A 230,686-nucleotide genomic window follows, 5' to 3' on the forward strand; every position below is an offset into this window, starting at 1 on the left:
CGATCCCGGCGATGCGGTCCGGCGACGCGGAGTGGACCGACTGGCAGTGGAAGTCGCTGGTCATCGACACCAACTGCCGCGAGATCGTGGACAACGTCGTGGACATGGCGCACTTCTTCTACGTGCACTACTCGTTCCCGACGTACTTCAAGAACATCTTCGAGGGCCACGTCGCCATCCAGGAACAAGCCGGCGTGGGCCGCGACGACATCACCGAGTGGACCGACCCGGACGTGCCCAAGCTCGTCGGCCACGGCTCGATCGCCGCGTACCACGGGCCGTCGTTCATGATCGACGACCTCGTCTACCACTACGAGGGCTACGACGTCGAGTCCGTCCTCATCAACTGCCACTACCCGATCTCCGCGAACCAGTTCGTGCTCATGTACGGCATCTCGGTGAAGAAGACCGACAAGGTCCCGGCCGAGATGGCCGACCAGCTCGTCGACGCGATGATCGGCTACATCGGCGTCGGGTTCGAGCAGGACATCGAGATCTGGAAGAACAAGACCCGCATCGAGAACCCGCTGCTCACCAACGAGGACGGCCCCGTCTACCAGCTGCGCCGCTGGTACGAGCAGTTCTACGTCGACGTCGCCGACATCACCCCCGACATGGTCGACCGCTTCGAGTTCGAACTCGACACCACCAAGCCCGTCGAGGCATGGAAGGCCGAGGTCGCCGAGAACCTGAAACTGCGTGGCGCCAAGCTCGCCGGCGCCGCGGAGACGTCGGCGTGATGCAGCACGTCGACTGCACAAGCTGCGGAGTCCAGGTCCTCGTCGAGAAGCACAGCTGGGAGCACACCAGTGTCCAGTGGAGCACCGACCGACCCGAAACCATCTGCGACGAGTACCGGAACGATTCGTCGTTGACACTGCGCGGAGCGCGTGTCGGGCGTTGCGCCGCACTGCGTGAATCGATCGCCGTGGCCGCCGTGGACGGACGTATCCCCTTCTCCGACTGACCCAGCGATCCGGAAGGAACGAGAGAACGATGATCGACAAGGACAAATACGGCCCGTGGGCGTTCGTCGCCGGCGGCTCCGAGGGCGTCGGCGCCGGGTTCGCTGAGGAACTGGCGAAGGCCGGACTGAACCTCGTGCTGCTCGCCCGCAAGCCCGGCCCGCTCGACGAGACCGCGGCGAAGGCTCGCGCGCACGGCGTCGAGGTTCGCACCCTCGCCGTCGATCTCCTGGCGGCCGACGCAGTCGAGCAGATCCGGGAGACAACCGCGGATCTCGAAGTGGGACTGCTGATCTTCAACGCCGGTGCCAACACCTACGGCCACGAGTTCGTCACCGGCGATCTCGATGCCTGCCGGCAGGTCCTCACGCTCAACGTCGACCGCCAGCTCGAGCTCTCGCAGATCTTCGGCGCACCGATGCGCGAGCGCGGCCGCGGCGGCATCATCCTGCTCGGTTCGCTGGCAGGATTCGTAGGCGCCGAGCACATGAGCATCTACTCGGCGGCGAAGGCATTCAGCCGCGTCTTCGCCGAGGGCCTCTGGCTCGAGATGGCCGAGCACGGCGTCGACGTGCTCGAGCTCGTCCTCGGTGTCACCCGAACGCCGGCCATGGAGCGAGTGGGCCTCAACTTCGATCTGCCGGGCCTCAACGCGTCGGACCCGTACGACGTTGCCCGTGAAGGACTCGAACACCTCACCGACGGACCCGTCTGGGTCGCGGGGGGGAACTACGAATTGGCCTCGAGCCGTGCGGGATTGCCGCGCGGCGAAATCGTCCGGGCGGTTGCCGCCGAAACCCGAGCAATGATGGGACGCTGATGAACACCACCGATTACAACCCCCTCCTCGACACCCCGTCGACCGCCGTCATCATCACGGGCGGCGCGTCAGGCATCGGGCTGGCCTCGGCGCGAGCCCTCGCCGAGTCCGGTCGTCCCGTTGCACTCTGGGACATCAACGAAGCAAAGGCAGCCTCCGAGGCCAAGCTGATCGCCGACGAGTTCGGCATCGACGCCATCGGCGTCGGTATCGACCTGAGCAATCCCGATCTGTACGCAGCCGCGTTGGAGGCCACCCGCTCGGCACTGCCGAACATCGGCGGACTGGTCCACGCTGCAGGCGTCGTCGACACGGGGAATCTCGATGGCGTGACCGTCGACGTGTGGGACCTCGGTATCAACACGCACCTGCGGCCGCTGATCCTCCTGGCCAAGGAACTGCTTCCGGATTTCATCGCGAATCCCGGTTCCGCGATCGTCGGTATTGCATCGATCAACGCCACCCTCGGCAACGCGATCAATCCGGTCTACTCCGCTGCCAAGGGCGGGATGCTGTCGATGGTCCGTTCCCTCGCAGACCGGCTCGGACCCGAGGGCATCCGCATCAACTGCGTCTCGCCGGGCCAGATTCTGACCCCGATGCTGCAGCCCACCGTGGACGCCCTGCCGGAAGGCACGTTCGAGCGCCGCATTCTGCTCGGACGCCTGGGCCGCCCCGAGGAAATTGCGCGCGCCGTGCGCTTCCTGCTGTCCGACGAGGCCAGCTACATCACCGCCACCGAACTCGTCGTCGACGGCGGCAACATCTCGTCACAGCGCATGTGATGATCCGCCGGTGGCCGACGCTCTCGGAGCAGATGGCCACCGGCGGGCACCCGAGTGATCTGCCCGGTTCACGAACCCGAGGACGCGGGGTCCGGCCGGGTCGCCGCGAGAACGATCCCGATGGTCCGCTCGATCTCCTCGTCGGATGCTTTGCGGCCGAGGGTCATCGGCGCCATGAAGAGAGGAGCAGCGAGCGCGTTCACCATAGCCTCCGGCGTGTGGTGGGAGTTGGCCTCGCCTCGGTCGATCGCGCGGTGCGCCATCTGCTGCCACGCATCGAGAACTGGCCGGTACTGCTCCAGGACGAGCTTGTTGAATTCGGGATAACGACGGCTCGCCGTGAGCGCCGCCGACGCGACTTCCACCGGTCCGGCTGCATACTCCGCAATCTGTTCGGCGAACGTCCGAACGTCGGACTCCTATGAGCCCGTATCCGGGGGAGCGACCTGTCGAACGTGCATCGCCAGCGCCTCGACGAGCAGGTCGTTGTGCGCGGGCCACCACCGGTAGATCGTCTTGCGGCTGACACCGGCACGGGCCGCGACCTCGAGCGTGGTGAAGTCGAGTCGCCCTTCCGCAAGGAACGCCAGACACGCCTCACCGACAGCGACGCGAACCTTCTCGCTTCGGCCACCGCTGCGTGTACGCATCCTTTCGGCCTTGCCGGAGTCGACAGCGCCCTCGGCAGCAGGCATTTCCGTCTCGGCCTGCACCGGGCCGATCGAGTCGTCGTTCGCCATCCGCTTGCTCAACGCCATCTCCCTCGACTGTGCGGTCCTTGCCGGCAACGCGGCCGACCTCAATGTCGGCGTCGACCTGCTGAGCTCGGAGCAGCTGCGGCGGGAGTATCTCGACCTGTCCTTCGCACCACACCACGTCGGCATCGTTCAGCGCGACGCCTTGATCGTGAATCCGCGCGAATTGTTGCGTGCCGAACTGACCGCCGCCCTCGGGAACGGGGCCGTTCTGATCCGCGACGTGGTCAGCGGTGTCGAGCGGTCTCGTCATGGGGTGCTCGTCACCGCCCGTTCCGGTGAAACCTTCTATGCTGGAACGGTTGTCGTCGCGGCAGGAGCTGCGACCAACGTCAGTAGCCTCCTCTCACGGCCACTGGATCTGCGCACCTATGGAGCGACGGTGGTCCTCGTCGAGGTATCGGATCCTGCCGAACTCGACATCCCGGCCATGATGTACCTGAAGGCCTCAGGAGACCACGTTGCTTTCGGGGGGATCGTCATGCCGCCGCTGAGATACCCGGACGGGCGTTGGTATCTCAAGTGCTCCGGCCGCAGCCTGCTCGACAACCCCCTCGACTCGGCCTCTTCGATCGCACGGTGGGTCCGTAGCGGTGGCCGGCAGGAGGACATTCGCGAATCACTCGATCTGCTCACCGAACTCCTTCCCGGCAAAGCCCTCGGTCCCGCACACACGCGCCCCTGCATGGTGTGCGAAACCCCGACCGGCTTGCCGTACATCGATCGGGTGGACGGGCACACCGTCGTCGCTGTCGAGGGGGAACGTGGCGCCATGGCAGCGGACGAAATCGGCAGACTTGCTGCAGAACTCGCGCTCGAAGGAGCGTGGACAGACGGCATTCCGCACGCGGCGTCCAGGCCCGATGGACGGAAGCCGAGTCTTCGCCTCCACTGAGCGCCGCTGCGCGTGCGTGACCCCGTACGACCGCTCCGCGAGTAGAAACGGATCACCTCCGGTGAAGTGTTCGAACGGCCCCGTCATCCCTGCCGAAATGGTGCATGTCTACCAGCATTGCCATGTCGCTCCTGCCGTCCGCGCAGGTGACTTCATCATCTGCTCAGGCGTGCTGGGGCAGCGCCTCGATGGAACCATTCCTGACGATCACGCAACAGAGTTCGCCCTCGCATTCGAGAATCTCCGGTGCGTACTGGCGGCGGCCGGAGCCGAGTTGGCTCATATCGTCGAATTGGTCACGTTCCATACGGATCTCGAAGGCGACCTGGGTTCCTTCACGACAGTCAAGGAGCGGTTCATGCACGAGCCGTATCCGGCATGGACCGCCGTGGGTGTTACCCATCTCGGCGCCGGATCGATCGTGACACCGCGAGTCGAGATCAAAGCCACCGCGTATCTCGTCTCCGCTCCCTGATTCCTGTCGCCTGCTCCGAGGCGTATGTCGTGGCCGGCAATACGACTCGGACACAGAGATTTCCGTCGGCATCGTCGCCGACGCGGCACTCGCCGGGCCCCTTGATGTGATCACGATTCCGCAGTCGATCCGGGAGGCAGATGCGCGCCGTCCGCGACCATGACCGACTGATCAGGTCGTGTATTCGTCCATGCGCGCCCGCTGGTGAACATGCGACGAGACACGCTCGCCGTCGACCGACGGGGAGCTAGCAACCCTGCACACGTGAGAGTGCAGACACAGAGGAGAACAGATGGGTTCTTCGGAATCAGACCTGATGACGCTGGGCAACATCGCCACGATCGTCGGTGCTGCGGCGGGCATCCTGGGCGGAATCGGTGCGGCCGCTGGCCTCGCCGCGTTCTTCGGCGCGGGCGGCGCGCTCAGCTGACAACGGTGTGTGACTAGACCGTCTTTGCTCGACGCGCACGAAACCGGGTTCGCGCGACACCTTCCTCGCGCGAGCCCGGCTCGTGAAAGCCTTTGCTTACCAACTGCAAGTCTGATCCTGCCGCTGCACGCCGGCACCTATCGATTCCTGTCGATCAGGACCGTCGGAGCGCTCGAGCCGCTACGGCAACGCAAGTGCAATAGCGGCCGGATCGTTGGAGGTGCCCGCATCCGCGGCAACGGCCTGCAGGTCGGCGGCCTGCTCTGCCTTGCGAGGCAGGGCCGCTGCCGTGACCAGGGCCATGGCTGCGGCCGCCGCAGCGATCAGGTAGCCGACGGTGATACCGGTGTCCGAATAGAGCACCTGGCCATCGAGTTCCATCGCGATGTGCGAATTGAGCGCGGCGAAAGCGATCACCGGCAACACCGCGGGCAGGATGTTCTGCGAAACGGACGCCAGTGCGCCCGTGGTCGCCTGCAGCGACTGCGGAACGGTGGCCAGGAGCAGGTTCGGCGTGCTCGCGTAGCCGATGCCGGTGCCGAGACCGGCGATCGCGGCAAAGACGATCACCGCCCACTTGTTCTCGTGTGACAGTGCGGTCGCGGCAGTGCCGACCGTCATGAGAACGAGGCCGGCGATCATCGTGACGCGCGGCCCGATCCGGCCGACGAACCGGCCGACAAGGACTCCACCGAGGACGGTGGTGGCACCGAACGGTGCTTGGAAGATCGCGTACCCTTCCGCGTCGACGCCGAAGCCGTACCCCAGACCGAGTTCTGCCGGGGTCATGGCCATGTACGGCAGGATGATGGTGAACACAGCACTGACGCCGTAGACCAGACCGCTGGTGAGCGTGGTCAGCGCGACCGGACGGTTGGCCAGCAGGCGAAGGTCGATGAGCGGCTGCTCGATTCGGCGAGCTGAGACGATCCATGCCACGAAGAGCAGTGCACCGCCGATGAGGTACGCCAGGGTACTGGGTGCGGCCCAGCCCCAGTCCGGTCCGACACTGACGCCGACGAGCACGCCGGCGATGCCGGTGCCGAGCAGGATCGCGCCGACCAGGTCGAGGCGCGAGCGCAGGCGCAGGTTCGACTCGTCGGTGGTGAGCATGATCATCGGGGCGAGGACCGCGAGGCAGATCAGCGTGAACCAGAACATGCTGCGGAAGCCGAAGTTGTCGATGAGCCAACCGGCCAGGAACGGTGCCGGGATAGCTACCAGCCCCATCCCGCTGATGACGACGCTGACCGACATCGTGACAGTGCGCTTGGGGAACACGTCACGGATGAGCGTGTAGACGAGGAACAGGCACGGGTTGAGCATGCCGGTCAGGGCGCGGCCGATCACCAGGACTCCGAACGACGGGGCGACCGCCGAGATCAGCGCGCCGACGGCGGCCAGTGCGATGCACACCATCAGCAGCCTTCGCTTGCCGTAGGTGTCGGCGAGCTTGCCGATCAGTGGCGATGCCACGGCACCGAGCAGCAGGAAGGCGGTCAGCAGCCAGGCGCCCTGCGTTGTCCGGTAGTGCGCCGAAATGTCCGGCAGCGCTATCGAGATCAGCATGTAGCTGATCGACAGGAGTTCGAGCAACAAGCCCATCGAGAGCAGGGACAGGAGCACTCTCGGCGTCCAGCCCGCATTCACAGACTGTTCGGGACCGGGAGAGTTGGTGTCGACTTCGAAATCGGGAGAGTGCATGCGCGGTGGTCCTTCCAGGACGGGTGAGATACCACGGGAGATGCCTCGGGAACACGTCGAACAATGAAGGAGAGGCGGAATGGCCTGGAGCAAAACAGCATTGGCTTGCGATGGCCGAATTCGCGGTCGGGTGTCGCACCGAGAATGCGAATGCTAGAGCCGAGGGATCCCACCGGAAGGCACACATCCCACCCAGTGGGAGATTCTTCGATACGCATACCCGACCCGGCAACTCCCGAAGACCGGGCAAACCGGCCAAAAGGACGCGATCTACTGGATACCAAGCAGTTTCGACTCGAATCTCAACCGGCGTGCGGGGCCTCGTGGAGGACTGCGATACCGCCGATGAACCCTTCCAGTGCGACCGAGAAGGCATCGCCTCCCACATAGTCGTGCAGCTCGGTCACGAATCGTGCGGCGCGCCGATGATCGGTCGCGGCCCGCTCGTCCAGGTCCACACCCTCCCGCCGGCGCCACTCACGCAGGTCGACTCCCGATTTCAGCTCCTCGCCCGGATCGTCGATGGCGAGCGCAGCCATCCCCAGAGTCAGACCAGCGACACCGAATATCACTGCGTAGCCAGCGGATCGACCAATTCCGGCCCGCTCCAGGCGCTCGAGGACGAGTTCCAGTTGATCCAGAGATGCGGAATCCACTCGACGACGTGGAGTGGACCACACGCTGATCAGCCAGGGGTGGCGCGTGAAGGCCTGCCAATCGCCGATCGCCATGATCCGAACCAGTTCAGACCAGGACACCTCCGGAGCGCGCGGTAGCGGGCTTCGTGCGGTGATGGTGTCGACCATCGCGACGATGAGGTCGTCACGGTCCCTGACGTGCCGATACGACGACATCGTGGATACGTTCAGCGCCGCAGCAACTCGCCGCATCGATACCGCCTCGATTCCCTCGGAATCAGCAATAGCGATGCCTGCCAGAGCAATCCGCTCGCGTGTCAGCGGTGCTTTCACGGCTTCCTTCATCCTCGAAAATCCTCCGCTCGGGTAGTGACAGCACGGCGCGGCCGTGTGTACAGTGTACGCACGGCGATGTGATCGATGCCATACCTGGCTGCCACATGCCGCTACAGAGCTCAATGCCGAGCTCGATGGTGAGCGTATATCGCAAGTCCCGCAGCCGATTCCGGGACAAGCACCCTTTCGTTTCGACACAGACAGAGGTGCATCACATCCATGAAACTTGTCATCCTCAGCGCCGGTTCCATCGCAAGCTCTGTTGCGCGCATTCTCGCGCCTACCGGAAGCTACGACGAACTCGTCATCGCCGACATCGACCTCGACAAGGCCACTGCGGTCGCTAGTGAACTCGGAGGCAAGGCAGAGCGGTTCGATGCGACCGATCCGGCCAGCATCAAGTCGGTGATCACCGGTGCGGACGTCGTGTTCAACGCAGTCGGCCCGTTCTATCGGTTCGGGATGCCGATCATCCGTGCCGCGATCGAATGCGGAGTCAACTACGTCGACGTCTGCGACGAGTTCGACGTTGCCGAGCAACTGGTCTCGGCCGCGGATCTCGACGAAGCCGCCAAAGCCGCCGGAGTGAGCGTCATCTTCGGCATGGGCTACGCCCCCGGCATCACAAGCCTGATCGGCCGCTGGGCAGTCGAGTCGCTGGACTCGGCGCACAGCGTCGACGTGGCGATGGCCATCCCCTACATGGTCGACATGGGCGCAACCATCAACGAGCACATGCTCCACTCGATGTCCGGTGACGTCGTGCAGTACATCGACGGCAGCATGAAGCGGGTCCCCGCGTGGGGCGATCCGAAGCCGTTCTCGTTCTCGGCGCCCTTCGACACCACCGCATATGCCGGGTACATGGGCCACCCCGAGGGCATCACACTCGGCACCTACCTGCCGGGGCTTCGCAACGCCACCGTGCGCTACACGTGGTTCGAGCAGGCCGGGAACGACCTGTGGCAGCTCTTCGAGAAGCTCGGCCTGACCAACCCGAACAAGCTGGGCGACCTGCCGATGTCACCGCGCCAGTACCTCGCCCACTACATGTCCACGGAGGAGGGCGAGCGCGGCCTCGCCGTCGAGCGCGCCGGTCAGCCCGGGACCGCGATGCAGATCATCGCTGACGGCGCGATCGACGGGGAGCCCGCTCGCGTCGTGTTCGAGACCCAGATCCTCTACACCGAGGCGAGCGGTGCCGACCCGACGCCGCACGCCGCCGCGGCCGCCGTCCGCGAAATGCTCGAGGGTCGCATCACCCGCACCGGTGTGATGTCGCCGGAGGCATGTATCGATCCGGAACCGTTCGTCACCAGGGTGCTCGACGCGACCGGCGTCAGGCTCAGCAAGCGGGTGACGACGACCACCACCATCCGCTGACCATCGTCTTCGCCGACTGAGGGGAATGCCGGTCCGCCGGTGGTCGACGTTCTCGGAGCCGACGACCACCGGCGGGGACCTGACTAACCGACTTTCAGCCCCGCCATCCAGGTGAGGAACGCGTCGACGTCGTCGGGACCGATGTCCAGGGCCGACGGACGCACCAGCAGGGTGTCGACACCCAGTTCCTGCGCCTCCTTCGCCGAGGCCGCCATGGCGTCGAGGTCGACACCACCGGCACCGTCGGCGACGGCCGGAAGCATGATCTGGACCTCGGCGTCGGCCGGGTCCCGGTCGTGCTCCTCGAAGCACGCGCGCAGCAGCGCGACGGACTCCGCGAGCCGGTCCATGTCGGCGGGGGCCGCGGTCCAGCCGTCGCCGACACGCGCGATCCGGTCGAAGTTCCGCTTGGACGGCGCCATCCCGAAGATCACCGGGACACGGGCCTGGACGGGTCGCGGCAGGCTGTGGAAGTCGTCGAACGCGAAACCCGTTCCGGTGAACGACGCCGGCGGCGCACCCCACAGTTCGCGGCACGCGGCCACCGTCTCCTCGAGCCGGCCGAACCGCCGCTCGAACGGAATGCCCGCGGCGTCGTACTCGGCCTGCTGCCAGCCCACACCCATCCCGATCCGGGCCCGGCCGCGGGACAGCACGTCCAGTGTCGCGATCTGCTTGGCCAGCAGCAGCGCCGGACGCAGCGGTGCCACCAGTACGTACACGCCGAGGTCGACGCGCTCGGTCACCGCGGCCACCGCGGAAAGCAGCGACATCGGCTCGAGCCACGGGTGCTCGAGATCGAACGGGAAGCCGTTGTCCCGCACCCGCTCGGCATGCGCCTCCCGCGAGAAGCCGAGATGGTCCGACGTCGTGATCAGGTCGACGCCCCGACGGTCGGCCTCCGCCGCCAGGTCCAGCACCCCGCGGTGGTCGCCGTCGTAGAACCGTTCCGCCCCGAAGACGTCCAGTCCGATCCGCATGTTTCCCTCTCCTCTTCCTGTCCGCAATGCACTGAACGGGAGCTCACGGCACGGTTTCGCGAACGAAGCGTGCCGTGAACTCCCGTTCGGGGTTGCCGGTCAGACGCGACCGAAGTACGCGTCCTTGAGCACCGCGATGTCGTCGATCTCCGACGCCGGCGAGTCCATGACGACCTTGCCGATGTCGAGGACCGTCACGTGGTCGGCGACGCTCATCGCGGCCTCGACCGCCTGCTCCACGAGGAGCACGGCCAGGCCGGTCTCCTTGAGCAACTGCACCCGCTCCATGACCTCGTTGACGATGACCGGGGCCAGACCGCCGGACGGCTCGTCGAGCAGCAGCAGCGTCGGATTCGACATCAGTGCCGCACCGATCGCCAGCATCTGCTGCTGGCCACCGGACATCGAGCCCGCCAACAGGTTCCGCTTCTCGCCCAGGATCGGGAACATCTCGTAGATGCGCTCGACATCGGGCTTGAGCGCGCTGCGCCGCATCTTCCGGGTGTAGCCGCCGAGGAGCAGGTTCTGCTCGATGGTCTGCTTGTGGAAGACCCGCTTGCCCTCCTGCACGTAGGCCATGCCGCGGCGCACCCGCTGGTGCGCGGCGACCCCGGAGATGTCCTGGCCGTCCATCTCGATGGTGCCGCCGTGGACCTTGTTCAGGCCGGAGATGGCACGCAGCGTGCTGGTCTTGCCGGCACCGTTGCGACCGAGCAGCGCCGTGACCCGACCCGGGTAGACGTCGAACGAGACGTCCCACACCACCCGCAGGTCACCGTAGCCGGACTGCAGATTCCGAACGCTCAGAACCGGTTCCATCACTCCACCTTCTCCAGCTCGGCAGCGGTTCCACTGTCCGGATCGACACCGAGGTACTCGCTGAGCACCCGCGGGTGATGCTCGATCTCCTCGGGCGGGCCGGACGCGATGACCTGCCCCTGCGCCAGCACGACGATGGTGTCGGCGAGCGAGAGAACCAATCGGAAGTTGTGCTCCACCAACAGGACCGTGGCCCCGGCGTCGCGCAGCGCCCGGATCAGCACCGACAGCCGCACCAGCTCGTCCTCGTCCATGCCGGAGGCGATCTCGTCGAGCAGCAGTACCCGCGGCTCGGCGATCACCGCGCGCGCGACCTCGAGCATGCGACGCATACCCAACGGCAGCGACGTCGCGACCTCGTTGCGCAGGTGCGACATGCCGACGAGTTCGAGGACGCGTTCGGCCTCGACGATGTCCGCCTTGGCGACCTTGCGGAAGCCGGGCAGCCGGAGCACGGCCGAGAGCATCGAGGCACGGTCGGTCATGTACCGACCCGACGCGACCGCCTCGAGCACGGTGACGTTCTCGGGGATGTTCGGCGTCTGGAACGTGCGGGCCACGCCCTCACGCGCCACCCGGTGCGACGAGAACTTCTGGACCTCGGTGTCGCCGATGACGATGCGTCCCGCGTCCGCGGTGTAGAAGCCGCAGATCATGTTCAGCATGGTCGTCTTGCCCGAACCGTTGGGGCCGATCAGTGCGGTGACCTTGCCCGCCTCGGCGCGCAGCGTCGCCGACTTCAGGGCCTGGTTGCCGCCGAACGCCTTCGAGATGCCGTCGACCTCGAGCGTGGAGCCCGCGATCGGTGCCACGACGGGCACTTCGTTCGGATCGCGGGGCGCCGGGCGCTCCGCCACCCCGATGCCGGCCTTGCGGTCGAGTCGGGTCGCCAGGGACCGGAAGACCTTGGTGAGGCCGCCGGAGAGCAGCACACCACCGAGGATCAGGAAGCCGCCGTAGAACAGCAGCGAGTACTCCTGGAACGCCGTCGACTGGTTGGGGCCGAACTGCATGATGGCCGCACCGATCACGGCGCCGTACACGCTCGCCGAACCGCCGAGGATCGACGCCGCCAGCACCGCTGTCGCGAACGTGAACCCGAACGCCTCCGGGGAGATGAACAGGTCCGTGTTCGCGAACAACGCACCCGCGAGACCGGCGGGCAGGGCACCGATCGCGTAGCCCAGCAGCTTCATCCGGTACACCGAAACGCCCTGGGACTGCGCGAGGACGGGCGACTGCTTCAGCGTGCGGAACGCGATCCCGTGCCGCGAGACCACCAGGTTGCGCATCACCACGAACCACAGGATCGTCACCACGACGACGACGTAGTAGAAGTCCTTGTCGATGTCCTGACCGAACAGCGTCGGAGGCTCCATGCCGGACAGGCCGTTGCGGCCGCCGGTGTTGCCACCGAAGATCGCCAGGATGTCGGGCACCAGCAGGATCAGGAAGAACGACGTCATCGCCAGCGACCAACTGCCCAGTCGCAGACCGGGAATGCCGGTGAGGATGCCGACGACGAGCGCGACGGCGCCGGCGGCGACCAACTGCAGCAGGATCTCGGTGTGTCCGGCCTGCGACATCAGACCGGCCGTGTACGCACCGGCCGCGTACATCGCGGCCTGGCCGAGTGCGAGTTCACCCGCGTAGCCGAGGCTGAGGTTCAGACCACTGACGACGAGCGCCAGGATGCATGCGAGCTGGAGCTGACGCGTGTTGGTCGCGTCCATACCGAGCATCGGCGCGAAGAACACCGCGGCACCGAAGACGAGCGCGAAGATCCAGCTGGGGATCGCGCGGAGAGTCCGCCAGATCTGCATGGCTACACCACCCGTTCTTTCACCGTGCCGAACAATCCGGCCGGCTTGACCATCAGGATGACGATCAGCACCGTGAACACCGCGATGTTGCTGTACTGGCTACCCGCCCACAGCGCGGTGAACGATTCGACCAGGCCGACGGTCAGACCGCCGATCAGCGCACCCGGCAGCGAACCGAATCCACCGATGGCCAGGGCCACGAAGCCCTTGAGTGCCAGCGCGGCGCCGAGGGTCGCGACCGCAAAGGTCTTGGGGCCGACGAACAGTCCCAGCACGCCGGCGAGCGCACCGGAGAACGCGAATGCGCCCATCGCGATTCGGCGCACGTTGACGCCACGGAGCATCGCGGCCTCGCGGTCCTCCGAGACGCCCATCAGCGCCAGACCGGTCATGGTCCGCTTGCTGAGCTGCCCCAGCCCGATCACGAGCACGATCGACAGCACCAGCAGCGCGATCTCGACCGGGTAGGTGCGTCCACCGAGGATGGTGATGGGGTCGTTGGAGCCGAAGAACGGAACCGTGAGCGGCTCGCTGCCCCAGATCAACTGCGTCGCACCGTTGAGCAGCGTCGCCGCGCCCAATGTCGTGACGAGTTGGTTCTGGTGGTCGGCGACCGGTCTGATGGCGACCAACTCCTCGACCGCGGCGAGAATCATCACCGTCACCGTCGCCATGACGGCCACCACCAGCACGGGAAGCTTCAGGGTCACCAGACCCGTGTAGGCGACGAACGTGCCGACCATCATCAACTGCGCCTGCGCGAAGTTGAAGGTGTTCGACGAGACGAACACGATGTTGTACCCGATGGCCACGAGTACGTACACGGCGCCGAGGGCAAGCCCCGACCACAGAATGGTCACCGTGGGTCCCTCCTCCGAGTAGCGGGAACGAAGATCATGGAACTCATGCCTGCGGGTTGCCGAACTGTCCGTTGACGACCTTGGTGGGCGCGATGAACTGCATCTCGTCCTGCGCCGGGTTCGGGCCGTGGTTGTCGGCGGTGAAGTTGTAGCGCGACAGGAAGGCCGTCTGGGCGTTCTTCTGGACCTCTTCGGTCTCGAGGGCCTCGGCCAGCTTCTCGGCGTCGGTGGTGGTGCCGGCCTTCTCGGCGGCGGCAGCGACCAGCGGGAACGCGTCGTAGTTGTCGGCGATGATCAGCGTCGACGAGATGGTGCCCAGCGACGCCATCGTGTCGACCATCTTGTTCACGGTCGCGTTGTTCGGGTCGTAGACGGTGCTCGTGAACACCTGCGAGACAAGGTTCTTCACCTCGGGGGTGCCGAGGACGCCGTTCGGCGGCTCGTTCGCGACGAGGCTGGTGCTCGACACTGACGTGTTGCCGATCAGCGGCACGTCCCAGCCCAGGCGCTGCATGCTCTGCAGGACGTACCCGAGCGGGGCGCCGTAGGCGTCGAGCGCGATGGCCTTGGCGCCGGCGTTCTTGAGCGACTGCAGCTGCGCGGTCATGTCGAGCGCGGTGGACTCGTACTCCTCGTTGCCGGCCTGCTTCAGGCCTGCCTTCTCGAGCGCCGAGGTCATCTCCTTGCCGAACAGCTCACCATAGGCGGTGCTGCCGTGGATGACACCGATGTCGTTGTAGCCCTTCTCCTTCGCGTAGCCGACGATGCCGCGGGCGTTGTCGGTGGCTCCGGGCGCGAGGTCGAAGTTGAGCGGGAACTTCGACGGGTCCGTCGAATCCGGAGTGGGCGCAACATTGAACGAGAGGATGTCGTTCTGCTTGAGGATCGGCAGCACCGCGGCGCCGATGGACGACGGGCCGGAGTTGAGGACGAGGTCCGGCTTCTGCTTGTTAATGGCCTCGCGCACCTTGGTGACCGCGATCGTGGCGTCACCGGCGTCGTCGACGACGGTCAGTTCGATCTGTCGGCCGCCGATGCCGCCGGCCTGGTTCTGCACCTCGACGCCGGCCTTGGTCGCGAGGATCGACGTCTGCGCGTTGGCCGCGAGCACACCCTGTGCGCTGATGCCGCCGGTGACGAGCACCCGGTACGGCTGATCGGCACCGCCCGTCTCGGCGGATTCGGCACTGCTGCAGCCCGCAAGAGCCAGGACGGACGTGGCGGCTACCGCTGCAACGACAACTGGACGCCGATTTCTCATGACTGCTCTCCTAGGACACCCGAAACACACCGAACCAAGCGCTCGCTTGGTTCGATCGGACGCGAGAAGGCCCGGACCACGTGCAACAACCCATAGGTTCCGCGCACGCCGCGCACATCCCACCCAGCAAATGCTCGATCTATCAAGCAGTTGCTCGAGCGGGAGCATATGAGTGTGACGTAGATAACGTCAAACGGACTTACCGCGAGGCGGGAAACTCGGCGGAATGATTTCGGCCCTGGTAGCTTCCCGTACCCTCACCCCCGCGAGCATTGAACGGGAGTTCACGGCACAACATCGACGTACAGGCGTTCCCTGAACTCCCGTTCGCGGGTTGGCGCGCAAGTCGTCCACAGGTCGAGCGATTTCCACAGGCGTGCTCGGTGCCGGGATTCGACGGCGGATCGTGTCGGCGTGCGGCGCGCAGTGTGCCGGCATGACGGAACTGCTCGTACCGTTCCGTGGCGCCGCGGCCCTCGATCGGCCACCTGCGCCCGCCGCACGGGCACGATCTACCGCGACGACATCCCGCCCGACGAGGTGACCGCGCACAGTGGAGTGCGACTCACCGCTCCCCTGCGCAGCGCGATCGAGGAGTCCGACGGTCTTGCGCGACGCCGGAGCCCCCGGATAAGCGACGAACGGGAATTCACGGCACGCTTGCGGGGTTCGAAGCGTGCCGTGAATTCCCGTTCAGGGCTTGGGGGTTACGGGTCGTATCGCGATACCCGGAAGACGGCTGCGGTCAGCGCTCGTTGCGCGGCTTCCAGACGACGATGGCGTTGCTGCGCGGGATGGGGACGAGGTCGCGTCGGTAGCTGGCGTGGATCCGGGCGATCTCGGCGGCCATCTCGTCGACGCGGTTCTGCAGTGCCTCGACCTGGTTGGTCAGTTCGATAATGCGCTTGATGCCGGCGAGGTTGACGCCCTCGTCCTGGGACAGGCGCTGCACCTCACGCAGCAGCGCCACGTCCCGCGGCGAGTATCGGCGTCCGCCACCGGTTGTGCGGTGCGGGGTGACCAGCCCGAGCCGGTCGTAGTTGCGCAGCGTCTGCGCGTGCATGCCGGCCAGTTCGGCGGCCACCGAGATGACGAACACCCGCGCGTCGGGGTCCGGTGGGACCTCCGACTGCTTGCGTGGCTTGTCGCTCATGATGGTTCACCCGTTCGATCGGTTCGGCCCCGTCAGGCGCCGGCCCATCCTGCCCGCGGATCGAATCCGCTGGCCTGCTCCGCCTCCAGGTACGCCTGGAGCGCCTCGGTGGCGGGGTCGTCGAGCTTCTGCGGCACCGCCACCTTCACGGTGACGAGCAGATCGCCGGCTCCTCCGCCGCGCTTGGGCACACCGCGCCCCCGCACCCTCAGAATTCGTCCGTCCGCGGTTCCTGCCGGAACCTTCACGCCCACACGGCCGTCCAGCGTCGGTACCGACACCGTCGTGCCGAGCACGAGTTCGCCGTAGCTGACGGGCACCACGACCGTCAGGTCGTCACCGTTGCGTCCGAAGACCTTGTCGGGGCGCACATGCACGGTCACGTACAGGTCGCCCGACGGCGCACCGCGCAGCCCGGCCTCGCCCTGGCCGGCGAGACGGATCTTGGTGCCGTCGCTGACGCCGGACGGCACGCGGACAGTGATGGTCCGGGTGCGGTTGGTGACGCCGTTGCCGTGGCAGTCGGTGCACGGGTCGTCGATGATCGACCCGGTGCCGCGGCAGTCGTCGCACGGCTCGCTGAACCCGAACGCGCCCTGGTTGCGGCTCACCACACCGGTTCCGTTGCAGCGCGGGCACACCCGCGGGCTGGTGCCGGGATTGGCACCGCTGCCGTGACACGTGGTGCACGGCGACGGGCTGGTCAGGCGCAGCGGGACGGTGACGCCCTGCGCGGCCTCGCGGAACTCGAGCGTGGTCTCGGTCTCGACGTCGCTGCCCCGCCGGGGGCGCGAACTCGCGGTGGTCCGGCCGCCGCCGCGGTTGAACAGGCCACCGAAGATGTCGCCCAGGCCACCGTCGCCACCGCCGGCACCGCCGCCGAAGAGGTCGTTGATGTCGAAGCTGCCGCCACCGAATCCACCACCGCCGGTGGAGTATCCGGCACCGGGGCCGAAGCCGCCGCTTGCGAACAGGCGACGGGCCTCGTCGTACTCCTTGCGTTTCGCGGGGTCGGTGAGGACGGCGTTGGCCTCGCTCACCGCCTTGAAACGCTCCTCCGCCTTGGTGTCACCGGGGTTGGCGTCGGGATGCAGATCCCGGGCCAGCTTGCGGTACGCCTTCTTGATCTCGTCGGCGGAGGCGTCGGAAGAGACACCCAGCTCCTTGTAGAAGTCCTTCTCGATCCACTCCCGTTGGCTCACTGGGTGCCTCCTCCTTTCGTCGTTTCCTGTCTAGCTACTCGGCCGCCACATCGGATGCAGGCTCGCCGTTCGTGACGGTCACCATCGCCGTCCGGAGAACCCGATCACCGAGGCGGTAACCCTTACGCAGCACTGCGCCGAGGACAGGGTTGTCGCCGTCGCCCTCCATCTGCACGGCCTCGTGCAGATCCGCGGAGAACGCCTCGCCCTCCTCGCCGAAACCGGCGAGGCCGAGACCCTCGAGCACGCCGGAGAGCTTGTCCGACAGTGCCTTCAGCGGCCCCGTCTCGAGGTCCCCGTGAGCGCGAGCACGGTCGAGGTCGTCGACCAGATCGAGGAACTTGCTCACCACGGAGGCTCGCTCGTCCTCGACGGCCCGATCGATCCGGGCCAGCGAGTTGCGGCGGATGTTGGCGATCTCCGCCTTTGCGTAGCCCAGTTCGGTACTGGCCTTCTCGAGTTCGGCGGTGATCGCGGTCAGCTCGTCCGTCTCGGCCGCACCGGCCTCGGCCGCCTCCTGAGAGGCGGCCGGGGCGGCGGTGTCCGTGACCTGGTCGTCGACCGTCACCGATTCACGCTCGGGGTTCTCGGCGGTCACTTCTTGTCCTGGTCGCTCGGCTCGTCGACGACCTCTGCGTCGACGACGTTGTCGTCGGCCGGGCCGGAGCCGTCACCGGATGCGGCGGCGTCGGCGGCCTGAGCGTCGTAGATCGCCTGGCCGAGGGCCTGCGACTCGGTCGACAGCTTCTCGACCGCGGCCTTGACGGCGGCGAGATCGGTGCCGGCGAGAGCCGTCTTGACCTCGGTGATCGCGGCCTCGACCTTCTCCTTGACGTCGGCCGGCACCTTGTCCTCGGAGTCCTTGATGAACTTCTCGGTCTGGTGCACCAGCGAATCGGCCTGGTTGCGGACCTCGGCCTCCTCGCGACGGGCCTTGTCCTCCTCGGCGTGCGCCTCGGCGTCCTTGACCATCCGGTCGATCTCCTCCTTGGACAGGCCGGAGCCGTCCTGGATCTTGATCGTGTTCTCCTTGCCGGTGCCCTTGTCCTTGGCGGTCACGTGGACGATGCCGTTGGCGTCGATGTCGAAGGTGACCTCGATCTGCGGCACGCCGCGCGGGGCCGGCGGGATGCCGGACAGCTCGAACGATCCGAGCAGCTTGTTGTGCGACGCGATCTCGCGCTCACCCTGGAACACCTGGATCTGCACCGACGGCTGGTTGTCGTCCGCCGTGGTGAAGGTCTCGGAGCGCTTGGTCGGGATCGTGGTGTTGCGCTCGATGAGCTTGGTCATCACGCCGCCCTTGGTCTCGATACCGAGGGACAGCGGGGTGACGTCGAGCAGCAGGACGTCCTTGACCTCGCCCTTGAGGACGCCGGCCTGCAGTGCGGCGCCGACGGCGACGACCTCGTCCGGGTTCACGCCCTTGTTGGGCTCACGGCCACCGGTGAGCTCACGAACCAGGTCGGAGACGGCCGGCATACGGGTGGAACCACCGACGAGCACGACGTGGTCGATGTCCTTGATCGCGATGCCCGAGTCCTTGACCACGGCCTGGAACGGCGCGCGGGTGCGGTCCAGCAGATCGGAGGTGATCTTCTGGAACTCGCTGCGGGTGAGCTGCTCGTCGAGGAACAGCGGGTTCTTGTCCGCGTCGACCGTGATGTACGGCAGGTTGATGGAGGTGCTCTGCGAGCTGGACAGCTCGATCTTCGCCTTCTCCGCGGCCTCGCGCAGACGCTGCAGGGCCATCTTGTCCTTGGTCAGGTCGATGCCGTTCTGCGCCTTGAACTTGTCGACGAGCCACGACACGACGCGCTCGTCCCAGTCGTCGCCGCCGAGGTGGTTGTCACCGGAGGTCGCACGGACCTCGACGACACCGTCGCCGATCTCGAGCAGGGACACGTCGAAGGTGCCGCCACCGAGGTCGAAGACCAGGATGGTCTGTTCCTTCTCACCCTTGTCGAGGCCGTACGCCAGCGCGGCCGCGGTGGGCTCGTTGACGATGCGCAGGACGTTCAGACCCGCGATCTGGCCGGCCTCCTTGGTGGCCTGGCGCTGGGCGTCCTCGAAGTAGGCGGGGACGGTGATGACCGCGTCGGTGATCTCCTCACCGAGGTACGCCTCGGCGTCACGCTTCAGCTTCATCAGCGTGCGGGCGCTGATCTCCTGCGGCGTGTACTTCTTGTCGTCGATCTCCACGGTCCAGTCGGTGCCGATGTGGCGCTTGACCGAGCGGATGGTGCGGTCGACGTTGGTGACCGCCTGGTTCTTGGCGGGCTGACCGACGAGCACTTCACCGTTCTTGGCAAAGGCCACGACGGACGGGGTGGTGCGCGAGCCCTCGGAGTTGGCGACCACTACGGGCTCGCCGCCTTCGAGTACAGACACGACCGAGTTGGTGGTCCCGAGGTCGATTCCGACCGCACGAGCCATAGTGATCCCTCACTTTCCCTCTTTGCAGCTTCGTGAGCTGCGGTTTTGCTTCTCTACGCTGAACTGATGAACCTCAGGTGAGCGTATCCGGCTCAAGTTTGCATCCGACCCCGGTCGAAGTCAATTCCAAACTTGAGTCACCCTCACTCAGGTTCTCGAAAGGCTCAACGGGCCGGGATACGAGTTTGTTCCCGAGTGGCCGATCCCCCGGAATCTGTGGCCGGGGCCCGCGCACTCGATACGATTTCGGCGTGGACACCACCGGCGAACCCGAGGCGCCGGGCACGTCGGCGCCGCCCCACCCGCGGGCACCGCAGCCGCCGCGCCCCGACGTCGTCGTCACGCCCCTGCACGCGCCCGCGACCGGCCCGGGTCCCGCACCGGGGGCCCTCACCGCGGCGCTCACGGTGTGGGCGGCGTCGTTCGCGGTCTTCGCCGCCGTCGTCGGCGTCCTCGCCGTCGACTACCAGGCCGTGGCCGACGCGCTCGCCGCGGGCCTGGCGGCCCGCAACCCGACGGCCGATCCCTCCGCGGTGGACCTCGCGGCGGCGCTCAGCATGCTGGGCGTCGGGGGCATCGGCATGCTCCTGGTGCTCGCGGCGCTGCTCGCGATCGTGCGCCTGCGGACCGGACGCGCCCACGCCCGCACGTGGCTCACGATCGTCGGCGCACTCACCGTCGTCGCCTCCGTGGCCGCCTGGAGCCTGCTGTCCGACGCCGGGGACATCGCGCTCGGCATCCTCACCTGGGCCCCGCTACTGCAGGCCGGACTCGTCGCCGCCGGCACGGCGCTGCTGTTCGCGCCCTCGGTGTCGGCGTGGCTGCGCCACCGGAGCACCTCGTGACCGACGCCGTCGTCGTGGGCGCCGGCCCCAACGGACTGGCCGCGGCGGTGACGCTCGCGCTGCGCGGCGTCGCGGTCACCGTCTACGAGGCCGCCGACACCATCGGCGGCGGCACCCGGACCACCGAACGGATCCGGCCCGGCCTGCTGCACGACGACTGCTCCGCCGTGCACCCGATGGGCGTGGCGTCGCCGTTCTTCCGGTCGCTCGACCTCGCGGCCCACGGGCTCGAATGGTGTTACCCGGAAGTCGATCTCGCGCACCCGCTCGACGGCGCCGTCGCGGGCGTCTTCACCCGGTCGCTCGAGCAGACGACGAACCGTCTCGGCCCCGACGGCCCGTCGTGGCGGCGGTTGTTCGCCCCGCTCACCGCGCACTTCGACTACCTCGCCGACGAGGTGCTGCAGCCCATCGCCCACCTGCCGATGCACCCGATCACGTTGGCACGCTTCGGTGTCGGCGCGCTCGTTCCGGCGACCCTGACCGGGAGGCGCTGGCGGACCCAGCAGGCGCGCGCGTTGTTCGGCGGCGTCGCGGCGCACGCGTACTACCCGCTGACCCGGCCGACCACTTCGGCCGTCGGACTGCTCATGCTCGCCGCCGGGCACCGCTACGGCTGGCCGGTCGCGCGGGGCGGGTCCCGGTCGATCACCGACGCCCTGGCCTCGCTGCTGCGGGCGCACGGGGGCCGGATCGAGACCGGCCGCCGGGTCCGATCGCTCGGGGAACTACCTTGCGCCGACGTCACCGTGCTCGACCTGTCCCCGACGGGTGTCGCCGACCTGGCCGGAAACCGGTTGCCGGCCAGGGTGTCCCGCGCGTACCAGCGGTACCGCTACGGGCCGGCCGCGTTCAAGCTCGACCTCGCCGTCGAGGACGGCATCCCGTGGCGCGACGACGCGTGCCGCCGGGCCGGCACCGTCCACCTGGGCGGCACGCTCGCCGAGATCGCCGCGACCGAACGGGACCTGCACCGCGGCCGCATGCCGGAACGCCCGTTCGTGCTGATCGGTCAGCAGTACCTGGCGGATCCGTCGCGCTCGGCCGGGAACGTGCATCCGGTGTGGGCGTACGCCCATGTGCCGCACGGGTACACCGGCGACGCGACCGAGGCGATCCTGCGCCAGATCGAACGCTTCGCCCCGCGAACGCGCGAGCGCATCGTCGGCAGCTTCAGCCGGTCGGCGACCGAGATGCCGCTCTACAACCCCAACTACGTGGGCGGCGACATCGCGTCCGGCGCCAACGACCCCGCGCAGTTGCTGGCCCGGCCGCGGATCGCGCTGGACCCGTACTCGACCGGCATCCCCGGCGTCTACATCTGTTCCGCCTCGACACCGCCCGGCGGCGGCGTGCACGGCATGGGCGGATACAACGCGGCCCGCTCGGCGCTGCGGCGGCTCGAGCGTTAGTCGGGTCGGTTCACCCGCACCGAACCCGCGTCCAGGTCGACCCGCAGCAGCGGCGGCGCGCCGTCGGTCCCGTCCTCGCGGTGCATCAGCGTCGTCCGGCGCTGCTCGAACTCGTGATGCTTGGACCCCTGGAAGAGCGCCGCGACCTCCTCGAACCCGGTCGCCGCCACGCTGCGGGACTTCCGCTCGTGGAACCAGGGCAGCAGCCCGCGGCCGGTGGCCCGGCTCCACGCGACCTCGACGAACGCCAGCAGGATCAGCGGACACGCGAGCCCCGGCAGCGTCATCGCCCACAGAAGACCCATGGGTTCGAGTGTAGGCGCGACGCGCAGGGCGACCCGGTCATCCCAACCGGCGCAGTTCCGCGATCGCCGCACGCGCGGCCCGGCCGATCGCGGCGTCGGCGCTGGGCAGCAACGGATCCGCGCGCGCGGCCCGCGTGAACACCGCGACGGCGAAGGCGTCGCCGTCCGGGAATTCGATCACGCCGACCTCGTTGCGGATCGCACCGAGTGTCCCGGTCTTCCCGGCCACGACGACGTCCCCGTACGGGAACCCGGAGCGCAGACGGGCCGTGAACACCTGACTCGACATCACCGTGCGCATGAACGCCGTCTGCTCGGGCGACGCCGCGGCGCCGGACCACACCGCCGACAGCAGGGTCGTCATGTCCCGCGGGGTGGTCGCGCTCGACAGCACCGGGTCGTACCCGCTGGGGAACACGACGCTGTCGTTGTCGCCGATCCGGGCGAATGCGGCTGCAGGCGAATCCGTTCCGGTGTCGTCGACCAGTGTTCGCAGGGTGTCGGCCGTGCCGCCGAGGACACGTGTCGACCCGAGTCCGAGGGTACGCATCGTCTCGTTCACCCGGTCCACGCCGACCCGGCGCAGCACCTCGTCCGCGGCGGCGTTGTCGGATACCGCCATCATCGACCGCACGGCGTCGCGCAGCGAAATCCGGACCGGATCGAGGAACTGTGAGACGCCGGTGGGACCGGGGGTCCGGTTCTCCGGCGCGAGTGTCACCTGCTCCGTCGGGTCGAGGTGGCCGGCGTCGACCGACCGACAGAAGGTCACCATGACCGGCAGCTTGTAGACCGACGCCATGACGACCGGGGTGTCCGGATCCCGCCCGGCCTCGGTGTCCGGTCCCGCGACCGGAACGGCGTGCACCCACCCGCGCACACCGGCGTCCGCGAACAGCCCCTCGAACGTCGTCGCGCCAATCATCGCCGCCCACGCCCTGTCTCGGCGAATCGGGTGATCCGCTCGGCGACGGCATCGAGGACGCTGTCGGCGACGTCGCCGGACGCCGCGCGCAGACACCGCAGGCGCAGTCGCAGCGACGCGTCGCCCGGCCGTACCCGTCGCACACCGGGCGCCGAGAGATCCGGGTCCGCGGTGAGCGCGAACGCCTGCCCCGCGGCGACCGATGCCAGCGCCCACCGGTCGTCGGGGGCATGGACCGCCTCGAGGTCGATGCCGATGCGGGCGAAGGCGTCGCCCTGCAGGTCGTAGGCCGCCGGACCGTCCGCGCGCGGCGGCGACGCGATCCGCAGGCCGCCGAGCCTGGACAGCTCGCACGGATCGTGTTTGGCCGCGGGATGTGTCGCCGGGACCAGCAGCGTCAGCGGCAGCGACACGACGTCGGTGCCGACCAACCGCTCGACGAGGGCGGGGTGCTCGACCACGGCGACGTCGACGGCGCCGGATCCCAGTTGCTCGATCAGGTCCACGCTCGGCGCGATGGTCACCTCGACCAGGCCCGACGGCGTGGCGGCACGCACCGTCGACACCAGGTCGGCGACCAGCGACGTGGGCACCTTGGGCATCACCCCCAGGCGCAGGCTCCGCTCCTGGCTGCCACGGCGGCGGGCGGTGGCGGTGAACCGTCGCGCCTGCCGGACCAGTTCGAGCGCGTCGGGCAGCAGCGCCTGCCCGCCGGCGGTCAGGGCGACCCCCTTCGACCCGCGATGGAACAGCGTGACCCCGAGTTCGCGCTCGAGTTTCTTGATGCCCTGGCTGAGCGGCGGCTGGGTCATCCCCAGTCGCGCGGCGGCGCGACCGAAGTGCTGCTCCTCCGCCACGGCGATGAAGAATTCGAGGTGCAGGAGCAGGTTCACAGCAGACCTGAACTGCAGTTATTCGAATGATGTATCGATCGCACACCCATAGGATATTGGACTCACCGCTGCCCGTGGTGCTTCGCTGCCTCTCGACCCCAATCGAGCGAACGGAGTGAAGATGGCACCGGTCGGGTGGAGAAGCCTGGCGCTCGCGGCCGCGGGAGCGATCGTCCTGACGTCGTGCGGGTTGCTGGGACCGGACTCCGGCGAGAAGGTCGCACGCCGGTTCGTCGAGGCCCTGTCCAACCGGGACGTGGCCGCGGCGGCCGCGCTCACCGACGATCCGAACGGCGCGACCGATGTCCTGGCCCGCACCTTCGACGGCCTCGGCGACGGGGCCGGTGGGGCGTTCACCGTCGAGCAGGCCGCCGACGCGGTGTTCACCTACCGCTCGGAGTGGGACTTCGGAGGCGGTCGGGAATGGGGCTATTCGACGACGGTGCCCCTGTCGACCGTCGACGGAAGTCGCCGCGTCGCATGGTCGTCCGGCGTCGTGCACGAGCGGCTGCGGCCGGGTCAGGCACTGCAGTACACGACGGTCGCCGACACCCGCTCGGTACTCGACGCCAACGGCATGGCGCTGATGGAGCCGCAGACCGTGACCGTGATCGACGCCGAATCCGCGATGCTCGCAGACGATTCCGCGACGCGCGCGGCGGTGACCGCGATCCTCGGCCGGGCGGTGCCGGGGTTCGCCCTCCCGCGGACCGACCCGTCATCCGAGCGGGTGAACCTGGCGAGCCTGCGCCAGGAAGACGTCGCGCCGATCCGCGCCGAACTCGAGACGCTGCCCGGACTCCACCTGTCCGACCAGCTGCGGCTGCTCACCGTCGATCGGCAGCTGACGTCGCCCGTCGTCGCCGGCATCCGGGAGACCTGGGAAGCGCGGCAACAGGATTCGGCGGGCTGGCGGGTGCAGGCCGTCGAGCGCGACGGCAGCATCGTCGGCACCCTCGCCGGCGGCGACCCGCCGCACGGCACGGCGATCCGCACGACGCTCGACCCGCGGATCCAGCATCTGGCCCAGCGGGCGGTGGACACCGAGCATCGGGCCTCGGCGCTGGTCGCGCTCGACGCGTCGACCGGTCAGGTGCTCGCGGTCGCGCAGAACGAGGCCGCCGACAAGTCCGGTCCGATCGCCCTCACCGGCCTGTACCCGCCGGGATCGACGTTCAAGACGATCACGACGATGGCGGCGCTACGCGCCGGCGCGGTGAACGCGGACAGCACCGTCGACTGTCCGGGCACCGCGAACATCGAGGGCCGCCGCATCCCCAACGAGGACGAGTTCGATCTGGGTCGGGTGCCCCTGCACACCGCGTTCGCGCACTCGTGCAACACCACGATGGGTCGGCTCGCCGTCGGACTACCCGCCGACGCGCTGCGGGAACAGGCACGCGAGTTCGGACTGGGTGTCGACTACGTGACCCCGGGACTGACAACAGTGACCGGTTCGGTGCCGTCGGCGCGGACACCCGCACAGCGTGTCGAGGCCGCGATCGGTCAGGGCGAGGACCTGGCCAGCCCGTTCGGCATGGCGATGGTGGCCGCGACCATCGCCGAGGGACAGACACCGCTCCCGCAGTTGATCGCCGGCGATCCCGCGACCGCGGATCACGCTCCGGAACCACTCGACCCCGGCCACGTGCGGGACCTGAAAGCCATGATGGCCGAGGCCGTTCGCAGTGGCACCGCCACCAGCCTCTCCGACATCTCCGGGCTCATCGGCAAGACCGGGACCGCCGAGTTCGGTGACGGCAAGCACGCCCACGGCTGGTTCGTCGGGATCCGCGGCAACGTCGCGTTCGCGGTGTTGGTCGTCTCCGGCGAGAGTTCCGGACCCGCGCTCGACATCGCCGGGAACTTCCTGCGGCCCCTCGACTGACCGGAGGTGCTAGTCCTCGCCGAGCGCCCGGGTCCGGGCGCTGAGCGACCGGCCGAGCCTGGCCACCTCGGCGTCGAGCTCCGGCAGCACGGTCGCGGCGTCCTTTCCGGCCACGCGCTCCGCCAGCGGCGTGTGCAGCAGCGGCCGCAGCCACCGCAACGCGCCGACCCAGGCAGGCACGTTGATCCGCCTGGCGCGCCGCTCGATTCCCCGCTCGAATCGGGCGCCGCACTCCTGCACCGACAGCGTCTTCCGCATCGGCCCCGGCAGTGCTGCGAGCGCTCGTCCGAACGGTGGCAGGTCGGCGAAGGCCTCCCGGACGAGTGGCGTGTCGATCCACGACATGTGTGCGGACCCGACATCGACGCCGCGGTGAGCAACCTCGACGCGAAGCGTGTTGGCGAAGTGTTCGACCCCGGCCTTGGACGCGTTGTAGGCCGCCATACCCGGCATCGCCGCGTACGCGGCGAGGGACGAGACGAGGAGGACGTACCCGCGTCGTTCGATGACCGCCGGCAGGGCGGCGCGGACGGTGTGGAAGCAACCGACGAGGTTCACCTCGATCACCCGACGGAAGGCTGCGGGGTCGACCCCGAGGATCGACCCGTAGCTGCCGATACCGGCGTTGGCGACGAGAACGTCTATGCCGCCGAACCGGTCGATCCCCTTCGCGACCGCGTCCTCCATCGCGTTCAGATCACGCACATCGGCGGCGACCGCGACGACGTGGTCGTCACCGCCCAGTTCCTCCGCCAGCGCACGCAGCGGGGGCGGATCGAGATCGACGAGCACCAGGTTTGCGCCTCTGGCGCGCAGGCGCCGCGCAACCTCGGCGCCGATGCCCCGTGCACCGCCGGTGATGAGAACGACCTTGCCGCTGAAGGCGGTCATGGCTACCAAGCCTAGACCCGCCGGTCGGGTCTGAACAGGGGGTCGCCGGTGCCGACCGTGGGGCCGGACGACGTGTTCCTCCGTTCGCCGGGCCTAGCGCTCGCCCCGCGGAACCGTTGTCACCCGGACCGATCCGGTGTCGAGGTCCAGTCGCATGGCCCCCTCGAAGCCGTCCGAACCGCCGGAGCCGCCCAGGTCCGCGAGCACGCCCTCGGCGCTGCGGGCGGCGACCCGGCAGGCCCGTGCGGTGAACTGGTCGACCAGCGGGTGTGCCGCACGTTCGCGCCACCTCCGTACCGCACCGAGCGCCACCGCCCGCCCCTCCTCGATCGACGTGTCCGGCGTCAGCCCGAGCCGCTGGGCGACATCGATGCCGAATCCGCCCATCAGCCTCTGCAATTCGACCAGGTCGTCGGGCGACAGGCCGGTCTCGGTGCCGCGGAGTCGGCCCAGCATCCGCAGTTCCTGGAATCCGTGCACGTCGGCCAGCAACCGCCGGACCTCACCGAGCAGCCGCGGCGTCTCCGACCCCGGATGCGCCTCGAGGACACGTTCGAGCGCGACGAGCGCCGAGTGCGTCTTGAGCTGGTCGGCGCGCTGCCCGAACTGGACGTCGATCACCTGACGCAACTCGTCGAGCCCGCTGCGCGCCACCAACTCCGATGCGAGAGTGGGTGAATCCTGAACGCCCAGACGGATCAGCATGACCGCGAGCCGGATCCCGAACAGCCCGAATCGTTCCACCAACTGTCGGCGCACCGCGGTGTCCACCGGCAGCGGGACGTCCTCGCGCGCGAACCGGTCCGCCGACAGCATCGCCAACTGCAGGTCTTCCGCCGGCACCGTGGCCAGCGCCTCGAACGCCGCGAACTCGCTCTGCCGCAAAGTCCGCGCGCCCAGCGCCAGCAGTCCGGCGACCGGCACGACGGCCTGGCACAGTCCGGTGAGCTCGAGTTCCGATGCGAACCGCGCCGCCATGTCCTTCGCGGACATCATCGCGTCGGCCCGGCCGGCACCCACCTCGTCGGCGCGCGAGACGACCCCGATCACCCCGAGCGGACCCGACTCGCCGCCCACGTGCGTGCCGATACGGCCGAGGAACTGGACATCCGACGCACCGAGGCTGCGCAGCAGATACACCACCGCGTCGGCGCCAGACACCGCGTTCTCCGGCGTCAGCATCTCGAACGTGCGCGCCGAGACGTCCTTCGACAGCGACGACGTGCCGGGGGTGTCGATGATGGTCGTCTGCGCGAGCGCGGGGGCGGGCCACTCGACGTCCAACCGGTCGACCCGGTCCGCGGTGAGGTCGCCGAGGTCGAACGTGAGGCGTCCGGCGCGGCGCTGCACCGCGACGTTCACCGACCGATCGCCGTCGTGGACCGCGGTGACCGTGGGGGTGGCACCACTGCGGTACCAGGTTACGACGCGGGTGCACTCGGTCGCGTCCGTGGGCGCGATGTCCTGTCCCACGAACGCGTTGAGCAACGTCGACTTGCCGGCCTTGAGCGAGCCGGCCAGCGCGACCCGCAGCGGCTGCTCGAGCCGCGCCGCGCATTCCGCGAGTTGCGTTCGGGCCGAGACATTTCCCGCATACGCGTCACGCGCGGACGCGATCAGGGTCCGGGCGCGGTCCAGGGACGCCGGCGTCGTCACGCCGTCACCTCCTCGCCCACAGCGGTTCGACCGGGAACAGCTGCGCGGCGTGCTCCTTCAGCCCGGCGAGGGCATCGAGCTGCCGCTCGACCTCGGCGGCGCGGCGCGCCCGTTCGGTCGACGCGACGGTGGCCGCCTCCTGCGCCGCCCGCAGCGAATCTGCGAGCGAACGCAGTGTCTGCTCGGCGATGGTCGTGAAGTGGTCGCGCAGCAACCGCTGGATCAGCCGCAGCCGGTCCTTCGATTCCTTGCCGACCTGGAAGCTGACGTCGTCGGTGAAGCGCCGGATGGCGACCTTGGCGTCGGCTCGACGCTTGACGACGCGCGCGTCCCGGTCGTCGCGGTACGCCTTGGTGCCCAGCAGGACTCCCGCACCCACCGAGATCGGGTTGACCAGTGCCATCCCCATCAGGGTGGTGACCAGGCCGAACATCAGCACGCCGCCGTACGACCCGCGCATGCCGACGAGCACCTTCTGGGTGATGCCGATCCGGCCGGACTCGAGATCGGCCAACTCCACGACCGGTTCGAGGACACCGTCCGTGTCGGCGACGTCGAGCTGCGGCAGTTCCACCGCGCCGGCGTCCGCGAAATGCTCCGCCACCACCTCCGCGAGCCACAGCGCACGGTCGTGCGCCCACACGAAGTTGTCGCCCACCGACTGCGCGATCTGCTGCTCGAGCCACTCCCCCAGCTCGGTCCACTCCTTGCCGGGATCACCCTCGTCGACGGCGCGTTCGGCCTCCCGGGTCACCTGGCGCAACCGGTCGCGCAGGTCGTGATCGATGTCGGACGCCAGGTCGGCGATGCCGTCGGCCAGGGTCTGCTGCCAGCGCGCGGTCTTCTTCTGCAGTTCCTCGGTGACCGCCTTGGCCCGCTGCAACTCGGCCACCGCAACCGCACCCTTCTCCGGATCCCTCAGTGCGGCAAGCTCACTGGCGAGCGCCAGCTGGAGATGCTCGACGACGGAGTGGACGTCCAGGGACACCGTCCGCCGGAGGCCGCCCCGCGCGTACTCGATCACCCGGGTGCGCAGGAAGTCGTACAGCGCGTCGAATCCGGATTCCTCGTGCAGGGCCCGGTCGTCGAGGCGCAGGGCGTGTGACCGCAGGATCGACGAGATCGGCAGCAGCGGGACGTCGATTCCGGCTCGGCGCAGGTGACCGCGATCCGCGTCGACGATCTGTCGCCAGTGCGGGTAGAGGTCGGTCTTGGTGATCAGGCACGCCGCCGCCGGACACAACACCGTCACCTGCCGGAGGAACGCGACTTCCGGTTCGGTGAACTCCTGGCTCGCGTCGGACACGACCAACACCGCATCCGCCGCCGGCAGCAGTGCGAGAGTGGCTGCTGCATGCGGATTTCCGTGCCCTCCCACACCCGGCGTGTCGACGAACACGAGACCGTCCGCGAGCAGGGCGCTCGGCACGTTGACCTCGATCCGCAGCACCTCGCGCCCCTCGGCGCGCGGCGTCTTCGGCGTCACCGCCTCGAGTTCGTCGAGCGGCAGGTCCACCCGGAGCGGCTCACCGCCGGGCTCGGCGAGGACCAACTCCGCGAAGGCCCGCTCGGAGTTCTGCACCACGGTGGGAACGGCGGTGGTCTCGTCGTCGCCGACCGAGCACACCGCCAGGTTGAGCAGGGAATTGACGAACTGGCTCTTGCCCTGTTTGAGCTGGCCGACCACGACGACCCGGAACCGGGGATCGACCGTCCGGGTGCGGACCAGAGCCAGCCGTTCCACCAGATCGCCGCGGCCCGCCGAGGCGGCGATCGTCGTCGTTCGATCGAGCAGATCCGTCATCGCGTCGTTCATGAGTCCCGCTGCCCCGCTTCTCTGTTCCGACCCGCGCCCGCATCCGCGTACGCGCGCTGGCTGATCCGCCGCTCCGCTGGATACGAATCGGGGCCCCGCTCGCATTAGCGCGTCCGGGGCCCCGTTCGTTACAAGCTCCGCCGGGTCGTCACGGCAGCAGATCGTGTCCGAGATCCGGCTGGGTGGCGGCCGGGTCGAGGATGGACGAACCGACGTGTCCCAGGGCGTCGGCGACGCCGTCGGCGAACAGCCCCGCGTCCGAATGCGCCGAACCGAACGCGTCACCGTCGATCGAGGACCAGGCGTTTCCGCCCGCGAGACCACCCGTCAGCCCAGTGGTGAGGTCGGAGGTCGCATCGACTGCGCCCTGCCACGCCGACGTCAGACCGCTCGTGAGGTCGGCCGCGATGTCTCCGGTTCCGGCGACGCCGGTGCCGAGTCCGCCGGCGACGTCGCCGCTCGACCCGAAGCCGCCGCCGAGGTCACCACCGATCCCGCCCTCGACACCGCCACCGAATCCGCCGTCCACCGAACCGGACGATCCGGCGCCGGCCTGCAGTCCGCCGGCTGCGGCCGTCGCGGCATCGACGAAACCGTTCAGCGCGCCGGTCAGGTCGGCACCGAGCTGCCCACCGAGGTCACCGGCCGAGCCGAGACCGCCGCCCAGCTGACCCCCGAGATCCCCCGTCGAGCCCAGCCCGCCGCCGGCGCCGAGCGCCGCGTCCAGGGCCGCACCGAGGTCGCCGCCGGCCGAGCCGCCCGCGCCGAGCAGGCCGCCGAGCGCACCGCCCAGCTCGGTGCCGAAGCCACCGTCACCGGCGAGCAGGCCGCCGAGGTCCAGCGAACCTCCGGACTCGAGGCCGCCCCCGAGGACGCCTCCGAGCGCCGAGCCCAGGTCGACGCCGGCCGAGCCGCCGACACCGAACGCGGCCTCGAGCAGGCCGCCGAGATTCGCGTCGGCTCCCACCTCGACGCTGCCGGCGAGCGCGAGCGCGCTGTCGATCGCCGTGCCGAGCGTGGCGGTGAGGGCGCCGTCGACGTCGAGCGCTCCGCCGAGCGCCCCGCTGATCGCGGTGCCCAGATCGCCGTCGGCGAGGCTGCCCAGGTCGAGGCTGCCGCCGAGCCCGCCGGCCAGAGCCCCACCGAGAGCCGCCCCCAGCTCGGCTCCGATCGAGCCCCCCGCCGCGAGCGCGGACCCGAGGGCGCCGCTGAGCGCCGCCGTCAGATCGGCACCCACGTTGCCGCCCAACTCCGCGCCGAGGCTACCGCCGACCTCGAGCGCCGATTCGAGGGCGCCGGTGAACGCAGCCGACAGGTCGCCGCCGGCTCCCAACACACCCGCGAGCGCCGCCTCGAGCGAACCGCCGAGCCCCCCGGCCGCCTCGACGGCGCCGTCGAGCACGCCACCGAACGCGGCGCCCAGCGCACCGCCGAGATCGCCGCCGACGCCGAACGCGCCCTCGAGGGCCGCGGTCAGGCCACCACCCGCCTGCAGCAGACCCCCCAGGTCGAGGCTGTTCACGCCCTCGAGAGCGGCACCCAGCGCGGCACCGAGCTGGGTGGTGAGCGCCCCGTCGACACCGAGCGAGCCACCGATCAGGCTGCCGAGCGACGCGCCCAGGTCCAGCGCGGTGTCGATCTCGAGCAGGTTCGCGAGGTCGAGGGCGCCGCCGAGTTCGAGGGCGCCGCCCAGCGCGGCACCGAGATCGGCGCCGATGGACCCGCCGAGCGACAGCGCCGACTCGAGCAGCCCGCTCAGGCTGGTACCGATCTGGCCCAGAATGTCGGCGTCCAGTCCGCCTCCGAGGCTGCCGCCGAGCGACAGCGCGGACTCGAGCGCTCCGGTCAGTGCCGCGGTGAGATCCGCGCCGATCCCGAGGCCACCACCGAGCGCCGCGCCGAGCGAACCGCCCAACCCGAGCAGCCCCTCGAGACCGGCGCCGAGCCCCCCATCGAGCCCGGCGCCGGCCTCGATCGCCGCACCGAAGAGCGCACCCAGCGCGCCGCCGAGTTCGGCTCCCAGCTCGCCGCCGATGCCGAACGCGCTCTCCAGCGCAGCAGTCAATCCGCCGTCCACCGACAGCAGTCCATCCAGGTCGAGGCTGCTCACGCCGGCGAACGCGGCATTGAGCGCGGCACCGAGATCGGTCACGAGGGAGCCGTCGACGTCGAGCGCGCCGCCGATGGCCGCGGCGAGCGCCCCACCGAGATCCAGCGAACCACCGAGGTCGGTCAGGCTGCCGAGATCGAGGCCGCCGCCCAGCCCGACCGCGGCCTCGATCGCGCCGCCGATGGCCGCACCGAGTTGCGCGCCGATCGCGCCGCCGGCCGCGAGCGCCGCGCCCAGCGCGGCCGCCAGATCCCCACCGAAGTCGAAGCCGCCACCGAGGTCGAGACCCCCGCCCAGCCCACCGCCCACGGCGGCACCGAGTCCCAGCCCCGCACCGGCGCCGAGCCCGGCACTGCCTCCGAGTCCCAGACCGCCGCCGAGACCCAGACCGCCACCCAGGCCACCGGCGGCGGCTCCGCCGACCGACCCCGCCGCTCCGGCACCGGCCGCGAGGATCGCACCCAGATCGCCCGCCGCGGGTCCGAACAGCCCGGATTCGGCGACCATCGGCGCCACCGCGACGATGTCGGCGTGGCACACACCGTCGAGTCCGGCCGCACTGAGCGCCGCCTGCGGATTCGCGCAGTACGCCGCGGCCGCGTCCTCGTCGCGGAGAAGCCGGAGGATGAAGTCGAGAACTGCGTTGCTGGCCATGGGAACGCTCCTGACAGTCTGGAGGCCGGCTGCCGCAAGATCCGACCGGGACACTGCGGCGAGATTGGTTTCCACGCTACGAATCCGGGACGTGCACGGTAACGGGGCGGATCCCCCCGAGCACCGACAGGGGGATTCTCGCCTCCCTCCATAGGGGATCGGGCCGGATTAGGGGGATCACCCCCAAACCCGCACCGCTCGTCACCCGTTCCCGTAACGCACGACGACGACACACCGACAATCGCCATACCACCGGCGGTCACGCAAACCCGCCCAGAACGGACGGGAGAAGGGTATGACCGCTGGACTCGGAATTGCTGTCGGAACCGCCAATTCGCGCACCGCGTCCTTATCGGAGGCCGGATCGGAAGTCGCCGAACCGGCACTCGTCACCACGTCCCGCCCGTCGGTTCTGCACGTCGCGGCCGACGGATCCGTCACGTTCCCCGATCCGCCCACCGACCCCGCCGGCCTCCCCGTGGCCGGGTTCGTCGAACGCGTCGGCGATCCGGTGGGCCTGCTCGACGACAACGGCCACGTCCATCGGGGTGAGGACCTGTTCGCCGCCGCAGCGGCCCGACTGATCGACGCCGTCGGGAGCACCGGCGCCGCTGCCGTCACCCACCCGACCGCATGGAACACGTACACCGTCCACGCCCTCGAATCCGCGCTCGCTCGCGCGGGGATCGCGGCGGCGCGCGTCGTGCCCGAGGCCACCGCCTGCGTACGTTGGCTCGAATCGTCGCGTGATCTGCAGGGCGACGGTGTCGTGGTGGTCTACGACCTCGGTGCGTCCGCGCTCGACGTCTCCGTGGTCCGCACCGGCACCGAACCGTCGATCCTCGGCAAGCCGATCCGGTCCGAGGATTTCGGCGGCACGCACTTCGACCACCTGGTCACCCGGTACGTGCTCGACACGGTCTCCGACAAGACCGACGATCTCGATCCCTTCGACAGCGCCACGACTGCCGCGCTCGGGGATCTGCGCCGGAACTGCGCGGCGGCCAAGGAGTCGCTGTCCACGGACACCGAAACCGTCATCCCCGTCGCCCTGCCCGGGTACGTCGCGGACGTACGCCTGGTCCGGTCCGAACTCGAGGATCTGATCCGGCCGGCACTCACCGGTTCGCTCGAACTGGTCCGAGAAGCACTGCGGTCGGCCGAGATCGAGGTCTCCGACGTCGGCTGCGTGCTGTTGACGGGCGGTGGCGGAGCGATCCCGCTGGTGGCCGAACTCGTCTCGTCCGAACTGGGCCTCGCGGTGGTGGCGGCAGCGGACCCGGCGCTCACCGCCGCGCTGGGAGCGGCCCACCTCGCCGTCGACGAACCGGCGTCCACCGACGCGACGACGATCTTCCCCGACTACGAGCACGTCCCCGACGACACGGTCGTCGCACCGGTCGTCCCCAGCTTCCCGTCCCGTATGCGCTCGCCTCGGAGCGAGTCCCCGACCCGGCGCCGAATCGCGATCGTCCTGTCCGCCGCGGCCGCCGTCGGGATCCTCACCGCGGGCGGTCTGTCCATCGGGACGGCATCGAAGAACGAACCGGCACAGTCGAGTTCATCCGTCCCCGGAACGACCACGGCACCATCCGGCGGTGTCACGACGCCCGGCGCGGCGATCGGCGGTGCGGTACCGGGCGAGACCGTCACCGTCGGCCACGTCGGAACGGGCGGGACCGCGACGGCTGCGGACGGCGGACTCGTCCGGACCGCCGATGCCGGACGCGTCACCACCGCGCCGGGTCCGACTGCGGGCACCCCGGGTACGCCGGGTGCGGCACCGAGCGTCCCGGAAGGTGCCCCCGCAGCGCCCTCCGCTCCCACCCCCGAAGGCCAGGCGCCCGGTGGCGCCGTGGTGGCGCCGCCCGCATACATCCCGCCCGCACCCGTGGGCGGCGTGCCGAATCCGGCACCCAGCGGACCCTCCCCCGCCGACGTCGGCGAGGGAATCGGCAAGGCAGCCACCGGTGTGGGCAAGGGACTCGGGGCAGCGGTGACCGGTATCGGGACCGGCGTCGGGAACATCGTCGGGGCGGTCGTCGACCCGGTGACCGGACTGCTGATCGGAAAGTAGTCGATGCGGACCCTAGGAGCAGGCGCGTCGGCAGCGCCGTTCGGCGACTCGCCGTCGGACCCCGCACTCGCCGGGGTGCCCGGCGGCCGGGACCTCGCCGAGGCGCTCACCTCACGCGCGGACGGTTGCGTCCTGGTTCGCGGCAACTCCGGCAGCGGGAAGTCTCTCCTGCTCGCTTCCGCGCGAAACATGTTGAGCACACGGGCAGATCGCGTGCACGCCACCGTCGATGCCGCGCTGCTCGACTCGGGACCACTGGTTCTCGACGGCGCGCACGCCCTGCCCGACGCCGAACTCGTCGCCCTGCGTCGACTCGTGCAACGGGGCAACCGCACGGTGGTCGTGGCCACCGAACCCCGACCACACCGCACGCCGCTGTGCGACCTCGTGACGGGAATGCAGGCACGCGGGCCGGTGATCGACCTCCGCCCCCTGACCCCGAGCGAGGTCGACGAACGAGCGCGGCGGCGCGGAATCGCGCTGGCGCCGGACCTCACCCGCTCGCTCCACGAGTCGACCGCGGGCGTGCTCGCCTCCATCGACGCCGGACTCGACGCGGCCGAGTCCTCGGACTGCGACGAGAACGCGATCCACGCCGCGGTGGCGTCGCATCTGCACGACGCGCTGCGACATCTCGACACGGACATGCTCGCGGCACTGTCGCTGTGCGCGTTCGGATTCGGCATGGATTCGACGGACCTGGCCACCGTCCTGCAACTGACGCCGGAGGCCGGACTGGACCTCACGGACCGGGTGCGCGCGAGTGCGTTCGTGCCCCGCGCGAACACCGCCGCGCCCGCGGTGCGGCCACTGGTCGGCGCGGCGCTGGGCGTCACACGACTGCGGGAACTCCAGGCGGGTGTGCTGACGGCGCGACTCGACGCCGGGACGCTCGACGCACAGGCCGCGCTGATGCTGGCCGAGGCCGGTCTCGAGGACCGGCGGCTCGCCCAGTTCCTGTGCACGTGCGCGGAATCGGAGAACCCCGTGCGCGCTGCCGAACTCCTGGCGGCCGCGGTCCGGGCCGGAGCCGACGCCGACTGCGTCGCCCTGCGCCGGTCCGAGGCGAGCGCGCTGGCCGGCGACCTGGACACCGCCGAAGCGCTCACCGACTCGATGATCGACCGCGCCGCCGCCCTCGAACCGGTGGAGTTGGCCTCCGCGGTGCGCATCTCGGCCGGTATCGCGGCGTACCGAGGAGCGGTCGAGCGCAGCGCCGATCTGTACGAGTGGCTCGGTCCCGAGCGGGTCGGGGCGGACGCCGCGATCGCCGCGACGGTCCTGCTCGCCGCCGGGCGCCCCGAGTCGGCCGCCGGACACCTCGCAGCGGGACGACAGGGACCGCCGACGTCCGGGGCGGCGGGTGTCGCGCTGCTCGCCGAAGGACTCAGCCAGTCGATCGCGGATTCCGGTGCGCTCGCGATGAACTCGCTCACCCGTGCGATGTCGCTGCTGAACACCAGCGCGCACGCACGCCTGCTGCCGGACAGCGCGACCGCGGTCACCGCACTACTGTGTCTGCACTCCGGCGAACTCGCGCACGCGGATTCGGTGCTTCGGCGAGCACTGGAGTCCGATCCGCCGGCGAGCATCGCCCGCACCCGGCACCTCGTGCTGTCGGCGTGGACCGCGATGATCGGGGGTGATCTCATCGCCGCCGCCTCGATCGTCGACGCGCTCCCCACCGACAGTCCGCTGCACGCCCGCGAGGCCCTGTTCGTCCACGGGTTGCGCGTGGGGCTCGCCCGCCGCAACGGGGACGTCGGTGCGCTGCAACGTGAGTGGTCCGTGGCCCAACCGGTGGTCGCCGGCTACTCGGTGGACCTGTTCAGCCTGTTGCCGCTCGGGGAACTCTGGCTGGCCGCGGTGCGCGTCGGGGACGTCCCCCGGATCGCGCACCTGATCGCGCAGGCGCAGGAACTGCTGAGCCGGCTCGGTGAACCGGCGCTGTGGGGTGCGGCGCTGCACTGGTACGGCGTGCAGGCCGCGATCCTCGGCGACAACCCGGCGCAGCTGCTGCCGCACGCTCGGGCGCTCGCCGCGGCCGCCGCGGTGAGCGCCTACTCCGCCGGGCTCGCCGCCGCCGGGCGCGTCTGGTTGCGGGTGCTCCGGGAGGAGGCGGACGCGTCGGAGGTGGAGTCCGCGGCACGGGAACTCGAGCGCATCGGACTTCCCTGGGACGGCGCACGCCTGGCCGGCGAAGCCGCGCTTCGCGTCTCGGACACCCGCGGCGCCACGACGCTGCTCCAGGTCGCTCGCTCGCTGCGGGACACGACGGCGCCGCAACCCACCGGCGAGTCCGCCGCACCCGATGCGAGCGGGGGCACACTCACCGAGCGCGAGGCGGACGTGGCCGGTCTGCTGCTCCTCGGGCTCACCCACCGCGAGATCGGCGCCCGCCTGTACATCGCGCCGAAGACCGTCGAGCACCACGTGGCGCGGATCCGACGACGGCTCGGCGCCAACTCCCGATCGGAGTTGCTGTCGATGCTGCGCGCGCTCGGCTACGGAGGCGCCGAATCGTCCGCCTCGTGAACTTCGGTCGAAATTTCCCGAGCCGTAGTCGGTACCGTGCCCTATTGTTGGTGGCCGATCCCGAAGACACCGAAGGAACTCCATGCGTACCTCGCTGGCGCCGCGCGCCGCAGTGCTGTCGTTCGCCCGCCGCGCCGCTGTCGTCGGATCGTCGACGCTGCTGCTCGCCGCACCGCTCACCGCGTCCGCGCACGCCGAGCCGACCGACCCGGTCGGGTCGTCCGGGGCAGGCGTCACGCAGCTCTCCGCGGACGAGCTGCCCGCCGATCTGGTCGAGGCGATCACCCGGGATCTGCAGATCAGCCCGCAGGAGTACCTCGACCGTGCCGCACGCGCGCAGGAACTCGGCTCGTACGCGGCGGACTTCAGGGCCGAACGTCCCGAGGAGTTCGCCGGCGCCTGGATGGGTCTCGACGGTCACCCCGTCGTCGCCGTGACGACGACGGAGGCGGCACAGGACGCGGCCCGCGACGGGTACCGCACCCACATGGCACCGGTCTCCCTCGAGGGACTCGAGCAGTCCGTCGCCGACTTCAACCGTTGGGTGTCGGACCTGCCGCGCGAGATCGCATCGCAGGTCGGGTCCGCCTCGATCGACGTCCTGAACAACCAGATCGTCGTCGACATCGCCAACAGCCCCGCCGGACGCGCACTCGACCTGCCCACGCAGATCGCGAACGTCAAGGTCCAGCTCTCGAATGTCGGGCCGGCCCCGGTGGAACGGACGCCGATGGGCGGCGACACCTACGTGACGTCGGCCAAGCCCCTGGGCGACGCGCCCCGCGACGAAATCGGAATCTGCTCCTTCGGATTCAACGGCGTCGACCGGAACGGCAATGCCGTGAACATCAGTGCGGGTCACTGCGACCCCGCGCAGGGTGCGAACGCGGGCGTGTACCTGCCGAACCGCGAGAACCTCGCCGACAGCCTCGAGGTGGGCAAGTTCGCCCGCTCCGAGATCGGCGGCAACGACACCATCGACTACTCGTTGATCCGCCTCAACGACGCGGGCCTGCGCGTCGGCCTCGACCGCCCGGTGATCCGCGGCGCCGGCGGCAGCACCCTCACCGTCACCGGCACCGCCGTCCCCGTCGTCGGAGCCCCGATCTGCAAGTCCGGGCAGACGTCGTCGTTCACCTGCGGTGTCGTGTCCGCCGACCGGGTCGAGGCACAGCTCATGACCTTCGACGGCGCCAGCCACACGGTGCGCGGATTCGCCGGGACCGCTTGCACTCTCGCGGGAGACAGCGGCGGCGCGATCGTCACGGGCACGCTGGCTCTCGGCATCACCAGCGGGTCCAACAGCAGCGACGCACCCAGTTGCGCCGAGGCCAACATGGTTCTCGCGTTCGACGGTGGAACCTCCAACCTGGGCATTCCGATCCGCACCATCCTGGGCGCCGCCGACGCGTCCTCCGGCGGGGGTCTGGGCGCCGGTCTTTCCGTGCGCACCGGCGCCGCCGGCGCCTGACGATTCGTTCACGCGGATTTACGCATAACGGGTGGGCTTCGGGGTACCGAACCCATATAGTCAAATGCGACTCGGGGCACCCGCGTAGCCGGGTGCTCCTCTCTGCGCGCCTCGGGGTCCATGGGCGCAGGGCGGACAATAGAAAGGCCCTCATGCGAAGCTCGCTCGCACGTCGTGCCGCGGTGTTCGGCTCTACCGCGCTCCTGTTCCTCGGCCCTCTGACAGCCGTCGCACAGGCCGAGCCCGCCGAATCGCCCGCAGTGTCCGAGTCGGGTGTCTCCGACCAGGCGGCGCACCTGCCGATCGAGCTCGTCGAGGCGTTGCAACGGGACCTGAAGCTCTCGCCGGACCAGTACCTGGAACGGTCGGAGCTGGGCCAGAAGCTGGCGGAGTTCGCGGAGATCGCGCGCGTCCAGTTCCCCGACGCGTTCGCCGGGGCGTGGATCGACCAGTCCGGGACGCCGATCGTCGGGCTCGCCGGGCACGACCGCGACGCCGCCCGCGCCGCCGTCGAGCAGGCCGGGTTCACGAGCAAGGACGTCGAGCGGAGCCAGAACCAACTCGAGTCCGCCCGCACCGCGCTGACCGACTGGATCGGCACCCTGCCCCCGGAGATCGGCAAGCTCGTTCGCGGTGTCGCCATCGACATCACCACCAACAACGTGATCCTGCGGGCCGACGACACCGCCGGTGACCTGTTCGACCTGCTGCCGCCGTTCCTCCAGGGGGCCGCGCGCCTCGTGCTCGGCCCCGCCCTCGCGCCGTTGCAGCCCGTTGCCCAGGGTCCCGAGTCCGCCTACTACGCGGCCGACGCCTTCCTCGGCGGCGACCCGTACGCCGCAGTCGGTGGAGGTATGGGCCTGCGCTGCTCGCTCGGGTTCAACGCGACCGACGGCAACGGTGCACCGGTCAACATCAGCGCCGGCCACTGCGACCCCAACCGGACGTTCGCCGGCACCGAGAACGCGTCCAAGGCGTACGCCATGGTGGGCGAGGTGTCCGGACCGATGATCGGCACCTTCGAGAAGACCAGCCTCGACGGGTACGACTACTCGATCATCCGGCCGACGTCCGACTCGGCCCCGCGCTTCGCGAACAACGGCATCCGGGTTCCGGGCGCCGCACCGCTCGGCATCACCGGCACCGCCGACCCCGTCGTCGGCGCACCGGTGTGCAAGGCCGGCAACACCTCGGGCTTCAACTGCGGCGTCGTGACCGCCACCAACCAGACCGTTCCCGTCGGACAGCGGGTGCTCACCGACGGATTCGCCACCAACCTGTGCGCACTGCAGGGCGACAGCGGCGGCACCATCGTCACCGGCACGCTCGCCCTCGGCATCTCGAGCGCATCGAACGTCGGCGACTTCGGCATGTGCCAGGTCGCGGACTTCGTCGGATCCGTCACGGGCAGCACCCCGGAACTGTTCGCCACCCCGATCAACACGATCCTGCGGCAGAACCCCGGACTGGCGCTCAGGACGTCCTGACCCACCCGATACGGAGAACGGGCCCGCTTCCTCGAGGAAGCGGGCCCGTTCTGCGTTCGAATACCGTCAACTCACCCAGCGGCGGGCGCCGGCGCGGCCGGTGCGGCGTTGAGCGTCTGGTACACCTGCCACCCGTTGTAGGCGAGGACCGGGACGCCGGCGACGATCGTGCCGATCATGCCGCCGACAGGTGCGGCGGCGGCCGCACCACCGAGACAGGTAAGGACGCTCGCCGGAATACCGACACCGGTCAACGCGAGCGGTGTGCCACCAATCGCGCATCCAGCGACCGCACCGACGAGCGTGCCGACGATACTGCCAACGGTGACGGCGGTGTCGACGCCGTCGCCCAGCTTCTCGAATACCGCGAGATTCTCCCCCAGGACGGCCAGGTTCGTCGGATCGAAGGGTTGCGCCACGTCCGCCGGCGTCGCCTTGGCCGGATCGGTCTCGGGCGTCAACGTCAACGTGCGTCCCTCGACGAGCGGAGCGATCGAGAACTCCTGGTCGCCGATCCGATATGACAGCGGCAGCGCCTGCAACACCGTGCCGGCCGCGTTCCGGATCTCGACGGACTTGCCGTCCGAGGTGACCCGGAATCCACCGGCGTCGAGGACCGTGACAACCGAGCGTCCGTCGATGTGCGCCGCGTAACCGACCGCCTCGGGCGCGGGTGCCGGATCCGCGTACGCGGTACCGGCCCCTATCCCCATCGCGGCGATCACCAGCGCGGACGTAGCGGCGAATTTCGTCAGCTTCATAGGGCTGTCATTCCGTTCTGTGACTGCCACGAATGGCCCCCCGACCGAATGTTGTCCGAACGATCCGAAGCGCCGAGGGTTCCCCCACCTGCACGAACGATCTCGGCGAAGCTCCGATCCGCGGCGAAGCATAACCCAGCAGAACTCGAAATCGTCACCAATTCATTTCGAGCAATTTATGGACGAATGTCCAAGTTATTCATGGACGAATGTCCAAGTTTCGGAGAAATCCGCGCCGCCCGGGCCGGGTTAGGCCTACCTACGCGACAGGGGTCACACGGGCACCACATACCGTTAACTGAATACGACCGACTTGCGAGGGTCAGCCCTCCCTCGCGCCCACGCAGCGAAGCCTCTCGCGTCGCCCACCGCGCCGCACCTGAGAGCCGAAGATGCAGGAAACGAAGCTTCGCGCTATGTTACCGATTAGTAGAAGTAGCAAGTTACCAGCGGGTAACTTGTGAGCGGTTAGGATCTGTGGGCTGACCCACAGGCGGCACGCGTGCTGCCCCGAAACGAAAGGCTTCGACATGAATGCCCTGACGATTACGTTGGGCACCGTCGGCGTACTGCTGAGCCTCGTCTGTTGGGCCTCGTTCCTCAGCGGAGCCTGGCGGATGGCGAAGACCGTGCAGATCGGGCAGTCCGCGCCCGACCGCTGGCGCCCGTTCTTCCCGCGCTTCAAGCAGATGATCGTCGAGTTCATCGCGCACACCCGGATGCAGAAGTTCCGCACCGTCGGTTGGGCGCACTGGCTCGTCATGATCGGCTTCCTCGGCGGCGCGCTGCTGTGGTTCGAGGCCTACGGCCAGACGTTCGACCCCACATTCCACTGGCCGCTGTTCGGTAACACGTGGGTCTGGCACCTGTGGGACGAGATCCTGGGCATCGGCACCGTGGTCGGCATCCTGACGCTGATCGTGATCCGTCAGCTCAACCACCCCCGCATCCCCGAGCGGCTGTCCCGCTTCGGGGGCTCCCGCTTCGGCGCCGCCTACTTCGTCGAGGTCGTGGTCCTGATCGAGGGCCTGGGCATGATCATGGTGAAGGCCGGCCGCATCGCGATGACCGGTCACTCCAACCCGTGGACCGACTTCTTCACGATGCGCGTCGCCGAGCTGCTGCCGTCGAGCGCCGTCATGGTCTCGTGCTTCGCGTTCGTCAAGCTGATGTCCGGCATGATCTGGCTGTTCGTGGTCGGCCGCAACATCACGTGGGGTGTCGCGTGGCACCGCTTCTCGGCGTTCCCGAACATCTACTTCAAGCGTGAGGACGACGGCGGCGTCGCCCTGGGTGCCGCCAAGCCGATGATGTCGAAGGGCCGCGCCCTCGACATGGAGAACGTCGACCCCGACACCGACACGCTCGGTGCCGGCCGGATCGAGGACTTCTCGTGGAAGGGCTGGCTCGACTTCACCACGTGTACCGAGTGTGGCCGCTGCCAGTCGCAGTGCCCCGCCTGGAACACCGGCAAGCCGCTGTCGCCGAAGCTGCTCATCATGTCGCTGCGCGACCACGGCTACGCCAAGGCCCCCTACCTGCTGGCCGGTGGCCGCAAGGACATGGGCGGCGACGAGGTCGGCCTGGTCGACGCCGAGGGCAACGTCCTCGAGAACAAGCTCGCCGCGATTCCGGAGGCCGCCCGCGCCGAGGCCGAGCGTCCGCTGATCGGCGAGTCGGTCGAGGGTGAACTCGGCGGCATCATCGATCCCGAGACGCTGTGGTCGTGCACCACCTGTGGCGCGTGCGTCGAGCAGTGCCCGGTCGACATCGAGCACGTCGACCACATCATCGACATGCGCCGCTACCAGGTGCTGATCGAGTCGGAGTTCCCGTCCGAGCTCGCGGGTCTGTTCAAGAACCTCGAGAACAAGGGCAACCCCTGGGGCCAGAACTCCAAGGACCGGCTCAACTGGATCAACGAGATGGACTTCGAGATCCCGGTCTACGGCCAGGACGCGGATTCCTTCGAGGACTACGAGTACCTGTTCTGGGTCGGCTGCGCCGGCGCCTACGAGGACCGCGCGAAGAAGACCACCAAGGCCGTCGCCGAGCTGCTCGCGACCGCGGGTGTGAAGTTCATGGTCCTCGGCGCCGAGGAGACCTGCACCGGCGACTCGGCTCGCCGCGCGGGCAACGAGTTCCTGTTCCAGCAGCTCGCGATGCAGAACATCGAGCTGCTCAACACAGTGTTCGACGGCACCCCGGACAACAAGCGCAAGATCGTCGTCACGTGTGCGCACTGCTTCAACGCCCTGGGCAACGAGTACCCGCAGGTCGGCGGCGTCTACGAGGTCGTCCACCACACGCAGCTGCTCAACCGCCTGGTCCGGGCCAAGAAGCTGGTCCCGGTCGCCAAGCTGAACGAGGACGTCACCTACCACGACCCGTGCTACCTGGGCCGTCACAACAAGGTGTACGACGCGCCGCGTGAGCTGATGGAGGCGTCGGGCGCCAAGCTCAACGAGATGCCTCGTCACGGCGAGCGGTCCATGTGCTGTGGTGCCGGTGGCGCCCGCATGTGGATGGAGGAACAGCTCGGCAAGCGCATCAACATCGATCGCGTCGACGAGGCCCTCACCACGTCGCCGAAGAAGATCGCGACCGGCTGCCCGTTCTGCCGCGTCATGCTCACCGACGGCGTCACCGCACGCCAGGAGCAGGGCCAGGGCGAGGGTGTCGAGGTCGTCGACGTCGCGCAGATGATGCTCGAAACCGTCACGCGTCTCGATCCCGCGCAGCTGACCGCGAACCTCAAGGTCGAGCCGCGCGAGAAGGCTCCGGTCGCCTCGGCACCGGCCGCCGAGGCTGCCGCTCCGGTCGCGGAGGCCCCGGTCGCTGAAGCGGCTCCGGCTGCCGAGGCCGCCCCTGCTGCTGCAGCGGCACCGGCCGCCGGCAAGGGCCTGCAGATGAAGGGCCTGGCGAAGGCTCCCGGCGCGAAGGCTCCGGGCGGCAAGGGTCTGCAGATGAAGGGCGCCGCCAAGGCTCCGGGAGCCAAGGCCGAGGCCGCCGCACCGGCCGCCGAGGCTGCTCCCGCTGCCGAGGCACCGGCCGCTCCGGTCGCCAAGCCCGGCGGACTGGGCATGAAGGGCGGGGCCAAGGCACCCGGTGGCAAGGGCCTGCAGATGAAGGGCGCCGCGAAGGCTCCCGGCGCGAAGGCGGCCGCTCCGGCACCCGCCGCCGCCCCGGCCGCCGAGGCACCCGCTGCCGAGGCTCCGGCTGCGCCCGCGGCACCTGCCGCCAAGCCCGGCGGACTCGCCATGAAGGGCGGGGCCAAGGCACCCGGCGGCAAGGGCCTGCAGATGAAGGGTGGGGCGAAGGCTCCCGGCGCGAAGGCCGCTGCACCGGCACCGGCCGCCGAGGCACCCGCAGCCGCGCCTGCTGCTCCGGCGGCAGAGGCTCCGGCGGCACCCGCCGCCGAGGCCAAGCCGGCACCGCAGGCCAAGCCGGGCGCACTGGGCTTCAAGTCGGGCGCGAAGGCACCGGGCGCCCGCAAGGCCGCCCCGGCCGCCTCTGCTCCGGCACCAGCTGCCCCGGCTGCCGAGCCCGTCGCAGAGCCCGAGCAGCCTGCCGCACCGCAGGCCGAGGCCGCACCGGCCGAGGCTCCGGCGCCGAAGCAGGAGGCGTCGACGCCGCCTCCGCCGCAGGCCAAGCCCGGCGCGCTGGGCTTCAAGGCCGGCGCCAAGGCCCCCGGCCGCAAGAAGTAGTTCGACCCGACTGCGCCCCCACCGATAGCGGTGGGGGCGCAGTCGTATGCGCACGCCTCTCGACGCCACACACGATTTCTCCGCATCACACACGAATTCGCTATGGAGAACGTGTGTGAGCTCGAGAGAACCTGTGTGTTCTCGAACCATCCACAGGTCCGAGGTTGTCCCCAGCCCAGCCTTCGGACCGGCACGAACGACGTCCGTCTCGCGGGGAGGACGGCACGATGCCGGATGTGGACTCACACATCATCCGACGCGCCGAGGCGCTGCGACGCGGGGCCGCAGACCATCAACTGCAGCGGCAGTGCCGGACCGGGGCCTGGCGGCGGCTCAGGCCCGGGCGATACGCCCCGCGGGCCGAGTTCGACGCGTTGGACGCCCGCGAACGGCACCGACTCCGGGCGGTGGAAACCCTGCGGGCCGCAGCCTCGGATGCGGTGTTCAGCCACCAGTCCGCGGCCGTCCTCCACGGGCTGGACCTGTGGAACACCCCGCTCGCCGTCGCGCACCTGACCCGCAGCCGTCCGACCGGCGGCCGACGCACCCGGCACCGCCACGTCCACTCCGCGACGCTGCGGCCCGACGAGATCACCGAGGTCGACGGGCTCGCCGTGACGACCGTGGCGCGGACGGTGGCAGATCTGGCGCGGACGCTGCCGTTCGAACAGGCCGTCGTCGTCGGTGATCACGCGCTGCATGCGAGCGGACTGACAGCCGACGACTTGGCTGCCGTCGCGGACACGATCGCGCCGCATGTGGGGCGGCGCCGCGTCCACCGCGTCCTCGACCAACTCGACGGCCGCTCCGAGAGCGTCGGCGAATCACGCAGCCGGGTCTTGATGGTGCGAGAACAGCTGCCTGTTCCGAACTGCCAGTCGAACCTCTACGGCGCCGACGGCAATCACCTGGGACGAGTGGACTTCCTGTTCGAGGAGTTCGGTGTCGTGGGCGAGTTCGACGGGCGCGGCAAGTACGGCCGCCTCGTCCCCGACGGGCAGGTCCCGGCGGACGTGGTGTGGGCGGAAAAGAAGCGCGAGGACGCGATCCGGGCCACGGGCCGGCAGGTGGTGCGGTGGAGCTGGGACGAACTCGAAACCCCGTACGTGATCGTTCGGCGAATCCGCGACGCGTTCGAGCGGGCGCGGCTCTCTACCCAACCGCGTGGATACGTCGAGCACACGCCGCAGGCGTGACCGTCACTCCCGACCCGAGGAGATCCATTCCGGTCCGTTGAAGGTCAGGTTGCGCCCGCCGGTGACCAGGTCTGCGACGCGGTCGAGCCGCGCGAGTTGGGACGCCGACAGTTCCAGCGACGACGCCGCCGCGTTCTCGTCGACGCGTGCGCTGCGCCGAGTTCCCGGGATCGGCGCGACCGGCAGGCCCAGGCGCGTGCCCTGTGCCAGCAGCCAGGCCAGGGCTACCTGTGCCGGGGTGGCCCCGACCTCCCCGGCCACCGCGCGGACGTGTTCCACGACGACCTGGTTCGCGTCGAAGTGCCGATCGAACCGGTCCTGGCCCTGGAGCATCGAGCCCGACACCGCTTCCCGGGAGAGTGTTCCGGTCAGGAACCCGCGACCGAGCGGCGAGTACGGGACGAATCCCGCACCGACGTCGAGCGCCGCGGGCACGACGCGCCGCTCGACGTCACGCGACCAGAGACTCCACTCGCTCTGGACGGCGCTGATCGGATGCACCGCGGCGGCCGCCCTGAGCTCGTCACCGGTCACCTCCGACAGCCCGAGGTGCCGCACCTTGCCCTCGCGGACCAACTCGGCCATCGCCGCGACCGTCTCCTCGATCGGGCGGCCGATCTCCCGCCGGTGCATGTAGTAGAGGTCGATCACGTCGGTCCCCAGTCGCCGCAGCGACGCCTCGCAAGCCGACCGGACGTAGTCCCGGTCGCCGCGGGTCGGTGTGCCGCCGCCTGCGCCGATCGCGCCGGTGATGCCGAACTTTGTGGCCAGCTGCACCTCGCCGCGTCGTGTGCGCAGCACCTGCGCGAGGAGTTCCTCGTTGGTGCCGGCGGGCCCGACGGTGCCCGGCCGCGGCGTGCCGTAGACGTCGGCGGTGTCGATGAAGGTGACGCCCACGTCGATCGCATGGTGCAGGGTCCGCTCCGCCTCGGCCGGGTCGGTGTGGCCGTAGACGTGACTCAGGGCCATGCCGCCCAGTCCGATTCGGCTCACTCGCATTCCGTGTCCGAGTTCGATGGTCGGTACCGTCATGTCAGTTCCCCTCCGTCTGCCGTTGCCTCAGCCGGGTCGTGGCGTCGACGATCGGTCTGTTCTCACAATCGAGTCCGCGTTCGACGAGGTCGCGGTAGTGCTCGATCTTGGCGTCGAGCGCGCCGAGATCCTGACGCAGTTGGGCCAGTTGGCCGAGCACCCGTTCGCGGTGCGCGCGCAGCATGGTCATCCGCCGCCCATGGCTCGCGGCCCCCTCGTCGTACATCGCGAGGAAGGACCGGATCTCGGCAACGGGCATCCCGGTGCGACGTAGTCGGACGATCAGTTCGATCGTGCGCACGGCGGCGTCGTCGTAGATTCGGCGCCCGTCACTGCCGCGCTCGACACGCGGGATGAGCCCCTCCCGTTCGTACCAGCGCAGTGTGTCCTGTGTCAGGCCCGTCGCCTCGGACACCTCCGCGATTCCCAGCGCTGCTGTCATGGGTCCCGACGGTAGGCGTTGGAGCGCACTCCAACGCAACTGCTAGGGCCGCCACAGCTCCAGCTGCGGCACGCCGGGCGTCTCGAACCCCATGACCTGCCCGTAGAACGACAGTTCCGCCTCGCGGGCGCTGACGATCGTCTCGACGCGGCGGAATCCGTGGGCCTCGCCCTGGTACGCGAGGTAGGCGTGCGGGATCCGCTTCCGCACGAGCGCGGCGCGGAACCGCTCCGCCTGCGACGGCGGGACGATCGGGTCGGACAGCCCCTGGAGCAGCAGCACCGGGCAGGAGAGGCCGTCGACGTTGTTCACCGGCGCCCGCCGGGCGTACAGGTCGGCGGCCGCGGGCAGTGGACCGATCAGCCCGTCGATGTACCGGGACTCGAAATCGTGGGTCTCCTTGACGAACTCGACCAGTTCGGCCACGCCGTAGTACGAGACGCCGCACGCGAACACGTCCGACGTCGTCAGCGCGGACAGCACGGTCCAGCCGCCGGCCGAACCTCCCTCGATCGCGAGACGATCGGGGTCGGCGAGACCGGCGTCGGCGAGACCACGCACGGCGGCGACGGTGTCCTCGACGTCGACGATCCCCCACTGTCCGCGCAGCCGGTTGCGGTACTCGCGGCCGTACCCGCTCGAGCCGCCGTAGTTGACGTCGACGACGCCGATGCCGCGGCTCGTGAAGTACGCGTACACGAGGTGCACCGCGGGTGCGACGTGCGCGGTCGGCCCGCCGTGCACGAATGCGACGTACGGCGGGAGTTCTCCCTCGGGCGCGGTGAAGTTCGGGTTGCGGGGCGGGTAGACGATCGCGTGGACCTCGCGCTCGGGACCGTCGAAGGTGAGGGCCTGCGCCTCGGGGAGGTACGCGACGTCGGGCAGGCCGTCGACCGCCAGTCGCACTTCGGTGAGCCGCCCGGTGTCGAGATCGAGCATCCGCAGCCCGGACGCGACGCGAGCGCCGCCGCAGCGCAACAGGATCCGACGGCCGTCCACGTCACAGATCTGCACGGACGAGAGGCCCTCGAGTTCGACGTCGCGCAGTGCGCCGGTGCGCGGGTCGAGGACCGCCAGGGTGTCGGTACCGACGGTCCGGGTGGTCAGCAGGGTGCCGTCGTCGAGGGCCGTGTACCAGCGGGCGCCGAGTTGCCACAGCGGGGCACCGAAGTCGGCGCCCCGCGGGCAGATCGGTTCCACCACACCGTCGTCCACCGAGACGCGGCAGAGGTTCCACCACCCGCTGCGGTCGGTGATCACGTGCAGTGTCGATGCGTCGACCCATTCGGGTTGGAGCACCGACTCGTCGGGAGCACCGAGTAACGTCTCCAGGACGCCGGTCGCGAGATCGAGGACACGCAGTTCGGTTCCGTCCCAGGGCATCTGCGGGTGGTTCCACGCGATCCACGCGAGCCGGCCGCCGTCCGGCGAGAGCCGCGGGTAGGCCAGGAAGTCGGAGCCGCCGACCACCGAGCGGATCGCGGACGGGTCGTCGGCGCCCGAACCGTCGAGCGGGACCACGCAGATGTCCCGGGTCACCTCGTCACCCGCGTGACGCTCGCGGACACACCACACGTCCCGCCCCACGACGAGGAGGTCGGCGTACCGAATCGCGGCCGCTGTCAACGGGATCGGCGTCAGCGGGACGGGTGCGACGTCGACGGACGCGTCGAACCGGTACAGCCGCTGGTCGCTGAACTCCGCGAACACCAGGATCGAGTCGTCGGTCACCGTCCACGCACCGCCGCCGTACTCGTGGACGCGGGTGCGCGCGTTCCACGGCAGCGGCAGGACGTCGACGGGTTCGCCGTCGGCGCCGAGGCGCCGGATCGCGGTCCGCCCGCCCTCGGTGGGACGCTGCTCCGACCACCAGGCCCGACCGTCGACGAAGCGTGCCCCCTCCACCGGATGCCCACTCGCGGCGAGGTGCGTGGCGGTGATCGGCGAGATCCACGACCCGTAGGGCGCGACGGCCGGCGCAGCGTTCGTCATGCAGGACACCCTAGCCAGGGACCCCGGTCGTCGACGTACTGTTTCCCCATGCCCGCGCGCGTGCCGCAGCGATTCGCCGACGCCCCCGTCGCGCGGATGGCGACGACGTCGGCGGACGGCGATCCGCACCTGGTCCCGGTGGTCTTCGCGGTCGTCGACGACACGATCTACACCGCGGTCGACGACAAGCCCAAGACCACCCGGCGCCTGAGGCGTCTCGCGAACATCGCGGCGACGGGCCGCGTGAGCCTGCTCGTCGACCACTACGACGACGACTGGACGCGACTGTGGTGGGTGCGGGTCGACGGGTCGGCGCAGGTGATCGCCGCCGAGGGCGAGGAGGGTCGCCGCGCGATCGATGCGCTGGTCGCGAAGTATCCGCAGTACCGGTCGATGCGCCCGGCCGGCCCCGTGGTCGCCGTGCGCGACCTTCGGTGCCGGTCGTGGGCGGCCGCCTGAGCCGCGCGACGCCCGTCACACCGATCACCGCCGGCGCGGCGACACCCCCGCCGCCGAGGGCAACCGAATCGGCGCTCTACCTGGCCCGATACCCGGACGATCGAGCCCCGGGCGGGGCCTCCGCCCGCAGGCGGCCGATTTCCGTTTGCGCCCGAGTGGAATCATGGTTGCGTGAGCACTCCAGATTCCGTCCGCCATCATCGGCCGCAGCGCGCTCTCGAGCAGTCCACCAAACTGCAGAACGTGCTGTACGAGATCCGGGGGCCGGTGCACGCGCACGCGGCGCGCCTGGAGGCGGAGGGGCATCGGATCCTCAAGCTCAACATCGGCAACCCCGCCCCGTTCGGTTTCGAGGCGCCCGACGTGATCATGCGCGACATGATCGCGGCACTGCCCTACGCGCAGGGCTATTCGGAGTCCAAGGGCATCCTGTCGGCCCGCCGCGCCATCGTCACGCGGTACGAACTGGTGCCCGGGTTCCCCGAACTCGACGTCGACGACATCTACCTCGGCAACGGCGTCTCCGAGCTCATCACGATGACGATGCAGGCGCTGCTCGACGACGGCGACGAGGTGCTCATCCCCGCACCGGACTACCCGCTGTGGACCGCGATGACGAGCCTGTCGGGCGGCACCCCGGTGCACTACCTGTGCGACGAGCAGAACGACTGGAACCCGGACATCGCGGACATCGAGTCCAAGATCACGGACAAGACCAAGGCGCTGCTGGTCATCAACCCGAACAACCCGACGGGTGCCGTGTACTCGGCGGAGGTGCTCGCGCAGCTCGTCGACCTGGCACGCAAGCACCAGTTGCTGCTGCTGTCGGACGAGATCTACGACAAGATCCTCTACGACGACGCCAAGCACATCTCGCTGGCCACGCTCGCTCCCGACCTGCTGTGTCTAACGTTCAACGGGCTGTCGAAGGCATACCGGGTCGCCGGCTACCGCTCGGGTTGGGTCGCCATCACCGGACCGAAGGACCACGCCGCCGGCTTCCTCGAGGGCCTGGATCTGCTCGCGTCCACCCGCCTGTGCCCGAACGTCCCCGGCCAGCACGCCATCCAGGTGGCGCTCGGCGGACATCAGAGCATCGAGGATCTGGTCCTGCCCGGCGGCCGACTGCTCGAGCAGCGCGACGTCGCGTGGGAGCGGCTCAACATGATTCCCGGCGTCTCGTGCGTCAAGCCGCGGGGCGCGCTGTACGCCTTCCCCCGCCTGGATCCGAACGTCTACGAGATCCACGACGACGAGAAGCTGGTTCAGGACCTGTTGCTGCAGGAGAAGATCCTCATGGTCCAGGGCACCGGCTTCAACTGGCCCGACCATGATCATCTTCGCATCGTGACGCTGCCATGGGCGCGGGATCTGGCGGTCGCGATCGAACGATTCGGCAACTTCCTGTCGAGCTACAAGCAGTGACCACGGCCCACCTCGGGCATCGGTAGGAGGCGACACGGAACCCGACCCCAATCCAGCAAGATCGCTGCGATATGGGTAGATTCACCGTTTAGCACCATTGTGTGCCGTAAGCGCCTCGTCCTGCCCCTCCCCCCCTGGGCGACGAGGTTATCGGTGGCGGGGACGACCCCCCCTGCTCCCCGCCACCGTCGCTTGCCTGTCCGTGCCCACTAATCTGACCCGGTGCGGAAGGCAGTCCGATGACATCCGAGTTGTCGACCGATCGTGAGCAGACCCGGCGTCGTGTGCAGGTACCCGGGCACGGCCACGGTCACGGCCACTTCGACGGGCCGGCCCCGGTCGGCCCCACCGCGGCCCGTGTCGTCGTGGGCCTCCTCGTCACCATCGCGACCGCCGTCGTCATCGGCGCCGTCATCCTCTGGCCGAGCAAACAGCACGTCGAGATCCCGTTGCCGTTCCAGAGTGCCGGCGGCGGGGCCGTCACCACCGAGGCCGGGACGGTCGTCGCCCAGGACATCGCCCCGTGCGGCAGTCCGTCTGCGGGACGGGCATTCTCGGGCGAACCCGCGCCGTCGGCGGCGCTCGGTGGCGGGATCGACTGTCGCCGCAGCCTGGTCGCCATCGAGTCCGGCCCCAACGCGGGGACGCGGACGCTCCTCGAGATCGTCCCGGGTCCCGGACAGCCGGTGCTGAGTCTCGGCGAGCACGTTCGACTTGTCCGGCAGACGGATTCGACCGGCACCCCGATCTACTCGTTCAACGACTATTCGCGCGGCATGTCGCTGGCGCTCGTCGTCGCGGCCTTCGTGGTGGCGATCGTCGCGGTCGCGCGGTGGCGCGGGCTGCGCGCACTGCTGGGACTCGGGATCGCCTTCGGCGTTCTGGTCGTGTTCACGCTGCCCGCGCTCCTGGACGGCCAACCCGCGATGCCCGTCGCGCTCGTCTCCGGCGCGGCGATCCTCTTCGCCGTGCTGTACCTGGCCCACGGCGTGAACCTGCGGACGAGTTCCGCGCTGCTCGGCACCCTCGCGTCGATGCTCGTCGCGGCGCTGCTGTCCGCCATCGCGATTCGGATGACGCACCTGACGGGTCTGTCGGAGGAGCAGAACACCAATGTGCAGGCCTACATCCAGCACGTGAGCATCACGGGACTCCTGCTGGCCGGCTTCATCATCGGATCGTTGGGGGTACTGAACGACGTCACGATCACGCAGGCGTCAGCCGCGTTCGAACTCGCGTCGATCGACGAATCGGCCACTCGCCGGACCATCTTCGCGTCGGCGATGCGGGTGGGGCGCGACCACATCGCGAGCACCGTGTACACCCTGGTGCTCGCCTACGCCGGCGGCGCGCTTCCCCTGCTGCTCCTCTTCAGCGTCGCGGGAGGCTCCATCGGCGACGTGCTGACGGGCGACGCCGTCGCGATCGAGATCGTGCGATCGTCGGTGGGCGGGATCGCGCTGGCCCTCTCCGTGCCGCTCACGACCGCCATCGCGGCGCTGCTGGCACGCCCGCGGACGGCTGCGCCGGCCCGGCAACGACGACGACGCGGGCGCCACTCCCGGTGACCGGGGCGGTCACAGCTTCGGAAGCGGTATCCCGGGGATGACCGGCATCGGCGGCAGCTGAACCGGCGGCAGCGCGGGCAGGACGGGCAGTTGGATGTCCAGGCCCGGGAACAACGGGGCCGGCGCCGGAGCGGTCGTGCGGGGCGGCTCCGGTCGGTATCCGGGGTCCGCGGCCGGTTGTTGCGCAGCCTCGGTGGTGGTGACCGGGGCCGACGACGGCGGCGGGGGTGGCGGGGTGGTCGTCCGCGACGACGTCTGCCCGCTCGACGAGAAGGTCGAGGTCGGCGTGTCCGTCGAGGCCCCCGCCTCCGATCCGAAAACCGTTCTGCCGTATCCGAGCCCGAAACCGATGGCCGCGATGAGGACCAGGGCGGCACCCGCCAGGCCGGCACCGTTCACCTGTCGACGGGAGACCGCCCGGTGGGCCGCGCGCGTCGACCGGCGCGGCGCCGCCACCGTCACCGTTCCCGCGAGGAGCGCCGCGCCGCCGGCGACGACGAACTCGGGATGCTCCGGCATCACGATCGGGACGGCCGACCGCTCGGCGAGCACCGACTGCACCTCGGGGATGTGGGCTCCGCCTCCCAACAGCACCACGGCCTCGGGGAGCAGATCGACCTGCGAGACCAGGTCGCCGATCAGTTCGATCGATTCCTCGATCACCGGAAGGACGACGCGCCCGAATGTTTCACGTGGTGTTCGTTCGAGTCGATCACAGCGCAGGATCTGGCTGCGCTCGGATGCCGCGACCGAGCCGGTGTACCTGTCCACCACGCTGACGGTCAGACCGGTGCTCCCCAGGTCGTACAGCACGATCGTCCGCACACCCGCGAGCCGGCCGTCGCGGTCGAGCCGCTCGAGCACCGCGGTGAGTTCGGGGATCAACCGGAAGCCCGTGATGCCGGCGCCCCGCAGCGCGGCATCGAGCGCGGCGGCCTGCGCTTCGTCACCGTAGGCGACACTCACGCCGACCGGTGTTCTCGACGACGTGAGTTCGGCCAGCGCCGCACCGACCGCATCCGCCGCGGCCTCTTCCGGGATCCGACCCGTGACGGGGACCGTCCGACGCTCGAACGTGGCCGGCGTCCCCGCAGGACCGGTTGCCCGGGAGCGCACCAGGCGCACGAATCCGGCCCCCACCGAAACCCCTAGAACCCCACCCATGAGCCGCCTTCGATCGAGGGCCTCCCGGTCGACGCTCGAACCGGTCGCGTACTGGACCAGCAGAGTCTATACAGCAGTGCCTACACTCACCGATATGCAGTTGCTGTTCGTATGCACCGGCAACATCTGCCGTTCCCCCACCGCCGAGCGCCTGACCACCGCCTGGACAGCCCGCAACGGCACCGTCGACCTCACCGCGTCCAGCGCCGGCACCCGGGCCGTCGTGGGCTCGGGCCTCGAACCCAACGCGGCGCAGGTCCTTTCGACACTCGGCGGGGATCCCGACGGGTTCGCGGCGCGCCAGCTGACGCCCGCGATCGCGGGTGGCGCGGACCTGGTCCTCACGATGACCGAGTCCCATCGCGACAGGGTGCTCCGGATCGCTCCGCGCCAGCTCAAACGAACATTCACGCTGCTCGAGGCCGCGCACCTGGCCTCGGTGACCGGTCCGGCCACCGTCGCGGAACTGGCGGCCGCACGCGGCACCGTCCCCCGCCCGGCAAACGCCGACGTCCCCGACCCGATCGGGCAGAGCGCGACCGTGTTCGGGGACGTCGGCGGTGTGATCGACCGGGCCCTCCTGGAGCTACTTGCTCGCCTGCGTTGCTAGCGGCGCGGGGTCGACCGGCCGGGCGGACTCGTCCGACTTCTGCACCGGTGCGTCGGCGTCGTAGTAGTACTTGTACTCGTACCCGCCCTTGCCCTTGGACGGCGTCATCGTGAGGATCGTGCCGAGCACCGTCGCCCCGACGCTGCGCAGATTGCCGATCGCGCGCGACACCTGGTCACGCTTCGTCTTGCCGTGCCTCACCACGACCAGTGAACCGTCGACCTTCGCCGCCAGCACCGCCGCGTCCGTCACCGGCAACAGCGGCGACGCGTCGATGACGACGAAGTCGAACTTCGACCGCAGGTCGGCGATCAGCTTCTCCGCGTGCGTCGACCCCAGCAGCTCGCTCGGGTTCGGCGGCAGCGGACCCGACGCCAGCACCGAGACGTTGGCGAGCGCGGTCGACTGCAGGACGTCGTCCAGGTCGGCCTGTCCCGCGAGGACGGTGCTCATGCCGACCGACCCGATCAGGTCCAGGTACTTCGCCACGCGGGGGCGACGCAGATCGGCGTCGACCAGGCACACCGAGTAGCCTGCCTCGGCGATCGCCAGGGACAGGTTGATCGCCGTGGTCGTCTTGCCCTCGCCCGGAAGCGAACTGGTGATCGAGATGACCCGCGGCGGGTTGTCGACCTCGAGGAACTGCAGGTTCGTCCGCAGCTCCCGGAACGCCTCGGCGCTGCCCGAGTACCCGTCGTGGAAAGCGATGGCCGCCTTCTGCTCGCGCTCCTTGTCGTAGGGCACGGTGCCCACCAGGCCCACGCCGGCCAACTCGTCGAGCACCTCGCGACTCTTGACCGTGTTGTCGAGGCGGTCACGGAGGATCGCCAGGGCAATGCCGCCCAGGAGGCCGACGGCGAACCCGAGCAGCAGGTTGCGCTTGGTCTTGGGGCTCACCGGGTCCGTGGGCGTCGCGGCGTGTTGCTCGACGACCACCCGGGCCGTCGGAGGCACGCCGGGCTCGAGGGTTTCGAGTTCTTCCGCCATGATCACGAATTCGTCGGCAAGGGCGTTCGCCAGGTCGCGAGCGCGCTCAGGGGACGCATCGGTCAGCTTCAGGTCGATCAGGACCGTGTCGGGTGTCGACGTCGCCTTGACCTCTTTGGACAGCCCCGCGGCGGTCATGCCCGACACCTGCACCTTGTCGAGCGTGCGCTGCGCGAGCGTCGTACCGGTCAAAAGCTTGGTATACGACGCGACGCGCTGTTGGGAGAACAGGTTGCCCTGGTACACCTCGTTGACCGACGCCCCCGACGACGTGGAGACGAAAAGCCTGGCCGAAGCCTGGTACATCGGCGTAGCGACGAGTGATGCGCCCAGCGCGACAAGCACCCCGACGAGCGTTGCCACCGCAATGATCTTCCACCGCGTCTGCACGACCCGTAGGTAGTCCTGTACTTCCATATCCCCGATCCCCGTCCTGTTTTCAGTACAACGCTCTCGAATACCCTATGCGCGAGTTCGCATCACGGCTCACCTTCGTACAGCTCGGCGAGAACACCTGCGACGTGTTGCAGGGGCGCAGGGGCGCCCATCTCGGAGTGCAGACACGGCACCGGCTTCTCCAGAATCCGTCCGGTTACGAAGCGCCGCCACAGGTCCGGCAGACCGCACCGCCCGTCGGGCTCGTGCGATGCCGTGAACAGCACGGCGTCTCCGTCGAACACGCCCGGACGGTGCTGCTGTGCAGCGATTTCCAGTCGCTCACCGGTCTCCACGACACGTCGCACCATCTCCGGATCCAGTCCCTCGGTCTCGCCCACGGCGTGCTCCGGTGCCGCCGCACGATCCGGGACCGCATCGGGCGGGAACGAGTCGAGCAATGCCAGGGTGGCCACGTCAGCACCAGCCGCCCGCAGTTGGACCGCCATCTCGTGAGCGATGTTGCCGCCCAACGACCAGCCGAGAAGGTGGTAGGGCCCTTCGGGCTGCACCGAACGCACGTGTTCGACGTAGCGGTGCGCCAGCGTGGTCACACTTTCCGGAGACTCACCGGTGGCCTGCAGTCCGTACAGCGGTCGATCACGCAGTGTCTCGGCGAGACCCGCATAGCACCAGGCCAACCCGCTGACGGGGTGCACGCAGAACAGTGGGGCCCCGCGAGGCTCGTCCGGAACGTGCAGGCGGACGAGGGTCCCGAGCGGGTCCTGGCCTGCACCACGGGCACCGATCTGCCGCGCCACTCCCGCAGCGGTGGGATCGGCGAACAGTTCCGCGAGGGCGACGTCGTATCCGTACTCGTCACGCAGTCTCGTCACCAGCCGGAGCGCGGCCATCGACGTACCGCCGAGTTCGAAGAAGCTTCGGTCGCGCGGCACGCCGACGCACCCGATCACCTCGGCCATCACGCCCGCCACGTGCTTCTCGGTCGTCCCCTGTGGGGAGGCCCCGTCGACATTCCGGTCGGCGTGGGACGGCGCCGGGAGGGCACTGCGGTCGACCTTGCCGCCCGAGGAGCGCGGAATCCCGTCGATCACACTGATGCTCGCGGGCACATGGTGCGGCGGGAGCGCCGATCCGATCCGGACCCGCAGATCCTCCGGGTCGACCTCGGCACCGGCCGCGGGGACCACGTACGACACGAGGACGGTCTCCCCCGTCGAACGGTGGTGTGGGACGGTCACCGCAGCACCCACTGATTCCTCCGCCAGCAGCACGCTGTCCACCCCAGCGGGTTCCACACGCACGCCGTGGATCTGGAGCTGATCGTCGCTGCGACCGACGTACTCGAGGCGGCCGTCGGAGCGCAACCGCACGAGGTCGCCGGTCCGGTAGAGGCGAGCCCCCGCTTCCCCCCACGGGTCTGCGACGAAGCGACTCGCGGTCATGCCGAAGAGTCCGTGGTAGCCACGGGCCAGTCCGCTACCACCGACGTACAGTTCACCCGTCGTCCCGACCGGCACCGGCCGCAGCCGTGCGTCCAGCACGCGCAGGCCAGTGCCGGCGATCGGCGTACCGATGCTGACCGGTCCACCGCCGAGGACGTCGGTGCACGTGACGCCGACGGTGCACTCGGTCGGCCCGTAGCCGTTGTGCACGCGGTGACGCGCCCAGGCCCGGGCCAACGACGGCGGTAGCGCCTCGCCCGCCGAGACCACGGTCAGCTCGCGGGTGAAGCCGGCCGGATCCAGCGTCGCGAGCACCGTCGGCGTCAGGTTCAGGTGCGTGATCGCCTCGTTCTCCACGACCGTCTGCAGGTCCCGTCCCGCGAAGGCGGACTCGGGTGCACACACGAGTGTTCCGCCGTGCGCGTGAGCCGCGAGCAGTTCGAACACCGACGCATCGAAGGTCGGGGACGCCGCTTGCAGGACAATCGATTCCTCGTCGATCCCGAGTCGCCGGGCCTGCAGGTCGACCAGTGCCGCCAGTCCCGCGTGGGTCACCTCGACACCCTTCGGCTCGCCGGTCGTGCCCGACGTGTACAGCAGGTACGCGAGAGCGGCGGACGTCGATGCGGCCGCGTCGTCGAGCAGACGGCGCCGGCGCTCCGGCGAGTGAGTCGGGTCGATCGGCACCCATGCCGCACCGAGCCGGGTGATCGCCCAGACGTCGATGACCCAGTCCGCTCCGCGTACGGCGTCGACCGCGACGAAGGAGCCTACGCGGACACCGCGGTTCCGCAATTGCGCAGCACGGCGCCTCGCCGCCGCGTCGAGTTCCGTGTACGTCCATCGGCGGGCAGCCGAGCACAATGCGACCCGATCCGGGAACCGACGCACCGACTCGCCCAGAATCTCCGCCAACGTCCGGCTCGGCGGCGCCGCATCACCGTCCATGATCGAAGTGGGTACGGAGAGAACGAGATCGCCGATCGAAGAACCTGCGGCGGAGACCGCCCGGGCGAGCAGATCGATCCACGCGCGCAGGAGGGTGTCCGCGGTGCCTGCGTCGAACAGATCGAGAGCGTGCACCAGTCGTACCGCGACACCGGACCCGTCCGCGGACTCCGATGCGTCCCAGACGAGATCGAACTGCGTAGAGGGCGCCCCCTCCCCGAGATCGGCGATCTCGCAGTCCCCCAACCGCGGCAGGCTCGACCCCGACGTCGAGTGCGCGAGCAACACCTGGAACACCGGGTGGTGTGCTGCGGTGCGGGCCGGGGCCACGCGCGCGACGACGTCGTCGAACGGAATGTCCGCGTGTGCGAACGCGCCGAGATCCACGTCGCGAACGCGGCGAACGAGATCGGCGAACGACTCGTCGAGATCCACCCGAGTGCGCAGCGCGACCGTGCCGACGAACATTCCGGCGAGCGAAGCCAACCGGGCGTCGGACCGTCCACCGACGACCGTCCCCACCGTGACGTCGGTGCGGTCGCCCAACCGGGCGAGCAGTACCGTCAGCGCGGCGTGCAGGACCATGAACACAGTGACCCCGTGGGAGCGGGCGAAATCGGTTATCGCCGAGTGCAACTCGGATCCGATTCGTGCGTGTACCGCACCTCCCCGATGCGTCGAGACCGCCGGGCGAGGGTTGTCGAACGGCAACCCCAGCGGCGCCGCCGGCAGGTCGGCCAGCGTCGTCTCCCAGTAGGCCAGCTGCCGACCGCCAGTGCTCTCGGGATCGGAGAGATCACCGAGCAGACGTGTCTGCCACTCGGCGAAGTCGCCGTACCGCAACGGAAGCGGTTCCCAGTCCGGGATCCGGCCCTCCCGTCGGGCCGCGTACGCCCGCTCCAGATCACGGAGGAGCGGCGCCACCGAGGCGCCGTCCACCGCGATGTGGTGTGTCACCACGGCGAGCACCCACTCGTTGTCCGCGTGGTCGCCGCAGCGGTGGAGTCCGACCCGCAGCGGGGGACCCTCGACCAGATCGAGGGGACGGTCGACCAGTTCACGGACGCGGCGCGCCACCTCATCCGCAGCCGACGGCTCGGTCACGCAATCGACCACGAACCGGTCGGCGCCCAGGACCCGCTGGCTGTGTTCGTCCGGGTAGACGGTTCGCAGCGGCTCGTGCCGGTCGACGACGTCTCCCAGGGCGGCGGTGAGCGCGTCGATGTCGAGGAACCCATGCAGCCGCAGAACGACCGGCATCGTGTAGGCGCTCGGGTCCGCCTGATGCAGCATCCACAGTCGTCGCTGTGCGGGTGCCATCGGGATGGGGCGACGGGGCGCACCCGCGACCAGCCGCGGGCGGGTGTCGGTGCCGGTGGTGGCCAGGCCGTCGGCGAGCGCCGCCAGCGTCGCGGACTCGAGCACCGCGCGCGGTGACACGTCCCGGTGCACCGCCCCCGACAGCCGGGCGGCCACTTCGACCGCGCCGAGGGAGTGGCCGCCCAGAGCGAAGAATCCCGCGTCGACGTCGACATCGTGACCGAGCACGTCCCGCACCACCGCGGTCACCAACGTTTCCGCGGCGGTCAGCGGACGGTGGGAAGACGTCGCCGCGAGCGCGTCGGCCATCCTCGACAGGGCCTCCAGGTCGAGCTTGCCGTTCGGGGTCGTCGGCAGACTCGTGAGCACGTGCACCCGAGAGGGAATGAACGCCGGAGGCAGGTCGCCTGCCAGTTCGCCGAACACCTCGTCGCTGTCGATTCCGTCGCCTGCGACGAACGCGACCAACGTGTCCCCTCGGGGTACCACCGCGGCGTGCCGAACGCCGCGGCAACGCAGGAGCGCGGTCTCGACACGACCCGGTTCCATTCGTATGCCCCGGATCTTGACCTGACGATCGACGCGCCCGAGGAACAGCATCCGGCCGTCGCGGCGGGCCTGAACGAGATCACCGGTGCGGTACATGCGCCCGTCGCCGAACACGGACGCGACGAAGTGTTCCGCGGTCGTCGCAGGCGCACCGAGGTATCCGCGGGCCAGGCCGTCGCCGGCGAGATACAGCTCACCGACTCCCCCGACCGGGACGGGACGAAGCCTCCCGTCCAGGACCACGGCGGACGTTCCGGGGATCGGGGCTCCGATGCCGCCGGACCCGTCGACGTCGACGAGCGTCGCCACGATGGTGGATTCGGTGGGACCGTACGCGTCGAGCATCGTGCGGCCGGTCCGCCATCGCTCGGCGACCTCGGGAGTGAGGAGTTCGCCGCCGCTCGCAACGACACGCAACGCATCGAGGCCGTCGGAGTTCAGTGTCGCGAGCACCGAAGGGGTGGAAAGGAAATGTGTCACCTGTTGCCTTCGCAGCAGGTCGTGCAGAGCGGGGCCCGCGAACACATCCGGCGGGGCGATCACCAGGGTGGCGCCGGACGTGTGCGCCAGCAGCACCTCGAGCAGCGCCGCATCGAATGCCGGGTTGTATCCGTGCAGCACCCGATCACCGGGGCCGACGCGGTACCTCGCACGCGCTGCCGCGGCCAAGGCGGCGAGGCCGCGGTGTGTGACCGCGACCTGCTTGGGTTCACCGGACGACCCCGAGGTGGCGATCACGTAGGCGAGCGAGTCGACCGAATCCGTTGTTCCCGAGAATGATCGGTCGATGCGCTGCTCGACGCCGAATGCCGCACCGGACTTGGCCACGGCCCACAGCGTGCGCAGGCGCCCGAGTGACCGAGCCGCGTCGACAGCCACCACGTCCTCGGCACCGACGCCCCGCTCCTCGCTCAACACCCTGGCCAGCTCGTCGGATTGCCGATCGAGTTCGCAATAGGTCAGCGTGTCGGATCCGTCGACGACGGCAACTCGGTCGGGGTGGGCTGCAGCGGTGGCCCGCAGCATGGCGGCCAGCATCCGCGGCGTGTCCGGCGTACCGCCACGGGCCACGTCGGTGACGGCGATCGACAGGTCCTGGACGGCGACATGGGGGCGCTCGACGGCATCGACCAGGGCATCGGCGAACTGACTTGCGAGAATCCTCGCCATTTCGTCGTCGAAGTGGGAGGTGTCGTAGACCAGAGTTCCATGCAGATCCCCCGTCGCGCTGCGCGACAGCGTGACGAGGAGGTCGAACTTCGATGTCCGGTCGTCGAGTTCGTGGGCCGTGATCTCGAGGTCGTCGATCTGCACGTGCGGCGGAGTGAAGTCCTGGAACGCAAGCGCGACCTGCGGCATGCGAGCGCCGACGGCCGCGAGCACGTCCTCGACGGGAACCGCGGACCGGTCCAGGGCGGCTACGTCGAAGTCTCGGACCTGGCCGAGCAATCCGGTGAACGGCATGTCCGGCGCCACCCGCGCGCGCAGCACGACCGTGTCGACGAACAGGCCCACCAGCGGCTCGAGCTGGGGGTAGCGTCGCCCGGACACCACCGCCGCGATCCCGATGTCACCGTGGCCGGTCAGCCTCGACAGCAGCGCCGCGAGAACGGCGTGCACAACCATGAACTCGGTCGCTCGGTGTTCGGCGGCGATGTCCGACAACCCCTGCGCCACGCCGGAATCGAGGGTGAACACGACCGCTCCCGGGGACTGCGGCCCCGAATTCGGCATCGGACCGGACGGAAGTACCGCGGGGTCGAAGTCATCGAGTTCCCGTTGCCAGAAGTCGCGGTCCGCCCCGGACGTTTCGCGGTCGCGTTCCCACAGCGCGTAATCGGAGTACTGCAGGGGCAGCGGGTCCCAACGCGGCGGCATTCCGGCAACACGCGCACGGTAGGCCGTGGTCAAGTCGCGGAGCAACACGGCGACGGACGCGCCGTCGGCGGCCAGATGGTCGAGGTCGACGTCGAGCGTGTGACCGTCTTCGCCGTCGGCACGCAAGCAAACACCCAGTGCGCCCGCCGGTCTCCTCGGTCCGATGCCGAGCAGGCCCACGCTCCGGTCGACTGGCCGGACGATGGCGTACGGGCCACGGTCATCGGTGCCGTAGTCGGTGCGCAGGATCTCGTGCCGCGCGACGAGGTCGACCAGTGCCGCGTCCAGCGCGGCCACCTCGAGCGGTCCGCGGAAGACGACACGGGCCGGCATCCGGTATTCGTCTCCGCGGCCGACGTTGCGTTGCGCCCACATGCGACTCTGCGCTCGGGTCAGCGGAATCCGTTCCGGGCGTATCGTCGCGGCCGGACCCGAGTCCAGGGTCCCGAAGCCGCCAGCGTCCAGGACTGCGGCGAGACCCGCGACCGTCGGTTCCTCGAACAACATTCGCAGCGGCAGGTCCGACCCGGTGCGCGCCCGCAGTCGCGCGACGACGGAGGTCGCGAGGAGCGAGTCGCCGCCCGCCGCGAAGAAGTCGTCCGTGCGCCCGACCGGGATACCCAGCGCTGACGAGAACACGTCGGCGACGAGTTCCTCGCTGCCGGTCACGGGATCCGCACCCGCTCCGACGAGGGGTGCCGGAAGGCGCTCGAGGTCCACCTTTCCGTTGGGGGTCAATGGGATCGAGTCGACGGCGATGATCGACGCCGGGACCATGTAGTTCGGCAGCACGGCGGTCAGGCCCCGACGAAGCTCCGCCGAGTCGAGCCCGGCGGGTGCAACGTACGAAGCGAGCACGGATACGCCGGTCGGCCCCCGGTGCACGACGGTGGTCGAATGCGACACCCCGGCGAATCCGGCGAGCACCGAGTCGATCTCGGTCGGCTCGATCCGGATGCCACGGATCTTGACCTGGTCGTCGTTGCGGCCACGGAAGTCGAGCGATGGCCCGGTCGGCCCCTCGAGCCACCGCGCCAGGTCGCCGGTGCGGTACCAGCGCCGCCCCGACGACCCGGCGACGAATCGTGTCGCGGTGAGGCCAGGTGCGCCCGCGTAACCCGCCGCGATGCGGTCACCCGCCAGGTACAGCTCTCCCGTGACCCCGGTCGGGACCGGACGCAATCGCTCGTCGAGCACCACCACGTCGATTCCGCGGGCCGGCTTACCGATGACGCCGCGGTCGTCGGATTCGAGCGGGCCGGCGAACGTGGCGAACACGGTCGACTCGGCCGGGCCGTAGCCGTTGAACAGGCGGCACCGCCCACCCCACCGCCGCACCAACTCCGGTGGTACGCGTTCGCCGCCGAGCATGAGCACCTCGAGGTGCGGAAAGTCTCGCTGTCCGACGGTCGCGAGCACCGACGGGGTCATGCACGCATGGGTGACGGCGTGCCGGTCGATCAGCGCGGCGAGTTCCTCGCCGCCGTAGGCGTCGTCGGGCGCGATCACCAGTCGGGCGCCGGCCGCACCCGCCGTCAGCATCTCCAGCAGCGCCGCGTCGAATCCCGGCGATGCCACGTGCAGGACCCGCGACAGCAGGTCCGCCGCGAAGACGTCGTTCAGGTCGGCGGCCAGCGGTCCCAGCCCCCGTGGGGTCAGGACGACCGCCTTGGCCTGCCCGGTGGTCCCCGAGGTGAACACGACGTACGCGGCCTCGTCGGGATCCACCTCGGGGTACGGAATCTCGCCATCCCCGGTGGAGGTCACATCGATCCACCGGGTCGCGGCCGGCAGTCGAGCACTTCGATCGCCGGTGGTGACACCGATCCGAGCCCCGCAGGCCTCGAGCATCGCGGCCACCCGGGCGCTCGGATGTGCCGGATCGATCATCACGGGAGCGGCACCGGTCCGGGCGATGGCCCACACCGCGACAACCGACTCGATCGACCTCGGCAGCGCGCATGCGACCGGGACACCGGGTCCGGCTCCGTGGGCGTGCAGCGCACCCGCCAACCCTTCGGCGCGGGAGAGTAATTCGTCGTACGTCACGGTGCACTGGCCCGCCGCGATCGCCGGGCGGGTACCCGCGATCCGGGCGCCCGCTGACAGCAACGACCACAGGGTCGCCGGCGCGGTGACGCCTCCCGACGCCGGGACCAGCCGGGACCGCTCACTGTCCGAGAGCAGGTCGACATCACCGACCGGGGCACCGGGATCTGCGGTCACCGTATCCACGAACGAGACGAAGCGGGCCACGAAGGCCTCGACGGTCGCGTGATCGTAGAGGTCCCTGCGGTAGACGAACTCGAGGTCGAGCGCGGACTGTATCTCGGTGACCGTCAGTTGCAGATCGAACTGGACGGCGTCCACGGCCGCAGGCTCCGTGGTGACCGTGACCCCGGGAAGCTCGATCCGCAGGTCGTCAGGCCGTCGCATGGACAGCGCAACCTGGAACAGCGGATGATGCGACGAATCCCGGACGGGTGCGAGCTTTTCGACGACACTCTCGAACGGGCTGTCGGCGTGTACGAAGGCCTCGATGTCTCGGCGCCGCACCAGTTCCAGGAACCCTGCGAAGGATTGACCTGGGTCCACGTCCGTCCGGAGCACCAACGTCGATGCGAACATCCCGACCACGTCGTCGAGGTCCGGGTTCCCGCGCCCCGCTACCGCCGTGCCGATCACGATGTCCCGCGAGCCGTTGTGCCGGTGCAGGACGGCCGCCAGCGCAGCGTGCATCACCATGAAGCTCGTTGCACGGTGCTTTCCGGCCGTCGCGGCAATCCGTTCCACACATTCCGCGCCCAATGACACGTGGACCGAGGCCGCGCGCGTGGAGAACGCACCGCTGCGCGGGCGGTCGGCCGGGAGGGTGCACTGCTCCGGGATGCCGGCCAGCGTCGTCACCCAGTACGGCAGTCCCGCATCCGGCGTCTCGTGTTGCCAGGCCGCGTAGTCGATGTATTCGATCGCCGCGGTGCCCAACCCCGCAGGCACCCCCGCTGCTCCGGCGCGGTACGCCCGCTCCAGGTCCCGGAGCAGCGGGGCCAGCGACCATTCGTCGGCGGCGATGTGGTGGATGACGACCACGAGTGCATGATCCGTGGCACCGGTTCGGTAGAGCCTGATCCGAATGGGCGGCGCCGACTCCAGGTCGAACGGCAGCGCCGCGAAGGCCTCGACACACCCGGACAGGGCGACCTCCGGCACCGGGACCGGTTCGAGGTCGAACTCGGGCGTCTCGACCACCCGCTGGACGAGACCACCGATCCCGTTGGTGTACACCGTCCGGAGCGCACGATGCCGCTCGACCACGTCACGCAGCGCCTGCCGGAGCGCCGGCCGCGCCAGGTCGCCCCGGATGCGCAGCACGAACGGCAGGTTGTAGGCGCCGGACTCGGGGGCCAGGTTCTGGAGGAACCACATGCGACGCTGCGCCGGGGACAGAGGGCCCTCGACCCGCGCGGGCGTCGTCGCCCGCGGACCGCTCCGATGGGGTCCCGCACCGAGCCGTTCCTCTGCGATGCGTGCCAGGTCCGCCACGCCGGCGGCCTCGAACACGTCCCGAACCCCGATCTCCGCGCCGGTGATAGCGGCGAGCCGACCTGCCAGCCTGGTGGCCTGCAGGGAGTTCCCACCGAGTTCGAAGAAGTCGTCGTCACGCCCCACCCGGTCGGTCCCGAGCAGTTCCCGGTAGACCCCGGCAATCACATCCTCGAACGGACTGCCCGTCGCGGCGATCACGTCGGTGTGACTCCCGAACTCCGATGCTGGGGGCAGCGCCGCGTGATCGAGCTTGCCGTTCGTGGTCATCGGCAGTGTCGCGACGGGGACCACAACGGCGGGCACCATGTAGTCGGGCAGGAACCGGCGCATCGCCCGCATCACCGCACGCGGGTCGGGCAACCGCTCATCCCCGACGACGTACGCGACGACCCGCTCGTCCCGGACCACGACCGCGGAGTCGCCGATTCCCGGAATCCGGGCGAGCCCCGCGCGAACCTCACCCGGTTCGATCCGGTGCCCTCGGATCTGGAGTTGCGAATCCGACCTGCCGTGGAACTCGAGCGTTCCGTCGTTTCGCAGGCGCGCGAGATCGCCGGTGCGATAGCGAATCCCGCCGTCCGGTGCCGCGACGAACCGTCCCGCCGTCAGCCCCGGCCGCGCGCGGTAGCCGCGGGCAACCTGCGGGCCGGCGATGTAGATCTCCCCGATCACGCCTCGTGGGACCTGACCGAGAGCGCGGTCGAGCAACTCGACCTGCAGGCCCGGGAGCGGCACTCCGATCACACTGCGGCCGTCGGACACCGCCTCGACGTCGGCCCACGTGACATGGACGGTGGTCTCGGTGATCCCGAACATGTTGATCGCGCGGATGCCGCGGTGCCGGTCCAGCCAGCCCCGGACCCGGTCGACTTCCAGGGCCTCCCCGCCGAAGATCAGGAGGCGAAGCGCCAGCTCACCCGGATCGCCATCCACCTCCACGAGCTGGCCGAACGCCGTCGGCGTCTGGTTGAGAACCGTCACCTGTTCACGAACGAGTAGCGCACGGAACTCGTGCGGGTTGCGCGCTACGAGGTGGTCCACCACGACGATGCGCCCGCCGGTGGTGAGAGCTCCCCACATCTCCCATACCGAGAAGTCGAACGCCGGCGAGTGGAACATCGTCCAGACGTCCGTAGGGCCGAACCCGAATCCTGCGTACGAATTCGCCAGTAGCGCGAGCACGTTCGCGTGCGATACCGAGACGCCCTTGGGTTCGCCGGTCGAGCCGCTGGTGTAGATCACATAGGCGGCCTGGCCGGCGCGAATCGGGATGCCCGTCGCCCCGAATCGATCGGACTCGACCCCGGCCGTGGCCGACTCGAGCGTCATCGACCGCACCGGGCTCTCGAAGTCCTCCGTGCACAGCACCAGTTCGGCCTGCGCATCGGCGATCAAGCGGGCCAGACGCGCGTCGGGTTGCGTGACATCGAGCGGCAGGTACGACGCGCCCGCCCGGGCGACCGCCAGCATCGCGACGATCAGATCCGCCGAGCGGGGCAGAGCCACTCCGACCACATCCTCGGCCTCCACTCCCGCAACGACGAGAGCACGGGCGAGACGGGCGGAGCGGGCGTCGAGATCAGCGTAGGTGAGGCGGTCATCTCCGGCGACCACCGCAATGGACTCGGGTGACTCGGCGGCACACTGGGCGAACAACTCCCCCAGCGAATTCGCGGCGACCGTCACCCCGGACGGGCGGATCCCGGGCGCGTCGCGGATCGCCGCACCGCCGGCTGCGGCCGCCGCCGGTGCCAGATCGATCGCACGGACCTCGACGGTCGGGTCGTCCGCCACGGCCTCGAGCACCCGGAGCAGCCACGGCGCCCAGCGGGCCACCGTCTCGTGATCGAAGAGGTCACGCGCATAGGTGAACGATCCGTCGAGGCCACCCGCTTCGTCCAGACTCGATGCGCGTTCGCGGAGCGTCACTTCGAGGTCGAGTCGCGTACGCCCACTGTGTAGTTCGCGAGATCGAACCTGCAGGCCCGGCAGGGACAAGTCATCGGGAACGAAACTCTCGTACGCCAGCATCACCCGGAAGAACGGATGGTCGGTGACGGTTCGCCGGGGCATCAGTTCGGCGACGACAGCGTCGAAGGGCAACTCCGCGTGCGCGAACGCTTCGAGATCGGTGCGACGGGTTCGGCCGAGCAGGTCCACGAAGGACCGCCCGGGAGCGACCTCGGTACGCAGGACGACGGTTCCGACGAACATACCGACCACATCGTCGAGATGTGGTTCGGTGCGGCCCGATACCGGTGTCCCGATGCTCACGTCGTCGGAGCCGGCGAGTCGGCTCAGCAGCACGGACAGGGCCGCGTGCACCACCATGAAGAGCGTCGAGTCGTACTCTCGCGCGATCTTCCTCAGCGCGGCATGCAGTTCGGCCGGGATCGCGAAGCGCACGATGCCGGCCGCCGCGGACAGGCTCTCGCGGTTTCGTTTCCGGTCGGCGGGCAGTTCCGGAGGAGGCATCCGAGCGTCGAGCGTGGCGCGCCAGTGCGAGAGGTCGCGGTGGGCGCGGCTGCCGGGACTCGCCGGGTCACCGAGCATCGCCCGGTGCCAGTACGCGTAGTCGGCGAACTCCATGTCCAACGGCGCCCATTCCGGCCGTCGGCCCGCCCGCCGCGCCGCGAAGGCCTGAGCGAGGTCCCGGTAGAGCGGCCCCGTGGAGAGTCCGTCCAGGGCGATGTGATGGGCCACCACCGCCAGTGTGTGACGATCCGGTCCCGTGCGGTACAGCCGCATCCGCACCGGCACTTCGGTGGCGAGATCGAAGCCCACCGAAGCGATGGACGCCAACTCCGGTTCGCATCCGCCGGGGCTGTCGACGTACTCCGGGACCTGCGTGGTCGGCCGCACGCTCTGCACGGCACCACCGTCGTTGTCGGGGAATACCGTACGCAGCGCCGCGTGCCGCTCCTGCAGGTCCGCGAGCGCAGCGAACAAGGCGTCGACATCGAGGTCGCCGTCGATGTCGAGGGCGAAGGCGATGTTGTCACTCCCCGAACGATCCGTCCGGTTCAACAGCCACATTCGCTGCTGAGCGGGCGACAGCGGAACCGGTCCGGCAGGCTTCGCCATGCTTGGGTACGAGCGCGCGCCGGTCTCGCGATCGGACAGCGCCGCCGCGAGTCGCGCGACCGTCGAGTGCTCGAAGATGTCGCGCACGTCGACCCGCACGTCGAGGGCCGCACCGACCCTCGAGGCGAATCTCGTCGCCGAGAGCGAGTCTCCACCGTGCGCGAAGAAGTCCGTGTCGCGCCCCACACCCTCGACCGCAAGGACGTCGCTCATCACCCCACCGACGATCTCCTCGGCCGCGCCTCTGAACACCGAGTCCGGCAACGCGACCACCGGCGACGGCAACGCCGCGCGGTCGATCTTTCCGGCCACGGTCAGCGGGACACGGTCGAGGACGTGAACGAGTCCCGGCACCATGTGACGGGGCAGGCGGTCCATCGCGTACCGCCGCAACCGCTCGATGTCGATCGACTCGACCCCGTGCACGTACGCGACGACGACACCCTCGCGGACGACGACCACCGCCGTGTCGACGTCGCGGTGGGACGCCAGCACGGCCTCGATCTCGCCGAGTTCGACACGCATCCCACGAATCTGGATCTGACGGTCGGCGCGCCCGACGAATTCGAGCTCCCCGTCGGCGCGACGACGAACCCGGTCCCCGGTCCGGTACATCCGGCCCGTACCGACCACCGAGGCGACGAAGTGTGCGGCGGTCTGTCCGGGACGACCGAGATAGCCGCGGGCCAGCGCCGGTCCGGCGAGGTACAACTCGCCGACGACGCCAACGGCCACCGGGCGCAATCGAACGTCCAGGACGGCAGTCGACATGCCGTCGATCGGTCGCCCGATCGGAACGACTCCGCCGGGGTCGATCGGCCCGCCGATGGTCGCGAGGACGGTCGCTTCGGTGGGGCCGTACAGATTGAGGAGTGTGCGGCCGGGCGCCCATCGTGACGCCAGCCCCGATGTCCACGCTTCGCCACCGAGGCCGAGCACGCGCAGACTGTCGAGCCCCTCCTGCCCCACGCGGGTCGCAACGGCAGGGGTGGTGAACCAATGGGTGATGCGCTGCGAAGCGAGAATCTCGGCCAGTTCGTCGGCACCGTGCGCCTCCGCGGGTGCCAAGACCATCGTCGCACCGGTGCCCAGTACCAGCAGGTACTCGAGAACCGAAGCATCGAATACCGTTGATGCACTGTGTAGGATCCGCGATTCCGTCGTCACCCCGAAGGCGCGGCGGAGGGAGGCTGCGAGCGGCGACAGCCCCCGGTGCGTGACCACCACGCCCTTCGGCTCGCCGGTGGACCCGGACGTGTAGATCGCGTACGCGGGATGGTCCGGATGCGGGAGCACGAACCGTGGCGTGCCCTCGGCCGCCGCGATCGTCCCACCCGCGCTCGGGTCGATCCGGGTGATCCCCGGCGGCAGTGTGCTGTCCGGGCCGGCGACGACGAAACGGGCTCCGATGTCGGCGAGGATCGCGGCGACGCGTTGTGGTGGCTGAGCCGGATCGAGGGGGACGAAGGCCGCGCCGGTCCGCGCAATGGCGAGTACGGCGGTGAGCGACTCGGCCGACCGCGGAAGGAGAACACCGACAAAGTCCTCCGGACCGACGCCGAGGCCTCCGAGGTGCCCGGCCAACCTCTCCGCCGCGTCGTGTACCTCGACGGGACCACCGGCCACGTCGCAGACTTGCGTCGGTCCGAGGATGATCTCCGGCAAGGTTAGGACGCCGTGGTCCGCCGGCCCCCGGTCGATCGATCCGGAGGGAACCAGGTCCCCGACCCTGGTCGACGGATCATCTACCGCCGAATCGATTACAGCACCGAGTAACTCGGACCAACTCTGGACGGTCTCCCGATCCAGCAAGCTCGAGTCGTAGGTGAAACGCAGATCCAGCCCGGTGTCCGATCCGCCGCAGATCGCGATCTCGAGATCGAATCTCGCGTCCGTTCCGGTGACTTCGCGACCGTGAAAGGTCAGATCCGACAGTTCGATCACGGGATCGCCGAAGTTCTCCTGGGTGAGCACCGCTTGAAACGGAATGCTCGCGCCGAGATGCTCCTGCACCACGTCGAACGGAGTCACGCTGTGGACCAGAGCCTCGACGTCGTGAACGCGGACGGCATCGAGCAGTCCGCCGAAGGATTCCTCCGGATCCACCTCCGCTCGCAGTACGACAGTGCCGACGAACATGCCGACCAGCGCGTCCAGAGCGGGGTCGGATCGCCCCGAGTCGACCGTCGCGACGACGGTGTCGCCGGAGCCGGTGATCGCGGACAGGAGGACCGCGACCGCCGCATGCACGATCATGAAGGTCGTGGCGTCGTGATCCCGCGCGACGCGGTGGAGCGCGTCCCGTGTCCCGGGTCCCAGGGCGAGCGTCACACGTTCGGCCGTTCCTGCCCGCGAGCCGCGGGACCGGTCCAGGGGTAGTGCCGGAACGTCCGCGGTACCGGCCAGCACCGAGGTCCAGTAGGCGACATCCTCGTCCTGGGCACCGGAGTCCAGCACAGCGCGGTGCCACTGTGCGTAGTCGTCGTAGTCGATCTCCAGCGGAGGCCACAGCGGATCCTGGCCGGCCGAGCGTGATCGGTACGCGGACACGAGATCGTCCACCAGCGGGGCGAACGACAAACCGTCGAGTGCGACGTGATGAGCCACGACCACGAGGACGTGATGATCGGCACCGAACCGTTGCAGCCTGAATCGGATCGGTGCATGCGACGCCAGAGAGAAAGCAGTAGAGGAGAATTCGAGAGCGTCACTCCCGGATTCGCTGTCCGAAGCGACGTCGACGACCTCTGGTGGAACGAATGCATCCTCGATCGGCAGGACGATCCGCTGCGGTTCGCCGTCGCCGTCCCGGATCACTGTCCGCAGCGGGGAATGCCTCGCCATCACGTCTCGCAGGGCCGAATCCAACGCCCCGGTCGACAACGTTCCGTGTAGCCCCACCGTGAACGGCAAGTGATAGGCGGTGCTCTCGGGTCGCGCGTGGGAGTACATCCACAGCCGCTTCTGTGCCGGGGCGACCGCGGTGGAAGGACCTCCCCGACGGACCAACGGCGGTCGCTCGGCAGAGCCCAGCACCGCACCGGCCAGACCCGCCACGGTTCGCTGCACGAAGACGTCCTTGACGGTGATGCGGCGGCCGGTAGCGGCCGAGATGCGCGCGGCAAGCTGCGACGCACCGAGCGAGTTGCCTCCGATCTCGAAGAAGTCCGCGGACGCATCCCGCATCTCGGTACCGAGCACCTCACTCGCTGCCTCGGCGATCAGCGCCTCGAGCGGTCCGTGCACCGCGCGACCGGTGTCATCGAGGGGTGGCGCCATCGCGGCCAACGCTGCCCGGTCGACCTTGCCGGCCGCCGTCAGCGGCAAGGATTCGAGGGTGACTATCCGGTCGGGAACGAGGTGGCGGGGAAGCCGCTCGGCCAGCCATTCCCGCAGCCGCCTCGGCGACGGAGACCGGCCGCACACGTACGACACGAACCGACCGTCGACGGAGATCGTCGCGACGCCGTCCACGTCGGGATGCTCCGCGAGTGAGGCCTCCACCTCTCCGGGTTCGACGCGGATGCCTCGGATCTGAATCTGATCGTCGGCACGCCCCACGAACTCGAGTTGACCATCCGCGCCCCAGCGGACGAGATCGCCTGTGCGGTACATTCTGTCGCTGCCGAACACGGAGGCGACGAACCGCTCGGCGGTCGGACCCGGTCGGCCGCCGTAGCCGCGTGCGAGGGACGGCCCGATAACGTAGAGCTCACCCACTATTCCCGGCGGCACCACCCGCAGGCGCCCGTCGAGGACCACCAGCGCGGTGCCGTCGACAGGATTCCCGATGGGGACCGACGTCGCGTTCGCGAGTCGATTCGCATCCAGCGGCGCGCTGACCGCGGCCAACACGGTCGTCTCCGTCGGACCGTATGCGTTGACCATCGTCCGCTCCGCCGCCCAGCGGCGCGCGACGGGCACCGGAAGTGCCTCGCCACCGGAGTCCAGCATGCCCAGTTCCTGCAGCCCCTCCGACGAAGTGGCCGCCAGGACCGCCGGCGAGGCCACCATGTGGGTGACGGATTCCGTGGACACGAACTTCGTGAGCAATTCACCTGCCACGGTGTTCGCGTCCGCCACGACCAGGGTGGCACCTGCGTCCGCCGCCAGAAGAACTTCCTGGATGGCGGCGTCGAAGGAGGGCGAGGACATGTGCAGGACGCGTGAGTCCGCGTTGGCCGTGTATCGCCGCCGCAGCGTCGAGACCAGTCCGGCGATGCCGCGATGTGACACGACGACGGCCTTCGGCCGACCGGTCGAGCCCGACGTGTGCACGATCCACGCGGGATTGTCCGCGCGCAACGGCCGCGTCCGATCGGCGTCCGTGACCGGAGCCGTATCCCAGCCCGCCGCATCGAGGTCGATGCGGAGTACGTTGCGCGGCAGTGCAACTTCCCTGTCAGTCAGCGCCACCGTCACACCGGCGAGATGCTCCGCAAGTCGCAGCGGTGGCAGATCCGGGTCGACCGGTACGTACGCGGCCCCGGCCTTCGCGACCGCCCACAGGGCGACGACGGAATCGAGTGACCGCGGCAGCACGACGGCCACCGCAGACTCGGGGCCGCACCCCTGGGATATCAGCCGGCGGGCGAGCGCGGACGATCGTGTGTCGAGGTCCCGGTACGTGAGTTCGGTGGTCCGGTCGCGCACGGCGACCGAGTCTCGATCGACGTGGCGAGTCAGCACATCCGGCAGCAGGACGACCCCGGAATCGATCCGAGCGCCATGGGCCGGAGCGACCCGGTTGTTCTCACCGGGGAGACCGATCGGCAGGTCTCCGACTCGGCGGTGAGGCGAAGAGTGAAGCGCCTCCAGCAAACCGAGGAACCGCCGGTGATGCAACCGCAGCGAGTCGTCCGAATAGCGCGTCGGGTTGGCCTCGAGGTCGACGCGCGTTCCGCGGCCCGCAGTCCCCGAGTACACCGTCAGTGAGAGGTCGTCCACAGGTCCGGTGGAGAGAATATGCAGTTCCGCGACCACGTCACCGAACGTCAGTTGCTGCGGGAACTGCATGATGTTGACGACGGGCCCGAAGACCCCGCCGATTCCCGCGCGCGCCTCCCGGGCGGGCATCGCGGCGAGCATCTCGTCGTACCGGAAGCGTTGGTGCCGCAGCGCTCCGGTGATCTCCAACTGCACGCGGTGGACCAAGTCCGCAGCAGTGTCGTCGGACTCGATCCGCACGCGCAGGGGCACCACGTTCGACACCGACCCAGCCGACCGGCGCAGGACCGCCGTCGTACGAGCAGACACCGGCAGGCTGAGTACCACGTCGTCGGCACCCGTCACCCGCGCGATGTATGCGGCGAAGGCCGCCACGATCAGCGGTACCTCGGGCAGCGACCCGGACTGCCGCTCGACGCGCGCCATGGCGTCCGGAAGCGCGCCCAGTGAACGCCGGGCGGGCGTCGCCAGCGGACCGACGCGGTGCCCTAGCGACACCGGCGGCGGTAGAGAATCCAACCGGGCACGCCAGTATTCGCGGTCGATCGCCTCACGTCTGCTGCCTGGATAGCTCTCGACTGCCCGCCACACTTCTTCCACAGGGGCGCAGTCACTTTGCGGCGCGACTTCGCCGTTGACCGTCGCGGTGTAGAGCTCGGAGATGCGCCTCGTCAACACCTGAGCCGCTGCGCCGTCCATCACGATGTGGTGGGCGAAGCAATGCAGGTAGTGCCGATCATCGTCGAGCCGGATCAGGGTCATCTCGGCCAGGCGGTCGGCAAACGGGTCGATCGGCCGCGTAGTCCGTTCGGTCATCCACGCGATCGCGGCGGCGTGCGGGTCCTTCGCACCGCCGAGGTCCAGGAACCGGGGTGCATCGTCGATGTCCGGAACCGCCGCCTGGTGCGGCCGACCGTCGACGTCCACGAGAACGACCGTGCCGGACTCGATGTCGCGGGCCGCGCGATCGCACGCCGCGAGAAGCGCCTCCCGGTCGATGGTGCCACGTAGATCCAAGTACTGGGCAACGGTCAGCGCCGTATCGGGGGCAAGCTGTTGAGCGAACAGGAGCGCTCGCTGTGACGGCGCCAGCGGAAACAAACGCAAGCGCGCAACACCCCCTTGTCCTCGACAGGTATCCCGACAGCTCCATCAGTTGCGAACTTCGCAGCTCGACAGAACCCACCCGACCCAACCTGCCTGAATCAGGTAGGAATAACTTACTGTGCGACTGCACGATTCACCACTTGAACAAGTGATCAATTGCCAGTTCGGGCTAGCCTGCCCGAGGTACACCGACGAAGGGGGTCCAACGCGTGGAGCAGACCGAACCCGAAACCACACCAGCGACACCCGAAACCGAGTCGAACACCCCGGTTCGGACGCGACGACGCAGGACCTCTCAACCTGCGGTAGCGCGACGGAAGCGACGCCGCCGCATCGTAATCGGCGGCACCTGCGCCGCGGTTGCCGTGGGCGCGTTCGGGTGCTACCTCGCGTACGAGGCGACCCAGGTCAAGTTGAATCTTGAACGAGCAGCCGCTTTCGCGACGAAGACGAAAGATGCCCTACTGGTGGGTAACTCGGATGCCGCGGCCCGCGCGGCGTCCGATGCCGACCGGTACGCGGGCCTGGCTCACGACGCCACCCACTCGGTCAGCTGGCGCATCGCCGGCGCGATTCCTGGGGTGGGCAGCCCGTTCGACACGACACGGCAGATCTCCGACGTGGTACGCGGTCTCACATCCGATGTCCTCTCCCCGGCCGTGGCGGCCGGATCGGTGATGGCGCCCGACCAGTTGATCCGCGACGGTGCACGGATCAACCTCCAGGCTCTGCGCGAGGCCGCCCCGACGCTCTCGGACACCGCGATTGCCGCCTCGGCACTGGCCGGCGACGCCACGAGTATCGGCGGCACCTTCCTCGGCCCCGTCGACGACGCCCGCCTGGAACTCCAGGAGCAGACCGCCGAACTGTCCTCACTCCTCACCAATGTCTCGACCGCAGCGGAGATCGCCCCGGCGATGCTCGGCGCCGACGGCCCGCGCAGCTACTTCGTCGGCTTCCAGACCAACGCAGAGGCTCGCGGGACCGGCGGGTTGCTGGGCGGGTTCGCCGAGATGCACGCGGTGGACGGAACCGTCCGGGTCGACGAACTCGCCAGCAACAGAGAACTGTCGGTTCAAGGAAAGCAACCGCTGGACCTGGGCCCCGATTTCGAGCGGCAGTACGGGCACAGCCGCCCCACCCAGGACTTCCGCAACAGCAACGTGAGTTCCCACTTCCCGTATGCCGCCCAGATCTGGCGATCGTTGTGGGCCCAGGAATCCGGCGCGCAGGTCGACGGCGTGATCGCGACCGATCCCGTTGCGCTGAGCTACATCCTCGACGCGATCGGACCGGTGACCATGCCCGACGGCGAAAAGGTCACGGCTCAGAATGTCGTCGAGCTGACGGAATCGACTGCATACTCGCGTTTCGCGGACAACAACACCGCCCGGAAGCGCTATCTCCAGACGGTGGCTGCCAAGGTGGTCGAACGCATGACCGGCAAGATCGCCAAGCCGCAAGCTCTGCTGGAAGCGCTCGGTAGGGCCGCCAACGAGGGGCGGATCTCGGTGTGGAGTGCCGTCCCGTCCGAGCAGGTCGTGCTCGCCCGAACCGCTCTCGGTCACACGGTTCCCGACGACGCCGCGCCATACGCCGGCGTCGTCGTGAACAATCTGGGCGGCAACAAGCTCGACTACTACCTCGAACGCGACATCGACTACACGGCCGACAGTTGCGCGGGCGACACCCGAAAGTCCAGAGTCACCGTCCGCCTCACGAACAACCTTCCGACCGGCGACTACACCAACTACGTCGCAGGCATGTTCGACAACCCGATGGGTGCACCCGTCGGCACCAATCTCACCAACCTGTCCCTCGTCGCGACGCACGGCAGCAAGCTCGACAAGGTGACCGTCGACGGCAAACCCGCCTTCGCGTTCACCGGCGCGGAACTCGGACACCCTGTCTTCGATGTGCAAGCTCCCGTACATCAGGGGAAGACAGTCGAGGTCGTGTTCGAGCTGACCGAGCCGACCAGCCCCGGAGCAGCACGGGTGCCGGTGCAGCCCCTGGTCGACCATGCCGTCGTCACAACGGACGTCCCGACCTGCGACGCCTCGTGAACGACGCCTGAATGGATCACCGACGATCGACCGGTAGCAGCCCGCCAGGTTGACACACGAGTCAAAAACAGTGCGACCCTTCGCATAATCGGAGGGTCGATGCTGTCTCGACATGTGGCATTCGCCTCGGGGCGATACGATGCTCGAACGACGCGGCGACGTCCGTGCTGCTCGAATCTGCCGGGGGATCCATGAAAACAGCGACCGCAGAAACAATCACGCGCACTCGCGACCAAGGGACACCCGGTGTGACTCTGGGAGGTGTGGTGTGGATCGCGATCATCGCGATCGTCCCGATCCACCGACTCCTGATGGTCTACGGAACCCCCCAACTGCCCTACCTGATTCTCGCAGTCATCGTCGCGTGCGCGCTGCTAGGACGCATGAAGGTTCCTCCGGCCGCCGGTGTCTGGGTCTTCGCGCTCGTGTCGATACCGCTGGCGGCCGTCATCGCGGGGACGTCGTCGAGCCTCCTGTCGAGCACCTACGTCGGAGTGAAGCTCGGGCTCCTGGTGGGTCTGACGCCCTTCGTCCTCCGGTACTACGCTGTTGAGCGGGAATCCTTTACGCGATACGCGATCGCCGCCTTCCTCACGGTCCAATCGATCTCCGCGGCGGTCGGCATCGTCCAACTCACCGGCGCTTCCGTCGCAGGACTGAGCGCCAACGCGGGCCGCGCCAACGGACTCGCCGTTCACCCCAATGTGCTCGGGATCATGGCTGCGATTGCGATCCTCGTCGCCTTCGTCCTCACCCACAGGACGACCGGCAGAAACCGTTCCCTCGCTTGGGCAGTGATCATCCTGAATGTGGTCGCCCTCATCGGCAGCGGCAGCCTGAGCTCGATGTTGTCCCTGGCCGCCGGAGCCGTGGTGTTGCTCATTGCGACGCGTGCCACGACGAAGACCGTCCTTCGGGTATGCGCCGCCGCCGTGGTCTGCAGCGCGCTCGCGCTTGCGCTCGGGTACGACCCGAGTGTCGCGATCGACCCGGTCGAAGGCAGGGTGAACACCGTCCTCGGATTGTCGAACGACGGTGTCGCGTCCCTGTCGATCCGTGAGGCCACTTACGATTTCGCGATCGAGAGCATCCGCAACGATCCACTGATCGGCGTCGGCATGGATTCCATGAATGAAGGCACTTTCAACGGGCTGACCGTCGTGCACAACTATCTTCTGCGGTCGTGGTACCAGGGTGGAATCCTGCTCTTCGCCACCTTTGCAATCATCTCGATCGCCATGCTCGGGATGATCGGACGGTCCATCCTCACAACTCGCAACGGACTTCAATCAGCCGTCATTGCCGCCGTCATTGCATTCGGCCTGACGTCAGCTTTCTACGATCAGCAGCAGTACTGGCTTCCACTGCTGTTCGCGGTCGCTGTCACGAACCTTCCCTCGGCACGAACCTCTGAGCACGAGACCGACGCCGACATCTCAACCGCCGAAGAACCGAACTCCAAGAAAGAAATCCGATCATGAGCGCTAGCCGACCGCCCTCAGACCTCACCGTCATCATTCCGGCTTTCAGAGCAGAAGGCACGATCACACGGGCGGTCGAATCGGCCCTCGCAGCCGGCGCCGAAACCGTGATCGTCGTCGACGACGGCTCCGACGACGCCACCGGAGAACGTGCGGAGTCCGCCGGTGCCGTCTGCATCCGCCAGGAGAATGCGGGGGCCGCCAAAGCACGAGCAAACGGCGCCGAACATGCCTCGAGCAAATACTTGGTCTTCCTCGACTCCGACGACGAACTCATCCCCACTGCAGTCCAGCGCTCGGTGCAGATCCTCGAGGAGAACCCATCTCTCGCAGTGTCCGCCGGCACCGTGATCGGCGTGACAGACGAGGGGACCGAGCGACCGTTCCCCGTCCGATACAGCCCGGTAGACACCGAATCGTTGCTCGTCAACGGATTCGGTCCATGGCCTCCCTGTGCTGCCGTCGTGCGTCGCGAATCCTACGTCCGGTCCAAGTCGGCTCAGCCCGCTGCCCTTGCGCCCCGATTCGCGGAAGATTACGAACTCCTCATCCGACTGTCCCTCGTCGGCGGCATCGCCGTGAGGGACGAAGCGTCGTGTCGCTACAGCCTCGCCGGTGGAAAGTCGGTGCGGTCGGCGACTTCGGCCATCGAGGCGAAGGAACGCATCCGGGAGCACTATGCCCGTCACCTGAACATCGAGATCGAGCGCATGTCCGACCGACGAATCAGGATGGCGGCTTCTGCGCGGCGAGCCCGCGCCGAATGGGCATCCGGCAACAAGATGGCCACGGCAGCGCGGTTGGGTGAGTGGTTTCTCGCCGATCCGGTCTATGCAAGCCGAAAGCTGCTGTCGAAGCCGTGGTCGAGAAACTGAGCATTCCCTACTAGCGTGCCGGAACTGCCCTTCTGACGAGAACCTTCTGCACCGCAACGGCACCGGTGCGGAAGGTCTCTCGTGCAAAGCCCGACACAAGCCATAGAAGCACGAAGTAGACGGCGATCAGGACCAATCCGATTCCGATCGCGGCAACCTGACTCGGAACCACAAGGACCGTAGCCTGTCCGATCAACCCGACCGGGACCGCGAACAGTCCGATTCCCTTCAGACCCGCTCGGAACAGTCCACCCATTTCAGTGTCCGTCGCGCGTCCACACCACCAGTACGAGATCATCCAGTTGACGCCGTATCCCACTGAGTGACCGACCGCCACTCCGACCGCACCCCACGGCAGGCCGGCCAACATCGACACGATGATCAGCGGCTGGGACACCAAGTAGAACCGGAACTGCGCACCAGTGGCCCCTTTCGCCAGAAAGACCCAGAACGTCACTTGGTTGAGGGCTCGAAAGATGCCACCGACCGTCAATGCCTGGAATATCGGCACCATCGGACCCCAAGCATCACCGAACACGATGTGCACGATGGGATCTGCCAGGCCGAAGAGGATCCCGTAACCAACCCCCAGAACGACCCCGCCCATCAACTGACCGGTCTTCAGGAAGGAATCGAACCTCTCCCGCTGATCCGCGACCCGAGTGAGGATCGGAACCGCAACCCGAGTGAGTGGGGCCGCAATCTGATTGATGGGAACCATCAACAGTTGGTATGCGCGGCTGTACATTCCGAGTTCGGCAGGCCCCCAGAAGTATCCGAGGGAGAGATTGTCCACATTGCGTGTGAAATAGGCTATTCCTTGGGTACCGAACAACCCCATCCCGAATGACAGCAGACTTCGAACCGACCCGTTTCTGTTCGGCAAGCCAGGCATCCACCTGGCGGCAACCATCGCCAGGATCAGGCCCGATATCGCGGTCACCAACTGCTGACAGACCAGGGCCCAATAGTCGGCGTTCACGAAGAGTACGTATCCCACGGCGGACGCCAGACCCACCATCACGGGAAGCGTATCGACCAATGCGAGCATCTTGAAGTCGAGTCGACGGTTCAATTCGGCCCGAAACTGCGTGGCGGCACCGTTGAGAACGAATACCGCCGCCGTCCACCTGACGATGTCGGTGAGCGCATCGTCCGCGAACACGGATGAGACAAGCGGTGCAACCGCATACGTGATCACCGCCAGTAGACAGCCGAGTCCTGTGTTGATCCAGAACAGGTTCGATTGTTGGCCCTTCGAGAGGTTCTTCTCTCGGGCGGCCGCCGTCGAAAGACCGAAGTCCCTTGCCAGCTCACCGAAAGCAACCAACGAGGCGACAATGGCGACGAGCCCGAAGTCCTCCGGGCTCAAGAGTCGAGCGAGGACCACCGTGCCTGCGAACATCACGACGATGCGGATCAGCTGACCGGCGATCGTGTACGACGCGCCGCGGGCCGCGGTGGACGCCAACGGGGAAGACTCGGTCGGATCGTCGTCGACGATATCCTTCGGTCCCGCGGTCATCTCGCGCAGCCGACCATCTCTCGCCCCACCGAGTCCAGGCGCGAGCGGGCACGGTCCACGGCCTCGACCAGGCTGTCGCGCATGGAATCCATGTCGGCCACGGTCAATGCGCCGTACTCCTTCGGCCGACGTCCTTCCCCTCCCCCAGGCCATTCCAGACCAACGGTGTCGAAGTGCCGCCTCACCTTTCCAGCCGATGTCTCGACCCAGCCGAGTGGCAGCGCGCCCTCGGTGGCGCCCACGATGAGCCCGTGCAGCCTGTCGCCCACCACTAGTGCACTCTCGGCGTAGATTCGCCGTACCTCGGTCTCGCGCACCCGATGATCACAGGACTCCCAAGAGGACACCGAACCGCCCAGCTCGCCGGCCAGCCAAGCCGCCATCGCCGCATCGCGGCGCACCTGAACCACGACGACGGGCGCGAGGCCGTGCAGGTCGGCGGTCTCCTTGATCCACGAGATCCATTCGGACGAGGGGCGTTCGCGGTCTCCACGGATCACGATGGCCAGTAACGAACGATCGCCCCTCGGCTTCCACTCACCGGTCGCTGTGCCGAGCGCAAACGCCCAGTCGGGGGCCACGCCGCCGGTGACAGCGACGACGGCCCGAGATTCGTCGTCCCTGAAGCGCACGTACTCACAGAGGCCCGCAACCAGCGCGTACGGCCAGGCCAGGAAGCTTCGGCCTTGCTGCCGCGGCACACCCGCCCCGACCCAGACACCTCTGCCACCGCGGACTCGCATCCACAGGATGAGCATCGCGAGAGTGAGCATGCGAAGTGCCCCCTTGCGGGACACCGGGACCTCCCCCGCATTCACCGCGACGACGGTCGGCCCGGCCGAACCCGCCCGCAGTGCAGCCGAATACCATTCGCCGTAGCTTCGAAAGGCTCGCTCCGAGGGAAACAGTCCCAAACCGGCGAGAAATTCGTCGCTGGCTGCGCCCGTCCACGGGTTCACATCGCCGTATTCCCTCAGCCTCGCGATATACGCGCGGCGCAGTAGAGAGTCTCCGATGTTCTCGTCTTGTCCTGTGGCCCAAACGAAGACACTCGGTCGCGAGCCGCCCGATTCATCTCCACCGCTCATCCCAATGCCGTCTTTTCGAACTCGTCGGGCCGTGATCCGCTCATCGCCAATGCACGAATATCGTTCACGAGCGCCTCACGCCCCACACTGGCGGTGTCCAGCGCGCGTCGCTGGCGTGAGCGGTAGTCGTCCCGCACCTCCGGGTCCGAGATCAATTCGTCGATCTGCCTCAGGATCCGCTCGGGCTCGAACATGTTGACATTGTGGACATAGTCCGCAATCCCCAGGTCCTCGAAGGCTCCGAAGCCCTTGCGCTCGTAAGCCAGATGAATCACGAAGTGACCTGCGCGAAGTGCCATCAGCGCAGCATGAAGACGTACGGCGACAACGACGCGCGTTTCGGACCCTGGGGTCATCAGTTCGCTACGAGTGAGAATCCGCGTCGCGCCGATCGAGTTCATCACGGAGCGATCGTCGTTACCGCTGGTAGCGCTCTGAACGTAGCCCTCGAACGTGCCGATCTGTCGGCAGAGGTCGAGAACGAGAGGCGGCACGACACCGCGCACCGGTCGTGCGCTCACGACGGGTACGGGTGCCGGCGGGGCATCACCGAGTTCTGCATCCGCACCGAGAATGGCAAGGTCGGACGCACGTACCGCGCCGTAGGGGCCGTATTCGGCGAGACTCCGGTCGTCACGAACGTAGAACCGCCGCACCTTGCCGACGCCCTGGCCGATCATCTTGTACGTGAACGACTTCGCTGGTCCCACGCTCTGAGGAAGATAGATCGTGGGTGTCGATGTCCGTCCCGCCGCCAGCAGCTGCGGTCCGTGAACGAGTGCCATCTTGGCCGCCTCTTCGAGGTATCCCGCTCGCAAGTAGCCGCCGCCGACACCGACGACCAGGTCGAGGTCATCGAGTCCGCGCAACAGATCCAGGTATGCACGGTCGTAGCCGCGCTTTCCGGGCGCCGAGTTGACCGTCGTAATTCCGAGGTACTCGAACGTTTCCGGGTGGGAGGCCGCGAGGATGAACTCGACATCGTCCCCCAGCGCCTCGCGGACTATCCCGAGCGACTCCTCGACCAGCAGGCCGTCTCCGGCGTTCGATGCGCTGTAGCCGTGCAGCAGAGCAACCTTCACCTGTCCACCACCGATCTGTAGACCTCTACATGTGCGTCGACACTCTTGTCCCACGAGAAGGTCGAGGCCCACGCTCGCCCGCGCTCGGGGGCGGTCGTCAGCCACTCGCTGTCCCCCAGCGCATCCCGAACGGACGCCGCAATCGACTCGCGATCGATATCGGCGGTGACCATCGCGGGTCCCGCCACCTCACGCAGGGCCCCACGCTGTGAGGTCACCACCGGGGCTCCCGCCGCCATCGCTTCGAGCACCGGAAACCCGAAGCCCTCGTACTTGCTCGGAAACACGAAGGCGGTGCACCGCTGCATCAACGCGATCTTGTCGTCCTCCGAGATGAAGCCGAGGTATCGGACGTTGCGGCTCGCAGTGATCGCTGCCATCGACTCCTCGGAGTCCCAGGCCGGCTTTCCCGCGATCAGCAATGGAAGTCCTGCATCAGCCAGCGGCCCGCATGACATGGCCTCGACCAGTTCCACCAGATTCTTGCGCGGCTCGATATTGCCCACGTACAGGAGAAACTCGGAAGGCACCTTCGCGCTGATGTCCTCCGACAGGGTCCTCGATCGTGCAAACTTCTCGCAGTCGATTCCGTGAAGGATCACCGAGATCGATTCTCGCTCCACGCCGAACACGTCGGCGATGTCGTCGGCGCTGGATTCCGAGACCGTGATGACCCGGTTCGTTCGCTTGATTGCCGCGCCGACCCTGGCACGCCAGACCCGCTCGGCGTGGGGTTTGCGTACGCCCTCGACCCACTTGCTTGCCACCCCGTGAACCGTCACGACCGATGGAGACCTGGTCGAGATCAACGGCCCGGTGTCAGCGACGTAGTGGAGGACCTGGTCGGGTACCGGTCGTGCCAACGCCTGCGCCGTCTCGAGGGCGAGCGTCCCGACGGGATTGTCCACGTACCGCATCGACGAGACCTCGACTCCGCGATCGCGGAGACCGGAGGCCAGTGTGCGTGCGTACGTGGTGTTTCCACCGACATGCCGCTCGAGAATGCGACCGGGCATGAGAACCTTCATGCTGCCTCCTCCAGCGAGACTCCGTACAGGTGCGACAGTGCCCGGCTCTGGACACTCGACGAATGGATGTCGTGCGATCGCGCAGCGGTCTGCTGGACCGATGCCCGGTAATTCGCGTCGTGCGCGAATCGCAGGACACTTCTCGCTGCGTCCTCGGCATCACTTCCGGCGGACGCGAACCCGAGTCCGTCGAGTGTCGCGATCGCCCGGGTGAGCACCGGTGTGCCCAGCGAGACCGCCTCGAGCAAGGTCATCGGTGCGCCCTCCCAGCGGGCAGGGTGAAAATAGAGATCCGCCTGGGCCATTCGCTCGAGTGCCTCACTGTTCGGAAGCCACCCGGTCACCGTCACTCCGGCATCGACCAACCGCTGTTTGAGAGGCGCCTCGCCGTCGCCGATCCACGTCCAGTCGACCGACGGGTCATCGACACGCTCGACGACCTGCGCCAGGAAGGACGGGTCCTTCTGCGCCGAGATTCGGCCGACGGTCACGACCCGCGTCCGTGCAGACTTCTCCGGCCTGCCCGGCGAGACGGATCGCGACACGTCACCGGCAACGTTCGGCAGGTAGGTCACGGCCGCGCGCCCGGAGACCAGTCGAGCCGCAGTCGCCGCCTCGTGTGGGCTGATGGCAGCGATCGTGTGCGGGCCGCGGCTGAGAAGGTACTCCGTGCCGAGATACCCCGCGCGGACGAGCGGACTGATGTCACTCCGCAGGAACGAATAGGAGTGGGGCGTGTACACCACCTTCACCCCGGGAAAGCTGAAGGCCCGCAGCGCCCCCGCGAAGCTCGAGTGCAGGTGCACGACCCTCGGCTGCTTCGCTCGGATCACTCGGCGTGCCGACGAGATGAACTTCGCCATCGACCCCTCGAGTCGAGTGATCTCGACATCGGGGATCTCACCGACGTCGTGCGCCTGCCGCGTTCGCACGACCAATTCGTGGCGGAACCCCGGCGAGTTCTCGATGTAGCGGCTGATGGCGGTCTGGACGCCACCGCCATACGCCTCCGACACATGGAGTACGTCCGGCCGGTTCTGCGACTGCTGACGTGCTACCTGCGACGTCAGCATCGACCCATACCCCGGTAGATCCACCCGGCGTCTCGCCATTCCTCCGGCCGCAGGCAGTTTCGTCCGTCGATGATGCTCTGGTGGCGCACCCGTGCGGCTATCCTGGCCGGCCGCATCTCACGGAACTCCTTCCATTCCGTGAGGACGAGCACGACATCGGCGCCTTCGACCGCGTCGGCCACGCTGGTCGCGTACCCGAGCGTCGGGAAGAGCCGACGAGAGTTGTCCATGGCCTTCGGGTCGTACACGGTTACGGTCGCGCCCTGAAGCTGGATCTGCCCGGCGACATTGAGGGCCGGCGAGTCGCGCACGTCGTCCGATTCCGGCTTGAAAGCGGCACCGAGCACGGCTACCCGGGTACCGAGAAGTGTTCCCCCGCACGCTTCGCGAGCCATCTCGACCATACGGGTGCGGCGACGCATGTTGATCGCGTCCACCTCACGGAGGAAGGTCAGGGCCTGATCGGCGCCGAGTTCGCCGGCGCGAGCCATGAAGGCGCGGATGTCCTTCGGCAGGCATCCGCCGCCGAATCCGACGCCCGCGTTGAGGAACCGTCGGCCGATCCGGGCGTCGTGGCCGATCGCGTCCGCCAGCGTGGTGACATCCGCGCTGGCCGCCTCGCAGACCTCGGCCATCGCGTTGATGAACGAGATCTTCGTGGCCAGAAAGGCGTTCGCAGACGTCTTGACAAGCTCTGCGGTCGCGAGATCGGTTACGAGGAAGGGAATCTCCTCTTCCAGGAGTTGTGCGTACACCTCACGGGCTACCTCCTCGGCACGCCCGGGGCGATCGCGATCCACGCCGAGCACGAGCCGATCCGGGTGCAAGGTGTCCTGGACGGCGAAGCCCTCCCGCAGGAACTCGGGATTCCACGCGACCTCGACGCCGACGCCCGCCGGCGCGAGTGCCCGTGCCCGGGCCCCCAGCCGCTCCGCGGTTCCCACCGGAACGGTCGACTTGCCGAAGATCACCGCCGGTCGGGTGAGAAGCGGTGCGAGCCGGTCGATCACCGCGTCGACGTACGTCAGGTCCGCTGCGAACTCGCCCTTCTTCTGGGGTGTGCCGACACCGATGAAATGGATGTCCGCGAACTCCGCGGCTTCCTCGTAGGACGACGTGAACCGGAGCCGGCCCGCGGCGATGTTGCGCTGCAGGACTTCGTCGAGACCGGGTTCGTAGAACGGAACCTCGCCGGCCGCGAGCTTGGCGAGCTTCGATTCATCGACGTCCACGCCCAGAACCTGGTGGCCGAGCTCCGCCATGCACGCGGCGTGTGTCGCGCCCAGGTATCCGGTACCGAATACCGCAACGGATGCACTCATTGATCTGCCTCATCTTCGAAACTCGGGGTCGACGAACTCCCGCACCGGCGGGTGCAGGTTCTCGTGCGTCGTATGGATCAGGGGTCGTCGTCGCGCGACGTGCGACGGTCAGTACGCTCCGCTACCGGCGGTGACGGCGCGGACGGTCTTGCCGACGATGAGGATGTCCTGCATCATCGACCAGTTCTCGACGTACGAAAGATCAAGTCGCACAGTCTCGTCCCACGAGAGGTCGCTTCGGCCGCTGACCTGCCAGAGTCCGGTGAGTCCGGGCTTGACGAGCATGCGACGCCGGACGGTGCCGTCGTACGCCTCCACCTCGCGGCGCAGCGGCGGACGCGGTCCGACCACGCTCATCTCTCGGCGCAGCACGTTCACGAACTGCGGTAGCTCGTCGAGGCTGTACTTGCGCAGGAACTTTCCGACCGGGGTGATGCGGGGATCGTCCTTCATCTTGAACAGGACGCCGGCGCCTTCGTTCTGACCGAGGAGTGCGGCGACCTGCTTGTCGGCGCCGTCGACCATGGTGCGGAACTTGAGCATCGGGAACGGTCTGCCGTTGATACCGATTCGCTCGGACTTGTAGAGGATCGGGCCCCTGCTGGTCGTCTTCACGGCGACCGCGGCCGCGAGCATCACCGGCGACACCGCGATGAGGGCGGCCAGCGCGAAGCACGTGTCGAAGGCGGTCTTCCCGAAACGCTTCGCACCGTGGTAGCGCGGCTTCTCGACGTGGATCAGGGGGAACCCGGCGACCGGACGCATCACCAGCCGCGGGCCGGAGACATCGACGACGCCGGGGGCGACCACGAGGTCGACGTTGTGGGGTTCGAGATCCCATACGAGACCGCGGATTCCGTCGTGGCCCAGCTGCTCGGTCGCGGTGACGACCACCGTGTCCGCGCCGCAGGCACCCAGCGCGCCGATCACGTCGTACTCGTTTCCGAGAACGGGGATCTCGCGCCCGTCGACCACGAGGTGCTCGTCCTCGCGGTAGCCGTAGCCCGGCATGCAGACACCGACGACGCGGTAGCCGGACGACGAGTCCCGCTCGAAGTTGCGGGTCATCGTCAGAACCGACTGGGGGCTCCCCACCACGAGCACCGACGTGTGGCAGTCGCCCTTGGCGCGCCGCCGAGTGACGACCTTGCGCATCGCCCACCTGCCGCCGAGTAGTCCGGCGAGTCCGAGCGGGAAGGCGATCGCGAGGTATCCGCGCGCAATGTCGGCGCGGAAGAGCAGGCTGAGGATTCCGATGAGCCCGAACAACTGGAACGTTGCGGTCACGATGCGGCGGTATTCCTCGGCACCGGCACCGATGACACGCGTCGAACGCGTGCGGTGAATCGCCAGCATGGCGAGCCACAAGCCGGCCAGGGCGACCGACATCATGGTGTAGCTCAAGCCGGAGATGCCGGCCGTGACGGCCTCGGGTGTCGTACCGAACCGCGCGATCTGCGCGGCCGCGACCGCTGCTCCCACGATGACGGTATCGACGATGCGCAGCCGGCTCACATAGCAGTGCTGCCAGATACTGCGCGAATTTTGTTGCGGAGAAGCTTCATTCACCAGGCGAAGCGGAGATACCCCGTCACCCTCCGCTTCCGTACCCGTTTCCAGGTAGCGCGAAGCCGTCACGCCTTCACCTCCATCGACCATTCACATGACATGACCCCCGACGGGTCGATCTGCTTGTCGAGCCCGGACGGCAGCGCTCGAAGAGAACTACCGCCCGTGTCACCTGCCCCAATCCCCCCGGCCCGGCGCACGAAGGCGACGACACCGGCTGGGGTTCGCGTTCGCTTCGGCGGGATCCTCCGTCCCGCAAAGCTTTCGATCACCCCTGAGGCAGATGCGCTTCGGACGTCGAACTCGCGTGACGCCCTCCGCTGTACGGAATCGTTCTAGCACGGGCCAATGCCCGCCAAAAGTTGAAACGAACGACCGAAAGAGTTGGGCGTTCGTCCGATTCGGCCACATCGGAACCTGGACGAACGTTCACATCGATCCATCCCCGGGACCAAAGGCTCTACGCGAAAATAACAGGGAGAACGACCCTTTAACGCCTATCGGTACGGTAGTACTACTCTCCGGTAACCGAGTCGACCTGCAGCGACCGCGGGCGCCTTGCGGCGTTCGAGTCGGGAAATCGGCGCCGCCGGGCCACGGCACCGCCGGTCGACACTCCCGCGACCGGGCCGGAACGGGGCGACGCCGCGACCTGAATCGATGCACAAGACCGGGCGCTGCTCGCAGACCGCGCCATCTGTCAATGTGAGACAAAACACATCTTGCAGCAGCGAGAAAACGCTTCGATTTCCCGCGAGCTGGGAGTATGTGAATCTTCAATCAGCCGACCGTCAGCGGTCGGTGGAGACCTTCAGAAGATGACGGTCAGCGGCCCTGAGTGCTGGGGTGCGTCGCAAAGTTGAGGTACGCCCGCGACGGCGTCGGGCCGCGCTGCCCCTGGTACTTCGAACCGACCGCGGAACTGCCGTACGGGTTCTCCGCCGCGCTGGTGAGTCGCAGCAGGCACAACTGGCCGATCTTCATGCCCGGCCACAGCGTGATGGGCAGGTTCGCGACGTTCGAGAGTTCGAGGGTGATGTGGCCGCTGAACCCCGGATCGATGAATCCGGCAGTCGAGTGCGTCAGAAGCCCGAGACGACCGAGGCTCGACTTGCCCTCCAACCGGCCGGCCAGATCGTCGGGCAGGCTGCACACCTCGAGCGTCGAGCCGAGAACGAACTCCCCCGGATGGAGCACGAACGGCTCTCCCGGCACCGGTTCGACCAACGACGTCAATTCGTCCTGTCGGAGCGCGGGGTCGATGTGCGTGTACTTGGTGTTGTCGAAGACACGGAACAGACTGTCGAGTCGAACGTCCACGCTGGACGGCTGCACCATCTCGGGATCGAACGGGTCGATGCCCAGTCGTCCAGAAGAAATCTCGGCACGGATGTCACGGTCTGAGAGCAGCACAGCAAGAGGCTACCGGGGAGGTCATTGTGACCGGCGACGACCTCGAACATCGTCGAACGCGACACGGGTTCCAGTCGGCCTCGAACACACTGTCGGCAGCTTCTGCTACAGTTGCCGCTTGCAGGGTAAAGCCCTGCATGCCGATGTAGTTCAATGGTAGAACATCAGCTTCCCAAGCTGAATACGCGGGTTCGATTCCCGTCATCGGCTCCATCCATCCAGCGGCAGGGTGTTCACCCATTAATGCCCGTTGTGTTCCCTTTTGAATCTGCGTACGAAATCGACATTCGACTTCCTGCACAACTCCACCCGTCTGGACAACTTCGGTCGCCTCTGGCATGAATTCAGGGCGAGCTGAACCGCGTGCCCGCTCGGCCGCCTTGAACGGACAGCTCTCTCGATGTGGTCGAGGTCGAGTAGCGGAATCCGTGGATTTCGCTGTGGTGCAGGGTGGCTATCCTCCAATTCGAGTGGACCGAGGGTTCTCCGCGGACGTCCGGTCTCGATCACCGGACGGGCGGACTGCAGCCGATACTCCGGGACGTACCGCTTGCGTTTGCCCGACATACGGACATCCTCGTCAGGGGTCAACCTCAGTGTTTTCTGCACGATGTCCGCCCTGGCTATGCTGTTCCCCCGTAGATAGTGCAGATAAAACAGAAGCGGTAATCATGACGCAGCCAGCGCCCGGTTGGTATCCAGATCCATCCGACCCTGCAAAGAACATCTATTGGGACGGCACCGCATGGGCCGCTCCGGTTGTCACGTCTTCGGCGTCCAACCCCGGACCAAGCAGGCAAAGAGCGGTTGCGATCGGCGTCTGTGTCCTGGTTGGCATCGGATTGGTGATGTCCATGCAGTCGGTCAGCCTCCTGACCGGGTCTGGCCCAATCTGGACAGGCGTCGGAGTCGTCGGAGCAGGCGTGGCTGTTGCTTTCTTCTTTGGTGCGGCGAAGTGGGTCCGGGTGGTCGCGGCCGTCATTTTGACACTCGCGCTTGTCAACGCTCTTTACATCGAGAACCAGATGTCGAACAAGCGCGACGAACTATCACACATCTTCGACAACTAAAGTCCGAGGCCGCATGTTGAGCTGTCCCGGGTTTGATGCGGCTTCCTTCCTTCAAGAGGATGCAGTTCGCAGGGCGTGGTCTGACGACCATTCAAGGCGTGACTACCGACTGGTCAGCCCAGCCGCTCCGCTACCAACGCATCACAACCCGCGATAGGTGAACACCCTTCCACCCATTTCCATCTCTCTTCGCCTCCGACGATGGCTACTCCCTCTCGACAGACCTTCACGCCCGATCGTCTCAAGAGCGATGTTGAAGCCACCCGACGCATCGGGCTCGCGCAAGACCGTGGGCCGACCGTGCACTTGTTGGAACCAGAATCACCGCGAATCACCACCAGCATCGAATTGTCGAGGATCGTCACCGGATCGCCGTAGAAGGCGCGTTCGACTGGCAACTGCGAGTCGGTGCTTGAACACTGTGACCCGTGCAGCTACGGACGATCGCCGGCCAAGGATGGTGACCGGACTCCGGCGATCGGGAGTGGGCTCTGCACCCATACTTACCCTGTTCGGGGCAACAAGAAGCCGACAGACAAACGAACAAGGGGCGAGCGGTCATGCTTTACACATGGGTCGAGTCGGCCGGAGGCCCCCTGCTGATCGCCCCCGAATCAGAACTTGGTCACTGGGGCGGCACATCCGACGACCTGGACGGACCCGTAGAAGCATGGGGCGACTACGGCCGCGCCTGCTCGGTTGACGGGTACATCGGCCTGGTCACGATCGGCTCTCAGCAGGCATTGGTCCTTGGAGACGAACCCGCTCGCACGACATATCTCCCAACCGAACGGGTGTTTCTGCGATGGGCAGCGGCAGACTCCGAAGAAGAACTCGTCGCCGCCGCGCAGCAAGCATTACAAGCACACATCACATGGGATGAGGACGAAGACCTCGTCTGGGAAATACGAGAGCCCGTCATGCTTTTCGACTCGGCATGGCCGGGAGCTGAGATCGAACTCGAAAACCAGCTCCACATCGCCCTCGATCCAGGGCAATACCGAGTCCGGGCAACCTACATCAACGGCCCGGACAACTGGATGATCCTCGTTCAGCTCCAGCCAACCGTCGGCAACCACCTCAACGACACAACCCTTACCACCGAGTCACATCCGCCACACGCTTCATCCGTCAGCGATGAGTTTGGGCGGCGGATCGGGTCTGCCTTGGCATGACTCGAATTTGTTGCCGACACCGTGACGCAACTGACCTACAACATCTACGGGTGATCCGATGACCACTGTCAACGCCAATGAAATCGCCTTGGGCATCGAGTCGTTCGGTGACGACGACGCGCCACTCGTCGTACTCGCCGGCGGAACGACGATGCTCTCCTGGCCAGACGCGCTGTGCGAGCGCCTCGTCGCCGGCGGGCGCCGTGTGGTGCGCTACGACCTGCGCGATAGCGGGAAGTCGACGACGACGGATCCGGAGGCGCCCGACTACACCTTGCGCAGCCTCGCCGCCGACGCCGCTGCCCTGGCCGACGCGCTGGGCGGCGGGCCTGCACACCTCGCAGGAATCGGCGTCGGTGGGATGGTCGCCCAGGTCGCCGTGCTCGACCATCCCGGCGTCTTCTCGGCGCTCACCCTGGTCGGCACCCGCCCGGTTGCCCCTGGCCGGCCCGACGATGACCTCCCCGACCATGACCAGGCGACGATGAGCCGACTGTTCGCACGCCCGATGCCCGATTGGACCGACCGCGAGGCGGTGGCCGAGTTCGCCGCCGCCGGCGCGGAGATCCTCGGCGACGACCCCGTCGCCGCGCGCGCAACAGCTGCGCGCATCTGGGACCGCACTCCCGGCACCGCACCCCCGGTCCAGATGGCCAACCAGATGGGCATGGTGTTTTCCAGGCTCGACTGCAACCCCCGCTGGCGCGAGCGCCTGCCCGAGATCGAGGTCCCCACGCTCGTCGTCCATGGCCGCCGCAACCGGTTCTTTCCCGTCGGCAACGGCGAGGCGATCGCGCGCGAGATCCCCCGGGCACGGCTGCTCGTCCTCGAAGAGGCCGCCACTGCGATCCCCGATACGGCGGTCGGCGAGGTCACCGAGGCGATGCTCACGCTCGGATAGAGGGCGCTGTTCACGGGAACCGATTGGCGATTGCCGAGATGATCGCGTCCGGCTCGTGTTCCTGGATGAAGTGCCGCGCGCGGGGTAGCTCGACAACGTCGAGATCGGCAAAGGCGGCATGCATCCGCGGGATGCACGCGTTCGGACGGAAGATCATGTCCCGCATCCCCCACACCGCCAGCGCCGGCTTGTGTCCCAGCAGGGCGGGTACGTCTCGGGCGAGACGGTCCAACAGCGGGCGTGCGTCGCGAATTTCCTTGGGCATGAACGTGAGCCCGCGTCGCGATTCCTCGGTGGGTTGCACCAAGCGGTAGTGGTCGGCCTCGACCTCGGTGAGCGTGCGGCCCAGCTCCCCGAGCAGGAATCGCTCCACCAGCAGATTCTGGCCGAGTATGCGTCGTTGCATGGGGCGGCTGCTCATGATCACGCTGAATGCTCGGTTGGCCAGCGGCTCGATCGGCCAGAACACCGTGTTGCCCAGCACCACCCCTCGGACTCGATCTGCCCGCGCAGTTGCCGCGCTCAGCCCGATGGGGCCGCCCCAGTCGTGGCCCATCACGACGAAGCCGTCCAGTTGCAGATGGTCGATCAGTTCGCCCAGGACCGTCGCGTGCTCGGTGATCCTGTAGTCGAAATTCTCCGGCCGTTCGGACAGCCCGAAGCCCAGATGATCCACGGCGATGCACCGATACTGGGCGCGCAGGCCCTTCACGATGCGGCGGTATAGGAAACTCCACGACGGTGAGCCGTGACAGAACAGAATCGGCGGTCCGGATCCCTCATCGATGTAGTGCACCCGACCGGCAGACGAGTCGAACCATCGCGACTCGAAGGGATACAGGGTCTTGTCGGGAACGAAATCGATCATCATTGAGCGCCCTCCTCGTCCGGACCATCTCTTCATGTCGCCCGACAGGGCCGGCGCACGCTCGGTGACCACACCCAGGCCACCGAATCCCCCTACGCAGCAACCCCCACCGCGAGGTTGCGCTACAGGTGTAGCGCAACCATCACCAAAGTACGCTACACCTGTAGCGTGTGGTTGTGCCTACACGAGCAACCGGCGCCGATGAACGCCGAGAACTGGTCGCGAACAGCGCCATCCGCATCATTGCCCGCGACGGACTTCGCGCGCTCACACACCGCGCGGTCGACCAGGAAGCCGGGATCCCGCAGGGGTCGACCTCCCACCATGCAAGAACCCGGCTCGCGCTACTCGAACTCGTCGTCGACGCGCTCGCCGAACGCGCGATAGCTGACGCCAAGCACGCCGCAGATGCCCTGAGCGCAACGCCTCAGAGCGAACACCAACTGAGCATCACCGAGCTTGCCGGCGTGGTCGCCGCGCTCGTCGAGAGACTCTCGGACCGCCGTGACGACATGAAAGCCCGCTACGCGCTCATCCTCGAAACCGATGACGTTCCCCTGCTTCAGGGGAAGCTGACTACACAGTCCGAGGTCCATGCGATTACCAGAGAGGTGACCTCGTCACTCCTCGCCAGCGCGGGCCTTCCCAATTCCGACGAACGAATCGAGGAGCTGATCGCGCTCACCGACTCCTTGGTGTTCACGCGGACGGTCATTCACGCAACCACCCCCCTGGAATCCATCCTCACTGCCTATCTGCGCGGTGTCGCCCCAGCTCCGACCACCTCTACCGGGAAGTCGTGAGGTCTGACGCCATATCGGGTCGACAGGCGTCGTGTGGTCGAGGGCTCCGAGAAGTGTGGTCACCGACCGACGAATCAGCAAAGACCTCCGGGTATCAACTCGCCGGATCCCGGTAGTTCTCACCGGGGACAACCGCAGCGGGATGCGGTGTTATCAAGGGGACGCCGCTCGGCGTCTCAACAGCACTAGCGCAGAGGATCCAACTTGAAGCGTTCAATCATCGTTGCATTGGCGGGCGCAACCATCGCCCTCGGCACCGCGGCTTCGGCATCTGCCGCGCCGGTAGACCTCGAAAATCCGGCCCTCCCTGTCGCCTCGGCGGGCAGTTCCGGCAGCAGCGACTTCTTCTACCCGCACGATGGCCAGAACTCCGGATCCACCAACCTCTCCAACGGTGTCGCCACGGCTTCGTTGAACGTGCTGTGCACGGTGTTCCTCGGCGGCAAGACGCTTGCAGACTGCATTCCAGACGATCTGTAATCCCAGGATGGGTGTGAAGCCGATGGCACGCCTCGTGTTCGCGCCCTTGTCCGCGCCAAACCGGGCTCCGCACTGAGTCACCTCAATGGCGTTGGTGAGCATCGCTCCCCCATCCAGGCGGACCGCCGCTCACCCACCCCGGTTCGGGTATATAAAGCGTGCAGGCCTTTTGGTAGATGCTTGCCCCTACATCTCGTCGCCGCCGATGTTCACCATCCGAGCTCAGCGGCGGGTACGCATTCATTCGTGGCGAGCATGACGCCCGACCGGTCGGGCGTTCGACGGTGGCCACACCCCTGCCCCACCGCCCGGGGGCAGGGGCGTGACGGAGATGCTCGAACCGGACCGGTTCAACGCACTCGACATTGAGGTGAACGCCCCTCCACACATGCCACTCCCGTGCTCAGGCTTCTCCTCCGCGCATCCCTTCGCTCACCCCCGCGCGGCTAGCGGCATAGCGCGGATCGCCCGAAGTTCGTCCTGAGCCGATGGCGGTAAGTGGCGGCGAGGCGTCGCGAATCGGCAACAAGCCCCGGCTAGCCTCTGGGCATGCTGGCCACCGCGATCATCGTCATCACGTTTGCCCTGGTTTTCTACTCCATCGGTGTGTGGTCGGAACGCATCCAGAAGACCTTGAAGTGGTGGCATGCCGGCGCCTTCGCGCTCGGCCTGGTCTGCGACGCCACCGGCACCTTCCTCATGAGTCGAATCTCCGACGAGTCATCGGAAACCGCAACGTCCACCTTCAACAGAATCATGATCGTCACCGGCGCTGTGGCTATCGTGCTCATGGCCATTCACCTGGCGTGGGCCGTCATTGTCCTGCTCCGCGATCGCCCCTCGGAGAAGGCGAAGTTCCACCAGTTCAGCCTGGTTGTGTGGACGATCTGGCTGGTGCCCTATTTCACGGGGGCCATCGGCGCCATGACCGGCTAGTGCGGCCCGAGCGGCGCCGTCCGTGGAGCCGATCCGGATTTGTACGATCCGGAGTTCTCGGTTCGATGTCGCCGATCCTCTTGTCTCAGAGGTGTATGCCGACGCAAGGCAGTTGGTCGGGCAACGACGGATCGTCAGTGGGGAGCGTGCAGCAGCAGTTCGGCAATGGCCTGTACGCGGCCGAGAGTGATGCCGGTTCGCTGCTCCACGGCCAGCGGGTGGTCAGTGGGTTCCAATTCAACCGTCGGCCGAACGCCGACGGCCTGGCTGTGCACCTTGGTCTTCAGGTTCAGAGTCGTGGGTTCGTATGTGGGCAGCTCGGTGGAGAGCCAGCCGAAATACGGTGGCTCCTGTATCCGCTCCGGACTTGTCCACAACTCCGTCATGCGGGCGAAGTTGGTCTGGCTCAGCGAAACCCACACACCCCATTCGAAGTCTTCCACCGCATCCGCGAGAGGCAGGATCAGTCGAGCCCTGACAAAGAAATGTTCCCTGCCGATCACGCACTGCTCGTCACCGAGGACGTTTCCCGAAGCGCCGTCCAGGCCCTCGCTCCAGTAGACGGGAGCGAGATAGCCGTAGCTGAATGGCAGGCCATCATGTTCCTGGCCGCAGTGCGAGCAGAGGAACCCCAGATCCGTTGGCATGCCCCAAGCATAGAAGCCGGACACCGCGCCTTCATACGGAGAAGTACGGCAGGAGCGGTAAACATCAGGACGAATATTGATCCTTGTACGGGCACGCAGAACCACCTGACCCAGGCTGGAAACAGGGGAGATGACGATGAACTATTTGGAAGCCTACGATCGGGAATCCGGCCGGCTGTCACGCGAATACCGCTTGAACGACCTCGATCTCGCGGACCTGAAGCGGCTACTCGGTATCGGCGAACGGCTCGAACTATACGGGTACGACGTTCCAGCCTCGCTCGTTCCGGAATTGGGCAAGTACACCGAAGAACCGGTGATCGTGGACGAATCCTGCGACTACCAGGTCGGATTCTTCCGAGAGTAGGGCGCCCGTCGAAGGACACAGCAAATTCCTGAAGGATTGCAGCGTACGTGGGCAGAGGGAACACCGTGTAACGCAACCGGAACGGACACCTACCGGATGGCCGTGCCCGCCCGACTGGTCCGCGGATTACGGGCTAGGTGTCGTACTCGCCGTCGTCCCATGGGGCGTAGAAGGCCATGTAGTCGCCCGGTTCGACCGTGACATTCCAGTACCACTCCGGGTCGTCCTCCGAATCCGGTCCGTGAAGGATCAACCCGAACTCGTGCCCGTGCGCCATGACGGAGAAGGGGGCGACGGTGATGTCGCCGAACGAGACGGGTTGAATCTCCGAGAGCAGATGCTCGACGGCATTCTCCTGCTCGTCGAAGTGCACGACGTTACCGGGAAGGGCGCCATCCCCGGGTCGGGTTCCCAATGGAATAGTCGTCGAATTCACCAGCGCGCCGGACGCATCGAACAGGTACCTGGCTGCGAACTCCGCCCCGGGCCCGTCATCGCTCGCCGAAGCAAACGGCGTCGTGACGAAGAACTGGTTGCCGTCAATTGTCGTCCCGACGTACGCCGCGTGGTAGTCGTCGTGCGCAATCACAAGGGACCGGGGTGCCGGCTGCCCATCAGCATCCCGCAATCCGGCATCGAGACGATCGGTCACCAGAGAATGATAACGAGATCAGTTGAAAATGGGACTATTTGGATACCGTGCCCGCGCGGCGGATCCGCGCAATACTGGGTCGACGTATTGAACATGGCACACCACACGAAGTTGGGGGAGCATGAAAATTTCACAGCGATTTGCCTCTGTCGCGGCCACCGGGCTCATGGGCACAGCAATGTTCGTTGCGGCGCCAGGCACGGCCGGCGCCGCTGAACCGGCTGAACCCTGCCTGCTCGGGTGGTCCAATGTGGGACCGCGATCGTGCGTCATGGCGAACGTCGGGATGGCCCCGGTGTGGACGCTGGGCGACGGCATCTGCCCGGCCATGCTGACCGCCGCCGGCACCGCGTTCGACGGACCGATGTATAGGTACGGCAGCTCCCCGGGACCGTCCCATTCCATCGAATTGCGAATCACGCAGGGCTTCTCACCGCTGGGCGAATGGGGATCGACCGTCCTGGCCTGCGACGCGACCGCGATCATCGATTGGCAGAACCTCGACACCGGCCAGAGCGGCACGGTGAGTCAGCACGTCCCCGTGACCAGCACGAGCACCTTCCCGAAGTTCGTGTACGTGGGTACTGGCCCGGGACGCGTTCGACTCACCATGCGGACCGACCACCCGAGCATTCCGGTCACGACGGATGTGGTCGTCCCCTGACGTCGACTGCACCCCGTGCACAGGGCGTCGAGGACGCCCTGTGCACGGATCCGTTGCCTCCCTCGACTGCTCGCGTCGGGATGTGGCACTTGGAGGCATTCGACAGGGAGTCCGAGCTGCAAGTTCGTGACTACGCCCTGCCCGGATTGAACACCGCCGAGCTGAAAAGGCTCCTGAACCTCGGCGACAGCGTGGAGATTGGCGGGGTGAGGTTCCCACTCGAAGCGGGGGTTACGACATTCCACCCGAAACGCTCCCCAGCATCGCGGAGTACATCGGCGAGACGTTCGAGGCCGACGATTCGTGGGACTACCAGGTCGGGTTCTACGAAGAATGACAGGTACACCGGGGACCGTCGTTCAGCCGCCACCGGCGCCCGACGGCGCCGAACTGCCGCCGAGCAGAATCGTGCCGATCAGATTCGGATCGTCGATCATCGGCACGTGCCCGATCCCGGGCAGGACCATCACCCGCGCCTGCGGGAAGACGGCGTGTACCCGTCTGGCCTCGTACACCGGCAGAATCATGTCCCGCCGACCCCACGCCACCGTGATCGGGACCTCCGTATCGACGACCGGCGGAAGCTCGAACGAGGCTGTCCGCATCTTGTCGACCACGGTGTTCGTGGCGAGCGAATGCGTATTGATCACGGCATCCTCGTACGACACGCGGCCAGGGTGACCGTAGAAGGTGACGAGGGACGCACAACGAACCGCCTTGTATCGCATGCCCTTCGCCATCCTCGGACCCATCGCCCGGGTGACGGCGCGCGGCATTCGGAACATGAGATCGGCGCGAACCTGATCGGCATGGCCGACAAAGAAGCCGGCCGGTGCAAGCGCGGTCGCCGACGCGACCTCTCCGCGGGCCGCGAGAGCGAGGGCGAGCCAGCCTCCGAGGGAGTTTCCGGCGATGTGCGCACGCTCACCGGGCGGTGTCACCGATCGGACGAAACCGCGCAATTCCGAGAGGAGTTGGGCCGACGCATCCGTCCCGTCGTCGGCCAGCGGCGCGGACTCCCCGTGACCGGGAAGGTCGACAGTGACGACCCTGCGGTAGGGCGTCAACTGGTCGAGTAGCACTTTCCAGACCTGCCGACGGTCGACCAACCCGTGCACGAGCACCAGGGTGGGTCCAGAACCGGCGACGTCGTGACGCAGTTCCATCTGCACACACTACCGCTGGGAGAGGGCAATCGGACGTGCTCCACTCGACCACCCGCCCGGCGTATCGATGCCCGACGCATGCAGCCGGAATCTCGGGTCAGTCTCGACCACCCGGATCGGGCCGTGCCGCGGCGCCGAGGTCGGTACGCTGACGTGAAACAACAGGAGCGGATCCAACTCTGGAGGATCACGACGTGCGCCCTGGAGCGAGCCGCCGTTCGTTCGCCGCCCGGTTCGCGGCGGCCGTGACAGTCCCCTGCGCTCTGGCACTCTCCTCGGTGTCCGGGGCGACGGCGAATCCGCCGCCGGACCCGGCCGGCACGACAACGGTGTTCCAGATCCCGTTGAGGTTCGTCGCGGGATGCTCGTTCAGCATCCTCGAGTGCTGGGGCCTGCCGCCGTTGTCGACGGTCCTCCCGGCGGCCACACCGAGCGGACCCGGAACGGTGACCTTCGGGGCGGAGCACGCAGCACGGGTCTCGGCGGCCTCGATGGAGTGCCTCGACGTGTGGGTGCACTGGCGAAACCTGACCACCGGGACCACCGGCACCACTGTTCTCCGCCGTGTCGCGGTCGACTACACCCGGCCCTTCCCGCCGGATCCGTGGTGCCGATACACGCCCGGGGTGGCGGTCACCGGTGACGGCGCAGTCGTCGCGACCGCCGACATCGTCGCGTTCGGTGCGCCGCCCGACGCGTACCGAACAGTGGTCAACCCGGGCTTCGGCACCATCCAGCTCCCCTAGTGCGCGGTCACCGAAAGCCCCGCGGCCTGCTGTCCCCGAAAATCGCCGCCGCAGCCCTTGCGGGGCTTGCGCATTGGCGGTTCCCTCGCTTCAGGGCCTTGGCGTGGACGGCGTGCGTCGCCGCGGCAGCCTTCCACCTGTGGTTCGAATTCGTCGTGATCGCGTCCTTCGCAGGTCCGGCCGTATAGCGGCGTGACGGTAGATCGCACATTCCACCGAACGGTCAGCGCGCATCAATCCGGTTCACACGTTTGATCGTTCGCGGGGAGCTCACCGGTTGTCAGGTAGTGGGTGGCGAGAGCGGCTGCACAGGAACTCGTTCCGGGGACTCCGCCTGGCAGCCCGAACGGCATCCGTTGCGGCAGCACCAGGTGCGCCGACTTGCCCTCCACGGTGACCAGCCGCGATCCTGGAACCCTGCCGCGGAGGCTCTCGGCCCCACTCGCCGGGGTGACGGCGTCACGCTCGTTGGTGATGAGCAACATCCCGGGCACCTGCTCCAAACCAGCTTGCGACTCCTGCTGAGGCTGCGCGGGGTACGGCCACTGTGCGCACGCGGCCGAGAATCCGAGCCCGAGGTACGTCAGCGGCGCATCCGCAGCCACCTGGCGTTGCTCTGCCCGAATCGCGTCCGTGTCCCTGCTCCACTCGAAAGAGTTGCAGTTGAACGCGGTCCACCATCCCTGCCGTGGTCCACCCGAGAGCACTGTTCCGAGTGCGCGATCGATGAACGGGGAGACCTGGAACTGGGAGGTCATCCCGATCACGGCCTGAATCGACGCCAACGACGCGCCCGCGGAGCGAGCGGCGCGAATGTTGACGAGCTTGGACAGCACCGCCTCGTGCGCGGCGTTGCCGACCCCGAACAGGACCGTGTTCAGGTCGTTCGCGGTGAAGGTCTGCGATCCCAGAAGACGGATCGGTTGGGCAACAAGCTCGGAGCGAAGCTGCTCGATCGATGCCAGGACCTGCTGCGAGGTGTCGCCGAGAACCGTGCCACGCGCCGCGGCCCAGGGGGCGAAGGACGTCTCGACTGCTCGCTGCCTCGCTCGATACCGTTCTTGCAGAACCTCATTCGCACCCTTCACGGGGTCGACGACAGAATCGAGTACCCATCTGTCGACGCGGTCGGGGAAGGTGCGTGCGAGTTCACGTCCGAGGGCCGTTCCCTGCGATACCCCGAGATAGCTCCACCTGTCCGCCCCCAGGAGCCCTCGGACGAGGTCGAGGTCGCGAACGGTCTGCCAGTAGTTGACGAACGGCGCAGTCGATTCACCGTCGGGCGTCCTGGCCGCGCCGGCAAGGCAGGCGTCGGTCCACCGCCGCGCCTCTTCGAGTTGGCGGTTGGTCGACCGATCCGAGGAGTCGAGAACGTCGTATCCGTCCCTCGGACCGTTCCCGAGGAGAGTCGGGTCGCCGGAGATGGTCGGATCGCACGACTGGGCCGTCGAGGACGTCGCGGTGCCCCGCGCGTCGAAGCCGATCACGTCGAACGACTCTCGCAGCGCGGGCATTCCGCCCGTGAAGCTGTACGGGTCGAGAAGAGTGCCGGCCCCGGCACCTCCGGAACTCGTCAGCAGCGGCGCCGAGCCGGGACGGGTACCGGGGAGCCGTGAGACCCAGAAGTTGGCCTCGTGGCCATCTGCCGGGTGCGCCCAGTCGAGAGGGGTTCGGACGCGGGCGCACTCCAGACCCGACAACACCACCGAGCGTGCTGCCGCGTAGCCGTCCCCTGCCAGCGCATGCTCGACAACGTCAGCCGGACACGGATGCCAGTCGAGCCTTTGGTTCGTGAATCCGGCCCCCTCGGGCGCCGGACTCGCGGCCGCGCTGAGACCGCCGGTGCACCCCAGAATCAATGCCGAGGCAACAGCCACGGCACGCCCCGCGGTACGCGGAAGTGCAGTCCGTCGGCCGCGTCGCGGGGCGGCAGGGGAATCGGGTCGCCTCGGCGATCTCGTGAACATCGTCAGCACAAAGAGCCTTTCATCGAGAAGAGCCAGTGCCCGCACTGTCTGCGCGGATAGTTCATACGGCCACGGAAGTACTCGTGGACAGCGGCATACGCCGCCCGGTTTCTCAGATAGCCGTGGGATCGCAGAAGTACACGATCGGCGTCAATGCGCCGACGACCAGTCGCGTGCTGCGCTTCATCTCGAGTCCCCCCCCGGGTTCCGAATGTAACGGACGGTCTGCTTATACGGTCGTGTCCCCGTGGTGTTACGCCGGCCTTCCGCACCGCGGCGGGCAATCGTCGGCGTGAATCGCGGCTCATCCACAGGTGAGCGGCAAGGCGCGCGGTGCACGCCTTGCCGCTCACGTATGGAGGGGCGCTATCTTTCGGTCCCGTCGGTAGTCGCTCCGCATTCGGCGCACGCGGGCGCCGGCGCCTCGTTGTGCGGGGTTCCCGCACCGGCCCGCGACCGCACCGGGAGAAGCGGCCGCCACGGCCAGTGGTCGCCGAGGCGGCCCCGCGTACGCAGGAATCCGAGGCCGAGCACCAAGCCGAAGATCAGGTGCCCCATCAGCGACAGCGTGATCGTCGTCGGCGTGAGGGGAAACATCTCGTGCTGACCGTGCGGCGACAGGGCCACCGTTCCGATGAGCCCGGCCCATACAGGGAACACCGCGCCGGTGACGAACGCGAGGAGGACCGCCCGGCGTGACCAATGTTGGAGTCCGAGCGCGAGGGCGATGAGGAAGAACGCGATCCCGATTCCGCCGCCGTCACCGAGATAGCGCCACAGGTAGCCGACGATCGCGCCGGTCTGGGTGTCGGTTCCCGCGTGGAGCCAGGTACCCATCTTCGGGATGAAGTCGTCCCAGAGGCCGAGCAGATACACGGTGTCGAGGCGGAAGACGTCGTAGACCAGACACGCGAACATCCCCCAGCCGAGGCCGTAGCCGACGATCCTGTCGATCGGGTGTGGGGCGATCACACACAGCACGACGAGGGTGGCCGCCAGCGGAATGATCACCAGCGCGCCGGTGGCGTTCATGGACACGACACCGAACACCTGCGCGGAGATCGCGAGCAGCGGCAGGGACGCGAGCAGCAGGTACAGGCCTATCCGGGCGAAGGTCCAGTGGTGCCGGTCCGCCTTCCGGCCGGATTCGGGGGCGGGCGGGGCGGCGCCCGGCGGCCCGTGTTCGTGCACGTCGGGGACGGTGGTGCCGAGGAAGCGGAGCATCGTGGCGGGGTCCTTTCGGTCGAGGGCCTCGATCGACGAGGGTCGATTTCCGAGATCCAGCGTCCGTCGAGTACCCGACCTACGAATAGGCCCCCGAGGGGTGGTGACAGCACCCCATACACACGCGCCGCGTCCGACTCCGGTTCACTTCACGACGGTTCTCTTCCCCTGGGGGCGCCGATGTCGGCCACGAGACGCCCGGCAAGCTTCTCCGAGGATTGCGGGTTCTGTCCGGTGTAGAGGTTCCGGTCGATCACGATGTGCGGGCGCAGCGGGAGACGCGCTTTGGAGTAGTCGACGCCGATCTCCTTCAGCTTGTCCTCGAGCAGCCACGGCGCCTTCTTCGCGAACCGGTTGAGCAGTTCCTCCCGGTTCGACAGCCCGGTCATCCGGTAGCCGGCGAAGGGTGAGCGGCCCTCGGCGTCGGTTGCTGCCAGGATCGCCGCCGGCGCGTGGCACAGCAGCGCGAGCGCCTGGCCGGACGCCACTCGACGGGCCAGCAGCGCGCCGGAAGTGGTGTCGTAGGCGAGGTCCTCCATGGGCCCGTGGCCGCCGGGGTAGAACACCACATCGAACGCATCCGGATCGACGGAGTCCAGCGCGACGGGGGTGGCGAGCACGCTCTCGATGCCGTCGAGGTAGTGCCTGATTTCGCGCCGCTTCCACGGCATTCCGCCGGCGATCCCGAGACTGAGCCGATCGAGCGTCGGGGTCTTGCCGCCCGGGGTCGCGACCGTGATCTCCCAGTCGGCCTCCGCGAAGATGCGGTGGGGCACCGCGACCTCCTCCGCCCAGTAGCCCGAGGGATGCACCGTGCCGTCGTTCAGTGTCCAGCGGTCAGCCGCTGAGATTACGAACAGAACCTTCGTCATGACTTCTCCAGAAGCGTTGCCGCGACAGCGGATGAAGCGCCGGGCGGTACAGCATGCTCTCGCTGCGGGAGGCCTCTCGGACCGTCGGCTGCCACGAACCGGGTGTTGGTGCTACCTCCCCACTGTATGCGCGCACTGACCCGAAGCCCCAGTACCGTGCATTCCATGAGCACGGGATCGGCAGCAGGACGAAATGTCATCGGCGACTTCGCACGGCTGAGCTCGGACGGGCGGTTTGCCGCACTGCGGTCATTGATTCCGGAGGACGACGACGGACCGGTGCTTGCCCCGTTTCTGCTCGCGGTTGCCCGCGATGTCTCCGAGGACGACTTGGTGCGGATCGAGGCGGTGCGGGTCTTCGAGATCCTTCGGATCGATGACGATTCGCTGGCCACGCAATGTCGTGACGCGCTGATTCAGCTGGCGCGGGCGGACGACGACTGGGATATCCGCAACGCAGCCGGCTGCGCGGTGTTCGACCTGCCCGGCGCCGACCTCGCACTCGACACCATGCGCTCCGTGATAGCTGCCGAACCCGAGAGCTTCGTGCGTGAGAACGTCGCAGCCGCCCTCCACGGGTTCCTCCGCCGCCACGACTCCGCTCAGCGAGTCACGCGTCCGAATCCAGCAGGTCGGAGTAGGCCTCCCGCTTGTCCCGATCACTGATGCGGCACACGAAGCTCAGCGGAGTGGAGCCGTTCGACTTGGCCGCATGAGGATTCGCGCCCCGAGCACGCAGGAGACGGATCAGATCGGGCGCATTCCGAACCGGGGACGTGGTTGCGACGAACAACGGAGTGGCTCCGTCCGACGTGACCGCTTCGATGTCCGCTCCGGCGTCGAGGAGCAACGCTGCCGTCGACAGCCGACCGTCCTGAACCGCGAAATGGAGCGGTGTGAAGCCCTGGTAATCCGTCACATTCACATCCCCACCGGTGTCCAGGAGCGATCGCACCTCGTCGTCCTCGCCGTCGAGTGCTGCATAGTGCAGCGGTACACGACCGCCGCGGTCCCGCTCGGTCGTCACCGCAGTTCCCCGACGCGGAACCGGGAAATCGCAGGTTGGACTCCCCTCACCGTTTCTTGGACACGTTCAGTGCCACCGCTGCACGAACGAGCGCCGTGAACGCCGCTTCGTCGATCTCGTCACCCTCGTGGAAATCGATGGCGCGCCGGGTATTGCCCTCGAGGCTGGAATTGAACAAACCCGCAGGATCGTCCAACGAGGCGCCCTTCGCAAAGGTCACCTTCACGGAGCTCTTGTACGTCTCACCCGTGCAGATCATTCCGGCGTGGTACCAGACCGGAACCCCTCGCCACTTCCATTCCTCGGTGACGTCAGGTTCAGCCTGCTTGACGAGATCCCGTATCCGGGCGAGCATCTCGCCCCGCCAATCGTTCAACTCGCGGATTCTCTCGTCTATCAGCCGAGACGGAGAGTCAACGTCGTTCGAGCCACTCTGGTTCTCAGTCATGGGTGTCAGTCGCTCTCTTCATCGGTGTCGGCGATCTCCCGTGACTCGAGTATCTCCGCCCGCTCCGTGTTTGCACCGCAATTCGAATCGTGTCGGGATCGCCGACCCGGGATCTGAGGCTGACCACCACCGGGCCGCTGTTCACGATCGACCGACCAGCGGCGTGGGTCGCGTCGGGACCGCTACGACCCGGCCGATCCGAGGCTGCCGAACGCGCCGAGGGTGCCGGTGACCGGCTCCGGCGTCTCACAGATCCCTGCCGGGTTCGCGGCGGTACGCACGCCGACACCCGCACCCGCCGGACACGACGATCCGTTTACCCGGGCGAGGATGTCCCGCACCGGAATCCCGAAGCTGAGCATGCCGGCGGGGTCGGCTGCGGCCTTCGTGCAGTCCTCGGCGTTGGCCACGCTGGACCCGCTGGTGATGCCCAACGCGCGCGTTCCGGTGATGATCGCGCCGCCGCTGTCGCCCGCGAGGGTGCACGCGTTGTCGATGAAGCCGTGCACACTCCACGTCGCGCCGTCGTTTCCGTGCAGATCGGTGGTGAAGTCGGCGTCCTGCACCGTGCCGCAGGTGTAGCCGGACGTCTGACCGGACTTGCACACCGGCGCACCCACCACGGGGACCGCGGTGCCGGTGATCGTCAGTGCGCTGCCACCCGCACCGCGGACGGCGGGTTGTCCCAGACCACCTGCGGCGGCCTCCGGCGTCAGTCTGATCACCGAGTAGTCGAGTCCCCCACCGTCGCTACCGATGCCGGACTCGGCGAAGTCGCCCACCCGCGGACTGTTCCTGATGTCGGTGCGGTCGGGCGCGTACACCGCTGCCGCGTTCGACGTTCCGGTAGTTGCCGGGCTCGGATCGCAATGCCCTGCGCTGAGCACCAGCGGCGCACCCGCACCGTCCGCCGCGGCGAATCCGAACGAGCACACCATGAAAGACTGTGCTGTGACGATCGGCTCGAGGGCGGTGATGTACGCGTCGCCACCGATCGGGTCGGTGCCGGACGCGACCCGGAACCGGGGCGCCGGCGGTGGCGTGTTCGACCGCCGATTCTGTTGAGCCAGTCCATTTTCCGATCCGTCGGCCCGGAACGGGACGACCTCGGCACGGTACCCGGCCGCGACGACGCGCGCCGCGGCCTCGGCGGACGTGACCGCCACGACCGGCGTGCCGTCGACGTCGAGCCGTGCACCGCCGACGGAGCCGGGATCGGCTCGGCGCAGTTCGCTCGCATACCCGGCCACCTGCTGCGCCGCGTCCGCGCGCGCCAGGTACTCCTGCGGGGTCAGATGCAGATCGCGCTGGACGGCCGCGACGAGATCGGCGGGAAGTCCGCTCGCCGAAGGTTCCGTCGGCGCGGCCTGCCCGGTGCCCGTGACCGCCAATGCGGACAGCGCGACCGTGACACCGACGATCGCGGCGCAGCGCGCCGGCCTCTTACGCATGTCGCTCCCCATGGGTGTCGTCCGATTCGTCACCGCACCCACGTGGGCGACACCCCGCAGCCGAGCGGCAGAAGGAACATACGGCAGTCGGACCGGTCTGCACTCCGGATTCCCGACTCCCGGTCCCCCGTGCGGGGCCCTCGAGGTGTCAACGCGGCGGTTCGCACCCCGGCACACTTGACCGGTGCAGTGCGGCGGAACCGAGCGGCCGCGCGCTGGGCGCTCTACCATTCGATAGCCCCGCGATCGGCGAGGCCCACTCCAGGCGAGCACGCACACGATGCTCGAACCGGTACTGCACTGCCACAAGTCGCAAGCAAGGAGTCTCATGAACCACGAACTCGGAGATCAGGCGGCCACCTCGACCGTCAAGGGCGACGTAGTGTTCATCGGCAGCTCCGCCGCCCTGGACGAGGCCCGCGAGCTGGCCCGGGAGTTCGGCTACGGCCGGACCGAGGTCGCGGAGGGAGAACTCGACTACGCGGTGGTCGACGACGACGTCCTCGACGGCATCTGCACCGCGGCCGAGGCCGGACTGCTGGTACAGGTCCGCGCGCTCGAGGTCCCGGTGCTGACCGTGCACGACGCCCGCACCCGCTTCCGCACGGCACCGGAGTCCCTCTCGCTCACGTGAGGTTCCTCTCAGCCCAACCATGGCCTTTTCACAGGTTGCGGTGCTAGAAAAATAGACATGTCGTGGTTGTGGATCGCACTGGGGGCGTGGATCGTCGTCGCCCTCGTCGTGGCGGTGCTGATCGGTCGCGGTATCCGTCGCGCCGACCGCGAGGAACTCGGCTCCACACTCGACTGGGATCCTGCCGGGCTCGAGGCCCAGGACGCCCCCCACCCCCGCGACTGATTCCGGCGCAGCATCCCACCCGGGTGCGGTGCACGATCGATCTTCCGTCGGATCGACGCGGCAGAACACCCGCTTTGTCCGAACGCGGACCGGGACAACCGGACGAATCCACCGACACTTCAGGCAAATGCCCAAAAACGTTCATTTACCTGGACGTTCGACAAGTAGCGCGGTCGTCGGCGATCACGTACAACTGACACACATTCCGTGATCGACACCACATCTCCAGCCCGGTCCCCCGGGCCTCCGACGACCGAAGGGCGATCCGTATGCCGCTCCCCATGTCACCGGCCGACTCCGTCTTCCTCCACGGTGAATCAAGGGAGCATCCGATGCACGTCGGCGGACTCGTCCTGCTGCAGCCACCGGACGGCGCCGAGGCCCACGACGTCCGCGAGATGCTCGACGCGGCGATCGCCCGCAACCAGGTCACCCCGTTGCTCGGCAAGCGCGCCCGACGATCGGTTTCCTCACTCGGACAGTGGAGTTGGGAACCCGACAGCCAGTTCGACATCGGACACCACATCCGACACGACGCCCTCGCCCAGCCCGGCGGGATGCGCGAGTTGTCCGCACTGGTGTCGAGACTGCACAGCACGTTGCTGGACCGCAACCGCCCCCTCTGGGAGATGCACCTCATCGAGGGGCTCACGAGCGGTCGCTACGCGGTCTACACCAAGATCCACCACAGCGTCGCCGACGGCGTGAGCGCGATGCGTCTGCTTCGCCGCTCGCTGAGCATCGACTCCGAGAAGCGGGACATGCCGGCCCCGTGGGAACCCCGGGGCCGCACCGAGCGTCCCACCGCCGAAGGCGGACTGCTCGACGTCCCCCTGTCCGCCGTCCGCACGGCCGTCGACGTCGTGGGGGAAGCGACCGGACTCGTCCCCGCGGTGACCGGTTCCGTTCTGCGTGCACTACGGAAGCAGGGCGGGCCGGTCTCGTTCGCCGCTCCGCACTCGGTCCTCAACGTACCGATCACCGGTGCCCGCCAATTCGCCGCCCGCAGTTGGTCACTCGACCGGCTACGCCTGGTTGCCAAGTACGCCGACGCGACGATCAACGACGTCGTCCTGGCGATGTGCTCCGGTGCGCTGCGCGGCTACCTCGACGCGGACGGGGCCCTGCCCGACCGTTCGCTGGTCGCGATGGTGCCCGTGTCGCTGCGCGGCGAACGCGACCAGCCGCAGCCGATCGGCACCCCGGACGACCAGAGCGGCAACCGGATCGGAACCCTCATGTGCAATCTCGGGACCGACCTCACCGACCCCGCCGCGCGTCTCGGACGGATCCACACGTCGATGGCAGAGGGCAAGGCCGCACTGCGCGGGATGAGCACCGCGCAAATCCTCGCGACCAGCGCGCTCGGATCCGCACCGCTGGCGCTCGACATGCTGCTGGGCCACCACGGACCGGTGCGCCCGCCCTACAACCTCGTCATCTCCAACGTCCCGGGCCCGAACGCCCCGCTGTACTGGAACGGGGCGCGACTCGAGGCGCTCTACCCGCTGTCGCTGCCGCTCGACGGCCAGGCCCTCAACATCACCTGCACCAGCACCGACGACTCGATCTCGTTCGGCCTCACCGGTTGCCGGCGCGCGGTACCCCGGCTGGCGCGGATCCTGGACGGCCTCGACGCCGAACTGGACGCACTCGAAGCCGCGGTCGGTATCTGATCCACGTCACGCCTCGAACGGAATGACGTTGCCGGCCTTGTCGCGCGCCCCGATATCGGATTCGATCGCGTCCACGAGGTCGGCGACAGTCGCCCACGTGGCGGGCGGCTCACCGTCGAGATTGCCGATGGTCAGCCAGGTGTCGGTACCGCGGTACCGGACGAAACCCCGACCCAGCTCGTCGACGGCGACATCGAGAGCCCCGGACACCGTCCCTTCCTCCTCGGTCATGACGGCGGCCTCGAGGGCGATCTCGACGATATCGATTATCCGATCCCTCCTCGGGCGGCGCAGTCATCGGCGGCGGTGCGCAGAGCGGTCTGCTCGGCCGGGTCGACGGACAGTCCGTACTTTACCTTGATCTGCAGGTAGCGATCGATGTACGAGCACCGAAACTTCCCCGGCGGCAGGTAGTTCGCCGCGTCCTGGTCGCCCTTCGACCGGTTCGCCGACGGATCGGATGCGGCCAGGTTGATCGCGTCGTTGGCGATGCGACGGCGGGTGTCCTCGTCGAGGTTTGCCGCCCCGGAACGCCACGCCTCCGCCAGCGCGACGATGTGCTCCGCATCGACCGCCGACGGCTCCGCCATCCACTTGTACGGCTTCAGCTCGCCGGTCTTGCGGTCGATGAATCCGTACTCGTCCTGCCAGCCGCCTCCGGACCCGATCGTCAACGCGCAGGTCTTCGGATCCAGCTGCACCGAGCCGACGGCGTCGCGCAGCATCATCACGTCCCGGGTGGTGCACCGGCTGTACTGCGCGAACTCCGCGCCGAAGCCGTGCTCGGGCTTGTTCTGATCCCAGTGCGGGAACTGTTCGCGGCTGTAACCGGTCATCGGCAGTTCCGGCGCGACCGTCACCCGCCCCAGGAGCTCGGCGATCTCACCGGACGCCACCGTGCCCGGCGTCGAACCGGATCCATTGTCGTCCACGCCCAACCACTCGTCGACCAGGATGTATCCGATCGCCATGATCACCGCGATACATACCGACCCGAACACCGCCAGAATCCGCCGCACCGAACCCTCTTCTCTCGCACATACGTTCGCAGCAAGGGATACTAGTCGGTCCGAAAAATCACCTATCCGTGGGTTACCACACACCGGAACTGGGCCTCGCGGTCCACCCCACCCCGGGCGTACAGTCCCGCAATCGGGCATATCGTCCGACCGCCCGAGCGCCAGCGTCAGGAGTGCGATGTCCCCCACCATGCAGTACGCGACCCTCCCCGGAACGGATCTCGTCGTCTCGACGGTGTCCCTGGGCTGCAACAACTTCGGCTCCCGGATCGACGCGGAGCAGTCGCGCGCCGTCGTCGACGCCGCGTTCGAGCAGGGCATCACGTTCTTCGACACCGCCGACGTGTACTCGACCGGCGAATCGGAGAAGATCCTGGGGGCCACGCTCGCGGGCCGCCGCGACCAGGCGGTCATCGCGACGAAGTTCGGTGCGCCCATGAGCGAGACCGAGCGCGGTTCGTCGCCCGACTACGTCCGCCGCGCGTGCGATGCCAGCCTGCGACGGCTGGGCGTCGACCACATCGACCTGTACTACCAGCACATGCCCGACCCGACCGTGCCGATCGAGGACACGCTCGGCACGCTCGACGAACTGGTGCAGGCCGGCAAGGTGCGACACGTCGCGTGCTCCAACAGTTCGGCGCAGCAGATCGACCTGGCGGTCGAGTCCGCGAGCGAGCGCGGCCTGCCGCGCTTCGTGGCCGCGCAGATCGAGTGGAACCTCCTCGAGCGCAAGGCCGAAGCCGACATCGTGCCGACCTGCGAGAAGCGCGATCTGGCGGTGATCCCCTACTACCCGTTGGCGGCGGGCCTCCTCACCGGCAAGTACCGCCGGGGCACCGACTTCCCCAAGGGCTCGCGCTTCGACAAGTCCGACTACTTCGCGGCCACCGCCACCGACGAGGCCCTCGCCCGCGTCGAGGACCTGCTCACGCTCGCGAGCAAGCTGGACCGCCAGCTGTCCGAACTGGCCGTCGCCTGGCTCGACGCCAAGCCGCAGGTGGTGTCCGTCCTCATCGGCTCGGCGACCCCCGCACAGGTCGCGCGCAACACCACGCACCTGCGCCGGCCCCTCGACGAGGACGAACTCGCGATGATCGACGCCTTCCTGGGCGGGCACTGACGAACGAAGAACGGTGGGCCCGCACCAGCGGGCCCACCGTGTCGTTTCGAGGGGTTCGTCAGTCCTGCGCGAGCGGCGGCAGGGTGACGACCTGGCCGGCGTACGACAGGCCGGCACCGAAGCCGACCAGCAGCGCCAGCTCGCCCGGCTTCGCCTTGCCGGTGCGGATCACTTCCTCCATCGCCAGCGGAATCGACGCCGCCGAGGTGTTGCCGGTGTCGGCGATGTCGTCGGACACCGGAACCGACTCGGGCAGCTTGATCTGGCGCGCGATGACCTCGTTGATGCGGCCGTTCGCCTGGTGCGGGATGAACGCCCCCAGGTCCTCGAGCGCGACACCGGCCCGCTCGGCGGCCTTCAACGCGATCTTGCCGACCTCGAAGGCGGCCCAGCGGAAGACGGTGGTGCCCTCCATCTTGATCCACGGACGCTCCGACGGGTCGTTCGCGAACGCGAGCCAGTCCGGCTCCTGGCGGATCGCATCGGCCTGCGAGCCGTCCGAGCCCCACACGACCGGGCCGATGCCCGTGACGTCGCTGCGACCGACGACGACCGCACCGGCACCGTCACCGAAGATGAACCGCACGGTGCGGTCCGTCGGCTCGGTGCTGTCGCTCATCCGCTCGACGCCGATGACGAGCACGTAGTCCTCCGTGCCGACGCGGACCATGTCCGAGGCGACGGACAGCGCGTAGCAGAAGCCCGCGCAGCCTGCGGTGACGTCGAACGCGGCCGAACCGCCGGTGCCGAGCGCCTCGGCGACGAGCGAGGCGCACTGCGGAGTCTGCGCCGGGTAGGTGGACGTCGCGACGACGACCGCGCCGATCTGCTCGCCGGTGAGGCCGCTGGCCTCGAGCGCCTTACGGCCCGACGCGATGGCCATCGCCAGCACCGACTCGTCGTCGTTGGCGAAGCGCCGGTTCTTGATGCCCGACCGGGTCTGGATCCACTCGTCGGTGGAGTCGATCGTCTGGCAGATCTCGTCGTTGCTCACGACCCGCTCCGGGCGGTAAACACCCAACCCGAGGATGGCGGACTGCCTGACCTCGGTGGAGTTCGAGATCTGCGCAACCATGTTTGGTCTCCTCTACAGCCAATATCCAGGGGCTCGTACGGCCCCGTTCACCACGACACGGTACTTCGCGAAGCGGACCTGCACTATCACTCGGGTATACCCACCTCCACCACGCACGACGCGTCGGTCCGGCCTGATCGAGCGGGACACCCCAGACATTTCTCCCGCTCCGCCTCAGCCATTTCAGATCCGGACAATTCCAGAAATGGCGGTGACCGCATTACATCAATGCTCGGATCCCGGTCTTCGAATTCGGTTCGCCTGCTAGCGTGAAGCGCGCTCACACGAATGATCAAGAGGCTCAGATCTGGACGTATGACCAGGTAGTCACCGATATCCACCACAGATGGAGACATCCGTGAGGCCGAACCGGGTACACACTGCGATCGCATCCCTGATTTGCGTGTCGACATCCTTCCTGACCCTCGCTGCCCCGGCCGGCGCCGATCCGAATTCGGTCAATCCGATTCCCGTACTCAATGGCACGAATGGATTACCGGCTCTGCACGGGCGAAGCCAGGCCGTCGCGCAGGCGACCGGACTGCTCAGCGCCAACCGCACCCAGGACTACAACGTGCTCGGGACCGACCTCGGCATCATGTGGGACAACGGCAACGGTCAGGTGCTGACCGCGTTCGGCGACACGGCCGGGCTGGGAATTCCCAACCTGCTGGTCGGCAGCCTGTGGTCGTGGCGCAGCAACATCCTGGTCCGCAGCTCCGACCGCAACCTCGCCGACGGCATGACCTTCGACAGCACACCCCGCGACATCGTCGGGCAGTCCAAGGAACTGCTCCCCAGCCCGAAGATCCCGTTCGTCGAGATCAGTCGCATCCCGACCGCCGGCATCGCGGCCGACGGCGCCCAGTACATGAGCATGATGTCGGTCAGGGACTGGGGCGATCCGGGCAAGTGGGACACCAACTACTCCAGCCTGGCGTTCTCCACCGACAACGGCGAGAACTGGATCGAGGCCACCGAGACCCGCCGCCCCCCGGACGGCGGCAACCGGAACTTCCAGATGGGCGCCTTCGCCAAGGACGGCGGCTTCGTCTACCAGTACGGCACCCCCGCCGGACGCGGTGGGCTGGTCTACCTGGCGCGGGTCCCGGAGCAGAAGATCCGCGACCTCGGGGCGTACGAGTACTGGGACGGTGGCAAGTGGGTGCCCAAGAACCCCGACGTCGCGGCGCCGATCGTCTTCGGCGGCGTCGGCGAGATCTCGGTGCAGTACAACGACTTCCTGGGCCAGTACCTCATGCTCACCACCGACAATCGCAACTCCGTCGTGATGCGGCGCGCACCCGCCCCCACCGGACCGTGGAACGAACCCGAGGTTCTCATCGACGGCAACGAACTCCCCACGATGTACGGCGCGTACATGCATCCGTGGTCGTCGGGGCCCGACCTCTACTTCCTCACCACGGTGCACACGAACTACAACGTCCTGCTCATGCACACCACGCTGCAGCGCTGACGACCTGCTACCGTCGCCCCAAGCAAACGATTGGTTCTGGAGGCGACGTGGAGCAGCAGACGAGCACCGACCCGCGCGGCGAGGTCCAGGACCTGCTGGCCCGCATCGCGCAGCTCGCCGACGACGGCACCGTCGAGGAATACCTCGAGCACTTCACCGCCGACGCGATCTGGGAATCGCAGCCCAACCCCGTGACGGGGATGGCCGCCCAGATGCGCCAGGGCATCGCGCTGATCGAGGAGGGCGTGCGCGAGCGCCGCGCCGGCGGCGTCCAAGGCCCGGGCACGTCGAGCCGGCACGTCATCACGACCGTCGCGGTGTCGCTGGACTCGGAGACCGAGGCGTCGTCGACCGCGTACTGGCTGTTCTTCCGCGACACCACCACCGCGCCGCACCTGGCCGGCGTCGGCCGCTACGACGACACGCACCGCTACGAGGACGGGCGCTGGAAGCTGGCCCACCGCCGCATCACCGTCGGCTGAGCCGACCATCGGGGGTCCGTCGGTCGACCCCCGCGTTTTGCGCACTTGTCGTCGAGTGCGAGGCCCCCCGGGCACCGAGAAGTGCGCAAAGCGCGAAAGCGGGGCCGCGGCTATACCGTCGTGTCCATGGATGCACAGGACTGGGACGAACGGTATTCACAGGCCGAGATGGTGTGGGGGACGCCCCCGAATCCTGTGGTCGTGGAGTACGCCACGTCGCTGCCCGCGGGCCGGGCACTCGACCTCGCCTGCGGTGAAGGCCGGCACGCGCTGTGGCTCGCGACGCGCGGGTGGCGCACGACCGGCGTCGACTTCTCCTCGGTGGCGATCGAGAAGGCCCGGCAGATCGCGACGCAGGCACCGCGCTCGGTGCGCGAACGCCTCGACTACGTCGTCGACGACATCACCTCGCCGGACGCCCTGGACGATCCGCAGGGCTATGACCTGGTTCTCATGATCTTCGTCCACCTCGAACGGACACAGCGTCGCGCGCTTGTGAGTCACGTCATCGACGCGCTGAAACCCGAGGGAATCCTCATGATCCTCGGCCACGACGCGATCAACCTCACACAGGGGGTCGGCGGACCGCCCGATCCCGAAATCCTTTACACGCCGGAGGATTTGAAGGACGATCTTGATGGACGCCTGGACGTGACGGTCGCCGAACGACGCCACCGTGACGTCGAGGGCTGCACCGCGATCGACGCGCTCCTGGTCGCTCGCAAGCCCACGCTTGGCAGCTAACTTAATCGCGAGTAACATCGGCTAAGTTACCGGCGAGTAGCTAATTGGGCGGTACTCGACGGAAAGCCAGACCGCACCAACGCAGTGCCACTTCAGGGAGAAAACATGGGCCACTACAAGAGCAACGTCCGGGACCTCGAGTTCAACCTCTTCGAGGTTCTGGGCCTGGACAAGCCGCTGAGTGAGGGCGTGTGGGGGGACCTCGACGCCGACACCGTCAAGGACATGCTGTCCGAGGTCGCACGTCTGGCCGAGGGGCCGCTCGGCGAGGCCTTCGCCGACGCCGACCGCAACCCGCCGGTGTTCGACCCCGAGAAGCACGAGGCGACCCTGCCGGAGTCCTTCAAGAAGTCGTTCAAGGCGATGTGGGACGCCGAGTGGTACCGCATGGGCCTGACCGAGGAGATCGGTGGCGTGCCGGTTCCCCGCGCACTCGTCTGGGCCATCGCCGAGATGCTGCTCGGCGCGCAGCCGGCCGCGTTCATGTACCAGGCCGGACCGTCCTTCGCGGACGTGCTCTACAAGAACGGCACCGACGAGCAGAAGCAGTGGGCCGCAACCTGCGTCGAGCGCGGCTGGGGCGCCACGATGGTGCTGACCGAGCCGGACGCCGGTTCCGACGTGGGCGCCGGCCGCACCAAGGCGGTCCAGCAGGACGACGGCACGTGGCACATCGAGGGCGTCAAGCGCTTCATCACCTCGGCCACCTCGGACGACCTGTTCGAGAACATCTTCCACCTGGTGCTCGCCCGCCCCGAGGGCGCCGGTCCGGGCACCAAGGGCCTGTCGCTGTTCTTCGTCCCGAAGTTCCACTTCGACTTCGAGAAGAACGAGCTCGGCGAGCGCAACGGCGCATTCGTCACCAACGTCGAACACAAGATGGGCCTCAAGGCGTCCGCGACGTGTGAGCTCACCTTCGGTGGCCACGGCACCCCCGCCGTCGGCTGGCTGGTCGGCGATGTCCACAACGGCATCGCGCAGATGTTCGACGTCATCGAGCACGCCCGCATGATGGTGGGCACCAAGGCCATCTCGACCCTGTCGACCGGCTACCTCAACGCACTGGACTACGCCAAGCAGCGCGTCCAGGGCTCGGATCTGACGCAGATGACGGACAAGACCGCGCCGCGCGTCACCATCACGCACCACCCCGACGTCCGTCGCAGCCTGGCGATGCAGAAGGCGTACGCCGAGGGCATGCGCGCCGTGTACCTCTACACCGCCGCGCACCAGGAGCCGGCGATGGCGCAGCTGGTCTCGGGCGCCGACGAGCAGCTCGCGCACCGCGTCAACGACCTGCTGCTCCCGATCGTCAAGGGCGTCGGCTCCGAGCGTGCCTACCAGTACCTGACCGAGAGCCTACAGACCCTCGGCGGCTCGGGCTTCCTGCAGGACTACCCGATCGAGCAGTACATCCGCGACTCGAAGATCGACTCGCTGTACGAGGGCACCACCGCGATCCAGGCGCAGGACTTCTTCTTCCGCAAGATCGCCCGTGACCGCGGCGTCGCGCTGGCCCACGTGGCCGGCGAGATCAAGAAGTTCATCGACAGCGAGGCCGGCAACGGCCGCCTCAAGACCGAGCGGGCCCTGCTGTCGACGGCGCTCGAGGACGTCCAGGCGATGGCCGCCGTGCTCACCGGCCACCTCATGGGTGCGCAGGAGCAGCCGACCGAGCTGTACAAGGTGGGCCTCGGCTCGGTGCGCTTCCTGATGTCGGTGGGCGACCTGCTCATCGCCTGGCAGCTGCTGCGCCAGTCCGAGATCGCCCTCAAGGCGCTCGACGAGGGTGCGTCCGACAAGGACAAGCCGTTCTACGAGGGCAAGGTCGCGACCGCGTCGTTCTTCGCCAAGAACGTCCTGCCCGAGCTGACCGCGACCCGCAACATCCTGTCGCACCTCGACAACGACATCATGGAGCTGGACGAGGCAGCGTTCTGATCCGCCGATCACGAAGTCGGTGAGGCGCCCGGCCGGGACTCGTTCCCGGCCGGGCGCTTTCGCGTAGCACGTCGCCGACGACCGCCGCGACGTCGTCGGCGCGGGTCTCGGTCAGGCGGGCGTATCCGCACACCAACCCGCGTGGGCCGTCGGCATCGGCCAGGAACGACGACAGCGGCGGCATCGCGACTCCGCGGCCGCGCAGCGCGGCGGCGACCGCGGTGTCGTCGGTGTCGTCCGGAAGCCGCAGGACCAGGTGCAGTCCCGCCTCGACGCCCACCAACTCCACACCGGCGCAGTGCCGCCTCAGCGCGCCGACCAGGGCGGCCCGACGGGCGGCGTACGTGCGTGACGCCCGCGCGAGATGCCGAGTGAGAGCGCCCGATTCGATGAACCGGGCCAAGGCGAGCCCGCTGACCGCGCAGGCGCTCTCCCCGCCGAGCGCGAGCGCCTCGACGACCGGCCCCCGGAGCGCCCGCGGCGGCAGCAGCCAGGCCAGGCGCAGCGCCGGGGTGAGCACCTTCGACGCCGTGCCGATGTAGGCCACGCAATCGCGTCCTCCCTCCACACTGCGCAGCGCGGGCAGAGCGGACACGTCGTACCGGAACTCGCCGTCGTAGTCGTCCTCGATGAGCAGGCGCCCGGATGCGGCGGCCCACGCGACGAGCCCGGCGCGACGGGAGACGGGGAGGCGGGAACCGAGCGGATACTGGTGCGCCGGAGTGCAATACACGGCCGCATCGGAGTCTCGCAGCGATCCCGGGTCGAGGCCGTCCGCGTCGACCCCGACGGAACGCGTCCGGGCACCGGACATCCGGAGCGCGCGCCGCGCCTCGACATAGCCCGGCTCCTCGAACGCGACGTCCCGCCCCGCCAGTCCGGCCGCGGCCGCGACGGCGCGCAGGGCGGACGCCACCCCCGGGACGATGATGAGGTCGTCCGGGTCGGCGACGATGCCGCGAGTGCGCCGCAGGTGTCCGGCCAGCGCGAGCCGGAGTTCGGCGTGCGCGCCGGGCCCCGCGGCGCCGGTGGGAACGGGTGCCGCGGCCGCGCCCCGCCAGGCCCGGCGCCAGTCGGTGGTCGAGATCAGGTCCGTATCGGGGTGCCCCGGGGTGAGATCCCATGTCGGCGGTGCCGATCGCGGCGGGCGGGGCGCCGCGGTCGCGGGCGTCTCCGGCGCGACGTGCGGCGCGGCGCCCGCGGCGGCGGCGACGTCTGCGCCAGCGGACACCCGGGTGCAGGATCCGGGCAGCGCGTCGACGTAGCCGGCCGCGGCGAGTTCGTCGTACGCGTCGACGACGGAGGCTCGGGCGACGGCGAGTTCCGCCGCCAGGGTGCGCGTCGACGGGAGCGCATCGCCCGGGTGGAGTCGGCGCAGTCGGATCTGCTCGACGATCGCCTCCGCGATGCGATGCCGCAGCGGCGCGTCGGTGGCGGGCAGCTGCAGGGTCACGTGGTGGTCAGGGGTGTGGCGGGACACGGCAGCCACCATAGTGGTCTACCGGTTCGGCCGATTTCTGGATCTGGTGGACAGTCCGGAAAGTGGGAACGATTCGGTCCATGGATCGAATCAGGAGATATCCCGACCTCGCCGGCACCCGGCGAACCGACCTCGACGCCGTGCTCGACGCGACGGCGGTGGGCACCCTCGCCACCGTGGACGACGGACTGCCGTGGGTGGTCCCCATGCTCTACGCCCGCGACGGCGACCGGATCGTGCTGCACGGATCGACGGGTGCCGGCGCGCTGCGGCATGTCGCGGACGGTGCTCCCGCGGCCTTCGCCGTGACGATGCTCGACGGGATCGTGGTGGCCGACACGCTCTTCGACTCGACTGCCAACTATCGATCGGCCGTCGTGCGCGGGAACCTGCGCCGGTGCGCCGGGGACGAGGCGGTGCGGGCGCTCGACCTGATGTCCGATGCCCTCGTTCCCGGCCGCAGTGCGGAGGTGCGCACCCATACGAAGAAGGAGCTGGCCGCGACCCTTGCGATGGTCCTACCCATCGAGCCGGGGTGCTGGACCGTCAAGGTGCGCGACGCGCCGCCACCCGCGCCGACGGCGGACTCCGGCGAATGGGCGGGCGTGGTGCCGCTGCACACCACGGCCCGCGATCCGATCCCCGCACCGTGGGTGCGCGCGCACGTGCCGCCGCCCGACTCCGTGCGCCGCCTCGTCGACGGTCGGTGACGACGGCACCGCTCGATTCCGGCGTGCGGCGGGCACGTCACCGCGTGGTGTGTTTGGCTTGACGATGTCGATCCTGCCACGGAACCGAGGTTGGTGAGCCGCTGTGACCAGCATGGACGAACGAACCGGGCACTCCGGACGCGCCGGCTCACCGCCGGCTGTCGTCGCGACGGGGCTGACCCGCAGCGGCTCGCTCGGCCCCGTGTTCGGGCCGGTGAATCTACGCATCCCGTTCGGGGGTCTGGCGGTGGTCCAGGGATTCGCCGGGTCGGGCCGGACGTCGCTGTTGCTGACGCTGAGCGGGCGGATGAGACCGTCGTCGGGGAAGCTGAGCGTGCTGGGGCGGACCAAGCCGGCGGCGATCCGTGCCGTGTCCGCCATCGCCGGATTCGACGGGATCGACAGCATCTCCGAGTCGGTGACGGTGCGCGACCTCATCACCGAGCAGATCCGTTGGGATGCAACGTGGTATCTGCTGATTCGACGGGCCGGGCAGCGTGAGCTGGAGCAGGTGTGCGCGCCGGTGTTCGGCGACCGGCCGCTGCCGAAGCTCGGCGAGTACGTCAGCGATCTGGGCGAACTCGACAACCTGCTGCTGCGGATCGCCGTCGCCAACACCCAGGTGCCGCCCCTGCTGCTGGTCGACGACCTCGAGCAGGTTCGGGAGGAACGCGACCGGGCGCTGCTCGTCGAACACCTCGCGGTGCTCGGGTCGCGGCAGACCGTGATCGCGTCCGCGGTCAACCCGCTGCCACCGAATTCGCCCGCCCACGAATTCCATCCGCTGTCCGAAGCCGAGGTGTAGTCATGCTCGCAGGGATGTCGCTCGGTACCGAACTCAAGCGATTCTCGCGCGGGCTGATGCCCCGGGTCGCGCTCGTGACCATCGTGCTGATGCCGCTGCTGTACGGCGCGCTGTACCTGTGGGCGTTCTGGGACCCGTTCGCCGCCACCGGCAAGATCCCGGTGGCCCTCGTCAACAACGATCAGGGCACCGTGGTGGACGGCAAACCGCTCGACGCCGGCGATCAGGTGGCGCAGGGGCTGAAGGATTCCGGGGATCTCGACTTCCACGAGGTCACCGCGTACGAGGCGTCGACCGGCGTCGCGTCCGGGCGGTACTACTTCTCGGTGACGCTGCCCGGCGACTTCAGCCGATCCGTCGCCTCCCCCACCGGACCCGACCCCCGGAAGGCGCAGATCGTCTTCACCTACAACGACGCCAACAACTACCTCGGCACCGTCATCGGGCAGAACGCCGCGCAGCAGATCCTCAACATCGTCGGCGCGCAGATCGGCGAGCAATCGGTCGACCAGGTGCTGCTCGGGCTCGGCGCCGCCGGGGACGGGCTACGCAAGGCCGCCGACGGCGCCGGTCAGCTCGCGGCGGGCGCGCAGGCCGCCGACGCCGGCGCGCAACAACTCGCGGGCGGATCCCGCACCCTCGCCGACGGCCTGACCACCGCGCACACCGGGTCGACCGCGCTCGCGGACGGCACCGCCCAGCTGTCCGGGGGCATCGATACCGCCGCGGGTGGGGCGTCGGCGCTCGCCGGCGGGATGGATCAGCTCTCCGGCGCGACGGCCGCTCTCGGTGACGGCGCGGGACAGCTCAGTACCGGCGTGAACCAGCTCGTCGACCGGATCAGCGGGGCCCTCGGACCCGCGCTCGACGCCGCCACCGTCGCCCAGCTCGGCCAGCTGCGCGACGGCGCCCAGCAACTCGCCTTCCAACTCGGCGACCCGTCGAGCCCCTACCGGTCGGGGATGACGCAGGCCGTCGCCGGTTCCGGACAGCTGCGCGACGGCCTGGCCCAGCTGCAGTCCGGCGGGCAGCAGGCCGCCTCCGGGGCCCGCGCCCTCGACGACGGACTGACCCAGTTGTCCGGTGGCAGTGAGACTCTCGCGCAGGGCTCGCAGCAGCTCGCGACGGGCATCGGCCAGCTGAAGGACGGATCCGGGGAGCTCGCCTCCCAGCTGAAGGAGGGCAGCAAGCAGGTGCCGACCTGGGACCCGCAGCAGCGCACCGCCGTCGCGCAGACCGTGTCGTCGCCGATCGCACTCGACCAGCACCACGACAACCGCGCCAAGACGTTCGGCACCGGATTCGCGCCGTTCTTCCTGCCGCTGGCGCTGTTCGTCGGCGGCATCATCACGTGGATGCTGTTGCGGCCCATTCAGAACCGGCCGATCTCGACGGGGCTCGGGGCGCTACGGGTGGTGCTCGCCTCGTACTGGCCGGCCGCGTTGATCGCGATCGCACAGGTGCTGGTGATGTACGTCGTGGTGCACTTCGGCGTCGGCCTGGTCCCGGTCTACGTGTTCGGCACCATCGCGTTCCTGGGTCTGGTCGGTCTCACCTACATGGCGATGATCCAGGCCTTCAACGCGATCTTCGGGCCCGCCGTCGGACGCGTCGTCACGCTCGCCTTCCTGATGCTGCAACTGGTGTCGTCCGGCGGCATCTACCCCGTTGAGACCACCGCGAAACCGTTCCAGATCCTGCACCCGTTCGACCCGATGACCTACGCCGTCAACGGCTTACGCCAGCTGACCGTCGGCGGTATCGACTCCCGGCTGTGGGTGTCGATCGCGGTCCTGCTCGGCCTGCTGCTGGCGTCGCTGGCCGCGAGCGCGCTGTCGGTGCGCCGCGACCGGACGTGGACGCTGATGCGCCTGCACCCGCCGATCGAGGTGTGACGCCGTCAGCGCGTCGGGGTCGCCGGCGGTTCGGACGTCCCGTTCGACGGCGCCGGGGCCGACTCGTTCGACACGCACTTGACGATCGGCACCGGGTCGTAGCGGACGGTCCGGGTGTTGCGGGAGACCTGCGCGCCGGTGTCCGCGTCGGTGATGATCCGCGTGTCGCTGACCGTGAAGCCCGGTGCGCCGCCCGACGCCACGCAGTGCGGGCCGGCCGGGAGCGTGATGGTGTTCGGCGACGTCTGGTTGGACCGGTCGCCCGTCACCGACTCCACGTCGACGGTCTTGGTGCCCCAGATGCGGACGGTGATGTTGGAACTGGTGCCGATCGTCTGGATCATGACGCCGGTCTTCGACGGGTTGCGGAACTTCAGGTCGATCGCGCCTTCGAACACCGTCGCCTCGCGTGCCGCGGGGTAGCGCGAGATGTAGTAGCTGTGCTCGGTGTGCTCGACGTCCTCCATGCCCGCGAAGTACGTGGCGTTGTAGAGGGTGGTCGCGAGCTGGCTGATGCCGCCGCCGACCGCCTTGTCGGGGCGCCCGTTGTTGATGATGCCGGACTCGACGTACCCCTCCGCCGAGCCGCGCGGACCGGTGTAACCGTTGAGCGAGAAGGTCTCTCCCGGCTTGACGATCGCACCGTCGATCTCGCTGGCCGCGAGCCGGATGTTGACGCCGGACGCGTACTCGAAACCGCCGGTGGTGTACTCGCCGATCACCTCGCGGATTCCGAGCGCGTTGGCGCCCTCGGTGGTCAACGCGGGCTCCGCAGGCTCGTAGATCGCCGGGGTGGTGCGCTCGGCGGGCGCGGCGAGCAGCGCCGGGAGTGGCTCGAGCGTCTTGGGCCACTGCACCATGTCGCCCTTGACCGACGGAACCACCTGCGGCGAACCGCCCGACAGGCTGATCTGCGCGTCCTTGGGCTTGATCTCGGTGCTCGCCAGCTGCGGCGCCAGGATCGCGGTCGCCGCCTCGACGTTGTACTGCGGTGACAGCCCGCCGCCGCCGTCGGGCACGAACGTCAGCACCTTGCCGACCTGGTCGCGGGGCAGCGTCGCGGCCGCGCCGTCCTTGCCGGTCACCACGACGTCGGCCGCCGCCGCGGGGGTCGCGACGTCGCGCACCGCGGCGTCGACACCGGCCTGCGTGACGGTCACGTCGACGGTGTCGACCGGCAGGGCGACGGTGGTGCCGAACGCCCACTCGTCGACGAACGTGTCCTCGGCGGCCTCCACCTCGAGGCTCTGACCCGGCAGCGGGGCGACCGGAACCACCCGGGCACCCTCGAACACGACGTTGCCCTCGCGCGGGGCCCGATCGGTCTCCTGCCGGACATCGCCCATCGCCGCGGTCAGCGCCGCGTCGTCGACGGTGGACACCACGCCGATCTCCTGGTCGGAGAACAGCGAGGCCAGTCGGGTGAACGGGTTGATCGGCTGCTCGCCCGCCCGCTCGACGGTGGCCTCCCAGTCGACGCCGACGCCGGCCTGCGACGGGACGATGGAGCTGTCGGTGGTGCCGGCGCGCACCGGCACCGGACGATCCACTCGCGGCCCCAGCTGGGCCCGCAGCGTCTCCTCCGCCGCGGCCGTGCTCTGGCCGCCGATGTCCACCCCGGCAACGGTGACGCCGCGCGGCACCCGATCGGCCGAGACCACCCAGTCCACCGCGTACGCGATCACGCCGACGGCGACGACCCCGCCGGCCACGGCGGCGTACTTCACCCACCGACGCCGGGGCGCCGTATCGGCCTGCTCCGGCTCGGGCTGCGGGGTCGGCTGGGCCCCGGGCTGCGACTGCGGCGCCGGCTGGCCGGGTTCCGGCTGGGGCGGCAGCGCCGCTTCCGGCCGCGGTGCGGGCATGCGCTCCGGCGGCGTCCGGAACGCCTCGGTGGGAGCCTCGGAGGCGGTGTCCGCCCCGGCGGGAACCGATGGATCCGACGGGACCACCGGCATGATCTCGGTCGGATTCTCGTCCGGTTCCGGACCTCCCATGCGGTTTGCCTGGTCCTTGGCGCCGTCGCGCTCGTCGCTCATGAAGTGGGCTCCTGCCGAATCGACACCGTGCGGGGCCGTCGTGTTGCGTATTCGTTCCCGTTCAGCGTAGTCGGGACGCTCGTAACGACCACTCGGGATTCCCGTCGGCGGCACCACATGCCGCCGCGACGGACGCGGAAACGTAGAGCGGCCCCGTGTAGTTGCCAGGTCGGGGGTCAGGCAACAACACGGGGCCGACTGGGATATCGCCCCCAGGCGAGAGGCGTTACACCACCGAGTTCCGGACGGTCCGATTCGTCCGGTTCGGCCCGGGTCGTCAGACCTCGACGATCGCCGTGACGCCCTGGCCGCCGGCCGCGCAGATGGAAATCAGGCCACGGCCCGACCCCTTTTCCGCCAGCATCTTCGCGAGCGAGGCGACGATCCGGCCGCCGGTGGCCGCGAACGGGTGGCCGGCCGCGAGCGACGAGCCGTTGACGTTGAGCTTGCTCCGATCGATGCTCCCCAGTGCCCCGTCCAGGCCCAGGCGCTCCTTGCAGTACTCGTCGGACTCGAACGCCTGCAGGGTCGCGAGGACGACCGACGCGAACGCCTCGTGGATCTCGTAGAAGTCGAAGTCCTGCAGGGTGAGACCGTTGCGGGCCAGCAGGCGCGGGATCGCATACGTCGGGGCCATCAGCAGACCGTCACCGCCGTGGACGTAGTCGACGGCCGCCGTCTCCGAGTCCACCAGGTGCGCGAGCACCGGCAGATTGCGCTCGGCAGCCCACTCGTCGGTCGACAGCAGCACCGCGGACGCGCCGTCGGTGAGCGGGGTCGAGTTGCCCGCGGTCATGGTCGCGTCGCCCAGCTTGTTGCCGAACACCGGCTTGAGCTTCGCGAGCTTCTCGACGGTGGAATCGGGACGCAGGTTGTCGTCGCGGGTCAGGCCCAGGAACGGGGTGACCAGGTCGTCGAAGAAGCCGCGGTCGTAGGCGGCGGCCATGTTGCGATGGCTCGCGGCGGCCAGCTCGTCCTGGTCCTCGCGGCGGACGCCGAACTCCTTCGCGGTGATGGCCGCGTGGTCGCCCATCGACAGACCGGTCCGCGGCTCGCCGTTGCGCGGGATCTCGATGCCGAGCATCGACGGGCGCACCTGGCCGAGGAGCTTGACGCGGTCCGCGGTGGTCCGCGCCCGGTTCATCGACAGCAGGAACTCGCGCAGCTCGTTGTTCACCCCGATCGGGGCGTCGGAGGTGGTGTCGACGCCGCCGCCGATGCCCGCGTCGATGCGGCCGGACGCGATGGCGTCGCCGACCGCGATGATCGACTGCAGGCCGGTGCCGCACGCCTGCTGCAGGTCGTAGGCCGGGGTGTAGGGGCTCAGCGCGCTCCCGAGCACGCATTCGCGCATGAGGTTGAAGTCACGGCTGTGCTTGAGCACCGCACCGCCGACCACCATGCCGAGCCGCTCGCCCTGCAGGCCGAACCGGCTCACCAGCCCGTCGAGCGTCGCGGTGAACATGTCCTGGTTGGAGGCGTGCGCGTACGCCCGGTCCGAGCGCGCGAACGGAAGGCGGTTGCCTCCGACGATGGCGACGGGGCGAAACTGCCGACCGCCGGACTGCGGGGCGGTTGCCGGCTTCCGGCTGCTGTTACGGGCTCTGCTGGTCACGTCGTTCTCCATAAAGGTGGCGGGTAGGCAGTCGGCTGCTGCACTCGACAGTGTTCACACTCGACATTGAACTTACTCCAGAGTAAGTTCAATGTCGATACCGCACCTGGCGTAGCGGGTGCCCGATCAGCGACAACGCAACCGACAGCAACAACACAAAGAAGGTGGACCGTGGCAGCCAGCAAGGGCGCTCCCGACCTCTACTCGCAGTTCCTCTCGTCCGCGCCGGGCGCATTCATCGCCAAGCAGGCCGGGTTGCCGCAGCCGGAGAAGCTGCGCCGCTACAAGACCGGTGAGCCCGCGCTGGCCGGCCCGATCCTCGTCGGCGGCAAGGGCCGCCTGGTCGAGCCGATCCGGGAACTGCTGTCGGACTACCCCGCCGCGCAGCCGCACGACGACCGCTACGGCGCGCTGGTGTTCGATGCGACCGGCATCGGCCAGGTCACCGAACTGGTCCAGCTGTTCGAGTTCTTCCAGCCGGCCATCCGCAACCTCGCCTCGTGCGCCCGCGTCGTCGTGCTCGGCACCACCCCCGAACTCACGTCCGGCGTCGACGAGCAGATCGCCCAGCGCGCGCTCGAGGGCTTCACCCGCAGCGTCGGCAAGGAGATCAAGCGCGGCTCCACCGCACAGCTGGTCTACGTCTCCCCCGACGCCGCACCGGGCCTGTCGGGCCTCGAGTCGACGCTGCGCTTCCTGCTGTCCGCCAAGTCGGCGTTCGTCGACGGCCAGGTCATCCGCGTCGGTGCCGACGACTCCGTCGCCCCCGCCAGCTGGGACCGCCCGCTCGAGGGCAAGGTCGCCGTCGTGACCGGCGCCGCGCGCGGCATCGGCGCCACCATCGCCGAGGTGCTCTCCCGCGACGGCGCGCACGTCGTGTGCGCCGACATCCCGGCCGCCGGCCAGGCGCTGTCGGAGACCGCCAACAAGGTCGGCGGCACGTCGCTGGCCCTCGACGTCACCGCCCCCGATGCCGCCGACAAGCTCGCCGAGCACCTCACCGAGCGTCACGGCGGCGTGGACATCATCGTCCACAACGCCGGCATCACCCGCGACAAGACGCTCGCGAACATGGACGAGGCCCGCTGGAACAGCGTCCTGGGCGTCAACCTCCTTGCCCCGCAGAAGATCACCGAGGCACTCGTCGCCAAGGGTGTGCTGCGCGAGGGCGGCCGCGTGATCGACGTGTCGTCCATCGCCGGCATCGCCGGCAACCGCGGCCAGACCAACTACGGCACCTCGAAGGCCGGCGTCATCGGCCTGGTCCAGGCCACCGCGCCGGTGCTGGCCGAGAAGAAGATCACCATCAACGCCGTCGCCCCGGGCTTCATCGAGACCGCGATGACCGCCGCCATCCCGTTCGCGACCCGCGAGGCCGGACGCCGCATGAGCTCGCTGCTGCAGGGCGGCCAGACCGTCGACGTCGCCGAACTGGTGTCGTACTTCGCGAGCCCCGCGTCGAACGCCGTCACCGGCCAGATCGTCCGGGTGTGCGGCCAGTCCCTGCTGGGGGCGTGATGACGGGCCGCAAGGGCACCCTCGTGCAGTTGCACGAGCAGCCCGGCACCCTCGACAACTACGCGCGCGCCGCACTCGGCGCACTGCCGTTCGTCAAGCCGTCCGGCCGTCGCAGCCTGCCGAGGGAGACGCTGGCGCTGTCGGGTCTGCGCGTCGACCACGACAACCTGGCCGCGTACGCGAAGGTGTGCGGGCTGCGCTTCGGTGACACCCTGCCGATCACGTACCCGTTCACGCTCGTGTTCCCCACCGTGATGCGACTGCTCACCGCACGCGAGTTCCCCTTCCCGGCAATCGGTTCCGTGCACACCGACAACGTGATCGAGCAGCTGCGCCCGATCTCGGTGAGCGAGCCACTGGACCTGAAGGTCCGCGCCGAGAACCTGCGCCCGCACACCAAGGGCACGCAGGTGGATTTCGTCAGCGAGGTCTCGGTCGGCCGCGAACTGGTGTGGCGTCAGATCAGCACGTTCCTCAAGATGCACCCCACGGGCGCACCGAAGGAACCCAAGGCCGAACGCGTGGACGAGGTCCCGCCGCCGCCCACCCGCACGCTGCGGGTGGATCAGAAGATCATCGGCCGGTACGCGGCGGTGTCGGGCGACCGCAACCCGATCCACGTCTCGTCGTTGGGCGCCAAGGCATTCGGCTTCCCCAGCACGATCGCGCACGGCATGTGGAGCGCCGCGGCGGCACTGCAGCCGCTCGAGGGGCGAGTTCCCGACGCGGTCACCTACAGCGTCCGCTTCGGTAAGCCGATCGTGCTGCCGGCGACCGTCAATCTCTACGCCGACCGGACCTCCGACGGCTGGGATCTGTCACTGAAGAACCCGAAGAAGGGCTACCCGCACCTCACCGCGACGGTGCGCTGACATGGTCGTAGGGCGGGGCGGACACTCTTCGTCCCGCCCTCGCGACGTCAGCCCTCGCGCGTTTCCAGCTCCGCCAATTGCTGCCGGAGCCGACCGTTTTCGGCGCGAAGCTCATTGTTGGCCGCCTCGAGTTCGAGGATCTGCCGGATCCCGGTGAGATTGACGCCGACCTCGACCAGTTCGGACACTCGGGACAGCCGGTAGAGGTCTTCCTCGCTGTAGCGCCGCGTGCCGCCGCCGGTGCGCGACGGGTTGATCAAGCCGCGACGCTCGTAGAGCCGCAGAGTCTGCGGACCTATTCCGGTCAACTCCGAGGTGACCGAGATTCCGTAGACTCCGCGGGTGGAGCGGGGCGGAGACTGTTGCGTCATCGTGGCCTTCATATCGCGTCGGGTTCTGTCGCGGGAGGGGATTGCTCACCGGTCGCTTCGCCCCACGCGCCAGACATTCCGGGCGACTTCAGCAGGCTCGTACCGATGACCTCACCGTAGCACCGACACCACATCGAATGTGTGCCGGGAGACGAAGATTCCCTGTCGTCGTGAGCCACAACAAGGTTGCACCCTCACATCTCACCCTGAGTGCTCAACTCCCCCAGCTCGAGATCGGCCTCGATCCAGTTTCCGGTACGCCCGAGTTCGACGATGGCCAGATCGAGCGCGTCGACCAACCACTGATGCTGGGTCGTCACGAGGACCTCGGACTCCTCGGCGGCGGAGTCCTGATAGAACCGCACCACCCACGTGTCGGCCGTGGCGTCGTCACCCGAGAGCCCGTCGACGACGTGATTCGTGGCCAGCAAGTAGCGGTTGTACTCGAAGTCCACGCGGATGGCATAGCCCGATCCCGTGTTCACCACGTTCGCCGGGCGATGGGTCGCCGTGGCGAGCGCCGTGAGAGCGTCCGCATAGTGGTCGGCGTGTTCGCGAGAACGTGGCACTGGTGGTCACCTCTGTCCGAGTGGCCACCGCAGGCTTTGCGGCAGCAGGGGCGAGGACACACGACCCCGTTCGAGCCGTCCGACATCGCTCCCCTGCCCGAAACGTTACGCGTCCGTCATCATCCGGCGCGCCCGAGGCTCGTTGGCGCCATGCGGATCGAGACATCTCCGATAAATCCCCTCTCACCTGCAACGAAGATCTACTGGAGAGTAGAAGTCAATTTATCTGCTTTCTCCGATATAGATTTTGTAGTACGGTTCGGAAGTCAAAGCTTCCAGATGCAAGAGAAGAAGAGTGAGACGGAGGGGGAAGACCAGCCCATCAGGGCAGGCCACCTCCGCTCCCGGTCTTCCAGACCCGACCGGCGAACACGCAAGCTTCGCCGACCACGGGTGGGCCGTATCAGAGAAGAAAGGATGACCGCACGTGAGCGCGAACCACTCGGCCGTTACCGGCCGCACGTCGGCCACATGGTCGCTCAGCACCGAGGAACTCCGCAGCCGGCTGGACCAGATGTTCGCCGGCATCGCCGACACCCGGATGGCTGACGCCGAACTCGACGCCGCCTGACTCGTCGTCCCGCGCCACGAACGGCGCCTGCGCGATCGACAGTCCCGACATTCACGAGGAGCATTCGATGACCGGAATCCGACCGAACCTCGCACCCCTGGCCGACACCTGGGAATGGCAGCAGCACGGCAGCTGCCAGGGAATGAACGAATCGATCTTCTTCCCCCCGACCGGCGAGCGCGGCAACGCCCGCATGATGCGCGAGCGGCGCGCCAAGGCGATCTGCGCGTCGTGCCCGGTCCTGAACACGTGCCTCGAGCACTCCCTGGCCGTACCGGAGCCGTTCGGCGTCTGGGGCGGCGTGGGCGAATCCGAGCGCGCGATCATGCTGCGCGGCCGCCGCGTCCGGAACCGCCGCGCGGCCTGACGTTCACCCCCTAGAATCCGGCCGAACCGAAATGCCAAGGAGTGCAACATGATCACTCTGGGAATCATTCTTCTAGTCATCGGATTGCTGATCAAGATTCCGATCCTGTGGACCCTCGGCGTCATCGCCCTCGTCGTCGGCGCGGTGCTGCTGATCCTCGGCGCGGCAGGGCGCGCCGTCGGCGGCCGCAAGCATTGGTACTGACCGAACGAGAAAAAGAAGGGTGGGACGGCGATGCCGTCCCACCCTTCTGTCGCTTCTGCGGACTACTTCTTCTTGCCGCCCGCCAGGCCCCGCCACGCGAGCTTGTCGAGCAGTTCGACGGCCGCATCGACATCGATCTCACCGCCGGCCACCCGGTCCGCGACGGCCTCGCCGGCGCCCACCAGCGCCACCGCCATGATCGAGAAGTCCGTGCCGGGCTCCGGCTCCTTGGTGCTCGACTCGAGCAGCTTGGCGGTCAACTCGATCAACCGGTCACGGCTGCTGCCGACCTGCGACGCGAACGCCTGCTGACCGATCGCCTGCCGGTACAGCACCATCCACGAACTGCGGTTCTGGTCGACGAAGCCCAGGAACCCGGTGAGGGCCGCACGCAACTGATCGCGCGGCGGCAGATTGGGGTCGCCGGCGGGCGAGATGGCCTCGACGAAGCGCAGCCCCTCGCGGTGGATGCACGCGGCGAACAACTCGTCCTTGGAGCCGTAGTACAGGTACAGCATCGGCTTGGAGATGTTTGCCCTGGCCGCGATCGCGTCCATCGAGGCGTCGTGGAACCCGTTGTCGGAGAAGACCTCGACGGCGGCGTCGAGCATCTGCTGTTCGCGCACGGCCCTGGGCAGCCGCTTGGTGCCACCAGCCATAATTCCTCCAACCAGGGGTAAGACTCGCTATCTTACTCGATGGTAAGAAGGTCAGTGTTCGATCACTATTGTGACCCAGCCCCTGCTCAGCAGGTCACCGCCCCCTTCGCCCGCGCCACCGTCAGGACCGACTGGTCGACCTGCGACGCCTGCAGTCGACCCGCCGCGACCGCCTGTTCCAGGTGGTCCAGGACACGCGGGACGTCGTCGGTGGTGAGCCACAGCGCCACCGTCACCCCGGACGCGAGCGCCTGCTCGACGGCCTCCGCGATGTCGAACCGGTCGGTGATCGCCTTCATCCCGCTCAGGTCGTCGGTGAAGATCGGGCCCGTGAACGGCGGGGCGCCGTAGCCCGTGCCCTCGCGCAGCAGCGACACGGCCTCCGGGCTCAGGCTGGCCGGCAGGTTGTCGGTCGTCAGACCGGGGACGTTGAGATGTCCGAGCATCACCCCGACACCGGTGTCCACCAGTTCCCGGTAGGGCACCAGGTCGGTCGTCTGCAACTGGTCGAGCGGCGGCGTGGTGACGGCACCGGTGTGCGAGTCGCCCGACGCCGAACCGTGGCCCGGGAAGTGCTTGAGCACCGGCATGATTCCGGCGTCGCGCATGCCGCGTGCGTACGCGTCCGCGTAGGTGGTCACCACCTGCGGATCGTTCGAGAACGACCGGTCACCGATCACCGAGTCGTCCGGCTGGCTGCTCACGTCGACGTCCGGCGCGAAGTTCACGGTGATCCCGAGCTTGTGCAGCTCGCGGCCGCGGTCACGCGCCATCTCGTAGGTCTGCTCAGGCGTCATGGTCTGCGCGACCCGGCGAGCCGAGGGGTCCGGACCGTACAGCTCGTCGACGCGCGAGACCCGTCCGCCCTCCTCGTCGATCGTCACCATCAGCGGCACCGAACTGGCCTCCGCGGCCTGGTCGACTCCGCCGTCGGCGAGCATCGCGTCGTCGGTCCAGCTGCCGATGAAGATGCCGCCGATCTGCTCGGACTCGACGATGTCGAGCGCGTCCTGGGTGCCGGTGACCCCGACCGTGAGCAGCTGCGCAAGCTTCTGCCGTTCAGTGAGCGAGTCCAGGAAGGCGGGCCCGCACACCGCCGAGCCGAACGGCGACGGCGCCTTGGGCGCGCTCGACGTCTTCGACACCGGCTGCGACGTCGAGGACGGCGCCGGGGACTCGGTCGTGGTCGTGTCGGTGCCGTTCCCGGACGAACAGCCGACGGCCAGTCCGGCGCACAACGCGACCGCCACCACATGTCGAATTCGCATATATCCGACGGTAGTCGACATCCGATCGGGCCATTTCCCGAGCCGAACGTCACAGGTAATGGCAAGGTAATCTCAAGTACGGAGAGCCGAAGACCGCGACCGCCGGTCGACCCGGATTTCAGGAGGTCACAGTGCCTGCAGATCTCATGCTCATCGCCTACGACGGCTCCGACAACGCCAAACGCGCGATCGAATACGCCGGCCGGTTCCTCGCCGCGAATCGCGCCGTGGTGGCCACCGCGTGGGAGCCGATGGTGCGGCAGGCCGCGCGGATGTCCGGACTGTCCGGCGTGATGCAACCCGAGTGGGTTCCCGACGAGGCCTCCGAGGACATCGCCCTGACCGACGCGAAGACGACCAACGACGAGGGCGTGGACCTGGCCCTGGCCGCCGGGCTCAACGCCGAGGGTCGGTGTTGCGAGTCCGCGACCGCGATCTGGGCGACCATCGTCGAGTGCGCCGACGAGTTGAACGCCGACATCATCGTCACCGGCACCCGCGGCACCACCGGACTGCGGTCGCTGCTGCAGTCCAGCGTCGCCGACCACGTGCTGCGGCACAGCCACCGACCGGTCCTGATCGTCCCGCCGGGGAAGTAGCGGGCCGAACCTCGAGGCGGCCGGCCGCGGTGCCCCGACTATCGTCGGCAGCACCATGGACGGCTTCCTGCTCTCGCGCCCCGATCGCACTCTCCGCACCACCGGCGCGCGGGATCGATTCGACAGCGCGACCGCGGCGACGGCCGCCCTCGCGGCCGGACGGACCGAACTGATCGTCGGCGCGCTGCCGTTCGATCCGGCCGCCCCAGCCGCACTCACCGCCCCCGAGACGGTGTCGTGGGCGCCCGGCCCGTGGCGCCCCGCCACCCCGAACCCGGCGCCGCTGCCGCGCGTGCGCATCGAAAGCGAAATACCCAGCGCTGCAGAACATGTCGAACGGGTGCGCGGATTGCTCGAGCGCCTGGGGCGCGGCGAACTCGACAAGGTCGTCGCCGCCCGGGCGGTGCGACTGGTCGCCGACGGCCCGATCTCCCCGGAGGCGCTGGCCGCACACATGGTCGTGCGCCACGAGGCCGCCAACGGATTCGCCGTCGACCTGACCGCGGCCGGTGCCGGCTACGTCGGGCACACCCTCGTCGGCGCCAGCCCGGAGATCCTGCTGAGCCGACGCGGCACGACCGTCACCTGCCGTCCGCTCGCCGGATCCGCGCCGCGACACACCGACCCGGCCGCCGACCGTGCGGAGGGCGACCGCCTGCTCGCGTCGGCGAAGAACCTCGCCGAGCACGCGTTCGTCGTCGACTGGATCCGAGACGTCCTGTCGCCGCTGTGCACCGACCTGGACGTGCCGTCGACACCCCAGCTGACCCGGACCGGGGAGCTGTGGCACCTGGCCAGCCCCATCCGCGGCGAACTGCGCGACGCGTCGCTCGGGTCGCTCGACCTCGCGACCCGGGTGCACCCGACACCGGCGGTGTGCGGCACCCCGACCGACCGCGCCCTCGACACGATCCGCGAGATCGAGGGCGACCGCCGCTTCTACGGCGGGGCCGTCGGCTGGTGCGACGCGGCCGGCGACGGCGACTGGGTGGTCGCGATCCGGTGCGCCGAGATCGACGCCGACGGCACCACCGCGCTCGCGTGGGCGGGCGGCGGGATCGTGGCGGCGTCCGACCCCGTCGCCGAACTGGACGAGACGACCACGAAACTCGGCACGCTGCTCGGGGCACTCGGCGTGGACTCGCCCGCCGCTGACACGGCAGGTGATACCTTGACCCGGATATCGCGTACGCACGAGTAAGAACGCGCGCGTACCCGGCGGCTCGACCATGGGAGATCCGAGATGGCGAAGTTCCTTGTCCCCGGCGTTGCCAGCGCTGTGATCGGTGCACTCGTCGGTGCAGGCGCCGTGCTCGGCGTGACCGCGGCCGCTCAGGACAACACGCTTCCCGACATCGACCGCTCCGGTAACGCCCCCTCCTCGATCCTGAACCAGGTTGAGTACGGCAGCCGCTGAGCCCGCTCGTATCGCGCGTTTACGCACCTCCCCCTCCTCCGGCGGCCCCGCCGGTGAGGGGCCTTCCGTCGAACCTTCGACCGAACCACTGACCCGGCGCTGGCTGATCGGCGCCGGGTTCGTCGCGCTGGTCGTGTGCCTGCTGCAGTCGCCGGGCCTGATCGTCGCCGACACCAAGTACGACCTCACCGAGAACCCGATCGGCTTCCTCTCCCGCGCCGCCCACCAGTGGAGCAGCGTGGCCCCGCTCGGCCAGGTCCAGAACCAGGCCTACGGCTACTTCTTCCCGCACGGCGCGTTCTTCGCGTTCGGCGAGTTGCTGCACGTCCCGCCGTGGATCACCCAGCGGGTGTGGTGGGCGCTGCTGATCGTCGCCGGGTTCTGGGGGATCATCCGCGTCGCCGAGGCACTCGGCATCGGCAGCCGCAGTTCCCGGATCGTCGCGGCCGTCGCGTTCGCGCTGTCGCCGCGCGTGCTCACCACGATCGGCTCGATCTCGTCCGAGTCGCTACCCATGATGCTGGCGCCGTGGGTGCTGCTCCCGGTGATCCTCGCGACCTCCCCGCGTTGGCGCGCCGACCGGTCGCACAGCCTCGGCCGGCTCGCGGCGCAGTCGGCGCTCGCCGTCGCGCTCATGGGCGCGGTGAACGCCGTCGCCACCGCCGCGGCCTGCCTGGTCGCCGGGCTGTGGTGGATCGCGCACCGACCGAACCGGCGCTGGTGGGTGTTCACCGCGTGGTGGGTCCCGTGCCTGCTGCTGGCGACGCTGTGGTGGATCGTCCCGCTGCTGCTGCTCGGCCGGGTGAGCCCGCCGTTCCTCGACTACATCGAGTCGTCCGGCGTCACGACGCAGTGGACGTCGCTGACCGAGGTGCTGCGCGGCACCGACAGCTGGACGCCGTTCGTCTCCCCCGAGCGGGTCGCGGGCACCGTGCTGGTCACCCAGCCCGTCGCCGTCGTCGCGACCGGACTGATCGCCGCCGCCGGGCTGGCCGGGCTGTGCATGCGGAAGATGCCCGCGAAGGGGCGGCTGACCCTGATCCTGTTGGTCGGCATCGCCGGGCTCGGCGCCGGCTACCTCGGCGAACTGGGTTCCCCGATCGCCGAGCAGGTCCGGGCGTTCCTCGACGGCACCGGCGCCCCGCTGCGCAACGTCCACAAGCTCGAGCCGCTGGTCCGGCTGCCGCTGGTCCTCGGCCTCGCGCACCTGCTCGCGAAGGTGCCGCTGCCCGGTTCGGTGCCGTTGCGACGCTGGCGCAGCGCCTTCGCGCACCCCGAGCGCGAACCGATGGTCGCGGTCACGTCGCTGCTGCTCGTCGCGCTGACCCTCACGACGTCGCTCGCCTGGTCCGGCAGGCTCGCCCCGCGCGGCGCCTACGACGAGGTCCCGCAGTACTGGCACGACACGGCGCAGTGGCTGGCCGACAATGCCGCCGGGTCGGGCGACGGCGCCGACGCCGAACGCGCGCTCGTGGTGCCGGGTGCCCCGTTCGGCGCCCAGGTGTGGGGACTGACCCGCGACGAGCCGCTGCAGGCCCTCACCTCCACCCCGTGGGCGGTGCGCGACGCCGTCCCCCTCGTCCCGCCCGGCGCGATCCGCGCCCTCGACTCGGTGCAGCGCCTCATCTCCGACGGACGCCCGTCGGCGGGTCTCGCCGACACGCTGCTCGGGCAGGGCATCCGCTACGTCGTCGTGCGCAACGACCTCGACCCCGACACGTCGCGGTCGGCGCGCCCGATCCTGGTGCACCAGGCGGTGGAAGGGTCCGGCGGGCTCGAGAAGGTGGCCCAGTTCGGCGAGGACATCGCGCCCGAAACCGCCGAGAACGTCGTCGTCGACGGCGACCTGCGCCCCGCCTACCCGGCGATCGAGATCTACCGGGTGACCTCGCCGAGCGGCGCGACACCGCCCGCCGGTCCGTACACCGTGGACCTGGACGCGGTGCCCGTCGTGCAGGGCGGACCCGAGTCGCTGCAGCGGCTCGCCGAGAACGGCACCGTCACCGGTCCCGCGCTGCTCGCGACCGACGCGAGCCGGGCCGGCATCGACGTCGGTTCGGTCACCGTCACCGACACCCCCACCGACCGGGAGACCGACTTCGGTCAGGTCGACAACCACAGCTCCGCGCTGCGCGGCCCCGACGACCCGCGCCGCACCTACAACGCCGTCCCCGACTACCCGGTGCCGGAGGCCCCGCTGGTCGAGGGCGAGTGGTCCGGCTCGATCACCGTGTCCAGCTCGGCCTCGGATGCCACCCAGCTCGGCGGGACCGCGCCCGGCAGCGGACCGGCCGCGACGGTCGACGGCGATCCCGCGACCGCGTGGCTCAGCAACGGGCTCGAGACCGCACGCGGGCAGTGGCTGCGCGTGGACCTGGACACCCCCGTCACCCGCGGGATGCTGCACCTGACGACCAGTCCCGCCGCCTTCGGCCCGCCCGTGAAGTGGCTGCGCATCGAGACGCCCAACGGATCGACGTCGGTGAAGATCGACAAGCCCGGCGAGCCGGTCGACGTGTCGCTGCCGTCGGGCACGACGCCGTGGCTGCGGATCCTCGCGACCCACACCGAGGACGGCTCACCCGGATTCCAGTTCGGGATCAGCGAGCTGTCGGTCGACGACTACTCGTCGGGCAGCCCGGTGCCGGTGCCGATCGTGCACCGCACCGTCCTGCCCCCGACGCCCGTCGGCGCGGACGTGCGCGGCTGGGATCTGGGCCAGGAGCTGCCCGGCCGGTCCGGGTGCGCCGACGGCCCGGACCGCGTGCACTGCAGCAGCGCGCTTATCCTGCCGCCCGAGGAGCCGGGGACCTTCACCCGCACCCTGTCCGTGCCGGACGCGACGACCGTCACCCCGGAACTGACGCTGCGGCCCCGACCCGGCGCGGCCCTCGACGCGCTCGTCGCCGACCCGGCGGCGGTCACCGCCCGGGGCGGATCGGACGGCGTCGAACTGCGCGGAAGCGCGACTGCCGCCGTCGACGGCGACGTCGCGACGTCGTGGACGGCCCCCGCCGAGACGGCGAAGGGCAAGGGCGGAATGCCCACCCTGACGATCAAGCTCCCGCAGCCGACGCTGGTCACCGGCCTGCAGTTGACCCCGAGCCCCGGCGACCTGCCCGCCGCGCCGACCCGCGTCGCCGTCAACCTCGGCAACGGACCGCAGACCCGCGACCTCGACGACTTCGAAGACGGCTCCCGCGCACCCCGGACGATCTCCCTCGAACCGCACGTCACCGACACCATCGTGCTGTCGCTGGTGAAGTGGACCGACGTCCTCGACCGGACCGGACTCGGCTTCCTGCAGCTGCAGCCGGCCGGCCTGGCGGAGGTGGTCGCACTCGGGGCGGACGGCAACCCCGTGCCGGGCACCGCGACCGGGCCGTCCGAGCGCACCGTGACGGTGGGGTGCGACGCCGGACCCACGCTCGTGATCGGCGGGACGACGGTGCGGATGACGATCGCCACGACCGCGGGGCGGCTGGGGTCCGGGCAGCCGGTGACCGCGACCCCGTGCACGCCGGACGCGGTGCCGCTCCCGGCGGGCCGTCAGGACGTCGTCGTCGCGCCCGGCGCGGCGTTCACCGTGGACGGACTGCAGCTGAACGCGACGCCCGCGCCCCCGGCCGCCGCCCCGGCCTCGCCCGCCGTGGGGCGCTGGACCGCGAACCTCCGGGAACTCGACGTGACCGCATCCGACACCGACCGGCTGCTGGTGGTCCCCGAGAGCACCAACATCGGCTGGGTCGCGACCACGCCGGACGGCACCGAACTGCAGCCCGTCGTGGTCGGCGGGTGGCAGCAGGGCTGGATCGTGCCCGCCGGAACGGACGGCACCGTCACCCTCACGTTCCCCTCGGATCGCTGGTACCGCGCCGGGATCGCGTTCGGGCTGCTGCTGTTGATCCCGCTGGCGCTACTGGCCCTCGTCCCGCGGCGACGCACCCGCGAACCCGGGCCGGCACCGCGGCCGTGGCGCAGTGCCGTGGCCGCGGCCGGCGGGGTGCTGGCCGTCGCGACCGTGGTCGCGGGGCCGGTAGGCACGCTGGTCACGGTGCTGGTCGCTGCCGGGGCGCTGGGCCTGTCACGCTGGCGCGGCCCGGCGTTCGCCGCCCGCGTCCTCGTCGGCACCGCCGGGGTTTCGGTCGTGACCGCATCCGTGCTGCTGTCCACCGGGCCGTGGCGGGCCGCCGACGGCTACGTCGGGCACTCGTTCCTGATTCAGCTGTTCGCGCTGATCGGCGTCGTCTGTGTCGGGGTCGCGGCGCTGCCGCTGTCGCGCTCGCCGATGTGGCGACGCTTCTCCCAGCGCTTGACGGCCCGGCGCGCGGGCTCCTCCACCAGCGCGTAGCTGGCCGACGCCACCGCGATGCTCAGCACCGAGGTCACCGCGAGGACGAACCAGAAGTTGCCGTTGAACGGGGCGATGCCGAACATCGGGAACACGATGGTCAGCACCGCGAGATGCCAGATGAACAGGCCGTAGGACCATCGCCCCACCGCCAGCGCGACGGGACTCGCCAGGATGCGGTGCCGGTGCCCGGCCAGCACCAGCGGCGCGAGCAGCGCGAAGCTCATCACCGCGCCGAGAGCGATCTTGGTCGCGTACTGCCACGGCGCGGCCCGCACCAGTCCCTCGGGACCGGCCAGCCACGTCGTCGACAGCGCGAACGCGACCACCGCGATCGCCGCCATCCACACCCGGCGCTCGGCCAGCCGGTGCACCCACGTCCCGCCCACCATCGCGAGTTCGGCGAGCAGCATGCCCGCCGCGAACCACGGGACGTATCCCGGAAGCCAGTTGTCGTGGTGGATGCCGTCCGGCGCGGGCACCGGCAGGAACGCCCACGTCAGGCTCACCAGCGCGAGTCCGAGCAGCACCGGCACCCGGAACCGGGCCGCCGATCCCCGCAGCTTCACCAGCGCCAGCGCGAGGAGCGGCAGCACCAGGTAGAACGCCACCTCCACCGACAGCGACCACATCTGGGTCAGCCCCTCCGTGAGGGTCAGCGGCACGAAGACCTGCACCAACGCGAGGTTCGCGGCCCACACCTTCCACCCGCCCCCGGCGGCGGGCAGGAACGCCAGCACCAGCACCACCAGCACCCAGTAGGCGGGCAGGATGCGGGCGGCCCGGTTGAGCCAGTACTTGCCGACCGTCGGCGGAGACCCGAGCCCGCGGGCCGCCGCGGCGTGCGGGCGCCACAGCAGGAAGCCCGACAGCGCGAAGAACACCGCCACGGCGAGGTCGAACCGTCCCCAGATCCTGCCCACGATCGCGTCGCCCGTGGCACCGGTCTGAAACGCGACGTGCGTCACCAGCACGCCGAACGCCGCGAATCCGCGCATCCCCTCGAGCGCCGGTACGAACGCCCGGGGATTGCCGACCGGAGCCGGTGCGGCGAGGTGTGAGCTGTTCATCGCCGTCAAGTGTGCCCGGGTCGTTGCGGAACCGAAAGAGCGACGTGAACGATCCTCAACCCCCGTGCTGACGCAAACAGGACAGCACGACTGTTAGTGTCTGGGCTCACGTGGTGTCGCGAATGTGGGCACCGTGCGACCCGTGCAGCGGGCACGCTGCCGGTGGGGGTATCTCAATTCAAGAACATTGAGTTAGGAGACAGCATGGCCGAGCGCTCAGGCCCGAACCGGATACTCGCGTGCATTCTGGTGGGCCTCGGGACCTTCCTGCTCGCCGTCGCGGTCCTCATTCCCGCGTACACCGTGGACAAGCTGAAGAAGACGCCGCTGGATCTCGAGGTCACCACCGTCGCCACCGGCACCGGCGACGTGCTCGACTCCAAGGCGCTGCTCGCGGGCAAGGCCGAGGTCAACACGAACGTGCCGATCGTCGCGCAGCGATACGTCATCACGGAGCAGCCGTCGGACGCCGAGGTCATCTCGCTCCAGGCCGGTCAGACGCTGATCCGCACCGACAAGCAGGGCGACTCGGGCCTGCTGACGGCGACGGTCGACCGCGTGACCGCGGACCGCGTGAGCTCGATGCCGGTGGAGCCGCCGGTCGGCACCATCCAGACGTCGTCGACCGAGCCCGCCGAGGAGGTCTCCCACACCGGCCTGCAGTACAAGTGGCCGTTCGATGCGGAGAAGAAGAGCTACCCCTACTTCGACCTGAACTCGCGCACCACGCAGGACATCAATTTCGTTGAGGAAACCGAGATCAACGGAATGAAGGTCTACCACTACAACCAGGTGATCGAGCCCGTCGACCTGTCCAAGGTCGTTCCGTCGGCGCCCACCAACAAGCTGACGCTGCCCGCCAAGACGTGGGGCGTGCCCGGCGACGACCAGCCGGTCACGATGACCCGCTGGTACGCCAACGAGCGCGACGTGTGGGTCGACCCGGTCACCGGTGTCGTCATCAAGGGCCAGGAGAAGCTCTACCAGTACTACGCCCGCGACAAGGCCAAGCCGGAGGTCACGGTCCTCAAGGTCACGCTGCCGTTCGACGAGAACACGATCGAGTACCAGATCGGCCAGGCCAAGGACGGCCAGGACAAGCTGTCGCTGTTCGGTCGCACCCTGCCGATCGTTGCCGGCATCCTCGGCGTGATCGCGCTGATCGCCGGCATCGTGCTTGGCATCCGCGGCGGCCGCGGCAAGAAGGGCGCCACCACCGACGGCCCGGAGAACCCGCCGGCCGGATCGGGTCAGGCCCCCGACCACGACTGGACGTCGGACAAGACCGAGGAGTTCCCCACGGTCAACATGAACCAGGGCGGATTCACCGAGCCGCCGCGCCAGCAGTAACCGGCGCTCCCTGACACCGGCAGAACCCCCGCACGGACCTCCGTGCGGGGGTTCTGTCGTTGTGTGCCCGGTCGTTGTATGCACGGTCGTTCGCCCGTCCCCTTCGCGTTTTGCGCACTTATCGCGGGATTCCGGGCCCATCCGGCAGCGTTTTGCGCACTTATCGTGATGGGAGGGGGTCTCGGCGACGCGAGTTGCGCACTTATCGCGCGACGTCGGCGGAGCGTGCCCCGCGCACCGCGAGCAGCGAGGCGGTCGCGGCGGTCACCGACGCCACGCACATCGCGACGGTGACGAACTCACGGACGGTGTCGGCGACGGTGAAGAACAACGCGGCCTCGACGGCGAGACCGACCCACGCGACGATCGCGAGGTGGGTGCGCTCGCCGGCGATCGCGGACAGCAGCGCGCCCTGCAGCACCGCGAGGGCGGCGCCGTTCCACGCGAACATCCACAGGATCCCCTGGACCGGCGCGTAGTCCTCGCCGAACAGGATCGGTGCGAGCGGGGCCGCGACGGCGGCACCGACGACCAGGACGGCGCCGAGCGCGGTCAGCACGCCGAGCGCGGACCGGACGGCCCCAGCGGACTGTTCCGGGTTCGCCATCTTCGGGTAGAGCACCACGCCGATGGCCTGCGGCAGCCAGAACGCGGCCTTGGTCGCGACCGCGCCGGCCGCGTACAGCCCGGCGTCGTGGGAGTCGAGCACCATGCGGGCGATCACCAGGTCGATCGACGTCAACGCGATGAGCGCCAACTGCACCTGCGAGGCCCGCAGCACCGTCCCGACACCGATGGTCGCCGCGCCACCCTCTCCGTCGGTGTCGGGCGCGCGTCGGCTCGCGATCAGCCGCGCCACGAACGCCATAACGCCGGTCCCGGCGGCTCCGGCGAGCAGGGTGGGCCCGGGACCGCCGCCTACCGCCAGCACCGCGACCGCGGGGGCGACCTTCGCGATCCCGGCACCGGCCAGCACGACGCTCAGTTCGGCGAATCTCCCGGCGCCCTGCAGCAGGCCCTGTTCGGTCGCGAGGAGCACCAGCAGCGGGGCGGCGACGAGTGCCGACGCCGTCGCGGCGAGACTCGTGTGGAGCGCCCACGACATGACCGGGACGAGTACCAGCGCGATCACGCCGACGATCGCGGCGCAGCGGTACCCGAGCGCCCGCAGCGCCGCGGTCGGCTTACCGTGCACCACTTCCCGGGCCACGACGGTCTGCAGTGCCAGCGCCGGTACCGCGAGCACGAGTTGCGCGGCGAGCAGGCTCGCGAACTCGCCGTACCCGGCGGGACCGAGCCACCGCAGGGCGGGCAGTGCAAGCAGGTAGGCCGCGATGTTCGCCGTCATCGACCCGACGGTCACCATCGTCATCCCGGCGACGGTGGAGCCGGACAGCGATTGGCGTGGCATCCGCCAATGATCGCACCAGTACAGTGCGCCTCATGACGGCACGGCGCACGACACTCATGCGGGCGGCGCCGATCCTGTACAGCCTGACGCTGGCGGCGCTGATCCTGGGACCGCTGCTCGGCCCCGGCTATCTCCTCATCCGCGACGCCGTGAGCACGCCGCGCTCGTATCTCACGGACTCGGCGCTGGGACTGACGGACGCCGCGGCCCGCGCGGTCCCGCAGGACTGGCTGGTCGCGGTGCTCAGTTCCGTCGTCGACGGTGGCCTGGTGGTGAAGGCGATCCTGCTCGCCGCGCTGTGGCTGGCCGGGTGGGGCGCGGCCCGCATGGTCGCGGTGCTGTTGCCCGGCGCCGGGCTGGGGCCGCAACTGGTGGCGTCGACGGTGATGCTCTGGAACCCGTACGTGGCCGAGCGACTGCTGCAGGGCCACTGGAGCCTGCTCACCGGGTACGCGGCGCTGCCGTGGATCGTGGTCGCGGGCGTGGCGGTCCGCCGCGGAAACCGGGCCGGCTGGCCGCTGCTGACGCTGTGCCTCGCCGCGGCGGCACTGACCCCGACGGGAGCGCTGCTGGCCGTCGCCGTCGCGCTGGCCGTGCTCGCCGCGCCGGGCGGCAGGAACCGCGTCCTGCCGCGGCTGATGTGGACGGCGGCGCTGTTCGTGGCGGTGTCGGCGCCGTGGCTGGTCGCGACGGCGCTGTCCGGCGGCGGTGGTACGTCCGACCCCGCGGGCGTCGCGGCGTTCGCGGCCCGCGCCGAACCCGGACTCGGCACCATCGGCAGCCTCGCGGGGCTGGGCGGCATCTGGAACTCGACGGCCGTGCCGGGATCGCGGACGTCGCTGTGGGCGCTCGCGGGCACGCTGCTGCTGCTCGCCGTCGTCGTGTGCGGGCTGCCCGCGCTGTGGCGGCGACGCCGTCACCCGGTGATCGTCGCGCTCGCGGTCCTCGCCGGGCTGGCGATGCTGCTGCCCGCGCTCGGCGCCACCGGGTGGGGGCTGGCGGTCGGCGAGTGGGCCGTCGTGCACGTGCCCGGTGCGGGGCTGCTGCGCGACAGCCAGAAGTGGGTGGCCCTCGCGGCACCGCTGTACGCGCTGGCCGCGGCGGCCGGGACGCGTGCGCTCGCCGCGCGGGTCTCGTTGCCGGGCGCCGTCCCCGTCGCGGCGATAGTCGCCGTCGTGCTCGCGCTGCCCGACCTGGTGTGGGGCGTCGGCGGCGCGCTGAGGCCGGTGCAGTACCCGACGGCGTGGCAGCGCGTCGTCGACGAATTGGAGGCGTCGACGGAGGCGGGCGACGTGGCGGTGCTGCCCACCGGCATGTTCCGCAAGTTCCCCTACAGCGGCGACGCGCCCGTCCTCGATCCGGCGCCGCGGATGCTGCCCGTGGACGTGCTGCAGACGGGGCAGCTCGTCGTCGGGCAGGCCGCGACCGTCGCGGGCGAGGGGGCGCGGGCGTCCCGCGTCGAGCGCTTGCTGCTGTCCGGCGCCGGCCCGGAGGCACTGACGGGCGAGCAGGTGCGGTGGGTGCTCGTCGAGCGCACCACCCCCGGGCCGCTCGGCGACTCGCGGCGCAGCCTCGAGCAGCTCGAGCCGGTGTTCTCGGACGACGAACTGGCGCTGTACCGGGTGCCCGGCAGCATCCCCCCGGACTTCGGCGACGGCCGCGCACCGGCACTCGCGGCCCACATCCTCTGGGCGGCGCTGCTGGTGGTCGGCGGGCTAGGCGTCCTGCAGACCCGGCGACGCGATCGTCGGGGCTTCGGCGCCGGCGATGAGCCCCGACATGTGCCGTCCCGCGGCTGACGCCGCGAGCACCGCATGCACCCCGGCCGCGGTCTGCTCCCAGGAGAACTCCAGGGCCCGCAGCCGCGCCTTGTGGCCGAGGTCGGCGCGCAGTTCGGCGTCGAGCAGCAGCGATTCGACGGCGCTCGCCAGCGCGGGAACCGCGGCCGCCCGATCCGCGGCGGCGTCGTCGGAGTCGCCGCCGACGAGCAGTCCGGTGACGCCGTCGATGATCGAGTCGGTGAGCCCCTTCGAGCTGCGGTAGCCGACGGTGGGGACCCCGTGCTGCGCGGCCTCGATCACCGCGAGCCCCCAGCCCTCCTTGCGGGACGGCATGACGTGCACCCACGCGCGGCCGAGCAGTTCGTGTTTGCGGTCCTCCGGGACGTGGCCGTGGAAGGTGACCGCGTCGCCGATGCCGAGTTCGTAGGCGCGCTCGCGCAGGTTCTGCTCCCACCAGCCGCCGCCGATGACGTCCAGGTGCAGTGCCGGAATGGTCCGGCGCAGCTGCGCGACCGCGGCGAGGGCATCCTCGATCTGCTTGTGCGGCACCAGCCGCGACAGCACGCACACGCTCGGGTGCGGCGTGCGGGTCTCGTCGCCGCCGGCCGCGACGCCGGCCGGGATCGCGTCGGCGCCGTTGCGCACCACGGCAATTCGGTCCCGCTCGACGCCGAGGTCGGTGAGTTCGTCGGCCGACGGCAGCGACACGGTCAGGTACTGGCTGTCGCGATGCACGCGCGGGGAGAGCCACGACTCGATCCACCAGCCGACGCGCCCCATGAGCCGGCCGGCGACGGGCCACTGCTCGCGGTGGCAGTGGTGGACGAGCACGGTGACCGGCGCGCCGGCGACGGTCCGGGAGAAGAACGGGATGCCGTTCTGGGTGTCGATGACGGCGTCGGGTCGCAGACCGGCGAGCGGGCCGAGTCCGAGGCGCCCGGCGAGGATCGCAGCGAGCGCCCGCGGATACACCGTGAGCCGGCCGCCGCCGCGAACGATGCGGACGCCGTCGACGATCTCCTCGCGCGGGGCGCCGGGATACCCGGCGGTGCGGAACGTGACCTTGATGCCGCGGCGCGCGAGACCCGCCCCGACCTCCTCGAGGTACCGCTCGCTGCCGCCGCCCTGGGGATGCCCGGTGTCGCGCCAGCACAGCAGGAGAACCTCTCGCACGTGCGTGCCCCCTCACTGGCTCGGACGGTCGCCTGCGACACACCTTATCGGCTGGATGCGGCGCGCCCTACCGCCAAGTAGCGGAACACGGCGAACAGGACCGCGATATGTCCGATCGCTAAGGTTCCTCCCGTGATCTCCGACCGTGCACCGCGCGTGACCCGCTACTTCGCCCGCCGTGCGACCCTGAAGCGGTCGGTCGGACTGCTCGGCGACTTCCGGTACGAGCAGACCGATCCGGACCTGTTCTACGGGGCGCTCGCCCGCGACTCGGTCGAACTGATCGGCGACCTGTACCGCGGGCACACCGAGCGGGACCTGACCGGCACCACGGTGCTCGACGTCGGCGGCGGCCCCGGCTATTTCGCCGACGCGTTCGGTAAGGCCGGCGCCCGGTACATCCCGGTCGAACCCGACCCGTCGGAGATGCACGCGGCCGGACTCAGCGTCGGCGACTCGATCCGCGGGTCCGGGTTGGCGCTGCCGATCCGCTCCGACGCGGTGGACGTGTGCTTCTCGTCGAACGTCGCCGAGCACGTCGCGCAACCGTGGGTGATGGCCGAGGAGATGCTGCGGGTGACGAAGCCCGGCGGGCTGATGGTGCTGTCGTACACGCTGTGGTGGGGCCCGTTCGGCGGCCACGAGACCGGGCCGTGGCACTACCTCGGCGGCGAGTACGCGGCCCGGCGCTACAGACGCAAGCAGGGCAAGGAACCGAAGAACCGGTTCGGCGTCTCGCTGTTCGACATCGGCGCGAAGGACGGCCTGCGGTGGGCCGGCACGCAGACCGGCGGCGACGTCCTGGCCGCCTTCCCGCGCTACCACCCGCGGTGGGCGTGGTGGATGGTGAAGATCCCGGTGCTGCGCGAGGTGTTGGTGAGCAACCTGGTGCTCGTGATCCGCAAGCGCTGAGATCCGGGCTCGGCGACGTCAGGACACGAACTGCTGCCCGCCGTCGATGTCGAACGTCGCCCCGGTCAGCGCCGTGTTGGTCATGATGTGGACGGCGAGGGCGGCGACGTCAGCTGGGACGACGACGCGACCGATCGGGAGTTTCGCCCGCAGTTCGTTCCTGCGTTCCTCGAGTCGATCGCCGAGCAGCGACGCCGACAACGGGGTGTCGACGAAACCCGCCGCGATCAGGTTGGCGCGAACCGGCGCGAGCTCGAGGGCGAGCGCCGCCGTGAACGGAGGCAACGCTGCGGTGGCGGCCGACACGATCCCGAGGCCGTGGCCGACCCGCCGTCCTCCCGTCCCGCCCATGAAGATCAGGGTGCCCCCGGGCCGCATCTTGCCGGCGGCATTGCGCGCGACCTCGAGGTCCAGCACCACGTGCCCGCTGATCGCCTCACGCACCTCGGCCGCGTCCATCTCCAGCATGGGCCCGTAGTGCGGGCCACCGGCGGTGACCATCACGTGGTCGATCGGGACAGGAAGGTCCTGGAAGAACCGCTCCAGGGCCGCGGTGTCGGTGGCGTCGAAGGCCGCCGTCTGTCGGGCGCCGAGTTCCGACGCCGCGCGGGCGAGGCGGTCGTTGCTGCGGCCGGTGAGGACGACGTCGGCTCCCTCGGTGCGGGCACGCCGGGCTGTCTCGAGCCCGATACCGGCACTGCCGCCGATCACGACGACGGTCTGGCCGGACAGGTCCGGTTCGCGCCGGATGGACGCAGAAGTGGTTGCGCCGCTCATGTTTTCCCTCCGATCGGTGGAACTGGCGGATGAAAGCCCCCGAACAGTCGTTACCCCGACGGGAGGGTGTTCACTCATCGGTTGCTCCCGCGTGCGCCCACTCTGATCCGCACGGATGGCACGGCCGGCGGAACTAACCTCGATTGCATGACCGCACTCGCGCTCGATCTCGGGGGCACCAAGATTGCGGCGGCACTCGTGGGCGCGGACGGCCGCCCGCTGGTCCCGCTCACCACGCCGACACCGCCAGCCGACGTGTGGGACGCGTGCGCGGCGCTACTGGAGAAGGCCGCCGACGGCGCGTTGGTGACGGCGGTCGGGATCGCGGCGGCCGGCCCCGTCGACCGCGCCGCCGGCACGGTCTCCCCGGTCAACGTCCGAGAGTGGCGCGGCGGCTTCCCGATCGTCGACGCCGTGTGTGGCCTGTTCCCGTCGGCGACGGTCCGCCTCGCCCTCGACGGCGCGGCGGCCGCCTATGCCGAGCACCGCCTGGGCGCGGGCCGCGGCACCCCGGACCTGTTGGGCGTCGTGTTGTCGACCGGGGTCGGTGGCGGGCTGATCCGCGGCGGCGTCATCGACGTTGGGCGCACCGGGAACGCGGGCCACATCGGGCACATGGCGGTCCCGGGCGGCGTCGAGCGCTGCGGGTGCGGCGCCGTCGGCTGCCTCGAGACCGTCGCGAGCGGTCCGGCGGCGCTGCGCTGGGCCCGCGCCGACGGGTGGATCGGGGCGACGGCCGCCGATCTGGCCGTCGACGCCGGCCTCGGCGAGCCGGTCGCCACCGCAGCCCTCGACAGGGCCGGGACCGCGCTCGGGCAGGTGTTCGCGTCGGCGGCAGCGCTGCTCGACGTCGACCTGGTGGTGGTGGGCGGCGGTTTCGCGCAGGCCGGGCCCGCGCTGTGGGAGCCGATGACCGCGGCGGCGGCGCGTCACGCCCGACTGTCGTTCCTGCGCGACCTGCGAGTGGTGCCCGCCGAACTCGGCGTCCTGGGCACGCTGACCGGCGCCGGGCTCCTCGCGAACGACCCGGCTCTGACCGGTGATCGAGACTTGCCCTATTCCAACTCGCTGTAACGTGTTCTAGTGTGACCCGGGGCACTCCACAAGAGCGAGGATGACTTGATGACCGACTACGACAAACTCTTCATCGGCGGCCGCTGGGTCGCGCCGGCGACCGACCAGCGGCTGGAGGTGTTCTCCCCCGCGACCGAGGAGCGCGTCGGTAGCGTTCCTGTCGCCGCACCGGCCGACATCGACGCCGCCGTCGCCGCGGCGCGCGCCGCCCTCGAGTCCGGCGCCTGGGCCGAGACCACGCCCGCGCAGCGCGGCGAGATCCTCGCCAAGGTCGCCAAGCTCATCGAGGAGCGCAGCGCCGAACTGGTCTCCACCATCTCGGGCGAGATGGGCGCACCGCCGTCCGGCGTCGAGACCATGCAGAAGATCATGTCGCTGGCAGTCCTGAACTTCTACGCGGGCCTCGCGAACGAGTTCGAGTGGGTGGAGACCCGCAACGGCGCGTTCGGGCAGACCAAGGTCTTCCGTGAGCCGGTCGGTGTCGTCGGCGCCGTCATCGCGTGGAACGTCCCGCTGTTCCTCGCCGTGAACAAGCTGGCCCCGGCCCTGCTCGCCGGCTGCACCGTGGTGCTCAAGCCGGCACCGGAGACGCCGCTCAACGCGAACATGCTCGCCGAGATCTTCACCGAGGCCGGCCTGCCCGAGGGCGTGCTGTCGATCGTCCCCGGCGGCGCCGAGACCGGCGAATACCTCGTCTCGCACCCGGACGTCGACAAGGTCACCTTCACCGGCAGCACCGCCGTCGGCCGCAAGATCGGCGCGATCGCGGCCGAGCAGCTCAAGCGCTGCTCGCTCGAACTCGGCGGCAAGTCGGCCGCGATCCTGCTCGAGGACATGGACGTCCAGGCGACCATGCCGATGCTGGTGATGTCGGGCCTGATGAACTCCGGCCAGGCGTGTGTCGGCCAGACCCGCATCCTCGCGCCGCGCTCGCGCTACGACGAGATCCTCGAGGCGATGGTGCAGTTCGCCGGGTTCATGCCCGTCGGCATGCCCGACGACCCGGCCGCGCAGCTCGGCCCGCTGATCACCGAGAAGCAGCGCGACAAGGTCCTCGGCTACATCGAGAAGGGCAAGGCCGAGGGCGCCCGCGTCGTACTGGGCGGCGGCACCCCGGCCGGTCTCGACAAGGGCTGGTTCGTCGAGCCGACCATCTTCGCCGACGTCGACAACTCGATGACGATCGCCCGCGAGGAGATCTTCGGACCCGTCCTGTCGGTGATCCCCTACGACACCGTCGACGAGGCCGTCAAGATCGCCAACGACTCGGACTACGGCCTGGCCGGATCGGTGTACACCACCGATATCGACAAGGGCATCGAGATCGCCAAGCAGATCCGCACCGGCACCTACGCCATCAACTGGTACGCGTTCGATCCGGGCGCGCCGTTCGGCGGCTACAAGAACTCCGGCATCGGCCGTGAGAGCGGCCCGGAGGGCCTCGAGGCGTACCTCGAGCTCAAGTCCGTGCTGATGCCGCCCGGCTACACCAGCTAGGCATCACCGATCTCCGTCAGGCGCGGTCCCGTTCTCCGGGGCCGCGCCTGACGCGTTCGTCCGCCATGCCGGGTCCCGCGCGCCTAGCCTGAGGCGATGGCGACCTCCTCGACCACGCGCGCGGAACCCGGCGGCGAGAGCACCCTCACGGTCATCGTCGCGTTCGTGGCGAATGCCCTGATCGCGCTGGCGAAGTCGGTGGCGGCGGCGATCACCGGATCGGCGTCGATGGTCGCCGAGGCCACCCACTCCTGGGCCGACACCGGCAACGAGATCCTGCTGCTGGTCGCCGACCGGCGCGCCCGCAAGGCGCCCGACCGCGAGCACCCGCTGGGATTCGGGCGGGAGGCCTACATCTGGTCGTTGTTCGCGGCGCTCGGTCTGTTCGCCGTCGGTGCCGGAGTGTCGATCACGCACGGCATCCAGGAACTGGCCCACCCGGAACCGGCCGGCGACTTCGGCGTCGCCTACGCGGTGCTCGGCATCGCGTTCGTCCTCGAGGCGATCTCGTTCCGGCAGGCGTTCAAGCAGTTGCGCGGCGAGGCGGACGCCGCCCACCGCGACGTTCTCGAGCATGCGCTGCTCACCTCGGATCCGACGGTGCGGGCCGTGTTCGCCGAAGACGCCGCCGCCCTGATCGGCCTGGTCATCGCCTTCGCCGGCGTACTGGCCCACCAGATCACCGGGTCGCCGGTTCCCGACGCGATCGGGTCCATCGCGGTCGGCGTGCTGCTCGGGGTGATCGCGTTGGTGCTGCTCGACCGCAACCGCCGCTTCCTCGTCGGCGAACCCGGCACCCCCGAACTGCGCGCCCGGACGATCGCGAAACTCCTGTCGTACGACGAGATCGAGCGGGTCACCTACCTGCGCATGGAATTCCTCGGACCGCACCAGGTGTACCTGGTGGCCAGCATCGACCTGGTCGGCGACGACGCCGAGTCCCGCGTCGCGCACAGGCTGCGCGCCCTCGAGGACCGGATCACCGGCGAGACCACCGCGGTCCGGAAGGCGGTCCTGACGCTGTCGACGGCTGAGGAGCCGAGCCTGACGGTCTGAACCGTCTGCCGACGCGGGCGCGTGCGAGTACAACTGGAGAGAGCGTGGCCGATACACGGACGGAGCAGCCGTGGACCCTCCTGACTCTTCGGTCGCTCGGGATGCGGAGACGAGCGGCCGCTTCGAGCCCGTCCTGCCCGAGAAGCTCGGTTACCGGATCAAACGCTGGCTCCTCGGGCCGCCGCTGACCACCGCGCGCCTGCACCAGGAACGACTGTCGAAGACAACCGCCCTGGGAGTGCTGTCGCCCGACTGCATCTCGTCGTCCGCGTACGGCCCGGAGCAGGTGCTGATCGAGCTCCTCCCGTACGCCGCGCTCGCCGCGTTCACCCTGCTGCTGCCGATCACCGGCGTCATCCTCGTCATCCTGCTGCTGCTCACGCTGTCGTACCGGCAGGTGGTGATGCTCTACACCCACGCCGGCGGCTCGTACGTCGTCGCGCGCGACAACTTCGGCCCCAAGACCGCCCAGATCGCAGCGGTCGCGCTGCTCATCGACTACGTCGTGACGGTCGCGGTGCAGTCGGCCGCCGGCACGGTCGCGGTGGTGTCGGCGGTCCCCGCCTTGGGCCCGTACAGCCTCGAGATCACCGTCGGCGCGGTGCTGCTGCTCGCGTACGGCAACCTGCGAGGGCTCAAGGAGGCGGGCCGCGCGTTCGCGTTCCCGATGTACTTCTTCGCCGGATCGATCGGGGTCGTCATCGTCGTCGGGGTCGTCCAGGCGCTCACCGGAAATCTCGACCGGATCGACCCGACCGCCCTCGACGGCACCGTCCCGATCGCGCACGGCGACGGTCTGGTGATGGGCGCGACGGTGCTGGTGATCCTGCGCGCGTTCGCGAACGGCGGCACGTCGCTCACCGGGCTCGAGGCGATCAGCAACGGCGTCAGCGCGTTCCAGAAGCCCGAGGGCCCCAACGCCCGACGCGCGCTGGTGATCATGGCGTCGATCCTGGCGTTCCTCGTCAGCGGCGTCTCGCTGCTCGCGTATCTCACCCACGCGACGCCGTACGCGGCCGGCTACCCGTCGGTGATCAGTCAGGAGGCGCGGATCGTCTTCGGCTCCGGCGCGGTCGGCAACGTCCTGTTCGTCGTCGTGCAGACGGCGACCGCACTGATCCTGTTCACCGGCGCCAACACCAGCTTCAACGGCTTCCCGTTCCTGGCGAGCTTCGTCGCCGACGACGCGTTCCTGCCCCGCCAGCTCCGACGGCGCGGCCACCGCCTGGTGTTCTCCAACGCGATCATCACTCTCACCGCGATCGCGGTCGTGTTGCTCATCGCCACCGACGCCAAGGTCAACTCGCTGGTGCCGTTCTACGCGATCGGGGTGTTCACCGGGTTCACGATGGCCGGCCTCGGGATGGCGCGGCACCACCAGAAGGCCCGCGGACCGCACTGGCGCCGCGGCATGGCCCTCAATCTCGCCGCCGGAATCACGTCGGCGGTCGTGGTGGCGATCTTCGCGATCGCGAAGTTCACCGAGGGCGCGTGGGTGGTCGTACTCGTGTTCCCGACTCTCGTGTTCGTGCTGATCCGACTCAATCGCGAGTACCGCGACGAGGCCGCCGAACTGCGCGAACTCGGCGACGCCGAGGCCGACGCCGAGGCGGTGTACTCGCACCACATCGTCATCGTCCTGGTCGACGCATACGACCTCGCGACCATCGAGGCCCTCCGGTACGGGCGCAGCCTACGGCCGAGCGACCTGCGGGCTGTGCACTTCGTCCTCGACAGCACCCACGCCGCGCACCTCAAACGCGAATGGGAGAACAGCGATCTGGAGGTGCCGCTCGAGCTCATCGAGTGCCCGGACCGACGGCTCGGGCACGCGACGCTCGAGCTGATCGCCCGGGCCTCCGCGCCCCGCACCGAGATCAGCATCCTCCTGCCGCGGCGCATCTACAGCTCGATCCTGGGCCGCGTCCTGCACGACCGCACCGCCGACCACATCGCCCGGATCGTCAGCGACGTCCCGCACGCGGTCGCGATCATCGTCCCCTTCGATTCCTCCAGCCGCCGCGGCGTGCTGCGAGCGCCGACGACCCCGTCCACCCCGCCGGGCGCGAAATGACGGCGGGGGAATACTCCCCCGCCGTCGCGAACTCCTGGCTAGCTCGCGCTGCCGCTGGACCCGCCGCTGGACCCATCGCTGGATCCGCTCGACCCGCTCGATCCGCTCGATCCGCTGGACCCGCCGTCGAAGCCGAGCAACGGCAGCAGGGTCGAACTGCCTATTCCGGCGTCTTGCGCGGCGCTGCCGAAGGACAGGACCGGAGAGACGCTACCGATACCGTCCGGCACGATCACCGGCACCATCGAGACCCCGACGTTGCTCGGGTCCAGGATCGAGTTCCACCCACCGCAGGCGCCCAGGTAGATGTAGACGCCGTTATCGACGTGGAAAGCCTTGGTGCCTGTGTTCGGTCCGGGGAAGAGGATGCTGTTGCTCGCCGACGGGCCGAGGCGCAGTCCCTGGGACTTCATGATCTCGACGAGCTTGGCGTAGTCCTTGGCGTTGTACGCGACGTACGCCTGGAGGGCCTTCTCGCCGTCGAGCAGGGCCGAGGTGCAGGTGGACTCGCCGAGCAGGCCCACGGCCTTCTTCGGATTGGTCAACGTGAGTTCGAGGTTGTTGCCACCGGAGGCGCCCTGCTCGGCCTTCAGCGTGGGGCCGTCGAGTCGGTCGGCCGCGGCCGCCGTCCCGGTGCCGGTCAGTGCGAGGCCCACGACCATGGTCGTCGCTGTAAGCACTCCCACAACAATCTTCTTCGTCCTCTGCAACTTCACGCCCTGCCTCCGTGTCCGATGTGACGACGCCCTGTCGCCGACTGCTGCCCTGTGCGAGCGAGATCGAACGCTGATCCTCGCACGTCACGGCCACCGGCGAGGGCCTTCTCGGAACCGATTTTTCGGGCGGTGTCCGGAGCCGACGCCCCGCTCACTGCTTGCCGGAATACCTCAGGAAGCGCCAACCGTAGGTGCCGAGGCGCGAGATCGGCACCGGCCGCGGCCACGCGTCGGGGCGGAAGTACGCGTCCGACCCGCCGTCGACGAAAACGACACTGCCGCAGAGGAAATTCGCCGAATCGGAGAGCATGAACACCACCCAGTCCCCGAGTTGACCGGCGTCGCCGAAGCCGCCGACCGGCACCGGGAAGCGCCGGACCGTCTTCGCCTCCCGCGGTGTCGCGAGTTGCTTCTCGAGCAGCGGCGTCATGATCGCGCCCGGGGCGAGGACGTTGAGCCGGATGCCGGCCCCGGCCCATTCCTGCCGGGTCGCGTGGCGGCGAGCCCACCTCGTGACCGCTATCTTCGATCCGGCGTACATGATCGGCGCGGCGCCCTTCCCGAAGAGTCGCACCGACCGCACCGCCTTGTCGATGTCGCCGGACAGGAACGCCTTGACCGTGCGACGCGGAACCGCGGGGGTCACCGTCGTCGAATTGCTACCGAAGACAACTACTTTGGCGCTACCCGACGCCGCCAGCGCGGCGCGCCAACCGTCGAGCAACTCGACGGCGCCCAGGTAGTTCACCGCGCCGATCAGGGGGAGTCGGTCGGCACCTGGGGTGGGTCCGACTCCGGCGGCGAGCACCGCACCGTCGAGCCTTCCTCCGGCCTGCGACAGCACCTCCCGCACGGCGCGGTGACGCCCGTCCGCGGTGGACAGGTCGGCGACCACCTCCGCGTCCTGCAGATCGACGCCGATGACGGTGTGCCCCGCCGCCGTCAACTTCTCGACGACCGCGCGACCCATGCCCGACGCCGAACCGGTGACCGCATAGACCCCCATGAACACCCTCCCCAGTGACGGCCGACGGGCGCAGAGGACCGTCCTCGGCGAGCCCGTCGACAGATTTGACACACTACGCCATAAATGTTGTGATCCGCGGATGAACGGCGAACCACTCTCGCCCGCTTCGCGATCGGGCCGCCGGGGGCCGGGCCGACCGAGCGTCCTCGACGCCGAGTCCGTGGCCGAGGCCGCGCTGCGGCTGTGGTCCGAGCGGGGCTACGCGGCGACCGGCTGGCACGATTTGGCCGAGGCAACGGGGATCAGCACCCGAACACTGCTCCGCCACTTCTCGTCGAAGGCCGCGATCGCCTGGGTCGGCGTGATTGCGGCGACCCAGCGGCTGCGCGACGGACTCGACGCGGCGGCCGACGACGCCCCCCTCGCGGAGGCGATCCGCACCGCCGTCGTGTCCTCGGTCTCGCACCAGCCGCGCATTCGGCACGCCAGTCGGGAATGGCTGCAACTGATCTCGCACGAACCCGAGATCGCGGCCATGGCGTCGGTCGCGTACCGACCGTGGATCGACGAACTCGCGGGCTACATCCACGGCCGGCTCCCGGAGGCGCCGCCCGCGATCTGCCAGGCACTGGCCACCGCCTACCAGGCCGCCGCGGGCGCCGCCCTGGCCGAGTGGGCGCTGTCCGGCGCCGACACCGAACCGGCCGACGCCGTCGACGCCATGCTGCGCTGGATGGACGTGCACGCGCCCATCCCCTCGGGGGCCGACTTGAGCAGCTGAAGGGTCCCTTCACACGCTGTCAGCGCATGAAGGGACCCCACGGCTCCTCGACTCAGCGGGCCGGCCGGAGCTCGTCGAGCCGCTGCTCGGCCTCGGCGACAATTCGCTCGATGAGCTCGTCGACGCTGGGCAGGTCGTCGATCATTCCGACGACCTGACCGGCCGCCAGCACCCCGGCCCCGGTGTCGCCGTCCACCAGTCCGGCGCGCAGGAGCATGGGACTGTTCGCCGACATCATCAGTTGCGCCAGGGTGCGGTCGCCGCCGCGGACCAGGCTGAGCCCTTCGGACATCATTGCCCGCCAACTGATTCCGGTCAGCTTCCGGAAGCGAACGGTGTTGACGGCCGCATGGGCGAGGGTGCGGACTCCCCGGCTCCGCTCGAGCGAGTCGACCAGTCCGGTGCGCAGCACACGGTGCGGGATGCCGTCGACCTTGGTGGTGACCACGGTGCCGTCCAGGCCGCGGGCGAGGTACTCGCGCTTCACCGACTCGGGCACAGTGCTGTCACTGGTGAGCAGGAAGCGCGTTCCCATTGCGATGCCCGACGCGCCGTAGGCCATGGCCGCGGCGAGCCCGCTGCCGTCGAAGAATCCGCCCGAGGCGACCACCGGGATGTCGACCGCGCGCACCACCGACGGCAGCAGCAGGGTGGTGGCGACGCCGCCGGTGTGTCCGCCGCCCTCGCCGCCCTGCACGATCACGGCGTCCGCGCCCCAACTCGCGACCTTCTCGGCGTGACGCGCGGCCCCGACCGTCGGGATCACCACGATGCCGGCGTCCTTGAACCGCGCGATCATCTCCTTCCGCGGTGCCAGCGCGAACGATGCGACGCGCACGCCCTCGCGGATCAGGAGTTCGACGCGAGCCTGCGCATCCTCGGCGTCCGCGCGCAGATTCACCCCGAACGGGGCGTCGGTGCGCTCCTTGGTTTCCCGGATCGCCGAACGCAACTCGTCGTAGGTCATCGTCGCCGACGCGATGATGCCGAGGCCGCCGGCGCGCGCCGTCGCGCTGACCAGTCGCGAGCCCGATACCCAGCCCATCCCGGTCTGGACGACGGGATGTTCGACACCGACCAGTTCGGTGAGCGCGGTGTGCAGGGTCACGGCCGCACCTCCGCGCTCGCGTGAGCAAACCCCCGTGTCACTGCACAGATAGCCGTGAGCATCCCATCCCTCTCATCAATACCAAGCAAGCAGTTGCTTGGTATTGATAGCACGGCGGGGCGGCCCGGCGATCACACCACCCCACAAACAGCTGAAGGGTCCCTTCACTGAACTGCTCCCCGGAAGTTGGACTGAGAAATTCAGTTCCGACTTTTGGGGAGCAGTTGTATGAGGCCGACGAGTTCACTGTCCGAGGACCAGCGGGTGACCGCGGTAGCGTTGTTCGAGGTCGGCTGGGGTGCTCGCGCGGTCGCGTCGAGCCTGGAGGTGGGCCGACCGCCGGTCAGACGGCTGTATGACCGGTGGCGGGTTCGTGGAACAGGAGCGTTGGTGGCCAAGCCTCGGGACCGGCAGTCGTACTCGTTCGAGATCAAACTCGAGGTGGTGCGCCGATATCTCGCGGGCGAAGCGAAGGTCGAGCTGGCCCGCGAGTTCGGGATGGCGTCACCGAAACTGATCGAAACCTGGGCGCGGAAGTACCGCAACGACGGCGAGGCCGGGTTGCGTCCGAAACAGCTGGGTCGTCCCCCGAAGCCCGCCGAGCCGGCGGGTGAGATCAGCGAGCTCGAACAGTTGCGGCGGGAGAACGAGGTGCTGCGGGCGCAGGTCGCCTACCTGGGAAAATTACGGGCCTTGGGGGCGCAACAACGGCGGTGAAGGTCGATGCCGTCGTCTCTCTCAAGGCCGAGCACCGCCTCGATGTGCTCCTCGAGATCGCTGGGCTGGCCCGGTCGACGTTCTTCTACCACCAGGCACGCCGGCAGGCCCTGGACCCGAACGCCGAGTTGAAGGCCGCGATCTGCGAGGTGTTGTAGTCACGGCCGCTACGGGCACCGCCGGATCCACTGTGTGCTGGTCGGGGCCGGTTGGCGGGTGGCGAAGAAGACCGTCCTGATGCTGATGCGCACGCTCGGCCTGGCCTGCCGGGTCCGCCGCAAGCGCAAATACATCGCCTACCAGGGTCGGGTCGGGAAGGTTGCGGCGAATCTGCTCGATCGTGATTTCGCCGCTGATGCCCCGAACCGCAAGTGGGTCACCGACGTCACCGAATTCCGGGTCGGTGACGAGAAGCTGTATCTGTCGCCGATCATGGACCTGTTCGACCGCCAGATCATCGCCTACACGCTCGGGCCGTCACCGACCCTGGAGCTGACCAACTGCTCCCTACGGGAGGCCCTCAGGGCCGTCGACGACGGCCGGAACCTGCTCGTGCACTCGGACCAGGGATTCCAGTATCAGCACTCGTCCTGGCGGCGTCTGCTCACCGATGCCGGTGCGACACAATCGATGTCCCGCAAAGCCAACTGCTACGACAACGCCGTGATGGAGAACTTCTTCGGCCACCTCAAAGAAGAACTCTTCCACCACACCCGATACCTCGACACCGCCGCCCTGGCCACCGCGCTGGACGACTACATCCACTGGTACAACACCGAACGCATCTCCACACGACTCGAGGGCCTGAGCCCGGTGCAATACCGGACCCAGACCCTCGCGGCCTAGGCTCTCACTTAGCCAGTCCAACAATCGGGGACCAGTTCACACACGCTGTCAGCGCACGCAGGGACCCTTCAGCTTCGAGACCTGGCTCAGATGTACATGGCCGGATCGATGTACGACGTCGGGTCGACGAGTTGCTCGTGACGCTTGCGCGGCCGCACCGCGGCGGGGATGCCGGTCGCGATGGCGTCGGCCGGGACGTCGCGGGTGACGACGGCGTTGGCGCCGATCGCGCTGTCGTCGCCGATGACGAGCGGCCCGAGGACCTTCGCGCCGGCGCCGATCGTGACGCGGTTGCCGATGGTGGGGTGCCGCTTGGCCTTCGCGAGCGACCGACCACCGAGGGTGACGCCGTGGTAGATCATGACGTCGTCGCCGATCTCGGCGGTCTCCCCGATCACGACACCCATGCCGTGGTCGATGAAGAACCGTCGGCCGATGGTGGCACCGGGGTGGATCTCGACGCCGGTGAGGAACCGGGTGAACTGGGCCAGCATCCTGGCCGGGCCGCGCAGCGCGGGCTTGGCCCACATGCGATGCGCGATCCGGTGCGACCAGATCGCGTGCAGGCCCGAGTACACGACGGCGTTCTCGACGTTGCTGCGCGCGGCCGGATCCTGGCCCCTTGCTGCCTGGAGATCCTCCCGGATCGTGCGCAGGACACTCACAATGCTCAGCCCCGGATGTGCTCGAAGAGCGGGGTGGAGATGTAGCGCTCGCCGAAGTCTGGGACCACGACGACGATCAGCTTGCCGGCGTTCTCAGGACGCTTGGCCAGCTCGAGCGCCGCCCACACGTTCGCGCCCGCCGAGATGCCGCCGAGGATGCCCTCGTCGGTGCCGAGGCTGCGGGCGACTCGGATCGCGTCGTCGAACTCGACGTCGATGATCTCGTCGTAGATCTCGCGGTCGAGGACCTCGGGCACGAAGTTCGCGCCGATGCCCTGGATCTTGTGCGGGCCGGGCTGGCCGCCGTTGAGGATCGGCGAGTCGGCCGGCTCGACGCCGACGATCGTGACCTCGGGCTTGTACTTGCGCAGCGTGCGGCCGGTGCCGGTCAGGGTGCCGCCGGTGCCGATGCCGGCGACGAAGATGTCGACGTCGCCGTCGGTGTCGGCCCAGATCTCCTCGCCCGTGGTGCGCGCGTGGATCTCCGGGTTCGCGGCGTTCGCGAACTGGCGTGCCAGGACCGCGTTCTCGGTCTGCGCGACGAGCTCCTCGGCCTTCTTCACCGCACCGGCCATGCCCTCGGAGCCCGGCGTGAGGACGATCTCGGCGCCGAAGGCGCGCAGCATGACGCGACGCTCGGTGGACATCGTCTCGGGCATCGTGAGGATGACCTTGTAGCCGCGGGCGGCGCCGACCATGGCGAGCGCGATGCCGGTGTTGCCGGACGTGCCCTCGACGATGGTGCCGCCGGGCTTCAGCTCACCGGACTGCTCGGCGGCGTCGATGATCGCGACACCGATACGGTCCTTCACGCTGTTGGCCGGGTTGTAGAACTCGAGCTTCGCCACCACCTGGGCGCCGAGGCCCTCGGTCAGACGGTTCAGGCGCACCAGCGGGGTGCGTCCGACCAGTTCGGTGACGTTGTTGTAGATCCCCATGCCGGATCCTCCTCGTGGCCACGTCGGGCAGCCAGGTCGATGTCAGGTTGCTGCTATTGCACCATCCCGTCGTGAACGGCACAGAGCCGGGTCCACACACGTACGAACGTATACGCACGTCGACACAATTGTGGGCAGCCGTCCTTCCACAGTCACCCCCGAAACGCCGAATGTCACATCGGTTCAGTCGAACTGAACCGATGTGACATTCGGTCGAACCAGGGAGATCAGGCCAGGCGCTGCTTCAGGGCCTCGAACTCGTCGCGGATGCCCGACGGCACCTTCTCGCCGAGGAACTCGAGCCACTCCTCGATGAGCGGGATCTCGGCCTTCCACTCGTCGACGTTCACCGTCAGGGCCTCGTCGACGTCCGCGGCCTCGACGTCCAGGCCGTCGAGCGTGAGGTCGGCGGCGGACGGGACGAAGCCGATCGGGGTGCTGACGGCGTCGGCCTTGTGCTCGATGCGGTCGATGATCCACTTCAGCACGCGGGAGTTCTCGCCGAAACCGGGCCACAGGAAGCGGCCGTCCTCGCCACGACGGAACCAGTTCACGTAGAAGATCTTGGGGAGCTTCTCCGAGTCGGCGTTCTTGCCGAGGTTGATCCAGTGATTCAGGTAGTCGCCGGCGTTGTAGCCGAGGAACGGCAGCATCGCCATCGGGTCGCGGCGCACGGCGCCGACCTTGCCCTCGGCGGCGGCGGTCTGCTCGGACGACAGCGTCGCACCGAGGAAGGTGCCGTGCTGCCAGTCGAAGGACTCGCTGACCAGCGGAACCGTGGTCTTACGACGTCCACCGAACAGGATCGCCGAGATCGGCACACCCTGCGGGTCGTCCCACTCGGGAGCCAGGATCGGGCACTGCGACATCGGGGTGCAGTAGCGCGAGTTCGGATGGGCGGCGTTGGTGCCGGACTCGGGGGTCCAGTCGTTGCCCTTCCAGTCGATCAGGTGTGCCGGGGTGTCCTCGAGACCCTCCCACCACACGTCACCGTCGTCGGTCAGGCCGACGTTGGTGTACAGGGTGTTGCCCGCCTCGACCGTCTTCATGGCGTTGGGGTTGGAGGCGTGGTTGGTGCCCGGCGCGACGCCGAAGAAACCGAACTCCGGGTTGACCGCGTACAGGCGGCCGTCCTCACCGAAACGCATCCACGCGATGTCGTCGCCGAGGGTCTCGGCACGCCAGCCCGGGATGGTCGGCTGGATCATCGCGAGGTTGGTCTTGCCACACGCCGACGGGAACGCGGCGGCGACGTAGTAGTTCTTGTTCTCCGGCGAGATCAGCTTGAGGATCAGCATGTGCTCGGCCAGCCAGCCCTCGTCGTGGGCCATCGCCGACGCGATACGCAGCGAGTAGCACTTCTTGCCGAGCAGGGCGTTGCCGCCGTAGCCGGAGCCGTAGGACCAGATCTCACGGGTCTCGGGGAAGTGGGTGATGTACTTCGTGTCGTTGCACGGCCACGGCACATCGGCCTGGCCCTCGGCGAGCGGCGCGCCCACGGAGTGCAGGGCCTTCACGAACGGGCGGTCGGTGCCCAGCTTCTCGAGGGCGGCCTTGCCCATGCGGGTCATGATGCGCATGGAGACGACGACGTACTCGGAGTCGGTGATCTCGACGCCCAGCTTCGGGTCGTCGGCGCCGAGGGGGCCCATGCAGAACGGCACCACGTACATGGTGCGACCGCGCATGCTGCCGCGGTACAGGTCCGTCATGAGGGCCCGCATCTCGGTCGGGGCCATCCAGTTGTTTGTCGGACCGGCATCGATCTGCTTCTCGGAGCAGATGTAGGTGCGGGACTCGACGCGCGCGACGTCGGACGGATCCGAGTTGCCGAGGAACGAGTTCGGCTTCTTCTCCTCGTTGAGGCGGGTGAACGTCCCGGCCTCGACGAGCTGATCGGTCAGACGCTCCCACTCCTCGTCGGAGCCGTCGGCGAAGACGACCCGGTCGGGCTGGGTCAGCTCGGCAACCTCGCGAACCCAGGCGAGCAGCTCGGAGTGCTCAGTGGGGGGCGTGCCGTCAGTTCCGTTCAGACCGGGGATGGTCGCTGAGGTCATCAAACTCTCCTGGGGTGGGGCCGGGAACCGGAACGACCAGATCAGCCCCGCGCAGAGCGGGGCTGAGAGGTTGAACCGATTTCCCCCTCTCGGCGGGGTGCAGCCCGCCCACTCCGCCGGCCGCCCGCGTACGTCACCGCGGACAACGAACGAAGGACACGGGTGCCGGGTGTCCTAGCTATAGAGGTTAACGCCGCGGGTCAAGCTCGGGGGAACCGGGTGCAGTCGGTTAGGTCACAGGAACGATTCAGACGGCACCGAACTCCCCCGACACCGGCAAACCTCGCGTTTCTACAGGTCCAGGCCGCCCTCGTCGACGCGCTCCCAGTGTTCCCGACCGTCGGCATCGCGGTGGAACTCCCACGCCGAGTACTCGCCGTCGCCGTCGACGATCGTGACGTGGTCGGCGTCGCCGTCGGCGTCCGTGTCGGTCGCGACGATCAGCGCGTCGTCGACCTCGAGGGTCTGGGTGTCGAGGATGCCGTCGCCGTCGATGTCGAACGCGGCGTCCGTCAGGGACACCGCTCCCGACTCGGCACCGAATTCCTCGGGATCGATGCCCGGCCGATCGACCGTCAACTCCTCGGTGGTGATCATGCTGCCTCCCAGCGGTCGCCGTACAACTGTCGTCACGGCATTGGACGCACCGCGGCGTCGCCCGGTTCCCCCGTGTTCGCCAGTGCGGCGAGCACCTCGAGAAGCGCGGCACGGTCCCGCTCGCACGACGCGACGCGGCCGCTGCGCTGCGCCGCGAGCCGACGGGCCTCGGCGTCGATCGCGGCCAGTTCCTCGTCCGCCGCGAGACCCGCCGCGCGGCTGTCCGCGATCACGGAGGCGCTCACCGCCGCCTCGGTCTCGAGGACACGACCGAGCACCCGCTGCTCGAGCTGCGACCGCAGGTGGGCGGCGGCGTCCGACGTCCACTGACGCAGGTGCGCGCGTTCGGCGACCAGCCGCCGCGCCCCGGCCAGCCACCATGCCGCGGACCCGCCGAGCACGAGCGTGATCGGGATCGTGGCGATGTCGAGCGCCGGCACCATCGAGATCGGGGCGACCGCGAGCCGCCCGAGACCGACGCCCGCCGACGCCCCGACGACCACCATCATCCGGTCCTCGACGCCCCGGTGCCGCGGCTCGGGCCCCGGGGGCGGTGGCTCGTGCGGCATCGGGGCCGCGGGCGGCAGATCCGACACCCCGGCCCGCGCGACGAGTTCCGTCAGCCGCTGCCCGACGACCGCGTCCAGTTCGGTCGACGCGCGATCCGCCAGCTCAGCCATCCGTCCGGGAATCGTGTGCAGGTCGCGGCGTCCGGCCCGGTCGATGTCGGCCCGCACGGCCGCCGAGACGGCGCGGACCTGACCGCCGGTGGCGTGCATCAGGTCGATCCGGGCCCGCTGGACGTCCCCGCGCACCCGGGCCAGCCGCTCCGCGCGACCACCGTCGCGCATCGCGACCACCCGGGCCTTGCGTGCCCGCAACTCCGCGGTGGCGGCGTCGCTGCCGTCACGCGTCGCCCGGGCGGTCTCGGTGATCCGACGACAGGTCCGTTCGACCAGCGAGTGCGCCGCGCGGCGGGTGTTGCGGTCGGCGACCACGTCGGGATCCGCGGCGAGGGCGTCCCGCACCACCGCGGCCAGGTCGTCGGGGCCGAGGAGGACGCAAACGTCGGCGAAGCGCGCCGAGTGCGTGCGGATCAGCGCCTCGTCCCGCTCCCGCACCGCCTCCCGGTCCGCGGGCGCGCCGCCACCGGTGAGCACGAAGACCACCCGCTCGACGTCCGCTGCGGCCGCGTCGAGCGCGGCCAGTTCGTCGCGTCCGAGCACCGAGGCGCCGTCGAGCACCATCACGACGACAGCGGCGGCGGGTGCACCGGTCGCGAGTTCGAAGGGTGCCAGGGCGTCGAGCACGCGGGTCGGGTCGATTCCGCGCACCACCACGACGTGAACCCCGCGCCCGGTCCGGTCCCGGTCGCGCCACCCGGTCAGGCCGTCCGGGTCCCATCGTTGGACGATCCGTTGCGCCTCGGGCGGGAACTCGGGCACGACCGGCGTCACCGCGCGTCCAGCGCGTTCGACGCCCTGCGGGCATCGAGGCGTCGACGGGCGAGATCGCGTCGGCGCCGATCAGCGACGCCGTCGCCGAGCGCAGCGGCCGCGTCCGCCGCTGCGTGTACCGCCTCGTCGCTGCGCAGACAGTTCTCGAGGACGTCCCGGTCGGGCCCCCGCGCCGCGGCCTCCGCCAGCGTCTTCAGCACCGCCCGGACCCGACGGGCCTGGACGGCGTGCACACACGCCTCGACCGCGGCGACCATGTCCTTCACCCCGTCCGGGGTCCCCGGCGCGGGCGCACGGCACACCGTAGGCAGGGTTCGCACCCCCGTCTCGGCCTCGCATTCGGCGGCGATGCGCAGCGCGTCGCCCCACGACCCCAACAGGTCGGCCTTGTTGACCAGCGCGATCGTCGCGTCCCGCGGCGCCCGCTTCACGACGTCGACGTCTGGGGTGCGTGGCGCGCCGGACAGCACGTAGACCACGACGTCGCCGTCGAGGATCGGATCGTCGGCGCCGGGCGCGTCCACCGCCGACGACTCGGTCACGGACCCGAACCCTGCGCGCCCCAGGACACCGGCGACGGCGGTGCGCCCGACGCCGGAGCGACCGACGACCTGGATCCGGATCTCGGCGGTCGTGTCGTCCAGCGCCCGCCGGGCCGCGCCGCCGATATCCGCGGCGATGCGGCCGAACAGCTCGTATCCGCTCACGACTGTGTCCCCCCGTGTTCCCCCTGCCGACCGGCGACGGCGATTCTGTCAGTGCGGCGAACAGGAGATCAAGAGCACGCCGTGGACACTTCCCCCGTCGCTACCAGGCAGAACACCGGCGATTCGGGAGCAGACCCCCTGGAATCCGACCAAATCGTCCATATTATCGGGCGACCGTGTCGGCCGGCACTCGCGGACATACGTGACAATGGTGCGGTGAACCACGCCGATCAGGACGCACCCGAGACCCCGCGCGACGATGTCGATCCCGCACCCGCCGACGCCGGGGCGGACCAGCCCGCCGGCGCCGAGAAGGGTTCACGTCTCTACCCGCGGGTGACCAGTTTCCGTTCCCGCCGGGGGTCGCTGACCGAGCCGCAGCAGGGTGCGTGGGACCGGATGTGGCCGAAGATCGGCCGGGACGTCGGCGACGACCTGATCGACACGACCGCGTGGTTCGAGCGCGAGGCTCCCCTGATCGTCGAGATCGGCTCCGGGACCGGCACCGCGACGGCAGCGATGGCGAAGGCCGAGCCGCACGTGAACCTGATCGCCGTCGAGGTCTACCGCCCGGGGCTGGCGCAACTGCTGCAGCTCGTCGAGCGGAACGAACTCACGAACGTGCGGGTGCTGCGCGGCGACGCGGTCGAGGTGCTCGAGCACATGGTGGCGCCGGAATCGCTGACCGGCGTGCGGGTGTTCTTCCCGGACCCGTGGCCCAAGGCCCGCCACCACAAGCGCCGGCTGCTGCAGGCTCCGACCTTCGCGCTCATCGCGAGCCGGCTGAAGCCGGGCGGTGTGCTGCACGTCGCGACCGACCACGCGGAGTACGCGGAGGCGATCCGCGAAGCCGGTGACGCGGAGCCGCTGCTCACCGAACTCGACTGGGCGTCGCCCATGACGCACGAGCGTCCGGTGACGAAGTTCGAGGACAAAGCACACAAGGTCGGAAGCACCATCACGGAACTCATCTGGGGGAAGATCAAGTCATGAGTCTCAGCGAAGGCACGCCGAACACCGGGCTTGCGGACGATTCCCTCGACAACGGGCGCGACGCCCGACGACACAAGCGGGTGTTGCTGGTCTGGGATGCACCGAACCTTGACATGGGTCTCGGAGCGATCCTGGGCGGACGACCGACTGCCGCTTACCGGCCGCGTTTCGACGCGTTGGGCCGCTGGCTGCTGTCGCGGACCGCGGAGCTTTCCTCGACCGAGAGCGTGACTCTCGAGCCCGAGGCGACGGTGTTCACCAACATCGCCCCTGGTAGCGCCGATGTTGTCCGCCCGTGGGTGGAGGCCTTGCGTAATGTGGGCTTCGCGGTGTTCGCCAAGCCCAAGGTGGAGGAGGACAGCGACGTCGATGCCGACATGCTCCACCACATTGCGCTTCGCCGTGGTGAGGGTCTGGCCGGTGTCATGGTCGCCTCGGCCGACGGGCAGGCGTTCCGTGAGCCTCTGGAGGACATCGCGGCAGCCGGCGTGCCGGTGCAGGTTCTCGGGTTCCGCGAGCACGCCAGCTGGGCGGTCTCGTCCGACATCCTGGACTTCGTCGACCTCGAGGACATCCCCGGCGTCTTCCGTGAGCCGTTACCGCGGGTGAGCCTCGAGTCGCTGCCCGACGAGGGCGCCTGGCTGCAGCCGTTCCGCCCGCTGTCCGCCCTGCTCGTAGGGCGCTGAGGAGTCGATACGTGTTCGCTCGCTGGGGAGATCTCGTCTACCGGGCCCGTTTCACCGTCATCGCGGTGATGGTGGCCGGACTGTTGGCGCTGGGCGCCTACGGTTCCGGCCTCGGGCCTCACCTCAGTCAGAGCGGTTGGGACGATCCGGGTTCGGAGTCGGTGGCGGCCGCGAAGCTCGCGGACGGCACGTTCGGCCGTGACACCGCCGGCGACGTCGTGGCGATGTACACGGCGCCCGAGGGCAAGACCGTCGACGACCCGGAGTTCGGCGCGAAGGTCTCCGACAGCCTGCAACGCGTGCTGGAGGAGCATCCCGACGAGGTCGCGAAGGTCAACGGCAGCTATTTCGCGCTGCCGAACACCCCGCGCGTGGCCTCCCTGGCGAGCAAGGACAAGTCGCACGCGATCGCGAGTATCGCGCTCAAGGGCGACAACGACACCGCGATCACCAACAACTTCCGGGAGGTCCGGGACGCGTTCGACATCGACGGTGTCGAGGTCCAGCTCGCCGGCATGCAGCCCGTCGCGAGCGCCATCAACGACACGATGGCCAACGACCTCAAACGCATGGAGCTCATCGCGATCCCGGCGGTCGGGGTGCTGCTGTTCTTCGTGTTCGGTGGCGTCATCGCCGCGGCGCTGCCGCTGATCGTCGGCGGACTGACCATCGTCGGCGCCAACGGCATCGTGCGGGTGTTCACGCACTTCGCCGAGATCAACGTGTTCGTCGCGTCCGTGGTGTCGCTGATCGGCCTGGGTCTGGCGATCGACTACGGCCTGTTCATCGTGAGCCGGTTCCGCGAGGAGTTGGGCGACGGGTACGACACCCGCTCCGCGGTGCGCCGCAGCGTCATGACCGCGGGTCGGACAGTGCTGTTCTCCGCGACGATGATCGCGGTCAGCCTCGGCGGCCTGATCCTGTTCCCGCAGGGCTTCCTCAAATCCGTCGCCTACGGCGCGATCGCGACGGTGCTGTTGGCGGCGTTCACATCCGTGACCGTCCTACCGGCGATCCTCAGCATCCTCGGCCGCCGCATCGACAAGTTCGGACTCAAGCGATTCGGCCAGATCAAGTCGACCGAGGAGATCGAGTCCAGCATCTGGGGCCGGCTGACCCGCTGGGTGATGCGCAACCCGCTCAAGGTCACCATCCCGATCGTCGTCGGCCTGCTGCTGCTCATCATCCCGATGACGGGCATCAAGTTCGGCGGCATCAACGAGGACTACCTGCCGCCGGACAATCCCACCCGCGTCGCGCAGGAGCAGTTCGACGAACTGTTCCCGGGCAACCGCACCGAGCCGGTCAAGCTGGTGATCAGCGACGCCCAAGGCGCGCAGGTGGGCCAGATCATCAAGGCCGCGAACGAGGCGCCGGGTCTGGTCGAGAAGTTCTCGATCACCGGCCCCGCGAAGGACGGCGTCCAGGTCCTCAAGGCGGGCCTGGTGGACCGCAACGACTCCGCCGAGACCATCGACTACCTGCGGTCGATGGACGTCCCGGACGGCGTGCAGGTCCTCGTCGGCGGCACACCGGCGATCGAACAGGACAGCATCAGCGCCCTGCTCGACAACCTGCCGCTCATGATCGTCTCGGTCCTGACGGTGACGACGCTGCTGATGTTCCTGGCGTTCGGCTCGATCGTGCTGCCGATCAAGGCCGTGCTGATGAGCGCGCTGGGACTCGGCGCGACACTCGGCATCCTGACCTGGATCTTCATCGACGGGCACGGGTCGAGCGTGCTGAACTTCACCCCGGGACCGATCACGTCGCCGGTGCTGGTGCTGATCGTCGCGATCATCTACGGCCTGTCGATCGACTACGAGGTGTTCCTGCTCTCCCGCATGGTCGAGGCCCGCTCGCAGGGCGCGAGCACCACCGAGGCCATCCGGATCGGCACCGCGCACACCGGCCGCATCATCACCGCCGCCGCACTGATCCTCATCGTGGTCACCGGCGCGTTCGGGTTCTCCGAACTGGTGATGATGAAGTACATCGCCTACGGCATGATCGCGGCGCTGATCATCGACGCGACCCTGATCCGCATGTTCCTCGTCCCCGCGGTCATGAAGCTGCTGGGCGACGACTGCTGGTGGGCACCGGCCTGGATGAAGCGCATCCAGGAGAAGATCGGGCTGGGCGAGCCGATCCTCGACGACGAACTGAACGCCGAGGAGGTGCCGGTGCTGGCGACCGCGACCGGCGCGATGCGCGCGGCCCCGGTCCCGGGCCCTGGACCGGCCCCGACTCTGCCGACCCACCCGACCGAACCGCTGACGCAGCCCCTCCCCCGGGTCTCGGCGGCGCCGCGCGCCCGTTCGGCGACACCGCGACCGGTCGCACCCGAACCCGGTCCCGCGCCGACGACCGGCGCGCCGATTGTCGACGTCCCGAACGTGGCGCCGCCGACCACCGAGGCCCCGCGGAGTGCGCCAGCGCAACCCGCCCCCGCGGTCGCGCCCCCGCCTCGGCCCCGTCCTCGGTCGTCCGACCCGGACGGCGACGAGGTGGCGTGGCTCGCGGCACTCCGCGCGCCGCACACGGGCATGATCCCGGCCGTGAAGCCGGAACCGACACCGGCTCCCGAGCCCGAGCCGACTCCGGAGCCCGAACCGGAGTTCTCCGCCTGGCACACGAGCGACGAGGAGCCGTCCGACACCGACACCGGTCGGCATCACCGCGTCGACGGCACCGCGGTGAGCGTGAGCGAACTCCTCGCGCGGCACCGCGAGGACGACCAGGTCAGGGACTGATCGTCAGCTGCCGAGCATCCTGCGCAGGGTCGTCCCGTAGGGGTAGCGCGCGGTGATCGATCCGAAGCGCACGCGGCCCCGGACGACGAGGTGCAAGGCGCCGTAGGGCGGGCCCGTCCGGGCCTTGTTCGACACGGAGCCGCCGACGGTCTCGACGTCGTTGAGGTCGGCCGTCGCTTCCGTCGGGAGGACGAGCGTGACGGATCCGCAGTAGTCGTCGACGGTCAGGTGGACCACCTGGCTCTGCATCACGGCTTCGGTGAAGTCGAGCGTCGAGCTGCCCATCCGGGAGTCGAGGATCAACGCCGGCGGCACGTTCCAGCGGCCCTTGCGGCTGATCGTCGACATGCGCCCGCGGATGACGAGGGGTTGCTGTGCCGGGTGGCCCCCGGCGACCGGGGTCGGCGCGGCGGGCACACCCAGCGTCGGTGCTCCGACTGCCGGACCGGGCGGCGCAGAGGCGACCGACGGGTGCATGCCGTTCGTGTAGGCCGGGTCGATCTGCATTCCCGGCAGATCCACCAGGACGGCGTTGAGTTCGCCGCGGGTCTTCGCGGCGAGTGCGGTGTCCATCCGTTCGGTGAACTCCCCGAGCGAGAGCATGCCCTGGCCCACCGCCCGCTGGAGCAGTCGGCCGACGTGTTCGCGTTCGGCATCGGTCACCCGTAGATCTCGCGCCTCCATGCGGCCAAGAATAGGTCAGCCACGCGGTCCGTCCGATTTGTCGCCCGGCCGGTCGTCGGGCTCGTCGGGTATCGCGGGGAACATCGGGACGGACGGGTCCGCGTTCGTGAGGGTCTCGTAGGCCTCCTCCTGGTCCTCCGCGCAGAGGGACCGCACGGCGGTGTTGAGGAACGCGACGATCGGCACAGCGAGCAGGCCGCCGACGATGCCGGCGAGCACGATGCCGGTGGTGATCGCGAGGACCACCGCGAGCGGGTGTAGCCGGACCGCGCGGCCGAGCAGCAGCGGCTGGAGCACGTGCCCCTCGAGCTGCATGATGCCGATGATGATGCCGAGCACGATCAGTGCGGTCAGCAGACCCTTCGTCACGAAAGCGACGAGGACCGCGAGGAATCCCGTCACGAAGGCGCCGACGATGGGGATGAACGCGCCGACGAAGACGAGCGACGCGAGCGGCACGGCCAACGGCACGCCGAGGATCGCGAGCCCGGCGCCGATGCCGATCGCGTCGGCTGCGGCGACTGCGACGGTCGCGCGGGTGTAGCCGACCAGGGTGTTGAAGCCCTGTCGACCGGCCACCCGCACCCGCGTCCGCGTGCCCTTCGGGACGATCCGCGTCACGAACTCCCAGACCTGATCACCGGCGTAGAGGAAGAACACGAGTGTGAAGAGGGTGAGGAAGGCCCCGGTGAAGATCTCGCCGACGACGGTGGCCGTCGTCAGCGCCCCGCTGGTGAGTGCCTCCTGGTTGGACTGGAGTGCCTTGACGACGTTGTCGCCGGCGTGCCGGATCTGGTCCTCGCTGAAGTGCAACGGCCCTTCGGTGAGCCAGTCCTGGGCCTTGTTGACGCTGGTGGTGAACTGGTCGGTCAGCCCGGGTAGGCCCTCGACGAACTGTTCCACGACGAACGAGAGGATCGCGCCGACCACGCCGATCGTCCCGACCACGGCGATGACCACGGCGGCGGACCGCGGCACCCCGCGCCGGTGCATCCAGTCGACGGCGGGCATGAGCAGGGCGGCCACCAGGAGCGCCAGCGCCACGGGGATGACGACGGTCTCGAGCTTGGCGACGACGTATCCGAGCGCGAGCAGTCCGGCGAAGAGGACGAGCAGGCGCCACGTCCAGGCGGCGCCGACCCGCACGAGCGGATGCACCGACGCCGACGCGGGCCGCTCGGGTCCGCCGTTCGTGCTGTCCGGGACCGCCGATTCCTGCGTTTCCGCCTGCGCGGGAGCGTCACCCGGTTTCTTGTCGCCCACTGCGCGAGCGTAACGGCGGGGGTACCGCCCACGGCGGAGAAACGACCGCCCGGCGCGGCAAGCGTGTGCGCTGCCGTGCTGCGAAGTATGTCCCGCTAAATTATGAGGTCGTGTGGGCATCGTACCGAGCAGTGGCGCTGACGATTCGTAGTCGTTGGCCGCTCTACATGCTCTCGATGCTCGGGGCGAACCTGATCGGCGCGGTTCTGGTGTTCGCGTTCGTCCGCTACGGCATCCCCATTCCGGAGTCGGCGGACATCATCAACGACCACGTTCGCAACTTCGCCGTCTTCAGCGTGTACCTCGTCTTCGCCGGCATCGTCAGCCTCACCGCGGCGGCGATGATGCTGCGGTCGGTGATCCGCTGGCAGTTGCGGGGCGGTCCGCCCACCCGCTCCGAGCAGATGGCCGCGCTGCACGCACCGCTGCGGCAGGCCATCGTGCACCTGGCCCTGTGGCTCCTCGGCGGCGTGATCTTCGTGCTCCTCACGGTCGAGGAGATGCCCGAGCTCGCCATCGCCGTCGTCGTCACCGTCGGCATGGCCGCCACCACGACGTTCGGTTTCACCTACATGCTCGGCGAGCGGATCCTGCGCCCCGTCGCGGCGCAGGCCCTCAGCGAGGGCCAGTTCGACCGGACGATGGCGCCCGGAGTCGGCACCCGCATGGCGATGACGTGGGGCCTGGGCACGTTGATGCCGGTCATCGGCATCATCCTGCTGTGCGTCACACAGCTCACGACCGACCTCGAGTTCGCGCCCAGCGCGCTCGCCTGGGCGATCCTGCTCCTGTCGATCATGGCGATCGGGCAGGCGTTCGCGCTGTCGATGCTGACGGCGAGCCAGATCTCCGATCCCATCCGGCAGCTGCGCCGGGCGATCGAGCGGGCGCAGCGCGGCGAGACGGATGTCCGCGTCGAGGTCTTCGACGGCTCCGAGATCGGCCGCCTGCAGGTCGGCTTCAACCGGATGATGCGCGAGTCCGACGAGCGGAAGCTGCTGCGCGAGCTGTTCGGCCAGCACGTCGGGCAGGACGTCGCCCGCCGCGCGCTGCAGTTCGGCACCGAGCTGGGCGGCGAAACGCGGTTCGTCGCGGTCCTGTTCGTCGACATGGTCGGTTCGACCGGCGCGGCGGCCGAGCGCCCGCCGGGCGAGGTCGTCGAGCTGCTCAACGAGTTCTTCCGGGTGGTCGTCGACGTCGTCGACCGGCACCACGGGTTCGTCAACAAGTTCATGGGCGACGCGGCGCTGGCGATCTTCGGTGCTCCGCTGGACCGTCCGGACGCGCCGACGGCCGCGCTCGCGGCGGCGCGGGAGCTGCGTTTCGCGCTCAACGAGATCACCGGCCTGGACATCGGCATCGGGGTGTCGGCGGGTCTGGCGGTCGCGGGCAACATCGGCGCGTCCGAGCGGTTCGAGTACACCGTGATCGGCGACCCGGTGAACGAGGCGTCGCGGTTGACGGAGCTCGCGAAGCTGCGACCGAGCCGTGTCCTGGCGTCGACGAGTGCGCTGTACTTCGCCGACGACGAGGAGCAGGCGCACTGGGAGCTGGGCGAGCAGGTGCAGCTGCGAGGCCGGCGCCGCAACACTCACCTCGCCTGGCCCGTGTTGTATCCGGAGTGATGTGAGCAATCTTGGTTACCCTGGGCTCGTGGCACAGCCGGAGCCCGACCCGCGAGGCGGCTACCCAGATCGGCCGCGCGGTCGCTTCTGGTGGCTCAAGTGGGTCGCTGGCGCCCTGCTCCTGGTGCTGCTGGTCGGCGAGGGCGTCTATCTGTGGCCGCGGCTGCACGAGTCGTGGCAGGCGCTGACGGAGATCCACTGGGGCTGGGTGGCGGTGTGCATCGTGGCGCAGGCGGTCTCGCTGAGCGGCTACGGGCGCGTCCAGAAGCAGTTGCTGCACGCGGGCGGCGTGTCGGTGACTCAGCGCAAGTCGCTCTCGGTGATCTACGGGTCGACGGCGATGGCGTTGACGCTGCCGGCGGGTCAGGTGTTCTCGACGGCCTTCACGTATCGGGAGACACGCCGATGGGGCGCGACCCCGGTGGTGGCGTCGTGGCAGCTGGCGATCTCGGGAGTGATCGCGGCCGCGGGACTCGCGGCGATCGGTGTGGCCGGGGCGCTGCTGGTCGGCGGCTCGGTGAGCCCGTTCACGCTGCTGTTCTCGGTGGCCGGGTTGGTGGCACTGATGTACGCCGGCCGCTACGTGTCGGCGCATCCCGAGTCGATCGAGCGCGCCGCGCGCTGGGTGCTGACCCGCGTGAACCGGATGCTCCGCAAGCCGCCGGAGACCGGCATGGACGCGGTGCGGACCACGATCGAACAGCTCGACTCGGTGCAGTTGGGCAAGCGCGACGCGGCGGTGTCGCTGGCCTGGTCGGCCGTGCACCGGGTGGCGGACGTGGTCTGTCTGGGCGCGGCGTGTTTCGCGATCGGGGCCGATCCGGTGCTCGCGGGCCTGCTCATCGCGTTCGCGGCGGGTAAGGCGGTCGCGACCATCCCGGGCGCGCCGGGCGGCCTGGTCTACGTCGACGCGACGCTGATCGCAGCGTTGACGACGGCCGCGAGCATCAGTGCGTCGCAGGCGGTGGCGGCCGCGTTCGTCTACCGCGGAGTGAGTTTCATCCTGGTCGCGATCGTCGGCTGGATCGTCTTCCTGTTCCTGTTCCGGGGTCGGCAGCACGGAGACCTCGAGTACGACGTCGAACTCGAGCGGAGCGAGACGAAGGCCCTGCAGGAGCGCCGCGCCGTCGCCGATCCGCTCGACATCCGGATCGAGAGTCCGACAGCCGAGCCGGAGCACCGGTCGCCCCAGCCGGAGTGACTGCGGGCGCCGTCACCGCAGATCGGCGGCCATAGCCTCGAGGTGGGCGCGACTGATGCGGGCCGCCGCGACCACGTCGCCGGCCGCGATGGCCTCCACGAGCCCCGCGTGCTCGTCCGCGTTCGGTTCGGTGTCGCGGTCCCGCAGCCCGAGCAGGCCGATCATGTCGATCATCGCGTCGGTGACGCGCGGCACGAACGTCTCGAACAACTCGGACAGCACTGGGTTGTGCGCGGCCGTGACGATCGCGCGGTGCACCGCCGTGTCGGCCTCGACGAATTCGCGGTCGGGGGCGTCGCCCGCGACCGCACGCAGGTCGAGGGCGCGTCGCATCGCGGCGACGTCCTCGGGGGTCGCACGCTGGGCCGCAAGCCTCGCGGCCTCGATCTCGATCGCGGCCCGAACCTCGACGACGGCGGCGATGGCGCCGCGTTGCAGCACGGCCTCCCAGCCGTCGGCCTCGGGCTCGGTGCGCTCGACGAACACCCCGGCACCCTGCCGCGGCCGCAGCATTCCCTGGCCGGCGAGCATCCGCAGCGCCTCACGGATCGTCGAGCGGCCGACCCCCAGTTCCGCCGCGAGGGTGGTCTCGCCGGGCAGTTTCGCGCCGATCTCCCACTCCCCCGCCCGCAGTCGGTGTCGTAGCTGGTCGGCGGCCTGATCGGCCAGCAGATTCCGGCTCAGCGCGGCGGACAATCGAACTCCTCAGGTTGTCAGACAAGTTTGTTTCCTCTAGCTTAGCCGACATGACGTATCGCGGACTGCTCCTCGGCCGCCGCGGCGGGGCCTGACCGGGCCGGCACCCCGCCGCGGGGTTCCGCCGTGCCGGTCGACCACTTCGATCCGCACAGGAGCATCCGCCGTGAACTGGAACCGCCAACGCCCGTCGTCCATGCCGAGTCACCGCTACCGCCCGCACTCGGAGCGCGTCGAGGTCCCGCTCACCGAACGCACGTGGCCCACCGCCCGCACCACCGTCGCACCGCTGTGGGTGCCGGTCGATCTGCGCGACGGCAACCAGGCCCTCGCCGAACCGATGGACCCGGCCCGCAAGCGCAGGTTCTTCGAACTGATGATTGCCATGGGATACAAGGAGATCGAGGTCGGCTACCCGTCGGCCAGCCAGACCGACTTCGACTTCGTCCGCGACCTCGCCGAGCAGGGCCTGGTGCCAGACGACGTCACCATCGTCGTGTTCACCGCCGCCCGAAAGGATCTCATCGCGCGCACCTTCGAGTCGGTGCGCGGCCTGCCGACCGTCGTGGTGCACATGTACACCGCGACCGCACCGACGTGGCGCGATGTCGTGCTCGGACACGACCGGAAGGCACTGCACCGCTTGATCTTCGACGCCGCCGAGGATGTCGCGCGCGGCGGCGACGCCCAACCCGGCTTACGCTTCGAGTTCTCCCCCGAGGTGTTCAACCTGACCGAACCCGATTACGCGCTGCAGGTGTGCGACAGCCTCACCGAACTGTGGGACGCCTCGCCGGATCGCCCCGTGATCCACAATCTGCCTGCCACGGTGGAGATCTCGACACCCAACGTATACGCGGACCAGATCGAGTACATGCACCGCAACCTGGCTCGGCGCGAGTCGGTGATCCTGTCGGTGCACCCGCACAACGATCGCGGCACCGGCGTCGCGTGTGCCGAACTGGCGGTGCTGGCCGGCGCGGAGCGGGTGGAGGGCTGCCTGTTCGGCAACGGCGAGCGCACCGGCAATGTCGACCTGGTGACGCTCGCGCTCAACCTGCACGCCCAGGGCGTGGATCCGATGATCGATTTCTCCGACATCGACGAGGTGCGCCGAACGGTGGAGTACTGCAACAGGATCGACGTACACGCCCGGCATCCGTACGGCGGCGACCTGGTGTACACGGCGTTCTCCGGTACCCACCAGGACGCGATCAAGAAGGGCTTCGCGCACCACCGTGCGCAGGCCGACGCCGCGGGTCTCGATCCGGGGCAGGCGCCGTGGAACGTGCCGTACCTGCCGATCGATCCGCGCGATGTCGGACGCGACTACGAGGCGGTGATCCGGGTGAACAGCCAGTCCGGCAAGGGCGGCATCGCCTACCTGCTGCAGACCGGGTACGGCGTCGACCTGCCCCGTCCGCTGCAGATCGACTTCGCGGGCCGCGTGCAGCGCGCCACCGACGACAGCGGCGTCGAGGTGACCGCCGAGCAACTGTGGGAACTGCTGTTCGCGGAGTACGGCTTCGGCGGCAGGCTGGGCCAGTGGTCGGTCGAGCACCGGGAGGGCGGCGACCACCTGCGGGTGCGGGCGGAGTTCGACGGTGCGGCGATCGACGGCGAGGCGTTCGCCGGCGGACCGGTCGAGGCGCTCACCAAGGTCCTGGCCGATCACGGCCGGCCGGTCGAGGTGCTCTCGCTCGTGCAGCAGTCGGTGGGTTCGGGCAGCGCGGGACGGGCGGCGACGTTCGCGCTGTGCCGCAGCGGCGGCGCCCAGCACTGGGGAATCGGGTTCGACCAGTCGGTGACGGCGTCGGCGCTGCACGCCGTCCTCGCCGGCGCCGCCGGGATGCCGGCCTCCGAATGACGGACCGGACGCCGGCCGGAACACCCCCCACCCGAGTGTGTTCCGGCCGGCGCCTCGGGGTGACCGGTCAGCTGATGGCCGCGGACAGCATGCTGCTGCCGGCACCGCTCTTCAGCAGGTCGGCGATGATGCCGCTGCCGCCGTCCATGTTGATGGTGGTACTGCCGAGATCCAGGGCCTGGCCCAGGCTGCCGAAGCCGCCCGGCGAGAAGACGACCTGGTAGCTGTAGGACAGGATCGCGTCCTGTGCGGCACCGTCGATGCACGCTCCGACGACGGCGTACGCGCCCGGCGTGATCGGCTTGAGCAGACCGGTGTTGCCTTCGCCCCCAGTGGTGCTCTCCACCGTCGGCGTGGCGGCGGTGGTCGGGTTTCCGATGTAGTAGACCTTGCCGAGGAGGTCGACGAAACCGGGCCACTGGTCGGTCGGCATCGCGGCGAGCGGCAGCGCGTCGGTCGCGTTCAGGACGATGGGCATGCACACGACGCCCTGGTCGGCGCTCGTCTGCGTGACGGTCATGTCGATGACGTCGCCGTCGACACTGGCGGAAACCTTCGGGGCGGGCACCTCGGCGCTCGGGGCGGCGGACGCGATACCCGGCAGAGCCAGTGCCAGAGCGCCGGTCAGTGCAACGGCAGCGCCGGCACCACGAGCAACAATCCTCTTCGACAACGGTTTCTCCTTGCGTTCAGAGCACGGATCACCACAGCCCCACTGGCGCGGAGATCCGGCGCAGCAGAAACGAATACGTGGCAGTCCGCAGATAGTGACAACGGACACATCAGCCAAACACGGCGAACGTACCACGGATAGTTACTTGAGAGTAAGAACTATTTTTCGACACCTCCCGGCCTGCCCCGACGCCACTGAGGGGGCGACACCAACAACGCGCAGCGCGACGGCCACATCGAGTCGGTCGATTTCTTCGACGTCGAGCAGTTCCCGACCGCGAAGTTCGTCTCCACGCCGTTCGTCGGCCGGTTGGGCGTCAACCCGGGCATGGGCAACGGTCCGGTCGCCGGTTTCGAGGCCACCACCACCATCAACCGCAAGGACACTTCGGCATCAGCAAAACGCACCCGCTGCGGCCACCTCCCCCCGATCGCAGCGGGTGCGTTGGCGTCTTGCAATCCCCGGCGCTCACCGAGAGCGCGCGAGAGACCTGCTGTCGCCGCGGAACTCGGCAACTACCTTGCCCCGAACACGCACGGTCACGTCGTAGATACCGTTGCGACCGTAGCGTTCCCGCTCGACCGCCTCCGCAACGAGTTCGTCGCCCAGCCGAGTGGGTGCAAGGAACCGAATGTCCGCCCGCGCGGCGACCGCAGGCTCACCGTGTCCGTTGCACGCAAGCGCAAATGCCGTGTCCGCCAGTGCGAAAACGAATCCGCCGTGCGTGATTCCGTGCCCGTTCACCATCGTCTCGCCGACCGTCATCGATGCGATCGCACGACCCGGGGCCAGTTCCAGCACCTCGATCCCGAGCGCCCGCGATGCCACGTCGGCATCGAACATCTCCCGCGCCGAACGGTATTCGACGGTCATGCTTCTCCCACCGGTCCGTGGACCGATTCCACTTCCTGGGTGAACATCGTGACCCCTCCGGTGGCGAAGTTGCGGACGTCCCTGCCCGCTTCCCGCATCTCCTTCGACGCCAGTCCGGCGTGCATCGTCTCGGCATCGGGGAAGCACAGCGTCGCCACCGAATAGTAGGCGGGGCTGCCGCCGTCGAGCGCGCTGCACTTCCCCCAGGTGTAGCCCGACAGGCCGGGGATCCTTCGCGCCAACGGGATGTGCGTGGCGCGATAGTGGACGTCGAAGGCGTCGGGATCTTCGGGATGGCCGTAACAGACCACCACCTGGAACCCCATGTCAGAGCCCTCCGTCGTCGGACGCGCCCTTGGCGACGAGGGTGAGGACGTCGTAGGTCGCTACCGCGTCGCCGTTCTGATTCGCGACCACGGCGTCCCACCGCACCTCGCCGTAGTCGGCGCTGCTGCGCGGTGTGATCAGCTTCGCCGTCAGCGTCACGGTCAGACTGTCGTCCGCCTTCACCGGGGTCAGGAAACGGAGGCTGTCGACGCCGAAGTTCGCGAGGACAGGTCCTGGGTTCGGCTCGACGAACAGCCCGGCCGCAAGCGAGACGACGAGGTAGCCGTGTGCGACGATGCCGCCGAAGAGGGGGTTCGCCGCCGCGGCCTCGGGATCGGTGTGCGCATAGAAGGTGTCGCCGGTGAACTCCGCGAAATGGTCGATGTCCGCCAGTGTGACCTGCCGAGGTCCTCCGACGACGGTATCCCCGATCCGCAACTCCGCCAGATTCTTCCGGAACGGGTGGACACCCTCGTCGGTTCGCCGCGATCCAGGAACCCAACGGTTCCCGACGGCGGTCAGGATGTCGGGGGTCGCCTGGATCGCGGTGCGCTGCATGTGGTGCAGGACTCCGCGGATGCCACCGAGTTCCTCGCCGCCGCCGGCGCGGCCCGGGCCGCCGTGCACGAGCACGGGCAGCGGCGAGCCGTGTCCGGTCGATTCCCGCGCATTGTCCCGGTTCAGAACCAGGACGCGTCCGTGGAAGGGCGCCAGCCCCAGCACGATGTCGCGGGCGAGCCCGGCGTCGCGGGTGACGAGGGAGGCGACGAGGCTGCCCTTGCCGCGGGCCGCGAGTTCGAGCAGCTCGTCGGTGCCGTCGTATCCGATCACCGTGCTCACCGGCCCGAAGGCCTCGATGTCGTGCGGCTCGTCGGCGGTCTGGTCGTCGCAGCGCAGCAGGATCGGGGGCAGGAACGCGCCGGTCGACCGGTCCGCTCCCACGACCTCGAAGTCCTCCGGGTCCCCCACCACGATCTGCGCCGACTTCGTCAGTCCGCGAAGCGCTTTCAGGACCTCGTCCCGCTGCTCGATGCTCGCCAGGGCACCCATGGTGACTCCCTCGGCATCGGGTGCGCCGACCACGACCCGCGCGAGGCGGCCCCGCACGGCCTCGACCACGTCGTCGACCAGGCCCGAGGGAACGAAGGCACGGCGGATCGCGGTGCACTTCTGGCCGGCCTTCACGGTCATCTCCGTGACGAGTTGCTTGACGTAGAGATCGAACTCCTCGCTGCCGGGTGCGACGTCCGCACCGAGGATGGACGCGTTGAGCGAGTCCGCCTCGGCGTTGAAGTGCACACCCTCGGCGACAACCCTCGGATGGGCCCGCAGCATCGCCGCGGTGTCCGCGGATCCGGTGAACGCGACCGAGTCCTGCCCGCCGAGGTGGTCGAGCAGGTCGCGCGCGCTGCCCGAGAGCAGCTGGACCGACCCTTCCGGTAGCAGTCCGGACTCGATGATGCGGCGGAACACCAGTTCGGTGAGATAGGCCGTCTGACTTGCCGGCTTGACGATCGACGGCACGCCAGCGATGAATGCGGGCGCCAGCTTCTCGAGGAAGCCCCACACGGGGAAGTTGAATGCGTTGATCTGGACGGCGACACCGCGACGCGAGGTGTAGACGTGCTGACCGAGGAACGTCCCCGCCTTGCCCAGCTGCTCGTGGGGCCCGTCGAGGTGGACGGTGTCGTTCGGCAGTTCGCGCCGCGCCTTGCTCGCGTAGCTCAGCAGGGTTCCGAATCCACCGTCGATGTCGACGCCGGAGTCGCGTCGCGTCGCGCCGGTGACCGTGGACAGTTCGTAGAACTCGTCCTTGCCGGCCATGAGCGTCAGGGCCAACGCCTTCAGCGCTGCGGCGCGCTCGTGGAAGGTCAGTTCGGCCAGAGCGCGCCCGCCGACCGCACGGGCATACGTCACCATCCCGGCAACGTCGAGCCCGGTCGACGAGATGCGCGCGACCTCGGAACCGTCGACTGCGCTCAGCAGCGGCGTTCCGGCATCGGGTGCCGTGTACCAGCTCCCGGCTACGTAACTTTGCACTAACCTGCTCACGACAACCTCTTTCCACCGTACGTTCGGTCGGTAATTAGAATCGCCAGATCCTCGACAGATTGTCAAGGCACGAGACACATTCCGACCACAAACGCGATTCTCGACCGATTCCACCGAACCCTTGCGTCCCGACCGAAGGTTCGGTTATTAATGGAAGCCAGCACGCTGCGAAGGAGACGAACGTGGTGCAAGCAATCCTGATGCGCGGAGCCCGCATCCCACACGAGTGCTCAGGCCGGACCCTCGCCCGGTTCCCCCTGGCGAGTGAGGCGCCGTGAACACTCTGACGATCGACGATCGGGCGGACCGGATGGTGGTCACCCTCCATCGTCCGCAGCAGCGAAACGCGATCAACGCCGAAATGATCTCGGAGCTGCACCAGGTGTGCGCGCTTCTCGAGGACACGGCGAAGCCGTTGCTGATCAGCGGATCCGGTGACCACTTCGCGGGTGGGGCCGACATCGCGGAGCTACGGGAGCGGGGACGCGACGAGGCGCTCGCCGGCATCAATCGCAATCTCTTCGATCGCGTCGCACGGCTGCCGATGCCCACGGTTGCGGCGGTGAGCGGATTCGCGCTCGGCGGCGGCGCCGAACTGTCGTACGCCTGCGACATCCGGGTCGCCACGGACACCGCGGTGTTCGGCAACCCCGAGCCGGGTCTCGGCATCATGGCCGCCGCCGGCGCCAGCTATCGCCTGCCGGAGCTGGTCGGCACGTCGATCGCCAAGCAGGTGCTCCTCGCCGGCCGAAACCTCGACGCGGCGGCGGCGCTGCGCTGCGGGCTCGTGATCGGCGTCGTGTCCCCCGGCGAACACGTCGCCGCCGCGCACGACATCGTCGATCGCATCAACCGCTCGGCACCACTCGCGCTCAGGCTCAGCAAGCTGATCGCCGACGCACCCGGATCCCACCCCTTCGCCGACGACATCGCGCAGGCGGTGTTGTTCGAGAGCCGGGACAAACACGACCGTATGACGGCCTTTCTGGAGAAGAAGAAGAAATGACGAGCACAATCCCCGGCCGTGTCGGTGTCGTCGGCGGCGGACGAATGGGCGCCGGCATCGCGCAGGTGTTCGCGACGCTCGGTTCCACCGTCACCATCGCCGAGAGCGGCGATCGACAGGCGGCCTTCACCCGAGTTTCCGACGGACTGGACCGCGCCCACGAACGTGGAAGGCTCGGCGAGTCCGATCCGGCGACCGTGCTCGGGCGCGTGTCGCTCGTCGACGCACCTGAAGAGCTGCCCGCCGGACTCGATCTCGTGGTCGAGGCCGTCCCGGAATCCCTGCAGCTCAAGCTCGGCGTGCTCGCCCTCGTGGAGAAGACCGTCGATCCGACGACGGTGATCGCGACCAACACCAGCTCCATCTCGATCGCCGATCTCGGTGCGGCGCTGGACGATCCCAGCCGATTGATCGGGATGCACTTCTTCAATCCGGTACCGGCGTCGACGCTCGTCGAGATCATCCGGACTCCCGCGACCGACACCGACGTCGTGGCGCGGGTGTGCGAGTGGGTCTCCCGGCTCGGCAAGTCCCGGGTACTCGTCAACGATTCGCCCGGCTTCGCGACGAGCAGGCTCGGAGTCTGTCTCGGACTCGAGGCGATACGAATGCTCGAGGAAGGTGTCGCCGATGCCGAGTCCATCGATCGTGCAATGGAACTGGGATATCGACACCCCATGGGTCCGCTACGTTCGACCGACCTCGTGGGCCTCGACGTTCGGCTCGCCATTGCCGAGCACCTGACGGAGACGCTCGGCGAACGCTTCCGGCCTCCCGCGCTGCTCCGCGAGAAGGTCGCGCGAGGCGAACTCGGGCGCAAGTCGGGTCGAGGCTTCTTCACCTGGCCCTGAGACGACACTCGGGCCCGTAACCCACTGACAGGAGGAATATTCCATGAGCAGCATCGAGATGGTCGAGCTGACCACGACTGCGGGCCTGGCGACGATCACCCTGCGGCGCACCGGCGCGTCCAACGCGCTCGATCGTGCAGTGAAGGAACAGTTGTCGGCCGCGGTCGAGACAGTGGCCGCGGACCGCACGGTGCGCGCGGTCCTCCTCGAGGCCGAGGGCAGGAACTTCTGCGTCGGCCAGGATCTCACCGAACATGCCGCGGGCCTGGCGGCGGACCCCGCACGGGCGATGGACACCGTCGGCGCGCACTACAACCCGTTGCTCACCGCCCTCGCAGCGGTGCGGGTACCGGTAGTCGTCGCGATCAACGGCGCGTGCGTGGGGGCGGGGCTGGGCATCGCGCTGGCAGGAGACATCCGTATCGCCGGGGAGAGCGCCAGGTTCGCCACCGCCTTCACCGGGATCGGACTGGCGGGCGATTCCGGATTGAGCCACACACTGGTCGAGATGCTCGGTCCGAGCCGTGCCACGGGCCTGCTGATGCTCGGCGACCGATTCTCGGCGGCCCAGGCCCTCGAGTGGGGTCTGGTCCACCGGGTCGTGCCCGACGGCGAACTCGCCGACGCGGCCCGGGCGCTGGCCGGTGAGCTCGCGGCCGGACCGACCGCGGCCCACGTGCACGTGAAGCGCCTGGTGTCCGCGTCGGCGGCGGGCCTCGCCGAGGCCCTCGAGCGCGAACGCGAGGCGCAAGAGGACCTGGGCCGCTCGTCGGACCATCGCGCCGCGGTCGACGCCTTCCTCGCCAAACGCGCACCGGCCTTCGAAGGCCGCTGACCGCGCCGCACGCGCTTGTGCCGCGCGTCACTTCCATGCATACTCTCACCAACCGATCATTCGGTATTAGAGGCAGGACATATGACCTCGTCTATCGCAGAAAATGAGCTCCGGAGCCACTTCGAGGAGACCATCTCGGCCGACCTGCGAGTCGAGCCGCGGGACTGGATGCCCGAGGGCTACCGCAAGACCCTGATCCGGCAGATCGCCCAGCACGCGCACTCCGAGATCATCGGCATGCAGCCCGAGGGCGCATGGCTCACTCGGGCGCCGTCACTGCGCCGCAAGGCGATCCTGACCGCGAAGGTGCAGGACGAGGCCGGGCACGGCCTCTACCTCTACTCCGCGGCAGAGACACTCGGCGCCGACCGCGGTGACCTCACCGACAAGCTGCTCGACGGCCGGCAGAAGTACTCGTCGATCTTCAACTATCCGACCTTGACCTTCGCCGATGTCGGCGTGATCGGCTGGCTCGTCGACGGTGCAGCGATCTGCAACCAGGTTCCGTTGTGTCGCAGTTCCTTCGGGCCGTACGCGCGGGCGATGATCCGCGTGTGCAAGGAGGAATCGTTCCATCAGCGGCAGGGCTACGAACTGCTCATGACGATGATGCGCGGCACCGACGCCCAGCGCGCGATGGTGCAGGAGTCGGTCGACCGCTGGTGGTGGCCGGCCCTGATGATGTTCGGCCCGCCCGACGACCGATCGCCGAACTCGGAGCAGTCGATGAAGTGGCGCATCAAGCGACACACGAACGACGAACTCCGCCAACGGTTCGTCGACATGTCGATACCGCAGGCCGAAGCACTGGGCGTGACGTTCCCGGACCCCGATCTGCGATGGAACGCCGAGCGCGGCGCGCACGACTTCGGCGAACCCGACTGGAGCGAATTCATGCAGGTGATCGCCGGGAACGGGGCGTCGAGCGTCGAGCGCGTCGCCAATCGCCGGGCCGCGCACGAGAACGGTGCCTGGGTACGCGAGGCCGCTACCGCCTTCGCCCGCCGGGCGAGCACGAAGGAGAACGCACGATGAATGCAGCCGACCGAGTCACCAGCGCCGACTGGCCGTTGTACGAGGTATTCCTCCGCGGCAAGCGCGGACTCAATCACGTCCACGTGGGTTCGCTGCACGCCGCCGACGACGAGATGGCGCTCCGGCACGCCCGCGACGTGTACACCAGACGCAACGAAGGCGTGAGCATCTGGGTGGTACAGGCGAACGCGATCGCGGCATCCAGTCCGTCGGAGAAGGATCCGTACTTCGCGCCCAGCGGCGACAAGGTCTACCGCCACCCCACATTCTACGAAATCCCCGACAACGTTCCCCACATGTGATCCGGCCGGCTCGCTCGCGCGGCCGTCCACAATCTTCGAGGATGCACGATGACCGACCACGACCATGCCTTCGACGGCCTTGTCGACGAGGACAGCCACGGCCAGTGGGCCTTCGGCACCAGCTTCGACGACCCACTGGCCGGCGTCGACACCACGGTCCCCGACGACGTCGATCGATCGGCGCTCGCGACCTATTGTCTGATGCTCGGTGACGATGCGCTGATCAGTTCGCAGCGCCTGACCGAGTGGGTCACGCGCGCACCGGAACTCGAGGAGGAGGTCGCTCTCGCCAACGTCGCACTCGACCTGCTCGGCCAGGCGCGCCTTCTCCTGGCGCGGGCGGCCGCGGCCGATGCAGCCGTCGTGCCCCACGTCTCCGACACGGCACAGCTTCCGGGCGAGGATGCGCTCGCCTTCTTCCGCGACGAGAACCAGTTCCGCAACGTGCGACTCGCCGAGATCGACAACGGCGACTTTGCGCAGACCGTGATCCGACTACTGGTGTTCTCGACGTGGCGACTCGCACTCCTCGACCGTCTGCGGGAATCACGCGATCCAGTCCTGGCCGCCGTGGCCGTCAAAGGCGTCAAGGAACTCACCTACCACCGCGACTACGCCGCCCGCTGGGCCGTCACACTCGGTTGCGGCACAGCCGAATCGAAGGCGCGAATGGAATCGGCCCTCGACCGCGTCTGGCCGTTCGTCGACGAGCTCTTCGTTCCCACCGACGAGGAACGCTCGCTCGCCGCGGCGGGTGTGGCGGTCGATCCCGGCGAGCTACGGGAGGAGTTCCACTCGGTTCTCGATCAGGTGTTGCACGCTGCCGAGCTGTCCGCGCCGACCGGCCGAGTCGCCGGCACCGTCGGAGGACGCGCCGGCCGTCAGGGCCTGCACAGTGAGGCGCTCGGACTACTCCTGGCCGAGATGCAGGTGGTCGCCCGGGCACATCCCGAAGGCGTGTGGTGACATGTCCGCTGCCACACACGCCGAGCCGCACGTCCGCGAGGCGCGGCGCATCGCGGAGTCGGTTCTCGACCCCGAGATGCCGATGCTGACCCTCGCGGACCTCGGTGTCCTGCGCGATGTCGAGGTGGGGGCAGACGGTGCCGTGGTCGTGACCATCACCCCCACCTATTCGGGGTGCCCAGCCATGGCGACGATGCGCGACGACATCGAGCACCGTCTACAGCTCGCGGGCTTCCCGTCGGTCGAGGTGAGGACCATGCTCTCGCCTCCATGGAGCACCGACTGGATCAGCGACGAGGGACGTCGGAAGCTGCACGAGAACGGCTACTCCACGCCCGGTCCTGCGCCGCGCCGGGGTGCGGGCCCGGTGCCGTTGACGCTCACCGCCGCGCCTCGGCCGATCGCGTGCCCGCGGTGCGGCGGCGCCGACACCCGCCTCGACTCCGAATTCGGGGCGACACTGTGCAAGGCCCTCTACCGGTGCCTCGATTGCCTGGAGCCCTTCGATCATGTGAAAGAGATCTGAACATGGACACTGTGGACACCACGAAACCCGCTGTCTCGGCACGCAACAGGACCTTCCACACCCTCACCGTCGCAGATGTGGAGGCGCTGTGCGACGACGCCGCCGCCGTCACCTTCGAGATTCCTGCCGATCTTTCCGGGGAGTTCGCGTTCGGCGCCGGCCAATCCCTCACGCTCCGCCGCACCGTGGACGGCGTCGAGCACCGCCGCGCGTACTCCATCTGCGCCCCGATCGGATCCAACCCCCGTATCGGGGTCCGCGAGGTCGCCGACGGACTCTTCTCGAACTGGTTGGTCCACCAGGTACGCCGGGGCGACAGGATCGATGTCCAACCCCCGTCCGGCTCGTTCGTCGCGGACCCCACCGCCGGTGGCCGGCACGTCCTGATCGCGGCGGGCTCCGGGATCACGCCGATGCTCTCGATCGCCGCGACGATGCTCGCCAACCCCGAAACCGAAGTGGTTCTCCTCTACGGGAATCGGCGCACACGTTCGGTGATGTTCGCCGAGGAGATCGCCGACCTCAAGGATCGATACGGTGCGCGCTTCCACGTCGTCCACGTGCTGTCTCGGGAGCCCCGTGAGGTGGAACTCTTCACCGGCCGTCTCGACGCCGACCGACTCCGCGCGATCTTCGACGCCGTGGTGCCGATCGCCGGTGTCGATCATTTCTGGTTGTGCGGGCCGTACGGCATGGTCACCGACGCCGAAGTCGTACTCGGCGAACTGGGCGTCGACCCGAAGCGTGTCCACCACGAACTGTTCTACGTCGACGACGTACCCCCGCCCCCGGCACGCCACCGTGACGAGGCTGTCACCGGCCCCAGCAGCGAGGTCACCCTCGTCCTCGACGGACGCTCCACCACCGCGACGTTGCCGCGGGACGAGACGATCCTCGACGCAGCAGAGAGGTACCGATCCGATCTGCCGTTCGCCTGCAAGGGCGGAGTATGCGGAACCTGCCGCGCGAAGGTCACCCACGGTGACGTCGACATGCGGCGCAACTATGCGCTCGAGGACTACGAGGTCGATGCCGGCTTCGTCCTCACCTGCCAGAGCTATCCGGACAGCGACGACGTGACCGTCGACTTCGACGCCTGACCGCCCGGCCCCGCCCTTCACCACATCGACCCCAGTCGCACCCGACCGCGCCACCCGGAGACCACTATGACCAGCACCGTCACCCCGTCACAGGATATCGAATTCGCAACGCGGGACCGGATCTCGTCCCTGCAGCTCGAGCGCCTCCAGTGGTCGCTGCGCCACTCCTACGAGAACGTCCCGCACTATCGGAAAGCGTTCGACGACGCCGGGGTCCACCCCAGCGATCTGAAGGACCTCGGCGACCTCGCGAAGTTCCCGTTCACCACGAAGGCAGATCTGCGGGACAACTACCCGTTCGGAATGTTCGCAGTGCCGCAGGATCACGTGTCACGAATTCACGCCTCGTCGGGAACGACGGGCCGTCCCACTGTGGTCGGGTACACCGCGACCGACCTCGACAACTGGGCCGACCTTATTGCGCGTAGCCTTCGCGCCGGCGGCGTGCAGCCGTCCGACAAGGTCCACGTCGCCTACGGGTACGGACTGTTCACCGGTGGGCTCGGCGCCCACTACGGCGCGGAACGGCTGGGCTGCACGGTCATTCCGATGTCGGGAGGGATGACCGAGCGGCAGATCCAGCTGATCGAGGACTTCCGTCCGGACGCGATCATGGTCACCCCGTCGTACATGCTCACGATCGTCGACGCGATGCTCGCCAAGGGAATCGATCCGGCCGGAACGTCACTGCGCACGGGCGTCTTCGGAGCGGAGCCGTGGACCGAGGAGATGCGCGGCGAACTCGAGCAGCAGTTGGGTATGGACGCCGTCGACATCTACGGACTGTCCGAGGTCATGGGTCCTGGGGTCGCGATGGAGTGTGTGGAAACCAAGGACGGCCTTCACATCTGGGAGGACCACTTCTATCCGGAGGTGATCGACCCGGTCACCGGCGAGGTGCTGCCCGACGGTGAGGAGGGCGAACTCGTCTTCACCTCGCTCACCAAGGAGGCGATGCCGATCGTTCGCTACCGCACCCGCGACCTCACCCGACTGCTACCGGGCACCGCGCGCACGATGCGCCGTATGCAGAAGGTGACCGGCCGAACCGACGACATGATCATCCTGCGCGGGGTCAATCTCTTCCCGACGCAGATCGAGGAGCTCATTCTCGCGGTGACCGGTCTGGCTCCCCAGTTCCAGTGCGTTCTCGACCGCCCCGGCCGCATGGACGAGCTGACCGTCCGCGTCGAGTCCCGGCCGAACAGCTCGACTCACGAGGCCGATCAGCAGGCCGGCAGGCTGCGGCAGTTGGTGAAGGATCGCATCGGTGTCACCGTCGCGGTGGAGGTCCTGTCCCCGGGGAGCCTGGACCGATCGATCGGCAAGGCCCGGCGCCTGATCGACAATCGACCTTCCTGAAAATAGCTGGGGCGCCTCGGATCCGATCCGAGGCGCCCCAGTTCTCGTCGGTCTGCCCGCCCCGGGAACCCCGGGGTCAGGCCCTCATCCCGTCGAAGGTCAGCGCGACTACCGCGTCCGCGAGCTCGGCGACCGATTCGCCCCCGCGCGGCCGGTACCACTCGATCAGCGAGTTGACCATCCCGAACACCAGCCGGCTCGTGAGGGCCGGATCGATCCCCGGCCTGAGGTCGCCTTCCTCGGCGGCGGCCACCACCAGATCACTGACGAAGGCATCGAATTCCCGGCGGCGCGCGAGGGCACGTCGTTCGACTGCCGTGTTCCCACGAACCCTGAGAAGCAATGTCACGTAGGGAAGCTCGGTCACGAGCACCTCGACGCTTCGCCGCACCAGGTACTCGAGTCGATCGATGGACCGACCGCTCGTCACCTGATCTTCGGTCGTGACCGCGAAGAGCGCGTTGAGGGCCCGGGCCAGCGCGAGCTCCAGGAGCTCGGCCTTGCCGGACACGTGGTGATAGATCGACGACTTCGTGATGCCGAGCCGCTGGGCAAGCGCCTCCATGCTGGTGCCGTCGTACCCCTTGTCGTTGAACACCTTCACCGCAACGGCGAGCAACGAGTCGAGATCGTATCCCGGTCGCCCGGGCGACCCCGTTCTTCGGGCTGGACCTGCCGCCGCCATCTCGCGCGTTCCTTCCAGGACGTGGACACCCCGCCTCAGAACGTGCGGCTCGACGTCAGCCTACCGAAGGTTCGGTAATCCCCGTGGGCCGACCGCCGGATCAGGATGCCCCCGGGCACGACAACGACCACTCCCCCCGCGCTGTGCACGCGGGGGGAGTGGTCGTGCCGGGCCGCGGGGCTACGGCAGCACCGCGCCGCCGTCCACGTGCAGAGACTGCCCGGTGACGTTGGCCGCGTCGGCCGAGAGCAGGTACGCGACGGCTCCGGCGACGTCCTCGACGGTCTGCGGGCGCTTCATCGGGATGAGCTGGTCGACCATCGCGCCGAAGATCTGCTCGGGCGCCACCCCGGCGAGGGCCGGGTCGTGCTCGGCGAGCCAGCCGGCGGACTGTCGCCACATATCCGTCCAGATCAGTCCGGGCAGAACCGCATTGACGCGAACGGAGGGGGCGAGCGCACGGGCCGACGACTGGGTCAACGCTAGCACCGCCGCCTTCGAGGAACCGTAGGCGGTCAGCAGCTCGTGCCCGTTCCGGGCCGCGATCGAGGAGAAGTTGACCACGGACCCTTCGCGAGCACGCGTGGCCAGCTCCGCGGCGAAGGCCTGAATGGCGAAGAAGACCCCGCGGACGTTGACCGCGTATGTCTTGTCCCAGGTGTCCACGTCGAGTGCGTCGTACGGCCAGAATCCGCCGAGGCCGGCCACGTTGACGAGACCGTCGAGGTCGTCGTGCGCGGCGAAGGCTTCCGCGACGGCCGCCTGCAACGCACCCGCGTCGCAGATGTCCACCACGTGGGTGGTCACCGTCACCCCGCGGGACCCCACTGCGGCAGCGGTTTCCGCCAGCCGCTCCTTGTCGATGTCGAGCAGTGCCACACCCCGGCCGTCGGCGGACATCCGTTCGGCGACACCGCGCCCCAGGCCGCCTCCGGCACCCGTGACGAGGACCGCGCCCGCCATCTAGCGGCCCGTCCGAGCAGGCAGATGCGCGACCGCGTCGTTCGCCGCGGCGAGGTCGTAGAGCAGGTCGTGCGTGATGACCCCGGCGACGGTGCCATCCTCGTTGTATCCGACGATCGGACCGTGGAAGATGCCGAACATCAAGGATTCCACCTCCTGCTTAGGCAGGTGGACGATGCCGGCCGGTTCGTAGATGTAGTGGTTGGGGCCGATGGACTCCGCCTCACCCTCGTACGCCCAGCGGCCGAAGATGTTGAACGCCTCCGCGGCGCCGCAATGCATGTGCAGCGGGGCCTGCGCATTCTCCGCCACGTACAGCAGGATCGAGGCCGCGCCGGTCGTCTCGTTGATGTTCAGGAGCTTGAAAGACGTACCCGGCATCGGGAACGGGGTCCACGGGATGTCGTCGCAGTTGTTGACCCGGGAGGCGAGACTGAGCGTCGGCCCGGTCACCGGGGAACTCGCGCGGGCGAAGACCTCGGCGACCGGAGCGTTGGACTGCGGGTCGATCTCGGGACCGGCCAGTTGCGGGCGGATCGGCTCGACCACACGAGCATCGTCATGGTGAGTGGCGTTGACAGACATCGGATTTCCTCCTGGATTCGGGGACTCACCCATGCTCCGATGTGGCGGCCGTCACGTCCATGACGTATTCTCACCCGACCGTTAGACGAATACCTAAGGTCGTGCACGATGGATCTGAATCTACGGCTCGTGCGCTACTTCGTGGCTGTCGCCGACGCCGGGACCTTCACGAAAGCAGCTGAGCAACTGCACATTGCGACGCCGTCACTGAGCCAACAGGTGCGCAAGCTCGAAGAGACGCTGGGCGTCTCACTGCTCGAGCGTGACCACCGCGGAGCTCGTCTCACCGAAGCCGGGCGGGACTTCCTCGAGGAGAGCCGGGCGCTGTTGGTGGCCGCCGAATCTGCGGTGGGCGCGGCCCGTCGCCACAAGCGCAGCTCGTCCGGGAAGGTGCGCCTCGGATTCCTTGCCGGCGGCGCCGGGGAGCTGACCCGGCCGATCGTCGACGAGTTCCATCGACGAGAACCCGACGTGGAACTGGAACTGACACAGCTGGCGTGGGGGGACGAGCTGTCGGCCTTGACCTCCGGTCGGGTCGACATGGTCGTCGCCCGCCCGCCTCTCGAGTCGCACCCCCGGCTACGCCGGGTCGTTCTGTTCGAGGAGCCCCGTGTCCTGCTGATGGCACACGACCACCCGTTGGCCCGCCGACGGAAGCTACGAATCGCCGACCTCGCCGACGTCGTTCAGGTGGACACCCGAGAAGGGACCCGAGACTGGCGCAACTGGTGGTCGATCGATCCGCGGCCGGACGGCACACGTCCCACCTACGGCCCCATGGTGAACAGCATCGAGGAGATGGTCCAGGTCGTCGCGACCACCGATGCGGTCGCGATCACCGGTGCAGGCGTTGCCAGCCTGTTCCGGCGAGCGGACACCACCTCGCGACTCATCGCGGACGCCGCGCCGTCGACCGTCGAGCTCGTCTTCCTGGCCTCGGACATGCCCAGCGCCGTCGAACGTTTCGTAGCGGTTGCGCTCGGACTGAGCGCAGTCCTCGGTACCCGCTGACCAGGCGGGTTCCCATGCGCCGTCAAGCGCCACGGTGCTGGAACTGACCGGCCGCCTCCCGGCATGCGCTACGCACCTCGTCCAGACGACGGCGAACGAACGGACGACCGTCGTGGCGACACCGAGACTCCGGCGAACCGGGCAGCCGGCTCCTGCGAAGCCTGCAAAGGGAGATAGCTACACCAACACCCCCCGACGCGCTCCGCCCTTGATCCACCCCGATCCCCCTGGCCTCCCTCGAAGGCAGAGCCCGCCAAGAAGTCCGTTCCCCTGCACATCTTCCCGAGCATTTAACAAACGCCCAATAGATTCAATAATTACTACAATCCCAATTGTACTAAGGTTCAAAATTAACACCAGTCAACCAATTTGCTAACGTGGCCACTGGTATCGATATTTCGACCATGTGGCGAAGAATCACATTACTGCCCAGTAGATTTGCGGAATCGTTAACACTCTTGATCGGCACGTAATAGCGTGTCGTGCGTTGCAAGGGATCCGACGGCCTAACCTTGCAACGACCACCCCCTAGAACAGGCCGCCATATGGAATCCAGAGGTGAATCTGTATGAGCATTCGGAACAAGGCAGCACTCGCCGGCGTCCTCGCCGGCGCCGCAGCGATGACCGCCCTCGGCGCGGGCGTCGCCCAGGCAAGGTAATCCGCAGCGGCCAACCGCGGACTACCAAATGTGTGGAAACGTCCTCAGTGGTGGTGCCGGGGTTGGTGGCGTTTCCGTCACCGGCACTCTGAGCACCGGCGGGACCTACACCGCCACCACGGCCGCTGACGGCGGGTACTGCCTGCAGGGCAACGCAGCCATGAAGACCGCCGTTCTCGGCGGCGCCAAGGTCACGTTGGTCGGCAACTCCGGAGCGGTCAACTTCGGAACGTGGGGGACGTCGGGTATCGGCACTCTCGACTTCTTTACCCATCAGGATTCGGTGTACACCAATTCTGCCTACGGATTCAACGGCACTCTCTGATCCGTTTGCACGCTGTTCATTGCCCCTCGGCATCCCTTTGCCGGGGGGCAATGAATGGTGACTCATGCAGCGACATACCTCTGGAAAGGAAATACATGTCCTACGATCTCCTCGCAGCCCTGCGCACATTCGTGATGGGGATGGCGCCGGTCCTCGGCGGATCTCTCACAGGCCTGAACACCATGTCCGGCAACGGCTACTCCTAGCAGCACGAAATCCTACGGAGGAACGATGCTCTCGATTCAGAACGCAACCAGCTCTCTCGGCCAGACCGTCGAGCAGATGCTCCCGATCCTGTTCCTGGTCCTGGTGCAGCAACCCATGACGCTGTCCCTGGGCACACCGGCCTGACTCGGATAGCAACCAGCAGAAAGGAAGTATCAACGTGGATTTCCGGCAGCTCTTGACAGATCTACTCCGGGTGGGGATGGGCTCGTGGATGGGTGGTGATTACACCGGTTCAGGCCGGCTCGGCACCGACTTCCTCAAAGCACTCTCGTAAGGAGACATCATGCTCGGAAAGTTCTTCGACGGATCCCTCGACCTCGTCTATATCTTTGGCAACCTCACGTTGGTCGGCCTCTACACGGCGTCGAGCCAGGGTGGCGGCTGGCAGAGCCTCGGCTGACAACCCTCGAGGCACGCCTAATGCACAGAGCCCCCACCGGACAGGTGGGGGCTCTTGCGCTGCCGGCATTCCGGCCGACACCAGGTGGTCGCGCTCCTGTGACGAGCCCCAATCTTCACTCTGCCGGTGGCTCCATCGCTACATGGCGACAGGCCTGACCTATCGCATCCTGGAGCGTTGCCAGCTCCGGCCTTCGATTGCCCTCCAGAGTGCACAGGGTGAGCACGCTCGGGCTGATGTCGTCGATGGGCACGAAGCAGACCAGCGGATGGCGATAGTAGGTGGGCAGCGACTCAGGCGTGGTGGTGACCCCCGCGCCGGCGGCGACCGCTTCGAGCAGTTCCTCCACGGTCGAGACTGCAAGACTCGGTTCGGCTCGGGTGCCGTCCGGGCGCGGGTTCACCATCCAGAAATCGGTCCATTCCTGCGGCCCGCCGCTGCTGCTGATGAACGGCTCCGCGGCGATCTCGGCGAACCGGATCGACGCCCGGTCGGCCAACGGGTGGTCGTGGGCAAGCACGGCCACCCGTCGCTCGGACAGAATTCGCTGGCGCCGAACTCCCTCGGCTGGAAAGGGCTCCCGGACGAAGACTGCATCGATGTCGCCGGCCAGCAGCGGAGCCAGTTGCTCGCTCCACTCGAGGTGGTGCAACTTCACGTGCAGATCGGGATCGGCGGAGCGGAGTCGATCCAGCACGGCAGTCGTGAGCAGACCGGCACCGGTTGCCATGAACCCGATGTCGATGCTGCGACGGCCCAGACGGACCGATTCACGCCACCGCAGAAGAGTCTCGTTGGCGGCCACGACTGCGCGGGCTTGCGGGATCAGCGCGCGTCCGGCTTCGGTCAGCTCTACGTGTCGCGAATTGCGTTCGAAGAGAAGGAAACGCAGGTCCTTCTCCAACCGGGACACCTGCTGACTCAGCGCCGGCCCGGTCATGTGGAGCAGTGCGGCGGCGCGGCCGAAGTGCAGCTCGTCCGCCACGGCCAGAAAACACCGAAGCGCCTGCGGCGAGACATACATGCTGCACCTCACACGCCATCGGTTGGAGAATCGGTGTCAGGCTAACCGATTCGGCGGCTACCCGATCGCCTTCGCGTGCATGTCCTGCGACGGATCGGTGGCGTAGTCGACCAGCTGGAGTTTCTCGACGGCGTCGTTGTCACGCGCCATGTAGTAGTGCAGCCGGGCGTCGGCGACGACCGCGAGGCCTCCGTCCGGCAGGTAGCCGGCGATCGGGCCCTCGACCATGGCGATCATGACGCAGCCATCCGGGGCAATCGGCGTGTGTACTGCCCCGGCGACCTCGCAGGTGTACATGCCGGCCATGCCGGGATCGTCCTCCTCGTAATAGAACCCGCCTTCCAGGAGGTATGCCTGCACATTTCCCATATGCCAATGCGGGGTGGCGACGGTGCCGGGATCCACTTTCAGGATGAGGGTGAACGCGCCGGTCACGAGATTGCAGTACAGCAGCTTGAATTGCGTTCCGGGCATCAGCCAGTCGGTCCATGGAATTTCGCCGGGGTCGACGAATTCCTTTCGCGCGCCCTTCGGCGTGACGCCGGGGTCGGTCATCCAGAATGTCGGTCCGAGGTTCGAGGCAGCGGTCATGGGTTTCTCTTTCTGTTCCGTGGGAGGGGGCTTCGGTTCGTCAGCCGACGGCCGTCATGTCGACCAGGATCTTGATGGCTGTCTGGTCCCGGAGTGGGCCGAACCCGTCGGTGATGAGGTCCTCGAATGCGATCGTCTGCACCCAACTGTCCAGCGGGTACGCCCCACGAGCCATGAACTCGATGGTCTCCGGGTAGTCGCGGCAGTACGCGATGGAGCCGACGATCTCGCACTCGTTGAACAGGATCTCGGTGGGGTTGAACTCGACCGGTTTCTGATGCACCGCGACGACCACGACTCGGCCGTGTCGAGCGGTCGAGCGGACTGCATTCAGGAAAGTGGCCGGCACGCCGGCCGTCTCGAACGATCTCGCGACACCGGCTCCATCGGTGTGCGCGCGCAGTTCCGCGACGACATCCGTCTCGTTGGGATCGATGACCTTCGTGGCTCCCACCGCTTCAATCGCCGCGCGCCGGGCCGCCGACGGCTCGATCACGGTGATGTCCTCGATGCCTATGGCCCTCAACGCCAGAAACACCCCGATCCCGATGGGACCGGCCCCGTGGACGGCGACGCTGCTGTCCGGAGCGACATCGCCTCGGCGCACGGCGTGCAGGGCCACGGCCAGGGGTTCGATCAACGCTCCCTCGCGGGTGCTCATCCCGTCGGGCAGCCGATAGACGTGATCGGCATCGACGACTGCATACTGACCGAGCCCACCCCCGCCCGCCCAGCTGTAGCCGACTGCGGCGATGCTGCTGCAGAGGTTGTACGAGCCGTCCAGACACGCCGGGCATCGTCGACAGTTGACGGTCGGTTCCACCGCGACGGCGTCGCCGACCGACAGCTCGTCGACACCTGCCCCTAGCGCCACGATCTCGCCGGAGAACTCGTGACCGAGGACGACCGGGACACTCACTCCGGTGAGAGGATGCGGGGTTATCGGCGCCATCATCGGCGCATGGAAATACTCGTGCAGATCGCTGCCGCACAATCCATTGAAATGAACCCGAACTTTCACCTGACCAGGACCTGCAATAGGCTCAGGAATGTCCTCGAAACGGATATCCCCGACTCCGTGATAGCGGGCTGCTTTCATTCTTGGAACTCCTGCGCTCGAGAATCGGAATCTTTCCGACGTGACGCAGACAACAGTCGCACCGAACACGCGGGGAAGTCCAGGTACTTTCTTTCGCGAATCGATAAGCCGCGCTTACCGATCGGGACGAGCGCGCGCTTCTTCGGCCTGTCGGTCGATCGGCCGCGTCCACCGCCCTCCCCCGCGATTAGCGCACTCGACGCTTCGTGCACCCGTCCCCGGAACCGGCAAGTGCGCGAATCGCGAGGTGTGATCGAGGTCACCTCCGGTTGCGGAATGGCGGCGGCGGTGCCACCGTTGTAACCACAGTCTTTGAAGTTTCAACTACTTTCCTCTGGGAGTGCACATGACCACCGCCGCCACCACCCTTCCGAACCTGACCGCCGGCACCTGGGCCATCGACCCCACCCACTCGACCGTCGGATTCGTGGTCCGGCACCTCGTGGTGAGCAAGGTCCGCGGCACGTTCAACGACTTCACCGGTGCCATCACGGTCGCCGAGGACGGCACCCCGTCCGTGCAGGCCGAGATCCAGGTCGCGTCGATCGACACCAACAACGAGCAGCGCGACGGCCACATCAAGTCGGCCGACTTCTTCGACGTCGAGCAGTTCCCGACCGCGAAGTTCGTCTCCACCGCCGTTCGTCCGGCCGGTTCGAACTTCGTCGTCGAGGGCGAGTTCACGCTCCACGGCGTGACCAAGCCGGTCGAGTTGGCGCTCGAGTTCCTGGGCGTCAACCCGGGCATGGGCAACGGTCCGGTCGCCGGTTTCGAGGCCACCACCACCATCAACCGCAAGGACTTCGGCATCAGCATCGAGATGCCGCTCGAGGGTGGCGGCGCCGTCGTCGGCGACAAGATCACCATCAACCTCGAGATCGAGGCCGGCCTCCAGGCCTGATCTCCCCCTACAACGCACCCGCTGCGGCCACCTCCCCCGGTCGCAGCGGGTGCGTTTTCGATATCCCCTCGTCTGGTCGGACGAATCGGCTCAGGCAGTTCGCCGCGCGCAGCCCGGCACCTGCGCACCCGGTCACGGTGCGGTTCGTCGGGACATGGTCGGTGTCATCATGAGGAAGCGTCCGGACCGATGACTTTTCGACCGGCGGCCGGTCTACCCGGAGGAACCGCCGATCGCCGTGCGCACCAGGGCGCGACGTCACTCGACCACGAGAGGACCGACATGGCTGTCACAACCGAGACCATGCGACCGTTCGAGACCATCATCGGACGATGGATGACATCGGGCACCGTGCTCGACGAGGACGGGAAGGCTGTCGCGACGATCGACGGCACCGACGAGTACGAGTGGATGCCCGGCGGGAAATGGATCGTCCATCGTGTGGACGTGATGATGGGCGACGACCACGTGCACGCGCTGGAACTCATCGGCGAGCACGACGCCGAGACCGGCACGTACGCCATGCGGGCGTTCGACGGCTCCGGCGCGTACGGAACGATGACCGCACACCTCAACGCGGACGGCTCATGGACGTTCCTGGGGGACGGGATGCGCAGCACCCTCTGGCCGTCCACGGATAGATCGTCCATGACGGCGCTTTGGGAACGACAGGGTAGCTCCGGCAGTTGGATCCGATGGATGGACATGCGCTTCGTCGCAACAACATAGGGGTCACCGGAAATCACTCGCCCGGTATCCCGAACCAGCGCAGCAGGTGGTCGGCGAGGTCCTGCTGATCGTCACCGACCCACGCCACGTGTCCGTCCGGGCGCAACAGGGCGGCCGGCACGTCCAGTTCCGCGTCGACGTCGACGACGTGGTCGACCCGAGAGGCCCAGCCCGCCACCGAGAGTCGACCCGTGCGGTCGAGCAGCAGGCCGCGGCCTGCGTGCATCAGCTCGTAGAGCCGGCCCTGCCCCAGCGGCACGTCCCGCATTCTGCGGCCCACCAATTCGTGTCCGTCACCGAGGTCGTAGCGGACGCCGATCGCGGTGATCTTCTCGATCAGGTACCGGTTCACGTCGTCGAACTCGATCAGCTCCTCGACCAGCCGCCGAACCGCCTGGGCGCCGGGCTCGAGGGACAGCAGTTCCATCTGCGCCCGGGTGTTGTCGAGCACCGCGGCGGCCACCGGATGCCGCTCGTCGTGGTAGCTGTCCAGCAGTCCCTCCGGTGCCCAGCCGCCCACCTCGGCGGCCAGCTTCCAACCGAGGTTGAATGCGTCCTGGATGCCGAGGTTCAGGCCCTGCCCGCCGGTCGGCGGGTGGATGTGGGCGGCGTCGCCGGCGAGCAGCACCCGGCCGCTGCGGTAGCGGTCGGCCAGCCGGGTGGCGTCGCCGAAGCGGGACAGCCAGCGCGGTGAGTGCACGCCGAAGTCGCTGCCGGCGACGGCACGCAGCTGCGCCTCGAAGTCGTCGAGCGTCGGCGGCGCATCGCGATCCTCGGCCACGCCGGCGGCGGGCACGATGACCCGGTACATCCCGTCCTCGAACGGCATGAAGCCGAATCGCTTGTGGGTCTTGCGAACTTCGGTCGTGACGGCGGTCAGCGTCTCGGGCGGCACGGACACCGCCATCTCCCCCAACAGTGTCTCGACCCGGCTGGGCTCTCCGGGGAAGCCGACGCCGAGCAGATTGCGCACCGTGCTGCGGCCTCCGTCGCAGCCGACGAGGTAGCGCGAGCGCAGGTGTGTCCCGTCGGCCAGTTCGACGGTCACCCCGTCGTCGTCCTGCCCGAGCCCGACCAGTTCGCTGCCGCGCCGGATCTCGGCGCCGAGTTCCAGCGCCCGCTCGGCCAGGATGCGGTCGGTGACGGGCTGCGGAATGCCGAGGACGTAGGAGTGGGCGGTGTCCAGGTCGTCGGGCCACCTGCTGCTCAGTCCCGCGAAGAACCCACCGACCGTGAACTGCTTGCCGTGCGCGAGGAACCGCTCGAGCAGACCGCGCTGGTCCATGATCTCGATGCTGCGTACGTGCAGGCCGAGCGCACGGACGAACGCGGGCGGTTCCGCCTGCTTCTCCACCACGAGTGTGCGCACGCCGTGCAGTCGTAGCTCTGCGGCGAGCATCAGACCGGCCGGCCCGGCCCCGGCGATGATCACGTCGAACATGTTTTCCCTCCGCGGTTTTCGTTCCGGCGGACGATTGTGCGTCACCACCCGGGCCTTGCCGCAAGGCCCCCACTGCGCTATATGTTGAAAGTGGAGGGGATCCGTTTTCGATCCCCCATTCCACTTCCCCCGTGAGCTACGAACCAAGGCTCGACGTGGGCAGCGCCGCCGAACCGGTCGCGGGCGGCTGCGGCAGCAGGGTCAGGTCCCCGGTGGCGGCCACCTCCACGGACGGCTGACTCACGCTCTCGGATCCGTTCTCGATGTGCCCCATCCACCGGCGGCGGAACGACGGATCCTCGCCGAGGGTGAGCGACGCGTCGTACCAACCCTGCTGCGACGAGACGGTCCACGACCGCTCGGTGCCCGGCGCGAGCGACGCCGAGTCGCCGGCCAACTCGGCCGTGACGGCGCCCGCCCCGCGGTTCACCGCGGTCACCCGCACCGTCCGGCCCGCCGCGTCGATCGTGGTGCCCACCTGCACGGACGCCCCGGGACCGGTCGTCGATCCCGCGAATTCGCGCCGGAAACCGTTGGGGCCGAGCATCGTCAGGTCGTAGCGCTCCCCCGGGACCGGGACCGTGTCGGCCCGGTCGCCGAGCACGTCGTAGTGCCAGGGCACTTCGAACTCCCCCGCGTACGGGTACAGCGCCAGGTGCGCACTCTCGGTCCCCGAATTACGAAGGCGTACCGACAGTTCCCGTGCCGCGGCATCGAATACGACGTCCGCGTCCGGCTGATAGGGCAGCGCTCGTGCGGGCCGGGTTCCGCTCTCCTGCATCGGCATCCGCTGCAGGTCCGGTGGCGCGGGCTTCCAGCGCGGGGTGAGCGGCGGCGCCGGCGGCGGTGCGGTGAGCGGCGGGCGGGCCCGCGGGGTGTCGAAGTCGAACGCCGACGTCAGATCGCCCGCGACGGTGCGCCGCCACCCGCTGATCTCCGGCTGGGTGAACCCGAACCGCTTCTCGAGGAACCGAGTCACCGAGGTGTGGTCGAACACCTGCGAGCACACGTATCCGCCGACGGTCCACGGCGAGACCACCGTCATGGGGACCCGCGGCCCCAGTCCGAGCGGTTTGTCGCCGACGTACTCGTCGACGACGTCCCGCGGCGGCAGCGGCGGCGGGACGTGGTCGTAGTAGCCGTCGTTCTCGTCGAAGTTGAGGAAAATTGCTGTCTTCGACCATGTTTCGGGATCCGATGCGACGGCGTCGAGGATCTCGTAGACCAGTGTCGCGCTCGCGGCCGGCGACGACTCCATCGGGTGCTCGGACTCCGACGAGGACGGGACGACGTACGAGACCTGCGGCAGCGTTCCCTCTCGGATGTCGGCGCGGAACGCGTCGGCGAGCGCGGCCGGCCGCTCGCGCCGCAGCGCACGGTCGTAGAGTCGCCGGTCGGGCCCGTCGAGCCGCTGGACGCCCTCCTCGAGCGCGCGCAGCAGCGCGTTCTGGATGTCCGGTGGCAGCATCGGCAGCGCGGCGTAGAACGCCGCCAGCGTCGTGAACTGGTACGGCACCAGCACCGGATGCCCGAGCAGCGCGTGCACCACCTGCTTGAACCGGACGAAGTATTCGAGGTTGTTGTCGGTGAAGTTGTCCCACTCCTGGTAGACCCGCCAGCTCACACCGGCCGCCTCGAGCCGTTCGGCGACGGTGGGCCACGTGTAGCCGGGATGCCACGGCATGTACGAATCGTTGGTGACCACCCGCGAGCCGTCCGGCTCGAACCCGGTGTAGCCGGTGAACCAGTAGTTGCGGTTCGGGGAGGTCGAGGTGGGCACCGAGCAGTGGTAGGCGTCGCACACCGTGAACGACTCGGCGAGTTCGAACTGGAACGGGATGTCGCGGCGGTCGTAGTGCGCCATCGTCGCGGCCGTCTTGGCCGGGATCCAGCCGTCGTGCCAACCGCCGGCGACCGCGGCCTGCCCGCCGACCCACTCGTGATCGAGTGAGTCGACATTCTGCCGGTCCATCCGCTGCGCGTTCGCCGCGTCCCGGATCGGGTACGGCACGACGACCGATTCCCGGTCGGGCTGCTCGTAGACGGTCCGGCCGGTGCGCAACGTCAGCGCGTTGGGGTCACCGAATCCCCGCACGCCGCGGAGCGTCCCGAAGTAGTGGTCGAAGGCGCGGTTCTCCTGCATGAGCAGCACGACGTGTTCGATCGAGTCCAGACCGCCGGGCGGCACCGGCGCGGCCAGCGCGGCCTGCAGCGACGGCGGCAGCAGCGATCCGACGGCGGCTGCTCCCGCCGCGCCCGCACCGAGGGCGATGAACCGGCGGCGGGACATCTCGTAGGTCACCCAGGCCTCCCCACAGGTGAATCGGATGCGAATGCGCGGAGAGTATCGAAGGCGCGACCCGCCCCGGGGCGGATTCGCCGCATCGACGGCGCGCGATGAGTTTCGAGCGTGGGCCCGGTCTGTACGGCAAGAGGCTCCGCGCACCGGGCGCGGAGCGGCCCGAGGAACGGAGCACACCATGACCACCGCAGCCCCCCACACCCGCACCGCCTCGGCCGCCGCCACCGTGTCGCCGCGAGCCCGCCTCGTCGGGCGCGTCGTCACCGGCCTGGTGGTGGCCTTCCTGCTGTTCGACGCGGGCATCCACCTCGCGAACATCCAACCGGTCCGCGATTCGATGGCCGAGTACGGCTTCCCCGACTACGCGCCCTACATCATGGGTGTGGTGATGCTCGCGTGCCTGGCGCTGTACCTGGTGCCGGTCACGTCGATTCTCGGTGCCGTGCTGCTCACCGGGTATCTCGGCGGGGCGGTCGCCTGCAACATCCTCACCGAGCAACCGCTGCTGTCGACGATCCTGTCTCCGGTCTACGTCGGAATCTTCGTGTGGGGCGGGCTGTACCTGCGCGACGCCCGTGTCCGCGCGATCATGCCGCTCGTCCGCGACTGATCCGGCGCGTCGAACGCCCCCGCCCCGTGCGCGGATCGGCGGGGGCATCGGGGTGCCGCGAGCCGGGCCCGGCCGCCCGCGGCGGGGAGCGGCATAGGGTGGTCGTCGTGAAGAAGTACCTTCCCGCCGCCGTAGTCGACATCCTGCTGATCCTTGCTTTCGCCGCGGCGGGCCGGAGCAGCCACGAGGAGGCCGCGAGCATCAGCGGTCTGCTGACCACGGCATGGCCGTTCCTGACCGGCCTCGCGGCGGGCTGGCTCATCACGGTAGGGCTCTACCGCGACAAGTTCGATCCCCGGCTGGTGGTCCCGACCGGTGTCGTCGTGTGGGTCTCGAGCCTCGTGATCGGAATGCTGATCCGGGTGCTCGTCGGCCAGGGCACCGCGTTCTCCTTTATCCTGGTCGCGGCGTCGTTCCTCGCCCTGTTCCTCATCGGATGGCGGGCGTTGTATCAGACCCTGCGGTCGCGTCGGCCCCTCGCCTGACGCTCGCACCCCTATCGCTACACCTGCGGCGGGCCGCTGCCCGCTGCCTGCTCGACACGACAGTCCCCGGAGTACCCATGAGTTCGCGAGTCGAACAACTGCCCTCTACCCCCTCTTCCGACCGCGGCTTCTTCGGCCAGCCGTTCGCGCTGGCGAACCTGTTCGGGGTGGAGATGTGGGAACGGTTCTCGTTCTACGGCATGCAGGGCATCCTGCTGTACTACCTGTACTACACCGTCGAGCAGGGCGGACTCGGCCTGGACGTGGCGGCCGCCACCAGCATCGTCGGCGCCTACGGCGGCACCGTCTACCTGTCGACCATCGTCGGCGCGTGGGTCGCGGACCGGCTGCTCGGTTCCGAACGCACCCTGTTCTACAGCGCGTGCCTGATCATGCTGGGCCACATCAGCCTCGCACTGCTTCCCGGTCTCGCCGGGGTCGGCGCCGGGTTGGTCCTGATCGCGTTCGGCAGCGGCGGGTTGAAGGCGAACGCCACCTCGCTGGTCGGTGACCTCTACGCACCTGACGACGAGCGACGCGACGCGGGCTTCTCGATCTTCTACATGGGCATCAACCTGGGCGGCCTGATCGGCCCGTTGCTGACCGGGTGGGCGCAGAAGAACTGGGGCTTCCACGTCGGCTTCGCCCTGGCCGCCGTCGGCATGGCGCTGGGGCTGATCCAGTACACGCTGGGCCGACGCCGCCTGAACGGGATCGGCTCGCGGGTGCCCAACCCGCTGCCGGTCGCCGACCGACCGCGCGTGATGGTGTTGGCTGTGGTCGCCGTCGTCGTGGTCGTCGCGCTGACACTGACCGGGGTGATCACTGCCGACCATCTGTCGACCATCGTCGTAGCGGTCACGGTCATCGCCGCGATCACGTACTTCGCGGTCATCCTCACCAGCCGCAAGATCACCGCGCAGGAGCGCAGCCGGGTGTTCGCGTTCATCCCGATGTTCATCGCGAGCGCGGCCTTCTGGTCACTGTTCCAGCAGCAGTTCACCACCGTCGCGATCTACGCGGACGAGCGCCTGGACCGCAACCTGTTCGGGTGGGATTTCCCGCCGACGTGGGTGCAGTCGATCAACCCGGTGTTCATCATCATCTTCGCCGGCATCTTCGCGGCGATCTGGACCAAACTCGGCTCGCGGCAGCCGTCGTCGCCGATCAAGTTCGCGCTCGGCACGGGCATCATGGGCCTCGCGTTCCTGTGCTTCATACCGATGTCCGGCGGCGGCGCCAACAGCGCCCCGCTGCTCGGACTCGCCGGCATCCTGCTGCTGTTCACGGTCGCCGAACTACTGCTGTCGCCGGTGGGCCTGTCGCTGTCGACCAAGCTGGCGCCCGCGGCCTTCCACACCCAGATGGTCGCGCTGTTCTTCCTCTCGATCGCTCTCGGGTCGAGCCTCGCGGGCACGCTGTCGGGCTACTACAACCCGGACAACGAGGTGCCGTACTTCGCGACCGTCGGCCTGGCCTCGATCGGCATCGGTGTCGTGATCGCCGTGCTGTCACCGTGGATCCGACGCCTCATGCGCGGCGTGCACTGACCCACCGCCCTCCCGCGTTTTGCGCACTTGTCGCGCCGAATCGCACCCGATCTCAGCGATAAGTGCGCAAAACGCGGGTCAGCGGACGAGCAGATCCCGCACGTGCGACGTCTCGTTCACCGACGCGACGCGCCACCCGCCGTTGCGGGAGACCAGCACCCGGCTCACGGATACGTAGTCGAGCGGGAAGGTCAACGGTCGCGGCAGGCCGAGGATCTCCTGCAGGAGGACGTTGATCACCCCGCCGTGCGCGACGATCACCACGGTGTCCTCGTGACTCGACTGCGCGACGACCGCCTTCGTCGCGTCGAGTACCCGCCCGCGGAACGCGTCCTCGTCGACGAAATCCGGCAGCAACCCGGCACGGATGCGTTCGAAGGCCTCCGGCATCCGCTCACGGGCCTCGTGGATCGGGATGTAGTAGCTCTGCTCGTAGTCGTACTCGGCGAACCGCTCGTCTATGTCGTGCCGGAGCGCCGCCGATTCGACGAGCGGCCCGGCGGTCTCGATCGCGCGGCGCTGCGGACTGGACACGACACGCGCGACCTCGATGCCGGTGAGCGCGTACGGGAGGCGCTGCGCCTGCCGGCGGCCGAGTTCGGTCAGGCGCGGATCGGCGCGCCCCTCGGCGACGGCGACGTGCTCCGGCAGCGCGTGCCGGACCAGGATCAACTGCACGATCGACCGCCCCGCGCGATCACGCCACGTACCCCGACGCGCCGGCACGGCTGAGCACCAGCTTGGACAGCACTGCCCGGTTCGACAGTCGCATCACGGCGTCGACGAGTTCGACGACGTCGTTGACGGTGAGCATCGACTCGGCGGGGATGGACTCCTTGGTCCAGTCGGACATGTCGGTGTCGACGTAGGCCGGTGCGATCGCCGTCGCGGCGATCCCGTTGCCGGACTGCTCGGCGTTGAAGGTCTCCACGAGGGAGATCAGCGCGGCCTTCGTCGCCCCGTACACGGCGAGGTTCGCCTCCGCGTACACGCCGGTGATCGACGACACCGCAACCACTTTCGCCCCGTTCTCGGGGTTGTCGGCGGCACCATTGCGCAGCAGCGGCAGCGAGGCCTGCAGCAGCGCGAAGGGGGCGGTGAGGTTCACCGCCACGGTCTTGTCGAACCGCCGCATGGGGTACTCCCCCACGGCGCCCGCCGAGCCGACCCCCGCGTTGAGGACGAGGGCGCGCATCGACCCGAACCGGTCCGCGTGCGCGGCGGCGATGGTCTCGGCGGTGTCGGGGGCGGCCATGTCGGCGGCCACCGCGACCACGTCCGGGGCGCCGGCGCCGCGGAGTTCCGCGGCGACGGCGTCGAGCCGGGACGCGTCCCGCGCGGTGACGGTGAGGGCGTAGCCCTGCGCGGCGAGACGGTGCGCGATGCCCAGGCCGATGCCGCGGGACGCGCCGGTGATCAGTGCACTGTTCGTCATTGCTTTCCTTCTCCCATCGCGGCGAGTCCGGCGGCCACGAGCGGTTCGACGGCCTGGTACGCCTGCGCGAAACCGTCACCGGTCGTGGCGCCCTCCCGGTGGCGGTGCGTGATGCCCTCGGCGATGACGGCGAGCTTGAAGTTGGCCAGGCCCAGGTAGAAGCCCCAGTGGTCGAGGCTCCGCTCGGTCACGGTGGCGTACTTCTGCGCGATCTCGTCCGGGGACGGCAGCCTGGGGCTGGTCCACGCCGCGGGCTCGCCGAGGATGACGTCCAGTGCCGGATGCCGGTAGACGCACATCTGCGCCAGGTCGGTGAGGGGGTCACCGAGCGTCGACATCTCCCAGTCGACCACCGCGACGACGCGTCCCGGATCGTCGGCGGCGACGAGGGTGTTGTCGATCCGGTAGTCGCCGTGCACGATCGCCGCCTGCGAACTGGCCGGGATCGCATGCTCCAGGAGGGAGTGCAGGCGCTCGAGGTCGCGCAGTTCACGGGTCTTGACCCGCTCCCACTGGCGCGCCCACAGCGCCACCTGCCGGGACAGGTAGCCGTCGGGACGGCCGAACGCCTCGAGCCCCACCTCGCGGTGGTCGACGGCGTGCAGGGCGGCGAGAACGCGCACCAGTTCGTCCACGCACGAGTCGATCTCGACGCTCGTGAGGGTGTCGAGATCGTCGACGGTGCGGATCACCCGACCGTTCACGAATCCGGTGACGGCGAACGGCGCGCCCATCACGGACTCGTCGTCGCACAGCGCCACGGTGGGCGCGACCGGGACCGGGGATGCCTGCAGCGCGGCGCACACCCGGAACTCGCGGGCGACGTCGTGCGCGGACGGCGTCAGTCCCGCGGTCGGGGGCCGCCGCAGCACCCACTGCGAGGCGTCGTCGAACACCTTGAAGGTGAGGTTGGACTTGCCGCCGGAGATCAGTTCGGCGCGCAGTGCGCCCGCGGTGGGAACCCCGGAATCGTCGAAGAAGCGTTGCAGCGCATCCAGATCGAGCCCGTCGAGGCGTGCCGTCGTCACGACTTGCCCTCCTCGCGCGCCGCGCGCTTCGCCTTGCCGACGACGCGCTTGGCCAGCGCCCAGCGGTGCACCTCGGACGGCCCGTCGTACACCCGGAAGGGGCGCACCTCGCGGGACAGTCGAGCGAGCGGCAGGTCACCGGAGACGCCCATGCCGCCGCACATCTGGATCGACCGGTCGACTATCCGGAAGATCGCCTCGGAACCGAACGCCTTGGCGATGGACGTCGAGTCGGCGCCGCTCTCACCCTGATCGAGTTCCCAGCAGGCGCGGGTCAGCAGCGCCCGGGTGGCCGCGATGTCGATCTCGTTGTCGGCGACCATCTTCTGGATCATGCCCAGGTCGCCGAGCCGCGATCCGAAGCCCTCGCGTCGGGCGACGTAGTCGACGGCGACGTCGTGGCCGCGGCAGGCCGCGCCGAGCCACCGCATCACGTGGGTCATGCGGGCGGGACCGAGGCGCACCTGCGCGTACGCGAAACCCTCGTCGACCGCGCCGAGCACGGCCTCGTCGGGCACGAACAGGTCCTCGAAGAACACCTCGCAGTGGCCGCCGATCATCGCCCGGTCGAGGGTCTCGATGTGTCGGCCCACGCGGATTCCGGGCGCCGACGCGGGCGCGAGGAACATCGTCGCTCCGCCGCGGTCGCCCGGCGCACCGGACGTGCGGGCCATGATGATGAAGAATCCCGCGCCGTCGGCGCCGGTGATGAACCACTTGTGGCCGTTGATCTTCCAGCCCCCGGGTGCCTTCTCGGCGCGGGTGGTGAGCGCGGCCGGATCGGAACCGGCACCCGGTGCGGGCTCGGTCATCGCGAACGCGGAACGCACCTCGCCCCGCGCGAGCGGGCCCAGGAACTGCTCCTTCTGGGCCGGGTCCGCGACGTGCGCGAGCAGGTGCACGTTGCCCTCGTCCGGGGCCCCGATGTTCAGCGCGGTGGGACCGAACAGCGAGTAGCCTCCGGCCTCGAACACCGGCGACCGATCGCTCATGTTCAGACCCAGGCCACCGAACTCGACCGGCGCGTGCGGCGCGAGCAGTCCCCTGTTCGCCGCCTCCGTCTGCAGTTCCTTGCGCAGCGCGTCACCACCGGCGGCGGCGATGTCGCCGGCGTGTTGATCCTCGATCGGCAGGACCACGTCCCGCACGAATTCCCGGGTGCGCTCGATGAGGCTCTCCACCTCGGGCGAGTACGACAGATCCACGGCCACGTCACACCTCCACGTCTCCCGACCGAACGATCGCTCGGTCGCAAGTACGGTCGCACAGTCCCGGCGATCGGTCAAGGGCGGGCGGTCGAGCGGGTCAGCGAGCGCCGACCGCTCCCCGAGCGATCTCGAGGTATCGCTCCACCAATTCGCCCGGCGTCAGCGGCCCGTCGGGGCGGTACCAACCGGCCACCGCGACACACATGGTCGTGACGGCCCTGCTCGCGTCGCCCGGGTACGGCGTGCGGAAGGAACCGTCCCGCACCCCGGCCTCGACGATCGTGTCGAGGATCCGCTGCTGCTCGTCCCGCATGCCGACGTATTCCGCGCGGACCTCCGGTTCCATGCTGCGCATCTCGGTCGACGCGACGAACGCCTGCTCGCGCCGGAACATGTGGAAGCGCAGCAGCGATTCGACGACGGCGTCGAACTGCTCGCTCGGCGAGGGGCCGGCTTCGGCGAGGGCGCACCGGGTGCGGTCGAGCAGGTCGGACATGACGACGCGCATGAGACCCGCCAGCATCGCCTGCTTCGACGGGTAGTGGTGGTACAGCCCGGGCACCGACAATCCGGCGCGCGCCGCGACCTCCCGGATCGACGCCCCCTCGTACCCGCGTTCGGCGAACATCTCCAGCGCCGCGACCAACGGCCCGGGCAGGGTCGTCGCCCCGTAGTGCCGCCAGGAGCCAGGTACCGCGTCGGATGTCATACCCACACCGTATTCACGCGGTCGCCCGATCGTGCCGAGCCCACCCTCTCCGACCCCCGCGAATATTCGTAGGTATTGCCAACGATTGGCATACACGTGTAACTTCGCGAACACCCGTCCGCTGCATCACCCGAGGAGGTCGACGATGATCCAGGAACTGTCGTACATCGGAATCGCATCACCGAGATTCGAGGAGTGGCGCGCCTACGGCACCGCCCAACTGGGCGCCAGGATGGCCGACGACGGACCCGACGGCGCCGTCCGTCTCGCGGTCGACGACGTCGACTACCGGATCGCGATCCATCCCGGCGACCACGACGAGTTCCGCTACGCAGGTTGGGGTCTGGCGAACGAGACGGATCTGCGGCAGTTCGTCGCCGGTCTCCGGGACCGCGGCGTCGACGTCCACGCGGGCGACGACGCCCTGGCCGCCGAGCGTCAGGTCGCCGAATTGGTGTGGTTCGAGGACCCGTGGGGCATCCGGCACGAGCTGAGCTGGGGGAAGCGCGCCACTCCCCTCTCCTTCACGCCCGGACGGCCGATGCGCGGCGGATTCGTCACGGGCGATCAGGGCCTCGGTCACGTCGTGTTCCAGGTGCCGGATCTGCAGGAAGCCGATCGTTTCTACGTCGACGTCCTCGGATTCCGGCTGTCGGACCGCATCTCGACCGACCGGTACACCGTGCGCTTCTATCACGTCAACGGACGCCACCACTCGCTCGCACTCAGCGAACTGCCCGGATTCGTCGGCTTCAACCACCTGATGCTCGAGGTCGAGCACCTGGACGACCTCGGCACCGCGATGGATCTCGTCCACGAGACCGGCACCGAGGTCGTGCAGACGCTGGGCCGGCACACCAACGACCTCATGACGTCGATCTACATCGACACGCCGTCGGGGATGCAGATCGAGTACGGGCACGGCGGCCTGGTGGTCGACGACCTCAGCTGGGTGGCGCGCACCTACGACCGGCCCAGCTACTGGGGGCATCGCCGCCCGGCCGGCACCCGGTCACGGGTTCCCGGGATCGTCCGACCCGTGGAGCCGCGCCCGGTGCCCGCCGTCGTCTGACACGCTTCGGTCGGCGTCAGTCGCGACAACCCGTCGGCGCCTCGAGCGCCGAGATCGCCGCGGTGGCCTCGGCCAGCAGGGCGCGACGTTCCGGCGTCAGCGCACCGAAGACGGCGGCCTCGACGTCGTCGAGCGCGCGATCGGCCTCGACGAGCAGCGCGCGTCCCTCGTCGGTGATCGACACGATCTGTCGGCGACGGTCCTCCGGATCGCGATTGCGTTCGACGTAGCGGGCCTTCTGCAGCGAGTCGAGGTAGGCGACGATGTCGCCCGGATCGAGCACGACCCGGGCCGCGAGGGCCTTCTGGTGGCACGGGCCGAGTTCGTTCAGGGTGCTGAGAATCGCGTGCTGATTGGGAAGCAACCCCACCTCGGAGAGCTTCTCCGCGTAGAACTGCCGAACCTTCCACGCAGCCTTGACGAACACGTATCCGAGCCGGTCCGCGAGGTGCGGTGTCTCGGAGTCACGGGCGGCAGGCATGGAGCGAGTATAGAGAGGGCGACCCGCTCGACCGCCGGTGACGACCGGCCGGCGAGCGGGTCGCCGCTCACCTCTCGACGGGCTTCGCCATCTCCCGCATCAGCAGGTCGGTCATCTTCAGCGCCCGGTCGCCGCCGTCGGCGTCGGCGACGAACACCGCGAAGGCGAGGTCGCCGCGGGAACCGAAGAACCAGCGATCGGTGTCGTTGCCCGACGCGATCCCCATCAGGTCGGGGTACTGCTTGAGGAACGACGCCGGACCTCTCTGCACGTTGTCGCGCATCGCGGCTCGCAGCTGATCGGTGACGTTCGCGGGCAGCGCGTCCTCGGCGTTCTTCGCGGTGGCCTGCTGCCCCTCGACGATCATCGGCATCGGGGCGCTGCCGCGGGCGACGGACGCCGCCACCATCGCGAGCCCGAACGGGCTCACCTGCGGCTCGGTTCCGTTCTTGGACTGCATCACCTGGTCGACCCCCGACTGCGACGCCGTCAGCACCGCGGTCTCCGGGTCCAGCCCGGGCATCTCGTAGTCGAGTCCGATGCCGAGCTGCCGTCCGGCGCGCTCGAGGTCGTCGTCGCTCACCTTCCCCGGTTCGACTCCCGCCTGTGCGGCGGCCGCCTGCCGCACCAGGTCCAGCGAGTTGCCGGCCGGGTACAGCCCGGTGAAGGCCACGGGCCCCTGTTCGATCGCCTGATTGTTCTGGGCCGCAACGACAACCGCGCCGGTCGACGGCCGGATCGCGACGATCGCGGCCGGGGTGCCGACGCTGACGACGGCGTTCTCGGCGGCCAGCTGCAGCCCCGAGTCGAGGGTGGCCTTGATGTCCGGCCCGGGCGGCCCCTGGTAGCCCACCTGCTGCTGCATCGCGCCGTCCGGTTCGACGACGTTGACGGCCCAGCCGGCGGTGGCGTCGCGGTTCATCTGCCACACGGTGCGCAGCGGATCGAGCAGCGGCGTGACGATCCGGCGGTCGGTGGTGATGAGCTTCGGCTGCTTGTCGACCACGACGCCGGGGATGCCGGCGAGGTCCTTCTCCAGGTACTGGTAGTCCTGGTCGCGCAGCAGGACCGCAACCACCTTCTCCCCCGGCTTCGCGGCCATCTCCTGGCGCATCGAGTCCCCGGTCACGAGCGGGGCCACGGGCTCGAGGGCCTTCGCGACGCGGTCGGTGGTGGCGACCGGGTCCGGCATCGACGCCGGGTCGAGGGTGATCGCGTTGATGGTCTGCTCCGCCATCAGCGGATGCCCCGTGCCGTCGAACACGAGCGGCGGCGCCGCATCGGTACGGTCGTACCGAACCGTTCTGCCGTGACCGAGCGGCGGCGCGAGGAGCGTGGGGTCCCAGGAGACGCGCCACCCCACCGACAGCTTCTTGACGCCGCCGTCGGTGTAGTAGCTCCAATCCTTCCCTTCGCCGAAGTTCCACGCGGCGTCGACGGTGAAGAACCCGGAGTCGCCGTTGAGCTCCATGAACTGGGCGAGGGTCCACTGGGAGTGCTCGGCATCGAGGCCGTCGAACATCTGCTGGATGGATTCCTCGGCCGCGTTGGGGTACGACGTGAGCGCGGCGGCGGCCTCGGCGTCCCGATCGTTGAGGGCCTGTACGAATCCGGAGACCACCGACTGCGCACTCTCGTCGGACTTCTGGCCCACACAGGACACGAGTGCAACCGCCAGCACCGCCACGAGCCCGAGCGGCAGGGCAATCACACGACTGCGCCGGACGCGGGGCGACGCTCGGAAACCCATGGCCACAATCCTCCCGTTTGTCACTTGCGTAACAAGCACGGATCGCCTACGAAGAAGTCACGATTGCGCCACCGGCGCAACTTTCCGATACCTCCCCGTTACCCCGTGGGCCCCGACCCGGAACCGCGTGACGCTACCGCAGGAATCGACCGGCAGCGTCCAACGCGGGTCCCGAACTATCCGCTCCCGCAACGAAAACCGCGAAAGCCAGATCCCCGTCGATGCCCACGAACCATCCGTGTGAATCTGTGCCATCACCGTACTCTGCGGTGCCCGTCTTGCCCGCTAGGTTGGGCAGATCGGCGAGAATCCTCGCGGTACCTTCCGTTACCGTCTCCCGCATCATCGCGCGCAGATCGTCGTCGACCTCGGCGGGCGCGGGGGCGACGACCCGGTCCGGGACCCCGGGGCGGCCGACCACCATCGTCGGCGCCGGTGTCGACCCGTGGGCGATGGACGCCGCGACGAGCGCCATCCCGAACGGTGACGCCGTCACCGCCCCCTGCCCGATCGCCGACTCGACGCGCGCGGCGGGCGTCTCCGCGGGAGGGACGGTCCCGGTGACCGTCGTCAGCCCCGCGGTCACGTAGTCGACGCCCAGGCCGAACTGCTCGGCGGCCCGCGGCAGCGCGTCGGCGGGCAGCGAGACCGCGAGCCGGGCCATCGTCGTGTTGCACGAGTGCGCGAACGCCGTGTGCAGCGGGACCGGGCCGAGGTCGAAGTTGTCGTCGTTGGGGATCTGCCGGCCCTCGACATTCTCGGTGCCCGGGCACGGCAGCACCGTGTCGGGCGTGACCTTCCCGGCCTGCAGCGCAGCCGACGTCGTCACCGTCTTGAACGTGGACCCGGGCGGATACAGGCCGGTGAGGGCGATCGCCCCCTGCGCATCGGCGGGTGCGTTCTGCGCGACGGCGAGCACCGCGCCGGTCGACGGCCGCAGCGCCACGATCGCCGCCGGCTGCGGGACACCCGCGAGCGCGTTCTCGGCCGCCGTCTGCAGCTTCAGGTCCAGCGTGGTGTCGATGTTCGGGGCGGGGCTACCGTCCTGCCCGGCGATCCGCTGCGCGCTGCCGTCCGCCCTCACCATCTGTACCGCCCACCCGGCCGACGCGTCCTGTCCCTCCTGCCAGAGGCTCGCGAGATCGGCGAACACCGGCGACGCCAGCGCCTTGTCGACGGTGAGCAGCCGGGTCTGGTCCACCAGTTCCACGCCCGGGACCGCCGCCAACCGCGTCCGGATCGGCGCGATGTCGGATTCGCGCAACGTGACCGCCGTGACCGGCTTGCCGTCCGCCTTCGCGAAGTCGCCGCGCAGCGACTCGGCGGTGATCGTCGGGACGATCGGGGCGAGCAGCGGCGCCACCACAGCGGGGTCCGCCGACGGATGCAGGTTCACCAGCGTGACCACCTGCTGCGTCATGACCGGCTGCCCGTCGCCCGCCCGCACCTGCGGCGGCCTCCCCGCCGTCGGGGTGAAGCGCACCGTCGAATCGGCGTCGAGCCCGGGCACCAGCAGCCCGGGATCCCACGAAAGCCGTTGCCCACCGGAGACGTTCACGACCGCCCCCTCGGTGGAGTAGCGCCATTCCCTGCCGTCCCCGAAGTCCCAGTCCGCGTCGAGGGTGAACGAGTCACCGCCCTGCGCGACGGTGAAACTGTGCCCCTGCGCGGCGAGACCGTCGAACATCGCGCCGATCGCGGCCGACGCGGCCGCCGGGTCCGTGGTCAGATCCGCGGCCGCCTGGACGTCCCCGCTCGCGAGGGCGTCCGCGAACCGCTGCTCCGGGGAGGGGTCGTTCCCACCGCATCCGGACAGCACCAGAGCGGACGCGGCGGCCAGGACGATCAGGTTCGTGCGGGGGCCGGAGCGCAGCGGAGACATGCCCTCGCATGATGCCCGACCCGCGGGCGGTTCGCCGCCCGTGCCGCGCCCGGTGGCTCAGCCGATCGCCGGTAGCCGGACGACCTGTCCGGCATAGGCCAATCCGGCACCGAAGCCGAGGAGCAGCGCGGTGTCGCCGGGGCGGGCGCCGCCGGACCTGAGGAGTTGTTCCATCGCCATCGGGATCGACGCCGCGCTGGTGTTGCCCGTCTCGACGATGTCGCGGGCCACCGCGACGGTGTCGGGCAGTCCGAGCGTCCGGATCAGGGCGTCGGTGATGCGACTGTTCGCCTGGTGCGGCACGAAGGCGTCCAGGTCGTCGGCCGTGACTCCGGCCTTGTCGAGAGCATCCCGGCACGCCTTCTCCAGGAAGGTCACCGCCCACCGGAACACGGCCTGACCGTTCATCCGGATGTAGGGCCGCTCCGCGTCCGAGCCGCGCTCCTCGACCTCGGCGAAGAACTGCTGGAAGTCCTTGTCCTGCTTGATCGCCGCGGTCTGGCTGCCGTCCGATCCCCACGCGGCGGGACCGATACCCTCCGCCTCGGCGGGACCCACCACGACCGCGCCGGCACCGTCGGCGAAGATGAACGCGCAGGTCCGGTCGGTCTGATCGAGCAGGTCGGACAGCCGCTCCACGCCGATCACCAGGACGTGCCGCGCCTGCCCGGCGCGGACCAGGCTCGCAGCGTTGCCGAGCGCGTAGCAGAAGCCCGCGCAACCGGCGGAGATGTCATAGGCCGCGGTGTCGTGCATGCCGAGTTCGGTGGCCACCACCGCGCCGGCCGACGGCCCCAGCACCATCTGCGACGACGTCGCCAGCACGACCGCGTCGATCTGTTCGGCCTCGACACCCGCGGCGGCGAGCGCGTCACGGGAGGCCGCGACACTCATGCTGACGATGGTCTCGTCCGGATCGGCCCAGCGGCGGGCGGTGATCCCGGAACGGGTCCGGATCCACTCGTCCGACGAGTCGATCCGGTCGACGATCTCCGCGTTGGGCACGACGCGTCGGGGCCGATACGCCCCGAGACCCAGAAGGGCTGCGTGAGCGACAGGACTGGCGGTGGCGATGGGGGCAGGCACGGCATCCTCTCCATGTGAACCGATCGGTTCACATGGTTCGATCTAACATGAACCGATCGGTACACACAAGCCCGGAGGGAACCCGCATGACCGCCCCACGACCGCGAGCTCGACTGCTCACGAGCACGATCGCCGTGGTGCAGGAGCACGGGGTGCACGCCGCCGGACTGACCGAGCTGCTCAAACGAAGCAATGCGTCGCGCAACTCCCTCTACCAGCACTTCCCGGCCGGCAAGGGCCAACTCGTCGAAACGGCGGCGCGGATCGTGTCGCGCGTGGTGCATTCGCACGTGGCCGCGATGGCGGACAAGCTGGCGAGCACGCCTTCGGTGGCGCAGTGGCTGGACGAGCTCTTCGCGTTCTGGCTCGACCCGCTCGAGTCCAGCGAGTACCGACTCGGTTCGTTCATGATGGCCGCGGCGCTGGACGAATCGGACCCGGCGGTGCAGGCCGCCGCCGGCCAGGCGTTCGACGACTGGACCACCCGGCTCGCGGACGGCATGGTGGCCGCCGGAATCGGACACGCCAGCGCGCGCTCCACGGCAGGGTTCGCACTGTCCGTGATCGAGGGCGCCATCGTGCAGAGCCGCGCGCTCGAGTCCAGCCGGCCGTTCGCCGATGCGCACGACCAACTCCGCATCCTGCTGGAACTTCACCTCGCGAAAACAAACCTCGAGGACGGTGGCACTCCGGTGCGAACGGAGTAATCATGTAATCAGTGCAAGCAGATCGACCCGAGGAGGACGATCATGAGAAAAGCACACGGCCACGGATTCGGACGCCCCGGCGGGTGGCAGCAGGCCGACGCACCCGATGCCTCGGACGCCGCGGACTGGTTCGCGGGCAGACTCCCCGACGACTGGTTCACCGGCCCCGCCACCGTGGAGGTGGATCGCGAGGAGATCGTGGTGACCGGTGAACTGCCCCCGGTCGAAGCCGGGGACACCGAGGACTCGGAGGCTGCGGCGGCGGGACGCGTCTCGCGGTTCCGGGAGTCGACCAGACCTGAGCGCATGCAGATCGCCGACGAGGCCGAAGCCCGCTACGGGCGGAAGGTCGCGTGGAGCGTGCGGATCGGCGACCGGCGAATCCTGTTCACCCACCTCGCCGTTCCCGTGATGACCAGGCTGCGCCAGCCCGAGCGCAAGGTCCTCGACACCCTCGTCGACGCGGGCGTCGCCCGATCCCGCGCCGACGCGCTGAACTGGACCGTCAAGCTCGCCGGGCAGCACAGCGAGGAATGGCTCGCCGAACTGCGCGACGCGATGCGCAAGGTCGACGACCTGCGCTCGGAGGGGCCACAGATTTAGGGCGTCTCCCCTACTCAACCATTCCAGCAATCGGGGACCAGTTCACACACGCTGCCAACGCATGAGGGGACCCTTCAGCTTCGAGGCCAGGCTCAGATATACATCGCCGGATCGATGGTACGACGTCGGATTGACGCGACTGTCGAGAGGAGAGTCGATGTGTTCTTTGGGTGCGGACAAGATGGCGATGCCGGAAAGTATTCAGCCGCAGCCGAAAGGCCGGGTCTGCTCGTCGCCTGCACGGTTCGGACGTGAACGCCGCACTGACCTGTACGGAAATACCGTTGTCGATCAACGCGCCCCGTCGATCTCGGGGGTCCATCTTGCAGTTGCGCGACGCGGCTCTGTGCCAGCGCACGAGCCGCGTCGCAATCATCCTGGCCGCCGTCGGATGAACCGCGCCACCGCTACCGCATCGACCGGATAGCTGCGATACCTCGCGGGTGAGCGCGGCGGCTGCGCAAGCAACCCACGGCGTTTGTCGTAGCGCGGTGTTTGCGCGTGTGATCCGGCCTGAGCGGCCAATTCACCGGTGCGGGGCGGATGGGCGCATGCTCGACCGGTATCTGCGTCCCAGGTCGAGCATGAGTCGCTACCCCATTTCCTCGAGTGTCTTGCCTCGGGTTTCTGGAACGAACCGGAGCACGAACAGTATCGATAGGCCCGCGAAGATCGCGTAGATCACGTAGGCGCCGGACAGGTTCCAGTCCGAGAGCGAGGGAAAGGTCGCGGTGACGACCCAGTTGGCGATCCACAGCACGGAGGCGGACAGGCCGAGGGCGGCTGCACGAATCTTGTTCGGGAACATTTCGCCGAGCATCACCCAGACGACCACACCCCAGGACAGGCCGAAGAACAGCACGAACGAATGCGCCGAGATCAGCGCGATCATGCCCTGGGTCTGTGGGAGTGAGGCGGTGGCGCCGGATCCGGTTTTTGCGGAGAACGCCCAGGCATCGAGCGCGAGCGAGATGGTCATGCCGATTGAGCCGATAAGCGCCAGCGGTTTTCGGCCGATCCGGTCCACCAGTGCCATGGCGATGACCGTGCCGATGATGTTGATGATCGAGGTGGTGAACGAATACAGGAATGAGCTCGACGGGTCGATTCCCACCGACTGCCACAGCGTGGCCGAGTAGTAGAACGCGACATTGATGCCGACCAGCTGCTGGAAGACCGCAAGTCCGATGCCGACCCACACGATGGGTAGGAATCCGAATCGACCACCGAGCAGGTCCTTGAAGGTGGATTTGTGTTCGCTGCTCATCGCCTGGTGGATTTCGGCGACTCGTGCGTCCAGGTCGATGTTCTCGCCTTCCACTTCGGCGAGCACCTTCTTCGCTTCCGCGGTGCGGTCCACGGAAATCAGGTAGCGCGGTGACTCGGGAATCTTGAACGAAACGACCCCGTAGAGCAGGGCCGGCGCCGCCATCACGCCCAGCATCCATTGCCAGGCTTCGAATCCGGCGATGATGCCGCGCTGGTCACCGTCGGCAATCTGCAGAATCGCGTAGTTGACCAGCTGTGAGAGCGCGATACCGATGATGATCGCCGCCTGCTGGAACGAACCGAGCCGCCCTCGATAGGCCGGCGGCGCTACCTCGGCGATGTAGGCGGGGCCGATCACCGACGCCATTCCGATCCCGATGCCGCCGAGGATGCGCCACATCGCCAGATCCCAGAGCGCGAAGGGCAAGGCCGATCCGACCGCGCTTACCAGGAACAGGACCGCTGCGATCCGCATGACGCGAATTCGCCCGATGCGGTCGGCCAGGCGGCCCGCCGTGGCCGCGCCGATCGCACACCCGATCAGTGCGATGGCGACGACCTGAGCCAAGGCTGCCGACCCGATGTCGTATCGGTCGCGGATGGCCGCGACCGCACCGTTGATGACCGCGCTGTCGTAACCGAACAGGAAGCCGCCCATGGCGGCGGCTGCGGTGATGAAGATGACGTGCCTGATCTGGTTGGACGCCTGCCTTGTTTGCAGTCCGGTCGTGCTCACCGGCGGGCTCCCGTCTCGCGTGCTCGATTCCGGTCGACCTCGATGAGGTGCGCCGCGCCGTTCCGCGAGGTAGTCCCGGACGACGGCGTGGCCTGCTGATGGGCCATCTGGCCGGGGTCGACGCGAAGCATCGGGGAGTCCGGCACGTCGAGGGCGGCGGGATCGATCCCACGGTGCGTGACCGGCACATAGCCCCCGGAGTTCGCCGGGTCCTGCAAGGTTTTGGTTGCTGAGTTCACTAAGGCCCTCCACGGCTCTTGTCGGTGATCGGACAGCACTTTCGGTCTTCCTTAGCGGCCGCTCTCGGGCCGAGTCGAGAAGGGTGCGGCAGCCTCCCGGCACAACTGGTATGACCGGTCATGCCGGAAAGTATGACTACGCCGAAACTCGGCCGTCAAGGGTTTCGGATGACCAATTTCAAACTGGTCAAACCGGTGTGACCGGTATACGATCCGGTCCTTAAATCAGCCAGTTCGCTGCTCGCAGTGATCTGCAAGAGTGCATTTCAGGAGGGATATTCGATGCTCGCGGCTCGATGGCATCGTCGCGGTGACGTCCGACTCGAAGACGTCCAGCCGCGCCCACGGCGCGACGACGAGCTCTTGGTCAAGGTCCACTGGTGCGGCATATGCGGAACTGATTTGGAAGAGTTCCGCGATGGACCACTCATCATTCCGGTGGACGACCCCCACCCCCTCAGTGGGCGCACGGCGCCGCTGACCCTGGGGCATGAGGTCGTCGGCGAAGTCGTCGAAGCCGCCCGCGACGGCAGCGGGCCACCCGTCGGCACGATGGTGGTACCCGATGTGGTGAACGGATGCGGCAGCTGCTGGTGGTGCCTGCGGCACGAGGACGGCCTGTGCCCGAACCTGTCGGTTCTCGGGCAACAGGACGACGGTGGTCTGGCCGAGTTCATGGTCGCGCGGGCCCGGACCTGCGTTCCCCTTCCGTCTGGTCTGAGCGCCGCGGACGCGGTTCTGGCCGAGCCGGCCGCGGTGGCGGTCCGTGCCGTTCGCAAGGCTCCCGATCCGATCGGTTCGACCGCGGTCGTCATCGGCGGCGGCACGATCGGCCAGTTGACCGCACAGGCGGCGCTGGCTCTGGGCGCAGCGAACTGCTGGATCGTGGACCCGAGCCCGTTCCGCCGGGCCTTCGCCCAAAGTCATTCGGCCGTGCGAGCGCTGGCGCCCGAGGAACTGGACATGCTGATCGAGGACCTCGACGATCCCGGCGTCGACGTCATCTATGAATGCAGCGGGGCGCCCGGGCAGATCGAACGATCCCTGGCTCTGGTTCGACCGGGAGGCACCGTCGTCGCCGTCGGCCTCGGCGCGCAGCCCCAGCCGCTTCCGCTCCCCCCGGTGGTGTTGGGCGAACGCCGACTGATCGGGTCCGCGGCTCATCTGTGGGATGTGGACGTCGCCCAAGCGGTGCGAATGCTCGCCGACGGCCGACTCCAGGCGAAAGAACTGATCACACACCGCGTTCCACTGCAGGACTTGGTGACAATCGCGCTGCCTCTGCTGGCCGCGCCGGACGCGGAGGTCCTGAAGGTTGCGGTGGATTGCCGATGAGCACTGCAGACCTTGATCAGCAACACCACGGCGCGCTCGATCTGTCGACGCATACCGTCCTGCTCACGGGTGGCCTGGGCGGTCTGGGGCCGGCGATCGTCCGCCGTCTGGCAGAACATGGCGCGACCGTCGGGGTAGTGGACACCGCCGAGGACGGCGCCAAGATCCCCTCGAATCCCCGTGTCCGCTACCACCGCTGCGATGTCACCGATCCGGTCGCCGTCCGCGACATGGTCGCCCGGTGCGACGAATGGCTCGGTGGCCGGCCGACGATCGTGTGCTGCCACGCCGGAGTGGTCGGCGACGCCCACCCCGTCCAGGAATTTCCGCTGGACGCCTTCCGCCTGATCCAGGATGTGAACACCACCGGCAGCTTCCTGGTCGCCCGCGCCGCGGCCGCCCTGTGGCGAGAACACCACGAGCCCGGGCATCTGATCTTCACCACGAGTTGGGTCTCCGATGTGCCGTGGCCGGGCATCGCCCCCTACAGCGCCTCCAAGGCCGCCATCAAATCCCTGATGCGCAGCTTCGCCCGAGAGCTGGCGCCGTACGGGATCCGCAGCAACGCGCTCTCGCCGGGGATCGTGGGCGTCGGCATGGCCAAACATCAGTGGGACACCGACCCGGACTACCGTGCTCGGGCCGCACGTGCCGTCCCACTGGGATCGCTGCAGACCGCAGAGTCGGTTGCCGACGCCTTCCTGTTCCTGTGCTCGGATCTCGCCTCGTACATGACAGGTTCGACGCTCCTGGTCGACGGCGGCGCAAGCCTGTATCCGCTCGACTGAGGCCGGCCCGGCAGCTCTGTGCACCGAATGGGCGTGGCTCAACCTCAACCTCAACCGTGGGTCGGCGCCGTCGGCCGCCCCTCGAAAAGCGGTAGTGCAGATCACCGCGGAGAGCGATCCATGCACTTGACGGCCGGTTTCGAGGCTGCCATAATAACTGGTATGACCGGTCATGCCAGTTATGGCGATCCAGCAACCCCGCCGTCCGGCGCACATCTCGCGGCGATGCTCGAGGAGCGCCTCGTGGCGGGAGAGTGGCCGCCCGGGTCGCGAATGCCGTCGGAGCGGGTGCTGTCCCAGGAGTACGCGGTGAGTCGTCCGGTGATCCGGGAGGCGCTGCGGTCTCTGCAGGAGCGCGGCTTGATCAGTGTGGCCGCCGGTCGCGGGAGTTTCGTTCGCCAGATACGGCCGACCAGCGACGGCGGCGATCCGCTACTGCTGGTGCGGCGCGGTGAGGTCACCGCGCGGCATCTGGTGGTCGCGCGCGCCATGCTCGAGGGGCAAGCAGCGGCACTCGCCGCGGAGCACCGGTCCGAAGACGATCTGGCGGATATGCGCCGCATCCTCGACGCGCTCGACCAGCAGAGCGCGCTGTCGACCTGCGCGGATCTGGATGTCGCGTTTCATGAGGCGATCGCCATCGCCTCGCGGAACCCGGTCATTCAGATCATGTTCGGCTCGATCCGACCGCTGACCCACGGAGTCATGCTGCGGAGCCTCACCGACCGCACGGTCACCGGGGCGGCACTACCGCTGCACAACGTCATCCTCGAAGCGATCGCAAACAAGGACCCCGATGCCGCGCGGCTGGCGATGACCGAGCACATCGAAGCCGCCCAGCACTTCTACGGGGACGACCTCGACGTCGCCTTGTCTGATGTGCTCAACCGCCGCGCAGCAGGCGCACCCAACATCGCCGCCCTGCTCAACGATGTCAGCCGGTCGATCGCGGATCTCCCCACCGACCCCCAAACCGACGGCCCACCAACCGGATCCAACTGAGCGGACCGGGCGCGTCGGGCCTGGCGGACATCGTCGCTGAAGCGTGGTCGACACGGCCCCAATCCTTCTTTGATTCATGTTCGTTCGCGCGCACACCGCCGGCACTCGGGGGCGGGAGTCACGCGCTCACCACGTATACGAAAGGCCTGTGATTTAGCGTGCATATTGTCGCATTGGAGACGCTGCGGCCCCGATTCCAGAACAACCTGTGCGTCCTCGTCCTGCAAACCAACGAGGGCCTCGTCGGACTCGGCGATACGTTTCTGCAGTCGGCCGCGGTCGAGGCATACCTGCATTCCCACGTCGCCCCACTGCTTCTCGGCCTCGACGAGCCGACACCGGAAGCGGTATCGCTCCTACTCGCCCCGTACGTCGGATTCCAGGGCGGCGGCGTCGAGACGCGCGCCAACGGCGCAGTGGACATTGCACTCTGGGACCTGCTGGGCAAGCAAAGTGGACAGACCGTGTCCCGCCTGCTCGGCGGCCCGGTCCGCGACACAATCGGCGTCTACAACACTTGCGCCGGCCCTGGCTACATCCAGGACACGTCGCGGCAGTCCTCGTCCAACTGGGGACACAGCCAAGGCGAGTACGAAGACCTGGACGCGTTCCTCACCCAACCCGGCCGATTGGCCAAGGAGCTCTACGCTGAGGGCCTGCGCGGGATGAAGGTCTGGCCCTTCGATCACGCCGCCGAGAAGTCCGGGGGTAACCGGATCACTTCGGCCGACCTGGATTCGGCGATGACCGTGATCCGGGAGATCCGCGACGCGGTCGGCATGGACATGGACCTCATGGTGGAGTTGCACGGCCAGTGGTCGCGCCGCGCCGCCGTCGACATCTGCCGGGCATTGGAGCCCTACCAGCCATTCTGGGTGGAGGACCCCGTCCGCCCCGACGCCGTCGACGCCCTCGCCGCCCTGACCAACGAAGTGGGCGTGCCGATCGCGACCGGCGAGACCGCGCTCGGACGCCGCGGCTTCCTGCCGCTGCTCGAGCAGGGCCGCATCGCCTACGCCACCGTCGACGTCCAGTGGACCGGTGGCCTCACCGAAGCGCGGAAGGTCGCCAACCTCGCCGATGCGTTCTCCGTACCGGTCGCCCCCCACGACTGCACCGGCCCGATCACCCTGGCCGCCTGCTTCCACCTGGCCATGGCGCAGCCCAACGCCCTGATCCAGGAAACCGTGCGTGCCTTCCTGCGCACCTGGTACCCGCGCGTGGTCACCGGCTTGCCCGAGATCCAGAACGGAGTTGCGGCCCTCTCACCCGAGCCCGGTCTGGGGCTGCAGATCGCAGCTGGCCTGAGAGACGACCCGGACACAGTGCGTCGGGTCACCAGCATCGAAACGTCATGACCGAGACGACCCGGCAAGCAAAGGACCACCGATGAACCTTGTCCGATTCCTCGACGACGACGGCAGAGCGAAACTGGGCGTGCTCGACGCGGCCGGTGTCCATCCGCTCCCGCTGCCAGACATGGCGACCCTGCTGCGACACAGCGCCGCCGAGATCAGGGAACTCACCGAGCAGGCGATCCCGACCGACGCCGTCCGGCCACTCGCTCGAACGTCGCTACTGGCACCGATCGACGGTCTTACCGAGGTCTGGGGCGCCGGCGTCACCTACCTGCTGTCCCGATCCGCCAGAATGGAAGAGTCGCGCCACGATCTGGTGTACCAGGACGTCTACGACGCGCAACGACCGGAACTGTTCTTCAAGTCCGCCGCCTGGCGGGTACGCACCGATGGTGAGCAGGCTGGGATCCGCGCCGACTGCCCTGACAGCGTTCCCGAGCCGGAGCTGTGCCTGGTCCTCAACCGGCACGCCGAGATCATCGGAGCGCTGGTCGGCAACGACGTCACGGCCCGCGGAATCGAGGCCGAAAACCCCATCTACCTGCCGCAGGCCAAGCTGTATGCCGGTAGTTGCGCACTCTCGCCACAGATCGTCCCGTGGTGGTCGATCACCGCCCCGGAAGATCTCGGCATCACGATGACGATCCAGCGCGGTCAGGAAACAGCATTCAGCGGCGAGACCCGGACCTCGTCGATGAAACGTGATTACGCCGAACTGGTCGAATGGCTGTTCCAAGCCAACGAGTTCCCCGACGGTGTCGTGCTGTCCACCGGAACCGGCATCGTCCCCCCGCTGGGCGACGGCCTGCGCGACGGCGACGTCGTCACCGTGTGCATCGACCAAGTCGGCGTTCTCACAAACACAATGGCGCAGATCCAGCGCACGGAAGGAGCCCTCGCACGATGACTGTGATCAGCCTGAACCCGATGGACGCAAGCGTGAACGGCTCCGTCGAGGACACCACGTCCGAGGAGCTACAGACCATCTTGACCGCCGCGGCGGCAGCAGCACCCGCGGTCGCGTCAGCGTCGGCAGCAACACGCGCGGTCTGGATGCGAGCAGTCGCCAATGCGCTCGACGAGCGCGCCGACGAGCTGGTGGCCTTGGCCGACCGGGAGACCGGCCTCGGAGTTCCGCGGCTGACCGGCGAGCTGGCCCGCGCAACCGGTCAGCTACGGCTGCTGGCATCCCACGCCGAGACCGGCGAACCCTTCGACCCGACGATTGACACCGCCGACCCGGCATGGACTCCCACACCACGTCCGGATCTGCGTTCGATTCGTGTCGGTATCGGCCCGGTCCTGGTGTTCGCCGCCAGCAACTTCCCCTTCGCTTTCAGTGTCGCCGGTGGCGACACCGCCAGCGCGTGGGCTGCCGGCTGCCCGGTCATCGTCAAAGCCCACCCCGGACATCCGCTGCTGTCGGCCGCGGTCGCCGACATCATCACGGCAACCTTTGCTGAAAATGACGCACCTGCAGGGATATTCGCACTCGTTCACGGGTACAGCACCGGCACGGCGGCCCTGTCCGCCCCGGAGATCGCCGCGGCAGCCTTCACCGGATCCACGGTCGGTGGCCGCGCCCTGCACGACATCGCGGCCGCCCGCGAGAACCCGATCCCGTTCTTCGGAGAACTGGGCGGCATCAACACAGTCGTGGTCACCGGGCGCGCGAGCTCGGAGCGCCCCGAGGAGATCGCGGCGGGACTGAGCCAGTCCTTCCGGCTCGGCGCCGGCCAGTTCTGCACGAAGCCAGGACTGATCCTGCTACCGGCCGACAGCGATGTACCGGCCCGCCTCGCGACACTGATCGCCGACCTCCCCGCGCCGGTGATGCTCGGCATCGACCTGCGCGACCAGTACCGGGGTCAGCTCCGAGACTTCCTCGCGCACAAACCCGTGCAACAGGTGGCGGCTGGGCTGGAGCCGACAGAGCAGGCCGGAGCCCACGAACAGATCACGGTCGCACAGACTACGGTTGCGGCCCTGCTGGCTGACGTCGAGGGACTCACCGAGGAACATTTCGGACCCACCACCCTGCTGGTCACCTACGACTCGCCCGAGGAACTGTGGCAGGCGCTCGCAGTGTTGCCCGGTTCGCTGACCGCCGGCGTGCAGCGGGCGGCCGGTGAGGATGTCGCCGACCTGGTCGCGGCGCTGGCGAGGCGAGCCGGGCGGGTGTTGGTCGACGACTGGCCGACCGGAGTTGCGGTCAGTTGGGCGCAGTTCCACGGCGGGCCGTATCCGGCCACCACCGATCCCCGATACACCGCCGTCGGCACCGCAGCGATCGACCGCTTCCTGCGCACAGTCGCCTACCAGCACGTCCCTGAAGACGCACTGCCCCCGTGGCTGCACGACAGCAACCCCGAGGGAATCCTCCGGCGTATCAACGGAACCCTCACTACAGAGCCGGTGAAGCAGTAAACCGATGAAGACCTCGACAGCCCAACAGCTCACCGGTGTTGTGACCCATCACGGTGAAGGGCCGGTGTGGCTGAACGGCCACGGCCTCGTCGTGCTCGACATGCTCGCTGGCGACATTGTCCTGCTCGACGAGGCCGGCGAGGTCTCTCGGCGGATCAACGTCGGGCCGGTGGTCGCCGCCCTGCGCCCGCGACGTGGCGGCGGCTTCGTTGCCGGGATCGAACGTGGCTTTGCCCTGCTCGACAACGACTGGACAGTGACCGACACCATCGAATGCTGGACCGATCCCTCCATCCGCATGAACGATGGAACCTGCGATCCGGATGGCCGGTTCTGGTGCGGGTCCATGTCCTACGACTTGGTCCCGGGCGCCGGTGCGCTGTGGCAGCTACATCCCGACGGCGCCACCACCATCGCTGCGTCCGGTGTCGGCTGCTCGAATGGTCTGGCATGGACGCAGAGTGGCAACCACGCCTATTACGTCGACAGCCTGACGAACCGGATCGACATGATCACCGTGGGGTCCGAGGGGAACATCCTGAGCAGGACGCCTTTCCTGGACACTGCTGGTCTGGGTTTCCCTGACGGCCTCGCCGTCGATCGGGCCGACGGCGTCTGGCTCGCTCTCTTCGATGCAGGCCGCCTGGTGCATGTCGACCGTCATGGCCGTCTCGACGCCGAAATCACCGTTCCAGCAGGGCAGGTCACCGCCTGCACTTTCGGTGGCCCCCGATTCGACCAGCTCTACATCACCACATCCCGATATCAGCTCACCGAGCCGGAACAAGGGGCCGGAGCGGTGTACATCGCCGAGCCGCCGATCGGCGGATTCGGGCCGTTCGCATTCCGCAGCTGAACCGGGGAGTGGGAAGGTGTTGGTCTCCATCGCGGACAGGATGATCAGCGGCATGTCGGGCTCCGGTCCAGAGCCGCGGACCTCGCCGAACAGGCACGGCAGGTTCAGGGACTCCCGCAGCCACTGCCGATAGCCGTTGCTGACAATCGGGACCCCGGCTATACCGACGAGCTGCAGGGAGAGGCCATGACAGATGTGCCCGGTTCGCTTTCGGCGAGTGGGCATTGTCGCCGAGAACGGCCTCCGGTCGGGTCTGCGGCCGTCCACGACCGATCCCGTTCCTACGGGGCCGGTGTGGTCCTCTCAGCGATCTGCATCCGAGGAGGTTCCTCACCAAATAGGAGACACGCCCCGGGCCGTGAGGCGACCGCGGTCACTCGAGGGTAACCTCGGTCAGCCGACCGGTGGCGACGTCGAACACGAAGCCGCGCAACGATTCGGTGAGCGTGACGAACGGGCTGGCCGCGATCCGGCGCAGCGACTGCCGGACGTCCTCGTCGACGTCCGGGAACGCCTCGGCGGACCACGCGGGCTCGATGCCGGTCTCGTCCTGGAGGGCGCGCTTGAACTCGTCGTCGGTGAACGTCAGCATGCCGCAGTCGGTGTGGTGGATCAGGATGATCTCACGCGTGCCGAGCAGTCTCTGACTGATCGCGAGGGAACGGATCTCGTCGTCGGTGACGACACCGCCCGCGTTGCGGATCACGTGCGCCTCGCCCGCCCCGAGGCCGAGGACTCGGTAGACGTCCAGTCGCGCGTCCATACACGCGACGACGGCGACGTGCCTGCTCGGCGGCAGCGGCAACGGGCCCGCGAAGCTCTCGGCGTAACGCTTGTTGTTCTCGAGGTACTCGTCGGTGACAGTCATCGGCGTCTCCCGGATCACTGGGGTGGAGCAGGGGTCGAATGCCCGCACTTGCCCTTCATGGTCGTCGCAGTGACGCGAACGCGGAACCCTTCCGCTCCCCGCGAGCGGAATAAATGGGTTGCGCGTCGGTTGAATCGGTCATACGGTGGTCGACGTTCTGTTCCCGAGGATCGGAGAGGCCCTTGCTCCTGTAGAGGTGACCCGCGCCTGAGCGTGACCGTGTGCATGTCGCATGCGATCGCGCACCGCAACCAACCTCTCGGAGCATCGAATGCCTAAGTCCACCACGTCCGTATCCCTGTCCGACCTCGCCTTCTCCTGGCCCGACGGGTCCCCGGTCGTCGACGGTCTCGACGCCGTGATCGGTTCGGGCCGCACCGGTCTGGTGGGGCTCAACGGTTCCGGCAAGTCCACGCTGCTCGAGCTCATCGCCGGACGGCTGCACCCTACCCGCGGCTCGGTCACGACCCACGGCACCGTCGCGTACCTCCCTCAGGACCTGACGCTCGATCCGACGGTGCGAGTCGACGTGGTGCTCGAGATCGCCGACATCCGACAGTCGTTGGCGCGCATCGAATCCGGCTCCGGATCGGACTCGGACTTCGACACCGTCGGCACCGCCTGGGACATCGAGGAGCGCGCGGTGTCGACGCTGCACCGGCTGGGCCTGCAGCGCATCGTCGCCGGCGTCGCCGACCTCGACCGCACGGTGGGTGAACTGTCCGGCGGCGAGACGACATTGCTCGGTCTCACCGCGCAACTGCTGCGCGAGCCGGACATCCTGCTGCTCGACGAGCCGACCAACAACCTCGACGGTGCGAGCCGGGATCTTCTCGCCGCGGCCGTGCGGCAGTTCCCCGGCACCGTGCTCGTCGTCAGCCACGACCGGGACCTGCTCGAGACGATGGAGTCCATCGCCGAACTGCGCGACGGGCGCCTTCGCATGTTCGGTGGCAATTTCACCGACTATCTGGAGGCGATCGAGGCGGAGCAGGAGGCGGCGCGGGCGGCGGTCCGCGACGCCCGCAGCGACGTCCGCAAGCAGGGTCGCGAACTCGTCGAGACGCAGATCAAGCTGGACCGCCGGGCGCGCTACGGCCGAAAGATGTTCGAGAACAAGCGGGAACCGAAGATCGTGATGGGTCTGCGCAAGCGGGCCGCCCAGGAGTCGGCCGGCAAGCTCCGTGGAAACCACGCCGAGAAGCTCGACGACGCCAAGCGCACGCTGGCGGAAGCGCAGGACCGGGTGCGCGACGACCGCGAGATCCGCATCGACCTGCCCGACACCGCAGTGTTCCCCGGGCAGCAGGTGATCGCGTTGGAAGGGGCGCGCCTGCGCAGCGGCCAGACGCTCGATCTCACCGTGACCGGGCCCGAGCGGATCGCCCTGATCGGACGCAACGGCGCCGGCAAGACCACCCTGCTCCACGCGATCGCCGAGCACGGCGCGCGGGTCCCGTTCGCGCTCCTCCCCCAGCGAATCGACATCTTCGACGACGACGCGTCGGTGGCGGAGAACGTCGCAGGCGCCGCCCCGCACGCGACGGCCGAGCAGGTCCGGGGCAGCCTGGCCCGGTTCCTGTTCCGTGGCGCCGAGGCCGACGCCCCGGCGTCGACACTGTCCGGTGGCGAACGGCTGCGGGCGGCTCTCGCAATGCTCCTCGCGGCCGATCCGCCGCCGCGGCTGCTGATGCTCGACGAGCCGACGAACAACCTCGACCTGCCGAGCCTCGCCCACCTGGTCCAGGCACTGAACGGTTTTCGCGGCGCGCTGGTCGTGGTCAGCCACGACAGCCGGTTCCTGCGCGACATCGGCATCACCCGACGACTCGAGATCGACGATTCGGGGCTCACCGAGCCCCGAGAGGAGCCCGGGGAAGAGCGTCCGGAGTGACGACACGGCGACACGAGCGGCAATATGAGGTGTGTCTCTTTCGGGGCATCGGTTCGCGGCGATTGCGCACAGGAGCCCTGTTCCGTTCCAGGGCAGAAGGTCCCGGTTCGGTCCCGAATCGGAGTCACACGAGCCCCACGTGACACATCTCGATCCCGCCTCCGGATCTTGAGTTTTGGAAACGAATGCGGTTCTGCCGGATGGGCTTGCGCCCACCGTTACGGTGAATTCCGAACGAAGAGAACCGAGCAGATGCGCTACCCCCCGACGATCGAAAGTCGTGCCGAAACGACATGCAGACCTACGACTACCCGACCGACCTCGACGACTCCATGAACGAAGCGGACGACCTGCGCGTCCCTAGCGAACGCGCCAAACGAATCGTCCTGATCCTGGGATCCGCACTCGCGACGATCAGCCCGTCCGGCCTGGCCTTCGCGATCGGAGTGCCGTTGGCAGAGATCGCACGCATCTTTGCGCTGACCACGGCACCGGTCGGGTGCGCGTTCCTCCTGCTGCGACCCCGCAGCTAGTGCACGACGGCAACCGTCGAACCGGACCATTCCGGAAAGCCTGTTCAGCTGTTCACATGTCCCGATAGACTTGGCCGCAACGATTCCCCGGCCCCGGGAGGGCAGCGTGGCTATCGAAGCGGCCGTCGTGGCGAATGCCGAAACGGATGTCGTCGCAATGCACATGAGCGACGGGATCATCAATGCCCCCACTTCCGCGCTGTTCTGGGCCGTTGCGGTCGTGGGCGTCGGCGTGGCGATCTGGCGCGCCAGAACCGAACTGGACGAGCGGACCGCACCGATGGCGGGTCTGGTGGCCGCCTTCATCTTCGCCGTCCAGATGATCAACTTCCCGATCCTTCCCGGCGTGAGCGGGCACCTCCTCGGTGGTGGACTGGCCGCGATCCTGGTCGGGCCGTACACGGGCGCGCTGTGCATCGCGATCGTGCTCACCGTCCAGTCCCTGCTGTTCGCCGACGGCGGCCTCACCGCCCTCGGCGCCAACATCACCAACATGGCGCTGGTCGGGACCGCGGTCGGGTACGCCGTCGCCGTGGTCCTGCGGCCGTTGCTCGCCGGCCGGGGAGACGGCGGAATCGGCGTGCTCGCATTCGTTTCCGCCTGGTGTGCAACGGTTCTCGCGGCCTCGATGTTCGTGGTCGAGTACGCGATCGGCGGGTCGGCGATCACGTCGCTGCACACGGTGGCCGCGTACATGTTCGGCACGCATGCGCTCATCGGCATCGGCGAGGGCATCATCACGGCATTCACCGTCGTCGCGGTCGCGCGGGCGCGGCCCGATCTCGTGTACCTGCTGCGCCGGCGAACGGTACGCACGCGCGACGACGGGGTGGTGTCGACATGAGCAGTCCCACCCGCACACGGTCGTGGTTCCTCGTCGGGTTCGCGGTCGCAGCACTGTTGATCGCCGGTGTCCTCTCCTACTTCGCGAGTTCCAGCCCGGACGGCCTGGACTCCGCCACGCTGCGCGGCTGCGAGGTCGTGGAAACCGATGACGGCGAACAACTCGACGGCACGTGCATCGCCCAGGACGCCACCGATCATCACCTCTCGTCGTCTCCGTTCGCCGACTACTCGATCCGCGGCGACGGGGCGCTCACCGGCGTCGCGGGGGTGCTCGGCGTGGTTGCGGTCTTCGTCGTGGCGGGCCTGCTGTTCCGGGCCATCGCCCGGCACCGGGGACCGTGACGTGTCCGGGGCGCACACACACCCGCTGTACCTCGAAGGCGCGTCACCGGTGCACGCACTGCCGAGCGAGGTGAAGATCCTGGCCGCGTTCGTCGGCGTGTTCGCGGTCGTCGCGACACCGCGGGAGGCGTTCTGGGCGTTCGGGCTCTATCTCCTCATCCTGGTCGGGGTGTGGCGGATCGCCGGGATCACACTGCGCTGGCTCGCGCCGCGCATGCTGATCGAGTTGCCGTTCGTGGTGCTCGCGGTGCTGTTGCCGTTCGCGGAGTCCGGCGACCGGGCCACGGTCCTGGGA

193 protein-coding genes, 1 tRNA gene and 5 pseudogenes (1 of these 199 cut by a window edge) are annotated in these 230,686 nt (G+C 68.6%); 104 read left to right on the forward strand and 95 right to left on the reverse strand.

What is annotated here, in order from left to right; translation table 11 throughout:
- From EGT67_RS10765 to EGT67_RS10780, 4 genes and pseudogenes are all read left to right on the forward strand, one after another.
- Positions 1-740, forward strand: a pseudogene (locus EGT67_RS10765) (3-ketosteroid-9-alpha-hydroxylase); the annotation flags it as partial.
- A complete protein-coding gene (locus tag EGT67_RS10770) occupies positions 737-967 on the forward strand; it encodes a hypothetical protein (protein ID WP_421958115.1) in 231 nt (76 codons plus the stop codon). The pseudogene EGT67_RS10765 and the gene EGT67_RS10770, both read left to right, overlap by 4 nt.
- 29 nt (positions 968-996) lie before the next feature.
- Entirely contained in the window at positions 997-1,785 is a 789-nt protein-coding gene (locus EGT67_RS10775) for an SDR family NAD(P)-dependent oxidoreductase (protein WP_127916079.1), read from the forward strand.
- Positions 1,785-2,570 carry an SDR family NAD(P)-dependent oxidoreductase gene (locus EGT67_RS10780; RefSeq protein WP_127916080.1) on the forward strand — a complete coding sequence of 262 codons (786 nt, stop codon included), beginning with the start codon at positions 1,785-1,787 and terminating at the stop codon, positions 2,568-2,570. Before EGT67_RS10775 ends, EGT67_RS10780 begins: the two co-directional genes overlap by 1 nt.
- 68 nt (positions 2,571-2,638) lie before the next feature.
- On the opposite strand, the pseudogene EGT67_RS25285 reads toward EGT67_RS10780, so the two are convergent.
- Together EGT67_RS25285 and EGT67_RS25290 are read right to left on the reverse strand one after the other, a co-directional pair.
- A pseudogene (locus EGT67_RS25285) lies at positions 2,639-2,974 on the reverse strand (TetR-like C-terminal domain-containing protein); the annotation flags it as partial.
- Between the two features lie 15 nt (positions 2,975-2,989).
- Positions 2,990-3,328 carry a TetR/AcrR family transcriptional regulator gene (locus tag EGT67_RS25290; protein WP_241565974.1) on the reverse strand — a complete coding sequence of 113 codons (339 nt, stop codon included), beginning with the start codon at positions 3,326-3,328 and terminating at the stop codon, positions 2,990-2,992.
- On the opposite strand from EGT67_RS25290, the gene EGT67_RS10790 reads away from it, so the two are divergent.
- From EGT67_RS10790 to EGT67_RS25055, 3 genes are all read left to right on the forward strand, one after another.
- Positions 3,315-4,220 (forward strand): NAD(P)/FAD-dependent oxidoreductase, encoded by a 906-nt coding sequence (locus EGT67_RS10790; RefSeq protein ID WP_206612359.1) that lies wholly within the window; start codon positions 3,315-3,317, stop codon positions 4,218-4,220. The genes EGT67_RS25290 and EGT67_RS10790 overlap by 14 nt on opposite strands.
- 61 nt (positions 4,221-4,281) lie before the next feature.
- Positions 4,282-4,695 (forward strand): RidA family protein, encoded by a 414-nt coding sequence (locus tag EGT67_RS10795; RefSeq protein WP_164877531.1) that lies wholly within the window; start codon positions 4,282-4,284, stop codon positions 4,693-4,695.
- A 292-nt stretch (positions 4,696-4,987) separates the two neighbouring features.
- The gene (locus tag EGT67_RS25055; RefSeq protein WP_164877532.1) at positions 4,988-5,125 is read left to right on the forward strand and encodes a hypothetical protein; all 138 of its coding nucleotides are present in this window, start codon (positions 4,988-4,990) and stop codon (positions 5,123-5,125) included.
- Positions 5,126-5,305: 180 nt separating this feature from the next.
- Here EGT67_RS25055 and EGT67_RS10800 read toward each other — a convergent pair whose 3' ends face one another.
- Positions 5,306-6,829 (reverse strand): MFS transporter, encoded by a 1,524-nt coding sequence (locus tag EGT67_RS10800; RefSeq protein ID WP_127916083.1) that lies wholly within the window; start codon positions 6,827-6,829, stop codon positions 5,306-5,308.
- 302 nt (positions 6,830-7,131) lie between these two features.
- Positions 7,132-7,812, reverse strand: coding sequence for a TetR/AcrR family transcriptional regulator (locus EGT67_RS10805; protein ID WP_127916084.1), 681 nt, complete (start codon positions 7,810-7,812; stop codon positions 7,132-7,134).
- A gap of 210 nt (positions 7,813-8,022) precedes the next feature.
- Here EGT67_RS10805 and EGT67_RS10810 point away from each other — a divergent pair, with 210 nt between their 5' ends.
- Positions 8,023-9,186 (forward strand): saccharopine dehydrogenase family protein, encoded by a 1,164-nt coding sequence (locus EGT67_RS10810; protein WP_127916085.1) that lies wholly within the window; start codon positions 8,023-8,025, stop codon positions 9,184-9,186.
- 83 nt (positions 9,187-9,269) lie between these two features.
- Here EGT67_RS10810 and EGT67_RS10815 read toward each other — a convergent pair whose 3' ends face one another.
- From EGT67_RS10815 to dnaK, 9 genes are all read right to left on the reverse strand, one after another.
- Positions 9,270-10,166, reverse strand: coding sequence for a TIGR03619 family F420-dependent LLM class oxidoreductase (locus tag EGT67_RS10815; RefSeq protein ID WP_127916086.1), 897 nt, complete (start codon positions 10,164-10,166; stop codon positions 9,270-9,272).
- 99 nt (positions 10,167-10,265) lie between these two features.
- On the reverse strand, positions 10,266-10,985 hold the full coding sequence (locus tag EGT67_RS10820) for an ABC transporter ATP-binding protein (protein ID WP_127916087.1): 720 nt from the start codon (positions 10,983-10,985) through the stop codon (positions 10,266-10,268).
- Positions 10,985-12,808, reverse strand: a complete 1,824-nt coding sequence (locus EGT67_RS10825; protein WP_127916088.1) for a branched-chain amino acid ABC transporter ATP-binding protein/permease — start codon at positions 12,806-12,808, stop codon at positions 10,985-10,987. Before EGT67_RS10825 ends, EGT67_RS10820 begins: the two co-directional genes overlap by 1 nt.
- 2 nt (positions 12,809-12,810) lie before the next feature.
- On the reverse strand, positions 12,811-13,668 hold the full coding sequence (locus EGT67_RS10830) for a branched-chain amino acid ABC transporter permease (protein WP_127916089.1): 858 nt from the start codon (positions 13,666-13,668) through the stop codon (positions 12,811-12,813).
- A 43-nt stretch (positions 13,669-13,711) separates the two neighbouring features.
- The gene (locus EGT67_RS10835) at positions 13,712-14,929 is read right to left on the reverse strand and encodes an ABC transporter substrate-binding protein (RefSeq protein WP_127916090.1); all 1,218 of its coding nucleotides are present in this window, start codon (positions 14,927-14,929) and stop codon (positions 13,712-13,714) included.
- A gap of 745 nt (positions 14,930-15,674) precedes the next feature.
- Positions 15,675-16,082, reverse strand: coding sequence for a heat shock protein transcriptional repressor HspR (locus EGT67_RS10840; protein ID WP_127916091.1), 408 nt, complete (start codon positions 16,080-16,082; stop codon positions 15,675-15,677).
- Positions 16,083-16,114: 32 nt separating this feature from the next.
- Entirely contained in the window at positions 16,115-17,284 is a 1,170-nt protein-coding gene (gene dnaJ, locus EGT67_RS10845; protein ID WP_127916092.1) for a molecular chaperone DnaJ, read from the reverse strand.
- Between the two features lie 34 nt (positions 17,285-17,318).
- The gene (gene grpE, locus EGT67_RS10850) at positions 17,319-17,882 is read right to left on the reverse strand and encodes a nucleotide exchange factor GrpE (protein WP_127916093.1); all 564 of its coding nucleotides are present in this window, start codon (positions 17,880-17,882) and stop codon (positions 17,319-17,321) included.
- Positions 17,879-19,720, reverse strand: coding sequence for a molecular chaperone DnaK (gene dnaK, locus EGT67_RS10855; protein WP_127916094.1), 1,842 nt, complete (start codon positions 19,718-19,720; stop codon positions 17,879-17,881). The genes grpE and dnaK overlap by 4 nt, the downstream gene beginning before the upstream one ends.
- A gap of 251 nt (positions 19,721-19,971) precedes the next feature.
- Here dnaK and EGT67_RS10860 point away from each other — a divergent pair, with 251 nt between their 5' ends.
- A complete protein-coding gene (locus EGT67_RS10860) occupies positions 19,972-20,565 on the forward strand; it encodes a hypothetical protein (RefSeq protein ID WP_127916095.1) in 594 nt (197 codons plus the stop codon).
- Entirely contained in the window at positions 20,562-21,977 is a 1,416-nt protein-coding gene (locus EGT67_RS10865) for a phytoene desaturase family protein (RefSeq protein WP_127916355.1), read from the forward strand. The genes EGT67_RS10860 and EGT67_RS10865 overlap by 4 nt, the downstream gene beginning before the upstream one ends.
- On the opposite strand, the gene EGT67_RS10870 is transcribed toward EGT67_RS10865, so the two are convergent.
- The 3 genes from EGT67_RS10870 to EGT67_RS10880 are packed head-to-tail and all read right to left on the reverse strand — an operon-like array spanning position 21,974 to position 24,100.
- A complete protein-coding gene (locus EGT67_RS10870) occupies positions 21,974-22,282 on the reverse strand; it encodes a DUF6191 domain-containing protein (RefSeq protein ID WP_127916096.1) in 309 nt (102 codons plus the stop codon). The two genes, EGT67_RS10865 and EGT67_RS10870, sit on opposite strands and share 4 nt — an antisense overlap.
- 37 nt (positions 22,283-22,319) lie before the next feature.
- Positions 22,320-23,207: a serine hydrolase gene (locus EGT67_RS10875; RefSeq protein ID WP_127916097.1), complete on the reverse strand. Its 888-nt coding sequence runs from the start codon at positions 23,205-23,207 to the stop codon at positions 22,320-22,322.
- Positions 23,204-24,100, reverse strand: coding sequence for a LysR family transcriptional regulator (locus EGT67_RS10880; protein WP_127916098.1), 897 nt, complete (start codon positions 24,098-24,100; stop codon positions 23,204-23,206). Before EGT67_RS10880 ends, EGT67_RS10875 begins: the two co-directional genes overlap by 4 nt.
- A 121-nt stretch (positions 24,101-24,221) precedes the next feature.
- On the opposite strand from EGT67_RS10880, the gene EGT67_RS10885 reads away from it, so the two are divergent.
- The gene (locus tag EGT67_RS10885) at positions 24,222-25,988 is read left to right on the forward strand and encodes a penicillin-binding transpeptidase domain-containing protein (protein WP_127916099.1); all 1,767 of its coding nucleotides are present in this window, start codon (positions 24,222-24,224) and stop codon (positions 25,986-25,988) included.
- 9 nt (positions 25,989-25,997) lie between these two features.
- On the opposite strand, the gene EGT67_RS10890 is transcribed toward EGT67_RS10885, so the two are convergent.
- The 4 genes from EGT67_RS10890 to EGT67_RS10905 all read right to left on the reverse strand — a co-directional run bounded on the left by EGT67_RS10890 (position 25,998) and on the right by EGT67_RS10905 (position 33,115).
- A complete protein-coding gene (locus EGT67_RS10890) occupies positions 25,998-26,879 on the reverse strand; it encodes an SDR family oxidoreductase (protein WP_127916100.1) in 882 nt (293 codons plus the stop codon).
- A 93-nt stretch (positions 26,880-26,972) separates the two neighbouring features.
- Positions 26,973-28,535: a dynamin family protein gene (locus EGT67_RS10895; RefSeq protein ID WP_127916101.1), complete on the reverse strand. Its 1,563-nt coding sequence runs from the start codon at positions 28,533-28,535 to the stop codon at positions 26,973-26,975.
- Positions 28,536-28,539: 4 nt separating this feature from the next.
- Positions 28,540-30,351, reverse strand: coding sequence for a dynamin family protein (locus tag EGT67_RS10900; RefSeq protein ID WP_127916102.1), 1,812 nt, complete (start codon positions 30,349-30,351; stop codon positions 28,540-28,542).
- Positions 30,352-30,499: 148 nt separating this feature from the next.
- Positions 30,500-33,115, reverse strand: a complete 2,616-nt coding sequence (locus tag EGT67_RS10905) for an IniB N-terminal domain-containing protein (protein ID WP_127916103.1) — start codon at positions 33,113-33,115, stop codon at positions 30,500-30,502.
- Positions 33,116-33,410: 295 nt separating this feature from the next.
- Here EGT67_RS10905 and EGT67_RS10910 point away from each other — a divergent pair, with 295 nt between their 5' ends.
- The 4 genes from EGT67_RS10910 (at position 33,411) to EGT67_RS10925 (ending at position 40,685) form a co-directional block, all read left to right on the forward strand.
- Entirely contained in the window at positions 33,411-35,192 is a 1,782-nt protein-coding gene (locus EGT67_RS10910) for an Hsp70 family protein (RefSeq protein ID WP_127916104.1), read from the forward strand.
- 3 nt (positions 35,193-35,195) lie between these two features.
- A complete protein-coding gene (locus EGT67_RS10915) occupies positions 35,196-37,727 on the forward strand; it encodes a LuxR C-terminal-related transcriptional regulator (RefSeq protein ID WP_127916105.1) in 2,532 nt (843 codons plus the stop codon).
- Positions 37,728-37,809: 82 nt separating this feature from the next.
- The gene (locus EGT67_RS10920; RefSeq protein ID WP_127916106.1) at positions 37,810-39,198 is read left to right on the forward strand and encodes a S1 family peptidase; all 1,389 of its coding nucleotides are present in this window, start codon (positions 37,810-37,812) and stop codon (positions 39,196-39,198) included.
- 152 nt (positions 39,199-39,350) lie between these two features.
- Complete coding sequence (locus EGT67_RS10925) at positions 39,351-40,685, forward strand: S1 family peptidase (protein WP_127916107.1); 1,335 nt, start codon at positions 39,351-39,353, stop codon at positions 40,683-40,685.
- 71 nt (positions 40,686-40,756) lie between these two features.
- Here the strand turns inward: EGT67_RS10925 and EGT67_RS10930 are convergent, their stop codons facing one another.
- Positions 40,757-41,446, reverse strand: coding sequence for a DUF8020 domain-containing protein (locus EGT67_RS10930; protein WP_127916108.1), 690 nt, complete (start codon positions 41,444-41,446; stop codon positions 40,757-40,759).
- A 530-nt stretch (positions 41,447-41,976) separates the two neighbouring features.
- Here EGT67_RS10930 and EGT67_RS10935 point away from each other — a divergent pair.
- Positions 41,977-45,153, forward strand: a complete 3,177-nt coding sequence (locus EGT67_RS10935; RefSeq protein ID WP_127916109.1) for a (Fe-S)-binding protein — start codon at positions 41,977-41,979, stop codon at positions 45,151-45,153.
- Positions 45,154-45,389: 236 nt separating this feature from the next.
- Positions 45,390-46,349 (forward strand): type IV toxin-antitoxin system AbiEi family antitoxin domain-containing protein, encoded by a 960-nt coding sequence (locus tag EGT67_RS10940; RefSeq protein WP_421958116.1) that lies wholly within the window; start codon positions 45,390-45,392, stop codon positions 46,347-46,349.
- A 3-nt stretch (positions 46,350-46,352) separates the two neighbouring features.
- Here EGT67_RS10940 and EGT67_RS10945 read toward each other — a convergent pair whose 3' ends face one another.
- The 3 genes from EGT67_RS10945 to EGT67_RS10955 are packed head-to-tail and all read right to left on the reverse strand — an operon-like array spanning position 46,353 to position 49,815.
- A complete protein-coding gene (locus EGT67_RS10945; RefSeq protein WP_127916111.1) occupies positions 46,353-47,381 on the reverse strand; it encodes an aldo/keto reductase in 1,029 nt (342 codons plus the stop codon).
- Between the two features lies 1 nt (position 47,382).
- A complete protein-coding gene (locus EGT67_RS10950; protein ID WP_127916112.1) occupies positions 47,383-47,823 on the reverse strand; it encodes a MerR family transcriptional regulator in 441 nt (146 codons plus the stop codon).
- Positions 47,824-47,865: 42 nt separating this feature from the next.
- Complete coding sequence (locus EGT67_RS10955; RefSeq protein WP_127916113.1) at positions 47,866-49,815, reverse strand: prolyl oligopeptidase family serine peptidase; 1,950 nt, start codon at positions 49,813-49,815, stop codon at positions 47,866-47,868.
- Between the two features lie 48 nt (positions 49,816-49,863).
- Here EGT67_RS10955 and EGT67_RS10960 point away from each other — a divergent pair, with 48 nt between their 5' ends.
- From EGT67_RS10960 to EGT67_RS10970, 3 genes are all read left to right on the forward strand, one after another.
- Positions 49,864-50,274: a TIGR03668 family PPOX class F420-dependent oxidoreductase gene (locus EGT67_RS10960; protein WP_127916114.1), complete on the forward strand. Its 411-nt coding sequence runs from the start codon at positions 49,864-49,866 to the stop codon at positions 50,272-50,274.
- A 171-nt stretch (positions 50,275-50,445) separates the two neighbouring features.
- Entirely contained in the window at positions 50,446-51,699 is a 1,254-nt protein-coding gene (locus tag EGT67_RS10965; protein ID WP_127916115.1) for a pyridoxal phosphate-dependent aminotransferase, read from the forward strand.
- Positions 51,700-51,938: 239 nt separating this feature from the next.
- A complete protein-coding gene (locus tag EGT67_RS10970; protein ID WP_206612345.1) occupies positions 51,939-53,267 on the forward strand; it encodes a YibE/F family protein in 1,329 nt (442 codons plus the stop codon).
- A 9-nt stretch (positions 53,268-53,276) separates the two neighbouring features.
- Here the strand turns inward: EGT67_RS10970 and EGT67_RS10975 are convergent, their stop codons facing one another.
- Positions 53,277-54,431: a DUF7159 family protein gene (locus EGT67_RS10975; RefSeq protein WP_127916116.1), complete on the reverse strand. Its 1,155-nt coding sequence runs from the start codon at positions 54,429-54,431 to the stop codon at positions 53,277-53,279.
- A gap of 94 nt (positions 54,432-54,525) precedes the next feature.
- On the opposite strand from EGT67_RS10975, the gene EGT67_RS10980 reads away from it, so the two are divergent.
- A complete protein-coding gene (locus EGT67_RS10980) occupies positions 54,526-55,041 on the forward strand; it encodes an arsenate reductase/protein-tyrosine-phosphatase family protein (protein WP_127916117.1) in 516 nt (171 codons plus the stop codon).
- On the opposite strand, the gene EGT67_RS10985 is transcribed toward EGT67_RS10980, so the two are convergent.
- Together EGT67_RS10985 and EGT67_RS10990 are read right to left on the reverse strand one after the other, a co-directional pair.
- The gene (locus tag EGT67_RS10985; protein ID WP_127916118.1) at positions 55,018-56,445 is read right to left on the reverse strand and encodes a tyrosine-protein kinase domain-containing protein; all 1,428 of its coding nucleotides are present in this window, start codon (positions 56,443-56,445) and stop codon (positions 55,018-55,020) included. The genes EGT67_RS10980 and EGT67_RS10985 overlap by 24 nt on opposite strands.
- Before the next feature lie 62 nt (positions 56,446-56,507).
- Positions 56,508-75,248: a non-ribosomal peptide synthetase gene (locus EGT67_RS10990; protein ID WP_127916119.1), complete on the reverse strand. Its 18,741-nt coding sequence runs from the start codon at positions 75,246-75,248 to the stop codon at positions 56,508-56,510.
- A gap of 209 nt (positions 75,249-75,457) precedes the next feature.
- On the opposite strand from EGT67_RS10990, the gene EGT67_RS10995 reads away from it, so the two are divergent.
- From EGT67_RS10995 to EGT67_RS11005, 3 genes are all read left to right on the forward strand, one after another.
- Positions 75,458-77,314 carry a DUF4012 domain-containing protein gene (locus EGT67_RS10995; protein WP_421958117.1) on the forward strand — a complete coding sequence of 619 codons (1,857 nt, stop codon included), beginning with the start codon at positions 75,458-75,460 and terminating at the stop codon, positions 77,312-77,314.
- A 266-nt stretch (positions 77,315-77,580) separates the two neighbouring features.
- Positions 77,581-78,795 carry an O-antigen ligase family protein gene (locus tag EGT67_RS11000; RefSeq protein ID WP_241565975.1) on the forward strand — a complete coding sequence of 405 codons (1,215 nt, stop codon included), beginning with the start codon at positions 77,581-77,583 and terminating at the stop codon, positions 78,793-78,795.
- Positions 78,792-79,670: a glycosyltransferase family 2 protein gene (locus tag EGT67_RS11005; RefSeq protein ID WP_127916121.1), complete on the forward strand. Its 879-nt coding sequence runs from the start codon at positions 78,792-78,794 to the stop codon at positions 79,668-79,670. The genes EGT67_RS11000 and EGT67_RS11005 overlap by 4 nt, the downstream gene beginning before the upstream one ends.
- Before the next feature lie 10 nt (positions 79,671-79,680).
- Here the strand turns inward: EGT67_RS11005 and EGT67_RS11010 are convergent, their stop codons facing one another.
- From EGT67_RS11010 to dcd, 8 genes are all read right to left on the reverse strand, one after another.
- On the reverse strand, positions 79,681-81,195 hold the full coding sequence (locus tag EGT67_RS11010; RefSeq protein ID WP_127916122.1) for a lipopolysaccharide biosynthesis protein: 1,515 nt from the start codon (positions 81,193-81,195) through the stop codon (positions 79,681-79,683).
- A complete protein-coding gene (locus tag EGT67_RS11015) occupies positions 81,192-82,154 on the reverse strand; it encodes a polysaccharide pyruvyl transferase family protein (protein ID WP_127916123.1) in 963 nt (320 codons plus the stop codon). Before EGT67_RS11015 ends, EGT67_RS11010 begins: the two co-directional genes overlap by 4 nt.
- Before the next feature lie 125 nt (positions 82,155-82,279).
- Positions 82,280-83,365, reverse strand: coding sequence for a polysaccharide pyruvyl transferase family protein (locus EGT67_RS11020; RefSeq protein ID WP_127916124.1), 1,086 nt, complete (start codon positions 83,363-83,365; stop codon positions 82,280-82,282).
- Entirely contained in the window at positions 83,362-84,393 is a 1,032-nt protein-coding gene (locus tag EGT67_RS11025) for a glycosyltransferase family 4 protein (RefSeq protein WP_127916125.1), read from the reverse strand. Before EGT67_RS11025 ends, EGT67_RS11020 begins: the two co-directional genes overlap by 4 nt.
- A complete protein-coding gene (locus EGT67_RS11030) occupies positions 84,390-85,466 on the reverse strand; it encodes a glycosyltransferase family 4 protein (protein ID WP_127916126.1) in 1,077 nt (358 codons plus the stop codon). The genes EGT67_RS11025 and EGT67_RS11030 overlap by 4 nt, the downstream gene beginning before the upstream one ends.
- Positions 85,460-86,788, reverse strand: a complete 1,329-nt coding sequence (locus tag EGT67_RS11035) for a UDP-glucose dehydrogenase family protein (protein WP_127916127.1) — start codon at positions 86,786-86,788, stop codon at positions 85,460-85,462. Before EGT67_RS11035 ends, EGT67_RS11030 begins: the two co-directional genes overlap by 7 nt.
- Positions 86,789-86,896: 108 nt before the next feature.
- On the reverse strand, positions 86,897-88,447 hold the full coding sequence (locus tag EGT67_RS11040) for a sugar transferase (RefSeq protein ID WP_127916128.1): 1,551 nt from the start codon (positions 88,445-88,447) through the stop codon (positions 86,897-86,899).
- A 735-nt stretch (positions 88,448-89,182) separates the two neighbouring features.
- The gene (dcd, locus tag EGT67_RS11045; protein ID WP_127916129.1) at positions 89,183-89,770 is read right to left on the reverse strand and encodes a dCTP deaminase; all 588 of its coding nucleotides are present in this window, start codon (positions 89,768-89,770) and stop codon (positions 89,183-89,185) included.
- A gap of 139 nt (positions 89,771-89,909) precedes the next feature.
- Here dcd and EGT67_RS11050 point away from each other — a divergent pair.
- The 4 genes from EGT67_RS11050 to EGT67_RS11065 all read left to right on the forward strand — a co-directional run bounded on the left by EGT67_RS11050 (position 89,910) and on the right by EGT67_RS11065 (position 92,916).
- Positions 89,910-89,983: transfer RNA gene (locus tag EGT67_RS11050), tRNA-Gly, on the forward strand.
- 458 nt (positions 89,984-90,441) lie between these two features.
- Entirely contained in the window at positions 90,442-90,840 is a 399-nt protein-coding gene (locus EGT67_RS11055; RefSeq protein ID WP_127916130.1) for a DUF2510 domain-containing protein, read from the forward strand.
- A gap of 560 nt (positions 90,841-91,400) precedes the next feature.
- Positions 91,401-92,015, forward strand: a complete 615-nt coding sequence (locus EGT67_RS11060) for an Imm21 family immunity protein (protein WP_127916131.1) — start codon at positions 91,401-91,403, stop codon at positions 92,013-92,015.
- A 58-nt stretch (positions 92,016-92,073) separates the two neighbouring features.
- Positions 92,074-92,916 (forward strand): alpha/beta fold hydrolase, encoded by an 843-nt coding sequence (locus EGT67_RS11065; RefSeq protein ID WP_127916132.1) that lies wholly within the window; start codon positions 92,074-92,076, stop codon positions 92,914-92,916.
- A 10-nt stretch (positions 92,917-92,926) separates the two neighbouring features.
- Here the strand turns inward: EGT67_RS11065 and EGT67_RS11070 are convergent, their stop codons facing one another.
- Positions 92,927-93,787, reverse strand: coding sequence for a haloalkane dehalogenase (locus EGT67_RS11070; protein ID WP_127916133.1), 861 nt, complete (start codon positions 93,785-93,787; stop codon positions 92,927-92,929).
- Between the two features lie 173 nt (positions 93,788-93,960).
- Here EGT67_RS11070 and EGT67_RS11075 point away from each other — a divergent pair, with 173 nt between their 5' ends.
- From EGT67_RS11075 to EGT67_RS11085, 3 genes are all read left to right on the forward strand, one after another.
- A complete protein-coding gene (locus tag EGT67_RS11075) occupies positions 93,961-94,587 on the forward strand; it encodes a TetR/AcrR family transcriptional regulator (protein WP_127916134.1) in 627 nt (208 codons plus the stop codon).
- A gap of 204 nt (positions 94,588-94,791) precedes the next feature.
- Positions 94,792-95,067, forward strand: coding sequence for a hypothetical protein (locus EGT67_RS11080; protein WP_127916135.1), 276 nt, complete (start codon positions 94,792-94,794; stop codon positions 95,065-95,067).
- 549 nt (positions 95,068-95,616) lie between these two features.
- Positions 95,617-96,003 carry an HsmA family protein gene (locus EGT67_RS11085; protein ID WP_127916136.1) on the forward strand — a complete coding sequence of 129 codons (387 nt, stop codon included), beginning with the start codon at positions 95,617-95,619 and terminating at the stop codon, positions 96,001-96,003.
- A 134-nt stretch (positions 96,004-96,137) separates the two neighbouring features.
- On the opposite strand, the gene EGT67_RS11090 is transcribed toward EGT67_RS11085, so the two are convergent.
- Positions 96,138-96,650 carry a DUF2199 domain-containing protein gene (locus tag EGT67_RS11090; RefSeq protein WP_127916137.1) on the reverse strand — a complete coding sequence of 171 codons (513 nt, stop codon included), beginning with the start codon at positions 96,648-96,650 and terminating at the stop codon, positions 96,138-96,140.
- Positions 96,651-96,786: 136 nt separating this feature from the next.
- Here EGT67_RS11090 and EGT67_RS11095 point away from each other — a divergent pair, with 136 nt between their 5' ends.
- On the forward strand, positions 96,787-97,017 hold the full coding sequence (locus EGT67_RS11095) for a DUF7683 domain-containing protein (protein WP_127916138.1): 231 nt from the start codon (positions 96,787-96,789) through the stop codon (positions 97,015-97,017).
- Positions 97,018-97,150: 133 nt separating this feature from the next.
- On the opposite strand, the gene EGT67_RS11100 is transcribed toward EGT67_RS11095, so the two are convergent.
- Positions 97,151-97,669 carry a hypothetical protein gene (locus EGT67_RS11100; RefSeq protein ID WP_127916139.1) on the reverse strand — a complete coding sequence of 173 codons (519 nt, stop codon included), beginning with the start codon at positions 97,667-97,669 and terminating at the stop codon, positions 97,151-97,153.
- 271 nt (positions 97,670-97,940) lie between these two features.
- Between EGT67_RS11100 and EGT67_RS11105 the strand changes: the two genes are divergently transcribed.
- A complete protein-coding gene (locus EGT67_RS11105) occupies positions 97,941-98,333 on the forward strand; it encodes a hypothetical protein (RefSeq protein ID WP_127916140.1) in 393 nt (130 codons plus the stop codon).
- A 359-nt stretch (positions 98,334-98,692) separates the two neighbouring features.
- Here EGT67_RS11105 and EGT67_RS11110 read toward each other — a convergent pair whose 3' ends face one another.
- The gene (locus EGT67_RS11110; RefSeq protein ID WP_127916141.1) at positions 98,693-99,499 is read right to left on the reverse strand and encodes an alpha/beta fold hydrolase; all 807 of its coding nucleotides are present in this window, start codon (positions 99,497-99,499) and stop codon (positions 98,693-98,695) included.
- A gap of 194 nt (positions 99,500-99,693) precedes the next feature.
- On the opposite strand from EGT67_RS11110, the gene EGT67_RS11115 reads away from it, so the two are divergent.
- Positions 99,694-100,245, forward strand: a complete 552-nt coding sequence (locus tag EGT67_RS11115; RefSeq protein ID WP_241565976.1) for a hypothetical protein — start codon at positions 99,694-99,696, stop codon at positions 100,243-100,245.
- Positions 100,246-100,478: 233 nt separating this feature from the next.
- On the opposite strand, the gene EGT67_RS11120 is transcribed toward EGT67_RS11115, so the two are convergent.
- The 3 genes from EGT67_RS11120 to EGT67_RS11130 form a co-directional block, all read right to left on the reverse strand.
- On the reverse strand, positions 100,479-102,122 hold the full coding sequence (locus tag EGT67_RS11120; RefSeq protein WP_164877534.1) for an alpha/beta fold hydrolase: 1,644 nt from the start codon (positions 102,120-102,122) through the stop codon (positions 100,479-100,481).
- A 456-nt stretch (positions 102,123-102,578) separates the two neighbouring features.
- Positions 102,579-103,436, reverse strand: coding sequence for a hypothetical protein (locus tag EGT67_RS11125; RefSeq protein ID WP_127916143.1), 858 nt, complete (start codon positions 103,434-103,436; stop codon positions 102,579-102,581).
- A 149-nt stretch (positions 103,437-103,585) separates the two neighbouring features.
- Positions 103,586-104,308: a type 1 glutamine amidotransferase domain-containing protein gene (locus tag EGT67_RS11130; protein WP_127916144.1), complete on the reverse strand. Its 723-nt coding sequence runs from the start codon at positions 104,306-104,308 to the stop codon at positions 103,586-103,588.
- A 165-nt stretch (positions 104,309-104,473) separates the two neighbouring features.
- Here EGT67_RS11130 and EGT67_RS11135 point away from each other — a divergent pair, with 165 nt between their 5' ends.
- Positions 104,474-104,974 carry a HEAT repeat domain-containing protein gene (locus EGT67_RS11135; RefSeq protein ID WP_127916145.1) on the forward strand — a complete coding sequence of 167 codons (501 nt, stop codon included), beginning with the start codon at positions 104,474-104,476 and terminating at the stop codon, positions 104,972-104,974.
- Here the strand turns inward: EGT67_RS11135 and EGT67_RS11140 are convergent.
- The 3 genes from EGT67_RS11140 to EGT67_RS11150 form a co-directional block, all read right to left on the reverse strand.
- The gene (locus tag EGT67_RS11140) at positions 104,919-105,335 is read right to left on the reverse strand and encodes an ankyrin repeat domain-containing protein (protein ID WP_127916146.1); all 417 of its coding nucleotides are present in this window, start codon (positions 105,333-105,335) and stop codon (positions 104,919-104,921) included. The genes EGT67_RS11135 and EGT67_RS11140 overlap by 56 nt on opposite strands.
- Positions 105,336-105,381: 46 nt before the next feature.
- Positions 105,382-105,783, reverse strand: coding sequence for a DUF1801 domain-containing protein (locus EGT67_RS11145; protein WP_127916147.1), 402 nt, complete (start codon positions 105,781-105,783; stop codon positions 105,382-105,384).
- 182 nt (positions 105,784-105,965) lie between these two features.
- Positions 105,966-107,234, reverse strand: a complete 1,269-nt coding sequence (locus tag EGT67_RS11150; RefSeq protein ID WP_127916148.1) for a S1 family peptidase — start codon at positions 107,232-107,234, stop codon at positions 105,966-105,968.
- Positions 107,235-107,562: 328 nt separating this feature from the next.
- Here EGT67_RS11150 and EGT67_RS11155 point away from each other — a divergent pair, with 328 nt between their 5' ends.
- The 3 genes from EGT67_RS11155 (at position 107,563) to EGT67_RS11160 (ending at position 109,769) form a co-directional block, all read left to right on the forward strand.
- Positions 107,563-107,868: a hypothetical protein gene (locus EGT67_RS11155; RefSeq protein WP_127916149.1), complete on the forward strand. Its 306-nt coding sequence runs from the start codon at positions 107,563-107,565 to the stop codon at positions 107,866-107,868.
- A gap of 57 nt (positions 107,869-107,925) precedes the next feature.
- Entirely contained in the window at positions 107,926-108,093 is a 168-nt protein-coding gene (locus tag EGT67_RS25060) for a hypothetical protein (protein ID WP_164877535.1), read from the forward strand.
- A gap of 269 nt (positions 108,094-108,362) precedes the next feature.
- A complete protein-coding gene (locus EGT67_RS11160; RefSeq protein ID WP_127916150.1) occupies positions 108,363-109,769 on the forward strand; it encodes a WS/DGAT/MGAT family O-acyltransferase in 1,407 nt (468 codons plus the stop codon).
- 6 nt (positions 109,770-109,775) lie between these two features.
- On the opposite strand, the gene EGT67_RS11165 is transcribed toward EGT67_RS11160, so the two are convergent.
- On the reverse strand, positions 109,776-110,000 hold the full coding sequence (locus EGT67_RS11165) for a hypothetical protein (RefSeq protein ID WP_127916151.1): 225 nt from the start codon (positions 109,998-110,000) through the stop codon (positions 109,776-109,778).
- Positions 110,001-110,035: 35 nt separating this feature from the next.
- Positions 110,036-110,788, reverse strand: a complete 753-nt coding sequence (locus tag EGT67_RS11170; RefSeq protein WP_241565977.1) for an HNH endonuclease family protein — start codon at positions 110,786-110,788, stop codon at positions 110,036-110,038.
- A 178-nt stretch (positions 110,789-110,966) separates the two neighbouring features.
- Between EGT67_RS11170 and EGT67_RS11175 the strand changes: the two genes are divergently transcribed.
- On the forward strand, positions 110,967-111,911 hold the full coding sequence (locus EGT67_RS11175) for an aldo/keto reductase (protein WP_127916152.1): 945 nt from the start codon (positions 110,967-110,969) through the stop codon (positions 111,909-111,911).
- 58 nt (positions 111,912-111,969) lie between these two features.
- On the opposite strand, the gene EGT67_RS11180 is transcribed toward EGT67_RS11175, so the two are convergent.
- Positions 111,970-112,986 (reverse strand): beta-ketoacyl-ACP synthase III, encoded by a 1,017-nt coding sequence (locus EGT67_RS11180; RefSeq protein WP_127916153.1) that lies wholly within the window; start codon positions 112,984-112,986, stop codon positions 111,970-111,972.
- 346 nt (positions 112,987-113,332) lie between these two features.
- On the opposite strand from EGT67_RS11180, the gene EGT67_RS11185 reads away from it, so the two are divergent.
- The 4 genes from EGT67_RS11185 to EGT67_RS11200 all read left to right on the forward strand — a co-directional run bounded on the left by EGT67_RS11185 (position 113,333) and on the right by EGT67_RS11200 (position 117,630).
- On the forward strand, positions 113,333-114,463 hold the full coding sequence (locus tag EGT67_RS11185; protein WP_127916154.1) for a DUF4185 domain-containing protein: 1,131 nt from the start codon (positions 113,333-113,335) through the stop codon (positions 114,461-114,463).
- A 47-nt stretch (positions 114,464-114,510) separates the two neighbouring features.
- Positions 114,511-114,945, forward strand: a complete 435-nt coding sequence (locus tag EGT67_RS11190; protein WP_127916155.1) for a nuclear transport factor 2 family protein — start codon at positions 114,511-114,513, stop codon at positions 114,943-114,945.
- Between the two features lie 126 nt (positions 114,946-115,071).
- Positions 115,072-115,689 carry a class I SAM-dependent methyltransferase gene (locus EGT67_RS11195; protein WP_127916156.1) on the forward strand — a complete coding sequence of 206 codons (618 nt, stop codon included), beginning with the start codon at positions 115,072-115,074 and terminating at the stop codon, positions 115,687-115,689.
- A gap of 105 nt (positions 115,690-115,794) precedes the next feature.
- Positions 115,795-117,630: an acyl-CoA dehydrogenase gene (locus tag EGT67_RS11200; protein ID WP_127916157.1), complete on the forward strand. Its 1,836-nt coding sequence runs from the start codon at positions 115,795-115,797 to the stop codon at positions 117,628-117,630.
- Here the strand turns inward: EGT67_RS11200 and pdxR are convergent.
- Entirely contained in the window at positions 117,602-119,122 is a 1,521-nt protein-coding gene (pdxR, locus tag EGT67_RS11205) for a MocR-like pyridoxine biosynthesis transcription factor PdxR (RefSeq protein ID WP_127916158.1), read from the reverse strand. The genes EGT67_RS11200 and pdxR overlap by 29 nt on opposite strands.
- Before the next feature lie 68 nt (positions 119,123-119,190).
- Between pdxR and EGT67_RS11210 the strand changes: the two genes are divergently transcribed.
- The 3 genes from EGT67_RS11210 to EGT67_RS11220 all read left to right on the forward strand — a co-directional run bounded on the left by EGT67_RS11210 (position 119,191) and on the right by EGT67_RS11220 (position 122,520).
- Positions 119,191-119,820, forward strand: coding sequence for a pyridoxamine 5'-phosphate oxidase family protein (locus EGT67_RS11210; protein ID WP_127916159.1), 630 nt, complete (start codon positions 119,191-119,193; stop codon positions 119,818-119,820).
- A gap of 112 nt (positions 119,821-119,932) precedes the next feature.
- A complete protein-coding gene (locus tag EGT67_RS11215) occupies positions 119,933-120,625 on the forward strand; it encodes a hypothetical protein (RefSeq protein ID WP_127916360.1) in 693 nt (230 codons plus the stop codon).
- Positions 120,626-120,627: 2 nt separating this feature from the next.
- Positions 120,628-122,520 carry a YhgE/Pip domain-containing protein gene (locus EGT67_RS11220; RefSeq protein WP_127916160.1) on the forward strand — a complete coding sequence of 631 codons (1,893 nt, stop codon included), beginning with the start codon at positions 120,628-120,630 and terminating at the stop codon, positions 122,518-122,520.
- A gap of 5 nt (positions 122,521-122,525) precedes the next feature.
- On the opposite strand, the gene EGT67_RS11225 is transcribed toward EGT67_RS11220, so the two are convergent.
- Both EGT67_RS11225 and EGT67_RS11230 read right to left on the reverse strand, forming a co-directional pair.
- Positions 122,526-124,559, reverse strand: a complete 2,034-nt coding sequence (locus EGT67_RS11225; protein WP_206612346.1) for a VanW family protein — start codon at positions 124,557-124,559, stop codon at positions 122,526-122,528.
- Positions 124,560-124,836: 277 nt separating this feature from the next.
- Entirely contained in the window at positions 124,837-126,174 is a 1,338-nt protein-coding gene (locus EGT67_RS11230; RefSeq protein ID WP_127916161.1) for an acetyl-CoA C-acetyltransferase, read from the reverse strand.
- Positions 126,175-126,345: 171 nt separating this feature from the next.
- Between EGT67_RS11230 and EGT67_RS11235 the strand changes: the two genes are divergently transcribed.
- Positions 126,346-127,692 carry a 3-oxoacyl-ACP reductase gene (locus EGT67_RS11235; protein ID WP_127916162.1) on the forward strand — a complete coding sequence of 449 codons (1,347 nt, stop codon included), beginning with the start codon at positions 126,346-126,348 and terminating at the stop codon, positions 127,690-127,692.
- Positions 127,692-128,564: a MaoC/PaaZ C-terminal domain-containing protein gene (locus tag EGT67_RS11240; protein WP_127916163.1), complete on the forward strand. Its 873-nt coding sequence runs from the start codon at positions 127,692-127,694 to the stop codon at positions 128,562-128,564. Before EGT67_RS11235 ends, EGT67_RS11240 begins: the two co-directional genes overlap by 1 nt.
- Before the next feature lie 47 nt (positions 128,565-128,611).
- Here EGT67_RS11240 and EGT67_RS11245 read toward each other — a convergent pair whose 3' ends face one another.
- Both EGT67_RS11245 and EGT67_RS11250 read right to left on the reverse strand, forming a co-directional pair.
- Complete coding sequence (locus EGT67_RS11245; RefSeq protein ID WP_127916164.1) at positions 128,612-128,947, reverse strand: MerR family transcriptional regulator; 336 nt, start codon at positions 128,945-128,947, stop codon at positions 128,612-128,614.
- Between the two features lie 182 nt (positions 128,948-129,129).
- Positions 129,130-129,504 carry a hypothetical protein gene (locus EGT67_RS11250; RefSeq protein WP_127916165.1) on the reverse strand — a complete coding sequence of 125 codons (375 nt, stop codon included), beginning with the start codon at positions 129,502-129,504 and terminating at the stop codon, positions 129,130-129,132.
- A gap of 427 nt (positions 129,505-129,931) precedes the next feature.
- Here EGT67_RS11250 and EGT67_RS25065 point away from each other — a divergent pair, with 427 nt between their 5' ends.
- The 3 genes from EGT67_RS25065 (at position 129,932) to EGT67_RS25070 (ending at position 130,646) form a co-directional block, all read left to right on the forward strand.
- On the forward strand, positions 129,932-130,075 hold the full coding sequence (locus EGT67_RS25065; RefSeq protein ID WP_164877537.1) for a hypothetical protein: 144 nt from the start codon (positions 129,932-129,934) through the stop codon (positions 130,073-130,075).
- Positions 130,076-130,142: 67 nt separating this feature from the next.
- Positions 130,143-130,442, forward strand: coding sequence for a WhiB family transcriptional regulator (locus EGT67_RS11255; protein ID WP_127916166.1), 300 nt, complete (start codon positions 130,143-130,145; stop codon positions 130,440-130,442).
- A 48-nt stretch (positions 130,443-130,490) separates the two neighbouring features.
- On the forward strand, positions 130,491-130,646 hold the full coding sequence (locus tag EGT67_RS25070) for a DUF6131 family protein (protein ID WP_164877538.1): 156 nt from the start codon (positions 130,491-130,493) through the stop codon (positions 130,644-130,646).
- Between the two features lie 62 nt (positions 130,647-130,708).
- On the opposite strand, the gene EGT67_RS11260 is transcribed toward EGT67_RS25070, so the two are convergent.
- Complete coding sequence (locus EGT67_RS11260) at positions 130,709-131,305, reverse strand: TetR/AcrR family transcriptional regulator (RefSeq protein ID WP_127916167.1); 597 nt, start codon at positions 131,303-131,305, stop codon at positions 130,709-130,711.
- An 86-nt stretch (positions 131,306-131,391) separates the two neighbouring features.
- Positions 131,392-132,573, reverse strand: a complete 1,182-nt coding sequence (locus EGT67_RS11265) for a glycoside hydrolase family 3 N-terminal domain-containing protein (RefSeq protein WP_127916168.1) — start codon at positions 132,571-132,573, stop codon at positions 131,392-131,394.
- A 131-nt stretch (positions 132,574-132,704) separates the two neighbouring features.
- On the opposite strand from EGT67_RS11265, the gene EGT67_RS11270 reads away from it, so the two are divergent.
- The 4 genes from EGT67_RS11270 (at position 132,705) to EGT67_RS11285 (ending at position 138,940) form a co-directional block, all read left to right on the forward strand.
- Complete coding sequence (locus EGT67_RS11270; RefSeq protein ID WP_127916169.1) at positions 132,705-133,172, forward strand: universal stress protein; 468 nt, start codon at positions 132,705-132,707, stop codon at positions 133,170-133,172.
- 55 nt (positions 133,173-133,227) lie between these two features.
- On the forward strand, positions 133,228-134,373 hold the full coding sequence (locus tag EGT67_RS11275; protein WP_127916170.1) for an isochorismate synthase: 1,146 nt from the start codon (positions 133,228-133,230) through the stop codon (positions 134,371-134,373).
- A gap of 42 nt (positions 134,374-134,415) precedes the next feature.
- Positions 134,416-134,589: a DUF2613 domain-containing protein gene (locus tag EGT67_RS11280; protein ID WP_127916171.1), complete on the forward strand. Its 174-nt coding sequence runs from the start codon at positions 134,416-134,418 to the stop codon at positions 134,587-134,589.
- A gap of 88 nt (positions 134,590-134,677) precedes the next feature.
- Positions 134,678-138,940 carry an alpha-(1->3)-arabinofuranosyltransferase gene (locus EGT67_RS11285; RefSeq protein ID WP_206612355.1) on the forward strand — a complete coding sequence of 1,421 codons (4,263 nt, stop codon included), beginning with the start codon at positions 134,678-134,680 and terminating at the stop codon, positions 138,938-138,940.
- On the opposite strand, the pseudogene EGT67_RS11290 reads toward EGT67_RS11285, so the two are convergent.
- Positions 138,835-140,010: pseudogene (locus tag EGT67_RS11290) on the reverse strand (acyltransferase family protein); the annotation flags it as partial. The gene EGT67_RS11285 and the pseudogene EGT67_RS11290 overlap by 106 nt on opposite strands.
- Positions 140,011-140,214: 204 nt before the next feature.
- Between EGT67_RS11290 and pgfA the strand changes: the two are divergent.
- Positions 140,215-141,360 carry a cell envelope lipid trafficking protein PgfA gene (gene pgfA, locus EGT67_RS11295; RefSeq protein WP_127916172.1) on the forward strand — a complete coding sequence of 382 codons (1,146 nt, stop codon included), beginning with the start codon at positions 140,215-140,217 and terminating at the stop codon, positions 141,358-141,360.
- Between the two features lie 202 nt (positions 141,361-141,562).
- On the opposite strand, the gene EGT67_RS11300 is transcribed toward pgfA, so the two are convergent.
- Positions 141,563-142,771 carry a polysaccharide biosynthesis protein gene (locus tag EGT67_RS11300; RefSeq protein WP_127916173.1) on the reverse strand — a complete coding sequence of 403 codons (1,209 nt, stop codon included), beginning with the start codon at positions 142,769-142,771 and terminating at the stop codon, positions 141,563-141,565.
- Positions 142,772-142,803: 32 nt separating this feature from the next.
- On the opposite strand from EGT67_RS11300, the gene EGT67_RS11305 reads away from it, so the two are divergent.
- Complete coding sequence (locus EGT67_RS11305) at positions 142,804-144,570, forward strand: MmpA family trehalose lipid delivery protein (protein ID WP_127916174.1); 1,767 nt, start codon at positions 142,804-142,806, stop codon at positions 144,568-144,570.
- Here EGT67_RS11305 and EGT67_RS11310 read toward each other — a convergent pair.
- The gene (locus EGT67_RS11310) at positions 144,487-145,725 is read right to left on the reverse strand and encodes a glycosyltransferase family 4 protein (protein ID WP_127916175.1); all 1,239 of its coding nucleotides are present in this window, start codon (positions 145,723-145,725) and stop codon (positions 144,487-144,489) included. The two genes, EGT67_RS11305 and EGT67_RS11310, sit on opposite strands and share 84 nt — an antisense overlap.
- 156 nt (positions 145,726-145,881) lie before the next feature.
- Between EGT67_RS11310 and EGT67_RS11315 the strand changes: the two genes are divergently transcribed.
- A complete protein-coding gene (locus tag EGT67_RS11315; RefSeq protein WP_127916363.1) occupies positions 145,882-146,637 on the forward strand; it encodes a class I SAM-dependent methyltransferase in 756 nt (251 codons plus the stop codon).
- A gap of 18 nt (positions 146,638-146,655) precedes the next feature.
- On the opposite strand, the gene EGT67_RS11320 is transcribed toward EGT67_RS11315, so the two are convergent.
- Positions 146,656-147,414 (reverse strand): SDR family oxidoreductase, encoded by a 759-nt coding sequence (locus EGT67_RS11320; RefSeq protein ID WP_127916176.1) that lies wholly within the window; start codon positions 147,412-147,414, stop codon positions 146,656-146,658.
- Positions 147,415-147,561: 147 nt separating this feature from the next.
- Here EGT67_RS11320 and EGT67_RS11325 point away from each other — a divergent pair, with 147 nt between their 5' ends.
- From EGT67_RS11325 to EGT67_RS11340, 4 genes are all read left to right on the forward strand, one after another.
- Positions 147,562-148,488 carry an ROK family protein gene (locus EGT67_RS11325; RefSeq protein ID WP_127916177.1) on the forward strand — a complete coding sequence of 309 codons (927 nt, stop codon included), beginning with the start codon at positions 147,562-147,564 and terminating at the stop codon, positions 148,486-148,488.
- 48 nt (positions 148,489-148,536) lie between these two features.
- Positions 148,537-149,985 carry an aldehyde dehydrogenase gene (locus EGT67_RS11330; RefSeq protein WP_127916178.1) on the forward strand — a complete coding sequence of 483 codons (1,449 nt, stop codon included), beginning with the start codon at positions 148,537-148,539 and terminating at the stop codon, positions 149,983-149,985.
- A 96-nt stretch (positions 149,986-150,081) separates the two neighbouring features.
- The gene (locus tag EGT67_RS11335) at positions 150,082-151,041 is read left to right on the forward strand and encodes a cation diffusion facilitator family transporter (RefSeq protein WP_127916179.1); all 960 of its coding nucleotides are present in this window, start codon (positions 150,082-150,084) and stop codon (positions 151,039-151,041) included.
- A 133-nt stretch (positions 151,042-151,174) separates the two neighbouring features.
- Positions 151,175-153,115: an APC family permease gene (locus tag EGT67_RS11340; RefSeq protein ID WP_338324857.1), complete on the forward strand. Its 1,941-nt coding sequence runs from the start codon at positions 151,175-151,177 to the stop codon at positions 153,113-153,115.
- Positions 153,116-153,153: 38 nt separating this feature from the next.
- Here the strand turns inward: EGT67_RS11340 and EGT67_RS11345 are convergent, their stop codons facing one another.
- Entirely contained in the window at positions 153,154-153,795 is a 642-nt protein-coding gene (locus tag EGT67_RS11345; protein ID WP_206612347.1) for a hypothetical protein, read from the reverse strand.
- 187 nt (positions 153,796-153,982) lie between these two features.
- Positions 153,983-154,837, reverse strand: a complete 855-nt coding sequence (locus EGT67_RS11350) for an SDR family oxidoreductase (protein WP_127916181.1) — start codon at positions 154,835-154,837, stop codon at positions 153,983-153,985.
- A 100-nt stretch (positions 154,838-154,937) separates the two neighbouring features.
- On the opposite strand from EGT67_RS11350, the gene EGT67_RS11355 reads away from it, so the two are divergent.
- Complete coding sequence (locus EGT67_RS11355) at positions 154,938-155,579, forward strand: TetR/AcrR family transcriptional regulator (protein WP_127916182.1); 642 nt, start codon at positions 154,938-154,940, stop codon at positions 155,577-155,579.
- 52 nt (positions 155,580-155,631) lie between these two features.
- Here the strand turns inward: EGT67_RS11355 and EGT67_RS11360 are convergent, their stop codons facing one another.
- Positions 155,632-156,687, reverse strand: a complete 1,056-nt coding sequence (locus EGT67_RS11360; protein WP_206612348.1) for an NAD(P)H-dependent flavin oxidoreductase — start codon at positions 156,685-156,687, stop codon at positions 155,632-155,634.
- Between the two features lie 390 nt (positions 156,688-157,077).
- On the opposite strand from EGT67_RS11360, the gene EGT67_RS25295 reads away from it, so the two are divergent.
- The 3 genes and pseudogenes from EGT67_RS25295 to EGT67_RS25305 all read left to right on the forward strand — a co-directional run.
- Positions 157,078-157,404 (forward strand): helix-turn-helix domain-containing protein, encoded by a 327-nt coding sequence (locus EGT67_RS25295; protein ID WP_241565979.1) that lies wholly within the window; start codon positions 157,078-157,080, stop codon positions 157,402-157,404.
- Positions 157,401-157,562 (forward strand): hypothetical protein, encoded by a 162-nt coding sequence (locus EGT67_RS25300; RefSeq protein WP_241565980.1) that lies wholly within the window; start codon positions 157,401-157,403, stop codon positions 157,560-157,562. Before EGT67_RS25295 ends, EGT67_RS25300 begins: the two co-directional genes overlap by 4 nt.
- A gap of 10 nt (positions 157,563-157,572) precedes the next feature.
- Positions 157,573-158,250: pseudogene (locus EGT67_RS25305) on the forward strand (IS3 family transposase); the annotation flags it as partial.
- 86 nt (positions 158,251-158,336) lie between these two features.
- Here the strand turns inward: EGT67_RS25305 and epsC are convergent.
- The 6 genes from epsC to EGT67_RS11395 form a co-directional block, all read right to left on the reverse strand.
- Entirely contained in the window at positions 158,337-158,915 is a 579-nt protein-coding gene (epsC, locus tag EGT67_RS11370) for a serine O-acetyltransferase EpsC (RefSeq protein WP_127916183.1), read from the reverse strand.
- 5 nt (positions 158,916-158,920) lie between these two features.
- On the reverse strand, positions 158,921-159,853 hold the full coding sequence (gene cysK, locus EGT67_RS11375; protein WP_127916184.1) for a cysteine synthase A: 933 nt from the start codon (positions 159,851-159,853) through the stop codon (positions 158,921-158,923).
- Positions 159,854-160,080: 227 nt separating this feature from the next.
- Complete coding sequence (locus tag EGT67_RS11380) at positions 160,081-161,910, reverse strand: phosphoenolpyruvate carboxykinase (GTP) (protein WP_127916185.1); 1,830 nt, start codon at positions 161,908-161,910, stop codon at positions 160,081-160,083.
- Between the two features lie 291 nt (positions 161,911-162,201).
- Complete coding sequence (locus EGT67_RS11385) at positions 162,202-162,507, reverse strand: DUF6802 family protein (RefSeq protein WP_127916186.1); 306 nt, start codon at positions 162,505-162,507, stop codon at positions 162,202-162,204.
- 32 nt (positions 162,508-162,539) lie between these two features.
- On the reverse strand, positions 162,540-163,964 hold the full coding sequence (locus EGT67_RS11390; RefSeq protein ID WP_127916187.1) for a hypothetical protein: 1,425 nt from the start codon (positions 163,962-163,964) through the stop codon (positions 162,540-162,542).
- Complete coding sequence (locus EGT67_RS11395; RefSeq protein ID WP_127916188.1) at positions 163,961-164,671, reverse strand: hypothetical protein; 711 nt, start codon at positions 164,669-164,671, stop codon at positions 163,961-163,963. Before EGT67_RS11395 ends, EGT67_RS11390 begins: the two co-directional genes overlap by 4 nt.
- Positions 164,672-164,869: 198 nt before the next feature.
- Between EGT67_RS11395 and trmB the strand changes: the two genes are divergently transcribed.
- From trmB to EGT67_RS11410, 3 genes are read left to right on the forward strand one after another with little or no spacing between them, the layout of a single operon-like run.
- Positions 164,870-165,664 (forward strand): tRNA (guanosine(46)-N7)-methyltransferase TrmB, encoded by a 795-nt coding sequence (trmB, locus tag EGT67_RS11400; RefSeq protein ID WP_127916366.1) that lies wholly within the window; start codon positions 164,870-164,872, stop codon positions 165,662-165,664.
- On the forward strand, positions 165,661-166,350 hold the full coding sequence (locus tag EGT67_RS11405) for an NYN domain-containing protein (protein WP_127916189.1): 690 nt from the start codon (positions 165,661-165,663) through the stop codon (positions 166,348-166,350). Before trmB ends, EGT67_RS11405 begins: the two co-directional genes overlap by 4 nt.
- Positions 166,351-166,361: 11 nt before the next feature.
- A complete protein-coding gene (locus EGT67_RS11410; protein WP_127916190.1) occupies positions 166,362-169,103 on the forward strand; it encodes an MMPL family transporter in 2,742 nt (913 codons plus the stop codon).
- Positions 169,104-169,106: 3 nt separating this feature from the next.
- Here EGT67_RS11410 and EGT67_RS11415 read toward each other — a convergent pair whose 3' ends face one another.
- A complete protein-coding gene (locus tag EGT67_RS11415) occupies positions 169,107-169,787 on the reverse strand; it encodes a DUF1707 SHOCT-like domain-containing protein (RefSeq protein ID WP_127916191.1) in 681 nt (226 codons plus the stop codon).
- A 15-nt stretch (positions 169,788-169,802) separates the two neighbouring features.
- Positions 169,803-170,945, reverse strand: coding sequence for an AI-2E family transporter (locus EGT67_RS11420; RefSeq protein WP_127916367.1), 1,143 nt, complete (start codon positions 170,943-170,945; stop codon positions 169,803-169,805).
- Positions 170,946-171,217: 272 nt separating this feature from the next.
- On the opposite strand from EGT67_RS11420, the gene EGT67_RS11425 reads away from it, so the two are divergent.
- Together EGT67_RS11425 and EGT67_RS11430 are read left to right on the forward strand one after the other, a co-directional pair.
- The gene (locus tag EGT67_RS11425) at positions 171,218-172,675 is read left to right on the forward strand and encodes an adenylate/guanylate cyclase domain-containing protein (RefSeq protein WP_127916368.1); all 1,458 of its coding nucleotides are present in this window, start codon (positions 171,218-171,220) and stop codon (positions 172,673-172,675) included.
- 28 nt (positions 172,676-172,703) lie between these two features.
- On the forward strand, positions 172,704-173,876 hold the full coding sequence (locus tag EGT67_RS11430) for a lysylphosphatidylglycerol synthase transmembrane domain-containing protein (RefSeq protein ID WP_127916192.1): 1,173 nt from the start codon (positions 172,704-172,706) through the stop codon (positions 173,874-173,876).
- Between the two features lie 12 nt (positions 173,877-173,888).
- On the opposite strand, the gene EGT67_RS11435 is transcribed toward EGT67_RS11430, so the two are convergent.
- Positions 173,889-174,572, reverse strand: coding sequence for a FadR/GntR family transcriptional regulator (locus EGT67_RS11435; RefSeq protein ID WP_127916193.1), 684 nt, complete (start codon positions 174,570-174,572; stop codon positions 173,889-173,891).
- 196 nt (positions 174,573-174,768) lie between these two features.
- On the opposite strand from EGT67_RS11435, the gene EGT67_RS11440 reads away from it, so the two are divergent.
- The gene (locus EGT67_RS11440) at positions 174,769-176,439 is read left to right on the forward strand and encodes a 2-isopropylmalate synthase (protein ID WP_206612356.1); all 1,671 of its coding nucleotides are present in this window, start codon (positions 174,769-174,771) and stop codon (positions 176,437-176,439) included.
- Positions 176,440-176,506: 67 nt separating this feature from the next.
- On the opposite strand, the gene EGT67_RS11445 is transcribed toward EGT67_RS11440, so the two are convergent.
- On the reverse strand, positions 176,507-177,112 hold the full coding sequence (locus tag EGT67_RS11445) for a hypothetical protein (protein WP_127916195.1): 606 nt from the start codon (positions 177,110-177,112) through the stop codon (positions 176,507-176,509).
- Positions 177,113-177,316: 204 nt separating this feature from the next.
- On the opposite strand from EGT67_RS11445, the pseudogene EGT67_RS11450 reads away from it, so the two are divergent.
- Positions 177,317-177,496, forward strand: a pseudogene (locus EGT67_RS11450) (YceI family protein); the annotation flags it as partial.
- An 84-nt stretch (positions 177,497-177,580) separates the two neighbouring features.
- Here EGT67_RS11450 and paaI read toward each other — a convergent pair.
- Genes paaI through paaZ form a run of 3 tightly spaced genes read right to left on the reverse strand, consistent with a single transcriptional unit; the run spans position 177,581 to position 180,364 of the window.
- Positions 177,581-177,985, reverse strand: a complete 405-nt coding sequence (paaI, locus tag EGT67_RS11455) for a hydroxyphenylacetyl-CoA thioesterase PaaI (protein ID WP_127916196.1) — start codon at positions 177,983-177,985, stop codon at positions 177,581-177,583.
- Positions 177,982-178,311: an EthD family reductase gene (locus EGT67_RS11460; protein WP_127916197.1), complete on the reverse strand. Its 330-nt coding sequence runs from the start codon at positions 178,309-178,311 to the stop codon at positions 177,982-177,984. Before EGT67_RS11460 ends, paaI begins: the two co-directional genes overlap by 4 nt.
- Position 178,312: 1 nt before the next feature.
- A complete protein-coding gene (paaZ, locus tag EGT67_RS11465) occupies positions 178,313-180,364 on the reverse strand; it encodes a phenylacetic acid degradation bifunctional protein PaaZ (RefSeq protein ID WP_127916198.1) in 2,052 nt (683 codons plus the stop codon).
- A 274-nt stretch (positions 180,365-180,638) separates the two neighbouring features.
- On the opposite strand from paaZ, the gene EGT67_RS11470 reads away from it, so the two are divergent.
- From EGT67_RS11470 to paaK, 9 genes are all read left to right on the forward strand, one after another.
- Positions 180,639-181,370 (forward strand): enoyl-CoA hydratase/isomerase family protein, encoded by a 732-nt coding sequence (locus EGT67_RS11470; RefSeq protein ID WP_127916199.1) that lies wholly within the window; start codon positions 180,639-180,641, stop codon positions 181,368-181,370.
- Complete coding sequence (locus EGT67_RS11475; RefSeq protein ID WP_127916200.1) at positions 181,367-182,221, forward strand: 3-hydroxyacyl-CoA dehydrogenase family protein; 855 nt, start codon at positions 181,367-181,369, stop codon at positions 182,219-182,221. The genes EGT67_RS11470 and EGT67_RS11475 overlap by 4 nt, the downstream gene beginning before the upstream one ends.
- Positions 182,222-182,264: 43 nt before the next feature.
- Positions 182,265-183,056 (forward strand): enoyl-CoA hydratase/isomerase family protein, encoded by a 792-nt coding sequence (locus EGT67_RS11480; protein ID WP_127916201.1) that lies wholly within the window; start codon positions 182,265-182,267, stop codon positions 183,054-183,056.
- A gap of 81 nt (positions 183,057-183,137) precedes the next feature.
- Positions 183,138-184,091, forward strand: coding sequence for a 1,2-phenylacetyl-CoA epoxidase subunit PaaA (paaA, locus tag EGT67_RS11485; RefSeq protein WP_127916202.1), 954 nt, complete (start codon positions 183,138-183,140; stop codon positions 184,089-184,091).
- Entirely contained in the window at positions 184,088-184,393 is a 306-nt protein-coding gene (paaB, locus tag EGT67_RS11490) for a 1,2-phenylacetyl-CoA epoxidase subunit PaaB (RefSeq protein WP_127916203.1), read from the forward strand. Before paaA ends, paaB begins: the two co-directional genes overlap by 4 nt.
- Before the next feature lie 48 nt (positions 184,394-184,441).
- Entirely contained in the window at positions 184,442-185,359 is a 918-nt protein-coding gene (paaC, locus tag EGT67_RS11495; protein WP_127916204.1) for a 1,2-phenylacetyl-CoA epoxidase subunit PaaC, read from the forward strand.
- Position 185,360: 1 nt separating this feature from the next.
- A complete protein-coding gene (paaD, locus tag EGT67_RS11500) occupies positions 185,361-185,885 on the forward strand; it encodes a 1,2-phenylacetyl-CoA epoxidase subunit PaaD (protein WP_127916205.1) in 525 nt (174 codons plus the stop codon).
- A 2-nt stretch (positions 185,886-185,887) separates the two neighbouring features.
- A complete protein-coding gene (paaE, locus tag EGT67_RS11505) occupies positions 185,888-186,985 on the forward strand; it encodes a 1,2-phenylacetyl-CoA epoxidase subunit PaaE (RefSeq protein WP_127916206.1) in 1,098 nt (365 codons plus the stop codon).
- A 66-nt stretch (positions 186,986-187,051) separates the two neighbouring features.
- Positions 187,052-188,347 (forward strand): phenylacetate--CoA ligase PaaK, encoded by a 1,296-nt coding sequence (gene paaK, locus EGT67_RS11510; RefSeq protein ID WP_127916207.1) that lies wholly within the window; start codon positions 187,052-187,054, stop codon positions 188,345-188,347.
- Positions 188,348-188,423: 76 nt separating this feature from the next.
- Here the strand turns inward: paaK and EGT67_RS11515 are convergent, their stop codons facing one another.
- The 3 genes from EGT67_RS11515 to EGT67_RS11525 form a co-directional block, all read right to left on the reverse strand.
- Positions 188,424-189,032: a TetR/AcrR family transcriptional regulator gene (locus tag EGT67_RS11515; RefSeq protein ID WP_127916208.1), complete on the reverse strand. Its 609-nt coding sequence runs from the start codon at positions 189,030-189,032 to the stop codon at positions 188,424-188,426.
- A gap of 180 nt (positions 189,033-189,212) precedes the next feature.
- On the reverse strand, positions 189,213-189,995 hold the full coding sequence (locus EGT67_RS11520) for an SDR family NAD(P)-dependent oxidoreductase (RefSeq protein WP_127916209.1): 783 nt from the start codon (positions 189,993-189,995) through the stop codon (positions 189,213-189,215).
- Positions 189,996-190,580, reverse strand: coding sequence for a cupin domain-containing protein (locus tag EGT67_RS11525; protein WP_164877539.1), 585 nt, complete (start codon positions 190,578-190,580; stop codon positions 189,996-189,998).
- Positions 190,581-190,688: 108 nt separating this feature from the next.
- Between EGT67_RS11525 and EGT67_RS11530 the strand changes: the two genes are divergently transcribed.
- Positions 190,689-191,591 carry a LysR family transcriptional regulator gene (locus EGT67_RS11530; protein ID WP_127916211.1) on the forward strand — a complete coding sequence of 301 codons (903 nt, stop codon included), beginning with the start codon at positions 190,689-190,691 and terminating at the stop codon, positions 191,589-191,591.
- A gap of 689 nt (positions 191,592-192,280) precedes the next feature.
- Positions 192,281-192,577: a hypothetical protein gene (locus EGT67_RS11535; RefSeq protein ID WP_127916212.1), complete on the forward strand. Its 297-nt coding sequence runs from the start codon at positions 192,281-192,283 to the stop codon at positions 192,575-192,577.
- A gap of 743 nt (positions 192,578-193,320) precedes the next feature.
- Here the strand turns inward: EGT67_RS11535 and EGT67_RS11540 are convergent.
- Genes EGT67_RS11540 through EGT67_RS11550 form a run of 3 tightly spaced genes read right to left on the reverse strand, consistent with a single transcriptional unit; the run spans position 193,321 to position 195,988 of the window.
- Positions 193,321-194,229, reverse strand: coding sequence for a LysR family transcriptional regulator (locus tag EGT67_RS11540; protein WP_127916213.1), 909 nt, complete (start codon positions 194,227-194,229; stop codon positions 193,321-193,323).
- Between the two features lie 57 nt (positions 194,230-194,286).
- Positions 194,287-194,820, reverse strand: a complete 534-nt coding sequence (locus EGT67_RS11545; RefSeq protein WP_127916214.1) for a 2,4'-dihydroxyacetophenone dioxygenase family protein — start codon at positions 194,818-194,820, stop codon at positions 194,287-194,289.
- Between the two features lie 40 nt (positions 194,821-194,860).
- Positions 194,861-195,988 (reverse strand): 2,3-butanediol dehydrogenase, encoded by a 1,128-nt coding sequence (locus EGT67_RS11550; protein ID WP_164877540.1) that lies wholly within the window; start codon positions 195,986-195,988, stop codon positions 194,861-194,863.
- Between the two features lie 277 nt (positions 195,989-196,265).
- Between EGT67_RS11550 and EGT67_RS11555 the strand changes: the two genes are divergently transcribed.
- Complete coding sequence (locus EGT67_RS11555; protein WP_127916216.1) at positions 196,266-196,820, forward strand: YceI family protein; 555 nt, start codon at positions 196,266-196,268, stop codon at positions 196,818-196,820.
- Positions 196,821-197,102: 282 nt separating this feature from the next.
- Positions 197,103-197,549: a hypothetical protein gene (locus tag EGT67_RS11560; RefSeq protein ID WP_127916217.1), complete on the forward strand. Its 447-nt coding sequence runs from the start codon at positions 197,103-197,105 to the stop codon at positions 197,547-197,549.
- 13 nt (positions 197,550-197,562) lie between these two features.
- Here the strand turns inward: EGT67_RS11560 and rox are convergent, their stop codons facing one another.
- Positions 197,563-198,990, reverse strand: coding sequence for a rifampin monooxygenase (rox, locus tag EGT67_RS11565; RefSeq protein WP_127916218.1), 1,428 nt, complete (start codon positions 198,988-198,990; stop codon positions 197,563-197,565).
- A gap of 136 nt (positions 198,991-199,126) precedes the next feature.
- A complete protein-coding gene (locus EGT67_RS11570; protein WP_164877541.1) occupies positions 199,127-201,292 on the reverse strand; it encodes a phosphocholine-specific phospholipase C in 2,166 nt (721 codons plus the stop codon).
- 178 nt (positions 201,293-201,470) lie between these two features.
- Between EGT67_RS11570 and EGT67_RS11575 the strand changes: the two genes are divergently transcribed.
- From EGT67_RS11575 to EGT67_RS11585, 3 genes are all read left to right on the forward strand, one after another.
- Complete coding sequence (locus tag EGT67_RS11575; protein WP_127916219.1) at positions 201,471-201,902, forward strand: DoxX family protein; 432 nt, start codon at positions 201,471-201,473, stop codon at positions 201,900-201,902.
- Positions 201,903-202,009: 107 nt separating this feature from the next.
- The gene (locus EGT67_RS11580; RefSeq protein WP_127916220.1) at positions 202,010-202,387 is read left to right on the forward strand and encodes a DUF3054 domain-containing protein; all 378 of its coding nucleotides are present in this window, start codon (positions 202,010-202,012) and stop codon (positions 202,385-202,387) included.
- Positions 202,388-202,464: 77 nt separating this feature from the next.
- Positions 202,465-203,937 carry a peptide MFS transporter gene (locus tag EGT67_RS11585; protein WP_127916221.1) on the forward strand — a complete coding sequence of 491 codons (1,473 nt, stop codon included), beginning with the start codon at positions 202,465-202,467 and terminating at the stop codon, positions 203,935-203,937.
- Positions 203,938-204,015: 78 nt separating this feature from the next.
- Here the strand turns inward: EGT67_RS11585 and EGT67_RS11590 are convergent, their stop codons facing one another.
- The 5 genes from EGT67_RS11590 to EGT67_RS11610 all read right to left on the reverse strand — a co-directional run bounded on the left by EGT67_RS11590 (position 204,016) and on the right by EGT67_RS11610 (position 208,317).
- Positions 204,016-204,615, reverse strand: coding sequence for a histidine phosphatase family protein (locus EGT67_RS11590; protein ID WP_127916222.1), 600 nt, complete (start codon positions 204,613-204,615; stop codon positions 204,016-204,018).
- A 19-nt stretch (positions 204,616-204,634) separates the two neighbouring features.
- Positions 204,635-205,372, reverse strand: coding sequence for an SDR family NAD(P)-dependent oxidoreductase (locus tag EGT67_RS11595; RefSeq protein ID WP_127916223.1), 738 nt, complete (start codon positions 205,370-205,372; stop codon positions 204,635-204,637).
- Entirely contained in the window at positions 205,369-206,400 is a 1,032-nt protein-coding gene (locus EGT67_RS11600) for a phosphotransferase family protein (RefSeq protein ID WP_127916224.1), read from the reverse strand. The genes EGT67_RS11595 and EGT67_RS11600 overlap by 4 nt, the downstream gene beginning before the upstream one ends.
- Positions 206,397-207,611: an acyl-CoA dehydrogenase family protein gene (locus tag EGT67_RS11605; protein ID WP_127916225.1), complete on the reverse strand. Its 1,215-nt coding sequence runs from the start codon at positions 207,609-207,611 to the stop codon at positions 206,397-206,399. The genes EGT67_RS11600 and EGT67_RS11605 overlap by 4 nt, the downstream gene beginning before the upstream one ends.
- Before the next feature lie 94 nt (positions 207,612-207,705).
- A complete protein-coding gene (locus tag EGT67_RS11610; RefSeq protein WP_127916226.1) occupies positions 207,706-208,317 on the reverse strand; it encodes a TetR/AcrR family transcriptional regulator in 612 nt (203 codons plus the stop codon).
- 145 nt (positions 208,318-208,462) lie between these two features.
- Here EGT67_RS11610 and EGT67_RS11615 point away from each other — a divergent pair, with 145 nt between their 5' ends.
- A complete protein-coding gene (locus tag EGT67_RS11615) occupies positions 208,463-209,389 on the forward strand; it encodes a VOC family protein (RefSeq protein ID WP_127916227.1) in 927 nt (308 codons plus the stop codon).
- Between the two features lie 16 nt (positions 209,390-209,405).
- On the opposite strand, the gene EGT67_RS11620 is transcribed toward EGT67_RS11615, so the two are convergent.
- The 4 genes from EGT67_RS11620 to EGT67_RS11635 form a co-directional block, all read right to left on the reverse strand.
- Positions 209,406-209,870 carry a MarR family winged helix-turn-helix transcriptional regulator gene (locus tag EGT67_RS11620; RefSeq protein ID WP_127916228.1) on the reverse strand — a complete coding sequence of 155 codons (465 nt, stop codon included), beginning with the start codon at positions 209,868-209,870 and terminating at the stop codon, positions 209,406-209,408.
- Between the two features lie 67 nt (positions 209,871-209,937).
- A complete protein-coding gene (locus EGT67_RS11625) occupies positions 209,938-211,620 on the reverse strand; it encodes an NTF2-like N-terminal transpeptidase domain-containing protein (protein WP_127916229.1) in 1,683 nt (560 codons plus the stop codon).
- Between the two features lie 133 nt (positions 211,621-211,753).
- Complete coding sequence (locus EGT67_RS11630; RefSeq protein ID WP_127916230.1) at positions 211,754-213,502, reverse strand: penicillin-binding transpeptidase domain-containing protein; 1,749 nt, start codon at positions 213,500-213,502, stop codon at positions 211,754-211,756.
- 57 nt (positions 213,503-213,559) lie between these two features.
- Positions 213,560-214,588: a beta-ketoacyl-ACP synthase III gene (locus EGT67_RS11635; protein ID WP_127916231.1), complete on the reverse strand. Its 1,029-nt coding sequence runs from the start codon at positions 214,586-214,588 to the stop codon at positions 213,560-213,562.
- Between the two features lie 86 nt (positions 214,589-214,674).
- Here EGT67_RS11635 and EGT67_RS11640 point away from each other — a divergent pair, with 86 nt between their 5' ends.
- Both EGT67_RS11640 and EGT67_RS11645 read left to right on the forward strand, forming a co-directional pair.
- Entirely contained in the window at positions 214,675-215,295 is a 621-nt protein-coding gene (locus EGT67_RS11640; protein WP_127916232.1) for a TetR/AcrR family transcriptional regulator, read from the forward strand.
- A gap of 42 nt (positions 215,296-215,337) precedes the next feature.
- A complete protein-coding gene (locus EGT67_RS11645) occupies positions 215,338-215,898 on the forward strand; it encodes a hypothetical protein (protein WP_127916233.1) in 561 nt (186 codons plus the stop codon).
- Between the two features lie 592 nt (positions 215,899-216,490).
- Here EGT67_RS11645 and EGT67_RS11655 read toward each other — a convergent pair.
- Both EGT67_RS11655 and EGT67_RS11660 read right to left on the reverse strand, forming a co-directional pair.
- Complete coding sequence (locus EGT67_RS11655; RefSeq protein WP_127916234.1) at positions 216,491-217,903, reverse strand: sugar porter family MFS transporter; 1,413 nt, start codon at positions 217,901-217,903, stop codon at positions 216,491-216,493.
- Positions 217,900-218,142: a hypothetical protein gene (locus EGT67_RS11660; RefSeq protein ID WP_127916235.1), complete on the reverse strand. Its 243-nt coding sequence runs from the start codon at positions 218,140-218,142 to the stop codon at positions 217,900-217,902. Before EGT67_RS11660 ends, EGT67_RS11655 begins: the two co-directional genes overlap by 4 nt.
- Positions 218,143-218,505: 363 nt before the next feature.
- Here EGT67_RS11660 and EGT67_RS11665 point away from each other — a divergent pair, with 363 nt between their 5' ends.
- The 7 genes from EGT67_RS11665 (at position 218,506) to EGT67_RS11695 (ending at position 225,908) form a co-directional block, all read left to right on the forward strand.
- On the forward strand, positions 218,506-219,477 hold the full coding sequence (locus EGT67_RS11665) for a zinc-binding dehydrogenase (protein ID WP_164877542.1): 972 nt from the start codon (positions 218,506-218,508) through the stop codon (positions 219,475-219,477).
- Complete coding sequence (locus EGT67_RS11670; RefSeq protein ID WP_127916237.1) at positions 219,474-220,265, forward strand: SDR family NAD(P)-dependent oxidoreductase; 792 nt, start codon at positions 219,474-219,476, stop codon at positions 220,263-220,265. Before EGT67_RS11665 ends, EGT67_RS11670 begins: the two co-directional genes overlap by 4 nt.
- A gap of 162 nt (positions 220,266-220,427) precedes the next feature.
- Complete coding sequence (locus EGT67_RS11675; protein WP_164877543.1) at positions 220,428-221,267, forward strand: FadR/GntR family transcriptional regulator; 840 nt, start codon at positions 220,428-220,430, stop codon at positions 221,265-221,267.
- Positions 221,268-221,425: 158 nt separating this feature from the next.
- Entirely contained in the window at positions 221,426-222,625 is a 1,200-nt protein-coding gene (locus tag EGT67_RS11680) for a mandelate racemase/muconate lactonizing enzyme family protein (protein ID WP_206612349.1), read from the forward strand.
- Positions 222,626-222,656: 31 nt separating this feature from the next.
- The gene (locus EGT67_RS11685) at positions 222,657-223,532 is read left to right on the forward strand and encodes a fumarylacetoacetate hydrolase family protein (protein ID WP_127916240.1); all 876 of its coding nucleotides are present in this window, start codon (positions 222,657-222,659) and stop codon (positions 223,530-223,532) included.
- Positions 223,529-225,052: an aldehyde dehydrogenase (NADP(+)) gene (locus EGT67_RS11690; RefSeq protein ID WP_127916241.1), complete on the forward strand. Its 1,524-nt coding sequence runs from the start codon at positions 223,529-223,531 to the stop codon at positions 225,050-225,052. Before EGT67_RS11685 ends, EGT67_RS11690 begins: the two co-directional genes overlap by 4 nt.
- 4 nt (positions 225,053-225,056) lie before the next feature.
- The gene (locus EGT67_RS11695) at positions 225,057-225,908 is read left to right on the forward strand and encodes an SMP-30/gluconolactonase/LRE family protein (protein WP_127916242.1); all 852 of its coding nucleotides are present in this window, start codon (positions 225,057-225,059) and stop codon (positions 225,906-225,908) included.
- Between the two features lie 373 nt (positions 225,909-226,281).
- Here the strand turns inward: EGT67_RS11695 and EGT67_RS11700 are convergent, their stop codons facing one another.
- Entirely contained in the window at positions 226,282-226,776 is a 495-nt protein-coding gene (locus tag EGT67_RS11700; protein ID WP_127916243.1) for a beta-class carbonic anhydrase, read from the reverse strand.
- A gap of 271 nt (positions 226,777-227,047) precedes the next feature.
- On the opposite strand from EGT67_RS11700, the gene EGT67_RS11705 reads away from it, so the two are divergent.
- From EGT67_RS11705 to cbiQ, 5 genes are all read left to right on the forward strand, one after another.
- The gene (locus EGT67_RS11705) at positions 227,048-228,670 is read left to right on the forward strand and encodes an ABC-F family ATP-binding cassette domain-containing protein (RefSeq protein ID WP_127916244.1); all 1,623 of its coding nucleotides are present in this window, start codon (positions 227,048-227,050) and stop codon (positions 228,668-228,670) included.
- A 293-nt stretch (positions 228,671-228,963) separates the two neighbouring features.
- Entirely contained in the window at positions 228,964-229,203 is a 240-nt protein-coding gene (locus EGT67_RS11710) for a hypothetical protein (protein ID WP_127916245.1), read from the forward strand.
- Positions 229,204-229,360: 157 nt separating this feature from the next.
- Entirely contained in the window at positions 229,361-230,047 is a 687-nt protein-coding gene (locus EGT67_RS11715) for an energy-coupling factor ABC transporter permease (protein WP_127916370.1), read from the forward strand.
- Complete coding sequence (locus tag EGT67_RS11720) at positions 230,044-230,391, forward strand: PDGLE domain-containing protein (protein ID WP_127916246.1); 348 nt, start codon at positions 230,044-230,046, stop codon at positions 230,389-230,391. Before EGT67_RS11715 ends, EGT67_RS11720 begins: the two co-directional genes overlap by 4 nt.
- Before the next feature lies 1 nt (position 230,392).
- On the forward strand, positions 230,393-230,686 hold the beginning of the coding sequence (gene cbiQ, locus EGT67_RS11725) for a cobalt ECF transporter T component CbiQ (protein ID WP_127916247.1). The gene runs 465 nt beyond the window's last position; 294 of the gene's 759 nt are visible here — the first part of the coding sequence; the start codon lies at positions 230,393-230,395; its stop codon lies off the right edge, out of view.

The organism is Prescottella agglutinans (genome assembly GCF_004011865.1).
GTDB classification, from domain to species: domain Bacteria; phylum Actinomycetota; class Actinomycetes; order Mycobacteriales; family Mycobacteriaceae; genus Prescottella; species Prescottella agglutinans.

Excerpts from the sequence above, each read along its gene's own strand:
- EGT67_RS10775 (WP_127916079.1), top strand. The coding sequence starts at position 997 with ATGATCGACAAGGACAAATACGGCCCGTGGGCGTTCGTCGCCGGCGGC.
- EGT67_RS10780 (WP_127916080.1), top strand. The coding sequence starts at position 1,785 with ATGAACACCACCGATTACAACCCCCTCCTCGACACCCCGTCGACCGCC.
- EGT67_RS25290 (WP_241565974.1), bottom strand. The coding sequence starts at position 3,328 with ATGGCGTTGAGCAAGCGGATGGCGAACGACGACTCGATCGGCCCGGTG.
- EGT67_RS25055 (WP_164877532.1), top strand. The coding sequence starts at position 4,988 with ATGGGTTCTTCGGAATCAGACCTGATGACGCTGGGCAACATCGCCACG.
- EGT67_RS10800 (WP_127916083.1), bottom strand. The coding sequence starts at position 6,829 with ATGCACTCTCCCGATTTCGAAGTCGACACCAACTCTCCCGGTCCCGAA.
- EGT67_RS10805 (WP_127916084.1), bottom strand. The coding sequence starts at position 7,812 with ATGAAGGAAGCCGTGAAAGCACCGCTGACACGCGAGCGGATTGCTCTG.
- EGT67_RS10810 (WP_127916085.1), top strand. The coding sequence starts at position 8,023 with ATGAAACTTGTCATCCTCAGCGCCGGTTCCATCGCAAGCTCTGTTGCG.
- EGT67_RS10815 (WP_127916086.1), bottom strand. The coding sequence starts at position 10,166 with ATGCGGATCGGACTGGACGTCTTCGGGGCGGAACGGTTCTACGACGGC.
- EGT67_RS10820 (WP_127916087.1), bottom strand. The coding sequence starts at position 10,985 with ATGGAACCGGTTCTGAGCGTTCGGAATCTGCAGTCCGGCTACGGTGAC.
- EGT67_RS10825 (WP_127916088.1), bottom strand. The coding sequence starts at position 12,808 with ATGCAGATCTGGCGGACTCTCCGCGCGATCCCCAGCTGGATCTTCGCG.
- EGT67_RS10835 (WP_127916090.1), bottom strand. The coding sequence starts at position 14,929 with ATGAGAAATCGGCGTCCAGTTGTCGTTGCAGCGGTAGCCGCCACGTCC.
- EGT67_RS10840 (WP_127916091.1), bottom strand. The coding sequence starts at position 16,082 with ATGAGCGACAAGCCACGCAAGCAGTCGGAGGTCCCACCGGACCCCGAC.
- dnaK (WP_127916094.1), bottom strand. The coding sequence starts at position 19,720 with ATGGCTCGTGCGGTCGGAATCGACCTCGGGACCACCAACTCGGTCGTG.
- EGT67_RS10870 (WP_127916096.1), bottom strand. The coding sequence starts at position 22,282 with ATGGGTCTTCTGTGGGCGATGACGCTGCCGGGGCTCGCGTGTCCGCTG.
- EGT67_RS10875 (WP_127916097.1), bottom strand. The coding sequence starts at position 23,207 with ATGATTGGCGCGACGACGTTCGAGGGGCTGTTCGCGGACGCCGGTGTG.
- EGT67_RS10885 (WP_127916099.1), top strand. The coding sequence starts at position 24,222 with ATGGCACCGGTCGGGTGGAGAAGCCTGGCGCTCGCGGCCGCGGGAGCG.
- EGT67_RS10890 (WP_127916100.1), bottom strand. The coding sequence starts at position 26,879 with ATGACCGCCTTCAGCGGCAAGGTCGTTCTCATCACCGGCGGTGCACGG.
- EGT67_RS10900 (WP_127916102.1), bottom strand. The coding sequence starts at position 30,351 with ATGAACGACGCGATGACGGATCTGCTCGATCGAACGACGACGATCGCC.
- EGT67_RS10905 (WP_127916103.1), bottom strand. The coding sequence starts at position 33,115 with ATGGCCAGCAACGCAGTTCTCGACTTCATCCTCCGGCTTCTCCGCGAC.
- EGT67_RS10910 (WP_127916104.1), top strand. The coding sequence starts at position 33,411 with ATGACCGCTGGACTCGGAATTGCTGTCGGAACCGCCAATTCGCGCACC.
- EGT67_RS10915 (WP_127916105.1), top strand. The coding sequence starts at position 35,196 with ATGCGGACCCTAGGAGCAGGCGCGTCGGCAGCGCCGTTCGGCGACTCG.
- EGT67_RS10920 (WP_127916106.1), top strand. The coding sequence starts at position 37,810 with ATGCGTACCTCGCTGGCGCCGCGCGCCGCAGTGCTGTCGTTCGCCCGC.
- EGT67_RS10925 (WP_127916107.1), top strand. The coding sequence starts at position 39,351 with ATGCGAAGCTCGCTCGCACGTCGTGCCGCGGTGTTCGGCTCTACCGCG.
- EGT67_RS10930 (WP_127916108.1), bottom strand. The coding sequence starts at position 41,446 with ATGAAGCTGACGAAATTCGCCGCTACGTCCGCGCTGGTGATCGCCGCG.
- EGT67_RS10935 (WP_127916109.1), top strand. The coding sequence starts at position 41,977 with ATGAATGCCCTGACGATTACGTTGGGCACCGTCGGCGTACTGCTGAGC.
- EGT67_RS10945 (WP_127916111.1), bottom strand. The coding sequence starts at position 47,381 with ATGACGGTACCGACCATCGAACTCGGACACGGAATGCGAGTGAGCCGA.
- EGT67_RS10950 (WP_127916112.1), bottom strand. The coding sequence starts at position 47,823 with ATGACAGCAGCGCTGGGAATCGCGGAGGTGTCCGAGGCGACGGGCCTG.
- EGT67_RS10955 (WP_127916113.1), bottom strand. The coding sequence starts at position 49,815 with ATGACGAACGCTGCGCCGGCCGTCGCGCCCTACGGGTCGTGGATCTCG.
- EGT67_RS10960 (WP_127916114.1), top strand. The coding sequence starts at position 49,864 with ATGCCCGCGCGCGTGCCGCAGCGATTCGCCGACGCCCCCGTCGCGCGG.
- EGT67_RS10970 (WP_206612345.1), top strand. The coding sequence starts at position 51,939 with ATGACATCCGAGTTGTCGACCGATCGTGAGCAGACCCGGCGTCGTGTG.
- EGT67_RS10975 (WP_127916116.1), bottom strand. The coding sequence starts at position 54,431 with ATGGGTGGGGTTCTAGGGGTTTCGGTGGGGGCCGGATTCGTGCGCCTG.
- EGT67_RS10980 (WP_127916117.1), top strand. The coding sequence starts at position 54,526 with ATGCAGTTGCTGTTCGTATGCACCGGCAACATCTGCCGTTCCCCCACC.
- EGT67_RS10985 (WP_127916118.1), bottom strand. The coding sequence starts at position 56,445 with ATGGAAGTACAGGACTACCTACGGGTCGTGCAGACGCGGTGGAAGATC.
- EGT67_RS11005 (WP_127916121.1), top strand. The coding sequence starts at position 78,792 with ATGAGCGCTAGCCGACCGCCCTCAGACCTCACCGTCATCATTCCGGCT.
- EGT67_RS11010 (WP_127916122.1), bottom strand. The coding sequence starts at position 81,195 with ATGACCGCGGGACCGAAGGATATCGTCGACGACGATCCGACCGAGTCT.
- EGT67_RS11025 (WP_127916125.1), bottom strand. The coding sequence starts at position 84,393 with ATGAAGGTTCTCATGCCCGGTCGCATTCTCGAGCGGCATGTCGGTGGA.
- EGT67_RS11030 (WP_127916126.1), bottom strand. The coding sequence starts at position 85,466 with ATGCTGACGTCGCAGGTAGCACGTCAGCAGTCGCAGAACCGGCCGGAC.
- EGT67_RS11035 (WP_127916127.1), bottom strand. The coding sequence starts at position 86,788 with ATGAGTGCATCCGTTGCGGTATTCGGTACCGGATACCTGGGCGCGACA.
- EGT67_RS11040 (WP_127916128.1), bottom strand. The coding sequence starts at position 88,447 with ATGGTCGATGGAGGTGAAGGCGTGACGGCTTCGCGCTACCTGGAAACG.
- EGT67_RS11055 (WP_127916130.1), top strand. The coding sequence starts at position 90,442 with ATGACGCAGCCAGCGCCCGGTTGGTATCCAGATCCATCCGACCCTGCA.
- EGT67_RS11060 (WP_127916131.1), top strand. The coding sequence starts at position 91,401 with ATGCTTTACACATGGGTCGAGTCGGCCGGAGGCCCCCTGCTGATCGCC.
- EGT67_RS11065 (WP_127916132.1), top strand. The coding sequence starts at position 92,074 with ATGACCACTGTCAACGCCAATGAAATCGCCTTGGGCATCGAGTCGTTC.
- EGT67_RS11070 (WP_127916133.1), bottom strand. The coding sequence starts at position 93,787 with ATGATGATCGATTTCGTTCCCGACAAGACCCTGTATCCCTTCGAGTCG.
- EGT67_RS11085 (WP_127916136.1), top strand. The coding sequence starts at position 95,617 with ATGCTGGCCACCGCGATCATCGTCATCACGTTTGCCCTGGTTTTCTAC.
- EGT67_RS11090 (WP_127916137.1), bottom strand. The coding sequence starts at position 96,650 with ATGCCAACGGATCTGGGGTTCCTCTGCTCGCACTGCGGCCAGGAACAT.
- EGT67_RS11095 (WP_127916138.1), top strand. The coding sequence starts at position 96,787 with ATGAACTATTTGGAAGCCTACGATCGGGAATCCGGCCGGCTGTCACGC.
- EGT67_RS11105 (WP_127916140.1), top strand. The coding sequence starts at position 97,941 with ATGGCGAACGTCGGGATGGCCCCGGTGTGGACGCTGGGCGACGGCATC.
- EGT67_RS11110 (WP_127916141.1), bottom strand. The coding sequence starts at position 99,499 with ATGGAACTGCGTCACGACGTCGCCGGTTCTGGACCCACCCTGGTGCTC.
- EGT67_RS11125 (WP_127916143.1), bottom strand. The coding sequence starts at position 103,436 with ATGCTCCGCTTCCTCGGCACCACCGTCCCCGACGTGCACGAACACGGG.
- EGT67_RS11130 (WP_127916144.1), bottom strand. The coding sequence starts at position 104,308 with ATGACGAAGGTTCTGTTCGTAATCTCAGCGGCTGACCGCTGGACACTG.
- EGT67_RS11135 (WP_127916145.1), top strand. The coding sequence starts at position 104,474 with ATGAGCACGGGATCGGCAGCAGGACGAAATGTCATCGGCGACTTCGCA.
- EGT67_RS11145 (WP_127916147.1), bottom strand. The coding sequence starts at position 105,783 with ATGACTGAGAACCAGAGTGGCTCGAACGACGTTGACTCTCCGTCTCGG.
- EGT67_RS11150 (WP_127916148.1), bottom strand. The coding sequence starts at position 107,234 with ATGCGTAAGAGGCCGGCGCGCTGCGCCGCGATCGTCGGTGTCACGGTC.
- EGT67_RS11155 (WP_127916149.1), top strand. The coding sequence starts at position 107,563 with ATGAACCACGAACTCGGAGATCAGGCGGCCACCTCGACCGTCAAGGGC.
- EGT67_RS25060 (WP_164877535.1), top strand. The coding sequence starts at position 107,926 with ATGTCGTGGTTGTGGATCGCACTGGGGGCGTGGATCGTCGTCGCCCTC.
- EGT67_RS11160 (WP_127916150.1), top strand. The coding sequence starts at position 108,363 with ATGCCGCTCCCCATGTCACCGGCCGACTCCGTCTTCCTCCACGGTGAA.
- EGT67_RS11165 (WP_127916151.1), bottom strand. The coding sequence starts at position 110,000 with ATGACCGAGGAGGAAGGGACGGTGTCCGGGGCTCTCGATGTCGCCGTC.
- EGT67_RS11175 (WP_127916152.1), top strand. The coding sequence starts at position 110,967 with ATGTCCCCCACCATGCAGTACGCGACCCTCCCCGGAACGGATCTCGTC.
- EGT67_RS11180 (WP_127916153.1), bottom strand. The coding sequence starts at position 112,986 with ATGGTTGCGCAGATCTCGAACTCCACCGAGGTCAGGCAGTCCGCCATC.
- EGT67_RS11185 (WP_127916154.1), top strand. The coding sequence starts at position 113,333 with ATGGAGACATCCGTGAGGCCGAACCGGGTACACACTGCGATCGCATCC.
- EGT67_RS11195 (WP_127916156.1), top strand. The coding sequence starts at position 115,072 with ATGGATGCACAGGACTGGGACGAACGGTATTCACAGGCCGAGATGGTG.
- EGT67_RS11200 (WP_127916157.1), top strand. The coding sequence starts at position 115,795 with ATGGGCCACTACAAGAGCAACGTCCGGGACCTCGAGTTCAACCTCTTC.
- pdxR (WP_127916158.1), bottom strand. The coding sequence starts at position 119,122 with ATGGTGGCTGCCGTGTCCCGCCACACCCCTGACCACCACGTGACCCTG.
- EGT67_RS11210 (WP_127916159.1), top strand. The coding sequence starts at position 119,191 with ATGGATCGAATCAGGAGATATCCCGACCTCGCCGGCACCCGGCGAACC.
- EGT67_RS11215 (WP_127916360.1), top strand. The coding sequence starts at position 119,933 with ATGGACGAACGAACCGGGCACTCCGGACGCGCCGGCTCACCGCCGGCT.
- EGT67_RS11220 (WP_127916160.1), top strand. The coding sequence starts at position 120,628 with ATGCTCGCAGGGATGTCGCTCGGTACCGAACTCAAGCGATTCTCGCGC.
- EGT67_RS11225 (WP_206612346.1), bottom strand. The coding sequence starts at position 124,559 with ATGAGCGACGAGCGCGACGGCGCCAAGGACCAGGCAAACCGCATGGGA.
- EGT67_RS11240 (WP_127916163.1), top strand. The coding sequence starts at position 127,692 with ATGACGGGCCGCAAGGGCACCCTCGTGCAGTTGCACGAGCAGCCCGGC.
- EGT67_RS11245 (WP_127916164.1), bottom strand. The coding sequence starts at position 128,947 with ATGAAGGCCACGATGACGCAACAGTCTCCGCCCCGCTCCACCCGCGGA.
- EGT67_RS11255 (WP_127916166.1), top strand. The coding sequence starts at position 130,143 with ATGACCGGAATCCGACCGAACCTCGCACCCCTGGCCGACACCTGGGAA.
- EGT67_RS25070 (WP_164877538.1), top strand. The coding sequence starts at position 130,491 with ATGATCACTCTGGGAATCATTCTTCTAGTCATCGGATTGCTGATCAAG.
- EGT67_RS11260 (WP_127916167.1), bottom strand. The coding sequence starts at position 131,305 with ATGGCTGGTGGCACCAAGCGGCTGCCCAGGGCCGTGCGCGAACAGCAG.
- EGT67_RS11265 (WP_127916168.1), bottom strand. The coding sequence starts at position 132,573 with ATGCGAATTCGACATGTGGTGGCGGTCGCGTTGTGCGCCGGACTGGCC.
- EGT67_RS11275 (WP_127916170.1), top strand. The coding sequence starts at position 133,228 with ATGGACGGCTTCCTGCTCTCGCGCCCCGATCGCACTCTCCGCACCACC.
- EGT67_RS11280 (WP_127916171.1), top strand. The coding sequence starts at position 134,416 with ATGGCGAAGTTCCTTGTCCCCGGCGTTGCCAGCGCTGTGATCGGTGCA.
- pgfA (WP_127916172.1), top strand. The coding sequence starts at position 140,215 with ATGGCCGAGCGCTCAGGCCCGAACCGGATACTCGCGTGCATTCTGGTG.
- EGT67_RS11300 (WP_127916173.1), bottom strand. The coding sequence starts at position 142,771 with ATGCCACGCCAATCGCTGTCCGGCTCCACCGTCGCCGGGATGACGATG.
- EGT67_RS11305 (WP_127916174.1), top strand. The coding sequence starts at position 142,804 with ATGACGGCACGGCGCACGACACTCATGCGGGCGGCGCCGATCCTGTAC.
- EGT67_RS11320 (WP_127916176.1), bottom strand. The coding sequence starts at position 147,414 with ATGAGCGGCGCAACCACTTCTGCGTCCATCCGGCGCGAACCGGACCTG.
- EGT67_RS11325 (WP_127916177.1), top strand. The coding sequence starts at position 147,562 with ATGACCGCACTCGCGCTCGATCTCGGGGGCACCAAGATTGCGGCGGCA.
- EGT67_RS11330 (WP_127916178.1), top strand. The coding sequence starts at position 148,537 with ATGACCGACTACGACAAACTCTTCATCGGCGGCCGCTGGGTCGCGCCG.
- EGT67_RS11335 (WP_127916179.1), top strand. The coding sequence starts at position 150,082 with ATGGCGACCTCCTCGACCACGCGCGCGGAACCCGGCGGCGAGAGCACC.
- EGT67_RS11350 (WP_127916181.1), bottom strand. The coding sequence starts at position 154,837 with ATGGGGGTCTATGCGGTCACCGGTTCGGCGTCGGGCATGGGTCGCGCG.
- EGT67_RS11355 (WP_127916182.1), top strand. The coding sequence starts at position 154,938 with ATGAACGGCGAACCACTCTCGCCCGCTTCGCGATCGGGCCGCCGGGGG.
- cysK (WP_127916184.1), bottom strand. The coding sequence starts at position 159,853 with ATGGGGATCTACAACAACGTCACCGAACTGGTCGGACGCACCCCGCTG.
- EGT67_RS11380 (WP_127916185.1), bottom strand. The coding sequence starts at position 161,910 with ATGACCTCAGCGACCATCCCCGGTCTGAACGGAACTGACGGCACGCCC.
- EGT67_RS11385 (WP_127916186.1), bottom strand. The coding sequence starts at position 162,507 with ATGATCACCACCGAGGAGTTGACGGTCGATCGGCCGGGCATCGATCCC.
- EGT67_RS11405 (WP_127916189.1), top strand. The coding sequence starts at position 165,661 with ATGAGTCTCAGCGAAGGCACGCCGAACACCGGGCTTGCGGACGATTCC.
- EGT67_RS11415 (WP_127916191.1), bottom strand. The coding sequence starts at position 169,787 with ATGGAGGCGCGAGATCTACGGGTGACCGATGCCGAACGCGAACACGTC.
- EGT67_RS11425 (WP_127916368.1), top strand. The coding sequence starts at position 171,218 with ATGCTCTCGATGCTCGGGGCGAACCTGATCGGCGCGGTTCTGGTGTTC.
- EGT67_RS11440 (WP_206612356.1), top strand. The coding sequence starts at position 174,769 with ATGCCGAGTCACCGCTACCGCCCGCACTCGGAGCGCGTCGAGGTCCCG.
- paaI (WP_127916196.1), bottom strand. The coding sequence starts at position 177,985 with ATGACCGTCGAATACCGTTCGGCGCGGGAGATGTTCGATGCCGACGTG.
- EGT67_RS11460 (WP_127916197.1), bottom strand. The coding sequence starts at position 178,311 with ATGGGGTTCCAGGTGGTGGTCTGTTACGGCCATCCCGAAGATCCCGAC.
- EGT67_RS11475 (WP_127916200.1), top strand. The coding sequence starts at position 181,367 with ATGACGAGCACAATCCCCGGCCGTGTCGGTGTCGTCGGCGGCGGACGA.
- EGT67_RS11480 (WP_127916201.1), top strand. The coding sequence starts at position 182,265 with ATGAGCAGCATCGAGATGGTCGAGCTGACCACGACTGCGGGCCTGGCG.
- paaA (WP_127916202.1), top strand. The coding sequence starts at position 183,138 with ATGACCTCGTCTATCGCAGAAAATGAGCTCCGGAGCCACTTCGAGGAG.
- paaB (WP_127916203.1), top strand. The coding sequence starts at position 184,088 with ATGAATGCAGCCGACCGAGTCACCAGCGCCGACTGGCCGTTGTACGAG.
- paaC (WP_127916204.1), top strand. The coding sequence starts at position 184,442 with ATGACCGACCACGACCATGCCTTCGACGGCCTTGTCGACGAGGACAGC.
- paaD (WP_127916205.1), top strand. The coding sequence starts at position 185,361 with ATGTCCGCTGCCACACACGCCGAGCCGCACGTCCGCGAGGCGCGGCGC.
- paaE (WP_127916206.1), top strand. The coding sequence starts at position 185,888 with ATGGACACTGTGGACACCACGAAACCCGCTGTCTCGGCACGCAACAGG.
- paaK (WP_127916207.1), top strand. The coding sequence starts at position 187,052 with ATGACCAGCACCGTCACCCCGTCACAGGATATCGAATTCGCAACGCGG.
- EGT67_RS11515 (WP_127916208.1), bottom strand. The coding sequence starts at position 189,032 with ATGGCGGCGGCAGGTCCAGCCCGAAGAACGGGGTCGCCCGGGCGACCG.
- EGT67_RS11520 (WP_127916209.1), bottom strand. The coding sequence starts at position 189,995 with ATGGCGGGCGCGGTCCTCGTCACGGGTGCCGGAGGCGGCCTGGGGCGC.
- EGT67_RS11525 (WP_164877539.1), bottom strand. The coding sequence starts at position 190,580 with ATGTCTGTCAACGCCACTCACCATGACGATGCTCGTGTGGTCGAGCCG.
- EGT67_RS11530 (WP_127916211.1), top strand. The coding sequence starts at position 190,689 with ATGGATCTGAATCTACGGCTCGTGCGCTACTTCGTGGCTGTCGCCGAC.
- EGT67_RS11535 (WP_127916212.1), top strand. The coding sequence starts at position 192,281 with ATGTGTGGAAACGTCCTCAGTGGTGGTGCCGGGGTTGGTGGCGTTTCC.
- EGT67_RS11540 (WP_127916213.1), bottom strand. The coding sequence starts at position 194,229 with ATGTATGTCTCGCCGCAGGCGCTTCGGTGTTTTCTGGCCGTGGCGGAC.
- EGT67_RS11545 (WP_127916214.1), bottom strand. The coding sequence starts at position 194,820 with ATGACCGCTGCCTCGAACCTCGGACCGACATTCTGGATGACCGACCCC.
- EGT67_RS11555 (WP_127916216.1), top strand. The coding sequence starts at position 196,266 with ATGACCACCGCCGCCACCACCCTTCCGAACCTGACCGCCGGCACCTGG.
- EGT67_RS11560 (WP_127916217.1), top strand. The coding sequence starts at position 197,103 with ATGGCTGTCACAACCGAGACCATGCGACCGTTCGAGACCATCATCGGA.
- rox (WP_127916218.1), bottom strand. The coding sequence starts at position 198,990 with ATGTTCGACGTGATCATCGCCGGGGCCGGGCCGGCCGGTCTGATGCTC.
- EGT67_RS11575 (WP_127916219.1), top strand. The coding sequence starts at position 201,471 with ATGACCACCGCAGCCCCCCACACCCGCACCGCCTCGGCCGCCGCCACC.
- EGT67_RS11585 (WP_127916221.1), top strand. The coding sequence starts at position 202,465 with ATGAGTTCGCGAGTCGAACAACTGCCCTCTACCCCCTCTTCCGACCGC.
- EGT67_RS11595 (WP_127916223.1), bottom strand. The coding sequence starts at position 205,372 with ATGACGAACAGTGCACTGATCACCGGCGCGTCCCGCGGCATCGGCCTG.
- EGT67_RS11610 (WP_127916226.1), bottom strand. The coding sequence starts at position 208,317 with ATGACATCCGACGCGGTACCTGGCTCCTGGCGGCACTACGGGGCGACG.
- EGT67_RS11615 (WP_127916227.1), top strand. The coding sequence starts at position 208,463 with ATGATCCAGGAACTGTCGTACATCGGAATCGCATCACCGAGATTCGAG.
- EGT67_RS11620 (WP_127916228.1), bottom strand. The coding sequence starts at position 209,870 with ATGCCTGCCGCCCGTGACTCCGAGACACCGCACCTCGCGGACCGGCTC.
- EGT67_RS11625 (WP_127916229.1), bottom strand. The coding sequence starts at position 211,620 with ATGGGTTTCCGAGCGTCGCCCCGCGTCCGGCGCAGTCGTGTGATTGCC.
- EGT67_RS11630 (WP_127916230.1), bottom strand. The coding sequence starts at position 213,502 with ATGTCTCCGCTGCGCTCCGGCCCCCGCACGAACCTGATCGTCCTGGCC.
- EGT67_RS11640 (WP_127916232.1), top strand. The coding sequence starts at position 214,675 with ATGACCGCCCCACGACCGCGAGCTCGACTGCTCACGAGCACGATCGCC.
- EGT67_RS11645 (WP_127916233.1), top strand. The coding sequence starts at position 215,338 with ATGAGAAAAGCACACGGCCACGGATTCGGACGCCCCGGCGGGTGGCAG.
- EGT67_RS11670 (WP_127916237.1), top strand. The coding sequence starts at position 219,474 with ATGAGCACTGCAGACCTTGATCAGCAACACCACGGCGCGCTCGATCTG.
- EGT67_RS11675 (WP_164877543.1), top strand. The coding sequence starts at position 220,428 with ATGACCGGTCATGCCAGTTATGGCGATCCAGCAACCCCGCCGTCCGGC.
- EGT67_RS11685 (WP_127916240.1), top strand. The coding sequence starts at position 222,657 with ATGAACCTTGTCCGATTCCTCGACGACGACGGCAGAGCGAAACTGGGC.
- EGT67_RS11690 (WP_127916241.1), top strand. The coding sequence starts at position 223,529 with ATGACTGTGATCAGCCTGAACCCGATGGACGCAAGCGTGAACGGCTCC.
- EGT67_RS11695 (WP_127916242.1), top strand. The coding sequence starts at position 225,057 with ATGAAGACCTCGACAGCCCAACAGCTCACCGGTGTTGTGACCCATCAC.
- EGT67_RS11700 (WP_127916243.1), bottom strand. The coding sequence starts at position 226,776 with ATGACTGTCACCGACGAGTACCTCGAGAACAACAAGCGTTACGCCGAG.
- EGT67_RS11705 (WP_127916244.1), top strand. The coding sequence starts at position 227,048 with ATGCCTAAGTCCACCACGTCCGTATCCCTGTCCGACCTCGCCTTCTCC.
- EGT67_RS11710 (WP_127916245.1), top strand. The coding sequence starts at position 228,964 with ATGCAGACCTACGACTACCCGACCGACCTCGACGACTCCATGAACGAA.
- EGT67_RS11715 (WP_127916370.1), top strand. The coding sequence starts at position 229,361 with ATGCACATGAGCGACGGGATCATCAATGCCCCCACTTCCGCGCTGTTC.
- EGT67_RS11720 (WP_127916246.1), top strand. The coding sequence starts at position 230,044 with ATGAGCAGTCCCACCCGCACACGGTCGTGGTTCCTCGTCGGGTTCGCG.